Origin of the sequence: Clavibacter michiganensis (assembly GCF_002151125.1) — a bacterium.
GTDB lineage: Bacteria > Actinomycetota > Actinomycetes > Actinomycetales > Microbacteriaceae > Clavibacter > Clavibacter michiganensis_C.
The window spans coordinates 1-229,978 of record NZ_MDJZ01000004.1 but is presented as its reverse complement, the minus strand read 5'-3'; the positions used below and the strand labels follow the sequence as shown (position 1 = coordinate 229,978).

General features: G+C 72.5%; 199 protein-coding genes, 5 tRNA genes, 1 other RNA gene and 1 pseudogene (1 of these 206 cut by a window edge). 100 read left to right on the top strand and 106 right to left on the bottom strand.

Features of this window, described 5'->3' with window-relative positions:
* The 3 genes from gltB to pyk form a co-directional block, all read left to right on the top strand.
* On the top strand, window positions 1-1,648 hold the final stretch of the coding sequence (gene gltB / locus BFL37_RS02390; RefSeq protein WP_086513567.1) for a glutamate synthase large subunit. The gene continues 2,924 nt to the left of window position 1, outside the view; only the last 1,648 of its 4,572 coding nucleotides appear in the window; the start codon falls outside the window, past its left edge; the stop codon is at window positions 1,646-1,648.
* On the top strand, window positions 1,641-3,098 hold the full coding sequence (locus tag BFL37_RS02385; protein WP_086513566.1) for a glutamate synthase subunit beta: 1,458 nt from the start codon (window positions 1,641-1,643) through the stop codon (window positions 3,096-3,098). Before gltB ends, BFL37_RS02385 begins: the two co-directional genes overlap by 8 nt.
* 87 nt (window positions 3,099-3,185) lie before the next feature.
* On the top strand, window positions 3,186-4,631 hold the full coding sequence (gene pyk, locus BFL37_RS02380; RefSeq protein ID WP_086513565.1) for a pyruvate kinase: 1,446 nt from the start codon (window positions 3,186-3,188) through the stop codon (window positions 4,629-4,631).
* 94 nt (window positions 4,632-4,725) lie between these two features.
* On the opposite strand, the gene BFL37_RS02375 is transcribed toward pyk, so the two are convergent.
* A tRNA-Leu gene (locus BFL37_RS02375) sits at window positions 4,726-4,808 on the bottom strand.
* A gap of 85 nt (window positions 4,809-4,893) precedes the next feature.
* Here BFL37_RS02375 and BFL37_RS02370 point away from each other — a divergent pair.
* Window positions 4,894-5,502: an ANTAR domain-containing response regulator gene (locus BFL37_RS02370; RefSeq protein WP_086513564.1), complete on the top strand. Its 609-nt coding sequence runs from the start codon at window positions 4,894-4,896 to the stop codon at window positions 5,500-5,502.
* Between the two features lie 51 nt (window positions 5,503-5,553).
* Here the strand turns inward: BFL37_RS02370 and BFL37_RS02365 are convergent, their stop codons facing one another.
* The gene (locus BFL37_RS02365) at window positions 5,554-5,988 is read right to left on the bottom strand and encodes a PaaI family thioesterase (RefSeq protein WP_086513563.1); all 435 of its coding nucleotides are present in this window, start codon (window positions 5,986-5,988) and stop codon (window positions 5,554-5,556) included.
* Between the two features lie 53 nt (window positions 5,989-6,041).
* On the opposite strand from BFL37_RS02365, the gene polA reads away from it, so the two are divergent.
* The 16 genes from polA to BFL37_RS02285 all read left to right on the top strand — a co-directional run bounded on the left by polA (window position 6,042) and on the right by BFL37_RS02285 (window position 26,947).
* Window positions 6,042-8,726 carry a DNA polymerase I gene (gene polA, locus BFL37_RS02360; protein ID WP_086513562.1) on the top strand — a complete coding sequence of 895 codons (2,685 nt, stop codon included), beginning with the start codon at window positions 6,042-6,044 and terminating at the stop codon, window positions 8,724-8,726.
* 43 nt (window positions 8,727-8,769) lie between these two features.
* A complete protein-coding gene (locus BFL37_RS02355) occupies window positions 8,770-9,228 on the top strand; it encodes a PTS sugar transporter subunit IIA (protein ID WP_086513561.1) in 459 nt (152 codons plus the stop codon).
* Window positions 9,225-10,904, top strand: coding sequence for a DUF885 domain-containing protein (locus BFL37_RS02350; protein WP_086513560.1), 1,680 nt, complete (start codon window positions 9,225-9,227; stop codon window positions 10,902-10,904). The genes BFL37_RS02355 and BFL37_RS02350 overlap by 4 nt, the downstream gene beginning before the upstream one ends.
* 184 nt (window positions 10,905-11,088) lie before the next feature.
* The gene (gene rpsA / locus BFL37_RS02345; protein WP_086513559.1) at window positions 11,089-12,543 is read left to right on the top strand and encodes a 30S ribosomal protein S1; all 1,455 of its coding nucleotides are present in this window, start codon (window positions 11,089-11,091) and stop codon (window positions 12,541-12,543) included.
* An 86-nt stretch (window positions 12,544-12,629) separates the two neighbouring features.
* Window positions 12,630-13,244: a dephospho-CoA kinase gene (gene coaE / locus BFL37_RS02340; protein WP_086513558.1), complete on the top strand. Its 615-nt coding sequence runs from the start codon at window positions 12,630-12,632 to the stop codon at window positions 13,242-13,244.
* A gap of 10 nt (window positions 13,245-13,254) precedes the next feature.
* A complete protein-coding gene (gene uvrB, locus BFL37_RS02335) occupies window positions 13,255-15,321 on the top strand; it encodes an excinuclease ABC subunit UvrB (RefSeq protein WP_086513557.1) in 2,067 nt (688 codons plus the stop codon).
* Window positions 15,322-15,399: 78 nt separating this feature from the next.
* Window positions 15,400-18,321, top strand: coding sequence for an excinuclease ABC subunit UvrA (gene uvrA, locus BFL37_RS02330; protein ID WP_086513556.1), 2,922 nt, complete (start codon window positions 15,400-15,402; stop codon window positions 18,319-18,321).
* Window positions 18,321-20,249 carry an excinuclease ABC subunit UvrC gene (gene uvrC / locus BFL37_RS02325; protein ID WP_086513555.1) on the top strand — a complete coding sequence of 643 codons (1,929 nt, stop codon included), beginning with the start codon at window positions 18,321-18,323 and terminating at the stop codon, window positions 20,247-20,249. Before uvrA ends, uvrC begins: the two co-directional genes overlap by 1 nt.
* Window positions 20,250-20,325: 76 nt before the next feature.
* Window positions 20,326-21,201 (top strand): RNase adapter RapZ, encoded by an 876-nt coding sequence (rapZ, locus tag BFL37_RS02320; protein ID WP_086513554.1) that lies wholly within the window; start codon window positions 20,326-20,328, stop codon window positions 21,199-21,201.
* Between the two features lie 29 nt (window positions 21,202-21,230).
* Window positions 21,231-22,211 carry a DNA-binding protein WhiA gene (gene whiA / locus BFL37_RS02315; RefSeq protein ID WP_012038434.1) on the top strand — a complete coding sequence of 327 codons (981 nt, stop codon included), beginning with the start codon at window positions 21,231-21,233 and terminating at the stop codon, window positions 22,209-22,211.
* A gap of 188 nt (window positions 22,212-22,399) precedes the next feature.
* Window positions 22,400-23,026 (top strand): superoxide dismutase, encoded by a 627-nt coding sequence (locus BFL37_RS02310; RefSeq protein ID WP_086513553.1) that lies wholly within the window; start codon window positions 22,400-22,402, stop codon window positions 23,024-23,026.
* A gap of 127 nt (window positions 23,027-23,153) precedes the next feature.
* On the top strand, window positions 23,154-24,161 hold the full coding sequence (gene gap, locus BFL37_RS02305) for a type I glyceraldehyde-3-phosphate dehydrogenase (RefSeq protein ID WP_086513552.1): 1,008 nt from the start codon (window positions 23,154-23,156) through the stop codon (window positions 24,159-24,161).
* 6 nt (window positions 24,162-24,167) lie between these two features.
* Window positions 24,168-25,382, top strand: coding sequence for a phosphoglycerate kinase (locus tag BFL37_RS02300; RefSeq protein ID WP_086513551.1), 1,215 nt, complete (start codon window positions 24,168-24,170; stop codon window positions 25,380-25,382).
* On the top strand, window positions 25,373-26,176 hold the full coding sequence (tpiA, locus tag BFL37_RS02295; protein ID WP_086513550.1) for a triose-phosphate isomerase: 804 nt from the start codon (window positions 25,373-25,375) through the stop codon (window positions 26,174-26,176). Before BFL37_RS02300 ends, tpiA begins: the two co-directional genes overlap by 10 nt.
* Window positions 26,177-26,315: 139 nt before the next feature.
* On the top strand, window positions 26,316-26,567 hold the full coding sequence (gene secG / locus BFL37_RS02290) for a preprotein translocase subunit SecG (protein WP_012038429.1): 252 nt from the start codon (window positions 26,316-26,318) through the stop codon (window positions 26,565-26,567).
* A gap of 11 nt (window positions 26,568-26,578) precedes the next feature.
* Complete coding sequence (locus tag BFL37_RS02285) at window positions 26,579-26,947, top strand: RNA polymerase-binding protein RbpA (protein ID WP_043669577.1); 369 nt, start codon at window positions 26,579-26,581, stop codon at window positions 26,945-26,947.
* 196 nt (window positions 26,948-27,143) lie between these two features.
* Here the strand turns inward: BFL37_RS02285 and pgl are convergent, their stop codons facing one another.
* From pgl to tkt, 6 genes are all read right to left on the bottom strand, one after another.
* The gene (gene pgl, locus BFL37_RS02280; RefSeq protein ID WP_086513549.1) at window positions 27,144-27,914 is read right to left on the bottom strand and encodes a 6-phosphogluconolactonase; all 771 of its coding nucleotides are present in this window, start codon (window positions 27,912-27,914) and stop codon (window positions 27,144-27,146) included.
* The gene (locus BFL37_RS02275; protein ID WP_086513548.1) at window positions 27,911-28,909 is read right to left on the bottom strand and encodes a glucose-6-phosphate dehydrogenase assembly protein OpcA; all 999 of its coding nucleotides are present in this window, start codon (window positions 28,907-28,909) and stop codon (window positions 27,911-27,913) included. The genes pgl and BFL37_RS02275 overlap by 4 nt, the downstream gene beginning before the upstream one ends.
* Entirely contained in the window at window positions 28,906-30,447 is a 1,542-nt protein-coding gene (gene zwf / locus BFL37_RS02270; RefSeq protein ID WP_086513547.1) for a glucose-6-phosphate dehydrogenase, read from the bottom strand. Before zwf ends, BFL37_RS02275 begins: the two co-directional genes overlap by 4 nt.
* A gap of 38 nt (window positions 30,448-30,485) precedes the next feature.
* A complete protein-coding gene (locus BFL37_RS02265; RefSeq protein ID WP_086513546.1) occupies window positions 30,486-32,081 on the bottom strand; it encodes a glucose-6-phosphate isomerase in 1,596 nt (531 codons plus the stop codon).
* Complete coding sequence (tal, locus tag BFL37_RS02260) at window positions 32,078-33,193, bottom strand: transaldolase (RefSeq protein WP_086513545.1); 1,116 nt, start codon at window positions 33,191-33,193, stop codon at window positions 32,078-32,080. The genes BFL37_RS02265 and tal overlap by 4 nt, the downstream gene beginning before the upstream one ends.
* Window positions 33,194-33,335: 142 nt before the next feature.
* Complete coding sequence (tkt, locus tag BFL37_RS02255; RefSeq protein ID WP_086513544.1) at window positions 33,336-35,426, bottom strand: transketolase; 2,091 nt, start codon at window positions 35,424-35,426, stop codon at window positions 33,336-33,338.
* A gap of 173 nt (window positions 35,427-35,599) precedes the next feature.
* On the opposite strand from tkt, the gene BFL37_RS02250 reads away from it, so the two are divergent.
* The gene (locus BFL37_RS02250) at window positions 35,600-36,520 is read left to right on the top strand and encodes a heme o synthase (RefSeq protein ID WP_086513543.1); all 921 of its coding nucleotides are present in this window, start codon (window positions 35,600-35,602) and stop codon (window positions 36,518-36,520) included.
* Between the two features lie 362 nt (window positions 36,521-36,882).
* On the opposite strand, the gene BFL37_RS02245 is transcribed toward BFL37_RS02250, so the two are convergent.
* Window positions 36,883-37,893: a COX15/CtaA family protein gene (locus tag BFL37_RS02245; protein WP_086513542.1), complete on the bottom strand. Its 1,011-nt coding sequence runs from the start codon at window positions 37,891-37,893 to the stop codon at window positions 36,883-36,885.
* A gap of 265 nt (window positions 37,894-38,158) precedes the next feature.
* On the opposite strand from BFL37_RS02245, the gene sufB reads away from it, so the two are divergent.
* The 6 genes from sufB (at window position 38,159) to BFL37_RS02215 (ending at window position 44,052) form a co-directional block, all read left to right on the top strand.
* Window positions 38,159-39,577 carry a Fe-S cluster assembly protein SufB gene (gene sufB / locus BFL37_RS02240; RefSeq protein WP_045528109.1) on the top strand — a complete coding sequence of 473 codons (1,419 nt, stop codon included), beginning with the start codon at window positions 38,159-38,161 and terminating at the stop codon, window positions 39,575-39,577.
* The gene (gene sufD, locus BFL37_RS02235) at window positions 39,578-40,780 is read left to right on the top strand and encodes a Fe-S cluster assembly protein SufD (protein ID WP_086513541.1); all 1,203 of its coding nucleotides are present in this window, start codon (window positions 39,578-39,580) and stop codon (window positions 40,778-40,780) included.
* Window positions 40,777-41,097: a non-heme iron oxygenase ferredoxin subunit gene (locus tag BFL37_RS02230; RefSeq protein ID WP_086513540.1), complete on the top strand. Its 321-nt coding sequence runs from the start codon at window positions 40,777-40,779 to the stop codon at window positions 41,095-41,097. The genes sufD and BFL37_RS02230 overlap by 4 nt, the downstream gene beginning before the upstream one ends.
* 12 nt (window positions 41,098-41,109) lie before the next feature.
* Entirely contained in the window at window positions 41,110-41,898 is a 789-nt protein-coding gene (gene sufC / locus BFL37_RS02225) for a Fe-S cluster assembly ATPase SufC (protein ID WP_086513539.1), read from the top strand.
* 2 nt (window positions 41,899-41,900) lie between these two features.
* Window positions 41,901-42,230 (top strand): metal-sulfur cluster assembly factor, encoded by a 330-nt coding sequence (locus BFL37_RS02220; RefSeq protein ID WP_086513538.1) that lies wholly within the window; start codon window positions 41,901-41,903, stop codon window positions 42,228-42,230.
* 223 nt (window positions 42,231-42,453) lie between these two features.
* Complete coding sequence (locus BFL37_RS02215; RefSeq protein ID WP_086513537.1) at window positions 42,454-44,052, top strand: ABC-F family ATP-binding cassette domain-containing protein; 1,599 nt, start codon at window positions 42,454-42,456, stop codon at window positions 44,050-44,052.
* Window positions 44,053-44,103: 51 nt separating this feature from the next.
* On the opposite strand, the gene BFL37_RS02210 is transcribed toward BFL37_RS02215, so the two are convergent.
* The 3 genes from BFL37_RS02210 to BFL37_RS02200 are packed head-to-tail and all read right to left on the bottom strand — an operon-like array spanning window position 44,104 to window position 45,652.
* Entirely contained in the window at window positions 44,104-44,949 is an 846-nt protein-coding gene (locus BFL37_RS02210; protein ID WP_086513536.1) for an SURF1 family cytochrome oxidase biogenesis protein, read from the bottom strand.
* On the bottom strand, window positions 44,946-45,203 hold the full coding sequence (locus BFL37_RS02205) for a hypothetical protein (RefSeq protein WP_086513535.1): 258 nt from the start codon (window positions 45,201-45,203) through the stop codon (window positions 44,946-44,948). Before BFL37_RS02205 ends, BFL37_RS02210 begins: the two co-directional genes overlap by 4 nt.
* A complete protein-coding gene (locus BFL37_RS02200; protein WP_086513534.1) occupies window positions 45,200-45,652 on the bottom strand; it encodes a DUF3099 domain-containing protein in 453 nt (150 codons plus the stop codon). The genes BFL37_RS02205 and BFL37_RS02200 overlap by 4 nt, the downstream gene beginning before the upstream one ends.
* Before the next feature lie 120 nt (window positions 45,653-45,772).
* Between BFL37_RS02200 and fabG the strand changes: the two genes are divergently transcribed.
* Together fabG and BFL37_RS02190 are read left to right on the top strand one after the other, a co-directional pair.
* A complete protein-coding gene (gene fabG / locus BFL37_RS02195) occupies window positions 45,773-46,483 on the top strand; it encodes a 3-oxoacyl-ACP reductase FabG (RefSeq protein ID WP_086513533.1) in 711 nt (236 codons plus the stop codon).
* A gap of 23 nt (window positions 46,484-46,506) precedes the next feature.
* A complete protein-coding gene (locus tag BFL37_RS02190) occupies window positions 46,507-47,463 on the top strand; it encodes a phosphotransferase enzyme family protein (protein WP_086513532.1) in 957 nt (318 codons plus the stop codon).
* Window positions 47,464-47,482: 19 nt separating this feature from the next.
* On the opposite strand, the gene serB is transcribed toward BFL37_RS02190, so the two are convergent.
* The gene (gene serB, locus BFL37_RS02185; RefSeq protein ID WP_172403720.1) at window positions 47,483-48,184 is read right to left on the bottom strand and encodes a phosphoserine phosphatase SerB; all 702 of its coding nucleotides are present in this window, start codon (window positions 48,182-48,184) and stop codon (window positions 47,483-47,485) included.
* On the bottom strand, window positions 48,181-49,422 hold the full coding sequence (locus tag BFL37_RS02180) for a glucose-1-phosphate adenylyltransferase (protein WP_086513531.1): 1,242 nt from the start codon (window positions 49,420-49,422) through the stop codon (window positions 48,181-48,183). Before BFL37_RS02180 ends, serB begins: the two co-directional genes overlap by 4 nt.
* 46 nt (window positions 49,423-49,468) lie before the next feature.
* Here BFL37_RS02180 and glgA point away from each other — a divergent pair, with 46 nt between their 5' ends.
* The 3 genes from glgA to BFL37_RS02165 all read left to right on the top strand — a co-directional run bounded on the left by glgA (window position 49,469) and on the right by BFL37_RS02165 (window position 51,918).
* Window positions 49,469-50,653 (top strand): glycogen synthase, encoded by a 1,185-nt coding sequence (glgA, locus tag BFL37_RS02175; protein ID WP_086513530.1) that lies wholly within the window; start codon window positions 49,469-49,471, stop codon window positions 50,651-50,653.
* Between the two features lie 87 nt (window positions 50,654-50,740).
* Window positions 50,741-51,529, top strand: coding sequence for an ABC transporter ATP-binding protein (locus BFL37_RS02170; protein WP_086513529.1), 789 nt, complete (start codon window positions 50,741-50,743; stop codon window positions 51,527-51,529).
* 131 nt (window positions 51,530-51,660) lie between these two features.
* A complete protein-coding gene (locus BFL37_RS02165; RefSeq protein ID WP_086513528.1) occupies window positions 51,661-51,918 on the top strand; it encodes a type B 50S ribosomal protein L31 in 258 nt (85 codons plus the stop codon).
* A gap of 69 nt (window positions 51,919-51,987) precedes the next feature.
* Here the strand turns inward: BFL37_RS02165 and BFL37_RS02160 are convergent, their stop codons facing one another.
* Both BFL37_RS02160 and treS read right to left on the bottom strand, forming a co-directional pair.
* Window positions 51,988-52,689 carry a 3'-5' exonuclease gene (locus BFL37_RS02160; protein ID WP_086513527.1) on the bottom strand — a complete coding sequence of 234 codons (702 nt, stop codon included), beginning with the start codon at window positions 52,687-52,689 and terminating at the stop codon, window positions 51,988-51,990.
* 10 nt (window positions 52,690-52,699) lie between these two features.
* Window positions 52,700-54,433 (bottom strand): maltose alpha-D-glucosyltransferase, encoded by a 1,734-nt coding sequence (gene treS / locus BFL37_RS02155; protein WP_431305847.1) that lies wholly within the window; start codon window positions 54,431-54,433, stop codon window positions 52,700-52,702.
* A gap of 126 nt (window positions 54,434-54,559) precedes the next feature.
* Here treS and BFL37_RS02150 point away from each other — a divergent pair, with 126 nt between their 5' ends.
* A complete protein-coding gene (locus BFL37_RS02150) occupies window positions 54,560-55,456 on the top strand; it encodes an alpha/beta fold hydrolase (RefSeq protein ID WP_086513525.1) in 897 nt (298 codons plus the stop codon).
* Window positions 55,453-56,541: a glycosyltransferase family 4 protein gene (locus BFL37_RS02145; protein WP_086513524.1), complete on the top strand. Its 1,089-nt coding sequence runs from the start codon at window positions 55,453-55,455 to the stop codon at window positions 56,539-56,541. The genes BFL37_RS02150 and BFL37_RS02145 overlap by 4 nt, the downstream gene beginning before the upstream one ends.
* 57 nt (window positions 56,542-56,598) lie before the next feature.
* Here BFL37_RS02145 and BFL37_RS02140 read toward each other — a convergent pair whose 3' ends face one another.
* Entirely contained in the window at window positions 56,599-57,234 is a 636-nt protein-coding gene (locus tag BFL37_RS02140) for a histidine phosphatase family protein (protein ID WP_086513523.1), read from the bottom strand.
* Window positions 57,231-58,085 (bottom strand): Sir2 family NAD-dependent protein deacetylase, encoded by an 855-nt coding sequence (locus BFL37_RS02135; protein WP_086513522.1) that lies wholly within the window; start codon window positions 58,083-58,085, stop codon window positions 57,231-57,233. The genes BFL37_RS02140 and BFL37_RS02135 overlap by 4 nt, the downstream gene beginning before the upstream one ends.
* 155 nt (window positions 58,086-58,240) lie before the next feature.
* Here BFL37_RS02135 and BFL37_RS02130 point away from each other — a divergent pair, with 155 nt between their 5' ends.
* Both BFL37_RS02130 and BFL37_RS02125 read left to right on the top strand, forming a co-directional pair.
* Window positions 58,241-59,050 carry a TrmH family RNA methyltransferase gene (locus BFL37_RS02130; protein WP_086513521.1) on the top strand — a complete coding sequence of 270 codons (810 nt, stop codon included), beginning with the start codon at window positions 58,241-58,243 and terminating at the stop codon, window positions 59,048-59,050.
* Entirely contained in the window at window positions 59,047-60,261 is a 1,215-nt protein-coding gene (locus tag BFL37_RS02125) for a D-alanyl-D-alanine carboxypeptidase family protein (RefSeq protein ID WP_086513520.1), read from the top strand. The genes BFL37_RS02130 and BFL37_RS02125 overlap by 4 nt, the downstream gene beginning before the upstream one ends.
* Window positions 60,262-60,291: 30 nt before the next feature.
* On the opposite strand, the gene BFL37_RS02120 is transcribed toward BFL37_RS02125, so the two are convergent.
* A complete protein-coding gene (locus BFL37_RS02120; RefSeq protein ID WP_086513519.1) occupies window positions 60,292-61,083 on the bottom strand; it encodes an SGNH/GDSL hydrolase family protein in 792 nt (263 codons plus the stop codon).
* A 125-nt stretch (window positions 61,084-61,208) separates the two neighbouring features.
* Here BFL37_RS02120 and BFL37_RS02115 point away from each other — a divergent pair, with 125 nt between their 5' ends.
* The 3 genes from BFL37_RS02115 to BFL37_RS02105 all read left to right on the top strand — a co-directional run bounded on the left by BFL37_RS02115 (window position 61,209) and on the right by BFL37_RS02105 (window position 65,315).
* A complete protein-coding gene (locus BFL37_RS02115) occupies window positions 61,209-62,060 on the top strand; it encodes a VOC family protein (protein WP_086513518.1) in 852 nt (283 codons plus the stop codon).
* A gap of 51 nt (window positions 62,061-62,111) precedes the next feature.
* Window positions 62,112-63,293 (top strand): acyl-CoA dehydrogenase family protein, encoded by a 1,182-nt coding sequence (locus BFL37_RS02110; RefSeq protein WP_086513517.1) that lies wholly within the window; start codon window positions 62,112-62,114, stop codon window positions 63,291-63,293.
* A 213-nt stretch (window positions 63,294-63,506) separates the two neighbouring features.
* The gene (locus BFL37_RS02105; protein WP_086513516.1) at window positions 63,507-65,315 is read left to right on the top strand and encodes a DEAD/DEAH box helicase; all 1,809 of its coding nucleotides are present in this window, start codon (window positions 63,507-63,509) and stop codon (window positions 65,313-65,315) included.
* 109 nt (window positions 65,316-65,424) lie between these two features.
* On the opposite strand, the gene BFL37_RS02100 is transcribed toward BFL37_RS02105, so the two are convergent.
* Genes BFL37_RS02100 through BFL37_RS02085 form a run of 4 tightly spaced genes read right to left on the bottom strand, consistent with a single transcriptional unit; the run spans window position 65,425 to window position 69,134 of the window.
* Entirely contained in the window at window positions 65,425-66,432 is a 1,008-nt protein-coding gene (locus BFL37_RS02100) for a glycine betaine ABC transporter substrate-binding protein (protein WP_086513515.1), read from the bottom strand.
* Window positions 66,433-66,434: 2 nt separating this feature from the next.
* Complete coding sequence (locus tag BFL37_RS02095; RefSeq protein ID WP_086513514.1) at window positions 66,435-67,199, bottom strand: ABC transporter permease; 765 nt, start codon at window positions 67,197-67,199, stop codon at window positions 66,435-66,437.
* Window positions 67,196-68,500 (bottom strand): ABC transporter ATP-binding protein, encoded by a 1,305-nt coding sequence (locus BFL37_RS02090; RefSeq protein ID WP_086513513.1) that lies wholly within the window; start codon window positions 68,498-68,500, stop codon window positions 67,196-67,198. Before BFL37_RS02090 ends, BFL37_RS02095 begins: the two co-directional genes overlap by 4 nt.
* Complete coding sequence (locus BFL37_RS02085; protein ID WP_086513512.1) at window positions 68,493-69,134, bottom strand: ABC transporter permease; 642 nt, start codon at window positions 69,132-69,134, stop codon at window positions 68,493-68,495. Before BFL37_RS02085 ends, BFL37_RS02090 begins: the two co-directional genes overlap by 8 nt.
* 250 nt (window positions 69,135-69,384) lie before the next feature.
* On the opposite strand from BFL37_RS02085, the gene BFL37_RS02080 reads away from it, so the two are divergent.
* A complete protein-coding gene (locus BFL37_RS02080; protein ID WP_086513511.1) occupies window positions 69,385-70,725 on the top strand; it encodes a DnaJ domain-containing protein in 1,341 nt (446 codons plus the stop codon).
* Window positions 70,726-70,763: 38 nt separating this feature from the next.
* Here BFL37_RS02080 and BFL37_RS02075 read toward each other — a convergent pair whose 3' ends face one another.
* The 3 genes from BFL37_RS02075 to BFL37_RS02065 all read right to left on the bottom strand — a co-directional run bounded on the left by BFL37_RS02075 (window position 70,764) and on the right by BFL37_RS02065 (window position 73,016).
* Complete coding sequence (locus tag BFL37_RS02075; RefSeq protein ID WP_086513510.1) at window positions 70,764-71,729, bottom strand: NAD-dependent epimerase/dehydratase family protein; 966 nt, start codon at window positions 71,727-71,729, stop codon at window positions 70,764-70,766.
* 44 nt (window positions 71,730-71,773) lie between these two features.
* The gene (locus BFL37_RS02070; RefSeq protein WP_086513509.1) at window positions 71,774-72,790 is read right to left on the bottom strand and encodes a magnesium and cobalt transport protein CorA; all 1,017 of its coding nucleotides are present in this window, start codon (window positions 72,788-72,790) and stop codon (window positions 71,774-71,776) included.
* Window positions 72,791-72,930: 140 nt separating this feature from the next.
* A tRNA-Leu gene (locus BFL37_RS02065) sits at window positions 72,931-73,016 on the bottom strand.
* A gap of 115 nt (window positions 73,017-73,131) precedes the next feature.
* Between BFL37_RS02065 and BFL37_RS02060 the strand changes: the two genes are divergently transcribed.
* The 3 genes from BFL37_RS02060 to mshC are packed head-to-tail and all read left to right on the top strand — an operon-like array spanning window position 73,132 to window position 76,590.
* The gene (locus tag BFL37_RS02060) at window positions 73,132-74,442 is read left to right on the top strand and encodes a M20/M25/M40 family metallo-hydrolase (RefSeq protein WP_086513508.1); all 1,311 of its coding nucleotides are present in this window, start codon (window positions 73,132-73,134) and stop codon (window positions 74,440-74,442) included.
* Window positions 74,443-74,484: 42 nt separating this feature from the next.
* Window positions 74,485-75,303 (top strand): undecaprenyl-diphosphate phosphatase, encoded by an 819-nt coding sequence (locus BFL37_RS02055; RefSeq protein ID WP_086513507.1) that lies wholly within the window; start codon window positions 74,485-74,487, stop codon window positions 75,301-75,303.
* Window positions 75,304-75,306: 3 nt separating this feature from the next.
* Window positions 75,307-76,590 (top strand): cysteine--1-D-myo-inosityl 2-amino-2-deoxy-alpha-D-glucopyranoside ligase, encoded by a 1,284-nt coding sequence (gene mshC, locus BFL37_RS02050; RefSeq protein WP_086513506.1) that lies wholly within the window; start codon window positions 75,307-75,309, stop codon window positions 76,588-76,590.
* Window positions 76,591-76,640: 50 nt separating this feature from the next.
* Here the strand turns inward: mshC and BFL37_RS02045 are convergent, their stop codons facing one another.
* Window positions 76,641-77,591: a PAC2 family protein gene (locus BFL37_RS02045; protein ID WP_086513505.1), complete on the bottom strand. Its 951-nt coding sequence runs from the start codon at window positions 77,589-77,591 to the stop codon at window positions 76,641-76,643.
* 91 nt (window positions 77,592-77,682) lie between these two features.
* Between BFL37_RS02045 and BFL37_RS02040 the strand changes: the two genes are divergently transcribed.
* From BFL37_RS02040 to lnt, 9 genes are all read left to right on the top strand, one after another.
* A complete protein-coding gene (locus BFL37_RS02040; protein ID WP_086513504.1) occupies window positions 77,683-78,384 on the top strand; it encodes an HAD family hydrolase in 702 nt (233 codons plus the stop codon).
* Window positions 78,381-79,445: a tRNA (adenine-N1)-methyltransferase gene (locus BFL37_RS02035; protein ID WP_086513503.1), complete on the top strand. Its 1,065-nt coding sequence runs from the start codon at window positions 78,381-78,383 to the stop codon at window positions 79,443-79,445. Before BFL37_RS02040 ends, BFL37_RS02035 begins: the two co-directional genes overlap by 4 nt.
* Window positions 79,446-79,506: 61 nt before the next feature.
* A complete protein-coding gene (locus BFL37_RS02030; RefSeq protein ID WP_086513502.1) occupies window positions 79,507-80,550 on the top strand; it encodes an FKBP-type peptidyl-prolyl cis-trans isomerase in 1,044 nt (347 codons plus the stop codon).
* A 48-nt stretch (window positions 80,551-80,598) separates the two neighbouring features.
* Window positions 80,599-81,606 carry a helix-turn-helix transcriptional regulator gene (locus BFL37_RS02025; RefSeq protein WP_086513501.1) on the top strand — a complete coding sequence of 336 codons (1,008 nt, stop codon included), beginning with the start codon at window positions 80,599-80,601 and terminating at the stop codon, window positions 81,604-81,606.
* Window positions 81,603-82,592: a helix-turn-helix transcriptional regulator gene (locus BFL37_RS02020; RefSeq protein ID WP_086513500.1), complete on the top strand. Its 990-nt coding sequence runs from the start codon at window positions 81,603-81,605 to the stop codon at window positions 82,590-82,592. Before BFL37_RS02025 ends, BFL37_RS02020 begins: the two co-directional genes overlap by 4 nt.
* Window positions 82,593-82,793: 201 nt before the next feature.
* Complete coding sequence (gene tatA / locus BFL37_RS02015) at window positions 82,794-83,102, top strand: Sec-independent protein translocase subunit TatA (RefSeq protein WP_086513610.1); 309 nt, start codon at window positions 82,794-82,796, stop codon at window positions 83,100-83,102.
* 54 nt (window positions 83,103-83,156) lie between these two features.
* Window positions 83,157-83,909, top strand: a complete 753-nt coding sequence (tatC, locus tag BFL37_RS02010) for a twin-arginine translocase subunit TatC (RefSeq protein ID WP_086513609.1) — start codon at window positions 83,157-83,159, stop codon at window positions 83,907-83,909.
* 93 nt (window positions 83,910-84,002) lie between these two features.
* On the top strand, window positions 84,003-86,474 hold the full coding sequence (locus BFL37_RS02005; protein WP_086513499.1) for a DEAD/DEAH box helicase: 2,472 nt from the start codon (window positions 84,003-84,005) through the stop codon (window positions 86,472-86,474).
* A complete protein-coding gene (gene lnt / locus BFL37_RS02000) occupies window positions 86,471-88,063 on the top strand; it encodes an apolipoprotein N-acyltransferase (protein ID WP_172403719.1) in 1,593 nt (530 codons plus the stop codon). The genes BFL37_RS02005 and lnt overlap by 4 nt, the downstream gene beginning before the upstream one ends.
* A gap of 80 nt (window positions 88,064-88,143) precedes the next feature.
* On the opposite strand, the gene BFL37_RS01995 is transcribed toward lnt, so the two are convergent.
* From BFL37_RS01995 to BFL37_RS01985, 3 genes are read right to left on the bottom strand one after another with little or no spacing between them, the layout of a single operon-like run.
* Window positions 88,144-88,509, bottom strand: coding sequence for an RNA polymerase-binding protein RbpA (locus BFL37_RS01995; protein WP_086513498.1), 366 nt, complete (start codon window positions 88,507-88,509; stop codon window positions 88,144-88,146).
* 60 nt (window positions 88,510-88,569) lie between these two features.
* Window positions 88,570-89,358, bottom strand: coding sequence for a glycerophosphodiester phosphodiesterase family protein (locus tag BFL37_RS01990; protein WP_086513497.1), 789 nt, complete (start codon window positions 89,356-89,358; stop codon window positions 88,570-88,572).
* Window positions 89,355-89,672: an NfeD family protein gene (locus BFL37_RS01985; RefSeq protein WP_086513496.1), complete on the bottom strand. Its 318-nt coding sequence runs from the start codon at window positions 89,670-89,672 to the stop codon at window positions 89,355-89,357. Before BFL37_RS01985 ends, BFL37_RS01990 begins: the two co-directional genes overlap by 4 nt.
* 175 nt (window positions 89,673-89,847) lie before the next feature.
* On the opposite strand from BFL37_RS01985, the gene BFL37_RS01980 reads away from it, so the two are divergent.
* From BFL37_RS01980 to BFL37_RS01970, 3 genes are read left to right on the top strand one after another with little or no spacing between them, the layout of a single operon-like run.
* Complete coding sequence (locus BFL37_RS01980; protein WP_086513495.1) at window positions 89,848-90,627, top strand: SDR family oxidoreductase; 780 nt, start codon at window positions 89,848-89,850, stop codon at window positions 90,625-90,627.
* Between the two features lie 39 nt (window positions 90,628-90,666).
* Entirely contained in the window at window positions 90,667-92,754 is a 2,088-nt protein-coding gene (locus BFL37_RS01975) for a S9 family peptidase (protein WP_086513494.1), read from the top strand.
* The gene (locus BFL37_RS01970) at window positions 92,751-93,224 is read left to right on the top strand and encodes an NUDIX hydrolase (RefSeq protein WP_086513493.1); all 474 of its coding nucleotides are present in this window, start codon (window positions 92,751-92,753) and stop codon (window positions 93,222-93,224) included. Before BFL37_RS01975 ends, BFL37_RS01970 begins: the two co-directional genes overlap by 4 nt.
* A 114-nt stretch (window positions 93,225-93,338) precedes the next feature.
* Here the strand turns inward: BFL37_RS01970 and BFL37_RS01965 are convergent, their stop codons facing one another.
* The 8 genes from BFL37_RS01965 to zapE all read right to left on the bottom strand — a co-directional run bounded on the left by BFL37_RS01965 (window position 93,339) and on the right by zapE (window position 103,169).
* Window positions 93,339-94,211, bottom strand: coding sequence for an SDR family oxidoreductase (locus BFL37_RS01965; protein WP_086513492.1), 873 nt, complete (start codon window positions 94,209-94,211; stop codon window positions 93,339-93,341).
* A gap of 142 nt (window positions 94,212-94,353) precedes the next feature.
* Window positions 94,354-96,363 (bottom strand): endo-1,4-beta-xylanase, encoded by a 2,010-nt coding sequence (locus BFL37_RS01960; RefSeq protein WP_086513491.1) that lies wholly within the window; start codon window positions 96,361-96,363, stop codon window positions 94,354-94,356.
* A 169-nt stretch (window positions 96,364-96,532) separates the two neighbouring features.
* Window positions 96,533-97,834, bottom strand: a complete 1,302-nt coding sequence (locus BFL37_RS01955; protein ID WP_086513490.1) for an endo-1,4-beta-xylanase — start codon at window positions 97,832-97,834, stop codon at window positions 96,533-96,535.
* Window positions 97,835-97,981: 147 nt separating this feature from the next.
* Window positions 97,982-98,812, bottom strand: a complete 831-nt coding sequence (locus BFL37_RS01950) for a putative protein N(5)-glutamine methyltransferase (RefSeq protein ID WP_086513607.1) — start codon at window positions 98,810-98,812, stop codon at window positions 97,982-97,984.
* A gap of 38 nt (window positions 98,813-98,850) precedes the next feature.
* Window positions 98,851-99,282: a MarR family transcriptional regulator gene (locus BFL37_RS01945; protein ID WP_086513489.1), complete on the bottom strand. Its 432-nt coding sequence runs from the start codon at window positions 99,280-99,282 to the stop codon at window positions 98,851-98,853.
* Window positions 99,283-99,495: 213 nt separating this feature from the next.
* Window positions 99,496-100,335, bottom strand: coding sequence for an aldo/keto reductase (locus tag BFL37_RS01940; protein ID WP_086513488.1), 840 nt, complete (start codon window positions 100,333-100,335; stop codon window positions 99,496-99,498).
* Window positions 100,336-100,567: 232 nt separating this feature from the next.
* The gene (locus BFL37_RS01935; protein ID WP_086513487.1) at window positions 100,568-101,854 is read right to left on the bottom strand and encodes an ammonium transporter; all 1,287 of its coding nucleotides are present in this window, start codon (window positions 101,852-101,854) and stop codon (window positions 100,568-100,570) included.
* 250 nt (window positions 101,855-102,104) lie between these two features.
* The gene (zapE, locus tag BFL37_RS01930; RefSeq protein ID WP_086513486.1) at window positions 102,105-103,169 is read right to left on the bottom strand and encodes a cell division protein ZapE; all 1,065 of its coding nucleotides are present in this window, start codon (window positions 103,167-103,169) and stop codon (window positions 102,105-102,107) included.
* 169 nt (window positions 103,170-103,338) lie between these two features.
* Here zapE and BFL37_RS01925 point away from each other — a divergent pair, with 169 nt between their 5' ends.
* From BFL37_RS01925 to BFL37_RS01895, 7 genes are all read left to right on the top strand, one after another.
* Window positions 103,339-104,250, top strand: coding sequence for a sulfurtransferase (locus tag BFL37_RS01925; RefSeq protein ID WP_086513485.1), 912 nt, complete (start codon window positions 103,339-103,341; stop codon window positions 104,248-104,250).
* Complete coding sequence (locus BFL37_RS01920; protein ID WP_086513484.1) at window positions 104,247-104,687, top strand: SufE family protein; 441 nt, start codon at window positions 104,247-104,249, stop codon at window positions 104,685-104,687. The genes BFL37_RS01925 and BFL37_RS01920 overlap by 4 nt, the downstream gene beginning before the upstream one ends.
* Window positions 104,684-105,430, top strand: a complete 747-nt coding sequence (locus BFL37_RS01915) for a dihydrofolate reductase family protein (protein WP_086513483.1) — start codon at window positions 104,684-104,686, stop codon at window positions 105,428-105,430. Before BFL37_RS01920 ends, BFL37_RS01915 begins: the two co-directional genes overlap by 4 nt.
* Window positions 105,431-105,521: 91 nt before the next feature.
* Window positions 105,522-106,118, top strand: a complete 597-nt coding sequence (locus BFL37_RS01910) for a DUF3000 domain-containing protein (protein WP_086513482.1) — start codon at window positions 105,522-105,524, stop codon at window positions 106,116-106,118.
* A gap of 56 nt (window positions 106,119-106,174) precedes the next feature.
* On the top strand, window positions 106,175-107,662 hold the full coding sequence (locus BFL37_RS01905) for a ribonuclease D (RefSeq protein ID WP_241533811.1): 1,488 nt from the start codon (window positions 106,175-106,177) through the stop codon (window positions 107,660-107,662).
* Window positions 107,663-107,733: 71 nt separating this feature from the next.
* The gene (locus tag BFL37_RS01900) at window positions 107,734-108,942 is read left to right on the top strand and encodes a thiolase family protein (RefSeq protein ID WP_086513481.1); all 1,209 of its coding nucleotides are present in this window, start codon (window positions 107,734-107,736) and stop codon (window positions 108,940-108,942) included.
* Window positions 108,939-111,068: a 3-hydroxyacyl-CoA dehydrogenase NAD-binding domain-containing protein gene (locus tag BFL37_RS01895; protein ID WP_086513480.1), complete on the top strand. Its 2,130-nt coding sequence runs from the start codon at window positions 108,939-108,941 to the stop codon at window positions 111,066-111,068. The genes BFL37_RS01900 and BFL37_RS01895 overlap by 4 nt, the downstream gene beginning before the upstream one ends.
* Window positions 111,069-111,127: 59 nt before the next feature.
* On the opposite strand, the gene dxs is transcribed toward BFL37_RS01895, so the two are convergent.
* From dxs to dut, 5 genes are all read right to left on the bottom strand, one after another.
* Complete coding sequence (dxs, locus tag BFL37_RS01890; protein ID WP_086513479.1) at window positions 111,128-113,083, bottom strand: 1-deoxy-D-xylulose-5-phosphate synthase; 1,956 nt, start codon at window positions 113,081-113,083, stop codon at window positions 111,128-111,130.
* Between the two features lie 114 nt (window positions 113,084-113,197).
* Window positions 113,198-116,011, bottom strand: a complete 2,814-nt coding sequence (gene acnA, locus BFL37_RS01885) for an aconitate hydratase AcnA (RefSeq protein ID WP_086513478.1) — start codon at window positions 116,009-116,011, stop codon at window positions 113,198-113,200.
* A gap of 227 nt (window positions 116,012-116,238) precedes the next feature.
* Window positions 116,239-117,000, bottom strand: a complete 762-nt coding sequence (locus tag BFL37_RS01880; RefSeq protein WP_086513477.1) for a DUF3159 domain-containing protein — start codon at window positions 116,998-117,000, stop codon at window positions 116,239-116,241.
* A gap of 2 nt (window positions 117,001-117,002) precedes the next feature.
* Entirely contained in the window at window positions 117,003-117,695 is a 693-nt protein-coding gene (locus tag BFL37_RS01875) for a DUF3710 domain-containing protein (RefSeq protein ID WP_086513476.1), read from the bottom strand.
* Complete coding sequence (gene dut / locus BFL37_RS01870; protein ID WP_086513475.1) at window positions 117,692-118,162, bottom strand: dUTP diphosphatase; 471 nt, start codon at window positions 118,160-118,162, stop codon at window positions 117,692-117,694. Before dut ends, BFL37_RS01875 begins: the two co-directional genes overlap by 4 nt.
* A gap of 38 nt (window positions 118,163-118,200) precedes the next feature.
* Here dut and BFL37_RS01865 point away from each other — a divergent pair, with 38 nt between their 5' ends.
* Window positions 118,201-118,650 (top strand): DUF3093 domain-containing protein, encoded by a 450-nt coding sequence (locus tag BFL37_RS01865; protein WP_086513474.1) that lies wholly within the window; start codon window positions 118,201-118,203, stop codon window positions 118,648-118,650.
* Window positions 118,651-118,697: 47 nt separating this feature from the next.
* Here BFL37_RS01865 and BFL37_RS01860 read toward each other — a convergent pair whose 3' ends face one another.
* Window positions 118,698-118,991: a DUF4193 domain-containing protein gene (locus tag BFL37_RS01860; RefSeq protein ID WP_012038342.1), complete on the bottom strand. Its 294-nt coding sequence runs from the start codon at window positions 118,989-118,991 to the stop codon at window positions 118,698-118,700.
* Between the two features lie 326 nt (window positions 118,992-119,317).
* On the opposite strand from BFL37_RS01860, the gene sepH reads away from it, so the two are divergent.
* Entirely contained in the window at window positions 119,318-120,514 is a 1,197-nt protein-coding gene (gene sepH, locus BFL37_RS01855; protein WP_086513473.1) for a septation protein SepH, read from the top strand.
* Window positions 120,515-120,573: 59 nt separating this feature from the next.
* On the opposite strand, the gene BFL37_RS01850 is transcribed toward sepH, so the two are convergent.
* Window positions 120,574-121,713 carry an alkaline phosphatase family protein gene (locus BFL37_RS01850; RefSeq protein WP_086513472.1) on the bottom strand — a complete coding sequence of 380 codons (1,140 nt, stop codon included), beginning with the start codon at window positions 121,711-121,713 and terminating at the stop codon, window positions 120,574-120,576.
* 85 nt (window positions 121,714-121,798) lie between these two features.
* On the opposite strand from BFL37_RS01850, the gene BFL37_RS01845 reads away from it, so the two are divergent.
* Window positions 121,799-124,345 (top strand): DNA gyrase/topoisomerase IV subunit A, encoded by a 2,547-nt coding sequence (locus tag BFL37_RS01845; protein WP_086513471.1) that lies wholly within the window; start codon window positions 121,799-121,801, stop codon window positions 124,343-124,345.
* 78 nt (window positions 124,346-124,423) lie between these two features.
* On the opposite strand, the gene BFL37_RS01840 is transcribed toward BFL37_RS01845, so the two are convergent.
* A complete protein-coding gene (locus tag BFL37_RS01840; protein ID WP_086513470.1) occupies window positions 124,424-126,502 on the bottom strand; it encodes a DNA gyrase/topoisomerase IV subunit B in 2,079 nt (692 codons plus the stop codon).
* 214 nt (window positions 126,503-126,716) lie between these two features.
* On the opposite strand from BFL37_RS01840, the gene BFL37_RS01835 reads away from it, so the two are divergent.
* Window positions 126,717-126,944 (top strand): DUF7455 domain-containing protein, encoded by a 228-nt coding sequence (locus tag BFL37_RS01835; protein WP_012038337.1) that lies wholly within the window; start codon window positions 126,717-126,719, stop codon window positions 126,942-126,944.
* 95 nt (window positions 126,945-127,039) lie between these two features.
* Here the strand turns inward: BFL37_RS01835 and BFL37_RS01830 are convergent, their stop codons facing one another.
* The 5 genes from BFL37_RS01830 to BFL37_RS01810 all read right to left on the bottom strand — a co-directional run bounded on the left by BFL37_RS01830 (window position 127,040) and on the right by BFL37_RS01810 (window position 133,092).
* A complete protein-coding gene (locus BFL37_RS01830; protein WP_086513469.1) occupies window positions 127,040-127,774 on the bottom strand; it encodes a type 1 glutamine amidotransferase in 735 nt (244 codons plus the stop codon).
* A complete protein-coding gene (locus tag BFL37_RS01825) occupies window positions 127,771-129,051 on the bottom strand; it encodes a MurT ligase domain-containing protein (protein ID WP_086513468.1) in 1,281 nt (426 codons plus the stop codon). Before BFL37_RS01825 ends, BFL37_RS01830 begins: the two co-directional genes overlap by 4 nt.
* Before the next feature lie 3 nt (window positions 129,052-129,054).
* The gene (locus BFL37_RS01820) at window positions 129,055-130,524 is read right to left on the bottom strand and encodes an RNA polymerase sigma factor (protein WP_143331576.1); all 1,470 of its coding nucleotides are present in this window, start codon (window positions 130,522-130,524) and stop codon (window positions 129,055-129,057) included.
* Between the two features lie 249 nt (window positions 130,525-130,773).
* Window positions 130,774-132,096, bottom strand: coding sequence for an MFS transporter (locus BFL37_RS01815; RefSeq protein WP_086513604.1), 1,323 nt, complete (start codon window positions 132,094-132,096; stop codon window positions 130,774-130,776).
* Window positions 132,097-132,171: 75 nt separating this feature from the next.
* A complete protein-coding gene (locus BFL37_RS01810) occupies window positions 132,172-133,092 on the bottom strand; it encodes a proteasome assembly chaperone family protein (RefSeq protein WP_086513467.1) in 921 nt (306 codons plus the stop codon).
* 172 nt (window positions 133,093-133,264) lie between these two features.
* On the opposite strand from BFL37_RS01810, the gene BFL37_RS01805 reads away from it, so the two are divergent.
* From BFL37_RS01805 to sucB, 3 genes are all read left to right on the top strand, one after another.
* Window positions 133,265-134,785: a leucyl aminopeptidase gene (locus BFL37_RS01805; protein WP_086513466.1), complete on the top strand. Its 1,521-nt coding sequence runs from the start codon at window positions 133,265-133,267 to the stop codon at window positions 134,783-134,785.
* Window positions 134,786-134,876: 91 nt separating this feature from the next.
* Window positions 134,877-136,250 (top strand): dihydrolipoyl dehydrogenase, encoded by a 1,374-nt coding sequence (gene lpdA, locus BFL37_RS01800; RefSeq protein ID WP_086513465.1) that lies wholly within the window; start codon window positions 134,877-134,879, stop codon window positions 136,248-136,250.
* A gap of 61 nt (window positions 136,251-136,311) precedes the next feature.
* The gene (gene sucB, locus BFL37_RS01795; RefSeq protein ID WP_086513464.1) at window positions 136,312-137,778 is read left to right on the top strand and encodes a 2-oxoglutarate dehydrogenase, E2 component, dihydrolipoamide succinyltransferase; all 1,467 of its coding nucleotides are present in this window, start codon (window positions 136,312-136,314) and stop codon (window positions 137,776-137,778) included.
* 26 nt (window positions 137,779-137,804) lie between these two features.
* On the opposite strand, the gene BFL37_RS01790 is transcribed toward sucB, so the two are convergent.
* The gene (locus tag BFL37_RS01790) at window positions 137,805-139,397 is read right to left on the bottom strand and encodes a protein kinase domain-containing protein (protein ID WP_241533810.1); all 1,593 of its coding nucleotides are present in this window, start codon (window positions 139,395-139,397) and stop codon (window positions 137,805-137,807) included.
* Window positions 139,398-139,722: 325 nt separating this feature from the next.
* Here BFL37_RS01790 and BFL37_RS01785 point away from each other — a divergent pair, with 325 nt between their 5' ends.
* Window positions 139,723-140,433: a DUF4191 domain-containing protein gene (locus BFL37_RS01785; RefSeq protein ID WP_086513462.1), complete on the top strand. Its 711-nt coding sequence runs from the start codon at window positions 139,723-139,725 to the stop codon at window positions 140,431-140,433.
* A gap of 54 nt (window positions 140,434-140,487) precedes the next feature.
* Window positions 140,488-141,210 (top strand): J domain-containing protein, encoded by a 723-nt coding sequence (locus tag BFL37_RS01780; RefSeq protein ID WP_086513461.1) that lies wholly within the window; start codon window positions 140,488-140,490, stop codon window positions 141,208-141,210.
* 74 nt (window positions 141,211-141,284) lie between these two features.
* Here the strand turns inward: BFL37_RS01780 and BFL37_RS01775 are convergent, their stop codons facing one another.
* Complete coding sequence (locus BFL37_RS01775; protein ID WP_086513460.1) at window positions 141,285-141,713, bottom strand: RDD family protein; 429 nt, start codon at window positions 141,711-141,713, stop codon at window positions 141,285-141,287.
* Window positions 141,714-141,906: 193 nt separating this feature from the next.
* Between BFL37_RS01775 and glnA (BFL37_RS01770) the strand changes: the two genes are divergently transcribed.
* Window positions 141,907-143,331, top strand: a complete 1,425-nt coding sequence (gene glnA / locus BFL37_RS01770) for a type I glutamate--ammonia ligase (protein WP_086513459.1) — start codon at window positions 141,907-141,909, stop codon at window positions 143,329-143,331.
* Window positions 143,332-143,439: 108 nt separating this feature from the next.
* Here the strand turns inward: glnA (BFL37_RS01770) and BFL37_RS01765 are convergent, their stop codons facing one another.
* Both BFL37_RS01765 and glnA (BFL37_RS01760) read right to left on the bottom strand, forming a co-directional pair.
* Window positions 143,440-146,460: a bifunctional [glutamine synthetase] adenylyltransferase/[glutamine synthetase]-adenylyl-L-tyrosine phosphorylase gene (locus BFL37_RS01765; RefSeq protein ID WP_086513458.1), complete on the bottom strand. Its 3,021-nt coding sequence runs from the start codon at window positions 146,458-146,460 to the stop codon at window positions 143,440-143,442.
* Between the two features lie 58 nt (window positions 146,461-146,518).
* On the bottom strand, window positions 146,519-147,856 hold the full coding sequence (gene glnA, locus BFL37_RS01760; protein ID WP_053774499.1) for a type I glutamate--ammonia ligase: 1,338 nt from the start codon (window positions 147,854-147,856) through the stop codon (window positions 146,519-146,521).
* Between the two features lie 85 nt (window positions 147,857-147,941).
* Here glnA (BFL37_RS01760) and panB point away from each other — a divergent pair, with 85 nt between their 5' ends.
* Complete coding sequence (panB, locus tag BFL37_RS01755; RefSeq protein ID WP_086513457.1) at window positions 147,942-148,811, top strand: 3-methyl-2-oxobutanoate hydroxymethyltransferase; 870 nt, start codon at window positions 147,942-147,944, stop codon at window positions 148,809-148,811.
* 9 nt (window positions 148,812-148,820) lie between these two features.
* Here the strand turns inward: panB and BFL37_RS01750 are convergent, their stop codons facing one another.
* Window positions 148,821-149,003: a hypothetical protein gene (locus BFL37_RS01750; RefSeq protein WP_086513456.1), complete on the bottom strand. Its 183-nt coding sequence runs from the start codon at window positions 149,001-149,003 to the stop codon at window positions 148,821-148,823.
* 74 nt (window positions 149,004-149,077) lie between these two features.
* Between BFL37_RS01750 and ppgK the strand changes: the two genes are divergently transcribed.
* A complete protein-coding gene (gene ppgK, locus BFL37_RS01745; protein WP_086513455.1) occupies window positions 149,078-149,899 on the top strand; it encodes a polyphosphate--glucose phosphotransferase in 822 nt (273 codons plus the stop codon).
* A 69-nt stretch (window positions 149,900-149,968) separates the two neighbouring features.
* Here the strand turns inward: ppgK and rnpB are convergent.
* The 7 genes from rnpB to BFL37_RS01710 all read right to left on the bottom strand — a co-directional run bounded on the left by rnpB (window position 149,969) and on the right by BFL37_RS01710 (window position 154,336).
* Window positions 149,969-150,350: RNase P RNA component class A (rnpB, locus tag BFL37_RS01740), an RNA gene on the bottom strand.
* Window positions 150,351-150,396: 46 nt separating this feature from the next.
* Window positions 150,397-151,131 (bottom strand): zinc ribbon domain-containing protein, encoded by a 735-nt coding sequence (locus BFL37_RS01735; RefSeq protein WP_086513454.1) that lies wholly within the window; start codon window positions 151,129-151,131, stop codon window positions 150,397-150,399.
* Window positions 151,132-151,222: 91 nt separating this feature from the next.
* On the bottom strand, window positions 151,223-152,050 hold the full coding sequence (locus tag BFL37_RS01730; protein ID WP_086513453.1) for a Nif3-like dinuclear metal center hexameric protein: 828 nt from the start codon (window positions 152,048-152,050) through the stop codon (window positions 151,223-151,225).
* 51 nt (window positions 152,051-152,101) lie between these two features.
* Window positions 152,102-152,293, bottom strand: coding sequence for a hypothetical protein (locus BFL37_RS01725; protein WP_086513452.1), 192 nt, complete (start codon window positions 152,291-152,293; stop codon window positions 152,102-152,104).
* A 92-nt stretch (window positions 152,294-152,385) separates the two neighbouring features.
* Entirely contained in the window at window positions 152,386-152,997 is a 612-nt protein-coding gene (locus BFL37_RS01720; RefSeq protein ID WP_086513451.1) for an energy-coupling factor transporter transmembrane component T, read from the bottom strand.
* Complete coding sequence (locus BFL37_RS01715; RefSeq protein WP_086513450.1) at window positions 152,994-153,698, bottom strand: energy-coupling factor ABC transporter ATP-binding protein; 705 nt, start codon at window positions 153,696-153,698, stop codon at window positions 152,994-152,996. The genes BFL37_RS01720 and BFL37_RS01715 overlap by 4 nt, the downstream gene beginning before the upstream one ends.
* A complete protein-coding gene (locus BFL37_RS01710) occupies window positions 153,695-154,336 on the bottom strand; it encodes a biotin transporter BioY (protein ID WP_086513449.1) in 642 nt (213 codons plus the stop codon). Before BFL37_RS01710 ends, BFL37_RS01715 begins: the two co-directional genes overlap by 4 nt.
* 77 nt (window positions 154,337-154,413) lie before the next feature.
* Here BFL37_RS01710 and BFL37_RS01705 point away from each other — a divergent pair, with 77 nt between their 5' ends.
* The gene (locus BFL37_RS01705) at window positions 154,414-155,004 is read left to right on the top strand and encodes a TetR/AcrR family transcriptional regulator C-terminal domain-containing protein (RefSeq protein ID WP_086513448.1); all 591 of its coding nucleotides are present in this window, start codon (window positions 154,414-154,416) and stop codon (window positions 155,002-155,004) included.
* Window positions 155,005-155,046: 42 nt separating this feature from the next.
* Here BFL37_RS01705 and BFL37_RS01700 read toward each other — a convergent pair.
* Window positions 155,047-155,119: transfer RNA gene (locus BFL37_RS01700), tRNA-Val, on the bottom strand.
* 91 nt (window positions 155,120-155,210) lie between these two features.
* On the opposite strand from BFL37_RS01700, the gene BFL37_RS01695 reads away from it, so the two are divergent.
* A complete protein-coding gene (locus tag BFL37_RS01695; RefSeq protein WP_086513447.1) occupies window positions 155,211-155,900 on the top strand; it encodes a hypothetical protein in 690 nt (229 codons plus the stop codon).
* 24 nt (window positions 155,901-155,924) lie between these two features.
* Here BFL37_RS01695 and BFL37_RS01690 read toward each other — a convergent pair whose 3' ends face one another.
* Entirely contained in the window at window positions 155,925-156,398 is a 474-nt protein-coding gene (locus BFL37_RS01690) for a peroxiredoxin (protein ID WP_012038310.1), read from the bottom strand.
* A gap of 239 nt (window positions 156,399-156,637) precedes the next feature.
* Here BFL37_RS01690 and aceE point away from each other — a divergent pair, with 239 nt between their 5' ends.
* The 6 genes from aceE to BFL37_RS01660 all read left to right on the top strand — a co-directional run bounded on the left by aceE (window position 156,638) and on the right by BFL37_RS01660 (window position 164,337).
* Complete coding sequence (gene aceE, locus BFL37_RS01685) at window positions 156,638-159,364, top strand: pyruvate dehydrogenase (acetyl-transferring), homodimeric type (RefSeq protein ID WP_086513446.1); 2,727 nt, start codon at window positions 156,638-156,640, stop codon at window positions 159,362-159,364.
* 16 nt (window positions 159,365-159,380) lie between these two features.
* Complete coding sequence (locus BFL37_RS01680) at window positions 159,381-160,655, top strand: PucR family transcriptional regulator (protein ID WP_086513445.1); 1,275 nt, start codon at window positions 159,381-159,383, stop codon at window positions 160,653-160,655.
* 94 nt (window positions 160,656-160,749) lie between these two features.
* Window positions 160,750-161,670 carry an ACP S-malonyltransferase gene (locus BFL37_RS01675; protein WP_086513444.1) on the top strand — a complete coding sequence of 307 codons (921 nt, stop codon included), beginning with the start codon at window positions 160,750-160,752 and terminating at the stop codon, window positions 161,668-161,670.
* Window positions 161,671-161,701: 31 nt separating this feature from the next.
* Window positions 161,702-162,715, top strand: coding sequence for a beta-ketoacyl-ACP synthase III (locus BFL37_RS01670; protein WP_086513443.1), 1,014 nt, complete (start codon window positions 161,702-161,704; stop codon window positions 162,713-162,715).
* Between the two features lie 53 nt (window positions 162,716-162,768).
* Window positions 162,769-163,017 carry an acyl carrier protein gene (locus tag BFL37_RS01665; RefSeq protein ID WP_012038305.1) on the top strand — a complete coding sequence of 83 codons (249 nt, stop codon included), beginning with the start codon at window positions 162,769-162,771 and terminating at the stop codon, window positions 163,015-163,017.
* A 78-nt stretch (window positions 163,018-163,095) separates the two neighbouring features.
* Window positions 163,096-164,337 carry a beta-ketoacyl-[acyl-carrier-protein] synthase family protein gene (locus BFL37_RS01660; RefSeq protein ID WP_086513442.1) on the top strand — a complete coding sequence of 414 codons (1,242 nt, stop codon included), beginning with the start codon at window positions 163,096-163,098 and terminating at the stop codon, window positions 164,335-164,337.
* A gap of 84 nt (window positions 164,338-164,421) precedes the next feature.
* Here BFL37_RS01660 and BFL37_RS01655 read toward each other — a convergent pair whose 3' ends face one another.
* Window positions 164,422-164,940, bottom strand: a complete 519-nt coding sequence (locus BFL37_RS01655; RefSeq protein ID WP_012038303.1) for a DUF3145 domain-containing protein — start codon at window positions 164,938-164,940, stop codon at window positions 164,422-164,424.
* 265 nt (window positions 164,941-165,205) lie between these two features.
* On the opposite strand from BFL37_RS01655, the gene BFL37_RS01650 reads away from it, so the two are divergent.
* The gene (locus BFL37_RS01650; RefSeq protein ID WP_086513441.1) at window positions 165,206-165,808 is read left to right on the top strand and encodes a PadR family transcriptional regulator; all 603 of its coding nucleotides are present in this window, start codon (window positions 165,206-165,208) and stop codon (window positions 165,806-165,808) included.
* Between the two features lies 1 nt (window position 165,809).
* On the opposite strand, the gene BFL37_RS01645 is transcribed toward BFL37_RS01650, so the two are convergent.
* The gene (locus BFL37_RS01645) at window positions 165,810-166,661 is read right to left on the bottom strand and encodes a DUF1684 domain-containing protein (protein ID WP_086513440.1); all 852 of its coding nucleotides are present in this window, start codon (window positions 166,659-166,661) and stop codon (window positions 165,810-165,812) included.
* A gap of 95 nt (window positions 166,662-166,756) precedes the next feature.
* Between BFL37_RS01645 and BFL37_RS14545 the strand changes: the two genes are divergently transcribed.
* Window positions 166,757-166,945, top strand: coding sequence for a hypothetical protein (locus tag BFL37_RS14545; RefSeq protein ID WP_172403716.1), 189 nt, complete (start codon window positions 166,757-166,759; stop codon window positions 166,943-166,945).
* Window positions 166,946-167,011: 66 nt separating this feature from the next.
* On the opposite strand, the gene BFL37_RS01635 is transcribed toward BFL37_RS14545, so the two are convergent.
* On the bottom strand, window positions 167,012-168,682 hold the full coding sequence (locus BFL37_RS01635; protein ID WP_086513438.1) for a bifunctional 3'-5' exonuclease/DNA polymerase: 1,671 nt from the start codon (window positions 168,680-168,682) through the stop codon (window positions 167,012-167,014).
* Between the two features lie 257 nt (window positions 168,683-168,939).
* On the opposite strand from BFL37_RS01635, the gene BFL37_RS01630 reads away from it, so the two are divergent.
* The 5 genes from BFL37_RS01630 (at window position 168,940) to BFL37_RS01610 (ending at window position 173,849) form a co-directional block, all read left to right on the top strand.
* Window positions 168,940-169,143, top strand: a complete 204-nt coding sequence (locus BFL37_RS01630) for a cold-shock protein (protein WP_012038298.1) — start codon at window positions 168,940-168,942, stop codon at window positions 169,141-169,143.
* 116 nt (window positions 169,144-169,259) lie between these two features.
* Window positions 169,260-169,547 carry a hypothetical protein gene (locus tag BFL37_RS01625; protein WP_086513437.1) on the top strand — a complete coding sequence of 96 codons (288 nt, stop codon included), beginning with the start codon at window positions 169,260-169,262 and terminating at the stop codon, window positions 169,545-169,547.
* 168 nt (window positions 169,548-169,715) lie between these two features.
* Window positions 169,716-171,281 carry a sugar transferase gene (locus tag BFL37_RS01620; RefSeq protein WP_086513436.1) on the top strand — a complete coding sequence of 522 codons (1,566 nt, stop codon included), beginning with the start codon at window positions 169,716-169,718 and terminating at the stop codon, window positions 171,279-171,281.
* Between the two features lie 32 nt (window positions 171,282-171,313).
* Window positions 171,314-172,609, top strand: a complete 1,296-nt coding sequence (locus BFL37_RS01615) for an oligosaccharide flippase family protein (protein ID WP_086513435.1) — start codon at window positions 171,314-171,316, stop codon at window positions 172,607-172,609.
* Between the two features lie 124 nt (window positions 172,610-172,733).
* Window positions 172,734-173,849, top strand: coding sequence for a glycosyltransferase family 4 protein (locus BFL37_RS01610; RefSeq protein ID WP_086513434.1), 1,116 nt, complete (start codon window positions 172,734-172,736; stop codon window positions 173,847-173,849).
* A 48-nt stretch (window positions 173,850-173,897) separates the two neighbouring features.
* On the opposite strand, the gene BFL37_RS01605 is transcribed toward BFL37_RS01610, so the two are convergent.
* From BFL37_RS01605 to BFL37_RS01595, 3 genes are read right to left on the bottom strand one after another with little or no spacing between them, the layout of a single operon-like run.
* Complete coding sequence (locus BFL37_RS01605) at window positions 173,898-175,016, bottom strand: glycosyltransferase (RefSeq protein ID WP_172403715.1); 1,119 nt, start codon at window positions 175,014-175,016, stop codon at window positions 173,898-173,900.
* Window positions 175,013-175,594: an acetyltransferase gene (locus BFL37_RS01600; protein WP_086513432.1), complete on the bottom strand. Its 582-nt coding sequence runs from the start codon at window positions 175,592-175,594 to the stop codon at window positions 175,013-175,015. The genes BFL37_RS01605 and BFL37_RS01600 overlap by 4 nt, the downstream gene beginning before the upstream one ends.
* Window positions 175,591-176,880, bottom strand: a complete 1,290-nt coding sequence (locus tag BFL37_RS01595) for a glycosyltransferase family 4 protein (protein ID WP_086513431.1) — start codon at window positions 176,878-176,880, stop codon at window positions 175,591-175,593. The genes BFL37_RS01600 and BFL37_RS01595 overlap by 4 nt, the downstream gene beginning before the upstream one ends.
* A 170-nt stretch (window positions 176,881-177,050) precedes the next feature.
* Here BFL37_RS01595 and gmd point away from each other — a divergent pair, with 170 nt between their 5' ends.
* The 3 genes from gmd to BFL37_RS01580 all read left to right on the top strand — a co-directional run bounded on the left by gmd (window position 177,051) and on the right by BFL37_RS01580 (window position 180,113).
* Window positions 177,051-178,103, top strand: coding sequence for a GDP-mannose 4,6-dehydratase (gmd, locus tag BFL37_RS01590; protein ID WP_086513430.1), 1,053 nt, complete (start codon window positions 177,051-177,053; stop codon window positions 178,101-178,103).
* Window positions 178,100-179,104, top strand: coding sequence for a GDP-L-fucose synthase family protein (locus tag BFL37_RS01585; protein WP_086513429.1), 1,005 nt, complete (start codon window positions 178,100-178,102; stop codon window positions 179,102-179,104). The genes gmd and BFL37_RS01585 overlap by 4 nt, the downstream gene beginning before the upstream one ends.
* A gap of 79 nt (window positions 179,105-179,183) precedes the next feature.
* Window positions 179,184-180,113 (top strand): beta-1,6-N-acetylglucosaminyltransferase, encoded by a 930-nt coding sequence (locus tag BFL37_RS01580; RefSeq protein ID WP_086513428.1) that lies wholly within the window; start codon window positions 179,184-179,186, stop codon window positions 180,111-180,113.
* A 16-nt stretch (window positions 180,114-180,129) separates the two neighbouring features.
* On the opposite strand, the gene BFL37_RS01575 is transcribed toward BFL37_RS01580, so the two are convergent.
* From BFL37_RS01575 to BFL37_RS01560, 4 genes are all read right to left on the bottom strand, one after another.
* Window positions 180,130-182,322, bottom strand: a complete 2,193-nt coding sequence (locus BFL37_RS01575) for an acyltransferase family protein (protein WP_086513427.1) — start codon at window positions 182,320-182,322, stop codon at window positions 180,130-180,132.
* A 207-nt stretch (window positions 182,323-182,529) separates the two neighbouring features.
* Window positions 182,530-182,603, bottom strand: a tRNA-Ile gene (locus BFL37_RS01570).
* Between the two features lie 12 nt (window positions 182,604-182,615).
* A complete protein-coding gene (locus BFL37_RS01565) occupies window positions 182,616-183,875 on the bottom strand; it encodes a glycosyltransferase (protein WP_086513426.1) in 1,260 nt (419 codons plus the stop codon).
* Between the two features lie 177 nt (window positions 183,876-184,052).
* Complete coding sequence (locus tag BFL37_RS01560; protein ID WP_086513425.1) at window positions 184,053-184,964, bottom strand: DMT family transporter; 912 nt, start codon at window positions 184,962-184,964, stop codon at window positions 184,053-184,055.
* A gap of 39 nt (window positions 184,965-185,003) precedes the next feature.
* Between BFL37_RS01560 and def (BFL37_RS01555) the strand changes: the two genes are divergently transcribed.
* The 5 genes from def (BFL37_RS01555) (at window position 185,004) to BFL37_RS01530 (ending at window position 191,874) form a co-directional block, all read left to right on the top strand.
* Window positions 185,004-185,570, top strand: coding sequence for a peptide deformylase (gene def / locus BFL37_RS01555; protein ID WP_086513424.1), 567 nt, complete (start codon window positions 185,004-185,006; stop codon window positions 185,568-185,570).
* A gap of 110 nt (window positions 185,571-185,680) precedes the next feature.
* Window positions 185,681-186,901 carry an acyltransferase family protein gene (locus tag BFL37_RS01550; protein WP_172403714.1) on the top strand — a complete coding sequence of 407 codons (1,221 nt, stop codon included), beginning with the start codon at window positions 185,681-185,683 and terminating at the stop codon, window positions 186,899-186,901.
* Window positions 186,902-186,972: 71 nt separating this feature from the next.
* Window positions 186,973-187,500 carry a peptide deformylase gene (gene def / locus BFL37_RS01545; protein WP_086513422.1) on the top strand — a complete coding sequence of 176 codons (528 nt, stop codon included), beginning with the start codon at window positions 186,973-186,975 and terminating at the stop codon, window positions 187,498-187,500.
* Window positions 187,501-187,579: 79 nt separating this feature from the next.
* Window positions 187,580-188,866 (top strand): O-antigen ligase family protein, encoded by a 1,287-nt coding sequence (locus BFL37_RS01540; protein ID WP_086513421.1) that lies wholly within the window; start codon window positions 187,580-187,582, stop codon window positions 188,864-188,866.
* A gap of 2,267 nt (window positions 188,867-191,133) precedes the next feature.
* On the top strand, window positions 191,134-191,874 hold the full coding sequence (locus BFL37_RS01530) for an SGNH/GDSL hydrolase family protein (protein ID WP_172403713.1): 741 nt from the start codon (window positions 191,134-191,136) through the stop codon (window positions 191,872-191,874).
* A 42-nt stretch (window positions 191,875-191,916) separates the two neighbouring features.
* On the opposite strand, the gene BFL37_RS01525 is transcribed toward BFL37_RS01530, so the two are convergent.
* From BFL37_RS01525 to BFL37_RS01475, 11 genes are all read right to left on the bottom strand, one after another.
* A complete protein-coding gene (locus tag BFL37_RS01525; protein ID WP_143331575.1) occupies window positions 191,917-192,261 on the bottom strand; it encodes a hypothetical protein in 345 nt (114 codons plus the stop codon).
* Between the two features lie 165 nt (window positions 192,262-192,426).
* Window positions 192,427-192,499, bottom strand: a tRNA-Asn gene (locus tag BFL37_RS01520).
* 53 nt (window positions 192,500-192,552) lie between these two features.
* Window positions 192,553-193,821 (bottom strand): MFS transporter, encoded by a 1,269-nt coding sequence (locus tag BFL37_RS01515; RefSeq protein WP_172403712.1) that lies wholly within the window; start codon window positions 193,819-193,821, stop codon window positions 192,553-192,555.
* Complete coding sequence (locus tag BFL37_RS01510) at window positions 193,814-194,818, bottom strand: ABC transporter substrate-binding protein (RefSeq protein ID WP_086513416.1); 1,005 nt, start codon at window positions 194,816-194,818, stop codon at window positions 193,814-193,816. The genes BFL37_RS01515 and BFL37_RS01510 overlap by 8 nt, the downstream gene beginning before the upstream one ends.
* On the bottom strand, window positions 194,815-195,609 hold the full coding sequence (locus BFL37_RS01505) for an ABC transporter ATP-binding protein (protein ID WP_086513415.1): 795 nt from the start codon (window positions 195,607-195,609) through the stop codon (window positions 194,815-194,817). The genes BFL37_RS01510 and BFL37_RS01505 overlap by 4 nt, the downstream gene beginning before the upstream one ends.
* Window positions 195,606-196,715, bottom strand: a complete 1,110-nt coding sequence (locus tag BFL37_RS01500) for a FecCD family ABC transporter permease (protein WP_206601263.1) — start codon at window positions 196,713-196,715, stop codon at window positions 195,606-195,608. Before BFL37_RS01500 ends, BFL37_RS01505 begins: the two co-directional genes overlap by 4 nt.
* Before the next feature lie 83 nt (window positions 196,716-196,798).
* Entirely contained in the window at window positions 196,799-198,133 is a 1,335-nt protein-coding gene (locus tag BFL37_RS01495; protein WP_172403711.1) for a YcaO-like family protein, read from the bottom strand.
* Between the two features lie 8 nt (window positions 198,134-198,141).
* Window positions 198,142-199,518, bottom strand: a complete 1,377-nt coding sequence (locus BFL37_RS01490) for a YcaO-like family protein (RefSeq protein ID WP_172403710.1) — start codon at window positions 199,516-199,518, stop codon at window positions 198,142-198,144.
* Complete coding sequence (locus tag BFL37_RS01485) at window positions 199,515-201,137, bottom strand: CocE/NonD family hydrolase (protein ID WP_086513412.1); 1,623 nt, start codon at window positions 201,135-201,137, stop codon at window positions 199,515-199,517. Before BFL37_RS01485 ends, BFL37_RS01490 begins: the two co-directional genes overlap by 4 nt.
* The gene (locus BFL37_RS01480) at window positions 201,134-202,090 is read right to left on the bottom strand and encodes a hypothetical protein (RefSeq protein ID WP_086513411.1); all 957 of its coding nucleotides are present in this window, start codon (window positions 202,088-202,090) and stop codon (window positions 201,134-201,136) included. The genes BFL37_RS01485 and BFL37_RS01480 overlap by 4 nt, the downstream gene beginning before the upstream one ends.
* A gap of 100 nt (window positions 202,091-202,190) precedes the next feature.
* Complete coding sequence (locus BFL37_RS01475; protein ID WP_043669115.1) at window positions 202,191-202,379, bottom strand: streptamidine-related RiPP repeat protein; 189 nt, start codon at window positions 202,377-202,379, stop codon at window positions 202,191-202,193.
* Window positions 202,380-202,485: 106 nt separating this feature from the next.
* Between BFL37_RS01475 and BFL37_RS01470 the strand changes: the two genes are divergently transcribed.
* Window positions 202,486-202,887 carry a hypothetical protein gene (locus BFL37_RS01470; RefSeq protein ID WP_086513410.1) on the top strand — a complete coding sequence of 134 codons (402 nt, stop codon included), beginning with the start codon at window positions 202,486-202,488 and terminating at the stop codon, window positions 202,885-202,887.
* A 15-nt stretch (window positions 202,888-202,902) separates the two neighbouring features.
* Here the strand turns inward: BFL37_RS01470 and BFL37_RS01465 are convergent, their stop codons facing one another.
* The 12 genes from BFL37_RS01465 to BFL37_RS01410 form a co-directional block, all read right to left on the bottom strand.
* The gene (locus BFL37_RS01465; protein WP_172403709.1) at window positions 202,903-203,931 is read right to left on the bottom strand and encodes a lactonase family protein; all 1,029 of its coding nucleotides are present in this window, start codon (window positions 203,929-203,931) and stop codon (window positions 202,903-202,905) included.
* Window positions 203,932-203,962: 31 nt separating this feature from the next.
* On the bottom strand, window positions 203,963-204,868 hold the full coding sequence (locus BFL37_RS01460) for a D-isomer specific 2-hydroxyacid dehydrogenase family protein (RefSeq protein WP_086513602.1): 906 nt from the start codon (window positions 204,866-204,868) through the stop codon (window positions 203,963-203,965).
* Between the two features lie 110 nt (window positions 204,869-204,978).
* Window positions 204,979-205,932, bottom strand: coding sequence for an ABC transporter ATP-binding protein (locus BFL37_RS01455; RefSeq protein WP_086513408.1), 954 nt, complete (start codon window positions 205,930-205,932; stop codon window positions 204,979-204,981).
* 109 nt (window positions 205,933-206,041) lie between these two features.
* Entirely contained in the window at window positions 206,042-207,754 is a 1,713-nt protein-coding gene (locus BFL37_RS01450) for a dipeptide ABC transporter ATP-binding protein (RefSeq protein ID WP_086513407.1), read from the bottom strand.
* A complete protein-coding gene (locus BFL37_RS01445; RefSeq protein WP_086513406.1) occupies window positions 207,751-208,725 on the bottom strand; it encodes an ABC transporter permease in 975 nt (324 codons plus the stop codon). Before BFL37_RS01445 ends, BFL37_RS01450 begins: the two co-directional genes overlap by 4 nt.
* A 1-nt stretch (window position 208,726) precedes the next feature.
* On the bottom strand, window positions 208,727-209,821 hold the full coding sequence (locus BFL37_RS01440; protein ID WP_086513405.1) for an ABC transporter permease: 1,095 nt from the start codon (window positions 209,819-209,821) through the stop codon (window positions 208,727-208,729).
* A 144-nt stretch (window positions 209,822-209,965) separates the two neighbouring features.
* Complete coding sequence (locus BFL37_RS01435; protein WP_086513404.1) at window positions 209,966-211,618, bottom strand: ABC transporter substrate-binding protein; 1,653 nt, start codon at window positions 211,616-211,618, stop codon at window positions 209,966-209,968.
* 200 nt (window positions 211,619-211,818) lie between these two features.
* Complete coding sequence (gene dnaG, locus BFL37_RS01430; RefSeq protein ID WP_086513403.1) at window positions 211,819-213,711, bottom strand: DNA primase; 1,893 nt, start codon at window positions 213,709-213,711, stop codon at window positions 211,819-211,821.
* Window positions 213,712-213,772: 61 nt separating this feature from the next.
* Window positions 213,773-215,032: a deoxyguanosinetriphosphate triphosphohydrolase gene (locus tag BFL37_RS01425; protein WP_086513601.1), complete on the bottom strand. Its 1,260-nt coding sequence runs from the start codon at window positions 215,030-215,032 to the stop codon at window positions 213,773-213,775.
* A gap of 4 nt (window positions 215,033-215,036) precedes the next feature.
* On the bottom strand, window positions 215,037-216,263 hold the full coding sequence (dusB, locus tag BFL37_RS01420; RefSeq protein WP_086513402.1) for a tRNA dihydrouridine synthase DusB: 1,227 nt from the start codon (window positions 216,261-216,263) through the stop codon (window positions 215,037-215,039).
* 92 nt (window positions 216,264-216,355) lie between these two features.
* On the bottom strand, window positions 216,356-216,574 hold the full coding sequence (locus tag BFL37_RS01415) for a hypothetical protein (protein WP_086513401.1): 219 nt from the start codon (window positions 216,572-216,574) through the stop codon (window positions 216,356-216,358).
* The gene (locus BFL37_RS01410) at window positions 216,571-217,296 is read right to left on the bottom strand and encodes a DsbA family oxidoreductase (RefSeq protein WP_086513400.1); all 726 of its coding nucleotides are present in this window, start codon (window positions 217,294-217,296) and stop codon (window positions 216,571-216,573) included. The genes BFL37_RS01415 and BFL37_RS01410 overlap by 4 nt, the downstream gene beginning before the upstream one ends.
* Window positions 217,297-217,347: 51 nt before the next feature.
* Here BFL37_RS01410 and BFL37_RS01405 point away from each other — a divergent pair, with 51 nt between their 5' ends.
* Complete coding sequence (locus BFL37_RS01405) at window positions 217,348-217,881, top strand: aminoacyl-tRNA deacylase (protein WP_086513399.1); 534 nt, start codon at window positions 217,348-217,350, stop codon at window positions 217,879-217,881.
* A gap of 51 nt (window positions 217,882-217,932) precedes the next feature.
* Here the strand turns inward: BFL37_RS01405 and BFL37_RS01400 are convergent, their stop codons facing one another.
* The 4 genes and pseudogenes from BFL37_RS01400 to recO form a co-directional block, all read right to left on the bottom strand.
* Window positions 217,933-219,318 (bottom strand): glycine--tRNA ligase, encoded by a 1,386-nt coding sequence (locus BFL37_RS01400; protein WP_086513398.1) that lies wholly within the window; start codon window positions 219,316-219,318, stop codon window positions 217,933-217,935.
* Between the two features lie 112 nt (window positions 219,319-219,430).
* Complete coding sequence (locus BFL37_RS01395; RefSeq protein ID WP_086513397.1) at window positions 219,431-220,543, bottom strand: Gfo/Idh/MocA family protein; 1,113 nt, start codon at window positions 220,541-220,543, stop codon at window positions 219,431-219,433.
* Window positions 220,544-220,552: 9 nt separating this feature from the next.
* Window positions 220,553-221,419: an isoprenyl transferase gene (locus BFL37_RS01390; protein ID WP_086513396.1), complete on the bottom strand. Its 867-nt coding sequence runs from the start codon at window positions 221,417-221,419 to the stop codon at window positions 220,553-220,555.
* Between the two features lie 191 nt (window positions 221,420-221,610).
* A pseudogene (gene recO, locus BFL37_RS01385) lies at window positions 221,611-222,327 on the bottom strand (DNA repair protein RecO); the annotation flags it as partial.
* Between the two features lie 118 nt (window positions 222,328-222,445).
* Between recO and BFL37_RS01380 the strand changes: the two are divergent.
* Window positions 222,446-223,123 (top strand): trimeric intracellular cation channel family protein, encoded by a 678-nt coding sequence (locus BFL37_RS01380; RefSeq protein WP_086513394.1) that lies wholly within the window; start codon window positions 222,446-222,448, stop codon window positions 223,121-223,123.
* A gap of 135 nt (window positions 223,124-223,258) precedes the next feature.
* Here BFL37_RS01380 and leuA read toward each other — a convergent pair whose 3' ends face one another.
* The 4 genes from leuA to BFL37_RS01360 all read right to left on the bottom strand — a co-directional run bounded on the left by leuA (window position 223,259) and on the right by BFL37_RS01360 (window position 229,875).
* Window positions 223,259-225,025: a 2-isopropylmalate synthase gene (gene leuA, locus BFL37_RS01375; protein ID WP_086513393.1), complete on the bottom strand. Its 1,767-nt coding sequence runs from the start codon at window positions 225,023-225,025 to the stop codon at window positions 223,259-223,261.
* Between the two features lie 136 nt (window positions 225,026-225,161).
* Window positions 225,162-227,720 carry a bifunctional lysylphosphatidylglycerol flippase/synthetase MprF gene (locus BFL37_RS01370; protein ID WP_086513392.1) on the bottom strand — a complete coding sequence of 853 codons (2,559 nt, stop codon included), beginning with the start codon at window positions 227,718-227,720 and terminating at the stop codon, window positions 225,162-225,164.
* Window positions 227,717-229,108, bottom strand: coding sequence for an alpha/beta hydrolase (locus tag BFL37_RS01365; RefSeq protein WP_086513391.1), 1,392 nt, complete (start codon window positions 229,106-229,108; stop codon window positions 227,717-227,719). Before BFL37_RS01365 ends, BFL37_RS01370 begins: the two co-directional genes overlap by 4 nt.
* Window positions 229,109-229,188: 80 nt before the next feature.
* On the bottom strand, window positions 229,189-229,875 hold the full coding sequence (locus tag BFL37_RS01360; protein WP_086513390.1) for a response regulator: 687 nt from the start codon (window positions 229,873-229,875) through the stop codon (window positions 229,189-229,191).
* Window positions 229,876-229,978 lie beyond the last annotated feature (103 nt).

Here is a 229,978-nt window from a genome sequence, read left to right as displayed (position 1 = left end):
CTACCCGTGGGTGGCGCGCACGCGTCACGCGACCGCGGGCGTCGGCCTCATCTCGCCGCCGCCGCACCACGACATCTACTCGATCGAGGACCTCAAGCAGCTGATCTTCGACCTCAAGCGGGCGAACCCGTCCGCCCGGATCCACACGAAGCTCGTCAGCCAGTCGGGCATCGGCGCGGTCGCGGCCGGCGTCGCCAAGGCGCTGAGCGACGTGATCCTCGTCTCGGGCCACGACGGCGGCACGGGTGCGAGCCCCGTCAACTCCCTCAAGCACGCGGGCACGCCCTGGGAGCTCGGCCTCGCCGAGACGCAGCAGACGCTCCGCCTCAACGGCATGCGCGACCGCGTGGTCGTCCAGGTCGACGGGCAGATGAAGTCGGGCCGCGACGTGATCGTCGGCGCCCTGCTCGGGGCCGAGGAGTTCGGCTTCGCCACGGCGCCGCTCGTCGTCTCGGGCTGCATCATGATGCGCGTCTGCCACCTCGACACCTGCCCCGTCGGCGTCGCCACCCAGAACCCGGAGCTGCGCAAGCGCTTCCCCGGCAAGGCGGACCACGTCGTCAACTTCTTCGAGTTCATCGCGCAGGAGGTGCGCGAGCACCTGGCCGCCCTCGGCTACCGCTCGCTCGACGAGATCGTGGGGCGCAACGACCTGCTCGGCGTCGAGGACGCGGTCGACCACTGGAAGGCGTCGGGCCTCGACCTCTCGCCCATCCTCGTGGGGCCGACCTTCGCGGACGACGAGCCCATGAAGCACGCCCGGTCGCAGGACCACGAGCTCGAGGACCACTTCGACAACGAGCTCATCCGCCTCAGCCGCGACGTGCTCGACCACGGCGGCCGCGTCGAGATCGACCTGCCCGTCCGGAACACGGCGCGCGCGGTCGGCACGATGCTCGGCCACCTCGTCACGAAGGCGCACGGCGAGGACGGCCTCCCGGCGGGATCCATCGACGTCACGCTCCGCGGGTCGGCCGGCCAGTCCTTCGGCGCGTTCATGCCGGCGGGGATCACGCTGCGCCTCGTGGGCGACAGCAACGACTACCTCGGCAAGGGCCTCTCGGGCGGCGACATCGTCGTCCGGCCCGACGAGAAGGCCGGCTTCCCGGCCGAGGAGAACGTCATCGCCGGTAACGTCATCGGCTACGGCGCCACCCAGGGCACCATGTTCGTCCGCGGGATGGTGGGGGAGCGGTTCCTCGTGCGCAACTCGGGCGCGACCGCGGTCGTCGAGGCCGTGGGCGACCACGCGCTGGAGTACATGACCGGCGGGCTCGCGCTCGTGCTCGGCGGCACCGGGCGCAACATCGGCGCGGGCATGTCGGGCGGCACGGCGTACGTGATCGACCTCGACCGCGACCGCATCAACACCGACGCGCTCGCGTCGGGCGAGCTCGAGCTGCACCCGCTCGGGAGCGCCGACGTCGAGATCGTGCTCGACCTCCTCCGCCGGCACCTCGCCGAGACCGGATCCACCGTGGCGGAGCGCCTGCTCGCCGACCCGGAGACCTCCATGCAACGCTTCACCAAGATCCTGCCGCGGGACTACGCGGCCGTCCTCGCCACCCGCCAGACCGCGGTCGACGAGGGCCTCGACCCCGACGGCGACGTCGCCTGGAAGCGCATCCTGGAGGTGACCGGTGGCTGACCCCAAGGGCTTCCTGAAGGTGACGGAGCGCGAGCTCCCCAAGCGCCGCCCTGTCTCGGTGCGGCTCATGGACTGGAAGGAGGTGTACGAGCAGCAGGAACGCGGCGAGCTCGTGCGCCAGGCCGGCCGGTGCATGGACTGCGGCATCCCGTTCTGCCACCAGGGCTGCCCGCTGGGCAACCTCATCCCCGAGTGGAACGACCTCACGTGGCGCGGCGAGGGCCGCCAGGCCATCGAGCGCCTGCACGCCACGAACAACTTCCCGGAGTTCACGGGCCGGCTCTGCCCGGCGCCCTGCGAGAGCTCGTGCGTGCTGGGCATCAACCAGCCGCCCGTCACCATCAAGCAGGTCGAGGTGTCGATCATCGACGACGCCTTCCAGAACGGCTGGGTCGAGCCGCACCCGCCCGAGCGCCTCACGGGCAAGACCGTGGCGGTCGTGGGATCCGGTCCCGCCGGCCTCGCCGCCGCCCAGCAGCTCACGCGCGCCGGCCACACGGTCGCCGTCTTCGAGCGCGACGACCGCATCGGCGGCCTGCTGCGCTACGGGATCCCCGACTTCAAGATGGAGAAGCGCCACCTCGAGGCGCGCCTCGCCCAGATGACCGCCGAGGGAACCCGCTTCCGCGCGGGCGTCGACATCGGCACGGACATCACGTGGTCCGACCTGCGTCTCCGCTACGACGCGGTCGTCGTCTGCACGGGCGCGCTCGTGCCCCGCGACCTCGACATCCCGGGCCGCGACGTCGACGGCGTGCACTTCGCCATGGACTACCTGCGCCAGTCGAACCACGCGACGGCCGGCGACCAGGTGCCCGAGCAGATCCACGCGGAGGGCAAGCACGTCGTCGTCCTCGGCGGCGGCGACACGGGTGCCGACTGCATCGGCACCGCCCACCGCCAGAAGGCGGCCTCGGTCACCAACCTGGCCATCGGCCAGCAGCCACCGACGGAGCGCCGCCCCGACCAGCCGTGGCCCACGTACCCGACCCTCTTCGAGGTGTCGAGCGCGCACGAGGAGGGCGGCGAGCGCCACTACCTCGCCACCACGGTCGAGTTCCTGAAGGACGACGACGGGCACGTGCGCGCCGTCCGCGTCGCGGAGACCGAGTTCCGCGACGGTCGCCGGGTGCCGAAGTCCGGCACCGAGCGGGAGATCCCGGCCGACCTCGTGCTCCTGGCGCTCGGGTTCACCGGCCCCGAGAAGGACGCCCTCGAGCGCCAGCTGGCGGTCCCGTTCGACGAGCGCGGCAACGTGGCGCGCGGCGAGGACTACCAGACCGACCAGGCCGGCGTCTTCGTCGCGGGCGACGCGGGCCGCGGCCAGTCGCTCATCGTCTGGGCGATCGCGGAGGGACGTGCAGCGGCGTCCGCCGTCGACCGGTACCTTGAGGGGGACACGGAGCTCCCGTTCCCGGTCCGTCCCACGGACCGCGCTCTCTCCATCTGACCCGGCCGCCGCGTCCTGCGCGCCAGGCCGCGACCACTCACCCGAACCGCGTCCGTGTGCGACGCAGAAACGCGAGACAGACAGAGCATGACCAGACGAGCGAAGATCGTCGCGACCCTCGGGCCCGCGACCAGCTCCTATGAGAGCATCCGAGCCATCATCGACGCCGGCGTGGACGTGGCCCGGATGAACCTGAGCCACGGCACGTACGACGTCCACGAGGGCATCTACTCCACCATCCGGAAGGCCGCCGACGACGCGGGCCGCGCGGTCGCGGTCCTCGTCGACCTGCAGGGTCCGAAGATCCGCCTCGGCAAGTTCTCCGACGGCCCGCACGACCTGGCCTTCGGCGACACCTTCGTCATCACGGTCGAGGACATCCTCGGCACGAAGGACATCTGCTCCACCACCTACAAGGGCCTCCCCGGCGACGTGAAGCCGGGCGACCCGCTGCTCATCGACGACGGCAAGGTCACGCTGCGCGTGGTCTCCTCCGACGGCACGCGCGTCACGACCACGGTCGAGGTCGCGGGCACCGTCAGCAACAACAAGGGCATCAACCTCCCGGGCGTCGCGGTCAACGTGCCCGCCCTGTCCGAGAAGGATGAGGCCGACCTCCGCTGGGGCCTCCGCCTCGGCGCCGACCTCATCGCGCTGAGCTTCGTCCGCGACGCGTCCGACATCGTCCGCGTGCACGAGATCATGGACGAGGAGGGCCGCCGCGTCCCCGTCGTCGCCAAGGTCGAGAAGCCGCAGGCCGTGGACGCGCTCGAGGAGATCGTCGACGCGTTCGACGCGATCATGGTCGCCCGCGGCGACCTCGGCGTCGAGCTGCCGCTCGAGGCCGTCCCGATCGTGCAGAAGCGCGCGGTCGAGCTCGCCCGCCGCAAGGCCAAGCCCGTCATCGTCGCGACGCAGATGCTCGAGTCGATGATCACGAGCCCGCGTCCCACGCGCGCCGAGGCCTCCGACTGCGCCAACGCGGTGCTCGACGGCGCCGACGCGCTCATGCTGAGCGGCGAGACGAGCGTGGGCGAGTTCCCCGTCGTCACCGTGAAGACCATGGCGCGCATCATCGAGTCCACCGAGGAGCACGGTCTGGAGCGCATCCCCGCGCTCGGCTCGCGCCCCTTCACGCAGGGCGGTGCCATCACGCTCGCGGCCGCCGAGGTCGCGGAGTTCGTCGAGGCGAGGTTCCTCTGCGTCTTCACCGAGTCGGGCGACTCGGTCCGTCGCATGACGCGCCTGCGCAACGGCATCCCGATCCTCGCCTTCACGCCGAACGAGGGCATCCGCCGTCGGCTCGCGCTGTCGTGGGGCGTGCAGACGCACCTCGTCGACACCGTCACGCACACCGACCAGATGTTCCACCAGGTCGACGAGGTGCTCCTCGCGGAGGGCCTCGCCGAGGTCGGCCAGAAGGTCGTCGTCATCGCCGGATCCCCTCCCGGGATCGCGGGCTCGACCAACGAGCTGCGCGTGCACGTCGTGGGCGACGCCGTGAACGAGGCGGCTCCGGCGTACGAGAAGTAGCGGCGGGCGGCGGGCGCCCTCGGCTCCCGACCCCGACGCGAGAGGGCGGGCGACCACGTGGTCGCCCGCCCTCTCGCGTCCTCGCGGGACACGGTGCCGGATGTGGGACTCGAACCCACACGCCCTCACGGACAGAGCATTTTGAGTGCTCCGCGTCTGCCGTTCCGCCAATCCGGCGCACCTGCTCCGCGCCACGATGCAGCAGGTGATCCGCTGATCCGGCGCGCACCGGCCCGCCCGACGATACCGTAGGCTCCTATCCGTGAGTGACCAGGAAACAACCCCCGCAGCCCCCCGCCGTGTCGTCGTCGCCGAGGACGAGTCGCTCATCCGCCTCGACATCGTGGAGACCCTCCGCGACAACGGCTTCGAGGTCGTCGGCGAGGCCGGGGACGGCGAGACCGCCGTCGCGCTGGCCACGGAGCTCCGGCCGGACCTCGTCATCATGGACGTCAAGATGCCCCAGCTCGACGGCATCTCCGCGGCCGAGCGGCTGAACCGCAACCACATCGCGCCCGTCGTCCTCCTCACGGCGTTCAGCCAGAAGGAGCTCGTGGAGCGCGCGGGCGAGGCCGGCGCGCTGGCCTACGTCGTCAAGCCGTTCACGCCGAACGACCTGCTGCCCGCGATCGAGATCGCGCTGGCCCGCTACGCCCAGATCATCACGCTCGAGGCCGAGGTGTCCGACCTCGTCGAGCGCTTCGAGACCCGCAAGCTCGTCGACCGCGCCAAGGGCCTGCTCAACGAGAAGATGGGCCTCACCGAGCCCGAGGCGTTCCGCTGGATCCAGAAGGCGTCCATGGACCGCCGCCTGACCATGCACGACGTGGCCCAGGCCATCATCGAGCAGCTGAGCGCCAAGAAGGCCTAGCCGCCGCGTCCGTCCCGCCCGCTCGCCGCCCGGTCTGCCGCCGGGCGAGGGTCAGCGGCGCGTGCGCTCGCGGATGATGTTCGTGATGCGCACCGTGGAGAGCCGGCGTCCCTCGTCGTCCGTGAGCACGATCTCGTGCGTCGTGAGCGTGCCGCCGAGGTGGATCGCCGTGCAGGTGCCCGTGACGGTGCCGGACGAGGCCGAGCGCGTGTGGCTGGCGTTGAGCTCGATGCCGAAGGCGACCCGGTCCGGGCCCGCGTGGACGTTCGCGGACATGGATCCGAGCGACTCGGCGAGCACGACGTACGCGCCGCCGTGCACCACGCCGTAGGGCTGCGTGTTGCCCTCCGCGGGCATGGTCGCGACCGAGCGCTCGGGGCTCAGCTCCTGGAAGACGATGCCCATCTTCTCGGCGAGCGCACCCACGTCCTGGGGCTGGCGGAGGAGCCGGGCGGTCCCGTCGTGCTCGGGTGCGGGCTGGGTCATGGGGATCCTCCAGGGCCGGGTCCGAGGTCGGCAGCCCTCTATAGGCTGGACGCGTGCCGAACACGGAAAAGCCTACCCTCCTCGTCATCGACGGCCATTCCCTGGCGTTCCGGGCCTTCTACGCCCTGCCGGCGGAGAGCTTCCAGAACCGCGAGGGGCAGCACACGAACGCCGTGCACGGCTTCATCGCCATGCTCATCAACCTCCTGCAGAAGGAGAAGCCCACGCACGTGGGCGTGGCGTTCGACATCTCGCGCTTCTCGTTCCGCACCCGCGAGTACCCGGAGTACAAGGGCACGCGCGGCGAGACGCCCGCGGAGTTCACCGGCCAGGTGCCGCTGCTCGAGCGGGCGCTGAAGACGATGAACATCCCCACCCTCACCAAGGAGGACCACGAGGCGGACGACATCCTCGCGACCCTCGCCACGCAGGGTCGCGAGCAGGGCTTCCGCGTGCTCGTCGTCTCGGGCGACCGGGACGCGATCCAGCTCGTCAACGACGACGTCACGCTCCTGTACCCGTCCACGCAGGGCGTCTCGCAGCTCACGCGCTACGACGCCGAGAAGGTCTTCGAGAAGTACGGCGTGCAGCCGGAGATGTACCCGGACATCGCGGCGCTCGTGGGGGAGACGAGCGACAACCTCATCGGCGTCGACAAGGTCGGCCCGAAGACCGCGGTCAAGTGGCTCAACCAGTTCGGATCCCTCGACGCCGTCCTCGAGCACCGGGACGAGATCGCCGGCAAGGTCGGCGACAACCTCCGCGCGCAGTACGAGAACGTCATCCGCAACCGCCGCCTCAACCGGCTGCTGACCGACGTCGACCTGCCGCTCGGGCCGGCCGACCTCGAGCGGAAGCCCATCGACGAGCCCGCCCTCCGCGAGGTGTTCGCGGTGCTGGAGTTCAAGCAGCTGCTCGATCGCGTGCTGAAGCTCGAGGGATCCGGCGCCTCCGCCTCGAGCGAGGGCACCCCCGTCGGCGCGATCGAGCAGGAGCCCTCGACCGCGCCGCAGGCGCCGAAGCCGCAGCAGCTGCTCGACGAGGAGCTCGCGAAGTGGATCGCGACGCAGAGCGCCGCCTCGCCGCACGGCCTCGGCCTCACGGTCGAGACCCAGGACGGGAGGCCCGTCGGCTTCGGCCTCGCGAGCGCGACGGAGGCGGTGGCCCTGCCGTGGCAGGAGGGCCGCGCCGACTACGCGCCGTTCGAGCGCTGGCTCGCGAGCGACGCCCCGAAGATCATGTCCGACGCCAAGGTGCAGGTGAAGGCCATGCGCCGTGCCGGCCTCCAGGTCCAGGGCCTCGCGTTCGACGTGCTCGTGGCCGGCTGGCTGCTGCGTCCCGGGTTCACCGACAAGACGCTCTCCGCGCTCGTCAGCCGCTACCTCATGGAGGACCTGCCCGAGCCCGACGCCAACCAGCTCGTGCCCGAGACGGAGGCGCTCACCGCACCCGTCGAGGCCTGGTACACGCTGCGCGTCGAGGAGGCGCTCCGCGGGGTGCTCGACGAGCGCACGCTCGGCGTCATGGTCGACATCGAGATGCCGACGCTCCTCGTGCTCGTGGAGATGGAGCTGCGCGGCGTCGCGACCGACCGCGCCGGCCTCGCCGAGCTGTCGGCGCAGCTGCAGGAGCGCATCACCGACCTCGCCCAGCGCGCCTTCGCGGAGATCGGCAAGGAGATCAACCTCGGCTCGCCCAAGCAGCTGCAGGAGGTGCTCTTCGACCAGCTCGGCATGCCGAAGACGCGCGCCAACAAGACCGGCTTCTCCACCGACGCGGGGGCCCTCGCCGACCTGCAGGCGTCGAACCCGCACCCCTTCCTCGACCTGCTGCTCGAGCACCGCGACGCGAGCAAGCTGCGGCAGATCATCCAGACGCTCGAGCGCGGCATCGGCGACGACGAGCGCATCCACACCACCTACGTGCAGACCGGCACCACCACCGGCCGCATCTCCTCGAACGACCCGAACCTGCAGAACATCCCCGTCCGCACCGAGGAGGGCCGCCGCATCCGCAGCGCCATCCGCGTGGGCGAGGGCTACGAGACGCTGCTCACGGCGGACTACTCGCAGATCGAGATGCGCATCATGGCGCACCTCTCGGGCGACGAGGGCCTCATCGAGGCGTTCGCGGCGGGGGAGGACCTGCACCGCTTCGTCGGCTCCCGCATCTTCGGCGTCGAGCCGGCCGAGGTGAGCGCCGAGATGCGCACCAAGGTCAAGGCCATGAGCTACGGCCTGGCCTACGGGCTGAGCGCGTTCGGGCTGTCCAAGCAGCTGCGCATCCCGTCGTCCGAGGCGAAGCAGCTCATGACCGACTACTTCGCCCGCTTCGGCTCCGTGCGCGACTACCTCCGCCAGGTGGTGGAGGAGGCGCGCGCGGCCGGGTACACGGAGACGATCTTCGGCCGTCGCCGCCCGTTCCCCGACCTCAACAGCCCGAATCGCGTCCTCCGCGACAACGCCGAGCGGGCCGCGCTCAACGCGCCGATCCAGGGGTCCGCGGCCGACATCATGAAGATCGCGATGATCCGCATCGAGGCCGACATGCGCGAGCGCGACATGGCCTCGCGCATGCTGCTGCAGGTGCACGACGAGCTCATCCTCGAGGTCGCCGCGGGGGAGTGGGACGCGCTCGAGGCGATCGTCACCGACCGCATGGCGCACGCGGCGGACCTCCGCGTGCCCCTCGAGGTGCAGGTGGGCCGCGGGGACTCGTGGGCCGCCGCCGCGCACTGACCCGATCCGCCCGTCCCACCCCCAGCACGAGGAGCACCAGCGCATGACGAAGGCACGACTCTCCGACCTCCTCGCCGACGGGTCCATCCGTCTCGACGCGCGCGCCGACGACCGGGAGGCCGCCATCCGCGAGGCGGGCGAGGCGCTCGTCGCGGCCGGCGCCGTGGAGCCCGGCTACGTGGACGCCATGCTCGAGCGCGAGCGCTCCGTGTCGACCTTCGTGGGGGAGGGCGTCGCGGTCCCGCACGGCACGCTCGCCGCGGGACGCGACCTCGTGCGCGCCGACGCCATCAGCGTCGTGCGGCTGCCGGACGGCGTCGACTGGGACGGCCACGACGTCCGCATCGTCGTCGGCATCGCGGCGACCGGCGGCGGTCACATCGCGCTGCTTTCGCGCCTCGCCGAGATCCTGCTCGACCCCGTGCGCGCCGAGCAGCTGCGCGGTGCGACGGATCCGGCGACCGTCCGGTCGCTCCTGGGAGCCGGTACGGTCGAGGGATGACGACGACGCCGAAGGCCCCCCGACCGCAGACGGACATCGACCGGATCGCCGAGGGGTGGATCGACACGTCGCTCGACCTGCACCCCGAGGAGCGCGTCTACCTCGGCCGCCCCGGCCGCGAGGGCGAGTACGGCGACACGTCGCCCGCGGGGCACGCGGCGCACGCGGACGCGGCGCGCGCGGTCATCCGTCAGCTGCAGGCCGCGCGACCCGTCGACGCGGTCGACGAGGTCACCCGCATGGACCTCACCCGCGAGCTCGCGCTCGATGTGGAGATGCACGACGCCGGCGTCCACCTCTCCGACCTCAACGTGATCGCCTCGCCCGCGCAGGGGATCCGCGAGGTGTTCGACATCTCGCCCACCGCGACCGAGGGCGACTGGGAGCACCTCGCCACGCGCCTCGGCAACGTCGCCGGCGCGGTCGACGGCTACATCGAGACGCTCCGCGAGGGCGTCCGCCGCGGGCAGGCGCCGGCGAAGCGCCAGATCCGCGAGGTTCTCGGCCAGGTCGAGCGCCAGGCGGCGCCCGAGGGCTTCTTCCGCTCCTTCGCCGCCGAGGCCCGGCCCGACGCGGGCGAGCTGCCCGCGTCCCTGCGGCAGGCCCTGGGCGCGCGCGCCGAGGAGGCCCGCTCCGCCTACGAGCGCCTCGCCGCGTTCCTCGGGTCCGAGCTGGAGCCGGCCGGCCGCGACGTCGACGCGGTGGGCCGCGAGCAGTACGCGCTCCGCTCGCGTTCGTTCCTGGGCGCCGAGGTCGACCTCGACGAGACGTACGAGTGGGGCGTCGGCGAGCTCGCCCGGATGGTGGAGGAGCAGGAGGCCATCGCCCGCGAGATCCTCCCCGGCGCGAGCGTGCTGGAGGCCATCGCGCACCTCGACGGAGACGCGTCGCGCAAGCTCCACGGCACCGACGCCCTGAGGGCGTGGATGCAGGAGACGAGCGACCGCGCGGTGGAGGAGCTCGGCCGCACGCACTTCGACATCCCCGAGGAGATCCGCGCGCTCGAGTGCATGATCGCCCCCACGCAGGAGGGCGGCATCTACTACTCCGGCCCCGCCGACGACTTCAGCCGCCCGGGCCGCATGTGGTGGTCGGTGCCCGAGGGCGTCACCGAGTTCGACACCTGGCGCGAGCTGACCACCGTGTACCACGAGGGCGTCCCGGGGCACCACCTGCAGATCGCGCAGGCCACCTACAACAAGGCCGAGCTCAACACCTGGCGCCGGTTCGCCGGCACGTCGGGTCACGCGGAGGGCTGGGCCCTCTACGCCGAGCGCCTGATGCAGGAGCTCGGCTACCTCGACGACCCGGCCGACCGCCTCGGCATGCTCGACGGCCAGCGCATGCGCGCCGCCCGCGTCGTGCTCGACATCGGCGTGCACCTCGGCAAGACCCGCCCGGACGGCGAGGCCGTCTGGGACGCGGAGTACGCCTTCGACTTCATGGGACGCAACGTCAACATGGATCCGTCGTTCGTGCGCTTCGAGGTCAACCGCTACCTCGGGTGGCCGGGCCAGGCCCCCTCCTACAAGGTGGGCCAGCGCATCTGGGAGGACCTCCGCGACGAGACCCGCCGCCGCGAGGGCGCCGCGTTCGACATCCGGGAGTTCCACCGCCGCGCGCTCGACGTCGGCGGCGTGGGCCTCGACACCCTGCGGGCCGCGGTCCTCCGCTGAGGCGCCCGCCCCTCGCGCCGCGCGGTCCGCTCCGGCCCGCGCGGCGCGGTTGTCCCGCCTCCCGAGCCGGGTCTAAGATCGACTGTCGCGCTTCTGCGACGACCCATCCGTCCGCCGCTCGACCGGTACCCGCGCGGGTCCGCGCCAGCGGCCTTATTCATGCCCATCCTGGAGCACTAACTACATGACAATCGCAACGACCGACAAGGCGCCCAAGCAGGTCGCGATCAACGACATCGGATCTGCTGAGGACTTCCTCGCCGCGGTCGAGAAGACACTGAAGTTCTTCAACGACGGAGACCTCATCGAGGGCACCGTCGTGAAGATCGACCGGGACGAGGTCCTGATCGACGTCGGCTACAAGACCGAGGGCGTCATCCCCTCGCGTGAGCTGAGCATCAAGCACGACGTCGACCCCACGGAGGTCGTCAAGGTCGGCGACACCGTCGAGGCCCTCGTCCTCCAGAAGGAGGACAAGGAAGGCCGTCTGATCCTGTCGAAGAAGCGCGCGCAGTACGAGCGTGCGTGGGGCGACGTGGAGAAGATCAAGGAGTCCGACGGCGTCGTCACCGGCACCGTCATCGAGGTCGTCAAGGGCGGCCTCATCGTGGACATCGGCCTCCGCGGCTTCCTGCCGGCCTCGCTCATCGAGCTGCGCCGCGTCCGCGACCTCACGCCGTACCTCGGCCAGGAGATCGAGGCCAAGATCCTCGAGCTCGACAAGAACCGCAACAACGTGGTCCTGTCGCGCCGTGCCCTGCTCGAGCAGACGCAGTCCGAGAGCCGCAGCACGTTCCTCAACAACCTCCAGAAGGGCCAGGTCCGCAAGGGCGTGGTCTCCTCGATCGTCAACTTCGGTGCGTTCGTGGACCTGGGCGGCGTCGACGGACTCGTGCACGTCTCCGAGCTCAGCTGGAAGCACATCGAGCACGCCAGCGAGGTCGTCGAGGTGGGCCAGGAGGTGACCGTCGAGATCCTCGAGGTCGACCTGGACCGCGAGCGCGTCTCCCTGTCGCTCAAGGCGACGCAGGAGGACCCGTGGCAGGTCTTCGCCCGCACGCACGCCATCGGCCAGGTCGCGCCCGGGAAGGTCACCAAGCTGGTGCCGTTCGGTGCGTTCGTCCGCGTGGCCGAGGGCATCGAGGGCCTCGTGCACATCTCGGAGCTCTCCGGCAAGCACGTCGAGCTCGCCGAGCAGGTGGTGTCCGTCGGCGACGAGGTGTTCGTCAAGGTCATCGACATCGACCTCGAGCGTCGCCGCATCTCGCTGAGCCTCAAGCAGGCCAACGACGGCGTCGACCCCGAGGGCACCGAGTTCGACCCCGCCCTCTACGGCATGCTCACCGAGTACGACGACCAGGGGAACTACAAGTACCCCGAGGGCTTCGACCCGGAGACCAACGAGTGGAAGGAGGGCTTCGAGGCCCAGCGCGAGACGTGGGAGCAGCAGTACGCCGCAGCCCAGGCCCGCTGGGAGGCCCACAAGAAGCAGGTCGCGGCGGCAGCCGAGGCCGAGGCGGCCGACACGGGCATCACGTCCGCCGGCCCCGGCTTCACGAGCGACTCGACGGGCGCCGGCACGCTGGCGGACGACGAGAGCCTCGCCGCCCTGCGCGAGAAGCTGTCCAGCTCGAAGTAGTCCCACCGCACCACGACGAGGCCGCTCTCCCTTCGGGGAGGGCGGCCTCCGTCGTTCCCGGGCGACCGCCCGCCTAGGCTGGATCCATGCAGGTGATCGGACTGACGGGCGGCATCGCCGCGGGCAAGACGGTGGTGGCCGACCGGCTGGCGGAGCTCGGGGCGGTGCGCATCGACGCCGACCGGCTCGCCCGGGAGGTCGTGGAGCCCGGCACGCCGGCGCTCGCGCAGATCGCCCGCCGCTTCGGTCCCGGCGTGATCGCCGCGGACGGCTCCCTCGACCGTCCTGCGCTCGGCGCCGTCGTGTTCCAGGATCCGGATGCGCGCCGCGACCTCGAGGCGATCACGCATCCCGCCGTGCGGGCGCTGTCGACGCAGCGCATGGCCGCGGCGGGGGAGGCGGACCCGGACGCGGTCGTCGTCTACGACATCCCGCTCCTCGTGGAGTCCGGCCGCGTCGACGAGTTCGACCGGGTCGTGGTGGTGCACGCGCCGCGCGCGGAGCGGATCCGGCGTCTCGTCGAGCTGCGCGGCATGCCCGTCGAGGAGGCCGAGCGGCGCATCGCGTCGCAGGCCTCCGACGAGGACCGCCTGGCCGTCGCCGACGACGTCATCGACTCCGGCGTCTCGCTGGAGTCGACGCTCGCCCAGACGGATCGGCTCTGGGCGAACCTGTCCGGCGGTGTCGGGGGCCGCTCGTAGACTCGAGGGCATGCAGCCCACCCGGTCCGTGCGCCCCTTCAAGGTCGTCAGCGAGTACTCCCCGAGCGGCGACCAGCCCACGGCCATCGCCGAGCTGGCGGGCCGGGTCAACGCCGGCGAGCCGGACGTCGTCCTCCTCGGCGCCACCGGCACCGGCAAGTCGGCCACAGCGGCCTGGCTCATCGAGAAGGTCCAGCGGCCCACGCTGATCCTCGCCCACAACAAGACGCTCGCCGCGCAGCTCGCCACCGAGTTCCGTGAGCTCATGCCCGACAACGCGGTGGAGTACTTCGTCTCGTACTACGACTACTACCAGCCCGAGGCCTACGTCCCGCAGACCGACACCTTCATCGAGAAGGACTCCTCGGTCAACGCCGAGGTCGAGCGCCTCCGTCACTCCACGACCAACTCGCTGCTCAGCCGCCGCGACGTCGTGGTGGTCAGCACGGTGTCCTGCATCTACGGCCTCGGCCAGCCCGAGCAGTACATGAACGCGATGGTCGCGCTGCAGGTGGGCATGCAGATCAACCGCGACACCCTCATCCGCAAGTTCGTCTCCATGCAGTACCAGCGCAACGACGTCGACTTCTCGCGCGGCAACTTCCGCGTGCGCGGCGACACCATCGAGATCATCCCGATGTACGAGGAGCTGGCCATCCGCATCGAGATGTTCGGCGACGAGATCGAGGCGCTCTACCAGCTGCACCCGCTCACGGGCGACGTGGTCCGGAAGATGGACTCGGTGTCCGTGTTCCCCGGCTCGCACTACGTGGCGGAGACCGAGGTCATGCAGCGGGCCATCGGCACCATCCAGCAGGAGCTCGAGGAGCGCCTCGCGGTGCTCGAGCGGGAGGGCAAGCTGCTCGAGGCGCAGCGCCTCCGCATGCGCACCAACTTCGACATCGAGATGATGCAGCAGATCGGCTTCTGCTCCGGCATCGAGAACTACTCGCGCCACATCGACGGGCGCGACGCGGGGGAGGCCCCGCACTGCCTGCTCGACTACTTCCCGGACGACTTCCTCGTGGTCATCGACGAGTCGCACGTCACCGTGCCGCAGATCGGCGCCATGTTCGAGGGCGACTCGTCGCGCAAGCGCACGCTCGTCGAGCACGGCTTCCGCCTCCCGAGCGCGCTCGACAACCGGCCCCTCAAGTGGAACGAGTTCACCGAGCGCGTGCCGCAGACGGTGTACATGTCGGCGACGCCCGGCAAGTACGAGCTCGGGATGGGCGACGGCGTGGTGGAGCAGATCATCCGCCCGACGGGCCTCATCGACCCGGCCATCGTGGTCAAGCCCACGAAGGGCCAGATCGACGACCTCCTCGAGCAGATCCGCATCCGCGTGGAGAAGGACGAGCGCATCCTCGTCACCACGCTCACCAAGAAGATGGCCGAGGAGCTCACCGACTACTTCGCGGAGGCGGGCGTGCGCGTGCGCTACCTCCACTCGGACGTCGACACCCTGCGTCGCGTCGAGCTGCTCAGCGAGCTGCGCGCCGGCGTCTACGACGTGCTGGTCGGCATCAACCTGCTGCGCGAGGGGCTCGACCTGCCCGAGGTGTCGCTCGTCGCGATCCTCGACGCCGACAAGGAGGGCTTCCTCCGCTCGTCCACGTCGCTCATCCAGACCATCGGCCGCGCGGCCCGCAACGTCTCGGGCGAGGTGCACATGTACGCCGACGTGCTCACCGACAGCATGAAGCGCGCCATCGAGGAGACCGACCGGCGCCGCGAGAAGCAGGTGGCGTACAACACCCAGCACGGCATCGACCCGACGCCGCTGCGCAAGCGCATCGCCGACATCACGGAGATCCTGGCGCGCGAGGGCGAGGACACGAAGAAGATGCTCGAGGGGCGCGGGGGCGGCAAGCGCTCGCCCACGCCGAACCTGCGGCGCGAGGGCAAGGCCGCGGCCGGGGCGAACGAGCTGGAGACGATCATCTCCGACCTCAACGACCAGATGCTCCAGGCCGCGGGCGAGCTCAAGTTCGAGCTGGCGGCCCGCCTCCGCGACGAGCTGGGCGACCTCAAGCGCGAGCTGCGGCAGATGGAGAAGGCCGGCCACCTGTCCTGACCCAGGCCGGCGCGGGTCCGGCGGTCTCCGCCGACCCGGGCCGCGGTCGCTGTCGGTGGCGACGCATACGATGGACAGGTGTCAATCTCCCCCGTCGAGTCCTCCTCCCTCCTCAGCGTGCGCGGCGCTCGCGTCCACAACCTCCGCGACGTCGACCTCGACATCCCGCGCGACTCGCTCGTCGTCTTCACGGGCCTGTCGGGCTCCGGCAAGTCGTCCCTCGCGTTCGACACGATCTTCGCCGAGGGCCAGCGCCGGTACGTCGAGTCGCTGTCCGCGTACGCGCGCCAGTTCCTCGGCCAGGTCGACCGGCCGGACGTCGACTTCATCGAGGGCCTGAGCCCCGCGGTCTCCATCGACCAGAAGTCCACCAACCGCAACCCGCGCTCCACGGTGGGCACCATCACCGAGATCTTCGACTACATGCGCCTGCTCTGGGCGCGCATCGGCGTCGCGCACTGTCCCGTCTGCGGCGAGCGCATCTCCCGCCAGACCGTGCAGCAGATCGCCGACCAGCTCATGGAGCTCGAGACCGGCACCCGGTACCAGGTCGTCAGCCCGATCGTCTCGCAGAAGAAGGGCGAGTTCGTCGACCTGTTCGCCGAGCTCGCGTCCGGCGGCTACTCGCGGGCCATCGTCGACGGGGAGCTCATCCAGCTCAGCTCGCCGCCGAAGCTCAAGAAGCAGTACAAGCACGACATCTCCGTGGTGGTCGACCGCCTCGTCGCGAGCGACGATATCCTCGGGCGCCTCACGGACTCGCTCGAGACGGCGCTCCGGCTCACCGACGGCATCGTCATGATCGACTTCGTCGACGTCGAGGGCCCCGGCGGCCTCCGCACGTACTCGGAGAAGCTGTCCTGCCCGAACAACCACCCGATCCAGCTCACCGAGATCGAGCCGCGCACCTTCTCCTTCAACGCGCCGTTCGGCGCCTGCCCCGAGTGCTCGGGCCTCGGCACGCGCATGTCGGTGGACCAGGAGCTCCTCATCGGCGACGAGTCGCTGAGCATCGCCGACGGCGTGATCCTGCCGTGGACCACGCAGGGCAAGGGCCTGTTCCAGTACTACGAGAAGCTGCTCGCGGGCCTCGCGCGCGACCTCAAGTTCTCTCTCACCACGCCGTGGCGGAAGCTCTCGGAGGAGGTCCGCGAGGCGGTCCTCCGCGGCAACGACTTCGAGGTCCAGGTCAAGTGGAAGAACCGCTACGGCCGCGAGATGACCTACTCGTCGGGCTTCGAGGGCGTCATGCCGTACATCGAGCGCCAGTTCGCGCAGGCGGAGACCGACAACCAGCGGGCGCGCTGGGGCGAGTACCTCCGCGAGATCCCGTGCCCGGTGTGCGACGGCAAGCGCCTCAAGCCCGAGGTGCTCGCGGTGCTCGTCCACGGAGCGAACATCGCCGACGTCGCCGAGATGAGCCTCTCGGACGCCCAGGAGTTCATGGCGCAGCTCGAGCTCACCGACCGCGAGGCGCACATCGCCGCGCAGGTGCTCCGGGAGATCCGCGTGCGCCTCGAGTTCCTCATCGAGGTCGGCCTCAACTACCTCAACCTCGCGCGGGCGGCCGCCTCGCTCTCGGGCGGCGAGGCGCAGCGCATCCGGCTGGCCACGCAGATCGGCTCGGGGCTCACGGGCGTGCTCTACGTGCTGGACGAGCCGTCCATCGGCCTGCACCAGCGCGACAACCGCCGCCTCATCGAGACGCTCGTCAAGCTGCGCGACCTCGGAAACACCCTCATCGTCGTCGAGCACGACGAGGACACCATCCGCACGGCCGACTGGATCGTCGACATCGGCCCCGGGGCCGGCGTCAACGGCGGCAAGGTCGTGCACTCCGGCTCCTACGAGGGCCTCATCGAGAACCGCGAGTCGCTCACGGGCGACTACCTGGCGGGCCGCCGCGCCATAGCGACGCCGACGAAGCGCCGCAAGATCGACAGGAAGCGGCAGATCCAGGTCGTGGGCGCCCGCGCCAACAACCTGCAGAACGTCACCGCGACGTTCCCGCTCGGCACGCTCACGGCCGTCACGGGCGTCAGCGGATCCGGCAAGTCGTCGCTCGTGAACGACATCCTCTACCGGGTGCTCGCCAACGAGCTCAACGGCGCCCGCAAGGTGCCGGGCAAGCACTCCCGCGTCACCGGCCTCGAGAACCTCGACAAGGTCGTCCACGTCGACCAGAACCCCATCGGCCGGACGCCGCGGTCGAACCCGGCCACCTACACGGGCGTGTTCGACCGGATCCGCAACCTCTTCGCGGAGACCACCGAGGCCAAGGCCCGCGGGTACCTGCCCGGCCGCTTCAGCTTCAACGTCAAGGGCGGGCGCTGCGAGGCGTGCTCGGGCGACGGCACCATCAAGATCGAGATGAACTTCCTGCCCGACGTGTACGTGGCCTGCGAGGTCTGCGGGGGAGCGCGCTACAACCGCGACACCCTCAGCGTCCACTACAAGGGCAAGAGCATCGCCGAGGTGCTGGACATGTCCATCAGCGAGGCGGCCGAGTTCTTCGAGCCGATCCAGGCCATCCACCGCTTCATGAAGACGCTGGTGGACGTGGGCCTCGGCTACGTGCGGCTCGGCCAGAGCGCCACGACGCTCTCCGGCGGCGAGGCGCAGCGCGTCAAGCTGTCCACCGAGCTGCAGCGCCGGTCCAACGGGCGGAGCATCTACGTGCTCGACGAGCCGACCACCGGCCTCCACTTCGAGGACGTGCGGAAGCTCCTCCTCGTGCTCAACGGGCTGGTCGACAAGGGCAACACCGTCATCGTCATCGAGCACAACCTCGACGTCATCAAGTCCGCCGACTGGCTCATCGACATGGGGCCCGAGGGCGGCGCGGGCGGCGGCACGGTGCTCGCCACCGGCACGCCCGAGCACCTGGCCACCGTGCCGGAGAGCTACACGGGAGGCTTCCTCAAGGAGGTCCTCGACGCCGAGGCCGAGACGGCGGCGATCGAGTCCCAGCGTGCGCGCGAGGAGCGCGCGGCCGGCTGATGGCCCGCACCGACACCGTCGGCTACCGCCCGGCGGCGGGGGAGATCCCCACGTCGCCGGGCGTGTACCGCTTCCGCGACGCCGCGGACCGCGTGCTGTACGTGGGCAAGGCGAACAACCTCCGGGCCCGGCTCGCCAACTACTTCGCGCCGCTCGAGAGCCTGCACGAGCGCACGCGGCGCATGGTCACGTCCGCGGCCGGCGTCGAGTGGACCGTGGTCGGCAGCGAGTTCGAGGCGCTCCAGCTCGAGTTCACGTGGATCAAGGAGTTCGACCCGCCCTTCAACGTGAAGTTCCGGGACGACAAGTCGTACCCGTACCTCGCGGTCACGCTGGGTGAGGACTACCCGCGGGTGATGGTCACGCGCAACCGGAAGATCCGCGGCGCCAGGTACTTCGGTCCGTACACCAAGGTCTGGGCCATCCGCGAGACGGTCGACCACCTGCTCAAGGTGTTCCCGATGCGGTCCTGCTCGGAGAGCACCTTCAAGCGCGCGCGGCAGACGAACCGGCCGTGCCTGCTGGGCGACATCGGGCGCTGCGCCGCCCCGTGCGTGGGCCGCGTGTCGGACGAGGAGCACCGCGAGATCGCGGACGACTTCGTGAGCTTCATGGCGGGCAACGACTCGAAGTACGTGGGCCAGCTCACGCAGCGGATGAAGGACGCCGCGGCGGAGATGGACTACGAGTCCGCCGCCCGCCACCGCGACGACATCGGCGCGTTGGAGGCCGCCCTCTCCAAGACCGCGGTCGTGTTCGACGACCGGGTGGACGCCGACGTCTTCGGCATCGCCGCCGACGAGCTCGCCGCCGCCGTCCAGCAGTTCATGGTCCGCGGCGGGCGCATCCGGGGCACGCGCACCTGGGTCGTCGACAAGGAGCTCGACATCGGGATCGGCGAGCTCGTCGAGACCGTGCTGCACAACGCCTACGAGGACGAGGCGCACCCGCCGCGCGAGGTCCTCGTGCCGGAGCTGCCGGCCGACGCCGCGGAGCTCGAGCTGTGGCTCAGCCAGCGCCGCGCCGCGGGGGAGGACGACGGCACCGTGCGCCGCGGGCGCCCGAGCTCCTGGCAGGTCGACCTCCGCGTCGCGCAGCGGGGCGACAAGGCCGCGCTCGCGCACACCGCCGCCACCAACGCGCAGAACGCGCTGATGCTCTACAAGACGCGGCGCAGCTCCGACTTCACGACCCGGTCGAAGGCCCTCGCCGACATCCAGGAGGCGCTCGGCATGCCCGACGCGCCGCTGCGGATGGAGTGCTACGACGTCTCGCACCTGAGCGGCACGAACATCGTCGCGTCCATGGTCGTGTTCGAGGACGGCCTGCCGCGCAAGGACCAGTACCGCCGCTTCAACATCGCCGAGTCCACGGACGACACCGAGTCGATCCACCAGGTCATCACCCGGCGCCTCGCCTACCTCGGCAAGGAGGCGGAGGTGCCGGCCGACGCCGCGCCGCCGGAGCTCGGCGAGGCGCCGCCGGTCAACAAGTTCTCGTACAGCCCGAACCTGCTCATCGTCGACGGCGGCCAGCCGCAGGTGGCCGCGGCGCAGCGGGCCCTCGAGGAGTCGGGTGTCACCGGGATCCAGCTGGCGGGCATCGCCAAGCGCCTGGAGGAGATCTGGCTGCCGGACTCCGACTTTCCCGTCATCCTGCCGCGCAACAGCGACGCCCTCTTCCTCATCCAGCGCATCCGCGACGAGGCGCACCGCTTCGCGATCACGCACCAGCGGTCCCGCCGCAAGCGCGACATCACGTCGGTGCTCAACGAGATCCCCGGGCTCGGGCCGTCGCGCGTGCAGCGGCTGCTCCAGCAGTTCGGATCCGTCGCGAAGCTCAAGCAGGCCGAGGTCGAGGAGATCGCCGCGGTCCGCACGATCGGCCCGACGCTCGCGCAGGCCGTGTACGAGCGGCTGCGCTCGTGACCCGCGCCCGGTCCGGTGTCGCGGGTCGCGCCTAGACTGGATCCATCGACCGGCGCGACGAGAGGTGCATGCCCGCATGAGCGTGGAGATCCCCCAGCAGGACGTCATGATCGTGACGGGGATGTCCGGCGCGGGCCGCTCCACCGTCGGCAACGCGCTGGAGGACCTCGGCTGGTACGTCGTCGACAACCTCCCGCCGCAGATGCTCAAGCCGCTCGTCGAGCTCGCCGGTCGCGCCGGCACGTCGCTGCCGAAGATCGCGGCCGTGGTCGACGTCCGCGGCGGCGACTTCTTCTCCGAGCTGCGCGACGTCCTGCAGACCTTCGGTACCGGCCCCCGCCTCCGCGTCCTCTTCCTCGAGGCCACCGACGCGGCGCTCGTTCGGCGCTTCGAGCAGGTCCGTCGCCCGCACCCCCTGCAGGGCAACGGCACGCTCCTCGACGGCATCGCGGCCGAGCGCGCCCGCATGATCGAGATCCGCGAGGCCAGCGACCTCGTCATCGACACGTCCGAGCTGAACATCCACCAGCTCGCGACGGCGATCACCGAGCAGTTCAGCGGCGCGGACGACGCCGGGGTGCGCGTCACCGTCATGAGCTTCGGCTTCAAGTACGGCACCCCGGCGGACGCCGACATGGTGGCCGACATGAGGTTCCTCCCGAACCCGTTCTGGACCCCGGAGCTCCGTCCGCTGACGGGCCGCGACCGGGCCGTGAGCGACTACGTGCTGGGCCAGGAGGGCGCCGAGGAGTTCGTCCACGCGTACGCCCGCGCGCTCGCCCCGGTGCTCTCCGGGTACCAGCGGGAGAACAAGAGACACGCTACGATCGCTATCGGCTGTACCGGCGGCAAGCACCGCTCGGTCGCCGTCGCCGAGGAGCTCTCCAGCCTCCTCCGCGCCCTTCCCGGCGTCGCTGTCAGCACCAAGCACCGCGACCTCGGCCGGGAGTAGGGCACCCATCTCATCAAGGGAGTAAGCATTTGCCTCTGACCTCGGACGTCAAGGAAGAACTGTCACGCGTCGAGGTCAGCAAGACCACGGTGAGGGCGGCCGAGCTGGCCACGATCCTCCGCTTCTCCGGGGGGCTGCACCTCATCTCGAACCGCATCGCCGTCGAGTCCGAGCTGGACACCCCGCTCCTCGCGCGCCGTGTCCGCAAGGACCTGGCCGAGCTCTACGGGGTCCGCAGCGACATCTCCGTCATCCCCGCGTCCGGCATGCGCCGCGCCACGCACTACCTCGTGCGCGTGATGGAGGGCGGCGAGACGCTCGCCCGCCAGACCGGCCTGCTCGACGCGCGCCGCCGCCCCATCCGCGGCCTGCCGAACCGCCTCACCACGGGCTCCCGCGAGGAGATCGCCGCCGTCTGGCGCGGCGCGTTCCTCGCCGCGGGCACGCTCACGGATCCCGGCCGCTCGGCCGCGCTGGAGGTCACCTGCCCCGGCAACGAGGCGGCCATGGCGCTCGTCGGCGCCGCCGGCCGCCTCGACGTGAGCGCCAAGGCGCGCGAGGTGCGCGGCGTGCACCGCGTCGTCATCCGCGACGGCGACGCCATCGGGCAGATGCTGCGCGTCATGGGCGCGCAGGGCACGGTCGTCAACTGGGAGGAGATGCGCCAGCGCCGCGAGGTGCGGGCCACCGCCAACCGGCTCGTCAACTTCGACGACGCGAACCTGCGCCGCTCGGCCCAGGCCGCCGTCGCGGCGTGCGCCCGCGTCGAGCGCGCCATGGAGATCCTCGGCCCGGACATCCCCGAGCACCTTAAGTACGCCGGCGACCTGCGCCTCCGCTTCCGCGACTCCAGCCTCGACGAGCTGGGCCACCACGCCGACCCGCCCATGACGAAGGACGCCGTCGCCGGGCGCATCCGCCGTCTGCTCGCGATGGCCGACAAGAAGGCCGTCGACGAGGGCCTGCCCGGCACCGACGCGAACCTCCCGGCCGACCTCGACGACGTCTGATCCGCGGAATCCGCGCCGACGGCGTGCGACTCCCGCGACTCCCGCGACTCCCGCGGCGCGCGCTCGTCCGCCGGACGCCGGGCGTCATCCGGCCAGGTGGCGCGGAGGGCCGCCGGACTAGACTCGATCCGTCACCCACCCCCGGCCTCTGGCCGGGAGCCCCCGGGCAATGAAGAGGAGATACACCTATGGCTGACTACACTCTCGTCGACCTCCCGTACGACTACTCGGCCCTCGAGCCGAGCATCAGCGGCCGCATCATGGAGCTGCACCACGACAAGCACCACAAGACCTACGTCGACGGCGCGAACACCGCCCTCGTCAAGCTGCAGGAGGCGCGCGACGCCGGCGACCTGACCTTCGTCAACAAGCTGCAGAAGGACCTGGCGTTCAACCTCGCGGGTCACGTCAACCACACGGTGTTCTGGAACAACCTCAGCCCGGACGGCGGCGACAAGCCCACCGGCGAGCTGGCCGCGGCCATCGACGAGTTCTTCGGCTCGTACGAGAAGTTCCAGGCGCACTTCACCGCGTCGGCCCTCGGCATCCAGGGCTCCGGCTGGAGCATCCTCGCGTGGGACTCGCTCGGCCAGAAGCTCATCATCGAGCAGCTGTACGACCACCAGGGCAACCTGGCCGCGGCGACGGTGCCGATCCTCCTGCTCGACATGTGGGAGCACGCCTTCTACCTCGACTACGTCAACGTCAAGGCCGACTACGTCAAGGCGTTCTGGAACATCGTCAACTGGGCCGACGTGCAGGCGCGCTTCGAGGCCGCCCGCACGAAGACGCAGGGCCTCTTCCTCCTCTCGTAGCCGCATCCGCGGGCGGTCGGCCGGGAGACCCCGGCCGCCCGCGGATCCCGCACGCCACGGCTCCCCGAAGACCCCGACCTCCATCACCCACCGCCGCCCCCGAGCGCGCAGAACATCAGGAGAACACGTGACCGTCAAGATCGGCATCAACGGCTTCGGCCGCATCGGCCGCAACTACTTCCGCGCCGCGCTCGCCAAGGGCAGCGACATCGAGATCGTCGCGGTGAACGACCTCACCGACAACAAGGCGCTCGCGCACCTGCTCAAGTACGACTCCATCACGGGCCGCCTCGACGCGACCGTCGAGCTCGACGGCGACAACATCATCGTCGACGGCAAGGCCATCCGCGTGCTCGAGGAGCGCGACCCCGCGAACCTCCCCTGGGGCGAGCTGGGCGTCGAGATCGTCATCGAGTCCACCGGCCGCTTCACGAAGGCGGAGGACGCGCGCAAGCACATCACGGCCGGCGCCAAGAAGGTCCTCGTCTCCGCGCCCGCCACGGGCGACAACGTCGCGACCCTGGTCCTCGGCGTCAACGAGGGCACCTACGACCCCGCCACCCACGACGTCATCTCCAACGCGTCGTGCACCACGAACTGCCTCGCGCCCCTCGCCAAGGTCTTCCTCGACGAGTTCGGCATCGAGCGCGGGCTCATGACGACGGTCCACGCGTACACGGCCGACCAGAACCTGCAGGACGGCCCGCACAGCGACCTCCGTCGCGCGCGCGCCGCCGCGGCCAACATCATCCCCACGTCGACGGGTGCCGCGAAGGCGCTCGGCCTCGTGATCCCCGAGCTCGTCGGCAAGCTCGACGGCTACGCGCTCCGCGTGCCCGTGCCCACCGGCTCGATCACGGACCTCACCATCGAGACCTCGGCGAACGTCACGGTCGAGCAGGTCAACGCCGCGTACAAGGCCGCCGCCGAGGGCCCCCTCAAGGGCATCCTCAAGTACACCGAGGACCCCATCGTCTCGAGCGACATCGTCAACGACCCGCACTCCTCGATCTTCGACGCCGGCCTCACCAAGGTCATCGGCAACCAGGTCAAGGTCGCGTCGTGGTACGACAACGAGTGGGGCTACTCCAACCGCCTCGTCGACCTCACCGAGTACGTCGCCGATCGCCTGTAACCGGCCGTGGCACTCCGCACCATCGACTCCCTGGGGGATCTGCGGGGCCGGCGCGTCATCGTGCGCTGCGACCTCAACGTCCCGCTGAAGGACGGCGTCATCGGCGATGACGGCCGCATCCGCGCCTCGCTGGGGACCCTCTCGGGTCTCCGCGAGGCCGGAGCCCGCGTCGTCGTGATCTCCCACCTCGGCCGCCCCGACGGCACGCCCGACGAGAAGTACAGCCTGCGACCCGTCGCCGCCCGCCTCGGCGAGCTGCTCGGAGCGGACGTGGCGTTCGCGACGGACACCGTGGGCGACTCCGCCCGCGGGGCCGTCACGGCCCTCGGCGATGGCGACGTCGTCGTGCTCGAGAACCTCCGCTTCCACGCGGAGGAGACGAGCAAGGACGAGGACGTGCGCCGCGGCTTCGCGGCGGCCATCGCCGAGCTGGGGGACGCGTTCGTGTCCGACGGCTTCGGCGTCGTCCACCGCAAGCAGGCCAGCGTGTTCGAGCTGGCGTCGGCGCTGCCGAGCGCCGCGGGATCGCTCATCGCGAGCGAGCTCGAGGTCCTCGACCGCCTGACGGAGAACCCGGAGCGTCCCTACGCGGTCGTGCTCGGCGGATCCAAGGTGTCCGACAAGCTCGGCGTCATCGGCCACCTGCTCCCGCGGGTGGACTCGCTGCTCATCGGCGGCGGCATGCTGTTCACGTTCCTGAAGGCGCAGGGCCACGAGGTGGGCGCGAGCCTCCTCGAGGAGGACCAGGTCGAGACCGTCAAGGGCTACCTGGCGGAGGCCGAGGAGCGTGGCGTGAAGATCGTGCTCCCGACCGACGTGGTCGTGGCCGACGGGTTCTCCGCCGACGCCGCCCACGAGGTCACCCGCGCCGACGCCATCGAGGGGACGCCCGCGGGCGCGAAGGGGATCGGGCTCGACATCGGCCCCGAGACCGCCGACGCGTTCGCGACGATCATCCGCGGCTCCACGACGGTGTTCTGGAACGGGCCCATGGGCGTCTTCGAGCTGGAGCCGTTCGCGGCCGGCACGAAGACGGTCGCCGACGCGCTCACCCGCGTCGAGGGGCTCTCCGTGGTCGGCGGCGGCGACAGCGCCTCCGCGGTCCGCGCGCTCGGATTCGATGATGACCGGTTCGGTCACATCTCGACCGGAGGCGGCGCGAGCCTCGAGTTCCTCGAGGGGAAGCGCCTGCCGGGACTGGAGGTCCTCGGATGGCAGTGACCGATCGCCCGCAGGGGCGCACGCCCCTCATCGCGGGCAACTGGAAGATGAACCTGGACCACCTCCAGGCCATCGCCTTCGTGCAGAAGCTCGCGTGGAGCCTCAAGGACGCGAAGCACGACTACCAGGAGGCGGAGGTCGCGGTGTTCCCGCCGGCCACCGACATCCGCAGCGTGCAGACGCTCGTCTCGGCCGACAAGCTCGAGCTGGCCTACGGCGCGCAGGATGTCTCCGAGCACGAGTCCGGGGCGTACACGGGGGAGATCTCCGCGGCGTTCCTGGCGCAGCTCGCCTGCCGCTACGTCATCGTCGGCCACTCCGAGCGGCGCACGCTGCACGGCGAGACCGACGAGCAGGTGGCCGCCAAGTCCGTGGCGGCCGTGAAGCACGGCATCGTGCCCGTCATCTGCGTGGGCGAGACCGCGGCCGACCTCGAGGAGCACGGCGCCAGCGCCGTCCCCGTCGCGCAGCTGCGCGTCGCGCTCCAGGGCCTGCCGAAGGGCGCCGACGTCGTCGTCGCCTACGAGCCCGTCTGGGCCATCGGGTCCGGCCAGGCCGCGACCCCGGAGCAGGCGCAGCAGGTCGCAGCGCCGCTCCGCGCGGTGGTCGCCGAGCTGCTCGGCGACGACGCGGCGAAGGCCACGCGCATCCTCTACGGCGGCTCGGTCAAGTCCGGCAACATCGCGGGCTTCCTCCGCGAGCCGGACGTCGACGGGGCCCTCGTCGGCGGCGCCAGCCTCGACGTGCAGGAGTTCTCCGCGATCGCGCGCTTCCGCTCGCACGTCGGGGTCTGATCCCGCACGCACCTCGAGCCGCTCGCGTCCTCCCGGGCGCGGGCGGCTCGCCGCATCCAGGCGCCCGCTATAATCGACAACGGCCCATCGGCCGTCCATCGGTCGACTCGGCCACAGCACCGCACCCGAAAGGCCGCACGTGGAAATCCTCCAGGTAGTCCTGCAGGTGGTTCTGGGAATCACCAGCCTCCTGCTGACCATGCTCATCCTCCTGCACAAGGGGCGGGGCGGCGGTCTGTCCGACATGTTCGGAGGCGGCACGACCTCGAGCCTCGGCTCGTCGGGAGTCGCGGAGCGGAACCTGAACCGCATCACCGTCATCCTCGGCCTCGTCTGGGTCACGTGCATCGTGGTCCTCGGGCTGATCACCAAGTTCGACACCGGATTGTAGGGAGCAGCCACATGGCATCAGGAGGAAGCGCCATCCGCGGTTCGCGCGTCGGCGCGGGCCCCATGGGCGAGCAGGACCGAGGCTTCCACGCGGAGCGCATCTCGATCTCGTACTGGGACGCCCTCGGCAACGAGACCGTCCGCCACTTCGCGGCGAACCTCCCCGAGGAGGAGATCCCGGCGACCATCGACTCCCCGCAGTCCGGTCTCCCCGCGGGACGCGACAAGGCCAACCCGCCGTCGGTCGCCAAGCTCGAGCCGTACAAGACGCACCTGGCGTACGTGAAGGAGCGACGCAGCGAGGAGGAGGCGAGCCAGCTCCTCGAGGAGGCGCTCGAGCAGCTCCGTGCTCGTCGCGGCACGGTCAAGGCCACGAAGTAGATCCACCGCATCGCGCAGAACGCCCCCGTCCACGAGGACGGGGGCGTTCCGCGTTCCCGGACGGGTGCAGACCGGGTCGATCGTCCGAGTCAGCCGCCGAGCCGCTGCGCGGGCTCCCGCGCCTCCCGGACGACGAAGGGCGGGCCCCGGAGGACCCGCCCTTCGTGCCGTGCGCCGGCTCGCGCCGGCGCCCGTGTCAGTACGTCGACAGCATCAGGTTCTCCGGCACGTCCGCCGCGGCCTCGCGGTCGATGAAGAAGACCGTGCGCTTGCGGCCCTTGATGCCCGCGACGGGAACCTCGGTGCGGTCGGCGCCCGCCAGGGCGAGACCCAGAGCGAACGCCTTGTCCGGACCGGCCAGGACCATCCAGATGCGCAGCGAGGAGTTCAGCACCGGCAGGGTCAGCGAGATGCGCTCCGCCGGCGGCTTGGGCGAGTTGCGGACGGGGATCACGGCGGCGTCCATCGTGCGGATGCCCTCGCTGTCCGGGAACAGCGAGGCCACGTGCCCGTCCGGTCCGACACCGAGGAAGGTGATGTCGAAGCGGGGGAGCGAGGTGTCGCCGTTGGCATGCGCGGCGAGCTCCGCCGTGTACGCGGCGACGGCCTCGTCCAGGCTCAGACCCTGGTCGCTCGCGCCCATGGCGTGGACGTTCTCCGCGGGCACCTCGATGTGGTCGAGCAGCGCGTCGCGCACCGTGGTGTCGTTGCGCTCGGGATCGCCCTGGGGCAGCCACCGCTCGTCGCCGAACCAGAAGTGGACGCGGGTCCAGTCGACGCTGTCGCGCGCCGCGGACTCGTTGACGGCCGCGAGGATGCTCGGGCCCACCGTCCCCCCGGTGAGGACGACGTTGGCCGTCTCCTCCTCGTCCAGGATGTCGACGAGCTTCGTGAGGAAGCGCGCGGCGACGGAGCCGGTCATGGCCTTCTTGTCGGGGTGCACGAGCACCCTGCGGTCGTTCGTCATCGGTCTCCCGAGTCCTTCCGTGCGGTGGTGGACGCGGTGATGTACCCGTGGCCCGCGGTCGCCTGCTCGAGACCGTGGCGGATCACGTCCCCGTAGAGCGCGTCGGGGTCGAGGCGCCGCAGCTCCTCCGCCAGGCAGTCGCGGAGGCTCCGGCGAGGGAGGCTCACATCGTGCGTCGGCTGGTTCGGCTGCTTGAGCGTCGCCACGTTGGCGATGGGCCGGTCGAGGTCGATGACCCCCGACGGGCGGTGGAGCCGCACGCCGTGGATCCCGCTCGAGCCGGTGGCCCTGGTGGTCACCTCGTGCAGCACCGGGACCTGCAGCTGCAGCCCGAGCCACGCCGCCAGCAGCACGGTGGAGGGGGAGTCGGCGGCGCCGGACACCTCCACCTGCGTGACGGGCTCGTACGGCGGCTGGTCCAGCACCGCGGCGAGCAGGGCCCGCCACAGGGTGAGCCGGGTCCAGGCGAAGTCCGTGTCGCCGGGGGCGTACGTCTCCGCCAGGTGCTGCAGGGCCATGCGCGGGTTGCTGCTCGCGGACGAGTCCGTGATGCGGCGCTGCGCGATGCGGCCGAGCGGCGACTGGCTGACGACCGCGGGGGCATCGTGCGGCCACCAGGCCACGACGGGCGCGTCGGGGAGGAGGAGGCCCGTGACCAGGCTCTCCTCGTCCTCCGCCGCCGCGCCGTAGACGCGGAGCACGATGACCTCGCTCGCGCCGGCGTCGCCGCCCACGCGGATCTCCGCGTCGACCCGTGCCTGCTCGGTGGTCGTCTGCGCGGCGGAGCCGCGCTCGGTGGAGATCACGATGACGCGCATCGGGTGCTCGCGCGAGGCGTCGTTGGCCGCCTCGATGGCCTCCTCCTCGCTGCCGAGGGAGGTGGAGATGACGAGCGTCAGGACGCGACCGAGCGCGACGGCGCCGCCCTCCTCGCGGATCTTGACGAGCGCCTTCGAGATCTTGGCGGTGGTGGTGTTCGGCAGATCGACTCTCATGGCCGCCTCCAGGTCCGTCCGTCGCGGGCGAGGAGCTCGTCGGCCGAGGCCGGCCCCCAGGTGCCCGGACGGTACTGCTCGGGCTGGCCCTGCGTGCGCCAGAATTCTTCGATGGGATCCAGGATCTTCCAGCTCAGCTCGACCTCCTGGTGGCGGGGGAAGAGCGGCGGGTCGCCGAGCAGCACATCGAGGATGAGCCGCTCGTACGCCTCCGGGCTCGCCTCCGTGAAGGCGTGGCCGTAGCCGAAGTCCATGGTGACGTCGCGCACCTGCATCCCCGCGCCCGGCACCTTGGACCCGAAGCGGATGGTGACGCCCTCGTCGGGCTGCACCCGGATGACGAGCGCGTTCTGCCCGAGGGCCGACGTCTGGTCCTCCGCGAACAGGTTCTGCGGTGCGCGCTTGAACACGACCGCGATCTCCGTCACGCGGCGGCCGAGGCGCTTGCCCGCCCGCAGGTAGAACGGCACGCCCGACCAGCGGCGCGTGTTGATGTCGAGGCGCATCGCCGCGTAGGTCTCGGTCAGGGACTCGGGGTCCATGCCGTCCTCGTCGAGGAAGCCCACGACCTCCTCGCCGCCCTGCCAGCCGCCGGCGTACTGCCCGCGGGCCGTGGCGGTGGAGAGGTCCTTCGGCAGCCGCACCGCCGACAGCACCTTCTCCTTCTCGTCCCGGAGGCTCGACGCGTCGAACGCGACGGGCTCCTCCATGGCCGTGAGGGCGAGGAGCTGCAGGAGGTGGTTCTGGATGACGTCGCGCGCTGCGCCGATGCCGTCGTAGTAGCCGGCACGGCCACCCACGCCGATGTCCTCGGCCATGGTGATCTGCACGTGGTCGACGTAGTTCGCGTTCCACAGGGGCTCGTAGAGCTGGTTCGCGAAGCGCAGCGCCAGGATGTTCTGGACCGTCTCCTTGCCCAGGTAGTGGTCGATGCGGAACACCGAGTCCGGCGGGAAGACGGACTCCACGACGGCGTTGAGCTCGCGCGCCGTCTTCAGGTCGCTTCCGAAGGGCTTCTCGATGACGACGCGTCGCCAGTGGCCCTCCTTCTGGTCCGCGAGTCCCGAGCGGCGGAGCTGCTCGGTGACCAGCGGGAAGGACTTCGGCGGGATCGACAGGTAGAACGCGTGGTTGCCCATCGTGCCCCGCTCGCGGTCGAGCTCCTCCGTGATCTCCTTCAGCGTCTGGAACGCCTCGTCGTCGTCGAAGGTGCCCTGCACGAAGCGGATGCCCTGCGCCAGCTGGCGCCAGACGTCCTCGTCGAACTTGGTGCGCGAGTACTGCTTGACGGCCTCGTACACGACCTGCTCGAAGTCCTGGTCCTCCCAGTCCCTCCGGGCGAAGCCGATGAGCGCGAAGCCCGGGGGCAGGAGCCCGCGGTTGGCGAGGTCGTAGACGGCCGGCATCAGCTTCTTGCGCGACAGGTCACCCGTCACGCCGAAGATGATGAGGCTGCTCGGCCCCGCGATGCGGTTCAGCCGACGATCCGACGGGATCCGCAGTGGATTGAATTCCGGGGTGATTTCCACCGGCGACATGTAACTCCTCGATCTGCCGGACGGATCCGGCGATGCGGTCATTCGAGCGTCGAGAGCAGGGCCCGGGCGTCCGTGGTGGGGTCGGTGAGGTTCAGGCGCAGGACCGGACGGCCGTGCTCGGCGAGCACGGTGGCGTCGCCGGCGGCCTGGGCCTGGATGAGCTCGCCGAAGGTGAAGGGGCGGTCGGGGATCTCGAGGTCCGAGGCCGCGTCCGCGGTGATCTGCAGGAACACGCCGACGGGGGTGCCGCCCTTGTGGAACTGCCCCGTGGAGTGCAGGAACCGAGGACCCCAGCCGAACGTGACCGGGCGGCCGACCTTGCGGGCGACGGCATCGCGGAGGCGCTCGAGCTCGGGGAGCGCGAGGCGGTCGACGAAGGCCTGCACGGCGACGTAGCCCGTGGGGCCGACCTGCGCGAGCAGGGCGTCGATCGCCGAGGCGACGTCGGTCGCGCCCTCGGTGACCTCGCTGGTGCCGCGCACCTCGATGCCGTCCGTCGTGACGACGGGGGCCTCGGGCGCGGGACGGTCGTCGAGGAGTCCGCGCGCGGCGACCTTGGCGGCCTCCACGTCGGGCTGGTCGAAGGGGTTGATCTCCAGCAGGCGACCCGCGACGGCGACGGCGTACTCCCACGTGAGGATCTGCGCGCCGAGCGTGCCGCTGATGACGATCTCGCCGTCGGCGGCGTCGTGCGCGTCGACGTCGGCGACGAGCCGCGCGATCTGCAGGTCGGCGAGGCCGAGGCCCAGCTCGGGGGCGTCGGTCGGCAGCACGACGGGCAGGAGGCCCGTGCCGAGCTTGCCCGTCGACTCGGCGATGAGCTGCTCGACCCAGTCGCCGAAGCCGACGATGTGCGTGCCGTCGGAGACGATGCCGAGCTTGTCCTTCAGCGGCGAGGTGCCGGCGATCGCGGCGCCGAGCACGAGGCCCGGGTTCGACACGTCGTCGACGGCCAGCTGCGCGGAGGCGGCCTCCGCCTCGTCGAGCAGGCCGGAGATGTCGGCGCCGGCGAGGCCGGACGGCACGAGGCCGAACGCGGTCAGCGCGCTGTAGCGGCCGCCCACGTCGGGGTCGGCGTTGAAGACGCGGTAGCCGTCGGCTCGGGCCGACTCGTCGAGGGGCGAGCCCGGGTCGGTCACGATGACGATGCGGCTGGTCGGGTCGATGCCCGCCTCGCGGAACGAGGCCTCGTAGACGCGCTTCTGGCTGTCGGTCTCGAGCGTGGAGCCGGACTTCGACGAGATGACGACCGCCGTGGTGGCGAGGCGGTCGCCGAGGGCGGCGAGCACCTGGCCCGGGTCGGTCGAGTCGAGGACCGTGAGCTCGACGCCCGCGGTGCGGGTGATGACCTCGGGGGCGAGCGAGGATCCGCCCATGCCGCCGAGGACGATGTGGTCGACGCCCTGGCTGCGCAGCTCCTCGCGGAGCGCCGTGATCTCGGCGACGAGGGGACGCGAGATGGCGACCGCCTGCGTCCAGCCGAGCCGCTTGGTGGCCTCGGACTCGGCGTCGGGACCCCAGAGGGTGCCGTCGAGCCCGGTGATCCCGGACGCGACGTGCGCCTCGACGAGGGCGGGCACGTGGGTCTCGACGGCCGTGGCCGCCGCGCCGCTCAGCGCGATGCGGACGCTCACTTGGCGCCGTCCAGGGCGGTGGTGACGGTCTCGATGAGCTCGCTCCACGACACCTTGAACTTCTCGACGCCCTCCTTCTCGAGGAGCTCCGTGACCTCCTTGTAGGAGATGCCGAGCGCGTCGACCTGGTTGAGGATCTCGTTCGCGGCGTCGTAGGAGCCCGTGATCGTGTCGCCCTCGATGACGCCGTGGTCGAATGTGGCGTCGAGCGTCTTCTCCGGCATCGTGTTGACGACGTCCGCGGCGACGAGCTGCGTGACGTAGAGCGTGTCGGGCAGGTCGGGGCTCTTGACGCCCGTCGACGCCCAGAGGGGGCGCTGCTTGTTGGCGCCGGCGCCGAGGAGGCCCTGGGCCCGCTCGGACGCGAAGGACTGCTCGAAGGCCTGGTAGGCGAGCTGCGCGTTGGCGACGCCGGCCTTGCTCTTCAGCGCGGTGGCCTCGTCGGTGCCGATCGCGTCGAGGCGCTTGTCGATCTCGGTGTCCACGCGCGACACGAAGAAGGAGGCGACCGAGTGGATGGTCGACAGGTCGATGCCCGCCGCCTTCGCCTTCTCGAGGCCGGTGAGGTACGCGTTGATGACCTCGCGGTAGCGCTCGAGCGAGAAGATCAGGGTGACGTTGACGCTGATGCCGGCGCCGATGACCTCGGTGATCGCCTCGAGGCCCTCGCGGGTCGCGGGGATCTTGATCATGACGTTCGGCTCGGCGATCTTGTCCCACAGCTTGTGGGCCTCGTCGATGGTCGCCTGGGTGTCGTTCGCGAAGTCGGGGGAGACCTCGATGGAGACGCGGCCGTCGAAGCCGGCGGTGCGGTCGTAGACCGGGCGGAAGATGCGCGCGGCCTCGCCGACGTCGCGGGTGGTGATCTCGAAGACCGCGCGGTCGACGTCGGCGCCGTCGGCCGCGAGCTCGCGGACCTGGGCGTCGTACGCCTCGCCCTTGGCGAGGGCGGACGCGAAGATGGTGGGGTTCGTCGTGATGCCGACGACGTCGCGCTCGGCGATCACCTTCTCGATGCCCTTGGCATCGATGCGCTCGCGGGACAGGTCGTCGAGCCAGATGCTGACGCCCGCGGCGGAGAGCTGCGCGGTGGGGGAAGTGGTGTCGGTCATGTTGCCTTCTTCATGCTGGTTGTGAGGTTCGGTGGGGGAGGAGCGCACGCGTCGGCGCGCTCCTCCCGGGATCCGACCGGACGGGCCGGTCGGCGGCCGGCGGGGAGCGGAGCAGCTCGGCCGCCCCGCTCCTCGTCAGCTTCTAGAGGGAGGCGATGGACTCCTTGGCCGCCTTCACGACGGCCTCCGTGGTGATGCCGAACTCGCGGTACAGGACCTCGTACTCGGCGCTGGCGCCGAAGTGCTCGATCGAGATGCTGCGGCCGTGGTGCCCGACGTACTGCTTCCAGGAGAGCGAGATGCCCGCCTCGACGGAGACGCGCGCGGCGACCCCCTCGGGGAGCACGTGCTCCTTGTACGCCGCGTCCTGCTCCTCGAACCACTCGAGGCTCGGCGCGCTGACGACACGGGCCTGCACGCCCTCGGCGGCGAGGGCCTCGCGCGCCTCGACGGCGAACTGGACCTCGGAGCCCGTGGCGATGAGGATCACGTCGGGCGTGCCCTCGGTGTCGGCGAGGATGTACGCGCCCTTCGCGACGCCGGCGGCCGAGGCGTACTCGGTGGCCGTCGCGTCGCCCGCGCCCCGCTCCAGGACCGGGAGGTTCTGGCGCGAGAGCGCGAGGCCGGCGGGCCCCATGCGGCGGGTGAGGATCGTCTTCCACGCCTGCGCGGTCTCGTTGGCGTCCGCGGGGCGGATGACGTCGAGGCCCGGGATGGCGCGGAGGCTGGCGAGCTGCTCCACCGGCTGGTGGGTCGGCCCGTCGCCGCCGAGGGCGACGGAGTCGTGCGTCCAGACGAAGATCGACGGCGCCTTCATGAGCGCGGCGAGACGGACCGCCGGGCGCATGTAGTCGCTGAAGATGAGGAACGTGCCGCCGAAGGGGCGGGTGTTCCCGTGCAGGACGATGCCGTTGAGGATCGCGCCCATGGCGTGCTCGCGGATGCCGAAGTGGAGGACGCGGCCGTAGGGGTCGCCCTTCCACATGTCGGTGGAGCGCTCGGCGGGCACGAAGGACGGCGCCGACTCGATGGTCGTGTTGTTCGACTCGGCGAGGTCGGCGGAACCGCCCCACAGCTCGGGCATGACCTCGGCGATGGCGTTGATGACCTTGCCGGACGCGGCGCGCGTCGAGACGTCCTTGCCCGCGGGGAACACGGGGAGCGCCTCGTCGAGGCCCTCCGGGGCGTCGCCGGCGAGGACGCGGTCGAGGAGCGTCTTGCGCTCGGGGTTCGCCTCGGCCCACGCGGCGAGCTTCTCGTCCCACTCGCGGTGCTGCTGCTGGCCGCGCTCGACGGCCTGGCGGGTGTGCTCGAGGACGCCGTCCGGCACCTCGAAGCTCTTCTCGGGGTCGAAGCCGACGATCTGCTTGACGGCCGCGAGCTCCTCGGCGCCGAGGGCGGAGCCGTGGATCTTGCCCGAGTTCTGCTTCTTGGGGGAGGGCCAGCCGATGATCGTCTTGAGGATGATCAGCGACGGCTTGCGCGTCTCGGCCTTGGCGGCCTCGACGGCGTCGAACAGCTCCTGGACGTCCTCGACGTACTCGCCCGACTTCTTCCAGTCGACGTGCTGCACGTGCCAGCCGTAGGACTCGTAGCGCGCGGCCACGTCCTCCGTGAAGGCGATGTCGGTGTCGTCCTCGATGGAGATCTGGTTGCTGTCGTAGATCGCGATGAGGTTGCCGAGCTCCTGGTGCCCCGCGAGGGAGGAGGCCTCGGAGGTGATGCCCTCCTGCATGTCGCCGTCGCCGGCGATCACGTAGACGAAGTGGTCGAAGGGGCTCTCGCCCGCGGGCGTCTCCGGGTCGAACAGGCCGCGCTCGTAGCGGGCGGCGTACGCGAAGCCGACGGACGAGGCGAGGCCCTGGCCGAGGGGGCCGGTGGTGATCTCGACGCCGTCGGTGTGGCCGTACTCCGGGTGGCCCGGGGTCTTGGAGTCCCACGTGCGGAGGGCCTGGAGGTCCTCGATCTCGAGGCCGTAGCCGCCGAGGAAGAACTGCGTGTACTGCGTGAGCGAGCTGTGGCCCACCGAGAGGATGAACCGGTCACGGCCGATCCAGGTGCTGTCGGAGGGGTCGCGGCGCATGACCTTCTGGAACAGGAGGTAGGCCGCCGGGGCCAGGCTCATGGCGGTGCCGGGGTGACCGTTTCCGACCTTCTCGACCGCGTCCGCGGCGAGGATCCGTGCGGTGTCGACCGCCTTGCTGTCGATGGGGTCCCATTGCAATGCTGCCACTTGGTTCTAGCCCTTCTGAAGATGGGGGGAGGCCCAGCCGGACCGCCTATCAGTATAGGGAACACCCACTCGGCCCCAGGTGTTCCGAGCCCGCCGCGACGGGCCCTCGCGGCTCGGCTCGCAGGGGCGGTGGCCTACCATGGGGAGGGAATGTCCGGCGAGTTAGAGGTGCGATGAACGTTGCGGTGCAGAGTCGGGTCGATCGGGAGACGATCGGCGTGGCGAGGAAGACCAAGGCGTACGTCGCACTGACGAAGCCGCGCGTCATCGAGCTCCTGCTCGTGACCACCGCGCCCGTCATGATCCTCGCGCAGGGCGGGTGGCCGAACCCCTGGCTGATCCTCGGCGTCCTCGTCGGCGGCACGCTCAGCGCCGGCAGCGCCAACGCCTTCAACTGCTACATCGACCGGGACATCGACCGTGTCATGAAGCGCACCCAGCGGCGCCCCCTGGTGACGGGGGAGCTTTCCGACCGGGAGGCGCTCGTCTTCGCGTGGATCATCGGCGTCGCCAGCATCGTCTGGCTGGGCGTCATCTCCAACTGGCTCGCCGCGGCGCTGTCGCTCGCCGCGATCCTCTTCTACGTCTTCGTCTACACGCTGTGGCTGAAGCGCCGCACGCCGCAGAACATCGTCTGGGGCGGTGCCGCGGGCTGCATGCCCGTGCTCATCGGCTGGGCCGCCGTCACGGGCGACATCTCCTGGGCGCCCGTCATCCTCTTCATGATCGTCTTCCTCTGGACCCCGCCGCACTACTGGCCGCTGTCCATGAAGTACCGCGACGACTACGCGTCCGTCAACGTGCCGATGCTCGCGGTCGTGCGGGGCCGCGCCGCCGTCGGCCTGCAGACCATCCTCTACGCGTGGGCGACGCTCGTGTGCTCCCTGCTGCTCATCCCCGTCGCGGGCATGGGGCTCGTCTACACGCTCGCGGCCCTCGCCGGCGGCGGCTGGTTCGTCTACGAGACGCACCGCCTGTACGACCTGGCGGTCCGCCACGAGCCCATCAAGCCGATGCGCGTCTTCCATGCCTCCATCTCGTACCTCTCGCTGCTGTTCCTCGCGGTCGGCATCGACCCGCTCCTGCCCTTCTGATCCTCGGGTCCTCGCCGGCGGGCGCTCGGCTGCGGCGCGCCCGCACCTGAGCGACCGCATCCGCGCGTGCGGGGGCGGCTGCGGGTCCCGCGAGGGCAGAGGCCCCGTGAGCGTGCTGCCGTGTCCGCCCTCGGGTCCTCGGAGCTCGGCGCGCTCCGCGACCGGCAGCGCGGACGGATGGCGTGCCCGGCATGGCCCACCGGCGGCGTGCTGCCGCGGATGCCGCCGCCGGTGACCGGTCGTCGGCCGCTGCCGCCCCTCTGCTCGAGGGCACGCCCTGCGCGAGGTGGGCGGCCCGCGGACGACGACGCCCGCCGCGAGCGGTGCTCGGGCGGGCGACGTCGACGACGGGAGTGCGGCTGTCAGCCCACGTGGGCGGAGCGCCGCACCTCCGCGGGCGTGAGGCGCAGGGTGTCGGCGCGGCGGGTCGTGCTGAGCAGCGTGGCCGTCATCGCGGACGCGAGGAGGCAGGCGAGGACCATGTGCAGCCCCACCAGGAACTCGGGGAGGCCGGTGCGCGCCTGGATGATGCCCACCGCGATCTGGGCGACCTCGACCGCGAGCAGGACCCGGGTCCAGCGCGAGACGGCCGTCCACCGGTTCCGGGCCGCTATCGCGACGAGGGCGATCGTGAGGCCGAAGGTCGCGTAGGCCGGCCAGCTGTGGATGTGCTGCAGCAGCTCCGGGTCGAGTCCGTTGCGGGCAGCGCCCTGGTCGCCCGCGTGGGGGCCGGATCCGGTGACGACGATGCCGACCAGGATCGTGACGCCGACGGCGACCGCGGTGACGCGCGCGAGGGTCGAGAACGACGACGGCACCGACCGCTCCGCCTCGTCGAACGGGTGGTAGGTGCGCCACACGAGCACGGTCGACAGGACGACGAGCACCACGGACACGACGAAGTGCAGGCCCACGATGTAGGGGTTCAGCCCGGTGAGCACCGTGATGCCGCCGATGACGCCCTGCGCGGGGATCCCGAGGCCGATGGCGAGCGCGATCGAGAAGAGCCCGCGACCGCGGTTCCGCAGCCGCAGGACGGCGAGGAACGTGGCGATGGCGACGATCACCAGGACGAACGTGAGCAGGCGGTTGCCGAACTCGATGAGCCCGTGGACGCCCATCTCGGGCGTCGACACGAAGGAGTCGGCGGTGCACCGCGGCCACGTCGGGCAGCCGAGCCCGGAGCCCGTGAGCCGGACGAGCCCGCCGGTGCCGACGACGAGCGTCTGCACGGCGAGCGTGGTCCAGACGAGGATCCGCGTGACGCGGGTGATCCCGTCCGGCAGCCGCTCCCGCAGCCGCCTGCCGACCATGAGGGTCTGACCTAGCACGCTCCCACTGGGAGACTGCCCCGCATCGGTGCCGTGAGTCACTGCCTGCCTTCCGTGCCCGCTGGATTGCCCGTAGAATCGGGTGGTTCATGGAACACGTCGGGTCTTGCAGCATCCGGCACGTCAGCGAGGACGGCGGGAACAAGTCCACCCGCGTTCGTGTTCATCCTAAGAGGGGTGCGAGGCGTGAAGCCGCCGCATCCCTGAGACCCACAGTCTTCCCCTCGTCACCGAAGCGGCGTCGCCGTGCGAGGGGGTATGCCGATACGGCGCTGATACGCCCAGATCGTCAGGAAAGCAGGTAGCCATGTCAGATGTGCTCATCGACCGACCGGAGCTCGAGAGCCTGGGGCAGTACGAGTTCGGCTGGTCCGACTCCGACGTCGCCGGCGCATCGGCCAAGCGCGGCATCTCCCCGCAGGTCGTCGCCGACATCTCGCGGCGCAAGGACGAGCCCGAGTGGATGCTCGCCAACCGCATGAAGGGCTACGAGCTCTTCGGCAAGAAGCCCATGCCGACCTGGGGCGCCGACCTGTCCGGCATCGACTTCGACAACATCAAGTACTTCGTGCGCTCCACGGAGAAGCAGGCCCAGACGTGGGAGGACCTGCCCGACGACATCAAGAACACGTACGAGCGGCTCGGCATCCCCGAGGCGGAGCGCCAGCGCCTCGTCTCCGGCGTCGCGGCCCAGTACGAGTCCGAGGTCGTCTTCCACTCCATCCAGAAGGAGCTCGAGGACCAGGGCGTCATCTTCATGGACACCGACACGGCGCTGCGCGAGCACCCGGAGCTGTTCAAGGAGTACTTCGGCACCGTCATCCCCGCCGGCGACAACAAGTTCGCGGCGCTGAACACGGCGGTGTGGTCGGGCGGGTCGTTCGTGTACGTGCCCAAGGGCGTGCACGTGGAGATCCCGCTGCAGGCGTACTTCCGCATCAACACCGAGAACATGGGCCAGTTCGAGCGGACGCTGATCATCGCGGACGAGGGCAGCTACGTCCACTACATCGAGGGCTGCACCGCGCCCATCTACAAGTCCGACTCGCTGCACTCCGCGGTGGTCGAGATCATCGTGAAGAAGGACGCCCGCGTCCGCTACACGACCATCCAGAACTGGTCGAACAACGTCTACAACCTCGTCACCAAGCGCGCGACGGCCGCCGAGGGCGCGACCATGGAGTGGATCGACGGCAACATCGGATCCAAGGTCACGATGAAGTACCCCTCCATCTACCTCATGGGCGAGCGCGCCAAGGGCGAGACCCTGTCGGTCGCCTTCGCGGGCCCCGGCCAGCACCAGGACGCCGGCGCGAAGATGGTGCACATGGCGCCGTACACGCAGTCGTCGATCGTCTCCAAGTCGATCGCCCGCGGCGGCGGCCGGGCCGGCTACCGCGGCGAGATCCGCGTGGACGCGGCGGCGCACCACTCCGCCAACACCGTCCGCTGCGACGCGCTGCTCGTCGACACGATCTCCCGCTCCGACACGTACCCCGCGATCGACATCCGCGTGGACGACGTCCAGCTCGGGCACGAGGCCACCGTCTCGCGCGTCAGCGAGGAGCAGCTGTTCTACCTGATGAGCCGGGGCATGCCCGAGGACGAGGCCATGGCCATGATCGTCCGCGGCTTCATCGAGCCCATCGCCCGAGAGCTGCCCATGGAGTACGCGCTCGAACTCAACAAGCTCATCGAGATGGGCATGGAAGGATCCGTCGGCTAGATGACGACCCCACTCGCCACCACAGAAGCCCCCGTCCCCGCCGACCAGCACGGCAACCGGGCGCACACCGACGGAGGGTGGGCGGCAGTCCCCATCCAGACGCGCTCCGAGCGCTTCACGTCCACGGACGTCGAGGCGTTCGACGCCGTCACCGGTCGGGAGGCCGTCTGGAAGCTGACGCCCGTCCGCCGGCTCGACGACCTCATCTCCGGTGAGCTCGACGGATCCCGCTACCCGTTCACCAGCTCCGACGCCGCCGGCACCGCCGTCTCGTGGGTCCCGCGGGACGACGCCCGCGTCGGCACCGCGGGAGCGCCCGAGGACCGCGCCCAGGCCAACGCCTGGTCGTCGTTCGGGGAGGCGCTCGCCATCGACGTCTCGGGGGAGGAGCGCGTCACCGTCACGGTCGGCCGCTCCGAGCTCGGCGCGGCGGCGCGCGCCGCGCACACCGTCATCACGGCCGCGCCGTTCAGCCGCGGCGTCGTCATCCTCGACAACGTCGGGTCCGCCTCGCTCGTCGAGAACGTCGAGATCGTCGTCGGCGACCGGGCCGAGCTCACCGTCGTCACCGTGCAGCAGTGGGACGACGAAGCTCGCCACCTTGCCGCGCACCAGGCCGTCGTCGGACGCGACGCCAAGCTCAAGCACGTGGTGGTGACGCTCGGCGGATCCATCGTCCGGGTCAACCCCTCGGCCCACCTCTCGAACGAGGGCGCCGACGGCGAGCTGCTCGGCGTGTACTTCGCCGACGCGGGCCAGCACCTGGAGCAGCAGGTGTACGTCGACCACGACGCCCCCAACACCCGCAGCAGGGTCACCTACAAGGGCGCGCTGCAGGGGAAGGGCGCCCGCACCGTCTGGATCGGCGACGTGCTCATCCGCCGCTCGGCGCCGGGCACCGACAGCTACGAGCAGAACCGCAACCTCGTCCTCACGGACGGCACGCGCGCCGACTCGATCCCGAACCTCGAGATCGAGACCGGCGACATCGCCGGCGCCGGTCACGCGAGCGCCACGGGCCGCTTCGACGACGAGCAGCTCTTCTACCTGCAGGCCCGCGGGATCACGGAGGAGGAGGCGCGCCGCCTCGTCGTCCGCGGCTTCCTGAGCGAGATCGTCCAGCAGATCGGCGTGCCCGACCTCGAGGAGCGGCTCCAGGCCGCCATCGAGGCCGAGCTGTCCGGCGGGGCGGTCGCCCGATGACCGCCGTCCGCATCTGCGCCGTCGACGACCTCGACGTGAACGAGGCGCTCCGCGTCGAGATCGAGGGACTCGCGATCGCCATCGTGAAGGACTCCTCCGGCACGGTGCACGCCATCGGCGACACCTGCACGCACGGCGACATCTCGCTGGCCGAGGGCTTCGTCGAGGGCGACACCCTGGAGTGCTGGGCCCACGGGTCGAAGTTCTCCCTCGAGACGGGCAAGCCGCGCACGCTGCCGGCCTACGAGCCCGTCCCCGTCTACCCCGTGTCGATCGTGGACGGCGACATCCACATCGACACCACCCCGAAGAGCTAGAGGAACGCACCGATGTCAACACTCACCATCACCGACCTGCACGTCAGCGTCGACACCGAGCAGGGCCGCAAGCAGATCCTCAAGGGCGTCGACCTCACGATCAACGAGGGCGAGATCCACGCGATCATGGGCCCCAACGGCTCGGGCAAGTCCACCCTCGCGTACACGATCTCGGGTCACCCGAAGTACCACGTCGACTCCGGCTCGATCACGCTCGACGGCGTCGAGGTCCTCGACATGACGGTGGACGAGCGCGCCCGCGCGGGCCTGTTCCTCGCCATGCAGTACCCGGTCGAGATCCCCGGCGTCACCACCACCAACTTCCTGCGCACCGCCAAGACCGCGATCGACGGCGAGGCCCCGGCCATCCGCGCCTGGATCAAGGACGTCCGCAGCTCGATGGCGGCGCTCAAGATGGACCCCGCGTTCGCCGAGCGCAACGTCAACGAGGGGTTCTCGGGCGGCGAGAAGAAGCGCAACGAGGTCCTACAGCTCGAGCTGCTGAAGCCCAAGTTCGCGGTGCTCGACGAGACCGACTCCGGCCTCGACGTCGACGCGCTCAAGATCGTCTCCGAGGGCGTCAACCGCGCGAAGGCGAACACGGGTCTCGGGCTCCTGCTCATCACGCACTACACGCGCATCCTCCGCTACATCCAGCCCGACTTCGTCCACGTGTTCGTCGCGGGCCGGGTCGCCGAGCAGGGTGGCCGCGAGCTGGCCGACCGCCTCGAGGAGGAGGGCTACGACCGCTTCCTCGCCCCGGCTGCGGAGGTCGCCCCCTCGACCACGGTCTCGGCGTGAGCATGCAGAGCACGCTGCCCCCGCAGAAGTTCGACGAGGTCGAGGAGGCGCTCAAGGACGTGATGGATCCCGAGCTCGGGATCAACATCGTCGACCTGGGGCTCATCTACGACCTCGCGTGGGACGACGAGAACGACGCCCTCATCATCCACATGACGCTCACGTCCGCGGGCTGCCCGCTGACCGACGTCCTCGAGGAGCAGACCGCGGAGGCGCTCGACGGCGTCGTGGCCGCGTTCCGCATCAACTGGGTGTGGATGCCGCCGTGGGGTCCCGAGAAGATCACCGACGACGGCCGGGACATGATGCGGGCGCTCGGCTTCTCCATGTGATCCGCCGCACCACCCGCACGTCCTCGACGGCCCCACCCGCTCCGGGTGGGGCCGTCGTCGCGTGGCCGCCCGCCGGGAAGAGGGCCGCGACGCCGTCGTCTCGTACACTGGACCGGTCGGGTCCGATGGACGCCCTCGACCGACCGGGCTCGACCCCCTCTGCTGCGGGTCGCCCACCTCCCACGGACCGTGGGACATCCGCTGATCAGAAGGACCATTCACCGTGCTCGCTGTACACGACCTGGAGCTGCGCGTCGGCGCCCGCGTCCTCATGGAGGACGTCTCGTTCCGGGTGAGCCCGGGGGACAAGATCGGCCTCGTCGGCCGCAACGGCGCCGGCAAGACCACGCTCACCAAGATCCTCGCCGGGGAGGGCCAGCCCACGGGCGGCCGCATCGACCGCTCGGGCGAGATCGGCTACCTCCCGCAGGACCCGCGCTCCGGCAACCCGGAGGACCTCGCACGCACGCGCATCCTCGACGCCCGCGGGCTCGGCACGCTGTCGCTCGACATGCAGCGCGCGATGCTCGACATGGCGTCCACGGACGAGAAGGTCTCCGCGAAGGCGATGAAGGACTACGGCCGCCTCGAGGAGCGCTTCGTCGCGCTCGGCGGCTACGCGGCCGAGGCCGAGGCCGCGTCGATCGCGAGCAACCTCAGCCTCCCCGACCGGATCCTCGACCAGCCCCTCAGCACCCTCTCCGGCGGTCAGCGCCGCCGCATCGAGCTCGCGCGCATCCTCTTCTCCGGCGCGGACACGATGCTCCTCGACGAGCCCACCAACCACCTCGACGCCGACTCCGTCACCTGGCTGCGCGAGTTCCTCAAGGGGTACCAGGGCGGGCTGATCGTCATCAGCCACGACGTGGAGCTCGTGGGCGACACCGTGAACCGCGTCTTCTACCTCGACGCGAACCGCATGGTCATCGACATCTACAACATGGGCTGGAAGCACTACCAGCGCCAGCGCGCCGCCGACGAGGAGCGCCGCAAGAAGGAGCGCGCCAACGTCGAGAAGAAGGCGGGCGTCCTCCAGCTGCAGGCCGCGAAGTTCGGCGCCAAGGCGTCCAAGGCCGCGGCCGCCCACCAGATGGTGCGGCGCGCGGAGAAGATGCTGTCCGGGCTCGAGGAGGTGCGCGCGGTCGACCGCGTGGCGAAGCTGCGCTTCCCGGAGCCCGTCGCCTGCGGGCGCACGCCGCTCATGGCGAGCGACCTCAGCAAGAACTACGGCTCGCTGGAGATCTTCACGGCCGTCGACCTGGCCATCGACCGGGGGAGCAAGGTCGTCATCCTCGGCCTCAACGGCGCGGGCAAGACGACGCTGCTGCGGATCCTCGCGGGCGTCGACCAGCCCGACACGGGCCGGCTCGAGCCCGGCCACGGCCTGCGCGTCGGCTACTACGCGCAGGAGCACGAGACCATCGACGTCAAGCGCAGCGTGCTGGAGAACATGGTCTCCTCCTCGCCCGACATCTCCGAGATGGAGGCGCGACGCGTGCTCGGCTCGTTCCTCTTCACGGGCGACGACTCGGCGAAGCCCGCTGGTGTGCTCTCGGGCGGCGAGAAGACGCGTCTCGCGCTGGCGATGATCGTCGTGTCCGGCGCGAACGTGCTGCTGCTCGACGAGCCCACCAACAACCTCGACCCCGCGAGCCGCGAGGAGATCCTCGGCGCGCTCAACACGTACTCGGGCGCGGTCGTGCTCGTCAGCCACGACGCCGGCGCCGTGGAGGCGCTGAACCCGGAGCGGGTCCTCATCATGCCCGACGGCACGGAGGACCACTGGAGCCCCGACTACATGGAGCTCATCGAGCTGGCCTGAGCCGAGCGGGCGCGCGCCGGCCGGCTGGGTCGGGCTCTCCCACCCGCCTGCTCAGCGTGCGTCGTCGAGGATCCGGTCCTCGACGTCGGCGTCCGAGGGCTGCTTCCGGGCGCGCTTGGCCTGCCGGGCGCGCTCGCGGTCCTGCTCCTCGGGATCGTCCGCGTTGATGATGCGGTACTCGTTGCGGATCGCGACGCCGAGTCCCACGAACGCGATGATCGCGAACACCAGCCACTGGAAGGCGTAGGAGAGGTGCGGCCCCTCGTCCTCCTCGGGGCGCGGCGTCGCGAACGGCGCGGCCTCCGCGGGGGCCGGATCCTCCGAGATGAGCAGCCCGTAGGCGCCCGTGAACGTCGGCGATCCGACGCGGTCCGCGATGTCGGGCAGGTTCACGGTGGCGATCTGCCCCTCGGGGGCGGAGCGGCCCGGCAGCTCCGGCTCGCCGGCCTTGAGCCTGGCCGTGACGGTGACCTCGCCGGCGGGCGGCGCCGGGACGGAGTCGGGGGAGTCCTGGGAGTTGCCGATGGGCACCCAGCCCCGGTCGACCACGAACACGCGACCGTCGTCGAGCCGGAACGGCGTGAGCACCTCGAACCCCGGCTGCCCGTTGAAGGGGCGGTTGCGGGCCAGCAGCTGCTCGTCCATCAGGTAGGTGCCGGTCATCGTGACGGGCGTCCACTTCTGCGTGTCGACGTACGCCGACGTGTCGGCGAGCACCTGGTCGACGGGCTGCGGGGCGCGGTCCCAGTTGTCCTCGACCTTGGCGATCTCGGCGAGGGCCTCGTCCCGGCGGGCGAACTGCCAGTGGCTGAGCAGCGCGCACGCGATCGCGAAGACGACGGCGACCAGCAGGTAGCCGGCCCACCTGCGGTTGAGGACGAAGCGCCAGCGGCTCACGCGATCGCCCCTTCGACGGGCGCGTCGATCGCGGCGACCCGCACCGGGAAGTCGCGGCCGGCGAGGAAGTCGCGCAGGAAGCCGACGTGATCGTCGCACGCCGTCCACGTCTTCACGCGGTCGGTCGTGTGGATGCGGGGGTTCCGCCACTCGACGCGCCACGCCGCGTCGAGGCGGCAGCCGGCGCGCGAGCACTCGACGACGTCGGAGGACGGCCCGGCGGATCCGAGGCCCCAGGAGGCGAGCCCGCTCACGCGTCGGTCGGGGTGTCGGGCGCGGTGCCGCCGGCGGCCGTCGGACGAGCGTCGGAGGTCCGCGGCGCCTCGGGCGCCCGACCGGTCTCGTAGGTCGTGAAGGGCTCGGGCGTGGTGAACGCCTCGGACGCGCGGAAGGGCTCGGACGGAACGTACGGCTCGGCCGGCGGCGGGAAGCCGGAGTGGCGCGCGGAGACGACGACCACGCCGCCGGGCCGCTCGACCGCGGTCCCCTGGTTGCCGCCCACGTTCGCGAGGATGACCGCGAAGTACGGCAGGACGATGGCGCCGATGGCGGCGACGGCCAGCCACCAGCCCTGCAGGAAGAGGCAGGACAGGATGCAGACCATGCGGATGCTCATCGCGACCGTGTACTTGACCATGCGGGCATGGCGGTCCTCCTGCGGGGACCGGGGGAGGCTGGTGACCGACTGCTGCGGAGCTTGCATGCGTGGATGGCGTCCTTCGCGAGGAGCGACGCGCTCCCCATCGAGACCAGGGTACGCCGCGCCACCGATAGGCTCGTCCGCGTCCGCAAGCCCCCTCCAAGCCGTAATGGAAGGTCCCCCATGAGCACCGCACGCACCGTCGTCGTCACCGGAGGCAACAGGGGGATCGGGTACGCGATCGCCGAGGAGATGCTGCGCCGCGGCCACCGCGTCGCCGTCACCGCCCGCTCCGGCGAGGGCCCCGCGGGTAGCCTCACGGTGCGTGCCGACGTGACCGACGCCGCGTCGGTCGACGCCGCCTTCACGGCGGTCGAGGCCGCATACGGACCCGTGGAGGTCGTGGTGGCCAACGCGGGCATCACGCGCGACACCCTCATGATGCGGATGAGCGACGACGACTTCACCGAGGTCGTCGACACGAACCTCGGGGGCGCGTTCCGCGTCGTCAAGCGCGCGTCGAAGGGCATGCTCAAGGCGCGCTTCGGCCGCATCGTCCTCATCTCCAGCGTCGTCGGCCTCTACGGCTCCGGCGGCCAGGTCAACTACGCGGCCTCGAAGAGCGGGCTGGTGGGCCTCGCCCGCTCGGTCACGCGCGAGCTTGGCGGCCGCGGGATCACGGCGAACGTCGTCGCGCCCGGGTTCATCGAGACCGACATGACGGCCGAGCTCCCCGAGGCGACCGCGGCCGAGTACAGGAAGTCCATCCCGGCCGGCCGCTACGGCACCGCCGCCGAGGTCGCGGGCGTCGTGGCGTGGGTCTCCTCCGACGAGGCCGCGTACATCTCCGGCGCCGTGATCCCGGTCGACGGCGGCCTCGGCATGGGCCACTGACCCCGCCGGTCGGGGAGAGCGCCGTGTCCGACCTCCTGGCGGCCTGGGACCTCGGTCCCGCCGCGCTCACCGAGCTCGGGGCCACGCACAACCACGCGTACCGCGTCGACGTGGACGGCGGATCCCGGTACCTCCTCCGCCTGCACGTCGCGCGCCGGAGGCAGCACGAGATCGACCTGGAGCTCGACTGGCTCGACATGCTGGCCGGGCTCGGCGGGCCGTCGGTGCCCGAGCCGCAGCGGACGCGCGACGGATCCTGGACCGCGACCGTGGAGGCGGCCGTCCCCGACGACGACGAGGTCGGCCTCCGGCGCGCGGTCGTCAGCGCGTCGGGCGAGCGCGTGGAGCGGCGTCTGGCCAGCCTGCTCACCTGGCACGACGGCGAGATGCTGAGCAGCCTGCCCGCCACCTCCGATGCGGGCCCCTTCGCCGAGACCCTGGCCGGGTTGCATGCGGCGGGCGCGGATCCGGCCGCCGTCGCCCTCGCCGGCCAGCGCCGCAGGTACGACGCCGACTACGCGACGACGCGGCTGGAGCGCCTGGTCGAGGGGTACCCGGGCATCATGTCCGACGGCTCCACCGCGGACGCGCTCGCGGGCGCCGTCGAGGAGCTCCGGTCGACCCTCGCGGAGGCCGGGCCGCCCATCATGGTGCACGGCGACTACCACCCGGGGAACCTGATCCAGGGGCCCGCGGGCGTGTCCGTCATCGACTTCGACCGCTGCGGGCTGGGTCCCGCCGGCCTCGACGTCGCCGCGGCGATCATGTACCTCGCCCCGCGCCAGCGGGCGCAGTTCCACCGCGCCTACACGGCGGCGGGCGGCAGCACGGGCGTCCCCGACGAGCGCTTCGGCGCGTTCATCTTCCTGGCGTACCTGGACAACGTCACGCACCTCGCGAGCCTGCCGTCGGAGCGGGAGCGGATGCCGGCGAACATCGCGCAGCTCGCGGCGATCGCCCGCGCGGTCGTCGCCGGCTGAGGCGCTGCGGGTCAGCCGCTCAGCGCGGCAGGCCGAGGAGCGCGAGCACCTGCGCGAGGTCGCGGCGGTCGACGCAGACGTCGGCGCCCCGGCGCACGGCGGGCTTCGCGTCGAACGCGACCGACAGGCCGGCCACCGCCATCATCTCGAGGTCGTTCGCGCCGTCGCCCACCGCGACGACGCGGGCGAGCGGGATCCCGAGCTGCGCGCTCCACTCCTCGACGGCCGCGCGCTTCGCGGCGGCGTCGATGACCGGACCGGTGACGCGTCCCGTGAGCCGCCCGCCGTCCGCCTCCAGCCTGTTGGCCCGCCAGAGGTCGAGCCCGAGGCGCTCCGCCAGCGGATCCAGGAGCTCGTGGAACCCGCCCGACACGACCGCGACGACGTGGCCCGCCGCCTGCAGGCCCTCGATGAGGCGCTCGGCACCCGGCGTGACGCGGATCCGCGCCCCGACCGTCGCGTGCACGGAGACCGGCAGCCCGGCGAGCGTCGCGACGCGCGAGCGCAGGCTCTCGGCGAAGTCGAGCTCGCCGCGCATCGCCCGGTCCGTGACGGCGGCGACCTCGTCGAGCGAGCCCGCCTCGGCGGCCAGAAGCTCGATCGCCTCGTCCTCGATGAGGGTCGAGTCCACGTCGAGCACCACGAGCATGCGCGGGCGGGCGCGGGGGACGGGCGACGCCGCGGGGGAGACGGGCGGCGTCAGCGGGCGGACGGCGCTCACGGGGTGACGCGCACGCCCTTGCCCACGACGGTGATGCCGCCGTCGGTGACGGTGAAGCCGCGCGCGCGGTCGCGGTCGTGGTCGACGCCGACGGTCGCGCCGGGCTCGACCTCGACGTCCTTGTCGAGGATGGCGCGCGTGATGACCGCGCCTGCCCCGATGTGGACCTTGTCGAACACGATGCTGTCGACGATGCGCGCACCCGACTCCGCGATGACCCAGGGGCCCAGCACGCTGCGCTCGACGTGGGCGCCGCTGATGACCCCGCCGAGCGACGTGATCGAGTCGATCATGGTGCCCGTGTTCCCCTGCGCGTCGCGGACGAACTTCGCCGGCGGGCTGTTGAGCTGCTGGCTGAAGATCGGCCAGTCCTTGTTGTAGAGGTTGAACACCGGCAGCGCCGAGATGAGGTCCTGGTGCGCGTCGAAGAACGACTCGATGGTGCCGACGTCGCGCCAGTAGTAGCGGTCGCGGTCGTTGGCGCCGGGGACCTCGTTGCGGTTGAGGTCGTACACGCCCGCGTTCCCCTGCTCGACGAACCACGGCACGATGTCGCCGCCCATGTCGTGCGCGGACTCCGGGTTCTCGCCGTCGCGGCGGACCGCGTCGATGAGCTGGTCGGTGTCGAAGACGTAGTTGCCCATGGACGCGAGCACCTCGCCGGGGGAGTCGTCGAGGCCCTGCGGGTCCTTCGGCTTCTCGAGGAAGGCGCGGATGGCGTACGGGTTCGCGGGATCCACGTCGATCACGCCGAACTGGTCGGCGAGCTCGATGGGCTGGCGGATGGCCGCGACCGTCGCGCCGTGGCCCGACGCGATGTGCGCGTCGATCATCTGGCTGAAGTCCATGCGGTACACGTGGTCGGCGCCGACCACGACGACGATGTCGGGCTTCTCGTCGTTGATGAGGTTGAGGCTCTGCAGGATGGCGTCGGCCGACCCGCTGAACCAGCGCTTGCCGAGCCGCTGCTGCGCGGGGACGGACGCGATGTAGGAGTTCAGCATCTGGTTGAGGCGCCAGGTCTGCGACACGTGCCGGTCGAGCGAGTGCGACTTGTACTGCGTCAGCACGACGATCTGCGTCAGCCCCGAGTTGATCAGGTTCGACAGCGCGAAGTCGATGAGCCGGTACTGGCCGCCGAACGGGACGGCGGGCTTGGCGCGGTCCGCGGTGAGCGGCATGAGCCTCTTGCCCTCGCCGCCGGCGAGCACGATTCCAAAGATCTTCTTCGATGCCATTGCCCCAGCGTAGATGCACCGCAGGGCATGTACTAGCGTTCGACGAATGCGAGCAGACGTGATCACCAAGGAGTATCCGCCCGAGGTATACGGGGGTGCGGGAGTCCATGTCACGGAGCTCGTGAAGGCCATGCGGCAGCGGACCGAGGTCGTCGTCCGCGCGTTCGGGGCGCCGCGAGACGAGCCCGGCGTCTTCTCCTACCCGGTCCCCGCGGAGCTCGCGGGCGCCAACGCCACGCTGCAGACCATGGCCGTCGACCTCGCCATCGCGAGCGACGTGGCCGGCGCCGACGTCGTCCACTCGCACACCTGGTACGCGAACCACGCGGGCCACGTCGCGTCGATGCTGCACGGGATCCCGCACGTCGTCACCGCGCACAGCCTCGAGCCGCTGCGCCCGTGGAAGGCGGAGCAGCTGGGCGGCGGCTACCGCGTGTCCAGCTGGATCGAGCGCACGGCCTACGAGGCGGCCGACGCCGTCATCGCCGTGAGCGACGGCATGAAGCGCGACATCCTGCGCTCGTACCCGGCCCTCGACGAGGCGCGGGTGCACACGGTGTACAACGGCATCGACCTCGAGTCGTGGGCCCCTGTGCACGACGACGAGCTCGTGCGGTCCCTCGGCATCGACCCGTCGCGGCCCTCGGTCGTGTTCGTCGGCCGCATCACGCGCCAGAAGGGCCTGCCCTACCTCCTCCGCGCCGCCGCGCTGCTGCCCGCCGACGTGCAGATGGTGCTGTGCGCGGGCGCGCCCGACACCCCGCAGATCATGGAGGAGGTCACGGCCCTCGTCCGCGGCCTCCAGGAGGAGCGCTCCGGCGTCGTCTGGATCGACCGCCTGCTGCCGCGCCGCGAGCTGTCCGCCGTGCTCACCGCGGGCACGGTCTTCGTCTGCCCGTCGGTCTACGAACCGCTCGGCATCGTGAACCTCGAGGCCATGGCGTGCGGCGCCCCCGTCGTCGGCACCGCCACCGGCGGGATCCCGGAGGTCGTCGACGACGGCGTCACCGGCCGACTCGTCCCCATCGACCAGGCCACCGACGGCACGGGCACGCCCACCGACCCCGAGCGCTTCGTCCGCGACCTGGCCGCCGCCCTGACCGAGGTGGTCCAGGATCCCGACGCCGCGCGCCGCATGGGCGAGGCCGGTCGCGTCCGCGCCGAGCGCGAGTTCGGCTGGGACCGGATCGCCCGGCAGACCGAGGCGATCTACGCGTCCCTCCTGCGCTGATCGCCGGGGCGGGAGACGCCGTCCGGTCGCCCCTGCGCACCCCGCGACCGGGACGCGCGGCGGGCCCGGGCCGGTAGACTCGTGCGCATGAGCCACGTCCTCTCCCTGTCCGGAGTGTCCTTCGTCCGGAACGGGACGACCATCCTCGACCAGGTGGAGTGGACGGTGGACGGCGACGAGCGCTGGGTCGTCCTCGGCCCGAACGGCGCCGGGAAGACGAGCCTGCTGCAGATCGCCTCCGCGATGGCGCACCCCTCGTCGGGCACGGCCACGGTCCTCGACCACGAGCTCGGCCGCGTCGACGTGTTCGAGCTCCGCTCGCGCATCGGCTTCGCGTCCACCGCGATGGCCCGCCGCATCCCGGCGGACGAGACGGTGCTGGACGTCGTGCTCACCGCCGCCTACTCGGTCACGGGCCGCTGGAACGAGGACTACGAGGACATCGACGTGCGTCGTGCCCAGCGGGTGCTCGCCGAGTGGCGGCTCGGCCACCTCGAGCAGCGCCGGTTCGGCACGCTGAGCGACGGCGAGCAGAAGCGCGTGCAGATCGCGCGCTCGATCATGACCGACCCCGAGCTCCTCCTCCTCGACGAGCCGGCCGCGAGCCTCGACCTCGGCGCCCGCGAGGAGCTCCTGCAGCTGCTCGGCGGCTACGCGTCGGCACCCGAGGCGCCCGGGATCGTCATGGTCACCCACCACGTCGAGGAGATCCCGCGCGGATTCACGCACGCCCTGCTGCTGCGCGAGGGCGCGGTCGTCGCGGCCGGCCCCCTCGCGGACGTCATCACGGCGGACAACCTCGGCCGCGCCTTCGGGCTCGCGCTCGAGGTCACCCACGACGACGGGCGCTTCACGGCCCGCGCCGTCCGGCGCTGACCCGTCCGGCGGCCTCTCGGCGCGCATGCCCGCTCCGGGCACCCGTCTGGTAGGCTCGTCCACTGGTCCGGTGATCATCCCGGACACCCTCGCTTCCCACGCAGACACCAGAATCGACGAAGGACACCCCGATGAAGACCGACATCCACCCCCAGTACGCCCCCGTCGTCTTCCGCGACCTCGCCTCGGGTGAGACGTTCCTCACGCGCTCCACGGTGGGCAGCTCGAAGACCATCGAGTGGGAGGACGGCAACACGTACCCCGTCATCGACGTCGAGATCTCGAGCGCCTCGCACCCGTTCTACACGGGCAAGCAGCGCATCATGGACTCTGCCGGCCGCGTCGAGAAGTTCAACTCGCGCTACGCGGGCTTCGGCACCAAGAAGTAGCAGCCGCTCGCTGCACCGCGAAGGGCGCCCGGCCTCGGCCGGGCGCCCTTCGTCGTCCCCGGGGGGGGCTCAGCTCCCGGCGTGACGCTCGGGCCAGGCGCCCGAGGTCGTGAAGGCGGGATCCCGGGTGCGCCGCATGTAGTCCTGGAAGCTCTCCGCCTGCACGCGCGACCAGTCGACCTGGCGGTCGTGCAGGTCGAGCACCGGGATGTCGAGCTGGTCGGCGTAGCGCCCGGCGATGGCCTGGGCGACGCGGCCCGCGGCGATCGCGTCGGCGCCCGCGTCGTGCGCGTCGTCGAGGCGCACCCCGTAGTGCTCGGCCGCGACGGAGAGCGTGCGCTTGCCTCGTCGGTAGGTGTCCACCGCCTTGTCGATGACGAGCGGGTCGATCACGGGGCCGGTGTCGCGGAGCGGCTCCACCCCGTGCCGCACGGCCTCGCGGTTGAGGAGCGTGAGGTCGTAGGGCGCGTTGTAGACGACGAGCGCGAGGCCGCGGGCGAACATCTCGCGGATGGTGGTGACGATCTCGAGGACTACCGCCCCGGCGTCGCGTCCCTCGGCCCGGGCGCGCTCGGTGGTGACGCCGTGGATGGCCGCCGCGCCCGCGGGGATCTCGACCCCGGGATCCGCGAGCCAGTCGTGCCGCTCGACGACCTCGCCGCGTCCGTCGAGCACGACGATGCACGCCGTGACGATGCGGGCGGTCTCGACGTCCACCCCCGTCGTCTCGAGGTCGAACGAGGCCAGGGTGTCGTGCCAGCGGGAGCTCATCCTGTAGATGCTACGGGCGACCGCCGATGGCGGGCGCACCCATGTGCAGCCAGTAAAAGCTCTGCGTCGCGAGCGTCAGCGTGAGCCGGCCGTCGTCGCCGACCGTCGGGAAGACGCCGCCGCCGAAGAGGTCGTAGAGCTGGGAGCCGGCGAAGTCGGACGCGTCGATCGTGACCGAGACGGGGTTGTGCGCGAACGAGAAGACGCAGAGCACGTCCTCGGCGCGGTCGCCGAAGTGGGTGCCGCTGCCCTCGTAGGAGCGCACGAACGCGAGGACGCTCTCGTGGTCGGTGGGGAGCACCGTGATCGTGCCCTGGCCGAAGACCGGGTGCGCCTTCCGGACGTGGATGACGTTCCGCACCCAGTGCAGCAGCGAGCGCGACTGGGCGAGCTGCGACTCCACGTTGATCTGCGCGTAGTTGTACACGAGCGACTGCACGACGGGCAGGTAGAGCTTGCCCGGGTCGGCGGTGGAGAAGCCGGCGTTGCGGTCCGGCGTCCACTGCATGGGCGTGCGGGACGCGTCGCGGTCCGGCAGCCAGATGTTGTCGCCCATCCCGATCTCGTCGCCGTAGTACAGGAACGGGCTGCCGGGGAGCGAGAACAGGAGCGCGTGCACGAGCTCGAGCTCCGCGCGCGAGTTGTCCAGCAGCGGGGCGAGCCTGCGGCGGATGCCGATGTTGACGCGCATGCGCGGGTCGTAGGCGTACCAGCCGTACATCGCCTGGCGGTACTCCTCGCTCACCATCTCGAGCGTGAGCTCGTCGTGGTTGCGGAGGAAGACGCCCCACGCCGCCGCCTCGGGGATCTCGAACGTCTCGCCCATGATCCGCTTCAGCTCGTCCGCGGTCTGCGAGCGGAGGGAGTAGAAGATGCGCGGCATGATCGGGAAGTCGAAGGCCATGTGGCACTCGGGCTCCTCCTCGGTGCCGAGGAACGCGGAGACCTCGCGGGGCCACTGGTTGGCCTCGGCGATGAGGATGCGGCCCGGGTACTCCTCGTCCACCATGGCGCGTAGGCGCTTGAGGAACTCGTGCGTGGCGGGCTCGCCCTCGCCGTTTCCCTCCTCGGTCTCGTAGAGGTACGGGATCGCGTCGAGGCGCAGGCCGTCGACGCCCATGTCGAGCCAGTGGCGGATGACGCCGTAGATGGCCTCGTGCACCTTCGGGTTGTCGAAGTTGAGGTCGGGCTGGTGGGAGAAGAAGCGGTGGAAGAAGAACTGGCGGCGCACCGGGTCGAAGGTCCAGTTGGACTCCTCGGTGTCGACGAAGATGACGCGGATGTCCTCGTACTTCTCGTCGGTGTCGCTCCAGACGTAGAAGTCGCCGTAGGGGCCGTCGGGGTCGGACCGGGACTGCTGGAACCACTCGTGCTGGTCGGAGGTGTGGTTCATCACGAGGTCGATGACGATGCGCATGTTGCGCTCGTGCGACTTGGTGACGAGCTCCTTGAAGTCGTCGAGCGTGCCGAACTCGGGGAGCACGGACATGTAGTCGCTGATGTCGTAGCCGCCGTCGCGGAGCGGGGACTGGAAGAACGGAGGGATCCAGAGGCCGTCGATGCCGAGCCACTGCAGGTAGTCGAGCTTGGAGATGAGGCCCTGGATGTCGCCCGTGCCGTCGCCGTTCGAGTCGACGAAGGAGCGGATCATCACCTCGTAGAAGACCGAGCGCTTGTACCACTGCTTGTCGAGGGTGAGGCCGGGCAGGGTGATGGGGGCGGTGAAGCTCACGGTTCTCCTCATGGGCGCGACGGGGGCGTCGACTCGGGGCGGGAAGGCTCGCTCGCAACTCTAGGTCCGGAAGGCCGGGCGGGCGGAGCCCGGCGCGCCCGGGGGCCAGGGCGACGGGCGCTCGTAGACTCGTCCCCGATGACCGTCCCCTCGCCCTACGCCGCCCAGCTCGACCGCATCCCCGTGGTCCGCCGCACCGTCGACCTCCTCGGGAGCCGCACCGCCTGGTGGGAGTACGGGCCGGCGGAGGCCGCGCAGGCGCTCGTCGTCGTCCACGGGTTCCGCGGGGACCACCACGGGTTGGAGCCGGTCGTCGCGCAGCTGCCGGGCGTGCGGATCCTGTCGCCCGACCTGCCCGGCTTCGGCGACTCGACGCCGCTCGTCGACGCGCGGCACGACATCGCCGGCTACGCCGCGTGGCTGCGCGCGTTCGTCGACGCCACCGGCACGCGCGACCAGGCGGTGCTCGGCCACTCGTTCGGCTCCATCGTCGTCTCGGCGGCGCTCGCGGACGGGCTGCCCAGCCCGCGGGCGATCCTCGTGAACCCCATCGCCGCGCCCGCGCTCGAGGGGCCGCGGGGGATCCTGACCCGCCTCGCCGTCCTGTACTACCGCGCCGCCGCCGTGCTGCCCGAGCGCGCGGGCTTCGGCCTGCTGCGCAACCGCGCCATCGTGCGCGTGATGAGCGAGGCCATGGCGAAGACGCGCGACCGCTCCCTCCGCCGCTGGATCAACGACCAGCACGACCGGTTCTTCAGCGCCTTCAGCGACCGGCGCGTCGTCCTGGAGGCCTTCCGCGCGTCCGTGTCGTCGGACGCGAGCACGTACGCGCCGCGCGTGGGCGTGCCCGTGCTGCTGGTGGCCGCCGAGCGCGACGACATCACGCCCGTCGCCGCGCAGCACCGCCTGCAGCGCCTGTTCGCCGACGCGGAGCTCGAGGTGATCCCGCGTGTCGGGCACCTCATCCACTACGAGACGCCCCGGGAGGCCGCCGCCTCGATCCGCCGCTTCCTCGACGGAGGGACCGCCTCATGAGGCTCGTGTTCGACTGCCGGTACACCCGCATCGGCCGGCACGACGGGATCAGCCGCTACGGCGCCGAGCTCGTCGCCCGGCTGGCCACGCGCTTCGACGTGACCATGCTCATCAGCGACCACCGCCAGCTCGCGCTCCTGCCCGACCTGCCCTGGCAGCTGGTCAGCTCGCCGACCGGGCCGCGCGAGCCGTGGGTCGCGCGACGCGTCTCGCGGATGCGGCCGGACGTCGTGTACAGCCCCATGCAGACGATGGGGTCCCGGGGCCGCGCCTACCCGCTCGTGCTCACCCTGCACGACCTCATCTACTACCGGCACCGTCGGCCCCCGCGCGACCTGCCCGCTCCCGTCCGCGCGCTCTGGCGGGCGTTCCATCTCGCGTGGTGGCCGCAGCGGCTGCTGCTCGACCGGGCGGACGCGGTCGTGACGGTCAGCGAGACGACGCGCGGCCTCATCCGCGCGCACCGCCTGACCTCGCGGCCCGTGGTGGTCGTGCCGAACGCCGCCGAGCTAGCGCCCGCGCCCGACGGCCGCCCGGACGGACCGCGCGAGGCGCCCGCGGAGCGCACGCTCGTCTACATGGGCTCGTACATGCCCTACAAGAACGTCGAGGCGCTCGTGCGCGCGGCCGACGACCTGCCCGACCACGAGCTGCACCTCATGAGCCGCATCACCCCCGCGGAGCGCGAACGGCTGGAGGCGATCGCCGACGGCGCGCGCCTCGTCTTCCGCGACGGCGCGAGCGACGACGCGTACGCGTCGACGCTGCGGCGGGCGACCGCGCTGCTGACCGCGTCGCGGGACGAGGGGTTCGGGATCCCGGTGATCGAGGCCATGAGCGTCGGCCTGCCAGTGGTGGTCAGCGACATCCCGATCTTCCGGGAGATCGGGGGAGACGCGGCCGTGTACGTGGATCCCGACGACGCCGAGGGCTTCGCCGCCGCCGTGCGCGCGCTGGAGGATCCCGCGGAGTGGCGCCGACGGTCGGCGGCCTGCATCGCCCGTGCGGCGGAGTACGACTGGGACCGGTCCGCCCGGGCGCTCGGCGACCTCCTGGAGCAGGTCGCGCGCACGCGCGGGGCCTGAGCGCCGAGCGGGCGCAGCCGGGCGGGCGTCCGCTCCGTCTCGGGCCGGCGCCCTCGATCAGCCCCGGCGCGCGGGGTCGAGGTCAGCGACGCCGGCGAGGTCGGCCACGCCGCCGAAGCGCAGCAGCGACAGCTCGCCGTCAACCACGCCGAACGTGTGCGCCGAGCCGTTCTCGATCATGGGACCCGGGCGCCCGAGGAGCGTGGCGTCGAGACTGCGGGCGAGCGCCGCGATCACGCCGCCGTGCGACACGGCGATGATCGAGCCGCCGGGGTGCCGCTCGGCCAGCCGGAGGAGCGCCGCTCCCGCGCGCTCCGTCACGGACTCCACGGTCTCGCGGCCCGGCACGTCGCCGTCGGGGAAGCGCGCCTCGATCTCCGAGTGGGTGAGCCCCTCGGCCAGGCCGTAGCGGCGCTCGGCGAGCGCGGGCTCCGGCAGCGGGCCCGCCGTGGGCGCGCCGCCGAGCGCCAGGTGCTCGGCGATGATCGACGCCGTCTCGAAGGCGCGACTCAGCGGGCTCGCGTGCACCGCGTCCCAGCCGGCTCCGCCGGCGACCGCCTCGGCGAGCAGCGCGCCCGCGGTGGCGGCCTGCGCGCGACCGGTGTCGTCGAGCGGGATGTCGCTGGATCCCTGCACGCGCCGCTCCACGTTCCACGCGGTGCGGCCGTGGCGGACGAGCACGATGCGGGTCACGCCGCGAGCTCCGTCGCAATCGCCCGGAGGGTCTCGCTCGTGCCGCCCTCGAGGCGCACGGTGGCGCGGGTGTCGCCCTTGGTGATGCCGCGGTTGAGGATCACGATCGGCATGCGGCTCCTCCGGGCGATCTCGAGCAGGCGGATGCCGGAATTGACCGCGAGGGACGACCCGGCGATGAGGAGCACGTCGGCCCCGGACACGATGGCGCTCGCCTCCTGGAAGCGCTCGGTGGGCACGAGCTCGCCGAAGAACACCACGTCGGGCTTGAGCATGCCGCCGCAGACGCTGCAGACGGGGATCCGGAACCGGTCGACGTCGTGGACCTGGGCGTCGCCGTCCGGGTTGAGCTCGACCGCGTCGGGCTGGTCGAGCCACGGGTTCTCGGCGCTGATGCGCTCGGCGATGGAGGAGCGCGCGTACGCCTGGCCGCAGTCGAGGCAGAGGACCCGGTCGAGCGAGCCGTGCAGGTCGACCACGCGGCGGGATCCCGCGCGCTCGTGCAGGCCGTCGACGTTCTGCGTGACGAGGCCCGAGACGACGCCCGCGGCCTCCAGGTCGGCGAGCGCCGCATGGCCGTCGTTGGGCCGGGCCGAGCTGAAGGCCTTCCAGCCCAGGTGCCCGCCCGCCCAGTAGCGGCGGCGGAAGTCGTCGCCCTCGCTGCGGAACTGCTGGAACGTCATCGGGTTCCGCTTCGGGGCGCCCTCGCCGCGGTAGTCGGGGATGCCGGAGTCGGTGCTGAGGCCGGCGCCCGTGAGGACGGCCGTGCGGCGGCCGCGCATCACCTCGACGGCCTCGGCGATCGTGGACCCCGCGGGGGGTCGGGGATCGTCACGGAGAGCGGTGCTCATGGGGCCTCCCGGTGCCGAGCGGACGCCCCGACCTGTCGGCGGGCGGCGACGGGGCAGGGCATCATTGTCCTGCCGAGTCTAGACAGCGCATCCCCGCGAAGGCTCCGCGCGACGAGGCTCCGCACCCGCCAGGGGCGGACGGAGGAAGGACCGGCGTGAAGATCCACCGCATCGAGGACCTCTCCTCCCCGGGCCTCGAGGACTACTCGCGGCTCACCGACGTGGCGCTCCGCCGCGTGAGCGAGCCCGAGGGCGGCCTCTACATCGCCGAGTCGACCAAGGTCATGGGCCGCGCGCTCGCCGCCGGCCACGTGCCGCGCTCGGTCCTCGTGCAGGAGCAGTGGCTCGACGACGTGGCCCCGCTCCTCGAGGGCTTCCCGGACGTGCCCGTCTTCGTGGGCGCCGCCGCCGTGCTCGAGCGGCTCACGGGCTACAACCTGCACCGCGGGGCGCTCGCCGCGATGCACCGTCCGCCGCTCCCCGCGGTCGCCGACGTGCTGCGGGACGCCCGCCGCGTCGTCGTGCTGGAGGACATCGTCGACCACACGAACGTCGGGGCGATCTTCCGGGCCGTCGCGGGGATCGGCGCGGACGCCGTGCTCATCACCCCGCGCTGCGCGGACCCGCTCTACCGGCGGAGCGTGCGCGTCAGCATGGGCACCGTGCTGCAGGTCCCGTGGACCCGCCTGCCCGAGTGGTCGGAGGCCGCGCCGCTCCTGCACGGGGCCGGGTTCCACCTCGCGGCGCTCGCCCTGGAGGACGACGCGGTGACGCTCGACGCCTTCGCGGCGGACCCGCCCGAGCGGATCGCGCTCGTGCTCGGCACCGAGGGCGACGGCCTCAGCCGCCACGCGCTCCGGCACGCGGACTCGACCGTCGTGATCCCGATGCTGCACGGCGTCGACTCGCTGAACGTGGCCGCGGCGAGCGCCGTCGCCCTGTACGCCCTGCGGGTCCCCGCGTGAGCCGCGCCCGCCGCCTCACGCTGGGGGGCGTCGCCGCCGCGCTCGTCCTCTCGGCGGGCGTGTACGTCCCCGTCACCCTCACCGCGGATCCGCCCGCCGCGGTCGCGCAGGTCGACGCGCCGCAGCCCGTCGTCAACGTGCCGACGCCGGAGACCTGGCCGGGCGACGGCGTCTCGGCCGTGGGCGCGATCGGGTTCGACGGAGTCCTGGCGACGAACGACCAGGCGCCGGTCTCCCGGCCCATGGCCAGCATCACCAAGACCGTCACCGCCCTCGTGGTGCTCCGCGCGAAGCCGCTGGCACCCGGCGAGGACGGACCGCAGGTCACCTTCACGGCCGAGGACGAGGCGCTCCGCGGCGAGATCCTGGAGCAGGACGGGATCGTCGAGCCCGCGGTCCCGGGCACGAGCCTGTCGCAGCGCGACCTCCTCGAGGGCGCCCTGCTCGCGAGCGCCAACAACTACGCGGCGGCGCTCGGGGTCTGGGCGTACGGCTCGAACGACGCCTTCGTCGCGGCCGCGAACTCCTGGCTCGCGGAGCAGGGGCTCACGGGCACGCACGTCGCCGACGCCATGGGCCTCTCGCCCCAGACCGTGAGCACCCCCGCCGACCTCGTGCGCATCGGCGAGATGGTGCTCGCCGACCCGGTGCTCTCGGACATCGTCGACCAGCAGAGCGCCGACGTGTCGGGCGTCGGCACGGTCGAGAACCGCAACCTGCTCGCGGACGTGCCCGGGTTCCGCGGCATCAAGACCGGCACCCTCGAGCAGGCCGGCAAATGCCTGCTGTGGGCCGTGGACACGAAGGTGGGGGACCGCGACGTGACGGTCGTCGGCGTGACCCTCGGTGCCCGCGACCACGCCGAGCTCGCCCGGCAGGTGCTCGCCCTGCTGCCCACGGTGACCGCCAACCTGCACGTCGTGCAGGTCGCGACCGCGGGGGAGCCGTTCGCCGACTACGCGACCGCGTGGGGCGCGACGGCCCAGGCCGTGGCCACCGCCGACGAGTCGTTGCTCGTGTGGGGCGACACGCCCGTCACCACGACCGTCGAGGCCTCCGGGTCCGGCGAGGCCCCCGCCGGCGCCGAGGTCGGGGCGGCCACCGTCACGGCCGGCGAGCAGACGGTGCGGGTGCCGCTGGCGCTCGACCGCGCGATCCCCGGTCCCGACGGCTGGTGGCGCCTCGGCAACCCGGGCGAGCTGCTCGGCTGACGCGCCGGTCGACGGAGCCGGCGCGGGGGATCAGCCGGCGGCGTCCGTGCGCGTCCACGGCGACGCGTCGGGCCGCTTGGCCGTGCGCCCGTCGCCCGAGGACTGGTGGCGGAGCCGACGCAGCACCCACGGCACGAAGTACGCGCGCGCCCAGTCGATGTCGCCGGCGCGCGCCTGGCTCCACGTCCGCGGGGGCAGCGGCTCGGGCTTCAGCGGCTGCAGGTCGTTCTCGACCGCGAGGGCGTGCAGCACCATGCGCGCCACCGTGTGGTGCCCGAGCGGGGCGAGGTGCAGCCGGTCGACGTCCCACATGCGCGGGTCCTGGATCTCGGTGAGCGCCCACTGGTCGGCCACGATGCAGTCGTGGCGGGCGGCGACGGCGCGGATGTCCTCGTTGTAGATCGCGACCTTGCCGCGGAGGCGCCCGAAGACGGGGGAGAACTTGACGTCGGTGCCCGTGAAGAGCACCACGGTCGCGCCCTCGGAGGACAGACGGGCGACCATCTGGTCGAGGCGGTCCGCGAGGCGGTCGGGATCGGCGCCGGGGCGGAGGATGTCGTTGCCGCCCGCCGACAGGGACACGAGGTCGGGGTGCAGCGCGAGCGCGGGCTCGACCTGCTCGTCCGCGATCTGCCCGAGGAGGCGGCCGCGGATCGCGAGGTTGGCGTAGGAGAAGCCGTCGACCTGGTCGGCCAGCACCTCGGCGACCCGGTCGGCCCATCCGCGGTACCCGCCGGGGCTGCCGGGCTCGGGGTCGCCGATGCCCTCCGTGAACGAGTCGCCGAGGGCGACGTAGCGGCGCCAGGGGTGGGGCTCGGTCATGCGCTTCCTTCCGGGTGGGACGCTCCCATCATAGGAACGCGCTCCGGCGGCATCGGGAATGCGGGCGCCCGGGCATTGGTTGAGCATTCAAGCAAACCGATGCACCGCCCGAGGAACGAGGACCCATGCCCGACCTGCTCTCCGCCGACACGACCATGGGGCCCGTGACCCTGCTGGTCGGCGACCTCGACCGGATGACCGCCTACTACCGCGACGCCGTCGGCCTCGACCAGCTCGCCGAGGGCGTGGAGTCCACCACGCTCGGGCGCGACGGGGTGCCCGCCGTGATCCTCGCGCCCGCCCGCGGCCTCGACCTCCCGAGCCCGGGGAACGCCGGCCTCTTCCACACGGCGGTACTCTTCGACGAGCCCGCCGCGCTCGCCCGATCCGTCGCCTCGCTCGCCGAGCGCGCGCCCGGCACCTTCACCGGCAGCGCCGACCACCTCGTCAGCCGCGCCTTCTACTTCACGGACCCGGAGGGCAACGGCGTCGAGCTCTACACCGACCGGCCCCGCGACGAGTGGACGTGGCAGGACGGACGCGTCGTCATGGACAGCCTCCGGCTCGACCCGGACGCCTTCCTCCGGGACGAGCTCGCGCCCGTCGCCGACGACGCCTCCGACGCCGCGAGCATCGGGCACGTCCACCTGCAGGTGGGCGACACGGATCGGGCGTCGGCGTTCTACGTCGACACGCTCGGCTTCGAGCTCGTGGCGGGGTGGCACGGATCGGCGATCTTCGTGTCCGCGGGCGGGTACCACCACCACATGGCCATGAACACCTGGAACAGCCGGGGCGCGGGCCGCCGCCCGGCGACGCTCGGGCTCGGCACCGTGCGCATCGAGGTGCCGACGCGCGAGGAGGTGGAGGCGGTCGACGCGCGGCTCCGGGCGGCGGGCGTCGCCACGCGGGATGACGGGCGCGCGCTCGCCTTCGAGGACCCGTGGGGCAACGCGCTGGTGCTGTCCGCCGCCTGAGTCCCCAACCCGGCCGGGCCGCGCGCCGGGGCGGCGGGGGAGACTGGGCGCATGACGCCCGCCTCCCCGGCCGACCCGCTCGCGCACCTCGACGCCGACCTCCTCGACCGGATCCGCGGCCGCGCCGCCGGCTACGACGCCCGCAACGCGTTCTTCGCCGAGGACCTCGACGAGCTGCGCGACGCCGGCCACCTCCGGCTCCTGGTGCCGCGGGAGCTCGGCGGATCCGGGGCCTCGCTCGCCGACGCCGTGCGCGCGCAGCATCTCCTGGCCCAGGCGGCGCCCGCCACCGCCCTCGGCGTCGGGATGCACCTCGTCTGGACGGCCGTCGCGCGGATCCTCGCCGACCGCGGCGACGACTCCCTCCGCGGCGTCCTCGAGGACGCCGGCCGCGGCGAGGTGCTGGCCTTCGCGATCAGCGAGCCCGGCAACGACCAGGCGCTCGCCGACGCGCTCACGGTGGCCGCACCCGACCCGGACGGCGGCTACCGCTTCACGGGCACCAAGGTCTCCTCGAGCATGGCGCCCGCCTGGACCCGCCTCGGCCTCTTCGGGCGCGACGACCGGGATCCCGAGCGGCCGCTCCTCGTGCACGCCTTCGTGCCGCGCGACGCGCCGGGCCTCGAGATCGTGCCCGACTGGGACACCCTCGGCATGCGCGCGACGCAGAGCCACACGGTCGTCCTCCGGGACGTCCGCGCCGCACCCGCCGATGTCGTGCGCCGGCGCGAGCACGGCCGACGCGACGACCCGTTCGTCCTCGCCGTGCTGCAGGCGTTCGAGCTGCTCATCGCCGCCGTGTACGCCGGGATCGGGCAGCGCGCCCTCGACCTCGCGGTCGAGTCCGCGCTCCGCCGCACCTCCCGGGCGGCAGGCGGCGCCGCGCTCGCCGCGGACCCCGGCATCCGGCACCTCGTCGCGGAGGCGGCCCTCGCGCAGGACGCGCTCCTCCCGCAGCTCACGGCGCTCGCCGACGACGTCGACCGCGGGGTCGACCACGGTGACCGCTGGGCGTCCCTGCTCGTCGGCGCCAAGGTGCGGGCGACGCGCACGGCCGGTGAGGTCGTGCAGCGGGCGGTCGCCGTCGCGGGCGGGGGATCCTTCCGCACGGGCGACGAGCTCGGCCGCCTGTACCGCGACGTGCTGGCCGGCGGCTTCCACCCGTCGAGCGACCGGCAGGCGGCCGAGACCATCGCGACGACGCTCCTGGGACCCGTGCCGCGCGCGTCCTGAGGGGAGCGTCCTGGGCGCCCGCCGGGCGGCTGGTGGGCACCGCTCGCGCATCGATCGCGGCGACGCGCCCGGACCGTCGCGGAGCCGCGGATCCGCTCCCGCGCCGTCACGCGGACGCCGGGCCGCTGGCCGCGCGGATCCGCCCGGCGCGACCTGCCGGGGCGGCCCCGCGCTCGACGGGAGGGCCGCCCGGTGCGGGTATCGTGAGGTCGAGTGAGCACCGTCCCGACCCCTCCTCCGCACGTCGGATCCGCCGCGGCCGAGCACCTCTCGCCGGCCTTCCCGGAGCGCGCCGCCTGGGGCACCGTCAGCAAGCTGCGGGCCTGGCAGGAGGAGGCCCTCACCGCGTACTTCGAGAAGGAGCCGCGCGACTTCCTCGCCAACGCGACGCCGGGCGCCGGCAAGACCACGTTCGCCCTCCGCCTCGCCTCCGAGCTGCTGCACCGGAAGACCGTCGACCGGATCACGGTCGTCGCCCCCACCGAGCACCTCAAGAAGCAGTGGGCCGACGCGGCCGCGCGCGCGGGCGTCCGCCTCGACCCGATGTACAGCAACAGCTCCGGCGCGCTCGGCCGGCACTACCACGGCGCCGCCGTCACCTACGCGCAGGTCGCCGCGAACCCCTACCTCCACAAGACCATGACCGAGCAGAGCCGCACGCTCGTGATCCTCGACGAGGTGCACCACGGCGGCGACGCGCTCAGCTGGGGCGACGCCATCCGCGAGGCCTTCGAGCGCGCCACCCGCCGCCTGTCGCTCACGGGGACGCCGTTCCGCTCCGACACCGCGCCCATCCCGTTCGTCAGCTACCTGCGCGACCACCGCGGGGTCCGCCTCTCGCAGACCGACTACGACTACGGGTACAGCCGCGCGCTCGCCGACGGCGTGGTGCGGCCCGTCATCTTCCTCGCCTACGCGGGCAGCATGCGCTGGCGCAACAAGATGGGCGACGAGATGGAGGCCCAGCTCGCCGAGGGCAACACGAAGGACATCACCTCGCAGGCGTGGCGCACGGCGCTCGCCCCCGACGGCGAGTGGATCCCGCAGGTGCTCGCCGCCGCCGACCGCCGCCTCAGCGAGGTGCGCCAGTCCATCCCCGACGCGGGCGGCCTCGTCATCGCGACCGACCACACGACCGCGCGCGCCTACGCGGCGATCCTGCAGCGGATCAGCGGGCAGCCCGTGACCCTCGTGCTCTCGGACGACGTCGAGGCGAGCGCGAACATCGACCGCTTCTCCCAGAGCACCTCCCGGTGGATGGTCGCCGTGCGCATGGTGTCCGAGGGCGTCGACGTGCCGCGGCTCGCCGTCGGGGTCTACGCCACCAGCGCGTCTACCCCGCTGTTCTTCGCGCAGGCCATCGGGCGCTTCGTGCGGGCGAGGCGTCGCGGCGAGACGGCGTCGATCTTCCTGCCCAGCGTCCCGAACCTGCTCGTGCTCGCCAACGAGCTCGAGCGCCAGCGCGACCACGCCCTCGACCGCGACTCCTCCAAGGAGGGCGACCTCTACAACCCCGAGGACGCCATGATGGGCGAGGCGAACCGCAGCGAGAAGGGATCCGACTCCCTGCTCAGCGAGTTCTCGTTCGAGGCGATGGGCTCCGAGGCCACCTTCGACAAGGTGCTCTTCGACGGCGCCGAGTTCGGGCAGATGGCCGACGTCGGCAGCCTCGAGGAGGAGGAGTTCATCGGGCTCCCCGGGATCCTCGAGCCCGAGCAGGTGCGCGAGCTCCTCGCCCAGCGGCAGCACCGGCAGTCGCGGCACGCCTCCGAGCGCGAGCGCAAGCAGGCCGAGAGCGGGGCGCCGAAGGATCCCGACGACATCCCGCTGTACCGCACGCTCAAGGAGCAGCGGCAGCTCCTCAACAGCCTCGTCGGCATGCGCGCGAAGCTGCACGGCGAGCCGCACGGGCTCGTGCACGCCGAGCTCCGCCGCGTGTGCGGCGGGCCCGCGGTCGGCCAGTGCAGCGTGACGCAGCTGCAGCAGCGCATCGACCAGCTCCGCCGGTGGATGCGCAGCTAGCGCGCTCGGACGGGTCGGGGGCAGCTCCGCCGGTGGATGCGCAGCTAGCGCGTTCGGACGGGTCGCGGCGGCTGCGCGCATGGAGGCGCAGCCGACGCGCGTCGCGTCCCTAGGGCGCGGTGACGAACCCGTTCTCGACCATGAACTGGAAGGCCACGTCCGCGGGCTCCTCGCCCCCGTCGTCGACCCGGAGGTTCATCTCGCGGAGGGCGTCGTCGGTGATCACGGGGGAGATCCGGTCGAAGACGTCCTGGAGTACCGGGTACTCCGCGAGGGTCGCCGAGCCGAGGACGGGAGCCACGTTGTAGGCCGGGAAGAAGCCGAGGTCGTCCTGGAGGATCGTCAGGCCGAGCTTGTCGATGCGGCCGTCGGTCGTGAAGACCTCGCCGAACTGGCACGTGCCGCGGTCCGTCGCCGTGTAGACGGCGCCCGTGTCGAATATCGAGACGTTGCCGTCGGGCACGCCGTCGGCGGATCCGCGCGGGATCCCGTAGGTCTCGAGCAGCGGCGACAGCCCGTCGGAGCGGGAGTTGAACTCCGCCTCCACGCAGAAGGTGCGCTGGTCGACCGGCAGGTCCCTGATCTGCGACAGCTTCGTGATGCCGAGGCGCTCCGCCTCCTCGCTGCGGATCGCGAGCGCGTAGGTGTTGTTGAGCGGCGCCGGGGTCAGCCAGGTGAGCCCGTTGGCCGCGTCGGCGTCGCGCACGGCCTCGTACTGCGCGCGCTGGTCGGGGATCCCCTCCGGCTCGCCCAGGTAGCTGAGCCACGCCGTGCCCGTGTACTCCCACGTCATGTCCGCTCCGTGGCTCGTCATGAGCTCGCGGGCCGGCACGCTGCCGGGCACGTTCGTCTGGTCGGTGACGTCGAACCCGGCCGCCTTCGCGGCGATGACGGCGATCTTGCCGAGGATCAGCTGCTCGGTGAAGTTCTTGGAGGTGACGGTGAGGTGCGCGCCGGCCGGCAGGTCGAGCGGCTGGATGGAGCCGGGCGCGGCGTCCGGCACGTACGCCGTGGCGGGCTGCAGCCCGCAGCCGGTGAGGGTCGCGAGGGCGGCGGCCACGAGCGCGGGGACGCCGAGCGCGCGGCGGAGGCGCGCGGAGCGGGGGAGGGTCGGCACGATCAGAGTCCCTTCGGGCGGGCGACGTGCTCGACGACGCGGCCGAGCCAGTCGATGGCGAGCGCGAGGAGCGCGATGAGCAGGGCCCCCGAGACGAGCACGGGGTAGAGGTAGAGGTTGACGCCCGTGGTGATGAGGATCCCGAGGCCGCCGCCGTTGACGAACGCGGCGAGCGCCGCGGTGCCGACGAGGAGCACGAGCGCGGTCCGGATCCCCGCGAGCATCACGGGCACGGCGAGCGGCAGCTCGATGCGGAAGAGCACGGATGCGCGGCTCATGCCCATGCCGCGGCCCGCCTCGACGAGGCGCTCGTCGACGCCGCGGATCCCGAGGATCGTGTTGCCGAGCACGGGGAGCGCCGCGTAGACGACGAGCGCCACGAGGCTCGCGACGAAGCCGTTCGGGACGAGCATTGCCAGCAGCACCACGAGGCCGATCGCCGGGGCCGCCGTCCCGAAGTTCGCCACCGCGAGGACGGGCGGGGAGAACCGCCGGAGCCGTCCCCGGGTCATCAGGACGCCGAGCGGGACCGCGATGACGAGCACGATCGCGGCGGCCGAGAAGGTGAGCGCGAGGTGCTCGAGCGTCGACCTGCCGAGGGCGGCGGGCTCGAGCGTCGTGCGCTCCACCGCGGTGAGCGGCGCCACGGAGAGCCAGACGAGGTACGCCCCGAGGACCGCCGCGATGGCGACGGGCTGGGCGACGAGGCCGCGCCAGCCCTGTGCGCCGCCGGCGGCGTCCGCGCCGGTGTCGGTGACGGCGCTCATCCGGCCTGCCCGTCCTGCCCGGCGGGTGCCTCGGCGGTGGCGGATCCGGCGTCCCGCTCGGCCCGGGCGGCGTCGGCGCCCACGGTGCCGATCGTGCCGGTGTTCGTGCCGACGGGCGCGCCGTCGATCCCGTCGGCCGCGGACGCCCGCGCGCTCGTGATGGCGTCCATGACCGTCTCGACGTCGATCACGCCGAGGAAGGCGCCGCCGCGTCCCGTGACGAGGGCAGCGCCCGCGCTCGAGACGAGCATGGTGTCGAGCGCGTCGTTGAGGGTCGCACGGGCGCCGATCACCGGCAGCCGCGGCTCCGGGACGGCGCCGACGACGTCGAGCCGTCCGAGCTGGCGGCGGGAGGGCCACTGGATGGGGCGCTGCCGGGCGTCGACGACGACCGCGTGCCCGTGGCCGACCTCGTCCATGCGGGCGAGCACGTCGCGCGCCGCGTCGCCCGGGTGCGCGATCACGGCGTCCGCGAGCGGCACCTCGTCCACGCGACGGAGCGTGAGCTGCTTGAGTCCCGCGCCCGACCCGATGAACTCCTCGACGAACGCGTCGGCGGGCTCGGCGAGGATCCGCTCGGGGGTGTCGTACTGCACGATGCGGGCGCCCTCGGCGAACACGACGATCCAGTCGCCGAGCTTCACGGCCTCGTCGAAGTCGTGCGTGACGATGACGATGGTCTTCTGCAGCTCGGCCTGGATGCGGATGAGCTCGTCCTGCAGGCGCTGCCGGGTGATGGGGTCCACGGCGCCGAACGGCTCGTCCATGAGCAGCACGGGCGGGTCGGCCGCGAGCGCGCGGGCCACGCCGACGCGCTGCTGCTGGCCGCCGGAGAGCTCCTTCGGATAGCGGTCGCGGTACTGCTCGGGGTCGAGCGAGACCAGCTCGAGCAGCTCGTCGACGCGGGCGCGGATGCGGGCGGCGTCCCAGCCCAGCATCTTCGGCACGACCGCGATGTTCGCGGCCACCGTCATGTGCGGGAAGAGCCCGCCGGCCTGGATCACGTAGCCGATGCGGCGCCGCAGCTCGTCGCCGTCGATGCCGGTCACGTCCTCGTCGCCCAGGACGACGCGGCCCTCGGTGGGCTCGATGAGCCGGTTGATCATCTTGAGCGTCGTGGTCTTGCCGCAGCCCGACGGGCCGACGAGCATGACGATCTTGCCGGCGGGGATCTCCAGCGTGATCCCGTCGACGGCCGGCTTCGCCTGGCCCGGGTACCTCTTGGTGACGCCGTCGAGCAGGATCGAGCGTCCGCTGATCTCGGGCGCGCCGGGGGCGGGGGTGGTGGTGGTCTCAGACACGGATGCCTCTCGGAGTGGTGAGCCGGCCGATGCCGACGAGGACGAGGTCGAGCAGGAGGGCGAGCAGGACGACGCCGATGACGCCGGTGAGGACGGACTCGGTCGAGTTCGCGCCGCCGAGGCGGGAGAGCCCGGAGAAGATGAAGCCCCCGAGCCCGGGCCCGAGCACGTAGGCGGCGACCGCGGCGATGCCCATGACCATCTGCGCGGAGACGCGGATGCCGCCGAGGATCACGGGCCACGCCAGCGGGAGCTCGATCCGCAGCAGCGTGCGGACGCGCCCCATGCCGATGCCGCGGGCGGACTCCACGATCGCGGGGTCGATGCCCGTGAGCCCCACCACCGCGTTCCGGAGGATGGGCAGCACGGCGAAGAACGTGACGACCGCGACGGCCGGCGCGACGCCGAAGCCGAGCGGCGCGATGAGCAGCCCCACCAGCGCGAAGGCGGGGAGCGTCAGCCCGATCGCGGAGACGCTGTTGGCCAGCGAGCTGAGCGGACGGCTGCGGTAGACGAGCGCGGCGATCCCCACGGCGATCACCGTCGCGAGCACGAGGCACTGCACCACGAGGCTGAGGTGCTGCCAGGCGGAGAAGGCGATCTGGTCGGCGCGGGAGATCAGGAAGTCCCACATGTCGGTCTCCTCAGGAAGGGGCGGTCACCGGGAGGGGCATCGGCGGTGGCCCACCCTACGCAGGCCGTCCGCGTGCGCGAAGTTCGCCGCCGGACTCGAATCGGTGGTATCACGCGCGCACGGCGTGCGGGCGCGCGCGATCTCGTGCGGTACGGGCCGCCGCGCACGGGCGCTCGGGCGTCGCCCAGGCGCGCTCGCCTACGCTCGTGATCCTGGGAGCCGCCCGACCGGTTCCCGCGAGGAGCCACCGATGCCCGTCCCGTCGCGCGATGCCGACGCGTACGCCGTCCTCCGCGTCGAGCCGTCCGCGTCGCAGGACGAGATCCGCCGGGCCTACCGCCGCCGCGTGCGCGACGCCCACCCCGACATGGGCGGCAGCGCGGACGAGTTCCAGGCGGTGCGCGACGCGTTCGAGGCCGTGGGCGATCCCGAGAGCCGCGCCCGCTACGAGCGCACGCTGCGCGAGGCGCCCGCCCCGGAGGATCCCGTCGGCCGCGCCCATCCCGCATCACCGCCTTCCGGCTACGACGGCGACTCCTGGGATCCCGCCTCCCGGCGCGGACGCCCCGGCGCTCCGCGCGAGCGTCCCGCCGCCCGCACGCGCAGCTTCGGCCACCCCGGCGGATTCGCGCGGCTCCGCTACCTGTCCCTGGTGCGCGAGTGGCTCGCGGATCCCGCCGAGCCGTCGGTCCCCGCCGCCCCCGTCCCACCACGCGGCGGCCGCGCCATGGCCGACCGGCCGGAGCCGTACGTCCGGCGGATCCGCGCGGTCGCGCCGCCCGTGACCGCCGCCCTCGTCGCGCTCGTCGTCCTCGTCTCGGGGCTCGGCGTCGTGCCGGCCGTGGTCGGCCTCGTCGTCGGCGCCGCCGTCGGCCTCGCCGGCGCGGGCCCCCTGGGCAGCGCCTGGTACCGCGCCGAGGAGCCGCGGCGCCGCGCGGCGGAGCGGCTGCAGGAGGAGGTCCTGGCGCATGAGCGGGCCCTGCGCGCCTACCCGGACCTCATGGCCGCGTACAGCGCGCGCCTCGCCCGCCTCGAGGAGCTGCGCCGGCGCTTCGAGGCCGACGCCTACGCGCCCGACCTCGTCGCCGACGTGCCCGCCGCCGCGGCCGAGTCGCTGCGGGCGGCCGTCGCGCAGGAGGAGACCGCGCGCGAGCTGATGGAGCTCGGCCCCTCGTACGCGTTCTGGAACGGCGTCGCCGTGCCGCGCTCGGGCGACGCGATCGACCACCTCGTGCTCGGGCCGCAGGGGCTCGTCGCGGTCGAGTCGGTGCCCGGGGGAGCCGCAGCTGCCGCGGATCCGTCCGCCCGCGACGCCGCGCTCCGGAGCCTCGACCGCCGCGCCCGCGCCCTGGCCCGCGAGATGGAGGTCCCCGTGGTCGGCCTCGTGCTCTCGCTGCCGTCCGGCATCCTCGGCGCCGCCCCCGTCGTCCTGCACGCGGCCGACGACCCGCAGGCGCTGCCGGCCTACGCGGTCGCCCGCACGCTCCTCGCCGACCACGTGGCCGCGGGCCTGCCGGGCCTCCACGCGATGGACCCCGAGCGCCTGCTCGCGGTCCGCACCCGCCTGGTGCTGGACGCGCGCTTCGTCTGACCTCCGGCCGCGACCGCGACCCGTGGCGGCGGCGCCGGTCAGCGGGGGAGCGGCACGTCCAGCTCGCCGGCGCGGACCATCCACTCGACGGCCTCGCGCGCGGCCTCCTCGCTCGTGAACCGCGGCGCGTAGCCGAGGACGTCGCGGGCCTTGTCGATGCTCGCGACGTGGCTGCGGCTGAGGTGCTGCCAGCTGGCGTCGGCGTGATCCGCCTCCGTCCGGGCGCGGAACCCGTCCCAGTCGAGGTGCTCCAGCTCGGGCTCGCGGCCGAACCAGGCGGCCGCCGCGCGGGCGAAGCCGCGGACGGAGAGCGCGCGCTCCGACACGGCGTGGAAGCTCTCGCCGACGCTCGTCTCGCGGTTGGCGATCGCCAGCTGCACGACCTGCGCGACGTCGTCGGCGTGCACGTGGTGCATGGTCTCGCTGCCGGATCCCGGCACGGGGAGCGCTCCGCCGGTGGCCAGCGCGGTCCACACGGCGGGATCGAGGTTGCCGACCGGCGTGATCACGGGCCAGCCGCCGCCGCTGATGTGGCCCGGGTGCACGACCGTGCACGGCACGCCGCCGGACCGCGACTCCGCGATGAGGTAGCGCTCGATCTCCGCCTTCTGCACGCCGTACTCGCCGAACGGCTCCTTGGGGTCGTCCTCGCGCAGCGGCAGGGAGGCGCTCAGGCCGTGGGTCCAGATGCTGCCGATGTGGAGCAGGTGGCGCACGCGGCCGCGCAGCCCCTCGACCAGGTGCCGCGCCGACGCCGGCGTGAAGCAGACCAGGTCGACGACGACCTCGGGGGCGAGCTCCGCGATCCGGTCGGCGAAGGTGCCGGCGGCATCCTCCGCGTCGCGGTCCACGCGCACGCGCTCCACGCGGTCCCAGAGGGGCGACGCGCGGTAGGGCTCGCGCGTGCCGCGGCTGACGGCCACGACGTCGTGCCCGGATTCGACGAGGCGGGGGACGAGGAAGGTCCCGATGTGGCCGGTGGCTCCGATGACGACGACGCGCATCCCGTCACCCTAGCGGCGCGGCGGACCGCCGACCGGCCCCGCGATCAGATCCAGCCGCGCTTGCGGAACGCCGCGTAGAGGATGACGCCCATCACCACCATGAGGCCGAGGGCGAGCGGGTACCCGTACGCCCACTCCAGCTCGGGCATGTGCACGAAGTTCATGCCGTAGATCGTGCCCACCAGCGTGGGCGCGAAGAGGATCGCGGCCCAGGAGGAGATCCGCTTGACCTGGTCGTTCTGCGCGAGGCTCGTCTCGGTGAGCTTCTTCATCTCGTCGTTCTGCCGCTGGCCGACGAGCGTCGTGTGCACCGTGAGCGCGTTCTGCAGGAGGGTGCGGAAGGCGTCCGCTCGCTCGGCGACCCGGATGACGTGGTCGTGCACGTCGCGGAAGCCGCGGCGGAGCTCGAGGTCGACGTCGCCGTCCTCGGCCCGGCGGCGCAGGTCGTCGAGGATGGAGCCCAGCGGCGCGGTGGCACGCTGGAACGCGGTGACCTCGCGCATCAGCGCGTAGATGCGGCGGGAGACGTCGGGGTCGGCGCCGAAGATCTGGTCCTCGATCTCGTCGACGTCGTCCTCGAGGCCGGAGGCGACGGGGCCGTACTCGTCCACGACCTGGTCGAGGATCGCGTACATGACGGCGCGCGGGCCCAGGGCGAGCAGCTCGCTGTCCTCCTCGAGGCGGTGGCGGACGGCGGCGAGGTCGGGCGACTCCGCGTGCCGGATGGTGACCACGAAGTCCGGCCCGACGAAGACGTGCAGCTCCCCGAACTCGACGCGCTCGTCCGCGTCGACGTAGCGCGCGGGACGCAGCACCACGAACCAGGTGTCGCCGTAGCGCTCCATCTTCGACCGCTGGTGCCCGCTGAGCGCGTCCTCGACGGCGAGCGGGTGCAGGCCGAACTCGTCGGCGACGCGGTGCAGCTCCTCCGGGTCCGGGCGGTACAGGCCGATCCACGCGAGGCCCTGGCGCTCGCGCATGACCTCGAAGGTCTCGTCGAGGCTCTCCGGGTCCGCGGTGCGGACCCCCTGCACGTACACGGCGCTGTCGACGACGGTCATGGGATCTCTTCTCTCGGCTGGGACCCGCACGCGGGCCGAGAGCGACTGTAGCCGTGCCGCGGACGGGAGACCCGGGAACGAGGCACCGGGAAAGAGGAAGAGCCGGCCGGATCCTCGTGGATCCGACCGGCTCTCGTGTGTGTCCGAAGGGGGACTTGAACCCCCACGCCCTAATACGGGCACTAGCACCTCAAGCTAGCGCGTCTACCAATTCCGCCATCCGGACAGGATGTGCGGCTCGCCGTCACCGGCTGCCGAGAGACGACATTAGCACGGCTCCGGAGGCGCTCTCGACCACCCGGCGGCAGGACGCGCGCACGCGCCCTCGATAGCGTGGACCCATGACCGACACGCTCCCCGACGACCTCGACGCCACCGCGCGCATCGCCCGCGACCTCATCCGGTTCGACACCACCAACCACGGCGAGGGCAGGTCGGAGGGGGAGACGGAGGCGGCCGAGTACGTCGAGCAGCACCTCCTGGACCTCGGCCTGGAGCCCGAGCTCATCGACGCCGCGCCCGGCCGCACGAGCGTCCTCGCGCGCATCCCGGGACGGAACCGCGACAAGCCCGCGCTCGTCGTGCACGGCCACCTCGACGTCGTCCCGGCCGACCCGGCGAACTGGTCGGTGGACCCGTTCGGCGGCGTCATCCAGGACGGCATGCTCTGGGGCCGCGGCGCCGTGGACATGAAGAACATGGACGCGATGATGATCACCGCGCTCCAGGAGATCATCACGTCGGGCCGCGCGCCCGAGCGCGACCTGATCATGGGCTTCTTCTCCGACGAGGAGGCCGGCGGCGTGCTCGGCTCCGCGTACGTCGTCGAGAACCGCCCCGACTGCTTCGCGGGCGCGACCGAGGCCATCAGCGAGGTCGGAGGCTACTCCATCGACCTCGCCGGGAAGCGCGCCTACCTGCTCCAGACCGGCGAGAAGGCGCTCGTCTGGGTGCGCCTCGTCGCCACCGGCACCGCCGGCCACGGCTCGCAGGTCAACCGCGACAACGCCGTCACGCGGCTCGCGGGCGCGGTCGCGCGGATCGGCATGGAGGAGTGGCCCGTCCACCTCACCGACACGACCCGCCAGCTGCTCGACGAGATCGCCCGCATCGTCGGCCAGGACCCGACGCAGGTGACCCCCGACGACCTCGCGATCGCCACGGGCACGGCGTCGAAGTTCATCGCCGCGACGCTGCGCACCACCACGAACCCGACGCTCCTGCACGCCGGCTACAAGCACAACGTGATCCCGGACACGGCCTCGGCGCTCGTCGACATCCGCGTCCTGCCCGGCGAGGAGGAGGCGGTGCTCGCCCGGGTGCGCGAGCTCGCGGGCGACGGCGTGGAGGTGCAGGTCGTGATCCAGGACGTCGGGCTCGAGAACCCCTTCGAGGGCCCGCTCGTGGACGCCATGGTGGCGACCCTCGGCGCGCACGACCCCGGGGCCGAGGTGCTGCCCTACATGCTCTCCGGCGGCACGGACAACAAGGCCCTCAGCCGGCTCGGGATCACCGGATACGGCTTCGCGCCGCTCAAGCTCCCGGCGTCCATGGACTTCCCGTCCATGTTCCACGGCGTCGACGAGAGGGTCCCGCTCGACGCACTAGTCTTCGGGAGGCAGGTCCTCCGGGACCTCCTCCTGACCTACTAGAACCGAGCCCCAGGTGGGCCACCCGACACGTGGAGCGCACGCTTGAGCTATCTCGAGGCGATCATCCTGGGCCTCGTCCAGGGTCTGACCGAATTCCTGCCCATCTCCTCGAGCGCGCACCTCCGCATCGCCGGGCTCTTCATGGGCGGCGACCCGGGCGCCACGTTCACCGCCATCACGCAGCTCGGCACCGAGCTCGCGGTCGTGGTGTTCTTCCGCAAGCGCATCGGCAAGGTCCTCTCGGCGTGGTTCCGGTCGCTCCGCGGCGGCATGCCGAAGGGCGACCCGGACGTGCGCATGGGCTGGCTCGTCATCATCGGCACGATCCCCATCGGCATCGCCGGCTACCTGTTCCAGGACACGATCCGCTCCACGTTCCGCTCGCTCTGGATCGTCGCGATCGTGCTCATCGTCTTCGGCATCCTGCTCGGCCTCGCCGACCGCTACAGCCGCAGCGACCGCCTCGAGAAGGACATGACGTACGGGCACGGCGTGAGCATCGGCATCGCGCAGGCCCTCGCGCTCGTCCCCGGCGTCTCGCGCTCGGGAGCCACCACCACCGCGGCGCGCGCGTTCGGGTACTCCCGGCCGGTCGCGGCGGAGTACTCGTTCCTGCTGGCCGTCCCCGCCGTGTTCGGTAGCGGCCTCTACGAGCTCGTGAAGAGCTTCGACGAGACCGGCCAGGCGGGCGCCGGGCAGACCGCGGTGGCCACGCTCATCGCCTTCGTCGTCGGCCTCGCCGTCATCGCCGGGCTCATGCGCTACATCTCCACGCGCACGTTCATGCCGTTCGTCGTCTACCGCGTCGCCCTGGGCGCCGTGCTCCTGGTGCTGCTCGGCACCGGCGCGATCGCGGCCTGACCCGTGCGCGCCTGGCCACGCCCCGTCGTCCCCGCCGTCGCGGGGGAGCCGCCCGTCCCCGCCCTGCACGACACGAGCACCGGATCCGTCCGCCCCGCCGAGTGCACGGGCGACGGCCGCGTGGGCCTCTACGTCTGCGGCATCACGCCCTACGACGCGACCCACATCGGGCACGCGTCCACCTACCTCGCCTTCGACACGCTCCAGCGCGTCTGGCTCGACCGCGGCTACGACGTGGCCTACGTGCAGAACGTGACCGACGTCGACGACCCGCTGCTCGAGCGCGCGACGGCCACGGGCGTCGACTGGCGCGACCTCGCCGCCGAGCAGGTCGAGCTCTTCCGCACCGACATGGAGGCGCTGCGGATCCTGCCGCCCGACTCCTACGTCGGCGTCACCGAGGTCGTCGACGAGGTCGCGTCCGCGGTCGCGGAGCTCGTCCGCCGCGGCACGGCCTACCCGGTCGCCACGCCCGACGCGGCCGAGGCCGGTGCACAGGACCTCTACTTCGACGTCGCCCGCGCGAGCGACGCGGGCCCGTGGGCGCTCGGCGACGAGAGCGGCTACGACCGCGACACCATGGCGGCGCTGTCGGCCGAGCGCGGCGGCGACCCGGAGCGGCCCGGCAAGCGCGACCCGCTGGATCCGCTCCTGTGGCGCGCCGAGCGCGCGGGCGAGCCGGCGTGGGACAGCGTCGTCGGCCGAGGCCGGCCCGGCTGGCACATCGAGTGCGCCGTCATCGCCCTGCGGAAGCTCGACCGTCCGGTCACCGTGCAGGGCGGCGGATCCGACCTGATCTTCCCGCACCACGAGATGTCGGCCGGCCACGCCTCGGCGCTCACGGGCGAGGACTTCGCGTGCGTCTACGCGCACAGCGGCATGGTCGCGTACCAGGGCGAGAAGATGAGCAAGTCGCTCGGCAACCTGGTGCTCGTCTCGCGCCTGCGGGCCGCCGGCGTGGATCCGCGCGCCATCCGACTCGCGCTCCTCGCGCAGCACTACCGCGCCGACTGGGAGTGGACGGACGCGCTCCTCGCGGAGTCCGTGGCGCGCCTCGCCGCCTGGGACGCCTGGGCCGCCGATGCGACGGCGCTGCCCGACGCCCACGCGGCGGAGCCGGGCGAGCTCGTCCAGCTCGTCCGCGAGCGCCTCTCCGACGACCTCGACACGCCCGGCGCGATCCTCCTGCTCGACCTCCGCGTCGCCACCGGCGTCCCCGCGACGCCGGTCGAGGTGGCCGCCGTCGACGCGCTCCTCGGCGTGGCCCTCGGGAGCCCGCCGGCCTGACCCGCGGTCCCGCCGGTGCCCGGTCCCCACTGCGCCGCCGGTCCTCCGGGCTACGGGTCCTTCGGATCCTTCGGCCGCCACGGCTCCTCGGGGCGGTCGTCGCCGCGGCCGCGCGGCCCGTCGCCCCGGCGGAGGTACTTCTCGAACTCCTGCGCGATGGCCTCGCCGCTCGCCTCGGGGGAGTCGACCGTGTCGCGGGCCTGCTCGAGCTGCTGGATGTAGGACGCCATGTCCTCGTCCTCGCCCGCGAGCTGGTCGATGCCGGCCTCCCACGTGGCGGCCTCCTCGATGAGCTCGCCGCGCGGGATGACCACGTCGACCATCTCCTCGAGCTTGTCGATGAGCGCGAGCGTGGCCTTGGGCGACGGCGCGCTGTGCACGTAGTGCGGCACGGACGCCCAGAGCGACACCGTGGGCATGCCCATCTCCTCGGCGCGCTGGGCGATGATGCTGAGGATCCCGACCGGACCCTCGTACGTGCTCCGCTCGATGCCGAGCTCCGTGCGCACGGCGGCGTTCTCGCTCGTGGAGTAGACGGAGATGGGCCGCGTGTGCGGCACGTCGGCGAGCAGCGCCCCGAGCAGCACGACGCCCTCGACCCCGGCGGCGCGCGCCGCGTCCAGCACCTCGGCGGTGAACGCCGTCCAGTGCCTCGACGGCTCGACGCCGAGCAGGAGGTGGATGCTGCCGCCGTTGTCGCCGCTCACGCCGAGCTGCGCGTCGGCGGCCAGGTCGTGTCCGGGCCGGCGCGGCTGCTGGGGACCGTAGAGCGTGGCGCCCGGCCACTCGAGCTCGCGGGTGCCGTCCTCCGCGAAGCCGATGGTGGGGCGGTTGAACTGGAAGTCGAAGTAGTCCTCGGGATCCACCGACGACACCGCCTCGAGGTCGAGCAGGTCCTTCAGCGCCCGGACCGCTCCGCTGGCGGCCTCGCCCGCGTCGTTCCAGCCCTCGAAGGCGACGACCAGCAGCCGTCCGCTCACGAACCTCTCGGCATCCGCCACGTGACTCCCGTTCCGTCTCGGCTCGGACCGCCCGGCCGGCGGTCATCGTACGATCCTAGGACGCACCGCCCCGCCGGTAGACTCGCTCCCCGTGATCAGCAACAGACCCGCGGCCGTCCTCTGGGACATGGACGGCACCATCGTGGACACGGAGCCCTACTGGATGGTGGCGGAGGAGGCGCTGGTCGGCTCCTTCGGCGGCACGTGGACGCACGAGGACGGGCTCCGGCTCGTCGGCAACGGCCTGCCCGACTCGGCCCGGATCCTCCAGGAGGCCGGCGTCGACCTGCCGGCCGGGGAGATCATCGACCGGCTGAGCGACCGAGTGATGGAGCAGATCCTCGTCGAGGTGCCGTGGCGCCCGGGTGCCAGGGAGCTCCTGCGGGAGATCCGCGAGGCCGGCGTCCCCACCGCGCTCGTCACCATGAGCATCGGCCGCATGGCGCGCCAGGTCGCTGACGCGGTGCCGTTCGACGCGTTCGACCACGTCGTCGCCGGTGACGACGTCACCCGCAGCAAGCCCCACCCCGAGGCCTACCTCGCCGCCGCCCGGCTGCTCGGCGTCGACATCCGCGACTGCGTCGCCATCGAGGACTCCGCCCCGGGTGTCGCCTCCGCGACCGCGTCGGGCGCGACCGTCATCGCCGTCCCGCACCACGTCCCGCTCCCGCTCCCCGCCGACGACGCCTACGCGCTCTGGGACACGCTCGCCGGCCGCACGCTCGCCGACCTCAGGTCCGTCCACGCCGACCGCCGGGCCGCGGCGCCGATCCCGGACGAGGTGCGCGCATGACCGTCGACACCGCCGCCGCGCGCTTCAGCGGACCGTTCCGCGCGGGCGACCGCGTGCAGCTCACGGGCCCCAAGGGCCGCCTCAACACGATCCTGCTCGAGCCCGGCAAGGTGTTCCACACCCACCGCGGCATGATCGACCACGACGACCTCATCGGCCTGCCGGACGGCAGCGTCGTGAAGAACAGCGCGGGCATCGAGTGCCTGGCGCTCCGGCCGCTGCTCTCCGACGTCGTCATGTCGATGCCGCGCGGCGCCGCCATCATCTACCCGAAGGACGCCGCGCAGATCCTCGGCCTGGCCGACGTGTTCCCCGGCGCCACCGTCGTGGAGGCGGGGGTCGGGTCCGGCGCCCTCTCCATGTGGCTGCTGCGGGCCCTCGGTCCGACCGGCACGCTGCTCTCCTTCGAGCGCCGCGAGGAGTTCGCGGACGTCGCCCGCGGCAACGTCTCGAGCTACTTCGGCCACAGCCCGGAGAACTGGTCCATCACCCTGGGCGACCTGGCGGAGGCGCTGCCGACCGTCACCGAGCCGCACTCCGTCGACCGCGTGATCCTCGACATGCTCGCGCCGTGGGAGTGCGTCGACGCGGTGGCCGAGGCGCTCACGCCCGGCGGCGTCCTGCTCTGCTACGTCGCCACCGTCACGCAGCTGTCGCGCGTCGCCGAGGCTCTCCGCGACTCGGGGCTCTTCACGAACCCCGACGCGAGCGAGACGATGATCCGCGGCTGGCACGTGGAGGGCCTCGCCGTCCGTCCCGAGCACCGCATGATCGGGCACACGGGCTTCCTCATCACGGCCCGCCGCCTCGCCCCGGGATCCGTCCTGCCGCAGCTCAAGCGCCGGGCGTCGAAGTCCGACTTCAGCGACGAGGACATGGAGGCCTGGACCCCGGGATCGCTCGGCGAGCGCCGGGTGAGCGACAAGGTCCTGCGCAAGCGCGTCCGCATCGCGGAGCACGGCGCGCAGCTCGCGGGTGCACGGGACGCGGGCGTCGCGGGCGACGGGGTCGTCCCGGACGACGCGCCCGATGCGCCGGAGCGCCCCGACCCCACCGCCTAGGATGACAGGGCCGATCACGCGGGTGCGTGCCGGCCATCCCCACCATCGAAAGAGGAGTCACGTGCGCCGTTCCGCCGCGCTCACCGTCTGCGCAGGGCTCGTCCTGACGCTCGCCGCCTGCAGCCCGTCCGGCTCCGGATCCGGTGCCGCGGCGGATTGCACGCCCCTCGCCCAGCCCGGCACGTCGTCGAGCACGGTCACCGCGACCGGCGAGGTGGGCAGCGCGCCCGCCTCGGTCGAGTTCCCCACGCCGCTCAAGCCCTCGGGCATCGAGGTCTCCACCCTCGTCGAGGGCGACGGGGCGAGGGTCCAGCCGCACCAGGGCATCACGGCCGCCGCCTCCATCGTCGACGGCAAGACCGGCGAGGACCTCGCGGAGTACGCCCGCATCGCGCCGAACGCCCGCACCACCGGCTCCCCGCTGTTCACGCCGGCCTCCCTGAGCGAGAACCTGCCGTACCTCGAGGACGCGATGACGTGCATGCCCGTCGGCTCGCGGCTCGCCGTCACGGTCCCCGTGTCCACGGTCTTCCCCGGCCAGGACCTCTCGGCCCAGGGCCTGGACGCCACCGACGGCCTCGTCCTCATCGTCGACATCACCTCGTCCTTCCCGGAGAAGGCCGCCGGCGAGCCGCGGCCCGCCCAGGCGGGCTTCCCGTCCGTCGTCACGACGGACGACGGCGTCCCCGGGATCACCATCCCGCCGAGCACGCCGCCCACCGAGTACCGGGACGCCCTGCTCCGCGCGGGCGACGGGGACGAGGTCGGCGACGGCGACACCGTCACGCTGCAGTACACGGGCGTCGTCTGGGGGACGAGCACGTCGGCCGAGAGGCAGGCCGTGTTCGGATCCAGCTGGACCGGCGGCGGACCGCTGCAGGTGCCCGCCACCGCCACCACGTCCGCGCCCTCGACGGGAGCCGCCTCCTCGCTGGTCGTCACGCCCGGCCTCGCCAAGGCGCTCGTCGGCAAGCACGTCGGCGACCAGGTCATCGCGGTCGTCCCCCCGGGCGACGGCTTCGGCGATCAGGCCTCGGCCACGGTGCCCGCGGGTTCCACGCTCGTCTACGTGGTGGATATCCTCGGGACGAGCACCACCAAGTAACGACGCATCGCCACCGGCCGGGGGCTGCACCGACGTGAGGACCACCGCGTGCCCGACACATCCCGCCGACCGACCGTGCCGGTGGAGGAGCGCCTGTTCAGCCTCGTGCTGGCTCTGCTCGCCACCGAGCAGGGCCTGACGAAGAACGAGGTCCTCTCCAGCGTCCAGGGGTACCGGCAGCGGTACCGCGCCGGCGGCGACAACGCCAACCTCGAGCGGCAGTTCGAGCGCGACAAGGACGACATCCGCGACCTCGGCGTCCCGCTCGAGACCGTGGAGGCGCCCGGCCAGGAGGGCAACAACCAGCTCCTGCGCTACCGGATCCCGCGCGGCGCCTACGAGCTCCCCGCCGACCTCTCGTTCACGCCGGAGGAGACGACGCTCCTCAACCTCGCGGCCATGGTGTGGCGCGAGGGGTCGCTGTCGGGGGAGTCCCGGCGCGCGCTCATCAAGCTGCGCTCGCTGGGGGTGGAGTCCGACGACCCGGTCATCGGCTACGCGCCCCGGCTGCGCACGCGCGAGGCGGCGTTCGCGCCGTTGAGCGTCGCGCTGGAGCGCCACGTGCTCGTCGCCTTCGGCTACCTCAAGCCGGGTGAGCGCACGGCCCGGATCCGCACGGTCGCGCCCCTCGCGCTCGTGCAGCACCAGGGGCGATGGCACCTGCACGGCATCGACCAGGACGCCGACGGACCGCGCACGTTCCTCCTGTCCCGCATCGTCGACCGCGTGCGCGTGACGAGCCGCGGCTTCGTGCCCGAGGGGGAGGACCACGCCGAGCGCGCCCTCGCCGACCTCGACCGCGTGTGGGCGAACGGCGTCGGCGAGGTCGCGGTGGCCCCCGGGTCCGACGCGGAGATCCGCCTGCGCCGCCGCCGCGGCACCGAGGAGCTCGGCGACGACCGTCTCCGGGTCCACTACTCGGACACGAACCTCTTCGCCGACGAGGTCGCGGGCTTCGGGCCGGAGGCGCGCGTGATCTCGCCGCCGCGGCTGCGGGACGCCGTGCGCGCCCGGCTCGCCGAGACCGTCGCCGCCCACCGGGAGGACGCATCATGACCGACCGCGCCACGCCGCTCCAGGCGCAGGACAAGCTGGCGTTCCTGCTGGCCCTGGTGCCGTACCTCACCGACCACGGCCGCGTCAGCGTGACGCAGGCGGCCGCGCACTTCCGGGTGCCGCCGGAGCAGATCCGCCAGGCCGTGCGCCTCATCGCCGTGTCGGGCGTGCCGGGATCCACGGCCTCGTACCAGCACGGGGACCTGTTCGACATCGCCTGGGACGACTTCGAGGACAACGACCAGATCGTCATCACGCACATGGTCGCGATCGACGACTCGCCGCGGTTCTCGGCCCGGGAGGCGGCCGCGCTCATCGCCGGCCTCCAGTACGTCTCGTCCCAGGCGGACGCGAGCGACCTCGACCTCGTCGGCCAGCTCATGGCCAAGCTCGCCCGCGGGTCGTCGGCGCGCCCCAGCCAGGTCGCCGTCGCGGCAGGCGGCGGCGACGGCACGCGCGACGACCTGCGACGGGCCATCGCGGACGAGCGCCGCGTCGAGTTCGACTACCGGAGCCCGCGCGGCGGCACGGAGCGCCGCGTCGTGGACCCGCTGCGCCTGGAGTCGATGGACGAGGACTGGTACCTGCGCGGCTGGGACCTCGCTCGCGGCGCGGTCCGCACCTTCCGCCTCGACCGCCTCGACGAGCTCGTGGTCACCGACCTGCCCCCCGAGCACCGGCCGCAGGACGTGGTCCTCGGCGACACGCTGTTCGAGCCCAGCCCCGACGACCTGCGCGTGACGCTCGAGGTGGCGGAGGCCGCCCTGCCGCTCCTCGGCGACTTCGTGGGGGACGAGCGGCCGGAGCCCGTCGCCGGCCGGCCGGGCCGCGTCGCCGTGACCGTGCGCGTGGCCCACTACCAGGGCCTCGTCCGCCTCGTCGCCGGCATGGCGGGCGTCGTCGTCGTCACGTCGCCGCCGGAGGCCCGGGCGGCCGTCGCCGAGTGGGCCGCGCGGGCCGCGGCGGCGTACGACGTCGCCGGCTGATCCGCGGCACCGAGCGATCCGCGACCGGCCTCCGAAGACACCCCGTCGGGAGGATGCCGTCGGGGACGGCCTGTCCGCCGAGGGGAACTCCCGGTGAACCACGGCGCCGAGCAGGGTGTCCTGGAGGGTCGCGAAGGTACACTCTCCCTGGATCCCGACAACGACCGTCCGGCCCCTCCTGACCTAAGGAATGTGAACCACATGCTCGGAAACGCCTTCAGCGGCTGGCACCTCGTCATCATCCTCGTCGTCATCGTGCTGCTCTTCGGCTCCACGAAGCTGCCGGCCCTCGCCAAGAGCGTCGGCCAGTCCATGCGCATCTTCAAGGGCGAGGTGAAGACGATGAAGGAGGAGAGCGGGTCCGACCGCCGCGACGACCTCCGCGACGACACCCGCGAGGAGAACCGACGCCGCGACGAGGAGCGCTACCGCGCGGACGACCGCGCCCGCGACTCCGCCCCGCGCTACGACTCCCCGCGCGACGGCGGGGACTCCCGCCCCCGCGCCTGATCCGTGAGCACCACCGAGCGTCCCCGCCAGAAGAAGCGGGACGCGGAGGGACGCATGTCCCTCGTCCAGCACCTGCTGGAGCTGAAGAAGCGCCTGTTCATCGCGGGCGTCGCGATCATCGTCGCGATGGTCGCGGGGTGGTTCCTGTCGACGTTCGTCCTCGAGGCGCTGCGACAGCCCATCGAGGAGATCAACGCCGAGCAGGGGCGGAACGCGAGCCTCAACTTCCCGACCATCACGTCGGCGTTCGACCTGCGGCTGCAGATCGCCCTGTACGTGGGCCTCATCATCTCCAGCCCCGTGTGGCTCTACCAGGTGTTCGCGTTCCTGGTCCCGGGCCTCACGAAGACGGAGCGCCGCTACACGTTCGGCTTCTTCTTCTCCGCCGTGCCGCTGTTCCTCGCGGGATGCGCGGCCGGCTGGTTCGTGCTGCCGCACATCGTCGCGCTGCTCACCCAGTTCGCGGGGGAGGGGGACTCGTCGTTCATCACGGCCCGCGAGTACTTCGACTTCGTCCTGAAGCTGGTCTTCGCGGTGGGCATCGCGTTCGTGCTGCCGGTGTTCCTCGTGCTGTTCAACTTCATGGGGATCCTGACCGGCAAGGCGATCATCACGTCGTGGCGGATCGCGATCCTGCTGATCGTCCTGTTCTGCGCCATCGCCACGCCGGCGGCCGACGTCATGTCGATGTTCCTCTTGGCCGTCCCGATGACGCTGCTGTACCTCCTGGCCGCGGGCATCGCGCTCCTCAACGACCGGCGGCGCGCGCGCAAGGCCGCCGCGATGACGGACGACCTGCTGTCCTGATCCGCCCGACCCGACGCCCGTCCCGCGAGGGGCGGGCGTCGTCGCGTCCCCGCCCGGCCGGCGCCCGGATCCGGAGCCTAGGATGGCGGCATCGTGACAGACCAGCTCTCGCCCGCCGAACGCTACGCGGCCTCCCGCACCCGCCGCAGCCTCCCGCTCCTCGAGTCGTTCGCGAGCGGCCTGCGCTTCGACCTCGACCCCTTCCAGCGCGCCGCCGCCGAGTCGCTGGAGAACGGCCGCAGCGTCCTCGTCGCGGCGCCGACGGGAGCGGGCAAGACCGTCGTCGCGGAGTTCGCCGTCTACCTCGCGATGCAGCGGCCGAGCGCGAAGATCTTCTACACGGCGCCGATGAAGGCCCTCAGCAACCAGAAGTACGCCGAGCTCGTGGCCGAGTACGGGCCCGACGAGGTGGGCCTTCTCACCGGCGACACCAACGTCAACAGCCGCGCGCGCATCGTCGTGATGACGACCGAGGTGCTGCGGAACATGCTCTACGCCGACTCCGACCTGCTGCGCGACCTCGCCTTCGTGATCATGGACGAGGTGCACTATCTGGCCGACCGCTTCCGCGGCGCCGTGTGGGAGGAGGTCATCATCCACCTCCCGCAGAGCGTGCGGATGATCTCGCTGAGCGCCACCGTCTCGAACGCCGAGGAGTTCGGCGACTGGCTGCAGGCGGTGCGCGGCGAGACGGACGTCATCGTCTCGGAGGAGCGGCCGGTGCCGCTCGAGCAGCACGTCATCGTGCGGCAGCGCATGGTCGACCTGTTCGACTCGTCGGGCCTCGCGGCGACGCACCGGGTGAACCCCGAGCTCGTCCGCATGACGCACGGCGGCGGCCGCGAGGCCGTGCGCGTGCGCGGCGGGCAGGGCCACTCGCGGGGCCGCGCGGGAGCGGGCGGCGGATCCGGCCGTCGGGCTCCCGGGCCGTGGGACCGCGGCCGCATGGACCGGCCCGAGGTCGTCGCCCTCCTCGAGGAGCGCAACCTGCTCCCCGCCATCTTCTTCATCTTCAGCCGCGCCGGCTGCGACGCCGCGGTGAAGCAGGTGCTGCGCGCCGGCGTCCGCCTCACCCACGCGCATGAGCGCGACGAGATCCGCGCGGTCGTGGAGGAGCGCTGCCGCACCCTGCGCGACGAGGACCTCGCCGTCCTCGGCTACTGGGAGTGGCTCGAGGGCCTGGAGCGCGGGGTCGCGGCGCACCACGCGGGCATGCTCCCCGCCTTCAAGGAGGTCGTCGAGGAGCTCTTCCAGCGCAAGCTGGTGAAGGCCGTGTTCGCGACGGAGACGCTCGCCCTCGGCATCAACATGCCGGCGCGCACCGTCGTCCTCGAGCAGCTGGAGAAGTTCAACGGCGAGGCGCGCGTCCCGCTGACGCCGGGGGAGTACACGCAGCTCACGGGCCGCGCCGGCCGCCGGGGCATCGACGTCGAGGGCCACGCGGTCATCCAGTGGAAGGACGGGCTGGATCCGCAGGCCGTCGCCTCCCTCGCCTCCCGCCGCACCTACCCGCTCAACTCGAGCTTCCGGCCGACCTACAACATGGCCGTCAACCTGATCGACCAGTTCGGACGGGAGCGCACGCGCGAGGTGCTCGAGTCGTCGTTCGCGCAGTTCCAGGCCGACCGCGCCGTCGTGGACCTCGCGCGCAAGGTCCGCACGCAGGAGGAGTCGCTCGCCGGATACGAGAAGGCGATGGTCTGCCACCTCGGCGACTTCCGCGAGTACTCCGGCCTCCGCCGCGAGCTCAGCGACCTCGAGCGCGCGACCGCCGCCCGCGCCGACATGCAGCAGCCCGGGCAGCACGGCGAGCGCGACAAGCGGCAGCGCCAGCTGACGGATCTCCGTCGCCGGATGAAGGCGCACCCCTGCCACGCGTGCAAGGACCGCGAGTCGCACGCGCGCTGGGCGGAGCGCTGGTGGCGCCTCAAGCGGCAGACGGATGCGCTCGGCCAGCAGATCCGCACCCGCACCAACGCGGTCGCGAAGGTCTTCGACCGCGTCACCGAGCTGCTGCTCTCGCTCGGCTACCTCAAGCGCGCCGCCGACGGCCAGGTCGCGCCGACGCCCAACGGCCGGATGCTCAAGCGCATCTACGGCGACCGGGACCTGCTCATCGCGGAGTGCCTGCGCACCCAGGTCTGGGTGGACCTCGATCCCGCCGCCCTCGCCGCCATGGCCGCCTCGCTCGTGTACCAGCCGCGCCGTGACGAGGGCGACCGCAACGACCGCAACCTGCCCCGTGGCGCGTTCCGGCCCGCCCTCGAGCGCACGGAGGAGATCTGGTCCCGGCTCGACGACGTCGAGCGGGAGCGCCGACTCCCGACGACCGACCCGCTGTCGACCGGCCTGTGCGCCCCCATGCACCGGTGGGCGCGCGGCGGCAGCCTCGACGCCGTGCTCGACGAGGCCGACCTCGCCGCGGGCGACTTCGTGCGCTGGACGAAGCAGACCATCGACCTGCTCGATCAGCTCTCCGTCGTGGCCGACGGCCCCGTGTCCCGGAACGCTCGCACGGCGCTCGACAGCATCCGGCGCGGCATCGTCGCGTACTCGTCGGTGTGACCGCGCTCGCCCGGGCTCCCCGTCGGGAGCGCTCCGTCCCCGCGCCCGACCGCGCCCCCTCGGTGCCCGTCCGCCCGCCGTTGCCGCTGTGGGGTGCGCTCCTCGCCGCCGCCGCGTCCGGACCCGTGATGGACGCGGCCTTCCCCGACCGCGGGCTGTGGCCGCTCGTCTTCCCCGGCATCGCCCTCGTGCTCCTCGCCCTGCGCGGTCGTCGTGCGGGGCCGGCCTTCCTCATCGGGCTCGTGGCGGGGCTCGCGTTCTACCTCACGCACATCGAGTGGGCGTCGCTCTACCTCGGGCCCGTGCCGTGGATCGCGCTGTCCGCCCTGGAATCGCTGTTCGTCGCGACCGGGGCGGTCGCCATCGCCACGGCCACGCGCTGGATCCCCCGGGCCTTCCCCACGGTCGCCGGCCGCGTGGTGCTGCTGCCGGTCGCGGTCGCCGGCCTGTGGACGGCCCGCGAGGCGATCTCGGCGGTCTGGCCGTACGGCGGATTCGCGTGGGGCCGGGTGTCCCTGTCGCAGTCGGAGAGCCCGTTCGCGCACCTCGTGACGTGGCTCGGGCTGTCCGGCCTCTCCTTCGTGCTCGTGCTCCTCGTCGCGCTCCTGCTGGAGCTCGCGGCGGAGGAGCGCGTGCGTCGGGCGAGTAGGGCGCTCGTGGCGGGGATCGCCGTCGCCCTGGTGCTCGTCGTGCCCGCGTTCCCGGTCGCGACCACGGGCACCACGCGCGTCGCCGCGGTGCAGGGGAACGCCAAGGCGGGCTACTTCGACGGCGCGCGCTACGGCGACATCCTGCGCGCGCACCTCGCCGCGACGGCGGAGATCCCGTCGGACACCGGCATCGACATGGTGGTCTGGCCCGAGAACGCGGCCGACGCGGATCCGCTCCGCGACCCGGGTGCCGCCGCCGCCCTCGACCGCGTGGTCGACCGCCTCGGGGCGCCGCTCGTCGTGGGCACGGTGACCGAGCGCGACGACCGGTTCTACAACGAGTCTCTCGTGTGGACCGGGGGAGGGGCATCGGACCTCTACGACAAGAAGCACCCCGTCCCCTTCGGCGAGTACGTGCCCGACCGCGCGTTCTGGGAGCCGTTCGCGCCGGACCTCATCGGCCTCATCCAGCGCGAGTACACGCCCGGTACGACGGACCAGGTGATGGACGTCGCCGGGGTGACTGCCGGCATCGCCATCTGCTTCGACATCGTCGACGACCAGCTGACGACCGACATGGTGCACGAGGGCGCGGATCTCATCCTCGCCCAGTCGAACAACGCCGACTTCGGCCGCACCGACGAGAGCGTGCAGCAGCTGGCCATCGCCCGGATGCGCGCCCTCGAGACGGGACGCAGCGTGGTCAACATCTCGACCGTCGGCACCAGCGCGATCGTCGCCCCGGACGGCCGGGACATCGACCGGCTGCCGTGGTTCACCGCGGGGTCGATGGTGGTCGACGTGCCGACCGCCGACGTCGTGACCCCGGCGATCCTCGTCGGGCGCGACATCGAGTGGCTCGTCTCGGGGCTCGGCCTCGGTGCGCTGGCCGTCGCCGGCCTCGCCCTCGGGCGCCGAGGTCGTCGCGCCGCCCGCTGACCGACGGTCGCCCCCACGCAGAGGAGCACCCCCCGGCGATGCCGAGGGGTGCTCCGGGGCCCGCGAGCGGAGGGGTCCGGTCAGGCGCCGATGCGGTGCTGACCGCGCCGCGCGCGGAGGGTGGCGAGGCGCTCCTCGAGGAGCTCCTCCAGCTCGGCGCGCGTCCGGCGCTCGAGCAGCATGTCCCAGTGGCTCCGGGGGACCTTCGCCTCGACCTCGTCGTGGGCGACGGGTGCGCCCTCGGCGTCGAGGAGGCGTCCCTCCATGCCGCTCTTCGGCGACTCCCAGATCTCGGGGACCTCGGCCTCCGCCGAGAACACGACCTCGAAGGTGGTGCCGTCGGCCGTGCGGTACGTCTTCCTCTGCCGGGGGGAGAAGCTGACGCCCTCCTCGCTCTGCAGGCTCGTGGACCCGAGCCGCATCCCGCGCAAGCTGCGATCTGCCATGGTGGTCTCCTCTCGCGATGCACTCCCCGTTGTAAACCGCGCGGCTGTGAGGATCCTTTCTCAGGACGCCCGGTTCCCAGGCGAATCCCAGTCCCTGCGGCGGAGGACGCCGAGCGCGAGATCGGGACGGTCGGTCACTACGCCGTGCACCCCCGCGCTGACCAGGCGGATCATCTCGTCGGGGTCGTCGACGGTCCAGACGTGCACCTCGCGGACGGCGCGGGCGAGCCGGGAGACCATCCCGGGGGAGGTGGTGCGGATCCCCAGCACCCGGCCCGGCATCTGGACGGCGTCGACGCCGCGGAGGGCGAGGCGGACGACCGGCGCGAGCGCGAGCCGGGCGCCGAGGACCGCGAGCACGAGACGGCCCGCGTCGGCGGACGTCACCGCGCCGGGGAGGAGCGCGGCCGTACGCCGGCGGCGCGAGGACGAGAACGAGGTGACCAGCACCCGGTCGACGGCGTCGGCCGCGCGGATCGCGCGGGCGGCGGCCGCGGGGGCGTCCCGGCCCTTCACGTCGACGTTCAGCCGGGCGCCGGGCAACGCCTCGAGGAGCTCCGCGAGCGTGGCGATGCGCGCGCCGGATCCGAGGTCCATTGCCCGCAGGTCCGCGAGGGTCGCGTCGCGGAGGCGGCCGGGGCGGCCGGTGAGCCGGCGCAGGTCGTCGTCGTGCCAGAGCACGCACACGCCGTCGGCCGTGACGCGGACGTCGGTCTCGAGGTGCGTCACGCCGAGCTCCCATGCCGCGCGGAAGGCGTCGAGCGTGTTCTCCGTGGCGCCGGATCCGGTCCACCCGCGGTGCGCGAGGACGCGCGGGACGTCGCCGTCGAACCAGGCGCCGCGCGTCACGCGGGGCGCACGTCGTCGTCGGGCGCGGCGGGGGAGCCGGCCGCCCGGAGCGCGTCATCGCCGGGAGGGGCGTCGACCGGGAGCGCGCGCAGCAGGGCGGGACGCGCGGCCGGGAGCAGCACGGCCGCGGCCGCGACGCCGACGAGGGCCTGCAGCCACCAGGGCGATCCGACGAGCCCGGAGACCAGGCCGGCCAGGGCGGCGGAGCCGATGCAGAGGCCGACGAGGTCGAGCCGCCGCATCTCCACGAGGACCGCCGCGACGATCAGCGCGAGCCAGGCGATCCAGGCGTGGTCGTCGAGGAGGACCGTCACCCGCTGCCCCCTCGCTCCGCCGATCGGATGCCCCGAACCTAGCCCACCGGACGGACGGCGGGCGATAGGCTCTCCTGGCCGTGAGCTTGGTGTCCCGCCCGCGCGGCCGTCCCGACCCGTCCCTCGCGGACGACCCGTCGCGCGCATCGGCGCGCACCCCTGGAGGAGTACCGCTGTGAGCACCGTCGACGAGATCCGCCCCTTCGCCCCCGACGAGCTCCGCGGCCGCCGCGCGCTCGTCACCGGCTCCTCGCGCGGCATCGGCGCCGACACGGTCGCGTATCTCGCGGAGGCGGGCGCCGACGTCGTCGTCAACTACCGCAACAAGGCCGCGCGCGCCGAGAAGCTCGTCGCCAAGCTGGTCGAGGGCGGGACGAAGGCCATCGCTGTGGGCGCCGACCTCACGGATCCGGAGTCCGTCGACCGGCTGATGGGGACCGTCCGCGTGGAGCTCGGCGGCCTCGACGTCCTCGTGCTCAACGCCTCGGGCGGCATGGAGAGCGGCATGGCCGAGGACTACGCCATGACCCTGAACCGCGACGCCCAGCTGAACGTCCTGCGGAGCGCTCTGCCGCTCCTGTCCGAGGGCGGGCGGGTCGTCTTCGTCACCAGCCACCAGGCGCACTTCATCCGCACCACGCCGACCATGCCCGAGTACGAGGGCGTCGCCCGCAGCAAGCGCGCGGGCGAGGACGCCCTCCGCGAGCTGCTGCCCGAGCTCGACGAGCGGGGAATCGGCTTCGTCGTCGTCTCCGGCGACATGATCGAGGGCACCATCACGGCGACGCTCCTCGGGCGCATGAACCCCGAGGCCATCCAGCAGCGCAAGGAGGCGTCCGGCGGCCTCTACAACGTGTCGCAGTTCGCGGCCGAGGTCGCCCGCGCGGTCGTCGACCCGATCCCCGCGGACCACACGCGTCTCGTGGGCGACACGGGCAGCTTCCAGCCGGAGTGACCCGAGGGCGGGCGACGGCCCGGGGCTAGGCTCGATCCGATGAAGACCACGGATCTCGACCTCCTCACCTCCGTCTCCCGCCCCGCCGTCTCGCCCGACGGCCGCATCGCCGTCGTCTCGGTGACGCGCCCGCGGGTGCACGCCGACGCGTACACCGGCCAGCTGTGGGAGGTGACGACCGACGGATCCGCGCCCCCGCGCCGCATCACGCGCGGCTTCCGCGACACGGCCCCGCGGCTCTCGCCCGACGGCACCGTGATCGCGTTCCTCCGGGCCGAGCCGAAGGGTCCGCCGCAGCTGCACCTCGTCCGCGCTACCGGGGGAGAGCCGGTCGCCGTCACCGACGAGCTGCTCGGGGTCGGGGCGTTCGACTGGTCGCCCGACGGAGCGCGCATCGTCTACGCCTCCCGCATCGCGGAGCCCGGGCGGTACGGCAGCGTCGAGGGCGTGTCGGCCGCTGCCGAGCCCGCGCGCCGGATCACCACCACCAAGTACCTGGCGAACGGCCTCGGCTGGTCGACCGACCGGCACGTGCAGCTGTCCCTGGTCGAGGTCCCGGACCTCGACGCGGAGCCCTTCGTCGCCGCGGCGCCGTCCGGGTATCCCGACGCCGCCGACCCGGCCGTCCGCGGCGAGGGCGCGGACGCCACGCCGTCCGCCGCCGAGCGCGCAGGCGTCCCGCCGGTCGTCCGCCTCACCGACGAGCCCGTCGACCATGAGGCGCCGCGGTTCTCCGCCGACGGATCCGAGGTCCTCTTCGTCGCCTCGCGCCACGAGGGCCGCGACGACGACCTGCTCTCCGGCGCCTACGCCGTCGCCGTCCCCGCGCCCGGCGAGGTCGTCGCGGCCGTGCCGGATATCCGCACCGTGGTCTCGCACGAGGCGGGTCTCGGCATCGGCGAGGCCGTCTCCGTCGAGGGCGGCCGCGTCTACCTCCTGGCGCAGGACCTGGGGGAGTCGGGCGTCGACTTCGTCGCCCGCAACACCGCGCTCTACGTGCTCGACGCCGACGACGACGCCCCGCGCGCGCTGACGGACGCCGAGAGCGTCGACCTCGGGGGCAGCTCCATCACGGTCGAGGACCGCGACGCCGTCCTCGTCCTCAACGCGTCGCGCGGCACCGTGCAGCTGCTGCGCGTCACCTCGGACGGCGCCGTCGAGGCGCTCGTCGACGACCAGGTGGAGATCACCGGCGTGGGCGTCGGGGGAGGGGCCGTCGTGGTGGCCCTCACCGACCCGCGCACGCACGGCGACCTCGCGCTCGTCCGCACCGACCGGGCGCCCGACGCCGGATCCGCCCTCGTCGCGCTCACCGACTTCTCCGCGCGGCTGCGCGAGACGGGGATCCGCCCGCTGCACGAGCTCGTCGTCGAGGGCCGCGACGGGTACCCGGTGCACGGCTGGGTCGTGCTGCCGGAGGGGGAGGGGCCGCACCCGGTCCTCCTCGTGATCCACGGCGGGCCGTACGCCGCCTACGGCGTGCACCTGTTCGACGAGGCGCAGGTCTACGCCGACGCCGGCTACGCGGTGCTCCTCTGCAACCCGCGCGGCGCCGCCGGCTACGGCCAGGCGCACGGCCGCGTCATCAAGGAGCGCATGGGCACGGTCGACATGCACGACGTGCTCGACTTCCTCGACGGCGCGATCGCCGTGCACGACTCCATCGACGGATCCCGCGCCGGCATCATGGGCGGCTCCTACGGCGGGTACCTCACCGCCTGGACCATCGCGCACGAGCACCGCTTCCAGGGCGCCATCGTCGAGCGCGGCTTCCTCGACCCGGAGCTGTTCACGGGCACGTCCGACATCGGCACGTTCTTCGGCGAGGAGTACACGGGCCACGACGAGGCCACGCGTCGCACGCAGAGCCCCCAGGCGGTCGCCCACCAGGTGCGGACGCCCACGTTCGTCGTCCACTCCGAGGACGACCTGCGCTGCCCGCTGTCTCAGGCCGAGCGGTACCACCTGGCGCTCGTGCGCGCGGGCGTCGAGACGGAGATGCTCGTCTTCCCGGGCGAGGACCACGAGCTCAGCAGGTCCGGACGACCGCGTCACCGCGTGCAGCGCTTCGAGGCGATCCTCGACTGGTGGGCCCGGCACCTGCCCGTCGGCGGCGACGCACGATGACCGACGAGGAGGTCGTGCGGCACGTCCGCGACACCGCGCGGATCCTGCTGGTCGACGAGCGCGACCGGCTCCTGCTCTTCCTGACGAACTACTCGACGGACGTGGACCTTCCGCCGCGATGGCTGACGCCCGGCGGCGGCATCGACCCGGGGGAGTCGCCCGCCGAGGCGGCCCGCCGCGAGCTCTTCGAGGAGACCGGCCTCCGGGTCGAGTCGGTCGGCGATGCCGTCTGGGAGCACGACTACGAGCGCGTCCGCATCGACGGCGGCCTCGACGTCGGGCACTCGACGTTCTACCTCGTGCGCGTCGACGCGTTCGCGCCCGTCTCGGACAACTGGATGCCGGACGAGTTCGACGACATCCACGCGCACCGCTGGTTCGCGCTCGACGAGCTCGCGGCGACGGCGGATCCGGTCGAGCCGGCCGAGCTGGTGCACGTCGCGCGCGAGGTGCTGTCCCGGACCGCCTGAGGCGGCCTCCTGCGCGCCCCTCTCCGGTCGTCGGCGTGACACCGATAATGCACATTATGTCATGTAAGTCGTTCACGCCCCTCTTGGGGCGGACGTCCCCCGGTCGGGCCCCGCTCAGGCGCGTCCCGCGGATCGGCCGGTCGTCGCCGCGAGGAACTCCGCCAGGCTGGTGGGCCGCCGCCCGAGGAGCCGCTCGACGTCGCCGCTCACGTGCCCCATCTCGCCGGCGGCCATCGCCGTGTAGGTGCTGATCCACGCGTCGAGCTGCCACTCGGGCGCCTGCCACACGGCGCGGGATGCCCGGGCCTCCTCGAGGGTCTCGTCCCGGTAGGTCACCGTGCGCCCCTGGGCGGCGGCGACGGTCGCGGCGATCTCCGCCATGGTCAGGGCCTCCGGCCCGGTGAGCTCGTAGGTGGCGCCGGCGTGGGCGCGCCAATCCCCGAGGATCGTCGCCGCGACCTCGGCGACGTCGGCGCGCGTGACGGCGGCGACCCGCCCGTCGCCGGCAGGACCGCGGATCACGCCGTCGGCGCCGACCAGCTGGCTCACGAAGTCGATGTAGAACGCGTCGCGGAGGAACGTCCAGGCCATGCCGGACGCGCGGATCCTCTCCTCGGTCGCGTGGTGGTCGCGCGCCAGCGTGAAGGTGGCATCCGGCGCGGCCCCGGCGAAGGACGTGTAGACGACGTGCCGGACGCCCGCCTCCGCCGCCGCGTCGACGAACGCGACGTGCTGCGCGAGCCGGTGCTCGTCCTCCGCGGCCGACACCATCAGAAGCGTCGACACGCCGGCGAGCGCCGCGACGGAGGCCGCGTGATCCCCGTAGGCCACCTCATGCACGGTCGCGCCGGGCAGCGCGGGTGCGCGGGACGGCGTGCGCGCGAGGAGACGCTGCGGGAGCCCGGCGCCGGCGAGCATGCGGGCCACCGCTCCCCCGACGGCGCCTGTGACGCCGGTGACGGCGATGTCGTCGGTCCGCGTGGTCATGGTGGTCTCCTCCCCCTGCCGCGGCGGCCGACCGTCCAGGTGGGATCCGGTGCCGTGCGCGGTCGCTCGACCCATCCTCGCGCGTGACGCGGCCCCCGTCCCGCGAGGAGGCGGGGGCCGCGTCGTGTCGTGCGTCAGCGGATCACGAGCCGGCGCGCGTCACGATCACGTCGAAGGTGCTCGTCCGGACGTTGCCGGCCCGGTCCTTCGCGGTGCAGGTGACCGTGGTGGTGCCCACGGGGAAGATCCCGCTGCGCGGCGGCGCGCACACCACCCGCACGTTCCCGTCGCGCGTGTCGATGGCCGACGGCAGCGCGTACGGGACGCGCACTCCGGTGTCCTTCGTCGCGACCGCGGTGATGTCGTCCACGTCCGCGATGCGCGGCGCCGAGAGGTCGGCGGGACGTGCCGGCAGCCTCTTCGCGTCGACGATGCCCCAGTAGGCGGGAGCCGCCTGCAGGTCGTCGTCGAAGGGCAGCGGCTGCTCCCACGGACGCGCGATCGGCCACGTGCGCAGCCAGCTGCGCGCGTTGCTGACACCCCAGAAGGTGACGGAGTCGATGGACGCGGCCTGCTGGCGGATCATCTGGAACAGGTCGCGGTAGTAGTACCCCACCTCGGCGCCGGCCTGCGCGTCGTCGGAGTAGACGGGCGTGTACGGGTCCTGGGGCGCGCCGCTCACGTCGGCGCCCTCGTTCTGGTTCGACGCGTTGACGTCGAGCTCCGTGATCGCCTGCAGGAGGCGCGTGTCGATGCGCTCGACCGCGCGGATGGAGTCGCGCAGCCACGAGACGGGCCGGGCGAAGTCGACGTGCGCCTGGTGGCCCACGCCGTCGATCGGCACGCCTCGGGCCACGAGCGCGGAGATCAGCTCGAGGTAGTCGGCGCGCTTCTCGGGCAGCTCGGTGTTGTAGTCGTTGATGAACAGCTTCACGCCCGGGAAGTGGGTCCGCGCCAGGCGGAAGCCCTCGTCGACGAAGCCCTCCCCCAGCACCTGGTACCAGCGGCTGTCGCGCATGTCGTGCGCGTTGTCGTTCGGGCCGTCGTCGATGACCTCGTTGACCACGTCCATCGCCCAGATCGGGCTGTCCCCGTCGGGGTAGCGCGCGGCGATGTGGTCGGCGATGCCCGTCACGTGCGCCTCCATGCGCGCCTTCAGCAGCGCCTGGTCGGCGGGGCTGTCGGTGAGCGGGCGGTCGCCGTCGAGGAAGAACCACGCGGGCGTCTGCGAGTGCCAGAACAGCACGTGGTAGTAGACCTCCGTGCCGGACGCGTCCGCGAAGTCGAGCAGCTGGTCGAGCTGCGTGAAGGTGAACTGCCCCTCCACCGGCTGGATGCTCTCCGGCTTGCCGCTGTTCTCGGGCGTGAACGCGTCGAACTGGCGGCGGACGAGGTCCGCCCCCGCGCCCACGGTCTCGCGGCCGTCGATGGCGACGCCCACGTGCTCGATGCCGCGGGCGCCGAGCACGTCCTTGAGCGCGGGGATGTCGGTCTGCACGGGCGTGTCCACGGCCTCGCCCAGCTGGAAGTCGTCGAGGAGGAAGTCGGCGCCGACCGTCCCCTCCACGTAGACCTGCGCCCTGTCGACCGGGCCGCCGAGCGTGTAGGTGCCGGTGAGCTCGGTCCAGGCGTCGGCGGTGACGCGCGCGGCGGCGCCGGCGACCCCGTCGTAGCCGCTGCCGCCGCCGGTGTCGCGCTGCACGGAGACCTTGAGCGACGCGGGCTCCTCCCCCGCGGCCAGGCGCGCCCACACCGTGACCTGGACCTGCTGGCCGACGGCGAGCGCGCTCGTCACGTCGAGGGCGGCGCCGTGCCACTCCATCGTGCGGTCGGTCACCAGCAGGCTGCCGAATCCCGTGTGCGCGATCGTGCTGGGCGCGATCGCGACGCCGTCGCCGCGCGGGCTCCAGTCGTCCGTGCCGGACTCGAAGTCGGATCCGATGCCCGCGGGACCCGCGGCGTCGGCGGCCTGCGCGGACGGCGCGGCCAGCGCCCCGGCGCCGACGACGAGGCCGAGCGCGGTGAGGACGGTGATCCCCCGGCGGCGGGCGGGACGGGTGCCGCCGGAGCGGCTGCGGTCGGACCTGCCGCGGTCCGGGCGAGGAGGGCTGGCGTCCGCGGACGCGGACGGGCTGGTGCGGGGAATGCTCATCGTCGAACACCTCTCATGTGCTCCGACGTCGGTGTCGGATGCTCGCACCGTATGCACCCTCCCCTACGGGGGGCAAGGTATTCGAAAACCTTTGTTGTGCGTGACAACGAACGCGGAGCGGCCCCCGTCCCCGGCGAGGACGGGGGCCGCGGTCGGCGTGTGGCGCGGATCAGGCCTTCGGCAGCGGCGGGCGGGCCGGGAGCCGGCTCGGGTCCACGATGCCCCAGTAGGCGGGCATCGCCTCCTGGTGGACCCCGAACGGGAGCGGCTGCTCCCAGGGCTGGTCGATCGCCGGGCTGTGCAGCCAGGTGCGCGAGTCGTCCGATCCCCAGAAGGTGACCGAGTCGAGGTCGCCGGCCTCCTGTCGGATCATCGTGAACAGGTCGCGGTAGAACCAGCCGACGGCCGCGGCCGTGTCGTCCGGGTTCGAGTAGATGGGCGACGTGTGGTTCCGGTTCTGGCTGTCACCGGTCGCGGCCGCCTGCGAGGCGCCGACGTCGAGCTCGGAGACGGCCTCGAGGAGGTCCGGGTCGAGCGCCTTCACCGCGTGGATCGTGGTGCGGAGCTCCTCGATGTCGCTGCGGAGGCCGACGTGGCTCTGCTGCGACACGCCCTCGACCGGGATCCCCCTCTCCAGGAGGTCGGAGATCAGGCCGAGGTAGTCGGCGCGCTTGCTCGGCACGTCGGTGTTGTACTCGTTGATGAAGAGCTTGACGCCCGGGAAGTACTTCTCCGCGAGCTGGAAGCCCTCATCCACGAAGCCCTCGCCCAGCACCTGGAACCAGCGCGTGTCCTTCATGTCGTGCGGGTTGCGGGTGGGGCCGTCGCCGATGACCTCGTTGACGACGTCCATCGCCCAGATCGGGCTGTTCCCCTTCGGGTAGCGGGACGCGATGTGGTCGGCGATCGCCTTGACGTGCGCCTCCATGCGCGCCGTGAGCAGCGCCTGGTCGGCGGGGCTGCTCGTGAGCGGCCGGCCGTGGTCGAGGAAGAACCAGGCGGGCGTCTGCGGCATCCAGAAGTCGACGTGGAAGTACATCTCCATGCCGTGGGCGTCGGCGAAGTCGAGCAGCCTGTCGATGCCGGTGAAGTCGAACCGCCCTTCGACGGGCTGTATGGCGTCCGCCTTGCCCTCGTTCTCCGGGGTCATGGCGTTGAAGTGGCGGGCGATGAGGTCGGCCGAGGCGCCCTGCACCTCTCCGCTGCCCATCGCCACGCCCACGTGCTCGATGCCGGCGTCGCCGAGGACGTCCTTGAGGGCGGGGACCTGCATGCCGGGGACGGGCGTGCTCGGTGCGGCCGCGGATGCGGCTCCGGCCGGGACGCCGACGGCGACGGCGACGGCGGTGAGGACGGCCGCGGCCGACGCGAGGGCGGCGAAGCCGCGGCGGGGGCGACGGCGGGCGCCGCGGTTCGGGAGGGACGGTGTCGTGCGGGGCGACGCGTCGGGACGGGATGGGGTGGGGGTCACTGGTGCCTCTCGTACGCGGATGGGACACCGCGACCCTAGGGAGGACCGTCCGGGCGGCGAGCGGGTTGTGGACAGGAGGCAACGACGTCCGCGGCGATCCCCGGACGCTTCGCGCATCACCGGGGCGCGGGACGTGGGCCCGTTCGCTCAGCGCCGACGCCGGCCGATCACGACCCGGGTGCCGTCGTCCTCGTCGTCCTCGTCGTCCGCCGCCGCGGCGGACGGGTCGGCTCGCGCCTCGAGGCCGGCGGCGGCGAGCGTGTCGAGGGCGGCATCGAGCTGCGCGTCCGCGACCTCGACGAGGAGGAGCCCGTCCGGCGCGAGCCACGCGCCGCTGGCCTGCGCCACGCGTCGGAGCACCTGGAGCCCGTCGGATCCGCCGTCGCGGGTCGCCTCCGGCTCGTGCACGCGCGCCTCGGGCGGCATGAGGTCGAGCTCGCCGTGCGGCACGTAGGGGACGTTGGCGGCGAGGACGTCGATCCGGCCGCGCAGGTGGTCGGGTAGGGCGTCGAGCAGGTCGCCGCGGTGCACCTCGACGCCGCGCGGCACGAGGTTGCGCGCGGCGCAGGCGACCGCGACCGGATCCACGTCGGCCGCGTGCACGGCCGCGCCCGGCACGTCGTCCGCGAGCACGGCGGCGATGGCGCCCGATCCGCAGCACAGGTCGACCACGACCGGGGCGTCGGCCGCCCGTGCCGCGGCGACGGCCGCTCCAGCGAGCCGTTCGGTGCGGCGGCGCGGCACGAAGACCCCGGGCCGCACGATGATCCGCCGCCCGGCGAACGCCGCCCAGCCGAGCACGGTCTCGAGGGGCTCCCCCGCGACGCGCGCCGCCGTCATCGCCTCGAGCTCCGCCGCGCGTGCGGCGCCGTGGTCGCGCGGGTCCGCGTCCGGGTGGCGGTCCGTCGCCTCCGCGAGGAGCAGCGCGGCCTCCTCCTCCGCGAAGACGCAGCCGGCGGCCCGCAGACGCGCGACCAGCTCGTGGGCGCGCCCGTCGTCGTCGGCGTCGTGCGCGCTCAGATGCGCTCCGTGCCGCCGAGGTGCTCCAGCAGCGCCGCCGCGCGCAGGAGGTCGTCGCCGTGCACGGGTGGCTGCGCGCGCTGCGCCGCCTCCTCGAGCCACTCGGCGCGTGCCGCGCGGACGCCGTGGAGGAGAGCCCGTCCCCCGTCGGAGAGGTGCAGGTAGGACCCGGCCGCGTCGTCGGACTCGAGCACGAAGCCCTTCTGCATGAGCGACGCGAGGCTCGGCACCGTCGCGGCGCGGGCGGTCCGGGTGTCGAGCGCGAGCGAGGCGCGGTCCATGCGCTCGGTGCCCGAGAGCCGACGGAGGATGAGGATCTGGACTCCGGTCAGCCCGTCCCAGCTCGCGTCGACGGACGTGTCGATGCGCTCCGACACCGAGCTGAGCGCGTCGGCGAGGCGGGCGTGCGGGAGGGTGGGATCGGTCACGGTGCTCCTGACGATGGGCCGCGCTCCGAGCGGGACCGAGGCTCGGCCTCCGGCTTGAGGGAGCGTCGTGTGGCTCACGCTAGCCCCTCCGGCTCCGCGCCCGACGTGCGAGGTCTGCGGGAGGGCGGCGGCGGGCGGGTGGCGCGGACGCGACGACGCCCGCCTCGGCGGGAGCCGGGCGGGCGTCGCGGTGCCGGCGTGCCGGCGGGTGGATCAGGACGGGAACTGCGTGAAGTCCGCCGTCGCCGGGTCGGCGCCGAGGCGCGTGCCGGACTCGAGGGTGTCGATCTCGGCGAGCTCCTCGACCGAGAGCTCGACCTCGATGGCCTGGAAGTTCTGGACGATGCGCTCCGGCGTGACCGACTTGGGGATCACGATGCGGCCCTGCGCGAGGTGCCAGGCGAGGACGATCTGCGCGGGGGTGGCGTCGTGCTCCTTCGCGAGGCGCGTGACGATCTCCGACTCCAGGTCGGCGCCCTGGCCGAGGGGGCTGTAGGCCTCGACCTCGATGCCGCGCTCCACCGAGAAGGTGGAGAGGTCGTGCTGCTGGAACGTCGGGTGCACCTCGATCTGGTTCACGGCGGGGACGACGTCGGTCTCGGCGGCCAGCTTCTCCAGGTGCTCCGGGAGGAAGTTGGACACGCCGATCGCGCGGATGAGGCCCTCGGCGTGCAGCGCCTCGAACGTCTTCCAGGTCTCGACGTACAGGCCGTGCTTCGGGTAGGGCCAGTGGATGAGGTAGAGGTCCACCGCGTCGACGCCGAGCTTCCGGCGGCTGTCCTCGAAGGCGGTCCGCGCGCTGTCCGCGCCCTGGTCGCCGTTGCGGAGCTTGGTGGTGATGAACAGCTCCTCGCGCGGGATGCCCGTCGCCTTGATGGCGGCGCCCACGCCCTCCTCGTTGTAGTAGCCGGCTGCGGTGTCGATGTGGCGGTAGCCGGCCTCGAAGGCGCGCTCGACGGCCTGCTGCGTCTCGGCCGGAGGGGTCTGGAAGACGCCGAAGCCCAGCTGCGGGATGGTGACGCCGTTGTTCAGGGTGATGAGGGGGGATGCCATGTGCTCTCGTCTTCTTCGTCTCGATGGTCACGGAGGGCGGGAGGTGCCGTCGTGCGCACCTCACCGCGTCCCTCCACCGTACGCCCGGCCCGCACGCCAGGGTCGTGCGGAGACGGCCGCTCCGCGGAGCGCGAACACGCGGATCGGGCCCGATCCCGCGTCCGTGGCACGACGAACGGGCGCCGCCCTCTCGCGAGGTGCGGCGCCCGTCGTGGTCGACCGGTCGAGCGGGTCAGCGGCCGGAGGTCTCCAGCACGTAGCCCTCCTCGCCGTGGACGATCGTGTCGATGCCCGCGATCTCGTCCTCGTTCTTCACCCGGAAGCCCATGGTCTTCTGGATGATCGTGCCGATGACGTACGAGAGGACGAACGAGTAGATCAGCACCGCGAAGGCGGCCAGGGCCTGCTTGCCGAGCTGCTCGAGCGAGCCCGAGTACACGAGGCCGACGTCCGTGGCGAAGAAGCCGATGTACAGCGTGCCGATCAGGCCGCCGATGAGGTGGATGCCCACCACGTCGAGCGAGTCGTCGAAGCCGAGCTTGAACTTCAGCTCGATCGCGACGGCGCAGACGGCGCCGGCCACGAGGCCCAGCACGATCGCCCAGGTCGGCGAGAGCGCGGCGCAGGCCGGGGTGATGGCGACGAGGCCCGCGACCGCGCCGGAGGCCGCACCCACCGAGGTGGGCTTCCCGTCGCGGATCTTCTCGACCACGAGCCAGCCGAGGATGGCCGCGGCGGGGGCCGCGATGGTGTTGAGGAACGCGATGGCGGCGATGCCGTCGGCCGCGAGCTCCGAGCCCGCGTTGAAGCCGAACCAGCCGAACCAGAGGAGCCCGGCGCCGAGGAGCACGAACGGCGGGTTGTGCGGCACGTGCATGCCCTTGGCGAACCCGACGCGCTTGCCGAGGACGAGCGACAGGGCGAGCGCGGCGGCACCGGCGTTGATGTGGACGGCCGTGCCTCCCGCGAAGTCGATGGCGCCGACGTTGTAGGCGATCCATCCGCCGTCGACCGTGGATCCGTCGGCGACCGTGAAGTTGAAGACCCAGCTGGCGACGGGGAAGTAGACGACCGTGGCCCAGATGCCCGCGAAGACCATCCACGCGCCGAACTTGGCGCGGTCGGCGATGGCGCCGCTGATGAGGGCGACGGTGATGATCGCGAACGTGGCCTGGAAGGCGGCGAACGCGAGCGTCGGGTAGGCGCTCGTCTGCTCGCCGAGGGCGGCGGTGTACGCGTCGCCGAGGCCGAGCTGGCCGAGGTCGATGCCGAGGACGCCGTCGATGCCCACGAAGCGCGGGTTGCCCGCGGCGCCGTCGGGGCCGTTCCCGAACGTGACCGCGTAGCCGTAGAGCACCCAGAGGAGCCCGATGAGGCCCATGGCCCCGAAGCTCATCATCATCATGCTGATGACGCTCTTGGCCTTGACGAGTCCGCCGTAGAAGAACGCCAGACCCGGCGTCATCAGGAGGACCAGCGCCGCGGCGATCAGGAGGAAGGCGGTGTTGCCTTGATCCATGGTGTTTCACCTCTCGTAGGTCGTGCAGGGGTCGGACCGGACGAAGGCGAGCTGCCGCCCGTGTGGTCGGGAGGTTCGGCGCGAGCCGGATGCCGGGTACGCGTCCAGTGTCCGGGGACGAGGTTTCGCCGGCTCGCCGGACGTGTTTCGGGCGCGTTACACGGGCCGCGCTGGTGTGAACATCGTGTTTCCGCGGGCGGCGGGGATGCCCGCGAGGACGCCCGATCCAGGCACGGCGGAGCGCCGTGGGCTAGAGGTCGCGCCCGGCCGCGGTGAGCGAGATGAGCCGCGAGATCGCCCGAAGGTACTTCTTGCGGTAGCCGCCGGCGAGCATCTCGGCCGAGAACGCCTCGTCGAACGGCGTGCCCGACGCGAGCAGCGGGATCTGCGCGTCGTAGACCCGGTCGACGAACGCGACGAAGCGGAGCGCGTCGGTCTGGCCCTGCAGCTGGGTCACGTCGCGGAGCGCGATCGCGTCGACGCCCTCGATGACCTTGACGTACTTGGAGGGGTGCAGGCGGGAGAGGTGCGCGACCAGCTCGGGGAAGCCGTCCAGCGTCACGGAGAGGCCGCCGGCCTGCGCGGCGTCGGCGCGCGCGTCGAGCTCGTCGGCGCCCACCGTGACCGCGTGGCCCTCGGAGGCGCGGCGGCGGTAGTCGAGCCCGTCGATGCGGACGGTGTCGAACCGGTCGCTCATGGCCTGGATCTCGCGCAGGAAGTCGGCCGCGGCGAAGCGCCCCTCCCCCAGGGCGTTCGGCGGCGTGTTGCTGGTGGCGGCGATGCGCGTGCCGTCGGCCACGAGGTCGGACAGGAGGCGCGTCATCATCATCGTGTCGCCCGGGTCGTCGAGCTCGAACTCGTCGATGGCCACGAGCGTCGCGCCCCGGAGGATCCCGACGGCGCCCTGGTAGCCGAGCGCCCCCACGAGCGCCGTGTACTCGATGAAGGTGCCGAAGTACTTGGGTGTCGGCATGGCGTGCCAGAGCGACGCGAGGAGGTGCGTCTTGCCGACGCCGAACCCGCCGTCGAGGTAGACGCCGGGCTTCGGGGCCGGTGCCTTCCTCCGGGAGAAGAGACCGCCGCGGGATCCGGCGCGGTCGCCCGAGAACGCCCGGAGGAGATCGACCGCCTGGGCCTGGGTGTCGTAGTCGGGGTCGGGTCGGTACGTGTCGAAGCGCGCCTCGTCGAACTGCCGCGGCGGCACGAGGTGCGCCGCGATCTCCGCTCCCGTGATGCTCGGCGAGCGCCCGACGAGGGCGCCGGGCCCCGCGCCCCGCGCGTCGTCTCTCCCGGATCCGAGCTCGGCGTTCGTCACAGGTGGGTCTCCGGCTGTCATGTGGCGGGATCGGGAAGGTCCCGCGCAGCGCGAACCGTTACCGTTGAGGGTGGTCGACGCGCGGCGCTCAGCGCCCGCGGGACACCCACCAGACTAATCCGCGTCCCACCCAGCGCGGCCCCCGCGGCCGCGAGATCAGGAGAGCCCCATGGCCGTCGAGCCGGACACCACCCCCAGGTTCGCCGAGTACGCCCACCCGGAGCGCCTCGTCAGCGGCGACTGGCTCCAGGAGCGCCTCGCGGACGGCGCGCTCACCCCCGGCCTCGTGGTCGTCGAGTCCGACGAGGACGTGCTGCTCTACGAGACCGGCCACATCCCCGGCGCGGTGAAGCTCGACTGGCACACCGACCTCAACGACCCCGTGCAGCGCGACTACGTCGACGGCGAGCGCTTCGCCCAGCTGATGTCCGAGCGCGGCATCGCGCGCGACAGCACGGTCGTCATCTACGGGGACAAGAGCAACTGGTGGGCCGCCTACGCCCTCTGGGTGTTCACGCTCTTCGGCCACGAGGACGTCCGCCTGCTCGACGGCGGCCGCGACAAGTGGATCGCCGAGGGCCGCCCGGTCACCACGGACCAGCCCGAGGTCGCCCCCGCCGAGTACCCGGTCGTCGAGCGCCGCGACGAGGAGATCCGCGCGTTCAAGGACGACGTCCTCGCGCACCTCGGCAACCCGCTCATCGACGTCCGCAGTCCGGAGGAGTACACGGGCCAGCGCACGACCGCGCCCGCCTACCCCGAGGAGGGCTCGCTCCGCGCCGGCCACATCCCCACGTCGCGGAACGTGCCGTGGGCCAAGGCCGCGGCCGAGGACGGTTCCTTCAAGACCCGCGCCGAGCTCGACGCGGTGTACCGCGAGGGCGCGGGCCTCGGCGACGGCGACGACGTCGTCGTCCTCTGCCGCATCGGCGAGCGCTCCAGCCACACGTGGTTCGTGCTCACGCACCTGCTCGGCTTCGAGGGCGTCCGCAACTACGACGGGTCGTGGACCGAGTGGGGCTCCGCCGTGCGCGTCCCCATCGTGCAGGGCACGGAGCCCGGGGAGCTGCCCGCCCGATGACCGGATCCCCCGAGCTGCCCGCGGCGCTCGCCGAGATCCGCGACGACTTCCTCGCGCTCGAGCAGCGCGACCGGCTCCTCCTCCTGCTCGACTTCAGCAACGAGCTGCCCGCGCTGCCCGAGCGGTACGCCGAGCACCCGGACCTGCTGGAGCGGGTGGAGGAGTGCCAGTCGCCCGTGTTCATGTTCGTCGAGGTCGTCGACGGCGACGTGCACGTGCACGCGCAGGCACCCGCCGAGGCGCCGACGAGCCGCGGGTTCGCGTCGATCCTCGCGCAGGGCCTCGACGGGCTCCCGGCCGACGACGTGCTCGCGGTCCCGGACGACTACCCGTCCACGATCGGGCTCGACGCCGCCGTGTCGCCTCTGCGCATGCGCGGGATGACGGCGATGCTCGGCCGGGTCAAGCGGCAGGTGCGCGAGCGGCTCGCGGGATGAGGATCACGCGGGTCCTCCCCGTGCCCGGGGCAGGCGACGGGGACGCGTCGCGCGGCCTCGACGACGACGGCTCCCGGGAGTGGCTGGAGGACCTGTACCGCCCGGCGTCCGCCGACCACGTCCGCCTGAACTTCGTGGCGTCGGTGGACGGCAGCGTCATCGGCGCCGACGGGTCGTCCGACAGCCTGAGCAGCGTCGTCGACCGCCGGATCCTCGGCGTCATCCGCGAGGTCGCCGACGTCGTGCTCGTGGGCGCCGGCACGGTGCGCGCCGAACGCTACGTCCTCCCCCGGCGCACCCCCCTGGCCGTGGCGACGTCGTCGGGCGACCTGGAGGGGCACCGCTTCGACCCGGATGCCTCCGCCGGCCGCCTCCTCGTCCTCTGCCCGCCGGAGGCACGCGACCGCGCCGTCGCGACGCTCGCCGGCGTCCCCGCCGAGATCGTGTCCGTGCCGCTGGGCGCCGCCGCCGACGGACGCTTGGGAGGCGACGTCGTCGTCGACGCCCTCCGCGCCCGCGGGCTCACCGGCGTGGTCTGCGAGGGCGGGCCCGCGCTCGCCGCCTCGCTCCTGGCCGCGGGTCGCGTCGACGAGCTGTGCCTCACCACCTCGCCCGATCTCGTGACGCCGCTGACGCCGCTCGTGCCCGCGGGCTCCGGCGTCCAGGCCTCGATGCGGCTCGACCAGCTGCTCGTGGACGACGACCACCGCATGTACGCGCGCTGGGCGGTCCGGCGGGGCTGAGCGCCTGGTCGTGCCGTCACCGCGGGCCGTCCGACGGCCCCGCCGCGGCGTGGCTCCCGGCGGCGGCAGCGACGGACCATAGTCTGCACACGTGGTAGAAACCCGTGACAGCGCCGAGGATCCGCCCGAGTTCCGCGCGGCGCTGGACGCGCTGCGGCGTGCCACGACGCGGTCCGAGCTCGTGCTGACCGAGATCCCGTCGCCGTCCAACAACCTGGCCCCCTACGCCGTGGCGCTCGCCGCCGACGTGTCGCCGTCCGGTCATGCGTCCGACTCCGAGCTCGGCACCGGCCGCTTCATCCTGCTGCACGACCCCGAGGAGCCGGACGCCTGGGGAGGCGCCTTCCGCATCGTCTGCTTCGCGCAGGCTCCGCTCGAGACGGACATGGGCACGGATCCGTTCCTCGCCGACGTCGCGTGGTCCTGGCTCGTCGACGGCCTCGCATCGCGCGGCGCCCGGTACTCGGCGCCGTCGGGCACCGCCACCCGGATCATCTCCACCGGCTACGGCGAGCTGGCCCGCCAGGGCAGCGGCGCCAAGATCGAGCTGCGCGCCTCGTGGACGCCCGCGGACTCCGACGTGACCGCCCATGTGGAAGGCTGGGGGGAACTACTGTGCATGCTCGCCGGACTGCCTCCCGCGGGCGAAGGAGTGACACTGCTATCAGCGCGACGCACCCGGACGTGAACGCCCCGTCCGACACCCCCGACCCCGACGCGACCGGCGCGCGACGTCCGACTCCCGTGAGCGGTCTCGAACGACCGGCCATGGGCGCGTCGCTGTTCTCCGACGTGCCGGGATCCACCGCCACGGACGCCGTGACGGCACGCACCCGCACCCGCACCCGGCGGGGGGCGCCCGACGCGGATGCCGTCGCCCCGGCACCCGGCGCAGCAGCGGTCGACGCTCCCGCGGACGAGGGGCGACGTGCGGCACGGTCCGCTCGACGGCCCGCGCGCGCGCCCGAGGCGGCAGCGGCAGCGCCGTCCGCGGACGCCGCCCCCGACAGGCCCGCCCTCCGCGAGGCCGCGGCCACGGGGGATCTCACCGTCATCGACACGCGGGAGGGGTACCTCCGCGCCGTCGAGGCGATCGCGCAGGGCACGGGCCCCATCGCCGTCGACGCCGAGCGCGCCTCGGGCTTCCGCTACAGCCAGCGCGCCTACCTCATCCAGGTGTTCCGCCGCGGCGCCGGCACGTTCCTGTTCGACCCGCCGGCCGTCGGCTCGTTCGCGGAGCTCGACGAGGTGATCCGCGACGTCGAGTGGGTGCTGCACGCCGCCAGCCAGGACCTCGCCTGCCTCCGCGAGGTCGGCCTCGACCCGCAGCGCATCTTCGACACCGAGCTCGCCTCCCGCCTGCTGGGCCTCCCCCGCGTCGGCCTCGGCACCGTGGTCGAGGAGCTGCTCGGGATCCACCTCGCCAAGGAGCACTCGGCCGCCGACTGGTCGACCCGTCCGCTCCCCCGCGCCTGGCTCGTCTACGCCGCGCTCGACGTGGAGCTGCTCGTCGACGTGCGCGACGAGATCGCCCGCCGGCTCGAGGAGCAGGGCAAGACCGCCATCGCCGAGCAGGAGTTCGCCGCGACCATCGCCAAGGAGGCGAAGCCCGCGCGGGTGGAGCCGTGGCGTCGGCTCAGCGGCCTGCACGGCGTGCGCGGCGGCCGCAACCTCGCGGTCGCCAAGGAGCTGTGGGAGGCCCGCGACGCGTACGCCCGTGAGGTCGACACGAGCCCCGGCCGCCTCGTCCCCGACGGATCCCTCGTGGCCGTCGCGCGCGTCCTGCCGCAGACCAAGCGCGACCTCGCGGCCGTCCGGGAGTTCTCGGGACGCGCGAGCCGCAGCGAGATCGACCGCTGGTGGGCCGCCGTCGAGCGCGGTCTCGCCGCGACGGAGTTCCCGCAGCTCCGCGGCACGGGCGAGACGATGCCGCCGCCGAAGGCCTGGGCCGACAAGGATCCCGCCGCCGACCGGCGCCTCAAGCGCGCCCGCGTCGCCGTGCAGGAGGTCGCGACCACGATGGCCGTGCCGCAGGAGAACCTGCTGACCCCCGAGGTGCTGCGTCGCGTCGCCTGGACGCCTCCCGCGGAGCTCTCCCCCGAGGCCGTCGCCGTGGCCCTGGAGTCGTGGGGTGCGCGCCCGTGGCAGATCGAGGCCACGGCCGTGCCGGTGGCGGCGGCCTTTGTCGATGCGGACCAAGCCGACGACGCGACCGACGACGGGGCCTCGTAGGAACAGTCAACGGATTCGGCTCGCCACCGGCCTCTCCCTAGGGTGGGGGAAATCGATGCGAGGAGGCGTCAGTGGTCGAGAGAGCCGAAGTCCATTTCGTGGACGGGGTCCGCACCCCGTTCGGACGAGCGGGTGAGAAGGGCATGTACTGGCGGACCCGCGCCGACGATCTCGTGGTGAAGGCCATGATCGGCCTGCTCGAGCGGAACCCCCAGGTGCCCAAGGACCGGATCGACGAGGTCGCCATCGCGGCCACGACGCAGACCGGCGACCAGGGCCTCACCCTCGGCCGCACGGCTGCCCTGCTGGCCGGGCTCCCGCGCTCCGTCCCCGGCTTCGCCATCGACCGGATGTGCGCCGGCGCCATGACGAGCGTCACGGCCACCGCGGGCGGCATCGCCTTCGGCGCCTACGACCTCGCGATCGCGGGCGGCGTCGAGCACATGGGCCGGCACCCGATGGGCTTCGACGCGGATCCGAACCCGCGCTTCCTCGCGGAGCGCCTCGTCAGCCAGGACGCGCTCAACATGGGCAACACGGCCGAGCGGATCCACGACCGCTTCCCCGCGCTCACCCGCGAGCGCGCCGACCGGTACGCCCTCGCCAGCCAGCAGAAGACGGCGCTCGCCTACGCGGCCGGGAACATCCAGCCGGACCTCGTGCCCGTCGCCACCCGCTCCGACCAGGGCTGGGGCATGGCGACGCGCGACGAGGCGATGCGCCCCGAGACAACGCTCGAGGGCCTCGCCGGCCTCCGGACCCCGTTCCGTCCGCACGGGCGGGTGACCGCGGGCAACTCGTCGGGCCTCAACGACGGCGCGACCGCCGCCCTGCTCGCGAGCGGCGACGCCGTGAAGGAGCTGGGCCTCGCCCCCAAGATGACCCTGGTGTCCTTCGCGTTCGCCGGCGTCGAGCCCGAGATCATGGGCATCGGACCCGTCCCGAGCACCGAGAAGGCGCTCCGCAAGGCCGGCCTCACGATCGACGACATCGGGCTCTTCGAGCTCAACGAGGCCTTCGCCATCCAGGTGCTCAGCCTCCTGGACCACTTCGGCATCGACGACGCCGACCCGCGCGTCAACGAGTACGGCGGCGCCATCGCCGTCGGCCACCCGCTGGCCTCCAGCGGCGTCCGGCTGATGAACCAGCTGGCGCGCCAGTTCGAGCAGCACCCCGAGGTCCGCTACGGCCTCACGGCGATGTGCGTCGGCCTCGGCCAGGGCGGCAGCGTCATCTGGGAGAACCCGCACTACACCGGCAAGAGGAAGAGGAACAAGTGACCGACACCAGCCGCTTCCGGGAGCTCGTGGCGCTCGATCCCGACGAGGTCGTCACCCACTCGTTCGTCCGCGACGTGCCGCTGCCCTCGGGCGGGGTGCTCGCGCTCGTCACGCTCGACAACGGGCGGGACCACACCCGGCCGTCCACCCTCGGTCCGGCCACGCTCCTCGAGCTCGCCGATGCGCTCGACCGCCTCGCCGCGCGGGCGGCCGCCGGGGAGATCCGCGGCGTCGCGATCACCGGCAAGCCGTTCATCCTCGCGGCGGGCGCGGACCTCAGCAAGGTCGGCGAGATCCCCAGCCGCGAGGTCGGCCGCCAGATGGCGCAGCTCGGCCACGACACCCTCGGCCGGCTGCACCGCCTCGGGGTGCCGTCGTTCACGTTCATCAACGGGCTCGCCCTCGGCGGCGGGCTCGAGATCGGGCTGAACTCCGACTACCGCACGGTCGACGAGTCCGTCCCCGCCGTCGCGCTGCCCGAGGTCTTCCTCGGCATCATCCCCGGCTGGGGCGGCGCGTGGCTGCTCCCGAACCTCATCGGCATCGAGAACGCCCTCAAGGTGATCATCGAGAACCCGCTCAAGAACAACCGCACGCTCAAGGCCTCGGACGTCATGGACCTCGGCATCGCCGACGCGTCGTTCCCGTCCGCGTCGTTCCTCGAGCAGTCGATCCGCTGGGCCGACGGCGTCATCTCCGGCGCGATCGAGGTCAAGCGCCCGAACGCGCCCGGCCGCCTCGAGCGCCTCGCGAAGTGGGACGTCGCCATCGGCATCGCCCGCAGGTCGCTCGAGCAGCGGATCGGCACGGTCGCGCTCTCGCCGTACCGCGCGCTCGACCTCCTGCAGGCCGCGAAGCGGAGCACGCGCGAGGAGGGCTTCGCCGCCGAGGACGAGGCCCTCGCGGACCTCATCTCCGGGGACCAGTTCCGCGCGAGCATCTACGCGTTCGACCTCGTGCAGAAGCGCGCGAAGCGCCCCGCGGGAGCGCCGGACAAGGACCTCGCGCGGCCGGTCACCAAGGTCGGCGTCGTCGGGGCCGGCCTCATGGCGTCGCAGTTCGCGCTGCTGTTCGTCCGGCGCCTCCAGGTGCCCGTCGTCATCACGGACCTCGACCAGGCGCGCGTCGACGCTGGCGTCGCCGGGATCCACGGGGAGATCCGGAAGCTGGCCGAGAAGGGGCGCGTCTCGCCCGACGAGGCCAACCGGCTCACGGCGCTGGTCACGGGCACGACCGACAAGGCCGACTTCGCCGACGCGGACTGGGTCATCGAGGCCGTGTTCGAGGAGCTGGGCGTCAAGCAGGAGGTCTTCGCCGAGATCGAGCGGCACGTCTCCGAGACCGCGATCCTCGCCACCAACACCTCGAGCCTCTCGGTCGAGCGCATCGCCGAGCGCCTCCAGCACCCGGAGCGCGTGGTGGGCTTCCACTTCTTCAACCCGGTCGCGGTCATGCCGCTCATCGAGGTCGTGCGCACCCCGCAGACCACCGACGAGACGCTGTCGACGGCGATGCAGGTCGCGCGGAAGCTCAAGAAGAACGCCGTCATCACGCGGGACACCCCGGGCTTCGTGGTCAACCGGATCCTCGCGAAGGTGCTGGGCGAGGCCATGCACGCGGTCGACACGGGGACGCCCTTCGAGGTCGTCGACCGCTCGCTCGCGCCGTTCGGCCTGCCGATGACGCCGTTCGAGCTGCTCGAGCTCGTGGGCCTCAAGGTCGGCGCGCACGTGCTCGACACGCACCACGCGGCGTTCCCCGACCGCTTCTTCGAGAGCCCGAACCTCCACCGGCTCGCGGATCTCGGACGCATCTACGCGCGCGACTCCAAGGGCCGCCCCACGGGCTTCGACAAGGAGGCCGTGCGCATCGTGAAGGGCGGCAGCGATCCGATGACCGCCGAGCAGATCCGCGAGCGCGTCGAGACGGGCCTCGCCGACGAGGTGCACCGCATGCTCGAGGACGACGTCGTGCACGCGGCCGAGGACATCGACCTGTGCCTCATCCTCGGTGCGGGGTACCCGTTCCAGATGGGCGGCCTGACGCCCTACCTCGACCGCGTCGGGGCGAGCGACCGGGCCTTCGGCGACACGTTCCACCACCCGCCGATCCGCGGCGTCGCCTAGCGCGGGACCGCACGGCGAAGGGCCCGGCCGTCACGGCCGGGCCCTTCGTCGTCTGCCGGCTACGCCTGCTCGTCGTCCTCGGCGCGGATGGAGACGCGCTCCCCCTCCTCCTCCGGCAGCGGGCGGGCCGACGGCACGCGGCTGCCGAGCACCTGCGCGACGACGTCGCGCGCGATGTGCTGGGGGGTGAGGCCCACGCGCTCCAGGATCTCCGAACGCGTGCCGTGGTCGAGGAACTCATCCGGCAGGCCCAGCTCCGTCACGCCGGTGTCGATCCCGGCCTCGCGGAGGTCCTGGCGGATGCGCGTGCCGATCCCGCCGACCACCACGCCGTCCTCGATGGTCACGACGAGACGGTGTGCGCGGCCGAGCTCCACGACGCTGCGCGGCACGGGCACGACCCATCGGGGATCCACCACCGTGGCGCCGATGCCCTGCGCGGCGAGGCGCTCGGCGACCTCGATGCCCATGGAGGCCATGGGCCCCACCGTGACGATGAGCACGTCCTGCGACGCCGACTCGTGCAGCACGTCGACGCCGTCGTCCAGGCGACGCACCGCCTCGATCTCGTCCCCGACGCTGCCCTTGGAGAAGCGGACCACCGTGGGTGCGTCGTCGACCTTCACGGCCTCGCCCAGCTCCTCGCGGAGACGGGTCGCGTCGCGCGGGGCGCTCAGGCGGATGTGGGGCACGATCTGCAGCAGGGCCAGGTCCCACATCCCGTGGTGGCTCGGACCGTCGGGACCCGTGACGCCCGCGCGGTCCAGCACGAAGGTCACGCCGGCGCGGTGCAGCGCCACGTCCATGAGCACCTGGTCGAACGCGCGGTTCACGAAGGTGGCGTAGAGCGCGACGACCGGGTGCAGGCCGCCGTAGGCGAGGCCCGCGGCGCTCGTCACGGCGTGCTGCTCCGCGATGCCGACGTCGTGCACGCGGTCGGGGTGCTTCTCCGCGAACCGGTGGAGGCCCACCGGGCGGAGCATGGCGGCCGTGATGCCGACGATCCGGGGGTCCTCGTCCGCGAGGGCCAGGATCTCGTCGGCGAAGACGCTCGTCCAGCTCACGGCCTGCGACGGGTCGATGGGCTCGCCCGTCTCGGGGTCGATCTGCCCGACCGCGTGGAACTGGTCGGCCACGTCCCGGCGGGCGGGCTCGTAGCCGCGGCCCTTCTCGGTGATGGCGTGGACGATGACGGGAGCGCCGTAGTCGCGCGCCTGCTCGAGCGCCTCCTCCATGGCCTGCTGGTCGTGCCCGTCGATGGGACCCAGGTACTTGATGTCGAGGTTGGAGTAGAGCGCCTCGTTGTCGGTGACGCGCGTGAGGAAGCCGTGGAGGCCGCCGCGGAGGCCCCGGTAGAGGCTGTCCCCCGGCGCGCCGAAGACGCCGAACACGCGCTGGCTCGTCTCGTAGAGGCCGCGGTAGGTGCGACGCGTGCGGACGGTGTTGAGGAACCGCGCCATGCCGCCGATGGTCGGCGCGTAGGAGCGGCCGTTGTCGTTGACGACGATGATCAGCTTCCGCGTGTTGTCGTCGGAGATGTTGTTGAGCGCCTCCCAGGTCATGCCGCCGGTGAGGGCGCCGTCGCCCACCACCGCCACGACGTGCCGGTCGGTCTGGCCCGTGATCCCGAATGCGCGCGAGATCCCGTCCGCCCAGCTCAGCGAGCTGGACGCGTGCGAGCTCTCGACGATGTCGTGCTCGGACTCCGCCCGCTGCGGGTAGCCGGCCAGGCCGCCGGACTCCCGGAGACGCGAGAAGTCCTGCCGGCCCGTGAGCAGCTTGTGCACGTAAGACTGGTGGCCGGTGTCGAAGACGATGGGGTCCTTCGGGGAGTCGAACACCCGGTGGATCGCGAGCGTGGTCTCGACGACGCCGAGGTTCGGCCCGAGGTGACCGCCCGTCTTGGAGACCTCCGCGACGAGGAACTGCCGGATCTCCGCGGCGAGCTCGAGCATCTGCTCCCGGCTCAGCCGGTCGAGGTCCCGGGGTCCCGTGATCGTCTCGAGGATTCCCATGCTGACCGCCTTCCATCGGGCGTCATGGAACGACGCCCGCCTCATCGAGTGTACGCAGGGCCCTGCATGCACGAAGGAGGCCGGGCGTCGCCGCCCGGCCTCCTCAGGTTGCTGTTACGCGACCAGGCTGCGCAGCACGTACTGCAGGATCCCGCCGTTGCGGTAGTAGTCCGCCTCGCCGGGGGTGTCGATGCGCACGACCGCGTCGAACTCGACCGTCTGCTTGCCCGCGGCGGAGTCGGCGGTGGGTGCCGCGACCACGTGCACGGTGCGCGGCGTCGTGCCCGAGTTCAGCTCCTCGAGCCCGGAGATGCTGATCTCCTCGGTGCCGTCGAGCCCGAGCGACGCCCAGGTCTCCCCCGCCGGGAACTGCAGCGGGACGACGCCCATGCCGATGAGGTTCGAGCGGTGGATCCGCTCGAAGCTCTCGGTGATGACGGCCTTGACGCCGAGGAGGCTCGTGCCCTTCGCCGCCCAGTCGCGCGACGAGCCGGAGCCGTACTCCTTGCCGCCCAGGATCACGAGCGGCGTGCCGGCGGCCTGGTAGTTCTCGGACGCGTCGTAGATGAACGACTGCGGGCCGCCCTCCTGCGTGAAGTCGCGCGTGTAGCCGCCCTCGACGCCGTCGAGCAGCTGGTTGCGCAGGCGGATGTTCGCGAACGTGCCGCGGATCATGACCTCGTGGTTGCCGCGACGCGAGCCGTAGGAGTTGTAGTCCTTCCGCCCGACGCCGTGGGCGTCCAGGTAGTGGCCAGCGGGGCTGTCCGCCTTGATGGATCCGGCCGGGCTGATGTGGTCGGTCGTGACCGAGTCGCCGAGCTTCGCCAGGACGCGGGCGCCCTCGATGTCGGAGACCGGCGTGATCTCCATGGTCAGCCCCTCGAAGTACGGGGGCTTGCGAACGTAGGTGGACTCCGCGTCCCACTCGAACGTCGCGCCCGTGGGGGTGGGCAGCGAGCGCCACCTGTCGTCGCCGTCGAAGACGCCGGCGTACTGGTGCGTGAACATGCCCGTGTCGATGGAGCTGTCGATCGTCGACTGGACCTCGGCCGCGTCGGGCCAGATGTCCTTGAGGAACACGTCGTTGCCCTCGGGGTCGGTGCCGAGCGCGTCGGAGTCGAAGTCGAAGTTCATCGACCCGGCCAGCGCGTACGCGATGACGAGCGGCGGGCTCGCGAGGTAGTTCATCTTGACGTCCGGGTTGATCCGGCCCTCGAAGTTGCGGTTGCCCGAGAGGACGGCCGTCACGGCGAGGTCGTTGTCCTGCACCGCGGTGGAGATCTCGTCGAGCAGCGGGCCCGAGTTGCCGATGCAGGTGGTGCAGCCGTAGCCGACCGTGTAGAAGCCGAGGTCCTCGAGGTACGTGGTGAGGCCCGACTTGTCGTAGTAGTCGGTGACGACCTTGGACCCGGGGGCCAGCGTGGTCTTCACCCACGGCTTGGCCTTCAGGCCCTTCTCGCTGGCGTTGCGGGCGAGGAGCCCGGCCGCGAGCATGACCGAGGGGTTCGAGGTGTTGGTGCACGACGTGATGGCGGCGATGGCGACCGCGCCGTGGTCGAGCGTGAAGTCCCGGCCGTCATCGAGGGTGACGCGCGTGGGCTTGGTGACGCTGGCGGGGCTGTTCGAGGCGTGGTGCGTCTCGTGCGTCGAGTGCTCGTCCTCGGGCTGCAGCTCGCCCGGGTCGGACGCCGGGAAGCTCATGGAGGTGGTGAGGTCGACGATGTCGTGGTCCACCCGCGCGTAGTCGTTGAGGTCGCGCTCGAACTGCGACTTCGCGTCGGTCAGCTCGATGCGGTCCTGCGGGCGCTTCGGGCCGGCGATGGAGGGGACGACGGTGGAGAGGTCCAGCTCCAGGTACTCGCTGAACGCGGGCTCGACGTCCGCGTCGTGCCAGAGCTTCTGCTCCTTGGCGTACGCCTCGACCAGCGCGACCTGCTCCTCGCTGCGGCCGGTGAGGCGCAGGTACTCGAGGGTGACGTCGTCGATGGGGAAGACGGCGGCGGTCGACCCGAACTCGGGGCTCATGTTGCCGATGGTGGCGCGGTTGGCGAGCGGGACGGCGCCGACGCCCGTGCCGTAGAACTCGACGAACTTGCCGACGACGCCGTGCTGGCGCAGCATCTGCGTGATCGTGAGCACGACGTCGGTCGCGGTGACGCCCGTGGGGATCTCGCCCGAGAGCTTGAAGCCGACGACCTTGGGGATCAGCATCGAGACGGGCTGGCCGAGCATGGCCGCCTCCGCCTCGATCCCGCCGACGCCCCAGCCGAGCACGCCCAGGCCGTTGACCATGGTGGTGTGCGAGTCGGTGCCGACGCACGTGTCGGGGTACGCCTGCAGGGTGCCGCCGACCTCGCGGGTCATGGTGACGCGCGCGAGGTGCTCGATGTTGACCTGGTGGACGATGCCGGTGCCCGGCGGGACGACCTTGAAGTCCTCGAACGCCGTCTGGCCCCAGCGGAGGAACTGGTACCGCTCGCCGTTGCGCTCGTACTCGATGTCGACGTTGCGCTCGAGCGCGTCCTCGGAGCCGAAGAGGTCGGCGATGACCGAGTGGTCGATGACGAGCTCCGCGGGTGCCAGCGGGTTGATCCTGGTCGGGTCGCCGCCCAGCTCGCCGACGGCCTCGCGCATGGTGGCCAGGTCGACGATGCAGGGCACGCCGGTGAAGTCCTGCATCACGACGCGCGCGGGCGTGAACTGGATCTCGGTGTCGGGCTCGGCCTGCGGAGCCCAGTCGCCGAGGGCGCTGATCTGGCTGCCGGTGACGTTCTTGCCGTCCTCGGTGCGGAGGAGGTTCTCCAGCAGCACCTTGAGGCTGAACGGGAGACGCTCGTGGCCCGCCACGGTGTCGATGCGGTAGATCTCGTAGTCGGTCTCCCCGACGCGGAGTGTGTCCTTCGCGCCGAAGCTGTTGATTGCAGACACGTGGCCCTCTTCCCTCGCTGGATGGGCGCGGAAGTCGATTCCGCCCGTCATCCGATCTTGGTCGCCCGCTGCGGCCGGGTCCAGTAAGGCGACCCTGATCGGGCGCCCGGCACGAGGCGGGACGGCGCCGATGTATCTCGACGTCGAGATGAATCTACCATCGCGATCCAGCGGCGGCGGCGCGGCGCGCGGATCCCGCCGCCACACGAGGGCGGCGCGGACCGTCCTCAGTCGGAGACGGGCGCGGCCGGGTCCTTCGCGTACACGGCGCGGACGAAGAGCCACGACAGCACGAGGAGCACGCCGTAGAGGGGGGTCCCCATCACCAGGCGCGCGACGCCGAGGGCGTCGATCGCGTCCGCGAGGTAGAGCGGGAGCTGCACCGCCAGGCGGAGCGCGAAGAAGCCGACCCAGACCAGCGTGAGGAGGCGGAGGGCCCTGGCCTTCCTGCGGTCCTGCCGCCATGCCGTGCCGTCGCCCATGAGGAAGCCGACGGCGACGCCGACGAGCGGCCAGCCGACCACGACCGAGACCAGGAGCACCGCGAAGTACGCGCCGTTCGTCCAGAGGCCGAGCGCGTAGAAGTCGCGGCCCTCCCCCGACCGGAGCGCCAGGGCGGCCGAGATGAGGATGCCGACGAGGCCGCCCACCGCGGGTGCGACGGCCGACCGCTGCACGAGGCGCGCGATGACGGCGACGACGGCCACGACGACGGGCACCGCGACCGAGAGCACGATGTCGCGCGTCAGGGTGAACGCGACCAGGAAGAGGAGCCCGGGGACGATCGCCTCGAGCACGCCGCGCACGCCGCCCATCGCGCTGAGGAGGGCCGCCGGGGTCATCGTCTCGCCGCGCGCCGCCTGCCCGAGGCCCGCGCGCTCGGCCGCCTGGGCCATGCTCGCGCCGAGCGCCTCACCCGGGGCGGGCGCCGATGCGCGCGGCTCGGGGCCGGGAGCGGGGTCGTCCTCGTCCGGCCGCTCCCCCGACATGGTCAGGAGCCCAGCGCGGGGGCCGGGCTCTCGCCGGCCGGAGCCGCGCCCGGCGTGGTGCCGACCTGGGCGGCGGGCATCTTCAGCGGGATGAGGTCGCGCGGGGGCATGGGCGAGGATCCGCGCACGACGACGACGCTGCGGAACAGGTCCTCGACGGCGGCCGCGGCCTCGGGGTCCGACACGGCGCGGCCGGTGATGACGCCGCGGAGGAACCAGCGCGGGCCGTCCACCCCGATGAAGCGGGCGTCGCGCGTGGGGGCGGCGGGCTGGCCGGCCTGCTGCACGACCGGGATGACGGCGTGGAGCTCCGGACCGAACGGCCCGTCGGCCAGGCGCGTGGTGCCGCCCTGCCGCTGGATCTGCTCCCCGATCGTGGTCCTGATCTCGTGCCACAGCCCGCTCGAGCGGGGCGCCGCGAACGGCTGCACCTGGAGGCTCGACTCGGCGAAGTCGAGGCCGACGGCGACGACCTGCTGCGTGCCCTCGGCGACCTCGAGGCGGAGGTGGAGGCCCTCGCGGGGCAGGATCTTGATCCCGCCGAGGTCCACGTAGGGGCGGACGGGGTTCGCCTCGGTCTCATCGAGCGGACCCTCGTCGGCCCGGTCGTCGGGGGCGGACTTGGCGTCCAGGACGTGCTCGGCGTCGTCCGCGACGGCGGCGTCGTCCGGCTGGTTCGCGTTCTCGTCGATCATGTCAGGTCTCCTGGGTCTCGGGCGGGGAGGGCGCCGGTGCCCGTGGAGCCGAAGCCCCCCGAGCCGCGGTGGCTCCCGGGCAGCTTCTCGACGGGCACGAATCGCACCCGGCTGACCGGCATGACGACGACCTGCGCGATGCGGTCGCCGACCGCGACATCGTACGCGGCCTCGGCGTCGGTGTTGAGGAGGGTCACGCGGATCTCGCCGCGGTAGCCGGCGTCGACGGTGCCGGGCGCGTTCACGATGGTGATGCCGTGCCGCGCGGCCAGGCCGCTGCGGGGCAGGACGAACGCGGCGTAGCCGGCGGGCAGGGCGATCGAGACGCCCGTGCCGACCGTGGCGCGCTGGCCGGGCTCGAGCCGCACGGACTCCGCGCTCACGAGGTCGGCACCCGCGTCGCCGGGGTGCGCGTAGGCCGGGATCGGGGCGTCGCCCGCGATGAGGACGTCGACGGGATCGGGCACGGTCGAAGGCTAGTGCAGGAATCTGATCGAATGGACGCATGCAAGCGTCCCCCTACCGGGAGCGGCTGTGGCCGGCTCCCTGGCTCTTCGTCGCCACCGCCCTCGTCATCCCCGCGAGCCTTCTCGTGTTCCTCCCCATCAGCGTGCTGGCCGGGGTGGTCGTCGCGATCGTGCTCTACGCGGGCGTCGTCGCGACGCTGGTGCTCACGAGCCCGGTCGTCGAGGTGGTGGACGGGCGGCTGCGGGCGGGGCGCGCGTCGATCGACGTCGACCAGCTCGGCGAGCCCGAGGGGTTCCGGGCCGCGGAGGCCACGGCCGAGCGCGGCACGCGGCTGCACGCGAGGGCGTACCTCGTCATCCGCGGCTGGGTGGATCCGGTCGTGCGGGTGCCCGTCCTCGACGAGGCGGATCCCGCTCCGTACTGGCTGATCTCCACGCGGACCCCGGAACGACTGATCGCCGCGATCCGGGGATCGCGGCGATCATGACGTGCGGTGAGGCGCGGGGCCTCTAGGGGCTCTCGCCCGGCGTCGCCCTAGGCGGCGCACTCCTGGCAGATGGGCCCGAGCTTCTCCTGGTGGTCGATCTGCGAGCGGTGCTTCACGAGGAAGCAGCTCACGCAGGTGAACTCGTCGGCCTGCGGCGGGAGCACCACCGTCTCGAGCTCGAGGTCGGAGAGGTCGGCTCCGGCGAGGTCGAAGCTCCCGGGATTGTCGGCATCGTCGACGTCCACGACCCCGGACATGCGGTCCGGGACGCGCTCCTTCAGAGCCTCGATCGAGTCGGAGTCGTCCTCCGTCTTGCGCGGGGCGTCGTAATCAGTTGCCATTCCTGTCCACTTCTCGAATAACCGCCGAACGGAATCGGCGGGCACAGTTTGCATGAATCGCATCCGGATAGCAAACCGTCAGAGGGCCCCTCTCGGGGCACCTGATCGGCGGTTTGGATGCGGGGAGCCGGCCCGTCCCCGGGCCGCGGATGCGGACTCACACGGTACACCGTTTGCGCACGAACAACCTGCGTCGGGGGCCTGCAGATCCCGCCTCCCGGCGCTCTCGTCGGACCCAAGTCGCGGCGCGCCACGCGTATTCCCCGGAAGAGGGGTCGAGTCGTGTCATCGTGAATCGTCCAGTGAGCGCGAGAGGCGTGGAACACATGCAGGATCTGAAGATCGTCGGAGTCGAGGACGGCGCCCTCGTCGTCGAGGCCGCGGGCGGTGAACGGCACCGTCTCGTGATGGACGACGCCTTCCGCTCCGCCCTGCGCCGCCAGTCCGCCGACGCCGGCCAGACGCGGAAGGCCGCGCCGCGGATCATCCAGTCGTTCATCCGCCAGGGCATGAGCGCCGAGGACGTCGCGCGGGAGACCGGCGCGTCCGTCGAGTACGTCCGCAAGTTCGAGGGACCCGTCGTGGCCGAGCGCGAGCACGTCGTGCGCAGCGCGATGAAGGTCCCCGTGCACACCGCCATCGAGGTCGACCCGATGGGGCAGGGCACGCTGTTCGGCCAGGTCATCGAGGAGCGCCTCGAGTCGCTCGGCGCCCAGGACGTGCGCTGGAGCAGCTGGAAGGAGCAGCTGGGCGGCTGGATCGTCAAGGTCGCCTTCACCAGCGAGGAGATCGACCACGACGCGCGCTGGTCCTACGACCCCAAGAAGCACGCGCTCTCCCCCGCCAACAACGAGGCCATCACGCTCTCGCAGCAGGGCGAGATCCGCGGCGCGCTGATCCCCCGTCTCCGCGCGCTGCCGCCGGAGGCCGCGGACACGCACGAGGAGGACGGCGTCACGCGCTTCGACAGCGGCGCCTTCCGCCTGCCCGAGCCCACCGCGTCGATCGCGCAGGACACCGCTCCCCAGCCGTGGGAGGCGCCCCGGCGCGACGAGGGCGCGTCCGTCTCGCACCTCGGGCGCCAGGGCAACCACCCCGCGGGGACGCAGCAGCCGGCGCGCGTCGCGCAGGTCGAGCTCAACGAGACCGCCGACCTGCTGGAGGCGCTCCGCCGCCGCCGCGGCGAGCGGGAGTCCGTGCCGCGCGAGGACGAGGGCGACGAGATCGCGGAGGACGCGCCGTCCCCCGCTCCCGCCGCCCGGCGCGACGAGTCGCTGTCCCGCCCGCGCGGCGGCCAGCGCTCCGTGCCGCCGCTGCGCTCCGCGGTGATCCCCGGCATCGGCCGCGTCGACACGGGCCGCGACCGCCCGCGGGACGACAGCGAGGACGAGGGCCTGCGCACCCCCGGCTCGGGCGAGGCCCGTGGCTCCGGCAAGCCGTCCGGCCGACGCGGACGCACCGCGATGCCGAGCTGGGACGAGATCGTGTTCGGCGCGCGCAGCGACGACGACCACCTGGCCTGAGCCGCAGCGGGATCGGCCGGATCGCCCTCGCGGCGGTCCGGCCTCCTCCGTCCCGGGGCTCAGCCGCGGGCGAAGGCGCCGGCGCGGATGAGGGGCACCAGGCGCTCCTCGTCCGAGAACGACCCGTGCTGGCCGATCATGCGACGGGCGCCCTGGTCCCGCGGGCGGCCGTCGTAGTACGCGATGAGCGAGCGCGTCGCGACGACGACGTCGCCGATCCGCGCCGCCACGCCGTCCCGGACCGGTCCGTACCAGTCGGCGGCGATCGCCTCCGCGCGCGTGGCCACGTGGGCGCGGGTCCCCTCCGAGGCGCGCCAGGCGTCGGCCAGGGCGTCGGCGTCCAGGCCACGTTCGAGGTGCAGGTGCAGGCAGCGCGGCTCCCCGGCGACGTGGCGGACGCCCGCGACCAGCTCCGGCACCCGGTCGAACAGCACCTGGGATCCGGCGGGAACGTCGACGATGCCGTGGTCGGCCGTGATCAGCGCGCCCTCGCGAGGCCCGAGGCGGTCGAGGAACGGACCCGCGGCATGGTCGAGCTCCTCGAGGCCGCGGAGCCAGCGGTCCGACTCCCAGCCGTGCGAGTGGGCGGCCTGGTCGAGCTCGGGGACGTACAGGTAGACCAGCGCTCGCGGCTCCCGGTCCATCAGCGCGCGCGTGGTGGCGAAGCGCTCGGCGATCGACTCGGCCGCGACGTAGGTCGCCCCGCGCAGCGCCGCCCGCGAGAACCCGGATCCCGAGTAGCGGGCGGACCCCACGACGAAGGCGGGGACGCCCGCCGCCACCGCGCGCTCGAAGACGGTCGGCGTCGGCTGCCACTCCTCCGGCACGCTGCGGGCGTCCCATCCGGACAGCAGCTTGAGGACGCGGTCGTGCTGGGGATCCAGCGCGCTGTAGCCGACCAGGCCGTGCTCCCCGGCACGGACGCCGGTCGTGAGCGAGGTGATGCTGGCGGCCGTGGTGGTGGGGAAGCCCACGTCCACGACGTCCTTCTTCCGCCAGCCCTGCACGAGGTGGCGGGCGTGTCCTGCCCGGGCCCGGAGGGCGGCGGAGCCGAGGCCGTCGACGAGGACGACGACCGCCCGGTCGACGGGCGGGAGTCCGGCCTCCGACTCCTCCTCCGCCAGGGCGGCGAGGCAGCCGGGCATCACCGCGGTGAGGCTCATCCGGCCGGATCCGGGCGCCGGTAGCATGGGGGCCATCCGGCCCAGTCTGCCACAGCAGCCCGGCGCGCATCCGCGTCACGACGCCGATGAGACCGAGCGCCGATCCCGACCCAGAGAGTCCATGAGTCCCTCCACCACGAACACCACGCCCGATGAGCCCGCGGAGCGCATCGAGGACGTCGACGTCTCCACCGAGATGGAGAACTCGTTCCTCGAGTACGCCTACTCGGTCATCTACTCCCGGGCCCTGCCGGACGCGCGCGACGGCCTCAAGCCCGTGCAGCGCCGCATCCTCTACCAGATGAGCGAGATGGGCCTCCGCCCCGACCGCGGGCACGTGAAGAGCGCGCGCGTCACGGGCGAGGTCATGGGCAAGCTGCACCCGCACGGCGACTCGGCCATCTACGACGCGATGGTGCGCATGGCGCAGCCGTTCACGTTGCGCGTGCCGCTCATCGACGGGCACGGCAACTTCGGGTCCCTCGACGACGGGCCGGCCGCGCCCCGCTACACGGAGGCCCGGCTCGCGGCCTCGGCCCTCGCGATGGTCGAGGGGCTCGACGAGGACGTCGTCGACTTCGTCCCCAACTACGACAACGCGTTCATGCAGCCGGCCGTGCTGCCCGCGGCGTTCCCGAACCTGCTCGTCAACGGCGCCAGCGGGATCGCGGTCGGCATGGCGACGAACATGGTGCCGCACAACCTCATCGAGGTCGTCGGCGCCGCCCGGCACCTCATCGACCACCCGGACGCCACCCTGGACGACCTCATGGCCTTCGTCCCCGGGCCCGACCTCCCGACGGGGGGCACGATCATCGGGCTCTCGGGCGTGAAGGACGCCTACCTCACCGGGCGCGGCAGCTTCAAGACCCGCGCGCGCGTCTCGGTCGAGAGCCTCACGCCGCGGAAGTCGGGTCTCGTCGTCACCGAGCTGCCGTACCTCGTGGGACCCGAGAAGGTCATCGAGAAGATCAAGGACGGCGTCCAGAACAAGAAGCTGTCGGGCATCACCAACGTCACCGACCTCACCGACCGGACGCACGGGCTGCGGCTCGTGATCGAGATCAAGACGGGCTTCAACCCCGAGGCCGTGCTCGAGCAGCTGTACCGGTACACGCCGCTGGAGGACGGGTTCAGCATCAACAACGTCGCCCTCGTCGACGGCAGCCCGCAGACGCTGGGGCTCAAGGAGCTGCTCCAGGTCTACGTGGCGCACCGGCTCGACGTGGTCACCCGCCGCACGCGCTACCGGCTCGCGCGCCGGCAGGAGCGGCTGCACCTCGTGCTCGGCCTCCTCATCGCGATCCTCGACATCGACGAGGTCATCCAGGTGATCCGCGGCAGCGACGACACCGAGCAGGCCCGCGCCCGCCTCATGGACGTCTTCGACCTCTCGACGCTGCAGGCCGACTACATCCTCGAGCTCCGCCTCCGCCGGCTCACGCGGTTCAGCCGCATCGAGCTGGAGGAGGAGCGCGACCGGCTCGAGTCCGAGATCGCCGAGCTCGAGGCGATCCTCGCCGATCCCCGCCGTCTCCGCGCCCTCGTCTCGAGCGAGCTGCAGGAGGTGGCGGACCGCTTCGGCACGCCGCGCCGCACGCTGCTCACCGAGGCCGCGCCGAGCGTCGCCGGGGCGTCGAGCCGCCGGTCCGCGCCCGTGCTCGAGATCGCCGACGTGCCGTGCCGGGTGCTGCTCTCGACGACGGGACGCGCCGTGCGCGTCGACCTGCCGACGGATGCGCCGGGCACTCCCCTGCAGACGGTCCGCCGCAGCTCCCACGACGCGGTCCTCACGGCGATCGAGACCACGAGCCGCACGCGCATCGGCGCCATCACCAACACCGGCCGCCTCGTCACGATGACGCCGGTGGACCTGCCGGCCGTCCCGGTGGCGAGCGTGCAGCTGGGCGCCGGCGTGCGGATCCGCGACTACCTGGGCCTCACGGACAAGAAGGAGCGGGTCGTCGCGCTCGTGGCGCTCGGCACCGAGGAGGCGATCGCGCTGGGCACGCGGCAGGGCGTGGTGAAGCGCGTCGCGGCGTCCGCCCTCCCGGCGAAGCCCGAGTTCGAGGTCATCGCGCTGAAGAAGGGCGACGAGGTCGTCGGCGCGCGGCAGGGCGCGGAGACGGACGAGCTCGTCTTCGTCACCAGCGAGGCGCAGCTCCTCCACTTCCCCGCGGTGTCCGTGCGGCCGCAGGGCGTGCAGGCCGGCGGCGTCGCCGGGGTCAACCTCCAGCCCGGCGCGCGCGTGCTGTTCTTCTCCTCCGTCGCGCCCGAGGGGGCGGAGGTGGTCACCGTCTCGGCGTCGTCGGCCACCATCGCGGGCGTGGATCCGGGACGCGCCAAGGTCTCCGCCTTCGGCGACTTCCCGCGCAAGGGCCGCGCCACGGGCGGGGTCCGCGCGCACGCCTACCTGAAGGGCGAGGACCACCTCGCCCTGGCCTGGGTCGGTCCCGGCCCCGCCCTCGCCGTCGGGCCCGCCGGCGAGGTCCGGCAGCTGCCGCCCACGGGCATGAAGCGCGACGGATCGGGCATCCCGCTCGAGAAGGCGATCGGGAGCGTCGGCCAGGCCGTCACGCCCGCCGAGGCACCGGATGCCGCGTCCGGCGCGGCCGCAGGACTCGTCGAGCCGTCGGCCGAGGACGGCTCCGCTCCCCTGGACACCTAGGAGCTCGAGGCACGGACGCGGACGGCCGCGGACCACGAGGGTCCGCGGCCGTCCGCGCATCCGGGAGCACCCGGCGGATCACACGTCGATGCGGTCCCGCACGGAGCCCGCGCCGTCGATGATGAACTCCTTGCGCGGCGCCACGTCGTTGCCCATCAGCAGCTCGAACATGCGCGCGGCGGCCTCGGCGTCGTCGACGCGCACACGCCGCAGCGTCCGGTTCCGCCGGTCCATCGTGGTCGTGGCGAGCTGGTCGGCGTCCATCTCGCCCAGGCCCTTGTAGCGCTGGATCGGGTCCTGGTAGCGCTTGCCCTGCCGCTTCGCCTGCGCGAGCACGGCCGCGAGCTCGCGCTCGGAGTAGGTGTAGGTCACGTCGTTGGGCTTCGAGCCCGGGTTCATGACCACCACGCGGTGCAGCGGCGGCACCGCGGCGAACACGCGGCCCTCGTCGATCATCGGCCGCATGTAGCGGAAGAACAGCGTGAGCAGCAGCGTGCGGATGTGGGCGCCGTCGACGTCGGCGTCGCTCATGATGATGATCTTCCCGTAGCGTGCCGCCGACAGGTCGAAGGTGCGGCCGGATCCGGCGCCCAGCACCTGGATGATCGAGGCGCACTCCGTGTTGGAGAGCATGTCGGGCAGCGACGCCTTCTGCACGTTGAGGATCTTGCCGCGGATGGGCAGCAGCGCCTGGTACTCGCTGTCGCGTGCGAGCTTCGCGGTGCCGAGGGCCGAGTCGCCCTCGACGATGAACAGCTCGCTGTTGGCGACGTCGTTCGACCGGCAGTCCACGAGCTTCGCGGGCAGGGACGAGCTCTCGAGCGCGTTCTTCCGCCGCTGGGTCTCCTTGTGGGTGCGCGCCGAGATCCGCGACTTCATCTCGCCGACGACCTTCTCCAGGAGCACGGCGGTCTGCGCCTTGTCCTCGCGCCGCGTCGAGGCGAAGCGCTCGGCCATCGCCTTCTGCACGACCTGCGAGACGATCGCCCGCACGGCGGGGGTGCCGAGCACCTCCTTCGTCTGCCCCTCGAACTGCGGCTCGGGGAACCGCACCGTGAGCACGGCCGTGAGGCCGGCGAGCACGTCGTCCTTCTCGAGCTTGTCGGTGCCGACCTTGAGCTTGCGGGCGTTGGCCTCGACCTGCGCCCGCACGAACTTGAGGAGTCCCGCCTCGAACCCGGCCTGGTGGGTGCCGCCCTTGGGCGTCGCGATGATGTTGACGAACGACTTGAAGCGCGTGTCGTAGCCCGTTCCCCAGCGCAGCGCGATGTCGACCGCGCATTCGCGGGTCAGCTCGGTCGGCACCATGGCGCCGCCGTCGGTGAGCACGGGGACCGTCTCGGTGAACGTGCCGGATCCCTCGAGCCGCCAGGTGTCGGTGAGCGGCGCGTCGACGGCCAGGTGGTCGACGAACTCGGCGATACCGCCGTCGAAGCGGAAGGACTCGCGCACGGGCTGCTCGCCGCGAAGGTCCTCGATGTCGATGCTGAGACCGGGCACGAGGAACGCGGTCTGGCGCGCGCGGCCGAGGAGCTCCTCGGTGAGGAAGGAGGCGCCGCGGGTGAAGATCTGCCGGTCGGCCCAGTAGCGGATGCGCGTGCCGGTGACGCCCTTGCGCACCTTGCCGACCACCCGCAGCTCGCTGCCGGACGTGAAGGGCCGGAACGGCGCGTCGGGGCTCGCCTCGCCGTCGTCCTCGAAGATGCCCGGCTCGCCGCGCCGGAACGACATGGCGTGCGTCTTGCCGCCGCGGTCGACCTCGACGTCGAGGCGCTCCGACAGGGCGTTCACGACCGACGCGCCGACGCCGTGCAGGCCACCCGAGGAGGCGTAGGAGCCGGATCCGAACTTGCCGCCCGCGTGCAGCTTCGTGAAGACGACCTCGACGCCGGACAGTCCGGTCTTCGGCTCGATGTCGACCGGCACTCCGCGCGCGGTGTCGCGCACCTCGACGCTGCCGTCCGGGTGGAGCCGCACGTCGATGCGGTCGCCGTGACCGCCGAGCGCCTCGTCGACGCTGTTGTCGATGATCTCCCACAGGCAGTGCATGAGGCCGCGCGAGTCGGTGGATCCGATGTACATGCCGGGCCGCTTGCGCACCGCCTCGAGTCCCTCGAGGACGGAGAGGTGACGGGCGGAATAATCGGATGCTGCCACGTGCTGTCCTCCATGTACGTCCGGCGTTCGCCGGACGCGAGCCGACATCGATCTTAACCGCCGCCCGCCGCCTCCCCCTCCGAATCGCCGTCCTCCGCCCCGTGCCCTACGCGCAGAGCGAAACAGGCGTCCACGGTCGGGTCGACTGCCGGGAGCACGTGGTCTACTTGATCCATTCGGCTCGACCCAGACCCGACCCGGAGGGGAGCATCACATGACACCGACCGCGACCGAGCGTCCCGTGGACGAGCTCGACAACCACCAGCTCACCGCCAACGACCGCTGCGACAGCTGCGGCGCCCAGGCGTACATCCGCGTCGAGGTGAACAGCAGCGAGCTCCTCTTCTGCGCCCACCACGGCAAGAAGTACCAGGAGAAGCTGTCGGCCATCGCCACGAGCTGGCACGACGAGTCGAGCCGCCTGCTCGACGAGCGCGCCTAGGACGACCCGCACCGGCTCCGGCCGGCGCACGAGGAAGGGCGCATCCCCCGGGGGATGCGCCCTTCGTCATGCCCGGGACGTCCGGGAGCGACGCGTCAGTAGTGCGCGGGCCGGGCCGCGACGGTCGCGCGGGCCTCGCGCGCCCACCCGTCGAGCCGGTCGAGCGTCCCCGAGATGTCGACGGGCAGCTCCCGCCCGTGCCGTGCCAGCGCCGCGGCCAGAAGCTCGTCCGCGAGCCGCGGGTTGAGCGCGAGGACGGGTCCGCCCAGGTGCGTGCCGATCGACGTCCCGACGCGCACGCCCTCTCCCCCGCCCTGACCGGCGTTGCCGAAGCCGGCGCGCACCGTGCCGAGGGGCGAGGCCGCGCCGATGTCGAGGGTGGATCCGTGGTTCTCGTAGCCGACGACCTCGCCCTCCGGCGTGTCGACGACGAGGTCGCCGACGCGTCGCTCGGCCGTCAGCGTGGTGCGGACCGGCAGCACCCCGGCGCCCACGAGCTCGCCGCCGTCGACGAGCCGCACGGACTCCCCCAGGAGCTGCAGGCCGCCGCCCACCGCGAGCAGCGGGACGCCGGCCTCCCGGAGGGCCACGAGGTGCGGGGCGTGCGAGACGAGGTCGGGCAGCACGGCGCGCTGGGCGGTCAGCGGACCGGATCCGACGACGACCAGGTCGGCGTCGCCGGGGTGGCCGCCGCCCGGACCGTGCCGGACGACCTCCGTGCGGATGCCGCGGATGCGCGCGCGCTCGACGAGCACGGTCACGTTGCCGCGGTCGCCGTTGATGCCGAGCTCCTCGGGATAGAGGTGGAGGATGCGCAGGGCGTCGCTCACGCGGGTCCTCCCTCGAGGTCCGTGTAGCCGAGGATGCGGCGGATGGCCATCATCTGCTCGTAGTTGACGATCATGGTCTTGACGCCCCGCGAGGGCCTCTCCATCGCGAGGAACGACTGCACCGCACGGCGCAGGTCGGGCTCGACCGCGCCGACCTCGAGGCCCTCGTAGCCGAATCGGACCGCCAGCTGGTACCCCTTGGTGCCGGAGACGACGTCGGCGTGCGTGAGCGCGGAGAGGTCGGTGTCGTAGATCCACGACGGGTCCGGTGTGCCGTCGTCGACGGCGAGCAGCACCTGCTCGGGCGGGTCGCCGAGCGCGTCGAGGTTCATCTGCAGGCTGGCCGGGTTCTTCATCATGATGATCTCGATGTCCTCGTCGCCCGCGCGCAGCATCTCGCCGCGCCCGTACACGGCGGCGACGGAGCCGAGGCCCTCGGCTGCGAGAGACGGGTCGAAGCGGTCGCCCAGCACGCGGCGCGCCGTCGCCAGGGCGCCCGCCGCGTCGACCGCGTAGTGCAGGCCGCGCGACGGCAGCGTGACGGGGAGGTCGCCGGATCCCAGGCGGTAGACCGCCTCGCGTCCCGCGAGAACGACGGCCTCGACGTCCGCCGCGACGTGCACGGGGTCAGGATCCTCGGATCCGAAGCGCGGGGCGGAGGCGAGGCCGTGCTTGCTGTCGCCGAGGAGCCCCTCCGAGACGCCGAACCAGTCGACGGCGGCGCGACCGGACCGCGCGGTGTGCGCGGCGATGGCGTTGACGTGGGCGTCATCGCGGTTGGCGACCACGGCCTCGGTGGCCGTGGCGGCGATCCGCTCGAGCATGCCGACCACGCGGTCGGGCTCGTGGAATCGGTTGAGCTGGTCGATCTGGATGTTGAGCAGCAGCACGGTGCGCGGCGTCAGCAGCGCGGAGAGCGCGACGCCGTAGGCCTCATCGATCTCGAGGACGGCGACGTCGGCGTCGAGGCGACCGGAGGCGTCCGCGTCGGCGAGCACGGCCGAGGCGATGCCCTGGGGCAGGTTACCGCCGGACGGGTTCGTGAAGACGCGGAGACCGTGGGCGCGGAGCACCGCGGTGAGCATGTGCGTCGTCGTCGACTTGCCGTTGGAGCCGGTGACCGCGACGACGCCGTGCGGGAGGTCCGCGATCGTCCGCTCCAGGAAGCGGGGCTCGAGACGCAGGGCGACGACGCCGGGCACGGCGGATCCGCCACCGCGGAGACGGGCGGCCCAGCGGGCGGCCCGTCCCGCGGCGACGGCGAGGCGCAGGGGCACGGCCTACTCGAGGTAGTCGCGCAGCGACTGCGAGCGCGACGGGTGGCGGAGCTTGGCCATGGTCTTCGACTCGATCTGGCGGATCCGCTCGCGCGTGACCCCGAACGTGTCGCCGATCTGGTCGAGCGTCTTCGGCATGCCGTCGCCGAGGCCGAAGCGCATGCGGATGACGCCCGCCTCGCGCTCGGACAGCGAGTCGAGGAGCGACTCCAGCTGCTTCTGCAGCATGGTGAAGCCCACGGCGTCCGCGGGGACCACGGCCTCGGTGTCCTCGATGAGGTCGCCGAACTCGCTGTCGCCGTCCTCGCCGAGGGGCGTGTGCAGCGAGATGGGCTCGCGTCCGTACTTCTGGACCTCGATGACCTTCTCGGGCGTCATGTCCAGCTCGCGCGACAGCTCCTCGGGCGTGGGCTCGCGGCCCAGGTCCTGCAGCATCTGGCGCTGGACGCGGGCCAGCTTGTTGATGACCTCGACCATGTGGACGGGGATGCGGATGGTGCGCGCCTGGTCGGCCATGGCGCGCGTGATGGCCTGGCGGATCCACCACGTGGCGTACGTGGAGAACTTGAAGCCCTTGGTGTAGTCGAACTTCTCGACCGCGCGGATGAGGCCGAGGTTGCCCTCCTGGATCAGGTCGAGGAACTGCATCCCGCGACCCGTGTAGCGCTTGGCGAGGCTCACGACGAGGCGGAGGTTGGCGCCCAGCAGGTGGCTCTTCGCCCGCTGCCCGTCGCGGGCGACCCAGCGCAGCTCGCGCTCGAGCTCGCGCGAGATGCCGGGGGTGTTCGCCAGCTTGTCCTCGGCGAAGAGGCCCGCCTCGATGCGCATGGCGAGCTCCACCTCCTCGGCGGCGTTGAGCAGCGCGACCTTGCCGATCTGCTTGAGGTAGTCCTTGACGGGATCGGCCGTGGCACCCGTGATGGTCGTCGAGTAGACGGGGACGTCCTCGTCCTCCTCCTTGTTCGACAGCACCATGGCGCCCGTGGGGAGGGGCTCGAGCACGACCGGCGGCTTGGCCGCGCCGCCCTCGACGACCTCGTCCTCCGCGTCGTCCTCGACGACCGGGACCACGACCTCCTCGGCCTCGTCGTCGGGGGCCTCGCCTGCGGCGGCGGTCTTCTTGGCAGCGGTCTTGCGGGGCGCCTTGGCAGGCGCGCCATCGCCCGCGGCGGCGGCGGCCTTCTTGGCGGCGGCGGCCTTGGCGCGGGCCGTGGGCGCCTTCGCCGGCGCCTCGGGGGCGTCCGCGCCGACCGGCTCGTCGCTCTCGGCTGCCGCTGCCGCCTTGGCGGCGGCCGCCTTGGACGGGGCCTTGGCGGCGGGCGCGGTCTTCGTCGCGGGGGCCTTGGCGGCCGCGGTCTTGCGGGCGGGGGCGCGCTTGGCGGGAGCCTTCGCCTCACCCGTCGCGGCGTCGTCGGCCGAGCCGGTCGCGGCGTCCGCGTCCAGGGTGGCGGACGGGGTGGAGGGGGTGGCCATGCGAACACCTTTCGTCCCCACGACGACCGGTCGCGCGCTCCGCGGTGATGCTGCGGGGTGACCTGCCGGAGGTGGGTCGGGGTTGTTTTCGGACATTGCTAGGACCCATGTCAAGTCCGCTGCTCGATCATCACCGAGGTGATGGCACCACCTGGGTGGCACGAGATGCAGGACATGAACGGGTCCGTACCTGATTATTGCACGGATGGGCGCGAGGACGAGCCAATGTCGTCCGTGTGCGGGCCGGCGTCACGCGCGGCGTCGGCGTCGCCTGTCGAGGTAGGCAACCCAGAGGGGCCCCACCCGTATTCCCTCGTCGGCCAGGAGGCGCCGGGTCCGCCGCCGCGTGCGCACGAGCATCAGCGCGCCGAAGCCCACCACCACGTACTGCACGGCGAAGGCGACGCGGAAGGAGTCGAACGCGTAGAGGTCGCTCGGGGCGCCGCCCGCCACGCGGATCCCGTCCTGCACGTCGAGGGCGATCCCGATGAGCAGCATCATCGTGAAGCTCGCGGTGAATCCCGCGACGTTCACGATGCCGGACGCCGCGCCGAGGCTCCGGGGCGGGTTGAACGTGCGTGCGAAGTCCAGCCCGACCTGCGAACCGGGCCCGCCGATCCCGATCGCGACGACCACCAGGACCACGACGGCGAGCGGCGGCACGCCCGGCCAGAGGAGCAGCAGCGCCCAGGCGGCGCCCATCATCGCGACGACCCCCAGCACGAGGTTGGAGCGCCGGAACGGGAAGCGCCCGGTGAGGATGCCGATCACGGGGCCTACGACCATGCCGGACGCCACGATCACGATCAGGAGGCCGGACGCGACGGCGGGGCTGTAGCCGAGGCCGTCGACGAGGAACGGGAAGCCCCAGAGGAGGCTGAACACCACGCCGGAGGACTGCGTGACGAAGTGCGACCAGAAGCCCAGCTGCGTGCCGGGTCGACGCAGGCTCCGGCCGAGCTCCCGCATCGAGTCGCCCCACGGGACGCGCGGGGGCGGCGGGTCGCCCCCGGGCCGATCGCGGACGGCCGCGACCACGGCGACGAACGCCACGACCGCGACGGATGCCGAGCCCAGGAACGCCGGCGTCCACCCCGCGGTGTGCAGCACCAGCGAGAGCGGGATCGCCGACAGCACCTGCCCGAGCTGCCCGACGTTGGCGAACCACTGCGACAGCACGGGCACGCGCGGACCCGAGAACCAGGAGTTGATGAGGCGGAGACCCGACACGAAGGTCATCGCGTCGCCGGCGCCGACGAGCATGCGGCCGAGGACGGCGACCTCGAGCGAGGTGGACAGCGCCAGCGTGACCTGACCGGCCACCATGAGCAGCGCACCCGCCGCGAGGAGCGCGCGCGGACCGATCCGGTCGATGAGCACGCCCACCGGGATCTGCAGCGCCGCGTACACGATGAGCTGCGTCACGGCGAGGGTGGACAGCAGCGACGCCGACACGTGGAACCTGTCGCCCGCCTCGACGGACGCGACGCCGAGCGAGCCGCGCTGCAGCACGGACGAGAGGTACGCCACCATGGCGACGCCGAGGACGATGCGGGCGCGGCGGTTGCTCATCGGCACGAGGATACCGAGCCTCGGAGAGCCCGGCCGCCGGCGTCCTCCTCGCGGGCCCGGCTCAGCGTCGGGGCGTCAGGCGGCGTCGCCGTCGCCGGGGCGGCGGCGTGCCAGGAACTTCTCGAGCTCGGCCGCGATCTCGTCGGCCGTCGGCAGGGCGCCGTCCTCGTCGGTGAGCGGCGACTTGAGGGGCGTGTCCTCCATGTAGCTGTCGTAGCGCTCCTCGAGCGTCGTGACGAGGCGCGCCAGCTCCTGGTTGCCCGCCACCTGCTCGTCGATGCGGCCCACGAAGTCGCGACCCTCCTCGCGCAGCCGGTCCGTGGGGAAGATGAGGCCGGTCGCGGCGCTGATGCTCTCGAGCGCCGCGACGGCCGCGAGCGGGAACTCCGTGTCGGCGAGGTAGTGCGGGACGAGCAGCACGAAGCCCGCGACGGGGTGGCCGGCGTCGTGCAGGCGGTGCTCCACCAGGTGGAGGGCGTTCGCGGGCACCTGCGTGTGCGGCTTCCACACGCTGAGCGCGTCGATGAGCTCGGTGCGGTTGCCGCTGACCGTGACGTTGATGTCCCGCGTGTGGGGAACGGGCATGGGGATGCTGTGCACCCACGTGGTCGTGGAGACGCGGTAGCGGTCCACGATCCCGAGGACGGCCGCGGTGAACGCCTCCCAGCGGAAGTCGGGCTCGAAGCCCGTGAGCAAGAGGAAGGGCTGGCCGATCTCGTCGTGCGCGAGGTAGAGGGCCAGTCGCGCGGGGCGGTAGTCGGCCAGATGGTCCTGGTCGAAGTAGATGGTGGGGCGGCGGGCGCGGTAGTCGAGCAGGGTGTCGGTATCGAACCGCAGCACGTCCCTGTGGCTCAGGGTGCTGAGCAGGTACTCGCTGACCTGGGACACGCCCGAGCCCGCGTCGGAGAAACCGGTGAGGCCGGCGACGAGGGGGAGGCCGGTCGGGACCTCGCCGATGTCGGTGTCGATCTCGTACAGTCCGTCCGCGTCAGCCATGTGATCCACTCTAGGCCGCGCCCCTGTCGGCCTCAGGCGGGCGGGTGCTGCCGAGAGCGAACACGGAAGCCGTGCCTGACCGTGCGCCTCGCTCCGCCCCGCGCACCGTCCCCGCCCGGATCCCGGGTCGGCGCCCAGCCGCGGCTCGCGCGCGTCGCTAGGCTCGTCGCCCATGACCCTCCCCCTCCTCACCGTGTCCTCCGATCGTGCCGTCGACGTGGAGGCGGACGCCCTCGTCGTCGCCGTCTCCACCGAGAAGGAGGGGATCCGCGTGCACGCACCTGAGGGCATCGACCTCGATGCCGCGGTGCTGTCCGCCATCGGCGTCACGGGCGGCCGCGACGAGGTCGTCCGCGTCCCCGGGACCGGGACCGGGACCGGGACCGCCGCCCGCACGGTCGCCCTGGTGGGCGTGGGCTCCGCGCCGCTGGACGCCGTCGCGCTCCGCTACGCCGTCGGCAGCGCGATCCGCCAGCTGCGCGGAGTGGAGAGGGTCGCCGTCGCGGTGCCCGTGACCTCGCTCTCGGAGCTCACCGCGGTCCTCGAGGGCGCCGCGCTCGGGGCCTACGCCTTCGACTCGTACCGCCGCGACTCGCTCGCCGGCCAGAAGCCGCGCGCCTCGACCGTCACGGTGCTCGCGCGGGGCGACTCCTGGACCGCCGACGACGCGGACGAGGCGGTGGCACGTGCCGGCGCGGTCGCCGGCGCGGTGGCCGGGACCAAGGACCTCGTCAACACGCCTCCGCTCGACCTCTACCCGGCGACGTTCGTCGACGCCGTGCAGGAGCGCACCGCCGGGCTGCCCGTCGACGTCCGCGTCTGGGACGAGGAGGCGCTCGCGGCCGACGGCTTCGGCGGGATCCTCGGAGTCGGGCAGGGCTCGACGCGTCCGCCCCGCCTCGTGAAGGTCTCCTACTCCCCCGCCGGCGCGACCCGCCACCTGGCCCTCGTCGGCAAGGGCATCACCTACGACACCGGCGGCATCTCCCTTAAGCCCGCCGTGCCCATGATCGGCATGAAGTACGACATGACCGGCGCCGCCACGATCCTCGAGGTCGTCGTCGCCGCGGCCCGGCTCGAGCTGCCCGTGCGGCTCACGGCCTGGCTCTGCATCGCCGAGAACATGCCGTCGGGATCCGCGATCCGGCCGGACGACGTCCTCCGCATGCGCGGCGGCACCACCGTCGAGGTCCTGAACACGGACGCGGAGGGCCGGCTCGTGATGGCGGACGGCATCGTCGCCGCCAGCGAGGAGCACCCGGATGCGATCGTCGACATCGCGACGCTCACGGGCGCCCAGGTGGTCGCCCTCGGCGAGCGGTACTCGGCCGTCATGGGCGAGGACGCGCTCGTCGCCCGACTCCTCGACGCGGCGCGCGAGCAGGGCGAGAGCATGTGGGGCATGCCGCTCCCGGAGGAGATGCGCGCGCTGCTCAACTCCGACATCGCGGACATCGCGAACGTGAAGCCCGGCAACCCGGCCGGGGGCATGCTCGTCGCGGGCGTGTTCCTCAAGGAGTTCGTCGGCAGGACCGGCGACGCGGAGGACGCTCCCCGGATCCCCTGGGCGCACATCGACATCGCGGGGCCGTCGCACAACAAGGGCGGCGGCCACGGCTTCACGGGGAAGGGCCCGACGGGCGTCGCCGTCCGGACGCTCCTGGCCCTGGCCGCCGGTTTTTCACGCGCGTAGTAGGCTCGGAGAGGCCTCCTGAGGGGGTCCCGCGCCTGCCCGGTCGGGCGGTCGCATGAGACGACCTTGATGCATACGAGGGAGATCCTGGGTGTCGGAACAGAACTTTGACGTGGTGGTGCTCGGCGGCGGGAGCGGCGGCTACGCGGCAGCGCTCCGTGCGGTGCAGCTGGGCAAGACCGTGGGCCTCGTGGAGAAGGGCAAGCTGGGCGGCACGTGCCTGCACCGCGGCTGCATCCCGACCAAGGCCCTCCTGCACTCGGCCGAGGTGGCCGACGTCTCGCGGGAGTCGGAGAAGTACGGCGTCAACGTCACGTTCGACGGGGTCGACATCGCGCGGGTCAACGCCTACCGCGAGGCCATCGTCGCCAGCAAGTACAAGGGACTCCAGGGCCTCATCAAGGCACGCGGCATCACCGTCATCGAGGGCGAGGGCCGCCTGACCTCCGGAACGACCGTGCAGGTGGGCGACCAGACCGTCACCGGCAAGAGCATCGTCCTCGCGACCGGCTCCTACTCCCGCACGCTGCCCGGCCTCGAGATCGGCGGTCGCGTCATCACGAGCGAGCAGGCGCTCGAGCTCGACTACATCCCGAAGAAGGTCGCGATCCTCGGCGGCGGCGTCATCGGCGTCGAGTTCGCCTCGGTATGGCGCTCCTTCGGCGTCGACGTGCAGATCATCGAGGCCCTCCCCCACCTCGTCCCGAACGAGGAGGAGTCGATCAGCAAGCAGTTCGAGCGGGCGTTCCGCAAGCGCGGCATCGCGTTCTCGCTCGGCGTCCGCTTCAAGTCCGTGACGCAGGACGACCAGGGCGTCCAGGTGGCGCTCGAGGACGGCACGACGTACGACGCCGACCTCCTGCTCGTCGCCGTGGGCCGTGGCCCGGCGACGCAGGGCCTCGGCTTCGAGGAGGCGGGCGTCAAGACCGACCGCGGCTTCGTGCTCACCGACGAGCGTCTCCAGACCAGCGTGCCCGGCGTCTACGCCGTGGGCGACATCGTCCCCGGCCTGCAGCTCGCGCACCGCGGCTTCCAGCAGGGCATCTTCGTCGCCGAGGAGATCGCGGGCAACAAGCCCGTGGTCGTCGAGGACATCAACATCCCCAAGGTCACCTACTCCGACCCCGAGGTCGCGAGCGTCGGCTACAGCGAGGCCAAGGCCGCCGAGAAGTTCGGCGCCGACAAGGTCTCCAGCTACGAGTACAACCTCGGCGGCAACGGCAAGAGCTCGATCCTCGGCACGGCCGGATCCATCAAGGTCGTCCGCGTGCAGGACGGGCCGGTCGTCGGCATCCACATGATCGGCGCCCGCGTCGGCGAGCTCATCGGCGAGGGCCAGCTCATCGTGAACTGGGAGGCCTACCCCGAGGACGTCGCCAGCCTGGTGCACGCCCACCCCACTCAGAACGAGGCGCTCGGCGAGGCCCACCTGGCACTCGCCGGGACCCCTCTGCACGCCCTGTAGCACCCCGCCAACACCGACACACAAGCCGGGTCCGGAGTCGGGCCTGAAGGAGACAACCCCCATGAGCGAATCCGTCAACCTCCCCGCACTCGGCGAGAGCGTCACCGAGGGCACGGTGACCCGCTGGCTCAAGAACGTCGGCGACCACGTCGAGGTCGACGAGCCCCTGCTCGAGGTGTCGACCGACAAGGTCGACACCGAGATCCCGTCGCCGGTCGCCGGCGTGATCGAGGAGATCCTCGTCCAGGAGGACGAGACCGTCGAGGTCGGCGCGGTCCTCGTGCGCATCGGGGACGGCTCGGGCGGCGGCGACGCTCCGGCCGAGGAGCCCTCTGCTGAGGAGCCCTCTGCCGAGGAGCCCGCCGCCGAGGAGCCCGCCGTCGCGGCCGAGGAGCCCGTCGAGGACACCGTCGTGCCCTCCACCGAGGCGGACGACGACGCGGAGGCGCCTGCCCCCGTGGAGCCCGAGCCAGCTCCGGCCGCCGAGCAGGCGACGCCTGCTCCCGAGGAGACCCCTGCTCCCGCGCCCGCAGCGCCGGCTCCCGCCTCCGCGGCGCCCACCCCCGCTGCTGCACCGACGCCTGCCGCTGCTCCGGCTCCGGCGGCGTCCGGCAACGCGGGCTACGTCACCCCCCTCGTGCGCAAGCTCGCCAACGAGCGCGGCGTGGACATCAGCACCGTGACGGGCACGGGCGTGGGAGGACGCATCCGCAAGGAGGACGTCCTCGCCGCCGCCGAGGCCGCCGCCTCCACGAGCGCCCCGACGGCCTCGGCTCCTGCCGTGCCAGCCGCTGCTCCCTTGGAGACGTCGCCGCTCCGCGGCACCACCGCCAAGATGTCGCGCATGCGCAAGCTCATCGCCGACCGCGCCGTCGTCTCGATGCAGTCCACCGCGCAGCTGACGTCCGTGGTCGAGGTCGACGTTACGAAGGTGGCGCGCTTCCGCGACCGCGTGAAGGGCGACTTCCTCGAGAAGACCGGCGTCAAGCTCTCGTTCCTGCCGTTCTTCGCGCTCGCGGCGGCGGAGGCGCTCAAGGCCTACCCCGTCGTGAACGCGACGGTCGACGGCGACAGCATCGTCTACCCGGACCACGAGAACATCAGCATCGCGGTCGACACCGAGCGCGGTCTGCTCACCCCCGTCGTGAAGAACGCGGAGGGCAAGAACCTCGCGCAGTTCGCGTCGGAGATCGCCGACCTCGCCGCCCGTACGCGTGACAACAAGCTGTCGCCGGACGAGCTGGCGGGAGGGACCTTCACGCTGACCAACACCGGGTCGCGCGGTGCGCTCTTCGACACGCCCGTGGTCTTCCTCCCGCAGTCCGCGATCCTGGGCACCGGCATCGTCACCAAGCGCCCCGTGGTCATCACCGCGGATGGGCAGGACACCATCGCCATCCGCTCCACCGTGTACCTCGCGCTGTCCTACGACCACCGGATCGTCGACGGGGCTGACGCCTCCCGCTTCCTCGTGGCCGTGAAGAACCGCCTGGAGGCGGGCGCGTTCGACGCCGACCTGGGCATCTAGGTCCTCGACGGATCCGACGTCGGCCCTCACCGGTCGTCCATCAGGTCCCTGATCCGCCATCCGGCCTCTCCCCTGACCATCAGGAGGGAGGCCGGTCGGCGTTCGGACGCGGCATCCGTCGATCCGTCGTGGTGGATCGTCGTGTCGCCGGCCGCGGGCTGCAGCTCGATGAGGGCACTGTCTCCGAGGCGCTGCGCACGGCCGAGGACATCCGTGGTGTGGAGAGCGACGTCCTCCGAGGCTTCGATGCCGCCGGCGGACATCGCGCTCCGATCCGCGTCCTCGACAGCCGAGCCGGCTTCGTCGACGTCGCCCACGCACGCCATGTCGCCACCACGGAGGCAGGATGCGCGGAGCCGGAGGAGGGCGGGAGCGGCGACGTCCGGATCCGGCGAGGTGGCGGCCTCCGCATCCGCGTCGGTGGACGCAGCCGGCGCCCCGTCCGCGCTGGTGCTGGTGCTCGACGGGGCCGACGAGGGCGACGGGGCGGGCGGGGTCGTCGGTCCTGCCGGCGCACCATGAGCGGGATCCGTCAGCAAGGGCACCGCGAGGACTCCGGCGATCAGGAGCAGGAGCGCGGACGCCCCGAGCGCCCAGACACGGGGGCGGACCGCCGCGAGCTCCTTCCGCGCCGCCACCCGGAGCGCGGTCATCGCCTCCGACCGCCGCCGACGTGCCGCTCGATGTCGGCGACGGGCGCCGTGCTCGCTGCCCGTGTGGACCCTGAGCGCACGACGTCTCGTCCGCGTCCGCGCCGGCTTCTCGTCCACCGCCGGGGAGCGTCGGTCGCCCGTGGCCGGGACGTGGGGCAGGGCGCCTTCGACGTCCTCGTCCCCGGGGCGTGCAGCCGCATCGGCCAGCGGAGCGGCGTCGGCGACGTCGAGCAGCAGGTCCGCGAGGTCGTGGGCGGTCAGGTCCGACTCCCCGTGGATCACGGAGTCGAGCAGCGCCAGCCACGCATCCCATCGAGCATCGGATGCGCGCCCTCGCGCGTCCGCCGGGTCGCGCAGCGCCTGCACGATCCGCGCGACCCTCGCGAGGTCCTGCTCCACGGGGTCGACTCCTCGGAGAGCGTCCGCTCCGGCCCCGCCCGTGACGACCCGGGCGGACCCGAGCCCGCTCAGCAGCGGGCGGCCCGTCGCATCGATCACCACGTGGGTCAGGTCGACGGCGCAGTGGGCGATGCCGGCCTCGTGGAGATCCCCCAGCCCTCGGAGCACGGACGCGACCAGGGTCACGGTCTCGCCGGGGGTGAGGTCGCCGCGTCGGGCGAGCAGCGCCGCGGCGGTGCCCCTGGCGCCGAGGGACTGCACGATGCAGAGGCCGCCGTCGGCGAGCGTGGCGACGTCCCGCAACGCGACGACGTGCTCGGACGACACCGCCTGGAGGGCGACGATCTCCGCTTCTCCACGGCTGCGCTCCGTGGGCGGCACGGTCTTGACCGCGACGTTGCCCGTGGCCCCTGCCCCCGGATCCGTGGGCCGGGCCGGCCGGGCGAGATGCACCTGGCAGTGGGCGCCCGTGCCGATGAGCCGCACGAGGCGGTATCCGGCGACGCACGCGCCGTCCCGGACAGCCGCATCCGCGACCAGGGCCGCCCCTCCTCCCCTCCTGCTCACCGGACGGCCGCTCTCGGATGCGGGGCGGCGGACCGGTGCCGCGCTTCCGTCACCGCCTCGCACGATGGGTCGAGGGTCATGCGCATGAGCGCGTCCGTCGGGCATGGATCGCCGTCCTCTCGTGGGTCCCGGCCCGGTCGATCTCCGCCACCGGAGGACCGGGCTCCCGTGCGTCGGGAGCGTGCCGGCACATCGAGGCCGATCACGGGCGGAGCACCGCCTCTGGGGAGCGCCTCCGCGCGAGGTGCCTGTGAGGGGACCGGTCACGCCGCGGTCTCGCTGCATCCGTTCCGGCATCCGCCCGCGCACCGGTATCCTGGGCAGCATGGCCCGCAAGACAGCCTCTCCGAAGGCACCCAAGGAACCCGGCCGCATCAAGCAGATGTGGCAGGTCTTCCAGATGACCCGGCGCTACGACAAGAGCTCGGTCTGGTGGATGCTCCTGGCGCTGCTCGGGCCCATCGTCGTCGGCGTCCTCCTCGCGATCTTCGCGACCGGCGGGAGCTGGCTGACCGCCATCCTGTTCGTCATCGCCGGCGTCTTCGCCGGCATCCTGGCCTTCCTCATCGTCCTCGGCCGCAAGGCGGAGCGCGCGGCCTACCTGCAGATCAAGGGCCAGCCCGGCGCCGTCGGCGTGGTCCTCCGCAGCTCGCTGAAGCGGGGATGGGTCGGCAGCGAGATGCCGGTCGCCGTCAACGGCAAGTCGCAGGACGCCGTGTACCGCGCCGTCGGACGCCCGGGCGTCGCCCTCATCGGCGAGGGGCCCAAGAGCCGCACCACGCGCATGCTCGAGGACGAGCGCCGCAAGATCGCCCGCGTGCTGCCCAACGTTCCGGTGCACTTCGTCTTCGTCGGCCCCGACGCCGACTCCGTGGAGCTGCACAAGCTGGCCGGCCGCCTGCAGCGGTTCCCCCGCACCATCACCAAGGCGGAGGTCATGGCCGTCAACAACCGCCTCACCTCGCTCGGGCAGAACAGCATGCCCATCCCCAAGGGCGTCGACCCGTTCAAGGTGCGTCCGTCCCGAGCCCGGTGATCACGGTGTCATGGCGCGTTTGCGCAGGCGACCCGCCCGGCGCAGACTGAGCCCATGGATCCGGCCTCCGCTGCGGCGCTGCTCGGCGTCGGCGCGGATGCCGAGAGCCCCGCGGTGCGCCGCGCATACCTCAGGCGGGCGCGCGAGACGCATCCCGACCGCCTGTCCGGCGCGACGCCGCAGCAGCTGCGGGCCGCACACGAGCGCTTCGTCCAGCTGACGCTCGCGCGCGACGTGCTGCTCCTCGGCCAGCGCGCGGCCGGGTCTCCCTCCGGCACGGCGACGGCGGGTCAGCGGCCCACCCGTCACGAGCCGACGCCCGCGGAACCGGCACGGACGCCGCCGTCCGAGCGGCTCTCGCCCTACGGCCGTTCCCGACGCGAGCGGGCCCGCCGCGGCCTCGGGCCGTCGATCGCCGCGGTCTGCGCGCTGGCCGGGGTGCTGGTCGTCCTGGTGAGCTTCCAGGACTCGACGCGCGCCCGCTTCACGACCGTCGGCGCGGACCTGACCCGAGACGCGATCATCGTGCCCGTCGAGGATCCGGCGTCCCGCGCCAGCGAGTGCGTGGACACGACCTCGTGCACCCTCCTCGACATGACCGCCCCGGAGGACTGCAGCGCGGCGCTCGTCCGGTTCGAGGTCACAACGGGGCGCTCCGACGACGGCAGGGAGACCGAGAGCCGCGAGCTCGGCGCCGTCCGCGAGGGATCCCCGGCGCGGGTCGTGCTGGGCGGGGTCGATCCGGAGCTCGTGTACCTCGGGTGCGAGCCCCGCTGACGGCGTCCGCCGGGTCCGGCCCGTCTCCATGCACCGGCGCCGTCGCGGCATGCCACGGGCCGGACTCGCGGACGTCAGGACGTGCGGACCAGGACCGTTCCCGAGAAGACGTCGTGGAGCCCGCGCTGATCGGCGTTCCAGACGATCGCGGGCACGACCAGGCACAGCAGCACTGTCCGCACGGCCGGGCGCCACAGCGACACGTACCCGCCGCCGAGCGGGCGCACGCGCATGCCGAGCACGACGTGCCCCACGCTGCCGCCGAGCGTGACGATGAGGACGTACTGCATCAGGGCGAAGATCGCGAGCGTCGCCGTGGCGTCGTAGGCGAAGAAGGCCCAGGAGACCAGGACGGCGAGGGCCCAGTCGATGCAGACGCCCACGATCCGGCGGCCGGCCCGGGCGACAGATCCACGTCCGCGCTCCGGGAGGCCGAGCCGCTCGCCCGGCCAGCGGTTGCGGCCGGGATCGCCGAGGTCGGGGTTCGTGGGAGTCGCGGGCACCTCCCGATCCTAGGCGCGCCTCCCGCGGATCCCCTGGTCGGCGGGCCCTGGGGGTTGTCGCCGACGCGCCCGGGACCGCCTGCGTAACATCGCGGAAACACGGCGGTTATGGCGAGGTAACCCCTTCCCCCTAGGGTCGGAGAGGCTGAAACCGTCAGTCTCATCCGCTCCGGCCCCCTTTTGGAGACACCACATGTTCAGAGACTCATCCGAGGTGCTCGCGTTCATCAAGGACACCGACGTCAAGTTCCTCGATATCCGGTTCACCGACCTGCCCGGGGTGCAGCAGCACTTCAACATCCCCGCATCCACCGTCGACGAGGAGTTCTTCTCCGTCGGCCAGCTGTTCGACGGCTCGTCCATCCGCGGCTTCGCGAGCATCCACGAGTCCGACATGCAGCTCATCCCGGACGTGACGACGGCGTACGTCGACCCGTTCCGCATCGAGCGCACCCTCATCATGGTGTTCGACATCTACAACCCCCGCAACGGCGAGATCTACGCCCGCGACCCGCGCCAGGTGGCCAAGAAGGCCGAGAAGTTCCTCGCCGCGTCCGGCATCGCCGACACCGCGTTCTTCGCCCCCGAGGCCGAGTTCTACATCTTCGACGACGTCCGCTACGAGGTGAACCAGCACACGAGCTTCTACTCGGTCGACTCCGAGGAGGGCGCCTGGAACTCGGGACGCGAGGAGGAGGGCGGCAACCTCGGCAACAAGACGCCGTACAAGGGCGGCTACTTCCCCGTCAGCCCCGTCGACAAGCAGGCCGACCTCCGGGACGACATCAGCCTCAAGCTGATCGACGCCGGCCTCATCCTCGAGCGCGCGCACCACGAGGTGGGCACGGGCGGCCAGGCCGAGATCAACTACCGCTTCGACACGATGGTGCACGCGGCGGACGACATCCTGAAGTTCAAGTACATCGTCAAGAACACGGCCGAGCAGTGGGGCAAGACGGCCACGTTCATGCCGAAGCCCCTCTTCGGCGACAACGGCTCGGGCATGCACACGCACCAGTCGCTGTGGAACGACGGCAAGCCGCTGTTCTACGACGAGGCCGGCTACGGCGGCCTGTCCGACGTCGCGCGCTGGTACATCGGCGGCATCCTCAAGCACGCGCCGGCCATCCTGGCGTTCACGAACCCGACGGTGAACTCGTACCACCGTCTCGTGCCCGGATTCGAGGCGCCCGTCAACCTGGTGTACTCGGCGGGCAACCGCTCGGCCTCCATCCGCATCCCGATCACGGGCACGAACCCGAAGGCCAAGCGCATCGAGTTCCGCGCGCCCGACGCGTCGAGCAACCCGTACCTCGCGTTCGCGGCGCAGCTCATGGCCGGCATCGACGGCATCAAGAACCGCATCGAGCCGCACGAGCCCGTCGACAAGGACCTCTACGAGCTCCCGCCCGAGGAGGCGAAGAACATCCCGCAGGTCCCCGCGTCGCTCGGCGCCGCCCTCGAGGCGCTCGAGGCCGACCACGAGTTCCTCACCGCGGGCAACGTGTTCACGCCCGACCTCATCGAGACGTGGATCGAGTACAAGCGCGAGATGGAGATCAAGCCCCTCGCGCAGCGTCCGCACCCGTTCGAGTTCGAGCTGTACTACGGCGTCTGATCCCGCCGACGCCCCTTCGGGGGCATGACGCACGGGCCGTCCTCCTCCGGGAGGGCGGCCCGTCGTCGTGCCGGGCATGGCGGCCGGCTCGGATCCCCGCGGATGACGTCAGGTGCCGCGTGGTCCGGGCGTCTCGTCGAGCCCGTAGAAGAGCCGCTCGAAGACCCCGCGCGACCGACGGGTGACGCCGAGGTACTCCTCCTCGAGCTCGGTCGCGGAGCCGGGCGGGTACTCGAGGAGGCGGGCGATGGCGTCGAGCGCGGCGCGGTCGGCGGGCAGCACGTCCGCGGTCCTGTTGGTCCACAGCGTCATGGCCGAGCGCACGCGGGACGCGAGGAGCCAGGCCTCGCGGAGGCGGTCCGCGTCGCCCGGGAGCACGAGCCCGGCCGTCACCGCCGCGTCGAGCGCGCCGAGCGTCGTCGGCGTCCGCAGCTCCGGATGCGCGTGCGCGTGCTGCAGCTGGATCAGCTGCACGAGCCACTCGACATCGCTGAGGGAGCCGCGGCCGAGCTTCAGGTGCCGCGTGGGATCCGCGCCCTGCGGCAGGCGCTCGTTCTCCACGCGCGCCTTGATGCGCTTGATCTCGCGCACGTCCGCGTCGCCGATGGCCTCCGGGTACCGGAATCGGTCGGCGAGCTCGGTGAAGTCGGCGATGAGGCCGCTGTCGCCGACGACGCCGCGGGCACGCAGGAGCGCCTGCGCCTCCCAGGTGAGCGACCAGCGCTCGTAGTACGCGCGGTAGGAGGCGAACGAGCGCACGACGGGGCCGTTGCGTCCCTCGGGGCGCAGGCCCGTGTCGAGGTCGAGCGGGAGCCGCGAGTCCTCGGTGAGCCGCGTCAGCTCGGTGACGATGAGCTGGGCGCGGCGCTGGGCGAGCTCCGGATCCATGCCGGCGATCGGCCGGAACACGTACATGACGTCGGCGTCGGAACCGAAGCCGAGCTCGGCGCCGCCGTATCGGCCCATGGCCACCACGGCGAACTCGGGCCACGGTCCGTCCTCGCGGCGGATCGCGCGCATCACGCCGCGGAGCGTCGCGGTGGTGATGTCGGCCAGGGACGGTCCGAGCGTCTCGACGTGGGTGACGCCCACGATCGCGCCGATGGCGAGGCGCAGGATCTCCCGACGGCGGAGGGTGCGCAGCGCGGCGGCCGCGGCGTCGGCGGTGGGGTGCCGGTTGACGGTGGCGACGGCCTCCTCCGCGAGGGCCGCGCGCGTCCGCGGGCGGAGGTCCTCGTCGCGCGCGAGCCACGCGGCGGTCTCGGGGACGCGGTCGAGCAGCTCCGACACGAAGCGGGATCCCGAGAGCACCTGCGCGAGGCGCTGCGCCGCGCCCGCGGAGTCGCGGAGCATCCGGAGGAACCAGTTCGACTCCCCCAGCGCCTCGCTGAGCCGGCGGAACGCGAGCAGGCCGTGGTCGGGGTCCGGGCCCTCGGCGAACCACTGCAGGAGCACCGGCAGCAGGTGGCGCTGGATGGCGGCGCTCCGCGAGACCCCCTGCGTGAGCGCCCGGATGTGCGCGAGCGCCCCGCGCGCGTCGACGAAGCCGATGGCGGATAGCCGCGCGGCCGCCTGGCCGCTCGTGAGCGCGAGCGACTCCTCGGGGAGCGAGGCGACGGCCGCGAGGAGCGGCCGGTAGAAGAGGCGCTCGTGGAGGGTCCGCACGGCCGTCTTCGTGCCGTTCCAGCGGGCCGTGAGCTCCTCGGCGCGCCCGTCCAGTCCCGTGCTGCGGGCGAGGATCCGCAGCCGCTCCTCGTCGGTGGGCATGAGGTGCGTGCGGCGCAGCTGGTCCAGCTGCAGGCGGTGCTCCAGGAGCCGGAGGTAGCGGTAGTCCTTCGCGAACTCGCCGGCCTCCGTGCGGCCGATGTAGCCCGCGTCCGCGAGGGCGACGAGCGCCGCGAGCGTGCTGCGGTCCCGGACGGACTCGTCGCCCTGCCCGTGCACGAGCTGGAGGAGCTGGACCGTGAACTCGATGTCGCGGATCCCGCCCGGGCCGAGCTTGATCTGCTGGTGCAGCTGGTCCGCGGGGATGTTGTCCGTCACGCGCGTGCGCATCCGCTGCACCTGGCCGACGAAGCCCTCGCGGGAGGCGCTCGACCAGACGAGCGGCGCGACGGCCTCGCCGTACCGCTCCCCCAGCTCGGCGTCGCCCGCGAGCGGCCTGGCCTTCAGCAGGGCCTGGAACTCCCAGTCCTTCGCCCAGCGCTCGTAGTACGCGAGGTGCGAGTCGAGCGTGCGGACGAGCGCGCCCGCCTTCCCCTCGGGCCGCAGGTTGGCGTCGACCTCCCAGAGGGCCGGTTCGATCTCGTGCTCGTCGATGCCGCGCATGGTGAGGACGGCGAGGCGCGTCGCGAGCTCGACGGCACGGGCCGGCTCGATGACCGTCCCGCCCTCGGCGTCGGTCGCGGCCTCCGCGACGAAGATGACGTCGACGTCGCTGACGTAGTTGAGCTCGCGGGCGCCGGCCTTGCCCATGCCGATGATCGCCAGGCGCGTCGCGGCGATCTCCTCGGGTCGCGCACGCCCGAACGTCCCGGCTGCGGAGAGCTCCGCACGGGCGACGGCGAGCGAGGCCTCGAGGGCCGCGCCGGCGAGGTCGGCGAGGGCGGCCGTGACGGGGCGCACGGCGGCGAGCGGATCCGGGTGCACGAGGTCCCAGGCCGCGATGCGGGCGACGAGCGCCCGGTAGCGCACCCGCAGCGCCGTCCGGGCGGCGGGACCCGTCAGCTCGGCGACCCCGTCCACGGCGCCCACGGCGTCGAGCAGGCGCGCGCGGACGTCAGCAGGAGCGGGCGTGCCCTCCAGCGGGAGGGCGAAGGCGTCGAGCTCGACGGTGTGGCGCATGAGGAACTCCGCGAGGCCCCGCGAGGATCCGAGGACCCGCGCCAGCCGGTGCCGCGCGTCGGGATCGGCGAGCACGGCGCGCGTGCGCGCGGGGTCCTCGCGGAGCAGGCGGACGAGCGCGTCGAGGGCGCCGTCCGGATCCGCGCTCGAGTGCAGCGCCTCCACGAGGTCGGCCTCCGCCCACCCGGACAGCTCCGCGGCTTTCTCGAGCGCCTCGCCCACCTCGCTCAGGCGCGCGAAGCCGGCGCGCGCCAGCGCGCCGAGCAGTGTCTGCCCACGTCTCATGGCTCGCTCCGGCCTCGTCGTCGGATGTCGGTCGTGTCGGGCCCGCCGGGGATCCGGGTCAGAGCATCTCGAGGTTCGAGCGCAGCTCGTACGGCGTCACCTGGGCGCGGTAGTCGCGCCACTCCTGCCGCTTGTTGAGCAGCACGTAGTTGAACACCTGCTCCCCCAGCGTCTCCGCGACGAGCTCGGAGCGCTCCATGAGCTGGATCGCGTGGTCGAGGCTCGACGGCAGCGGCGCGTACCCGAGGGCGCGGCGCTCGGCGTCGCTGAGGCTCCACACGTTGTCCTCGGCCTCGGCGGGGAGCTCGTAGCCCTCCTCGATGCCCTTGAGGCCGGCGGCCAGCATCAGCGAGAAGGACAGGTACGGGTTCGCCGCCGAGTCGATGGCGCGGTACTCCACGCGCGAGCTGTTGCCCTTGTTGGGCTTGTACAGCGGGACGCGCACGAGCGCGGAGCGGTTGTTGTGGCCCCAGGTGACGAAGCTCGGCGCCTCGCCGCCGCCCCACAGCCGCTTGTACGAGTTCACGAACTGGTTCGTGACGGCCGTGATCTCGGGGGCGTGCTTGAGGAGGCCCGCGATGAACTGGCGGCCGATCGTGGAGAGCTGGTACTCGGCGCCCGACGCGTAGAACGCGTTGACGTCGCCCTCGAAGAGCGACATGTGCGTGTGCATCCCGCTGCCGGGCTGCGCCGCGAGGGGCTTCGGCATGAACGTCGCGTAGACGCCCTGCTCGATCGCCACCTCCTTGATGACCGTGCGGAACGTCATGATGTTGTCCGCGGTGGTGAGCGCGTCCGCGTAGCGGAGGTCGATCTCGTTCTGGCCGGGGCCGGCCTCGTGGTGGCTGAACTCGACCGAGATGCCGAGGTCCTCGAGCATGCGCACCGAGCGGCGGCGGAAGTCGTGCGCAGTGCCGCCGGGGACGTTGTCGAAGTAGCCCGCCGCGTCCACCGGCTCGGGCCCGTCGACGCCGAACTCGCTCGACTTCAGCAGGTAGAACTCGATCTCGGGGTGCGTGTAGAAGGTGAAGCCGCGGTCGGCCGCCTTCTCCAGCGTGCGCTTGAGGACGTTGCGGGGATCCGCGATGGCCGGCTGCCCGTCGGGCGTGGAGATGTCGCAGAACATGCGCGCGGTCGGGTCGATCTCGCCGCGCCACGGGAGGATCTGGAACGTCGTCGGATCCGGATGGGCCAGCATGTCGGCCTCGTACGACCGGGTGAGGCCCTCGATGGCCGAGCCGTCGAACCCGAGGCCCTCGGCGAACGCGCCCTCGACCTCGGCCGGGGCGATCGCCACGGACTTCAGGGTGCCGGTCACGTCGGTGAACCACAGGCGCACGAACTTGATCCCGCGCTCCTCGATCGTCCGCAGGACGAAGTCACGCTGCTTGTCCATCCACCACCCTCTCGTCGGAGTCCAACCTACCGGCTGACCAGGGGGCCGGCCGAGCCGGCGCGGGGCCCGCCGTAGACTCCGTGACATGCAGAGCCCCGACGCTGCCGTCTCCCCGTCCGATCCCGCCCGCCTCCCGAGAGAGCCGTCCGCGGGACCCCGGCGGGTGCGCATCCGCCACTTCGCGCGCGCGAAGGAGCAGGGGCTCAAGATCACGGGCCTCACGAGCTACGACATGCTCACCGCCAGCGTGTTCGACGAGGCGGGCATCGACTTCCTGCTCGTCGGCGACTCGGCCGGCAACACGGTGCTCGGGTACGACACGACCGTGCCGGTCACGGTGGACGAGCTCATCCCCCTGGCGCGCGCCGTCGCGGGATCCGCGCAGCGCGCGCTCGTCGTCGCCGACCTGCCGTTCGGGTCCTACGAGTCCGGCCCCGACCAGGCGCTCGCCACGTCGGTGCGGTTCATGAAGGAGGCGCGCGCCCACGCCGTGAAGCTCGAGGGCGGGGTGCGCAGCGCCGAGCAGATCCGCCGCGTCGTGTCCTCCGGGATCCCGGTCATGGGCCACGTCGGCTTCACCCCGCAGAGCGAGCACGGGCTCGGCGGCCACATCATCCAGGGGCGCGGCGACGCCGCCGAGGCGCTGCTCGCGGACGCGCGCGCCGTCGAGGAGGCCGGCGCCTTCGCGGTGGTCCTCGAGATGGTGCCGCAGGAGATCGCCCGCCGCGTGAGCGAGGAGCTCGGGATCCCCACCATCGGCATCGGCGCGGGGAACGGCACCGACGGGCAGATCCTCGTCTGGACCGACTTCGCGGGCCTCACCACCGGGCGCGTGCCGCGCTTCGTGCGTCGCTACGCGGACATGCGCGCCGTGCTGCTGGACGCGGCGACGCGCTACCGCGACGACGTCGTCAGCGGCGCGTTCCCCTCCGAGGCGGAGAGCTACTCCGACTGACCCGCGGGATCAGTCGTCGTCGCGGTCCTCGGCTGCCCACTGCTCGGCGCGCTCGCGCAGACGCTGCGGCGCCCTCGCCGCCTCCTCCGCGGTGGCGAACGGGCCGATCCGATGGGCTGCCGGGGACAGCATCCCCTTCTCCACCTCGCCCGTGCGGTCGTCGTACCAGTACTGCTCGTCGCTGTCGCTCATGCTGCCGATGCTAGGCCCGTCCGCACCGCGTGCGGCGGCCGGACCGGGCCGGACGAGCCGGTAGGGTCGCTTCCATGAGCGACGACGCGACGACCGCAATCGGCATCGACATCGGCGGGACCGGCATCAAGGGCGCCATCGTGGACGTCGCGACCGGCGAGCTGCGCAGCGAGCGCGTCAAGCTGCCGACGCCCCAGGGCGGCGAGCCGGACGACATCGTCGCCACCGTGAAGCAGATCATCGACGAGCTCGGCGATGTCCCCGCGGGTACCCCGCTCGGCGTGTGCTTCCCCGCCGCGATCGTTCACGGCACGACCATGTCGGCTGCCAACGTCTCCCCCAGCTGGATCGGCCTCGAGGCCGAGAAGCTGTTCGAGGAGCGCCTGGGCCTCGAGATCACGTTCGTCAACGACGCCGACGCCGCCGGGTACGCCGAGGCGCGCTACGGCGCGGCCAAGGACGTGCGCGGCCTCGTCATCATGACCACGCTCGGCACGGGTATCGGCACGGCCCTCATCCACGACGGCGTCCTGATCCCGAACGCGGAGCTCGGCCACATGGACGTCGCCGGCCGCCGCGACTTCGAGCGACGCGCCTCGTACGCCGCCAAGGAGCGCGCGCACCTCAACTGGAAGCGCTGGGCGGCCCGGCTGCAGGTGTACTACGGCCAGCTCGAGAAGCTGATGTGGCCCGAGCTGTTCATCGTCGGCGGCGGCGTCTCCAAGAACCACAAGCACTTCCTCCCGCTGCTGCGCCTGCGGACGCCCATCGTGCCCGCGGAGCTGCGCAACAATGCCGGCATCATGGGCGCGGCGGCCCTCGCGGCGCACGCGGTCGGCGCGAGCACCCACGCGCCCGCGTCGGACCTCGTCGACAAGACGAAGCCCGAGGACTGACCCGCAGCCAGCGCGCACGACGAAGCGGCCGGATCCCGAGGGGATCCGGCCGCTCCTGCGTGCGTGGTACGGATGGGCCGGCTGATACGCCGGGTTCTGTCCCGGTGCCTCGCGGCACCATGGACGGCCATCTATCTCGGAGCTGCGTCACCGCAGCCCTCCAGCGGTCTACCCGGGGACTGGACGAGCAGCCTGTGCGTCCCCTGTTCGACCTTGCTCCGGGCGAGGTTTGCATAGCCGACCCGATCACTCGGGCCGCTGGTGGTCTCTTACACCGCCGTTTCACCCTCACCCGCCGCTTCCGCGACGGGCGGTCTGCTCTCTGTTGCACTGTCTCGCGGGTCGCCCCGGGTGGGTGTTGCCCACCGCCCTGCTCTACGGAGCCCGGACGTTCCTCGACGCGGTCTCCCCCTCTCGGGATCCTCCGCGGCGCGACCGTCTTGCCGACCCATCCGCGGGGACGAGTCTAGGGCAGGCGTCCGCGCGCGAGCGTCCCGCTAGAGGCCGGACTCGTCGGTGCGCACGAGGATGGCGTTGCTCTCGGGATCGATGACCACGTCGTCGGGCGCGCGCTTCCGCAGCGCGTCGAGGTCGCTCTGGTGCAGGGCGATGTTGCTGCCGAGCGAGATGCCGCGGTGCAGCATCGCGGCGCCGACGCCGTAGCGGGCGCGCTGCTTCTCGTACAGGGCGAGGAGGTCCTCGGGGAACCTCGGTGCCAGCGCGTCCCGGTCCTCCTGCGCCTGCTCGACCTGCACGCGCAGCTCGACGGCCGCGGCGTCGCGCTGCGCCTCGACCGCGGCGATCCGCTCGGCCAGGCCGTCGCGCTCGACGACGACCTCGGCCTGCGCGGCCTGCGCCTCCTCGAGCCGCTGCATCACCTCGAGCTCGACCTCCTCGAGCGTGTCGCGGCGTCGCAGCAGCGACTCCAGCTCCCGCTCCAGCGCCTGGACGTCCTTGGAGCTGCCGCCGGCCTCGATGCGGGTGCGGTCGCGGTCCATGCGCGCCTGCACGACGGCGACGTCGGACTCGATGCGCGTCAGCTCGGTCTGCGCGTCCTCCACCACGCCGGTCCGCTCGCCGAGCCGGCGGCGGACGACGTCCATCTCCCGCTGCAGCCCGTCGATCTCCTTCAGCTGCGGGAGCTGCCCCAGCTGGCGCCGCAGGTGCGTGAGCCGGGTGTCGATCTCCTGCAGGTCGAGGAGCTCCTTCTGGATGCTCGGATCGGCTTTCATGCTCTCCCTCTCGTGGTGCGGCTCCGCCTGTCGGCGGGGCGTGCGCGCGGTGCGTGTCGTGGGTGCGCGGGCTCGGCCGCGGGGCGGGCGGTCACTGCGTGACGACGAAGTCCCACGGGTCCGTCCGGATGTCGCTCACGGTGACCTCCACGTCGGGCAGCGCCGAGCGCAGGGTGTCGGCCGCCTGGTCGAGCCACAGCCACTCGCTGGCCCAGTGGGAGGTGTCGATGAGGTACGGGGTGCCGTCCCGCAGCGCGGCGGACTCGCGCGCCTCGCTGGCGGGGTGGTGCCGCAGGTCGGAGGTGACGTAGACGTCGGCGGCGGTCACCTCGGGCGCGGAGAGCAGCGAGTCCCCCGCTCCGCCGCACACGGCCACGCGGGTGACGGGCGCGTCGTAGGGCCCCGCGACGCGGATCCCCGTGGCCGTCGGCGGCAGGATGCGTGCGAGCTCCCCGGCGAGGCGGCCGAGCGTCGTGGGTGCGGGGAGGTCGCCGACCCGGCCGATGCCGCGCACGCCCCCCTCGGCCGGATCGATCGGGCGGATGGTCTCGGGCACCAGTCCCAGGAGCGCCGCGAGGCGCCCCGACGTGCCCTCCTCCACCACGTCGGCGGTCGTGTGCGACGCGTGGAGGGCGCAGCCGGCGCGGATGAGGTCGGCGAGGAGGCCGCCCTTGTAGCCGGTCTCGGCGATGGTCGTGACGCCGCGGAGGAGCAGCGGGTGGTGCACGAGGAGCAGGTCGGCATCGGCGGCGACGGCCTCGTCGACCGTCGCGCGGACGGCGTCGACGGCGAGGTGGATGCGGCGGACGGGCTGACGGGGATCCCCCGAGACGAGGCCGGAGGCGTCCCAGTCGGAGGCGCCCTGCGGCGGCCACGCGTCCTCGACGACGCGGACGACGTCGGCGAGGGTGGGGATCACGTGCCCATCGTAACGAAGGGGCGGCCGCGGCCCGTCACGGGTCGAGCGGGTTCAGCCTCGGCGCGGGCCGCGGCGGGGACGGTCGTCGTCCTGCGGCGCGGAGTGCGCGGCGTCCGGTGACGGCACGAGGGGGTCGAGCGGCCAGAGGCTCCGCTGGGCGGATCCGCGGTGTGCGCTGGACCCGTGCGTCGCGGCGTCGACGACCGACCAGGAGGCGGCGTCCTCGGCCGTGTCGGAGCTCATGGGTGGATGCTACCGCGACACGCCCGCGGCGACACGGCGCACGCGGCCCGCGGACATCGCCATCCCGGCACCGGGCGACGGGCGACGGGACGTCACCTGACCCCGCGGGCCGTGAGCGCGTCGCCCAGCTGGTCGGCGTGCTTGAGGGACACGATGAGGAAGGGCACGACGAACGTGGGGAGACCGGGACCGGCACCCCGTGCCCGCTGCGCCTCCCGGACCTCGCCCGCGAGGCGTCCCAGCACGGGGACGGTGCCGGCCGTCACCGTGAGGAGCAGCGAGATCCGCTCCGTGTCCACCCCGAGCCGGCGCAGCGGGCTCAACCCCCGCTCGATGCTGTCGAGCAGCTCGGTCATGGAGGTGGTGAGGACGAGCAGGCCGGCGACGGCGATGGCCGACGTGACCCGCGCCGTGTTCGCCACCGCGGGCTCCGGGCCCAGCAGCAGGAGCTGGCTGACGAGCGTGAACAGCATCACCCAGCGCACGGCGCGCACCTGGCCGCCGAGGCGGCGGAGCCCCAGGCGGCCGTCGCCCAGCTGCGCCGACGCGTACGCGAGGACGGCGACGGCGACCGCGGCGCCGGCGGCCCACCAGGTGGAGGGCAGGAGCGAGACGGCGAGGACCACCACCATGAGCAGGACCAGCTCGGGCCCGGCGGGCATGCGCTCGAGGCGTCCGGCGCGGCGGGGATCGTCGGGCGTCACCCGAGCATCGCCTCGTACTCGGCGATCACGACCGCCGGATCGCCCGCGCGGATCAGCCGGCCGTCCGCGAAGAGGACGGCGGCGTCGCACCGCGCGGCGGCGGCGAGGTCGTGGGTGACGAGCACGAGCCGGTGGCCGTCCTCGAACAGGTGGTCCGCGACCCTGCGGGCGTTCCTGGCGTCGAGGTACGCCGTGGGCTCGTCGGCGATCACGAGCTCCGGACGGCGGACGAAGGCCCCGGCCAACGCGAGCAGCTGCTTCTGCCCGCCCGACAGCTCGTGCGACGAACGGGCGGCGAGGTCCTGGATGCCGAGCCGCCGGAGGGCCTCGGCGACGCGCGCGTCCGACTCGGCGCGCGGCAGGCGCTCCGGCCGCAGGGAGAAGGCGACGTCCTCGGCGACCGTGGGCATGACGATCTGCGCGTCCGGGTTGCTGAACACGAGGGCGACGCGTCGTCGCAGCTCGCGGGATCCGCGGTCCGGGTCGACGCCCAGCACGCGCAGCTCCCCCGTCGTCCGCGCCACCAGGCCGCCGATGAGCCGGGCGAAGGTGCTCTTGCCGGAACCGTTCTCCCCCACGACGGCGATCGTGCGGGCGTCCATGTCGAGGGTCACGTCCCGGAGCGCATCGACCTCGCCGAGGCGGACGCCCACGCGCTCGAGGTGCAGCGGCGCGGTCCGCGTCCCGTCCGTCGGGGTCACCGGGCGGTCGCCGCCGCGGCGTCCCGCCGTGCCGCGTCCCCGCCGGACGTGCGACGGAACGCGCGCGGGTACCCGCGCACGAGCGTCATCACGATCCCGGTCGCGATGGCCGCCTTGAAGAGGTCGCCCGGGAGGAAGACGAGGCTGGTGACCACGGTCTCGAACAGGGGCAGCCGGGTGACGAGGCTCTGCACGGGGATGCCGACCGCGTAGACGACGACGATCCCGCCGGCGACCATCGCGACCGCGGTGCGCCATGCGGTGGGCCGCCTCCCGCCGAGGTGCACGAGCCATCCGACGACGGCCGCTCCGAGGATCCACCCGACGAGGTAGCCGGCGGTGGGGCCGAGGAACACGCCGAGGCCGCCGGTGCCCCCGGCGAGCAACGGGAGGCCCACGGCGACGAGCGCGAGGAGGACGGCGACGGCCAGCGCTCCGAGGCGGGCCCCGAGGACGGCGCCCGCCAGCATCACGCCGAGGGTCTGCGCCGTGATCGGCACTCCGCCGAGCACGCTGATGCTGCCGGGGAGCCCCAGGACGGCGACGACCGCGGCGAGGACGGCGACGCGGGCGAGGTCGGTGGCGTCGAGGCGCGCTCGGCGCTCGGCGCGGACGGGGAGGGAGCGGGAGGGCGTCATGGGCTTCCTTCGGCGGGATGCGGCGGGCTTCGTCCTGAACGACGTTCACCTGAACGGCGTTCACTATAGTGGCGAGCATGGCACGGGCGCAGGCGACGGGGCGGCACACCCGCGACGACGTCGCCCGCACCGCGCTGCGCATCCTCGACGAGCACGGCCTGCCGGACTTCACGATGCGGCGGCTGGGAGCGGCTCTGGAGGTCCAGCCGAGCGCCCTCTACTGGCACTTCCCGGACAAGCAGAGCCTGCTCGCGGAGCTGGCGGACCGGATCGTCGCGGAGGCCGCTGCGCCGGGGCGCGAGGAGCATCCGGCTGCGGAGTGGCGCGAGCGCGTGCGCCATGCCGCGACGTCCCTCCGTGCCGCGCTGCTCGCCCATCGCGACGGCGCCGAGGTCGTGGCGAGCACCACGGCGATGGGGCTCGGAGCGACGGCCGCCCGCGACGCGCTGTCCGCGGCCGTCGCCGGCGGCGGGTTCGGCGAGGCGGACTGCGCCCGTGCGGCATCGGCGGTCCTGCACTTCGTCCTCGGCCACGTGGCGCACGAGCAGCAGCGCATCCAGCTGGACCGGCTCGGCCTGCTGCCCGTGGGAGGGGTGGAGGAGGATCCGGCGCGGGACTTCGCCTTCGGGGTGGAACTGCTCGTGCGGGGCCTCGGGACCCTCGTCTGATCCGGCGAGCGGTCGGGCCAGGCCGCGGGGCGGGTGCGGGGGTGGGCCCTGCCGGGCTCGAACCGACGACATCCACGGTGTAAACGTGGCGCTCTACCAACTGAGCTAAAGGCCCCTGCGTGCCGTCACCGGGCGCGCGGCCATGCTAGCCGACCGCGTCGGCGCGTCCCGTCCCGGCAGGCGGCGGGCGCCATAGCCTCTCCCCCGTGCCCATCCACCCCTCCCGCCGGACCGTCGCGGAGCCGCGCTGGCCCGCCGCCGTCGGGCTCGTCGCCGCCGTCGCTCTCTACGGCGTCGCGCCGACGGCCGTCCCCGCCCTCGTCCGCGTCGCGGTGGTGGTGATCGCCGTGGCCCTGCTCGTGCCGCTGGTGGCGCTCAATCCGCGCCGCCTCACCCGCGAGACCGCCTGGTCGCGCGGGCTCGGCGTCGCGCTCGGCGGGCTCCTCGTGGTCGCGAACCAGGTGAGCCTCGTCGTCCTGGTGATCGCGCTGGTCGACGCGTCGGAGGCGGGTCCGGAGCTGCTGCTCACGGCACTGCAGGTGTGGTCCACCAACGTCCTGGCCTTCGCCGTCGTCTTCTGGGAGCTGGATCGCGGCGGGCCGGTGGCGCGCCGGACCCGCGCGCGCACCGCTCTCGCGCCCGCCGACTTCCGCTTCCCGCAGGACGAGGACTCGGGCGCCGTGTCGGAGGTCGCCCGCCGTTCGTCGGAGCACGCGGACTGGGCACCCGGCTTCGTCGACTACGCCTACCTGTCGCTCACGAACTCGATGGCCTACAGCCCGACCGACGTCATGCCGCTCTCGCATCGCGCCAAGGCGCTCATGGCGGCCCAGGCGTTCGCCGGCTTCGTGATCCTCGCGCTCGTCATCGCCCGCGCGGTCAACATCTTGAGCTGACGCGCCGCGGTGGCGACGGGCGGATCAGGCGGGGACGAGCGCCAGGTCGCGGATCGCGGTGCGGTACGCCTCGAGCTCGCGTGCCTCGCCGGGCGCCGTGATGAAGCTGCCGCGGATGATGCCGCGGGTGTCGATGAGGAAGGTCGCGCGGTTGGCGAAGCCCTTCTCCTCGAGGAACACGCCGTACTCCTTCGCCACCTGGCCGTGCGGCCAGAAGTCGGCGAGGAGCTGGAAGTCGATGCCCTGCTGCTGGGCCCACGCCCGGAGGGTGTGCTTGCTGTCGACGCTGATGCCGATGAGCTCCACCCGGCTGTCGGCGAAGAGGCCGAGGTTCTCCTCGAGCTGGCACATCTCGCCGGTGCAGGTGCCGGAGAAGGCGAGGGGGAAGAAGACGAGGGCGACCGCGCGGTGTCCGCGGTACTCGCTCAACCGGACGCGCTCGCCGAACTGGTTGGCGAGCTCGAAGTCGGGAGCCTGTGTGTCGTTGGCCAGGGCCATGGGGGCGGATCCTTCCGTGCCGGCAGATGTCCCCTGTCTGGCACGAGTGTCGAGCTTACGCCGGGGATCCTCGATGTCCAGCGCCCGGGGTCGCGGCCGGTCGCCGAGGGCGCGCCGCCCGTCGTCCGTGACCGTCGGTCGGCATGGGTAGGCTGGCTCCTGGCGTACGCGCGGTCTCGCACCCTTCGAGCCCCGTGGCACCGAAGACGATGTCTGCACACCACAGGAAGAGGTCGAGGGTGACTGTCAACGACCAGGATCCGTACTCGGTGAACCACACCGACCAGGATCCGGAAGAGACCGCCGAATGGAACGAGTCCCTCGACGGGCTCGTCGAGACGCAGGGCCGGGGTCGCGCACGCGACGTCATGCTCAGCCTCCTCAAGCGCTCGAAGGAGCTGCACCTCAACGTGCCGATGGTCCCGACCACGGACTACATCAACACCATCGCGCCGGAGAACGAGCCCGACTTCCCCGGTGACGAGGACCTCGAGCGCCGCTACCGCGCGTGGATCCGCTGGAACGCGGCCGTCACGGTGCACCGGGCCCAGCGCCCCGGCATCGCGGTCGGCGGCCACATCGCGACCTACGCCTCCTCCGCCGCGCTCTACGAGGTCGGCTACAACCACTTCTTCCGCGGCCAGGACCACCCGGGCGGCGGCGACCAGGTCTTCGTGCAGGGGCACGCCTCCCCCGGCACCTACGCGCGCGCCTTCCTCGAGGGCCGCCTGAGCGAGCACCAGCTCGACGGCTTCCGCCAGGAGAAGAGCCATGAGGGCGGCGGGCTGTCGTCGTACCCGCACCCCCGCCTCATGCCGGAGTTCTGGCAGTTCCCCACGGTCTCGATGGGCCTCGGCCCGATCAACGCGATCTACCAGGCGCAGGCGAACAAGTACCTCACCAACCGCGGCATCAAGGACGCGTCCGACCAGCAGGTCTGGGCGTTCCTCGGCGACGGCGAGATGGACGAGGTCGAGAGCCGCGGCCAGCTCCAGGTCGCGGCGAACGAGAAGCTCGACAACCTCAACTTTGTCATCAACTGCAACCTCCAGCGCCTCGACGGACCCGTCCGCGGCAACGGCAAGATCATCCAGGAGCTCGAGAGCTTCTTCCGCGGCGCCGGGTGGAACGTCATCAAGGTCGTCTGGGGCCGCGAGTGGGACGACCTGCTCGCCCGCGACACCGAGGGCGCGCTGCTCGACCTCATGAACCGCACGCCCGACGGCGACTACCAGACCTTCAAGGCCGAGAGCGGCGCCTACATCCGCGAGAACTTCTTCGGGCGCGACGAGCGCACCGCGAAGCTCGTCGAGGGCTACACCGACGACCAGATCTGGAACCTCAAGCGCGGCGGCCACGACTACCGCAAGGTCTACGCGGCGTTCAAGGCGGCGAGCGAGCACACGGGCCAGCCCACGGTGATCCTCGCGAAGACGGTCAAGGGCTACGGCCTCGGCCCGAGCTTCGAGGGCCGCAACGCGACCCACCAGATGAAGAAGCTCACGCTCGACAACCTCAAGCAGTTCCGCGACGAGATGCGCGTGCCGATCACGGACGCCCAGCTCGAGCAGGACCCGTACCTGCCGCCGTACTACCACCCCGGCCAGGACGACGAGGCGATCCAGTACATGCAGGAGCGCCGGCGCGCGCTCGGCGGGTACTCCCCCGAGCGCCGGACCAACCACACGGCGATCTCGCTGCCCGACGACTCGGCGTACCGCATCTCCAAGAAGGGCTCCGGCACGCAGGAGATCGCCACGACCATGGCGTTCGTCCGGCTCCTGAAGGACCTGATCCGCGCCAAGGACTTCGGCAACCGCGTCGTCCCGATCATCCCGGACGAGGCCCGCACGTTCGGCATCGACGCCTTCTTCCCGACGGCGAAGATCTACAACCCGAACGGCCAGCACTACACGTCGGTCGATCGCGAGCTGCTGCTGTCCTACAAGGAGAGCCCGCAGGGCCAGATCGTGCACGTGGGCATCAACGAGGCGGGCGCCCTGGCGGCGTTCACCAACCTCGGCACCACGTACTCGACGCAGGGCGAGCCGCTCATCCCGATCTACGTCTTCTACTCGATGTTCGGGTTCCAGCGCACGGGCGACGCGATCTGGGCGGCGGGCGACCAGATGGCGCGCGGCTTCCTCATCGGCGCCACCGCCGGCCGCACGACGCTCACGGGCGAGGGCCTCCAGCACGCGGACGGCCACTCGCTCGTCCTGTCGCAGACGAACCCGGCGATCGTGTCCTACGACCCGGCGTACGCCTACGAGATCGGGCACATCGTGCGCACCGGCCTCGAGCGCATGTACGGCGGCGAGCACGAGGACCCGAACGTCATGTACTACCTCACGGTGTACAACGAGCCGATCATCCACCCGGCCGAGCCCGAGGGCGTCGACGTGGACGGGATCGTCCGCGGCGTCTACAAGCTCAAGGACGGGTGGACCGACGGCCCGAAGGCGCAGCTCATGGCGTCCGGCGTCGCGGTACCGTGGGCGCTCGAGGCGCAGCAGCTGCTGGCCGACGACTGGGGCGTGTCCGCCGACGTGTGGTCCGTCACCTCGTGGGGCGAGCTGCGCCGCGACGGCCTGGCGGCGGAGGAGCACAACCTGCTCCACCCGCACTCCGAGACCCGGGTCCCGTACCTGCAGGAGAAGCTGCGGCACGCCGAGGGCCCGTTCGTCGCGGTCACCGACTTCTCGCACGCCGTCCCCGACCAGATCCGGCAGTTCGTCCCCGGCGACTACTCGACGCTCGGCGCCGACGGCTTCGGCTTCTCGGACACGCGCCCGGCCGCCCGCCGCTTCTTCGCGATCGACGGCCCGTCGATGGTCGTGAAGACGCTGCAGCGCCTCGCGAAGCAGGGCAAGGTCGACCAGGACGCGCCGAAGTGGGCGATCGACAAGTACCGCCTGCTCGACGTCAACGCCGGCACGACCGGATCGGCGGGCGGCGAGGCGTGAGCTGCGCCGACCTGACGTGAGCCCGAGCGACCGGCACGACACCGACGTGGAGACCGGGGAGACGAAGGCGGAGACGCTGACGTGGCTCCGGTCCCTGTCGGGCGAGCTCGCGAGCGCGACGCTCAAGCGGCTGGAGGACACGCTGCCCTGGTACGGCGACATGCCGCCCGGGCGGCGGTCCGCCGTCGGCCTCGTCGCCCAGGCGGGCATCACGTCCTTCATCCACTGGTACGACGACCCGGACTCGACGCCGTGGATCGCGGCGGACGTCTTCGGCGCCGCACCGCGTGAGCTCCTCCGCTCGGTGAGCCTGCAGCAGACGCTGCAGCTCATCCGGGTGACGGTGGAGGTCGTCGAGGACCGGGTGCGCGACCGACATCGCACGGTGCGCGACGCGATCCTCCTCTACTCGCGGGAGATCGCGTTCGCGGCGGCCGACGTCTACGCGCGCGCCGCGGAGGCCCGCGGCCTGTGGGACGCCCGGCTCGAGGCGCTCGTCGTCGACAGCATCCTCTCGGGCGAGTACGACGACGAGCTGCCGTCGCGGATCGCCGCGCTCGGCTGGCACGGCCACGGCGAGGTGTCCGTGCTCGTCGGCACCGCGCCCGCGGTGCTCGACGTCGACCAGCTCCGCCGCACGGCGCGTCACCTCGACGCGGACGTCCTCATCGGCGTCCAGGGCAGCCGCCTCGTCCTCGTCATCGGGCGCGCGTCGCCTGCCGTCGTGGATCCGGAGGCCGCCGCGCCCGAGACCCCTCCCGTGTCCTTCCTCGAGATCGCGACGCAGCTCGAGCCCGGGTTCGGGACGGGCCACCTGGTGCTCGGCCACGAGGTGCCCAGCCTCGTGGAGGCGTCGCGGAGCGCGCGCGCGGCCCTCGCCGGCTTCGCCGTGGCCCGCTCGTGGCGCAACGCCCCCCGGCCCACGCTGGCCGACGACCTGCTGCCGGAGCGCGCCCTCGCCGGCGACCCGCTGGCGCGGTCCACCCTCATCAACCGGATCTACAAGCCGCTGCAGGCGCACTCCACCGAGCTGCTCGCCACGCTGTGGTGCTACCTCGACACCGGCCGCTCGCTCGAGGCGACGGCGCGGGAGCTGTTCGTCCACCCGAACACCGTCCGGTACCGCCTCAAGCGCGTCTCCGACGTGATCGGCTGGGATGCGACGGGTGCGCGCGAGGCGCTCATCCTCCAGGCCGCGCTCATCATCGGCAGCATCGCCGAGGCGGGGACGACGGTGCCCAAGCAGCAGGGGTCGGGTCGTGCCCGTCCGAAGCGCCAGGCGGCACGGTGACGCACCCCGCGTGTGGCATCGTCACAATGTCGTGGCGGATCCTCTGTGGGATGTCGACTCCGGCGGTCCCGGACGCGGGCGGGAGGATGGACGGATGATCATCGTCGTCTGCCCGGGTCAGGGCTCCCAGAAGCCCGGCTTCCTCTCCCCCTGGCTCGAGCACCCCGAGCACGCGCGGCGACTCGGCGAGCTGGGTGACGCGGCCGGCCTCGACCTGGTGACCCACGGCACGACGTCCGACGCCGACACGATCCGCGACACCGCCGTGGCGCAGCCGCTGATCGTGGCGGCCGGCATCGTGGCGCTGCACGCGCTCCTCGCGGACGGTCGGGACGCCTACGTCGCCGGCATCGCGGGCCACTCGGTCGGGGAGATCACGGCCGCGGCCGGTGCCGGGATCATCACGGACGCCGAGGCCATGGCGGTCGTCCGCACCCGCGGGGACGCGATGGCCGAGGCCGCAGCCGTCACGCGCACGGGCATGAGCGCCGTCGTCGGCGGCGACCAGGACGCCGTCCTCGCCCGTCTCGCCGAGCTCGGGCTCGAGCCCGCCAACTTCAACGGCGGTGGCCAGATCGTCGTGGCCGGCGCCCCCGAGGCACTCGCGGCGCTCCAGGCGGAGCCCGTCCGCGGCACGCGCGTCATCCCGCTGCAGGTGGCCGGCGCCTTCCACACGCACCACATGGCGCCCGCCGTCGCGGAGCTGCAGGCCGCGGTCGCGCCGCTGGCGCCCCGGGATCCGCGCTTCCCGATCTGGACGAACCGCGACGGCAGCCGCGTCGAGTCCGGTGCCGCCTACCTCGACCTCGTAGTCGGCCAGGTGGCGAGCCCCGTGCGCTGGGACCTGTGCATGGAGGCGTTCGACGCCGCCGGCGTCACCGGCCTCATCGAGGTCGCCCCCGCCGGTGCGCTCACGGGCCTCGCCAAGCGCGGCCTCAAGGGACTGCCCACGCTCGCGCTCTCCACGCCCGACGACCTCCCGGCGGCCATCGACATGCTCGACGCGCACGCCTGATCCCGCCTCACCCGACACCGAACAGGCACACATGACCGCCCAGCCCCGCCCCACCATCCAGACCGCGCCCGTGGTCGAGCGCTTCACCCGCATCTGGGGCCTCGGCGCCGCCCGCGGCGAGCTCGACGTCCCGAACGACGACCTCGTCGGGCCCATCGACTCCTCCGACGAGTGGATCCGCCAGCGCACCGGCATCATCACGCGCAAGCGCGCCGGGGCCGACGTCGACGCCGTGGACCTCGCGACGACGGCCTCGCTCGAGGCCATCGCGAAGGCCGGCATCCGGCCCGAGCAGATCGGCATCGTGCTCGTCTCCACCGTCAGCAACACGGTGCAGACCCCGTCGATGGCCGCGCTCCTCGCCGACCGCATCGGCGCCAACCCGGCGCCCGCCTACGACATCTCCGCCGCATGCGCCGGATACACGTACGGCATCGCGCAGGCGGACTCCTTCATCCGGTCGGGCCTCGCGGAGTACGTCCTCGTGGTCGGCGCCGAGAAGCTGTCCGACATCGTGGACCCGACCGACCGCTCCATCTCCTTCCTGCTCGGCGACGGCGCCGGTGCGGCGATCGTCGGCCCCAGCGACACCCCCGGCATCTCGCCGACCGTATGGGGCTCCGACGGATCGAACTGGGACGCGGTCGGCATGACCGGCACCCTGAAGAGCATGCGCGACGGATCCGCATGGCCGACGCTCCGCCAGGACGGCCAGAAGGTCTTCCGCTGGGCCGTGTGGGAGATGGTCAAGGTCGCCAAGGAGGCCCTCGACCGCGCCGGCATCGCGCCCGACCAGCTCGCCGCCTTCATCCCCCACCAGGCCAACATGCGCATCGTCGACGAGTTCGCGAAGCAGCTCGGCCTCCCCGACTCGGTCGCCATCGCGCGCGACATCGCGACCACGGGCAACACCTCCGCCGCGTCGATCCCGCTCGCCACCCACCGCCTGCTCGAGGAGGACCCGTCGCTCTCCGGCGGCCTCGCCCTGCAGATCGGGTTCGGCGCGGGACTCGTCTTCGGCGCGCAGGTCGTCGTCCTGCCCTGAGCCCCACCGCCCCATAAGCTGTTCCGGTCATCACGAACCACGAGGAGATACACATGGCACTGTCCACCGAAGAAGTCCTGGCCGGCCTGGCCGAGCTCGTCAACGACGAGACCGGGATCGCCACCGACACCGTCGAGATGGACAAGTCGTTCACCGACGACCTGGACATCGACTCGATCTCGATGATGACGATCGTCGTCAACGCCGAGGAGAAGTTCGACGTCAAGATCCCCGACGAGGAAGTCAAGAACCTCAAGACCGTCGGCGACGCGGTCACGTTCATCACCAACGCGCAGTCCTGATCGCGCGGAGCTGGCCGGTCCCGGATCCGGGGCCGGCCATCTCCCTCCCCCGTTCCCGACGTCGAGGAGACGCCACGCATGACCACCCCCAAGAAGATCGTCGTCACCGGCATCGGCGCGACGTCGCCCCTCGGCGGCACGGCCGAGGACACCTGGCAGGCGCTCCTCCGTGGCGAGTCGGGCATCAGCGCCCTCGAGCAGGACTGGGTCGCGAAGTGGGAGATCCCCGTCACCTTCGCCGGACAGGCCAAGGTGCCGTCCTCCGAGGTGATGCAGCGCATCGAGACCAAGCGCCTCGACCCCTCCAGCCAGTTCGCCCTCACGGCGGCCCGTGAGGCCTGGGCCGACGCCGGATCCCCCGAGGTCGACCCGCTCCGCTTCGCCGTGGACTGGGCGACCGGCATCGGCGGAGTGTGGACCCTGCTCGACGCGTGGGACACGCTGCGCGAGAAGGGCCCGCGTCGGGTCCTCCCCATGACCGTCCCCATGCTCATGCCCAACGGCCCCGCGGCCGCGGTCGGCATGGACCTCGGCGCGCGCGCCGGCATCCAGACCGTGGTCTCCGCCTGCGCATCCAGCACCGAGTCGATCGCGAGCGCCTACGAGCACCTCCAGGCCGGGCGCGCGGACATCATCGTCGCCGGCGGATCCGAGGCCTCCATCCACCCGCTGCCCATCGCGTCGTTCGCGGCGATGCAGGCGCTCTCCAAGCGCAACGACGACCCGACGCGCGCCTCGCGTCCGTACGACATCGCGCGCGACGGCTTCGTCCTCGGCGAGGGCGGCGCCGCGCTCGTCCTCGAGACCGAAGAGCACGCGAAGGCCCGCGGCGCCCGCATCTACGCGGAGCTCGTCGGCGGCTCGGTGACGAGCGACGCGTTCCACATCACCGCCCCCGACCCCGAGGGCACGGCGGCGGCGCGCGCCATGATCCAGACCATCGAGGGCGCGGGCTACTCGCGCGGCGACGTGTCCCACATCAACGTCCACGCGACGAGCACGCCGGTCGGGGACATCGCCGAGTACAAGGCGCTCGAGCGCGTGTTCGGCGACGCCGTGCACGGCATCCCCGTGAGCGCGACCAAGGCGTCGACGGGTCACCTGCTCGGCGGGGCGGGCGCCATCGAGGCCGTCTTCACCGTGAAGGCGCTGGCGGAGCGCACCGCTCCCCCGACGATCAACCTCACGGAGCAGGATCCCGACATCCCGCTCGACGTGGTCACGTCACCCCGCTCGCTCGGCGACGGCGACCTGCTCGCGATCAGCAACTCGTTCGGCTTCGGCGGGCACAACGCCGTCATCGCGTTCCGCAGCGTCTAGCCGCATGCACGACGAGAGGCCCCGACCGGATGGTCGGGGCCTCTCGTCGTGCAGGGCGCGGGGAGGAGCCGCGCGGGGATCGGGTCAGCCGACCTTGTGCAGCCAGACGACCGGGCTGAAGTCGCTCGCGTGGCGGAAGGCCTCGAGCTCGTCGTCCCAGGCCTGCCCCATGGCGAGGCGCAGCTCGCGGTGGAGCTCCAGCGTGTTGGATCCGGCGACGTCGAGCGCGTAGCGGATCCGGTCCTCGGGGATCACCGTGTTGCCGGCGGTGTCGGTCTGCGCGAAGAAGACGCCGAGGTCGGGCGTGTGCATCCAGCGCCCGCCGTCACGGCCGGGGCCGGCGTCCTCGGTGACCTCGTAGCGGAGGTGCTCCCAGCCGCGGAGGCCGCTGGCGATGGCGGCGCCGGACCCTTCCGGGCCCTCCCAGTAGTACTCGGCGCGCATGGCGCCCTTGAGCACCGGTTGCGGGTCCCACGTGAAGTTCACGGCGTGACCGAGCGCACGACCGGCGGCCCATTCGACATGGGGGCAGAGCGCGCGAGGGGAGGAGTGCACGTAGAGCACTCCTCGAGCCGGTCTTGAGTTGGCGACGGGTGCTTCCATGGGTCTCCTCCATCCGATCAGATGCGTCTTCCCCAACGATCTGCGTGCGATGGACGAGCTCCACACCTGCCGGTGCGGCCGGCGCGAGCGCCGACGGGTCCCATCATGGCGGGTGATCCTGTGCGCGGGCAACACGCGGGTCGCGACGCGCCGGTGCGGCGCCGGCGCGGACGGTTCCCGCGCCTCGGCGGGTCCGACCGGGATGCATGCCGGGAATGCCTAGGCTCCAGGTGGCGGTCCGCGGGGACCGGGAGACGAGGCGGGCATGTCGGTGCGCCATGCGCTGCTCGCGGTCCTCACCGAGGGCACCTGCTACGGGTACCAGTTGCGGACCGAGTTCTCGCGACGCACGGGGACGGCGGCTCCGCTCAACGTCGGTCAGATCTACAACACGCTCGACCGGCTCGAGCGCGACGGCCTCGTCGTCAAGGGCGAGACGGATGACGCGGGGCACGTGCCGTACACGATCACCGAGGCGGGGATCGCCGAGGTCGACGCGTGGCTCGCGGCGAGCGTCGGAGCCGTCGGGGCGCGTGACGAGCTGCTGGTCAAGGTCACCCTCGCGCTGTCGCTCCCCGGAGCCGACGCGCGCGAGGTCGTGCGGATGCAGCGGGAGAGCTCGCTGGCCGAGTCGGCCGCGCTCGCCCGGGCGCGCGAGGAGCTGGAGGCGGAGGGCGGCGAGCTCGCGCTGGCCCGCCTCCTGGCCGTCGAGGCGCAGGAGGCGCAGGTCGACGCGCGCCTGACGTGGCTCGACCGGGCGGAGCGCCGGATCGGCGACGCGCGTGCGACGGGCACGCGACCCGCGGGGCTCGCCGCCGCTCCCCGTCGAGGTCGTCCGGCGCGCCCGCCCGGCGGATCCGACGCCTGAGTCAGTGCAGCAGGCCGCCGCCGGTGGCCAGCACGTTCTTCTCCCCGGCCTCGATGGGAACGGCGAAGCGGTTCTGCTTGGGCGGCATCGGGCAGTTGAAGTTGTAGCTGAACGCGCACGGGGGCAGGTAGGCGCGGTTGAAGTCGAGGGTGATCGTGCCGTCCGGGGAGGGCGCGACCATCAGGAACCGTCCGACGCCGTAGGTGGACTCGCCGCTGGTGGCGTCCGAGAAGACGAGCAGGAGCGCGCGTCCCTCGCGGAAGGCGGCGAGCGAGTAGTCGACGCCGTCCTTCGTGAAGGTGATCTCGCCGGGCACGATCTTCTCCTTCGTGGCGCCGTCGTCCTTGAGGTGCTCGAAGCCCATGACGCGGCCGCCCTCGATGGGCGTGAAGTCCGCCTCCACGACCCACTCCTCGGAGTACGGGAACGCGTCGATGCCGCCGAAGTCGCGGATCGCGTCGGACTGCGCGTCCCACACGCGGAGCGCGTACGTGCCCTCCTCGCTCGCGATGACGAAGGCCGACACCGTGTCGCTGGCGACGACGGACGACGGCTTCGGGTCGTCGCGACCGCGGACGATCGCCTCGCCGTCCACGAGGACGCCGTCGACGCGGAGCCCGTCCGCCGCGGTGGCCTCGACGCGCAGGCCGGAGACGCCGGGCTCGAGCGGCGACCAGGTGCCGGGGATCCCGAAGACGGGCTGCGGCGCGGCGTCGTGGGAGATCCACTGGGTGTTGACGAGCGCCAGGTTCCCCTGCGGTAGCACCACCATCTGCTCGCGCCGCGAGCGGTAGACGGCGAGGACCTCCGCCGGATCGGTGGGTGCGGGGGCGGCGGTCGCGGGATCGGTCATGGTCCCATCCTCGCCGTCGGGGGGCCGCCGGCCAAGTCGTCCGCGTGTCCGCCGCCGGGGTTCCCCGCGGCGCAGCGCGAGCGTACGGTCGGACCATGAGCACAGATCACGAGAGCACCTCCACCGACGACGACGGCACGACGACGCACACCGAGGAGCACGAGGAGTCGTCCTCCTCCGCGGTCACGACGGAGAGCGGCTCGGACGGGTCGACCCCCGACGGCTCCGGCAGCAACTCGGGCGACGGCGACGACCACACGGGTGACGTCGCCTCCGGCGGCTGATCCTCCCGACGGCACCACGACGCCCGGTCCCCCGAGGGGCCGGGCGTCGTCATGTCCGGGCTCGGCTCACTTGGCCTGCGCGTAGTCGTCGACGACGGCGATCGTGACGGGGAAGTCGACGGGCGCGTCGCCGAACAGCAGGCGGCCGGCCTCCGCGGCGGCCTCGGCCACGGCCCCGCGCACCTCGTCGACGCGGTCGTCCGGCGCGTGCACCATGACCTCGTCGTGCAGGAAGAAGACGAGGTGCGGGCGGGAGCCGGGTCGCTCCATGGCGGCCAGCCGTCGCCGGAGCCCGGCCAGCCAGCAGAGCGCCCACTCGGCGGCGCTGCCCTGGACGACGAAGTTGCGCGTGAACCGCCCCTGATCGCGGGCGGACGTGCGGGCGCGGGCGGCGTCGGCCGCCGACGCCTCGCCCGCGCGGCCGATCTGCTGCACGTCGAGCCACCCGTCGCCGGGAGGCGGGGACGACCGCCCGAGCCGCGTGCTCACCACGCCCCCGCTCTCCCCCGCCCGCGCCGCGCGCTCCACGTATCCGGTGGCCCGCGGGTAGGCACGCACGAGCCGCGGCATCAGGCGGCCGCTCTCGCCCGAGGTCGCGCCGTACATGGCGCCGAGCATCGCGACCTTGGCGTGCGCGCGCGTGTCCACGACGCCGGCGTCGACGAGGCCCTGGTACAGGTCGGTGCCCCGGCCGGCGTCGGCCATGGCCCGGTCCTCGGCCAGCGCCGCGAGCACGCGCGGCTCGAGCTGCGCGGCGTCGGCGACGACGAGCCGCCAGCCGGGATCCGCGCGGACGGCCGAGCGGATCTGCCGGGGCAGCTGCAGCGCACCGCCCCCGTTGGCGGCCCACCGGCCGGTGACGACGCCGCCGGGCACGTACTCGGGGTGGAAGCGGCCGTCGCGGATCCACGTCTCCATCCAGGTCCAGCCGTTGGCGGTGAGCAGGCGGGACAGCTTCTTGTGCTCCAGGAGCGGGGCGATGACGGGGTGGTCGATCTCCTGCAGCTCCCACTGCCGTGTGCTCGACGCGTCGATGCCGGCCCGGCGGAGCGCCCGGAGCACGTCCGGCGGGCTGTCGACGTTGAGGTCGGGGGCGGCGAGGATCTCCCGGATCCGCGCGGCGAGGCGCAGGAGCGCGGGAGGCGCGCCGCCGTGCGCGGGGCGTCCGCCGAGCAGGTCGACCAGCAGCGCGTCGTGGACGGCGGTGTCCCACGGCAGGCCGTCGGCGGTCATCTCCGCGGCCACGAGGGCGCCGGCCGACTCCGCCGCGAGGAGGAGGCGCAGGCGGCCGGGCTCCGCGCTGGTCGCCACCGCCTCGAGCTGGAGCCGGAGCTCGGCGACGAGCTCGTCCGGCGAGCGGCCCTCGGGTGCGTCGAGGTCGTCGAACAGGGTCGCGGAGGCTGAGGGCTCGCGCTCGGCAGGGGCCGCCCGGTCCCAGGGGCCGGCGGGCTGCCGGGCGAGCGCGCTGTCGGCGGTCTGCGTCGAGAGCCGGAGGATCGCGTGGCAGAGCCGCAGGTCGTGGCACCGGGCAACGCGCACGCCGGCCGCGATCAGCTGACGCGCCCAGACGGCGGTGTCGTCCCACACCCAGCGGGGAGCGGGGTTCGCCCGCTCGCGCGCAGCGGCGACCGCGGGCCAGCCGGCGGTGGGGACGTCGCGCACGCCGGTGACGACGCCGGTCGCGTCGAGGTCGACGAGCCGCACGCCGGAGGGCGTGCGCGCGACCAGGATGTGCATGCCCTCATCATCCCGCCCGCGTCCGACGCCGATCCGCTCCCGGTGGCGCCCGCCGCTCCCCCACAGGGCGTCACGGAGGGAAACACCGGACGAGAATCTGCGCGCATCCCCCGTTCGCGCCGTTTCACCCGCTAGGGTTGGTCACAAGTCGTCAGCTAGTCACGATCCGCCCGGTCCGCCGGAGGGATCACGAGGGGCAGGCGACCCGCGGTCCCGGGTCCCGGGATCGATGCATCTCTTTTGAAGGAAATTTCGTCATGGCAACAGGCACCGTCAAGTGGTTCAACGCTGAAAAGGGCTTCGGCTTCATCGCTCCCGACAACGGAACCGCGGATGTGTTCGCTCACTACTCCGCGATCGCGACGGGCGGCTACAAGTCGCTCGACGAGAACCAGAAGGTCGAGTTCGAGGTCGCCCAGGGCCCCAAGGGTCCTCAGGCTGAGAACATCCGCCCGCTCTAATGCCACCCGCTCGCCTCTGGTGAGCGCAGCACGCTGAGCTTCCGAGAACGGCTCCGACCATGTGGTCGGGGCCGTTCTCCATTTAACGCGTCGGCTCGCGTGCGTCACCATGGACCGTGCCCTCCTATCGCATCACCATGACCGTCGGCGCGCTGCGACCGGGTGCCGACCCCGCCGCCGTGCTCCCGGCCGCCGCGGCGGAGGCCGCCCGCCTCGCCACCCTCGAGGCAAACGACATCCAGGTCGTGCGCGGTGAGCCCCGGTTGTCCGTGCGGTTCACCGCGGAGGACGACCAGGCGGCGGAGCGCATCGCCGGCGCCGTCCGGGCTCGCGCTGCCGGGCTCGTGGACATCCCGCGCGCGAGCATCACGCGCCGCGACGGAGGGACCTGGACGCGGATCTGACCGGCCCGGGTCCGCCCGGATCAGCGCCTCGCCCTGCGTGACCGTCCCGCGAGCGTCGCGTCGGGGCCCGACAGGCCTGCGCCGCCGAGGACCGGCGGCGACGCCTGTAGTCTCGACCCCAAGAGCCGACGTCGTCTCAGGGGGACGCACCATCGGCTTGGGGGGACGATGATCGAACAGAAGACCACGCAGGACGCAGGAGCACGGGAGGCCGGCACGCGTCGGCGTGCGACGGGCAGATCCGCCAAGGGCGCGCGCCCGGACGTCGGACCGCTCACCGAGGCCGACGGTGCTCGGGCGCACGACTGGCGCCGCGTCTACGCCATGGGCCTCGTCGTCACCGACCTGCTCGTGCTCATCTGGGTCGTCTTCGGCGTGCAGATCGCGTGGTTCGGGTTCGAGACCTCCGACGTCCAGTTCACCGGCCGCCCCGAGGACGTCGCCGTCAGCTACTCGGTCATATCGGTCGTCATCATCGCGAGCTGGATGGTCGCCCTGGGCCTGTACGGCACCCGCGGCTACCGCGTGCTCGGCACCGGCCCCCAGGAGTACCGGCTGATCCTCGACGCGACGGTGCGTCTGTTCGGCCTGGTCGCCATCGTCGCCTTCCTCGGCCGCATCGACTTCGCCCGCGGCTACGTCATCATCGCCCTGCCCCTGGGCCTCGTCACGCTCGTCCTCAGCCGCTGGATGTGGCGGCAGTGGCTGAACGTGCAGCGGGCCAAGGGCCGCTACTCGTCCCGCGTGCTGCTGATCGGATCCGAGGCGTCGACGGGCTTCCTCGCCCGCGAGCTCGCCCGCCAGCCCTACGCCGGGTACCACGTGGTCGGGGCGTGCATCCCCTCGGGCGTCATCGCGGCGACGCTGCCCGGCACCGGGATCCCCGTGCTCGGCAAGCTCGACGACCTGCAGGCCGCCATGCGCGCGGTAGACGCGGACACCATCGTCATCGCCAGCAACGACGAGCTGTCGCCGGAGCGGATCCGCGAGCTCAGCTGGTCGCTCGAGCCCGGTCGCCAGCACCTCGTGGTCGCGCCGAGCCTCACCGACATCGGCGGCCCCCGCATCCACACCCGGCCGGTCGCCGGCCTGCCGCTCATCCACGTGGAGACGCCGCGCTACGAGGGCACCAAGCTGTTCGCCAAGCGCGCCTTCGACATCGTCGCGAGCACGCTGATCCTCGTCGTCGCCTCTCCCCTGCTCCTCGTCATCGCGATGACCATCCGGCTCAGCACCCCGGGGCCCGTGCTGTTCCGCCAGGAGCGGGTCGGCATCAACGGGCGCCCGTTCCAGATGCTCAAGTTCCGCACGATGGTCACGGACGCGGAGGCCCGCCTCCTCGAGCTCGAGAAGCAGTCGCGGGATGCCGGCAACTCCGTGCTATTCAAGATGAAGGACGACCCGCGGGTCACCCCGATCGGTCGCTTCCTCCGCCGGTACAGCCTCGACGAGCTGATGCAGCTCGTGAACGTCCTCAACGGCAGCATGTCGCTCGTGGGTCCGCGCCCGCCGCTGGCGCGCGAGGTGGAGGCGTACGAGACGAAGGTGCACCGGCGCTTCCTCGTGAAGCCCGGGATCACCGGGCTCTGGCAGGTGAGCGGCCGCTCGAACCTGTCGTGGGAGGACAGCGTGCGGCTCGACCTCTACTACGTCGAGAACTGGTCGATCGTGGGGGATCTCGTGATCCTGTGGAAGACGGCACGGGCTGTGCTGCGGCGTGAGGGGGCGTATTGACGGCCGGCGCGACGAGTGATCGGGAACACGGTATGACGACCATCCCCGCCGACTCGTTCGGCGAGGAGGACAGCGTCCCTGGGGCACCCGCGGACGGCGGCGTCGAATCGCGACGGGATCGCCTCGGTCTGCAGTTCCTCTGGGTTTCGTCCGGCAAGATCATCGCTGCCCTGTTGCAGGCGGCGATCATGCTCCTCCTCGTGCGGGAGGTCTCCCCCGCGCAGTTTGGTTTCTTCTCGGCTGCGTACGGCGTCATCACCATCCCGCAGACCCTGCTCGACCTCGGCCTTCCCACGCTCATCGTCCGTGAGCGCGCCCGGGACGCCCGCGACGGGATCGTGACCGCGGCGCTGAAGCTCAACAATCTGTTCTCGATCGCGCTGTCCGCGCTCCTCCTCGTCACTGGCGTGTTCCTCGCCGTCGCCGTCGATGCGCAGTACTGGCTGCTGCTGCCCTTCGCCCTCTGGGCCGCGGCGGAGAGGAACGCCGACGCGTGGCTCGGCGTGGTGCTGGCGGACGGGGACTCGTGGATCAACGTGACGAACCTCGTGCTGCGCCGGGTCCTGAGTCTCGGGATCTTCGTCGGCCTCTCCACGTGGACGGACACGCCGCCAATGCTGGCCATCGCCCTGGCGTTCGCGGTGGCCGCCGCGCTCTCGTGGTTCTTCGCCCACGTGTACGTCTCGAAGCGCCTGGTCCCGTCGTCCCAGCACACCATGTCGCAGCTCGTGTCGCGCTCGTACCCGTACTGGATCAACTCCGTCTCCTCGCAGATCCAGAATCTCGACGTCGCCTTGACGAGCGCCTTCGCCGGTCCCGCCCAGGCCGGCCTGTACGCGGCGGCCGCGCGGCTGACCAACCCGCTGCGGATCCTCCCCAACTCGCTCGCCACGATCTTGCTGCCGGCCGCGTCCAAGCGCACCTCCTCGACGATCGCGTCGCTCTGCAAGCTCGTCGTGGGCGCGACGGCGGTGTTCGGCCTCTTCTACGGTGCGCTCATTCTCGCCATGCCCTGGGCGGTCCCGGTGTTTCTCGGGGACGATTACTCCGGCGCGACGTTCGCGCTCCAGGTGACCTGCGGGGGGCTGGTTTTCGCGTCCGCCAGCTCACTCGTGAGCACACTGCTGCTCGGCCTCGGCCTCAAGCACTACGTGGCTATCACGGCTGTCGTAACGACTTTCGCCTGCCTGGCAGGGGTCGTCGTGGGGTCTATTACAGCCGGGGCGGCAGGGGCGGCGATTGGCCTCGCGTCCGCGTTCGTCCTGCAAAGCGTGCTGCTGTCCAGCCGTCTCGCGGTGTTCGTCATCCGTCGAGAGCCCAACCGGTGAGTGGGGGTCTGCGCCGCGACCGCGGTGCCCGCCGCCGCTCCGCTCCGAGAGACCCCCAGGAGGTCACCGTTCCCATGCGCGCAGCCCTAGCCGCCATCCGTCCTGTAGTCGCGGGAAGATCGTCGTGACCACCCGCGTGGCCATCACCCAGCCCTACGTCCCCGGCTATCGGGAGCGCCTCTGGGAGCTGGTGATCGCGAGCTTGGCGGACGCCGGCATCGAGTGCCGCGTCTTCCACGGCGGGGACAGGGACCAGGAGCGCGCCATCCGCGACCGCGGCGACGGCGTAGAGCCCAGATGGGCCAGTCGTGTGCGTTCCCTCACCGTCCAGCCCGTGAGGTCCGTGCCGAAGTTCATGTTCCGGCGGCTACCGAGCACCTGGCGGGGGCGCGACGTGCTGCTTGTCACCGAGATGCAGGGTACGAACCTCAACGCATGGCTGAGCGCGGGGCTGCGTCAGCCGTACGTCACGCTAGGGCACGGCATCTCGGAGACGACGACGCAGTCCTTCCTCGCGGATGCCGCGGAGGACCTCCTCAATTCGCGTGCGACGCGCGTCCTCACGTACACGGAGACCGGTCGTCGGCACGTGCTGGCCTCGACTCGGCTGCGGGAGGACCAGGTCTCGGCGTTCCGCAACTCGACGGACACATCGCGCCTGCAGCGTGCAATGGAAGTCGTCACGCCGGCTGACGAGGCGGCGTTCCGGGACCGGCACGGCATCCCACGAGACGCGCGCGTCTCCTTCTTCCTCGGTGCGCTGAACCGCTTCAAAAGCGTCGACCTGCTCGTGGATGCGGCGCGCATCGCCTTCGCCGAAGACACCTCGCAGTGGCTCGTCGTGGCTGGCGACGGGGAGTCCCGGGAGCTGGTGGAGGCCCTGGCTGACGAATCCGGCCGTGTGGTGCTGCTGGGACAGGCGACGCCCGAGACGTATGCACCGGCTGCAGCCATGTCCCGACTCCTCCTCAACCCGGGACGCGTCGGCCTCGTCGCCGTCGACGCGCTCGTCATGGGCCTGCCCGTCCTGACGACGGCCGGCGCGGCTCACGCGCCGGAGCACGAGTACCTCCGACCCGGGATCGACGTAGTCGAGGTCCCAGCGACGCCCGAGGACTACGCGCGAGCCTGGATCGGGCACAGAGGACGGATGGGGGTGGCTCCCGTCGACCAGCCGACCATCGAGGGGGCAGCGCAGGTGATCTCCGCGACGATCCTCGACGCTCTCGGGCGCGCGTAGTCGTCAGAAGAGGCCCGAGCTCCGACGATCGGGCACGGGCCGAGGCGGCTACGGTGCGGACCGGTACAGCGCGATCAGCTCGTCGGCCACAGCAGCGATGCCGAACGCCCCGGCCAGGCTTGACTGAACGCCCCGCTCTATCTCGGCTCCTAGCGTCGGCGAGGTGAGCAGATCCTTCACGGCAGCCGCCAGCTCAGACGCCGACCCGTCGGTGACCGAGGCGGCCCCGGCAGCACGGAGCTCTTCCGCGATCCCGCAGTCCTCCGTGAGGACCACCGGAGTCCCCACGGACATGGCCTCGAGCACCGTCATCGGGAACACCTCGCGAACGCTCGGCAGCACGTATACGTCCGCCGCCGCGAGCCGCTCGCTGGAGGCGCCGGGGGCGATGCTGCCCTCGTGCACCAGGGGCAGGCCCGGACGCGCGGCGATGAACGCCCTGAGTGCGGGGAGGTCGCCCTCGTCGGGGCCGACCACGGCGAAGCGCGCCCGGACGCCGCGCTCGTGCAGCAGGGCCGCCATCTCCGCAAAGGCGAGCACGCGCTTGCGGGGGTGCAGCCGCGCGAGGAACAGGACCTCGGGGACGGCGTCCGGATCCCGGTGGCGCGCGACCGAGATCGGCGCCACGCCGTTGCGGACCCGGACGACGTGCGCGCGTCCCCGCGACACGACGCCGAGCGCCTCCTGTTCGTGATCCGTCAGCGCGAGCACGGCACGTGCGCCCGCGAGGACCCGGCGGACGGTGACGGCGTCGAGGATCCGCGACTTGGCGCGTGCGTCGTCCGTCACCATCCCGTGGGTCTGCAGCACGTACGGCACGCCCGCCCGTCGGCAGACCTCGGCGGCCGAGAGGGCCAGCAGGTGCCGACCGAGATGGATGTGGACGACGTCGAACTCGCGGACATGGCGTCGGAGACCCGCGATCATCGCGGGCGAGACGAGGCCGCTGAAGCCGAGACCGGGGAGCGCGTGCGCGCGGAACAGGCGCACGTCGACCCCGTCCACAGCGAGGTCGACCTCGCCGTCCCATCCCGCGACGAGCACGACGCGGTGCCCCTGCCGGGCGAGCTCCCGGCACTGTTCCACGGCCACCGCGACGGGACCGCCGAACGCGCCGTCCGCGGAGACGAAGGGCAGGACGTGGGCGATGCGCAGGGCGCGGCTCACGATGCGCGGAACCGCGAGCCGACGACCACGCAGTCCGGCCCCGACACGATCGCGCCCGCGGGCACGTCGCCCGCGACCACGGTCATCGGCCGTGCCAGCGCCGAGCGGCCCACGTGGGCCCCGCCGAGCACCATGCAGCGGGACGTGATCCACGCCCCCGGCTCGATGACGATGGGGCGCGTGATGAGGGCCATGTCGCGGCGGTGCGCGTGGCTGCCGGTGGTGAGCATCGTCTCCTGGGAGAGGACGACGTCGTGCCCGACGGTGATGAGGTCCTGGTTGTGGAACCAGACGCCCTCGCCGATCCACGACCGGTCGCCGATGCGCAGCTTCCACGGGAACTTCACGCGAGTGCGCGGCCGGAAGACGACGCCCTCGCCGATCTCGGCGCCGAACGCCCGGAGCGCCTTGACGCGCAGCGACGAGCTGATCTGCCACGGGTTCGTGACGAGGAGCAGCTCGACGACCGCCCACAGGTACACCGTGCGCTTCGGCCGGTCCCAGGCCTGGTGCTCGCCGGGAGCCCGCGACAGGTCGATGACGGGGACGCCGGTCGAGGCGTCGGGGACGGCCGTCACGCGCGCACCCCGGCGCCCAGGACGGACAGCGATTCGGCGAACCGCACGTACCTGGCGTGCGCGCTGACAGGCGAGTAGCGGTTCTGGTACATCCGCTGGGCGGCGGTGGTCAGGGCTGCGGCGCCCTCGGTGTCGCAGCGCATGTCCTGCGCCGCCTGGAGCAGCCGCTCGGGGTCGCCGGGCGGGATGATGGCGGCCGCGCCGTGCTCGCGCACGACGCTCTCGGTGATGCCGCCGTCCTCGACCGCGGCGATGATCGGGCGCCGGCTGCTCGTGTACGAGGTGAGCTTCGACGGCATGCTCATCTCGCGCACGCCCGGCTTCTCGTTGAGCAGGAGCGCGTCGGCCGCGGCCAGCGCGTACGGGTAGTCGTCGCCGTCGAGCGGCGGCACGAAGCGGAGCGAGCGGATCCCCGCGCCCTGCGCCTCGAGCGCCGCACGCTGGTTACCGTCGCCCACGAGCACGAACTCGATGCCGAGGTCGCGCGTGTCGGACAGGCGTGCCGCCTCCACGACCGACTCGAGCCCCTGCTTCATCCCCATGTTGCCCGTGTGCACCACGGTGAACGCGTCGGGGGTCCAGCCGAGCCGGGCGCGGGCGGCGGAGGTGGAGACGTCCACCGGCGTGATGTGCGTGAAGTTCGGGAGCCCGGAGATGGATCCGTCGGGCAGGCCCTGCTGGACGAGCAGGTCGCCGAAGCGCGGCGTGATGACGCCGATGCGGTCCGCCCGGCGGAGGAGCGCGTACTCCCCCGAGGCGATGAGGCGGGAGGCGCGGCCCCCCGTGGTGCCGGACTCCCCCGCGGCGTTGCCCGTGAGGTCCTGCACCAGCACGCCGAACGGACGTCGGCCGTGGCCGAGCGCGCCGGCGGCGAGGCCGGCGAGCGACGGCGTGACCGCGATGACGATGTCGCTCGAGTCCCGTCGCACCTCGCGGAGCGCGCCGCGGAGGAAGCTCGCCTCGAGCTTGGCCCGGCCCGTGAGGTCCGGCGTCTCCGGGATGGTGTGGCGGACGCGGGTGATGCGGACGCCGTCGCGCATCTCCTCCCAGCGCCGGCCGTCCGCGTACCGCTCGTCCTGCAGCTTCCACTGCGGGTAGTGCGGGATCCCGGTGATCACGTGCACGGACGCCCCCGCGTCGGTGAGCGCGTCGGCCATCGCGGTCGTGTACGGCGCGATGCCCGTGGTCTCCGGCCAGTAGTTGATGCCGACCAGGCAGACCGTGAGGCCCCCCAGGTCCGGCGCCGTCCGCGTGCGCGCAGCGTCGGTCGTGCGTGATTCCCCCATGGGCCCATTCTGGGGCCTCGACGTTTCGATGTCGTTAACGGCCCGCGCGGCGCCGTACCCCGATTGCCGCCCCATGCCGCCGTCACGTTAGATTCGACCGGACGGATGGCCGCGCCGGGCGCTCGCCCCGCCGCCGTCGCGTCGCACTGCATGAGAATCTGGGGGGATCCATGGCCAAGAAGGCCTTCATCACCGGCATCACGGGGCAGGACGGCTCGTACCTGGCGGAGCTGCTGCTCGCCAAGGGGTACGAGGTCCACGGCCTCATCCGCCGCTCGTCGACGTTCAACACGTCGCGCATCGACCACCTGTACCAGGACCCGCACGAGGACGGCGCGAAGCTCTTCCTGCACTACGGCGACCTGAGCGACGGCTCGCGCCTCACGACGCTGATGATGCAGATCCAGCCCGACGAGGTCTACAACCTGGCCGCGCAGTCGCACGTGCGCGTCTCGTTCGACGAGCCGGAGCACACCGCGGACACCACGGGCACCGGCACGATCCGCCTGCTCGAGGCCGTGCGCCTGTCGGGCATCGAGACCCGCTTCTACCAGGCCTCCTCGAGCGAGCTGTACGGGGCCACTCCCCCGCCGCAGAGCGAGACCACGCCGTTCTACCCGCGCTCGCCGTACGGGGCGGCGAAGCTCTACAGCTTCTGGATCACGAAGAACTACCGCGAGGCGTACGACATGTTCGCGGTGAACGGCATCCTGTTCAACCATGAGTCCCCGCGCCGCGGCGAGACCTTCGTGACCCGCAAGATCACGCGCGCCGTCGCGGCGATCAAGGCCGGGAAGCAGGACCACGTCTACCTCGGCAACCTCGACAGCATCCGCGACTGGGGCTACGCCGCGGAGTACGTCGAGGGCATGTGGCGGATGCTGCAGGCCGACGAGCCCGACGACTTCGTGCTCGCGACGGGTGGGAACTTCACGGTCCGCGACTTCCTCGAGACCGCGTTCTCGCACGCGGGCCTCGACTGGAGCGAGCACGTGAGGTTCGACCCGCGCTACCTCCGCCCCACCGAGGTCGACGCCCTGGTGGGCGACGCCACGAAGGCGCACGAGAAGCTCGGCTGGAAGGCCACGGTCGACACCACGATGCTCGCCCGCATCATGGTCGACGCCGACATCGCCGCGCTCGAGGCCGAGGGCCGGCCGTGGATCGACACCGTGCGCCTCGCGAGCTGGGGCACGTCCGAGCCGACCGCGGGCCAGGCGTGACCGCCGCCCCCGCGTCCGCCGCCGACGAGCGCGACGCCGTCGCGTTCACGCCCGCGCCGCTCGACCGCTCGGCCCGGATCTACGTGGCCGGCCACCGCGGGCTCGTCGGCTCGGCCATCGTCCGCCGGCTCGAGGCCGAGGGCTTCACCGACGTGATCGGCCGCACCTCCGCCGAGCTCGACCTCAAGGACCGCGACGCCGTCTTCGCGTTCTTCGCCGCCGAGAAGCCCGTGCACGTGGTGCTCGCGGCCGCGAAGGTCGGCGGGATCCTCGCGAACAGCACGTACCCGGTCGACTTCCTCAGCGACAACCTGCGGATCCAGGTCAACGTGCTCGACGCCGCGCTGGCGCACGACGTCGACCGCCTGCTGTTCCTCGGCTCCTCGTGCATCTACCCGAAGCTCGCGCCGCAGCCCATCACCGAGGACAGCCTCCTCACCGGGCACCTCGAGCCCACGAACGACGCCTACGCGATCGCGAAGATCGCCGGCATCATGCAGATCCAGGCCGTCCGCCGCCAGTACGGGAAGCCGTGGATCTCGGCCATGCCGACGAACCTCTACGGCCCCGGCGACAACTTCTCGCCGCAGGGGTCGCACGTGCTGCCCGCGCTGATCCGCCGCTACGACGAGGCGCGCGCGTCCGGCGCCGAGTCGGTGACGAACTGGGGCACGGGCACGCCGCGCCGCGAGTTCCTGCACGTCGACGACATGGCCGCAGCGTGCCTCCACCTGATGGAGCACTACGACGGGCCGGAGCAGGTCAACGTGGGCACCGGCAGCGACGTGACGATCCGCGAGATCGCGGAGACCATCGCGCGCGTCGTCGGCTACGAGGGCCGCACCGAGTGGGACACCGCGAAGCCGGACGGCACGCCGCAGAAGCTGCTCGACGTCTCCAAGCTCGCCGACGCCGGCTGGACCTCGTCCATCGGGCTCGACGAGGGCCTCCGCTCCACGGTCGAGTGGTACCGGGAGCACATCACGACGCTGCGGGAGTAGCGGGTGTCGATGCGGCATCCCTACGTCGTCGCATCACTGAACGATCAGACGAGAGAACGTCCCAGAGACAGGTGCTGCCATGTCCGTATTCCTCATCTACACCTTCCGGGAGCCCGAACTCCTCGCCCGTACGATTCGGAGGCTCGCTCCACACCCGGTTGTCGTGCATGTCGACGAGAAGGTGGATCAGGCGCCCTTCGCCGCTGCCATCGCAGCCGAGGACAACGCTCGCGTCGAATTCATCGCGGATCGGGTACGTGTCAACTGGGGTGGATATTCGCAGGTCGAGGCCATTCGACGTCTCGTGCAGGCCGGGATATCCCAGGCACAGCCGGATGAATACCTCGTCCTCCTCTCCGGCCAGGACTACCCGATCCGGCCTGTGGCAGAGCTGGAAGAGATGCTCGCCGGCTCCGCGGGGAAGCAGTTCCTGCGGTACTTCGACGTCACGGGATCCGAAGAGAAGTACACCTCGCAGGTGGACCGCCGCTACCACCGCGACCTCTCCCTCCTCAGCACCCGGACGACGAACGCCCGGCTGAGGCGCGCCCGCAACCTCGCGATCCGCGTGCTCGAGGCCGGATCCCGTGTCGCGGGCCCCCTGCGACCGCCCGCGGGCTTCCGCGTCGCGCACGGCGTGACCCACTTCGCCATGACGGCGGACTTCGCAGCGCACCTCGAGTCGTCGGTGACGCCCGAGCTCGAGCGGTACTTCCGACGGATCTTCGTCGCGGAGGAGAAGTTCTACCAGTCGCTCGCCCTCAACTCCCCCCGCGGACACGAGACCGGCGGTGCGGACATCAATGGGTCGGAGCCCTATGCGGGACCCGGCAACTGGCGCTACGCCAACCTCCACCACATCGACCCGTCGCTCACGAAGGTCTACACGGAGGCTGACTGGTCCGAGGTGGCGTCATCGTCAGCATGGTTCCTCCGCAAGCTGGAGACCCGCCGGAGTGCGGCTCTCCTCGACCGGATCGACCGCGACCTCCTGCACGCTGAGCAGTAGCGGGCGACTTCAGGGATCAGGCGGGGACGCCCGCCAGCGCCTCGTCCAGCATCTGCCGGAACGCCGGCGTGATCACGGACGCGTACTGCGGCGTGGTGTGCACGCTGTCGCGCTTCGTGGGCGTGCTGCCGACGAACGACGGGCAGCGCTCCTCCCAGCAGAACAGCGCCGACGTGTCGAGGTAGGCGATGCCGAGCGCGGTCGCCGCGTCCTCCTGCGCGCGGTCCCCCACCTTCCACGCGCCGGGGATCGAGGCCTGGCAGTCGGCGGGGGTCGAGACCTTCGTGGCGCACGTCTCGAGCGCCTGGCCGACGGGCGGCGAGGACACGAGGACGACCTCGCCGACGCTGTCGCGCACCTCGCCGACCGTGCTCTGCACGCCCGCGGACCACTCGGCCACGGCGTCGTCGCCGGTCGCCTTCGACGAGAGCTTGAGGATCTGCCCGTAGCTGTTGCTGACGAACAGGATCTCCGGCTTCTCCTCCTGGATCGCGGCGATGGCCTCGGCGCGGAAGTCCAGGCAGCCGCCCTTGGTGGACGCGTCCGGGAAGTCCCAGTCCACGTCCATGACGGCGCAGCCGGCGAAGGTGAGGCCGCGGATGTGGTGCGTCGCCTCGAAGAGGCCCCGCACGGTGGGCAGCAGCGTGATCCCCGTCGAGTCGCCGAGGACCATGATCGTGGGCTTCCGCGTGTCGCCGAAGGAGCAGGAGCGCGGGTTCGCCGCGTCGGTGCGCGCGCAGCCCTGGCCGTCCTCGACGGGGAGGGCGGACTTCTCCAGGCCGTCGATGGCGGGGTCGAGCGCGGGCCAGCTGGTCGCGGCGAGGGCGTCGCGGATCTGCCCCTGCAGCGCACCGAGGTCGCCGCCCGCCAGCTCGGCCGTGTCCGCGGGCGCCTCCTCGCCGGACGCCGCCGGTCCGGGGGCGAGGCGCGACGCCTCCTGGATCTCCTGCTGCCGCACCACGGCGAGGCTGATGAACGTGACCGTGAGGAGCGCCGCCGTGCCGAGGGCGGCGACCTTCGTGCCGGTGGACGCGCCGAACCCCTTCTGGCGCCTCGAGCGCTTCTTCTGGCGACGCGCGGCGGCGCCCGGCTCGAGCCACTGCGAGCGTCGGATCGGGTCCTCGAGGCCGTGGTACGAGAGCACCGACAGGCCGAGGGTGAGCACGAGCACGATGACCGGGTAGCCGAGCCCGGCGGTGTCGGCGACGGCCGCGAGGATCACGATGACCGGGAAGTGCCAGAGGTAGAGCGAGTACGAGATGTCGCCGAGGTACCGCGAGACCGGGTTCGTGAGCGGCCACAGGAAGCGCTGGCCGCCGCCCGTGCCGCCGGCGATGACGAGCGCGGCGCCGACGACGGGGATAGCGGACCCGGGGGCGGGGATCGGCGACGCGCTGCTCAGGGCGAAGAGCCCGTAGACGATGACCGCGAGCCCGGCCCAGGCGATGACGGGGCGCGCGGCGTCCGGGATCCGGCGCAGCAGCGGGGTGGCGACGGCGAGCAGCGCGCCGATGCCGAGCTCCCAGGCGCGGGAGAACGTGGAGAAGTAGGCGACCGCCGCATTGCCCGCGGTGTCCACCATGGCCCACGCGAACGACCCCACCGTGACGACGAGGAGGATCGCCGTGAGGACCCCCCGGTAGCGGCCCGGCCCCCGGAAGCGCAGCGAGAGCGCGAGGCCGAGCGTGAGGAGGATCGGCCAGACGACGTAGAACTGCTCCTCCACGCCGAGCGACCAGTAGTGCTGGACCGGCGAGACGGCGCTGTCCGCGGCCCAGTAGTCGGTGTCGGTCGCGGCGAAGCGCCAGTTGGCGACGAAGAAGAAGGCCGCGACGCTGTCCCACGCGATGGACGACGCGCGGCCGGAGAGGAACACCATCCAGCTCGCGAGCACCGTGACGAGGAGCACGGCGGTCGAGGCCGGGAGGATGCGCTTGACGCGCTTGCGGTAGAACTCGGCGAACGAGATCCGGCCGAGCTTGTCGTGCTGGCGCAGCAGCAGCGACGTGATGATGAAGCCCGAGATCACGAAGAAGACGTCGACGCCGAGGAAGCCGCCGGACGGCCACGCGAGCAGGTGGTCGAGGATCACCGCGACGACCGCGAGCGCGCGCAGGCCCTGGATGTCGCCGCGGAACGAGCGCGTGCTGGAGCCCTCCGGGGCGACCGTGGTGGTCGGGCTCGTGCGGGTGGGTCGCGTGCTCGTCATCGTGTCCTCGCGGGTGGCGGCGGGTCCGACGCACGCGCAGGTGCCTCGTCGGCGGGTGGCCGGTGGCGGTCGTCGGTCGCCCTCGGGGCCCCCGCGACCGGGGCTATTTCGCTACCCATGGTAATCGAGCGGACATCCACCTGGCGGTCCGGACGGCGCCGTGCTAAGGCGATGACGCACCCCAGTCCGAGGGGGATCGTGCGGGAGTAGGGCGGACGGGACTTGAACCCGTGACCGGCGGATTATGAGTCCGATGCTCTGACCAGCTGAGCTACCGCCCCGAGGAGGCGTGGCTAGGCGGCGCCTGAGCCGTCCGTCGCACCGCGTGCCTCGTCCGTGACCGGGGCGGCCACGGACTCGCCACGATACAGGCTCTCGAACGTCGAGATCGTGCGCTCGATGTCGTGCGAGGCGACGACCGCGAGGCTCTCGCGCTTCATCCGCTGGAGGTCCTCCTCGGGCAGCTCCAGCACCCTCCGCAGCTTCGCGGCGAGGTCGTCGACGTCGCCGGGGCGGAAGAGGTAGCCGTTCTCGCCGTCGTGCACGAGGTGCGGGAGGGCCATCGCGTCGGCCGCCACGACGGGCAGTGCGGAGGCCATCGCCTCCATCGTCACGATGGACTGCAGCTCGGCGATGCTCGGCATCGCGAGGACGGTGGCGCGCGTGTAGGCGCGGCGCAGCTCCTCGTCGGAGACGTAGCCGGTGAAGGTCGTGCGGTCGGCGATGCCGAGATCGACCGCGAGCTTCTCGAGCGCGGTCTTCTGGTCTCCCCCGCCGACGATCTCGAGCTCCGCGGCGAGCGAGGCGGGCAGGAGCGCGAACGCGCGGAGCAGCACGTCGATCTGCTTCTCGCCCGTGACCCGGCCGACGAACACGATGCGGTTGCGGGTGCGCGGCGAGAAGTCGGGCGTGTAGTTGCCGGCGTCGATGCCGCACGAGATCGCGATGACGCCCGAGAGGCCCGTGTAGCGCTCGAGGAACTGCGCGGCGCGACGCGTGGGCGTGGTGACCGCCTCGGCGCGCCCGAAGGTGCGTCGCGCGGCCCGCCACGCGGCCTTGATGGCCGTGTCCTGCCACGCGACCGGGAGCAGCGTGTGCTGGAGCATGTTCTCCGGCATGAAGTGGTTGGTGCCGATGATGCGGATGCCGCGCTTCTCGGCCTCGATGCTGAGGCCGCGGCCGGTGACGATGTGCGACTGGAAGTGGACGACGTCAGGCTGCACGGCGTCGAGGATCCGGGCGCTGTTCTGGTTGATGTTCCAGGGCAGCGCGAACCGCAGCCAGTCGTGCGGGTACCAGCGCCAGCTGCGGAGGCGGTGCGCGGTCATCTCCTGGCCGTCGTGCACCTCGGTCCACGTGCCGTGCTTGCGGCTCGCCGCGGGGGCCACGATGTGGACCTCGTGGCCGCGTCGGACGAGGCCGCCCGCGAGGCGCTCGGCGAAGCGCGCGGCGCCGTTCACGTCCGGCGGGAAGGTGTCCGCGCCGATCAGGATGCGGAGCGGTCGACCGGAGGTCGCGGACTCGCGCGGGGTCGGACCTGAGGTGTTCGGCAAGAAGTGTCTCTCCAGTGGTGTCGGCGTCCGGCGCGCGTCACGTGGATCCGGGTGGCGCGCGGCGGGTGTCGCAGAGCAACGTATCGCACGGGCTCCGCGACGGGCCGACGGCGCACCGGGGCCCCCGCAGCCGGGACCGGCCCGCGCGCGGTACGGGCGACGTGGGCCGCCGGTCCGTCAGGACGCGTGCGGGTGGTGCTTCGCGAGCTGGAAGACGCCCGCCACCGCGACCGCGCCCGCGACGAGGAAGGCGACGCCCGCGTACAGGGGCGCGTCCGCGGCCTCGCCGAGGACGGTCACGCCGATGCAGACGGCGACGAGCGGGTCGACGACCGTGAGGCCCGCGATGACGAGGTCGGGCGGACCCGACGAGTACGCCGTCTGCACGAAGTACGCGCCGAGGAGCGTCGCCGCGACGAGGGCGACGATGCAGACGGCGGTGAGCACGTCGAAGTCCCCCGTCGTCAGGCGGTTGATGACCACCTTGGCCAGGGTCGCGACGAAGCCGTAGAGCACGCCCGCGCTGATGATGTAGAAGATGGCGCGCACGTGCCGCCGGAAGTAGAGGAAGAGGCCGCCGAGGAGCACCAGCACGATGCCGAGGATCACGAGGATCGTGATGAGCTCCGGCGTGCGGATGGGCGTCTCCTTCGCGAAGATCGCCGCGAAGACCACGAAGAGCCCGACGCCGCCGATGCAGAGCGCGACCGCCCGCTTGGCCTTGAGGTCGAGCCGTCTTCCGGTGGCCCGGGAGTTGAGGATGGCCGTGACCACGAGCGCCACCGCGCCGAGCGGCTGCACGACGATGAGCGGCGCGAGGCGCAGGCTCGCGAGCTGGAACACGATGGCGAGGCCGAGCATCACGGTGCCGGCGACCCACGACGGGCGGCCGAGCAGCGCGCCCAGCTGGCGGAGGCTGAGGCCCGCCGTGCTCTTCTTCCCGCGCGCCTCCATCTTCGCGACGCCCTGCGACTGCAGCTGCGCGCCCAGGGACAGGAACACGGCGCCCACGAGCGCGATCGGGATGCCGAGCGCTTGATACGGGGTCAACGAGGCGGCCTGGAGAACGGGGCTGGCGTCGAAGGGCACGCCCCGACCCTACCCGGCGGCCCGCCTATCATCGGCAGCATGGCCGTCCTCCCCATCCGGATCACCGGAGACCCCGTCCTGCACGCCCCGGCCCGCGATGTGGAGGCGTTCGACGACGACCTGCGCACCCTCGTGGCCGACATGTACGAGACCATGGACGAGGCGCCGGGAGTCGGTCTCGCGGCGCCGCAGGTGGGTGTGCCGCTGCGCGTGTTCGTGTACTCCTACGAGACCGACGAGGGCGAGCCGCTGCGGGGCGTGGCCGTGAACCCGGACCTCTTCATCACGCCGGTGCCGGTGCGCGAGGCGGACGAGGACACCGAGGAGGAGGGCTGCCTGTCGTTCCCGGGCGAGCGCTTTCCGCTGGTGCGCGCGGACCGGGCGATCCTCCGGGCGGTGGACCTCGACGGGCGTCCGTTCGAGATCGAGGCCGCGGGCTGGTTCGCGCGGATCCTGCAGCACGAGTTCGACCACCTCGACGGGCTGCTCTACACCGACCGTCTCGCGCACGAGCATCGGAAGCCGGTGGCGAAGGTGATCCGCAAGAGCGGCTGGGGCGTGCCCGGGCAGTCGTGGCTGCCGGGGCGCGACCACCTCGAGGACTGAGGGCGGCGCACAGGGCAACCGCATCGTGGCCTCGTCCCGTGTAGTGCCACCGGACGAACGTCATCCGGTCACCCGCCCCTAGAATGACGCACGAGGCTAAACGGGGGAAGATGAGACGTGAAGTGGTGGCCGCGCCAAGCGGCAGGCGACCGGAGAATCGAGTTCTCAACGTCTTGCGATCGGCGGCAGCGCTGGCGGTGGTCTTCGGCCACGTCCGACTGCTCCTGATCGAGGATTACGCTACGGCTAATCACGACCCGCTGACGGCGGTCCTGTACTCATTGACGAGCCTCGGCTCGGAGGCGGTCATCGTCTTCTTCGTCCTGAGCGGCTACTGGGTAGGCGGTTCGGTGATCTCCGGCATGCGCGCCCGGACCTTCTCATGGGCCAGGTACGCCAACGCACGACTCACGCGCCTCTGGCTCGTCCTCATCCCGGCACTGCTCCTCACGGTCCTCGTCGACGCAGTCGGCGCGTCGCTCCTCGGCACGGCTGACGTGTATGCGCGGCCGGATCTTTACACGGGAATCCCCGCCGACCCCTCGTACTCGCCGCTGACCTTCCTGGGCAACGTCGTCTTCCTGCAAGATCTGCATGTGCCCATCTTCGGCACAAACCAGCCCCTCTGGTCGCTCGCCTACGAGTTCTGGTACTACCTTCTCTTCCCTGCTCTGCTCGTCGCCTTCTGGCCGGGCGGTAGCGCCCGGCGTCGTGCCGTGGGCGTCCTCCTCGCGGTGCTGGCGGTCGTCGTCAGCGGCCCGGTCGTGATGGGGCTGTTCCCGGCGTGGGTGCTGGGCGCCGTCGTGGCGGCGCTGCGTGGACGCATCAGCGGGGTTTTGCGGGCGATGCCCGGCGGGCTCCTAGTCCTCGCGCGCCTCACGGCGCTCCCCCTGATCGTAGGAGCGGCGGTGGCTGCCCACGAGGTCGAGATGCCATTCCGGGGCGGCGCGCTGCTGCTTGCCATTGTGACCGCCATCAGCATGAGCGTGTTCGTCGTGGACGTTTCATGGATTGGCTGCCCTGGCCGGCTGCTCGACGCCGCAAGTTGGACGGCCCACTCTTCGTATTCGCTTTACGCCACGCACATGCCCCTGGTGGTCCTCGCCGCGGCCCTCATGATCCCGTCAGTAGGTGACAGGTGGGCTGTGAGTGTCCCATCCGCCCTGGTCTTCATAGGGCTGATCGTCGCGTGCTGCCTCGTCGCCTACGTATTCGCGCGATACACGGAACGGAAAACGGACGTGGTGCGAAAATGGATCACCCGCCAGCCTCGCCGTCCCGCCGAACTCGCGTCGGCCACCGCCGTAGAAAACGGTCCGACGCGACGCTGACTATCCGGCGCGGGTCTCGCGAAGATGGGCCCGGACACCGTGACAAGTTGGACGCCAACCCACAACTTGCCATGGCACAGCTGGCTGCTCGGCCAAAGGCGTTCGACGACGACCTGCGCACCCTCGTGGCGGACATGTTCGAGACGATGGACGAGGCGCCGGGGGTCGGTCTCGCGGCGCCGCAGGTGGGTGTGCCGCTGCGCGTGTTCGTGTACTCCTACGAGACCGACGAGGGCGAGCCGCTGCGGGGCGTGGCCGTGAACCCGGACCTCTTCATCACGCCGGTGCCGGTGCGCGAGGCGGACGAGGACACCGAGGAGGAGGGCTGCCTGTCGTTCCCGGGCGAGCGCTTTCCGCTGGTGCGCGCGGACCGGGCGATCCTCCGGGCGGTGGACCTCGACGGGCGTCCGTTCGAGATCGAGGCCGCGGGCTGGTTCGCGCGGATCCTGCAGCACGAGTTCGACCACCTCGACGGGCTGCTCTACACCGACCGTCTCGCGCACGAGCATCGGAAGCCGGTGGCGAAGGTGATCCGCAAGAGCGGCTGGGGCGTGCCCGGGCAGTCGTGGCTGCCGGGGCGCGACCACCTCGAGGACTGAGGGCGGCGCAGCGCATCTCAGCGTCGGGGCCAGCCATCGGGACGGCGGGCCCCTCTACGGCGCTGTTAGTCTCGCCTTCATGGGGGAACATGAGGGTCTGGGGTTCGTTGGAAAGACAGCGCTGTGGCTCTTCCTCGCCGGTCTGTTCGCGAGCTCCTTCCTCGCCCTTCGCGTCGGCGCCTTCTCCATCGGAGACGTGTTGCTCATCGCCTCCGCGCTCTTCTTGCTGGCCGAGCCCAGGTCGACCGATGCTGCGCCGGGTAGTCCGCGCACGCAGGTCGTCTTCTTCCTGCTCTTGATTGGCGGTCTTCTGGCTGCGTTCCGTTCGACGGACCCAGGCTCTGATCTCGCGACCATCGTCCGGCTGCTCTATCTCGTGTGCGTACTTCCGTGGCAGGCGCGCGTGCTCCTGAGAAACGCAGAGGGCCTCAGGCGGGGCATGATCTGGTTCGTGGCTGGTGGAGCTTTGAGCGTGGGCGGTTCATTGCTGCAGTACGCCTTCGGTGCGTCGGTCATCCCGAACAGCATGGTCACCAACGCAGGCCGATACTCTGGGTTCACTTCGCACGTCTCGGATACCGGCGGCATAGCCTGCGTCGTCATCGTCGCGGCTGTCGCGGGTTTAGCCTCAAAGTCGGGCCGCGGTGCCCGCCTCTCGATGCTTGCCGCCGTCGTCCTCTCGGCCATCGGCCTGATCCTCTCCGGCAGTGTTGCAGGGATGCTCTCGGCGACCGTCGGCGTCGTCTACTTGGTGCTGAAGGGCAATATCGGCTGGGGTCGCGCTGTAGTGCTGGCCGTGAGCGCGTCGGTCATCGGCCTCGCTGCCATCCGTCTCCAGCAGGCGACAGGTGTCGCGCTTTCGCCCACTGAGCGACTCCTGCAGGCGCTCGGACTCACTGGCAGCGCTGACGGCCTGAACACCACCGCGTCCCGACTCGACACCATCCGGACGGGGCTCGCGGGGATCGCAGATAGCCCGATATTCGGGGCGGGCATTGACCCCGAGAGCGCGCGAGTGGTTGGAGATCTGGCGGTGCACAATCTGTACATATCGTCCTTCTATCAGGGCGGTGTATTAGTCTTCGTGGCCATGGTCGTGGTCACGTGGTCCGCGTTTCGTCGGTTATGGGCTCGCGGCATGCCGCAGGTGGTCGTCCAGGCGCAGGCGGGGTTCTTGACCGCCCTCGTATTCGCCATGACGGCACCATCGTTCTACAACCGCTACTTCTGGATTCCGGTCGCACTCGCGGCCGTGGCGAGCATGGTCGAATTGAGTTCAGCGTCAGACGCTGGGCTAGGTCGAAGGCCGCTCGACCTCGGGATACTCGCTTCCCAACCCTCCTCCTCGAGGGCAGTGCGCCGCTGAGTGCGTTCGCTATTTGCTGGCAGACCGGCGGCACTTCTACCTTCTCATCTCCCCTGGCGCGCTTCTACTTGCCGACGTGAAATCCAATGCGAGGGCTGGTTGCCCTCTCCCCGCGGTCGGTCTCCTGAGCGGTCTCGGAGACTGAGGGGGTGTCAGCATCGACCGGGACGGACCATGCAGGTCGCGTTTCTGGAGGGGCGGGAGCCCCGTTCGATCGCCGGGTGATCATCTACCTGGAGCCGACCCACGTCCCTCTGGCTGTCGAGAGTGCCAACGTACATGCGAAGCACCGCGAGGCCGACCTGTCATGCGGCACGGAGACTTAAATAGGTAGTAAATGATCCCCATTAACTAGCTTTGAAGTCTTTTCTGCCGCTGGCGAGTCAGAGCAGGGCGCCGGTTCAGCGTACGAGTGGCCCTCTGTAGATTGCGTCCCTTGGCGCCGGATCCAGACAATGGATCGGTTGCAACCTACATAGGCTCCGGCGTGCTTTCGCGCCCTGCTTGGATGTTTCCAGCAATGCACTGCATGCTGTGTACATGTGCCTCCTGCAGGCGTTCATCGCCGCCACGTGACCGACCTTGCGGATCGGCATATAGGGCGCTTCTGGCCGCCGCTGGTGCGACACGGGGGTCGTGCCTACCTGGGAGTGAGGCGCACCGGGGCCGGTCCGCATCGGGGTCGCTCGGCGGACAGCGGCTGTGGTGAGTGCCCCGAAACGCGGGCGGCCCCGCTAGGTGAAGCCGCCGGCTAGCCCATCCACCGTGGAGAAGCGCGGACACTTTGCGCGAAGCGGTCACCAGAGACGTTGACGCTTCAGGCCAAGGGATAGCTCGTAAGGGTTAGCGCACTCCTCGGCGCTCCTCAGTGCCCCGCGGAGCCCCGGACCGTCGTATGCCGGCTTCCCGCGCTCCACCGCCCTGACGTTATACCTGCGTCGACAGCGGAGGTGGCGGGAGGCGTCGCTGCCGGCTACCTGCGAAGACTGCTTTGGGAGCTACGAGTAGGTGCCATACGCCCCGCACGGGGCCCGAGGGAAATCGCGGTCGCGCGGAACGTACAATATGTGGCATATGGGAATGAGATGGGCCCAGTCCTCGGGACGCACGCTTATGATCGGGACCGTGTTCGATCCCCGTTCCAATGCTCGGAATCTGATACGCCTACTCCTAGCCCTCTTCGTCGAGCTATAGCATTTGATCGTTCTCAGCGGCTCTGACATCGGTTTCGCACCAGCGCGTCAAATCGTCTGCCGCTTCAGCGTGCACGCGTTCTATGCCAAATCGGGACTTCTTATCCTCGCTAGTCGCGTAAAACAGCTATGGTGGTGGCACTTCCTCCGGGTTCGAGCTCTCCGCATCCTGCCACCGTTCTAAGTGTGCCTTCTCGTGACCGCGGGCGTCTTCTCCCGCTTGGCAGTGTTGCTGCGGGGCGCCGCCCTCCCACCAGGGTCCGCGGCCGATGCCGTGGAATACGTGACACGTAACGCCTTCCTTCGCATTGCGCACTTCGACACCGCTGGTACGCCCCCTAAAGCCCTCGAGAAGGTGCTGTGGAACGGTTCGCTCCGGACCCTCGCGTGGGAGTTCCCGGGCTATATCGGAGTACTCACGAACGGCCTGGTGGCGCTGCTCCGCCACCGCGCTCGAGCCTTTCCGTCGCACTCGCGATGGCGACACTCAGTGCGAATGCAACCGCCTATGGCACCGTCGACAACCTTTCGCCAGGGATCGCCTGCCGCCTTGGGGTGGCGTTCCTCTCCGAGGCCCTCCCCTACCACTTCCAGGACCGCGTGCCGATGAGCGGCGCGCTGCTCCTCATTTCAGTCTGTATCACACGCGCGGCTTTGTTCCTGCCTAAGTACAGCGTTGTCGCGTCGCTACCCATTGCATACCTGATGATCGAGCTCGGCGCCCTAGGTAAAAGCTCTCGGCTGCCTACTCGCCAGCATGTGTCGTACGGGAAGTACACCTAGGGGTACCGATCCAGCAGTTGCTCGCCACCCTCGGTGTCGTCTCATGGGTACCCTCACATTCGCGATGGCGTCCATGGAGGCAACGCTGCCCTTGGTCGCGGCAAGCTGGTTCCTCGTGGAAAAGCCGGGCCTGCGCTTTAGAGCATTCCTCGTCAACCGTAAACGGTGCACGAAGCTGGCATGGCTGAATGGGTGTCGAGCAGGTGTGATCCGCGATGCCCACCTTCGGCGCCCCTTAGTGGGGGCGCCCAGGGGCCAATGGGGGCCTACAAACCGCCTACGATTCAGCACATGGGGAATCACAGACGTTGGGGTAGCAGCACGGCCTGGGGTATCGCGGGCGTTACCGCGATCGGTGTGCTCGTCGTTGGCCTGTCGGGTTTGGCGTTGGCCGATGCGGGCGATCGACCGGCGGCGGCTGGGTCTGTGCCAGAGCTCCCTGCTTCTCTGCAGCCGGACGAGCCGGATGCCGTGCGTGCGGCTTTCATCGGGGACTCGTACACGGCCGGAGCGGGGGCGTCGAGCAAGAGTGTCACGTTCCCACAGCTCTTGTCCTTGCGAGAGGGGTGGATCCCGGTGAACCTGGGTCGGGGCGGCACCGGCTACCTCACGACCGCGAGCACGGCCGGCTGCGGCTTGGCCTACTGCCCGAACTACCTAGAGATGATCCCGGACGCCGTCAAGGCGAACCCCGACCTCGTGATTGTCTCCGGAGGTCGTAACGACTCCCGAACCGTTCAAGCCGCGCGCGACCAGATCGCTGCCTTTTACCCAGCGCTGCGGTCGGCACTCCCGGATGCGCGGATTGTCGCGACCTCTCCGCTGTGGGATGACGAAGAGGCACCAGCCGCTCTCGGCCAGCTAGCCGAGGCCGTCCGCTCGGCAGTCGAGGCAGTCGGCGGTACGTACGTCGACGCGGGGCAGCCGTTCGAGGGGCGGGCCGACCTCATCTCCGACGACGGAATCCACCCAGACGATGCCGGCTACGCCTTGCTGGTCGACGTCCTTGAGCCGCTCGTTTCTTCTCCGTAACGACGACAAGTTCCGCATCTCCCGGGGGGGGGATCGTGGGCATCACGGGCACGGGCCGAGCAGGACGATCGGTTGAATGGCGCACGCGTTGGCGACGACGTTCGCTTGCTCGGACGAGCTCACCGCGGGGTGCCATTCGGCTACCGCGCTGCCATAGGTAGCGGCGTCGGCGGACGCGTAGTAGCCGTCCGAAGAGGTCGACGTGGGCGCCGTGGTTGGCCCGGCTGCCTGAGATTCGTTGACCGTCAGCACACGTGTCACTCCGGAGCCGATCGTGATGACGGGCTCGACCCCGCCGTCGTCCATGGCGGACATGCCGACGAGCATCGCGCTGCCGCCGACGGAGACGTAGAGCGACGTTGAGCCCTTGGCCGTCGTCTTCTGCACGATGGTGGTGGACCGGCCGAACATCTGGCCCTGTTGGTTGACTTGCTGTGGGTGCCGCCCTCGACGTCCGTGGCGGCATTGTCGCTGGACGACCGCTCGGACTGGCCTGGCCCGGCCTGGCCGGGCAAAGGAAAAGGCCCCGCGGGTGGAGCCGCGAGGCCTTCGCTCCCCGAGTTGGACTCGAACCAACAACCTGCCGGTTAACAGCCGGCTGCTCTGCCAATTGAGCTATCGAGGATCACGTGGAGCAACCCGGAAAGCCTAGCAAAGAATCCGGGCGCCTCCGCTCACCTAGCTCGCGACGGGCGCGTCCCCGGCGTCGGGCACGCGCAGGTCGGCGAGGCGCGGTGCCCGGCGCAGGCCGGACGCCGCCGCTCCCACGAGCCCGGCGAGGGCTCCGAGGCCCGTGACGAGGATCGCGGTGCGGACGCCCGTGGAGGCGGCGAGCACGCCGCCGAGCCCCGCCCCGATCGGCTGCCCGCCCCACGCGATCATGCGCGCGGTCGTGTTGACGCGGCCCTGCAGGTGGGCGGGCGTGACGGTCTGGCGGACGACGATCCCGGAGAGCGAGACGGTCGACGTCGCGGCCTGCCAGGCGGCGAGGACGAGCACGGCGACGAGGACGGATCCGACGGCTGCCCACGCCGCCGTGAGCGCGGTCTGGAGCGCGAGCCCGCCGATCGTGATCGCGCCGACGCCGACGCGGCGCTGGATCGGACCGAGCGCGCGCGACGCGAGGAGGGTGCCGCAGGCGGCGGCCGCGGCGAGGATCCCGAGCGCGGGTCCGTCGGCCGGCTCCTCGAGGCCGCGGGCGATCATCACGACGAGCGTGCCCGTGACCGCTCCCCCGGTCAGGCTGCTGCCCGCGCCCACGAGCGTGAGGTCGCGCACGAGCGGCGCCCGGCGGATGTGCTGGAGCCCCTCGAGGATCTCCCGGCCGATGCGCCGCCGGGCCCGGGCCGACGGCCGCGGGGAGGAGGTCCAGGTGACGCGGCTCAGGAGGAGGGCTGCGGCCGCGTAGCTCGCGGCGTCCAGCGCGAGGACGGCGGACGGCCCCAGCCCCGCGACCGCGGCGGCGCCCGCGAGCGGACCGGCGATGCCGATCACCGTGTAGACGGTCGTCATGCGCGTGGTCGCGGCCCCCACGCGGTCGCTGCCCACGAGGGCGGGCACGGCCGAGAAGCTCGCGGCGTCGAAGAAGACGAACAGCGAGGAGACGGCCGCCGCGACGCCGACGAGGAGCGCCGGATGCGGTGTCCCGAGGAGCGCCGCGAGCGGGACGGACGCGGTCGCCGCGGCGCTCAGCCAGGTGGTGACGAGCATCGTGCGCCGGGCGTCCCAGCCGTCGACGAGCGCGCCCACGGGGAGGGCGAGCACGAGGTACGGCAGCGCCTCCATCATCGCGACGAGGCCGAGCAGCGCGGCGTCGCCCGTGGTCGTGTAGACGAGCACCGGGAGCGCGACCGCGGTGAGCGCGTTGCCCGCCCAGGAGACGCCGCGCGAGAGGACGTAGCGGTCGAACGCGCGCGCGGTCCGGGTCGGCGTCGTCGGGTCAGCCATGGAGCAGCGCGTCGAGGGCGACGACCCCGTCGAGCGCGCGGGATCCGATGAAGTCGGTTGAGGGCAGCGCGAGCAGGCGGCCGTCGCGCACGGCGCGCACGCCCGGCAGCCGCGCCTCGAGGTCGGCGCGCACGCTGTCGCGCTCGGCATCCGTCGAGTAGAGGTACACGATCGTGCCGGGATCCCGCCTCGCCACGTCTTCGACGCTCACCTCGGCGTAGTACTGGTCGGCGGGGAGGGCGTCCTCGTACATGTTCCGGCCGCCGGCGCGGGCGACGACGTCGCTGTAGAGGCCGCGGGCGTCGGCGTACACGGATCCGTCGAAGATCTGCAGCACGGCGAGGTCGACCGGATCCCGGCCCTGCACGTGCGCGTCCACCGCGGCGAGCTGCGCGCGCTCGTCGGCGACGGCGCTGTCCGCGGCGTCCTCCGCCCCGAGGAGCGTGCCGAGCGCCTGCAGGTCGGTGGCCGCGTCGTCGACGTGCCCGGTGGTGACCTGGCCGTGGCAGAACGAGCTGATGACGTAGACGCGGATCCCGAGGGCGGCCAGGTCGTCGATGGTGGGCAGCTCGGTGCCGTCGAAGTGGTACTCGCCGTCGGCGACGATGAGGTCGGGGTGCGCGGCGAGCAGCGTCTCGCGGTCGACGGCGCCGGTCGCGAGGACGGGCACGCGGTCGTAGGCGTCCCGGTAGCGGTCGAGCGGCGGCGACTGGTCGGTGAACGCCTGGCCGACGATGCGGTCGCCCGCGCCCAGCTGGAGCAGCATCTCGGTGACCGCGGGCCACAGCGAGACGATCCGCTGCGGTCCCGTCGGGAACGCGAGGGCGCGGTCGCAGGAGTCGACGGAGACGGGGCCGCCGGCGGTGGCGGTGGGCGCGGTGCCGCCGTCGGCCGGGGCGGTCGCGCAGCCGGCGAGGAGCAGGGCGGCGGTCGCGGCGCCGGCGAGGAGGGCGGCGGTCCGGGTCGCGCGGCGGCGTGCGGGGGTGCGGGGGGTCATGGTCGTCCGTCCTGGGTGGGGGTCGTGGGGGGCGTGCTGAAGAAGAGGTGGCGGCGACCCGTGACCGGGTGCTCGCCCAGGTGCACGTCGACGCCGAAGACGTCGCGGAGGATCCCCGGGCGGAGCACCTCGTCGGGTGTGCCGCCGGCGACGATGCGGCCGTGGTGCACGACGTGGATCCGGTCGCAGTACGCGGCCGCGAGGTTGAGGTCGTGCAGGGCGACGACGACCGTGACGCCGAGCCCGCGCACGAGGTCGAGGAGCTCCAGCTGGGTCGCGACGTCGAGGTGGTTGGTGGGCTCGTCGAGCACGAGGATCCGGGGGCGCTGCGCGAGGGCGGCCGCGAGCATGACGCGTTGCCGCTCGCCGCCCGACAGCGAGCGGACGGCGCGGTCGGCGAGATGCGCGGCGCCCGTGCGCGCGAGGCAGGCGTCGACGAGCGCGCGGTCGTCGTCCGTGTCGCGGTCGAGCGCGCCCTTGTGCGGCGTGAGCCCGGTGGCGACGACGGCGCGCACGTCGAGCGCGCCATCGTCGCCGTGGTCCTGCGTGAGCGCGGCGACGATGCGGGCGGAGTCGCGGGGCCGCATGCCGCGGAGGTCGTCGTCGCCCAGGAGGACGGTCCCGTGCGCGACGGGCAGGGCCCGGTACAGGGCCTTGAGGAGCGTGGACTTGCCGCTGCCGTTCGGCCCGACGAGCCCGACCAGCTCGCCGTCGCGGGCCTCGAGCGTCGCCCCGGTCACGGGCATCGCGCGGCCGATGCGGACCGCGACGTCCTCGAGGGAGAGCCTCATCGGGTCCGCCCGTCGTCGGCGCGGAGCAGGACCGTCAGGAAGACCGGGACGCCGACGAGCGCGGTCACGATCGACAGCGGCAGCTCGCGCGGGGCGGTGAGCGTGCGCCCCGCGAGGTCGGCGAGCACGAGGAACAGCCCGCCCACGAGCGCGGCGAGCGGCAGGAGGCGCCGGTGCGCGGGCCCCACGACGAGGCGCACGAGGTGCGGCGCGATGAGCCCGACGAAGCCGACGCCGCCCGCGACCGACACGGCGGCCGCGGTGAGCAGCGCGGAGACGGCGAAGAGGATCGTGCGGGACCGGGAGAGGTCGACGCCGAGGGACGCGGCGCGGTCGTCGCCGAGGAGGAGCGCGTCCAGGGTGCGGCCGCCGGCGAGGAGGCCGACGAGCCCGATCGCGAGCGCCGCGGCCGGCAGCGCGAGCGATGCCCACGTGGCGCCGGACACGCTGCCGAGCAGCCAGAACAGCACGCCCGCGATCTGGTCGGGCGACGCCTGCAGCTGCAGCCAGCTGGTGAGCGCCTGCAGGAGCGACGAGATCGAGACGCCGACGAGCACCAGGCGCGCCGGATCCACGCGCCCGCCGCGCCGCCCGAGCGCCAGCACGAGCGCGAGGGTCGCGATGGCGCCCGCGAAGGCCGCGCCCGTGACGCCCAGCGTCGCGAGGAACCCGGCCGCGGACGCGCCGACGACGAGCGCCGCCACCGCGCCGAGCGACGCGCCGGACGCGATGCCGAGCACGAAGGGATCCGCGAGCGGGTTGCGGATGAGCGTCTGCAGCACGGTCCCGGCCAGGGCGAGCGCCGCGCCCGTGACGAGCGCGAGCAGCACGCGCGGCGCCCGGTACTCCCACACGATCTGGTCGTCGATGGGGTCGATCCCGCCGGCGTCCGTGCCGAGGGCGTGGTGCAGCACCACCTGCGCGACGTGCAGGGGCGAGACCGTCACCGAGCCGATGCCCATGGCGAGCGCCACCACGAGCGGCGCGGCGAGGACGAGGGCGGGGACGAGGAGGCGCCGGACGAGACGCGCGCGGGGCGGCGGGGGCGGGGCGGGGATCGCCGCGGGTGGCGCGGCCGCGCGGGCGGGGGCTGTGGTCGGTTCCATGGGGCTCTCGGGTGGGGGGCGGGTGGATCGGGTGGGCAGGCGGCGGGAGGCAGGCGGCAGGCGGCGGGCGGCGGGCGGCCCGCTCAGTGCGGGAGCGGCACGGGCCGCGGCGGCGCGGGCGGCGCGGGATCCGGCCCGCCGAGGAACGGCAGCGCGTGCGGCGCGTTCGAGCGGAGGCCCGGGACGATAACGCGCGTCACGTGCAGTCCCGTGCGGCGGATCTCCGGCAGCGTCACGTCGACCGCGAGCACCTCGCGCCCCGTCTCCCGCAGCGCGTCGACCAGCTCGGCCACGCGGTCGGGCCCGTCCCACCGGTCGGTCACGTCCGCGAGCGGCAGGCGGCCGGTGATCGACCGCGCGAGCTCCTCGTGGAAGGCGCGCTGGATCACGGGGTCGAGATGCAGCTGCAGGTGGCAGCCGTAGTCGACGACGTCGGAGAGGTCAGGCCGGTACGCCAGACGGTAGGCGCGGTCGGCGCGCCACGGCTTCAGCGGGCTGCGCGGATCGCGCGCGGCGGCCATGTAGGGCCCGTCCGGATCGTCGAGGTCGGCCTGGAAGAGCTGCAGCTGCAGGGCCTCCCCCAGCGCCTTGCGGGCGGCGCGCGTCGGCACGCCGCCTGACGCCATCCCGAGCGTGAGGTACCCGGTGCGGGCGTCCTGGAGGAGCGCGCCGATGACCGGGAGGCCGGATACGTGCGGGAACAGGAACCAGCGGCAGGAGAGCGCGTCGGCCGGGCCTCGCGCGAGGTCGACGAGCGCGCGCGGCACGTCGAGCTCGACGACGCCCCGGCCGTCCGTCCACGCGCGCGTCATCGCGTCGCGCTCGATCACCTCGCCGAGCCCGCCCCAGAGCGCCTCCTCCGCGGAGCGGCCCGTGGCGAGACCGGCCTGCATGATCGGGTGCACCGCGGGCGGCACGAGGAGCGCGTGCGAGACCCAGACCAGCGACGCGGGGACGAGGATCCGGTCCCCGGTCCCGAGGCGCGCGGCCTCCGTCCAGTCGACGACCGCGTCGTCGTCCAGCACGGCGACCGGCAGCCAGCCGCTCGCGTGCTGCGCGGCGGAGTACAGGGCGAGGGCGGCGGGATCCAGCACGGCGCGTGCCCCCGCGCGGAGACGACGTGCGGAGTCGCGCAGGAGCCCCGCGGGGACGAGGTTGCCGCAGTAGCGCTCGACGGCCTCGCCCACGGCGGCGCCGAGCACGGCGTCCGGATCCGCGAAGGCGTGCCCCGCGCCCGACGCGTCCGACGCCCACGCGCAGAAGGCGGACGAGTCGGCGAGCACCGCGTGGGCGAGCCGGAAGGCGGGCGGGAAGTGCGCGGGGGTCGCGCGCGGCTCGACGCGGCGGACGACGCCCGTGCGCGCGTCGACGAGGTCGGCGGGCGCGAGGTCGCGCGGGGGTGCGGGTGCGGGGTCCATCGGGCCTCTCATGCCAGGGGGATCGGGTCGGGGACGAGGTCGTCGGCGCTCGCCGGGATGCGGTCGAGGCCGAGCCGCCGGGGCACCTCGAGGTAGCGGGCGGATCCGCGCAGCGGGTACGCGGGCGGCCCGTTCCCCACGAGCCCCGGCACGACCACGCGCACGACCTCGAGCCCGGCGAGCCGGACGTCGGGCGTCGTCAGGTCGACGGAGACGGCGCGGAGGCCCTGCCGCGCGAGCGCGTCGAGGTGCCTCGGGAGCGGGTCGTCCGCCGTGATCCGCGGCAGGGCGTCGAGGGGCGCGGACGCGGCGGGCCGCAGCCGGTCGAGGTGGGATCCGTTCATCCGCGGGTCGAGGTGCAGCTGCGCGACGGGCGGCAGGTCGGTGAGGCGCGCGTAGCCGGGCCCGGCGTCGTCGAGGTAGCGCCGGTCGGCGCGGTACGGCAGGAACACGTGCTCCTCGATCCCGCCCGCGCGGACCGCCCGCCACACCTCGCTCGCGGGATCCACGAGCTGCCGGGTGAGCTGCAGCAGGCCGAGCGCCTCCACGAGCGCCTTGGTCGCCGCGTGCTCGGGTGCGCTCCGGCACGCGCTGCCGAACGCGACCATTCGGGATCCGTTCTCGTGCTCCTCCTCGAGGAACGCGGCGACGACGGGCGCGGGCGACTCCGACGGGATCTCCAGGAGGCGCACGCGCACGGGCGGGGTCGTCGGATCCTCCGCCCAGCCGAGCGCCCCCGCGACCCGGCCGCCGTCGTCGAGCGCGCGCGTCGAGGCGCCGCTCGCCCACCAGATCGCGCAGGCGTCGCGCTCCCACAGCTCCTCGAGCGCGTTCCGCACGGCCATGCCCCGGTCCGCGCCCGCGGCGATGCCCGAGTAGGCGAGCGAGTGGCGCGGCACCTCCCCGGCGCGGGAGCCGTGCACGAAGTCGAGCCACGCGAGGGAGGCGGGCACGAGGACCGGGCCGCCGTCGTGCAGGTCGACGCCTCGCGCCCAGAGCACCTCGTCGTGCCGCGTGAACGGACGGAACGGGAAGCCGGGCGCGGCGTGCTGCCGGGGCGAGTAGAGGGCGAGCTCCTCGGGATTCAGCGCGCGGGCGCCGCCGGCCGTGAGCGACGCGTGCGATCCGCGGACGAGGTCCTCGGGCACGGCGTTGCCGCAGTAGCGCTCCACCGCCTCCCCGCAGGCCGCGAGCCGCGCGGGGACCGGGTCGCCCGCGGACGCGCCGAAGCCGAACCCGTCGGCCCGCCACGGCGCGAACCGGTCGGCCCGGGAGACCGTGGCGCCGTGGCCGACCCAGGCGAACGGCAGGCGCGGATCCGCGGGCTGCCGCGCGAGCGAGGTGATGAGGCCCGTGCGGGCGTCGACGAGGTCGTCGATGCTCACGAGGCGGCTCCCGTGCCGGTACCGGTACTGGTGCCCGTGGCGCCGGCCGGCTCGGCGCCCGCGTGCGCGCCGTCCGGCGTCGGGGCCGTCCCCGCCGCGATCGGCAGCACCAGCACGAGCCGCATCGTCGCATCGAGGATCACGCGCTGCCGCACGGGCGTCTCGATCGCGGACGTGCACCGCTCCCCCGGCGGCCCGCCGAGGTTCCGGGCGAGCCGCGGGGCGTCGGCGCCCGCGAGCTCCAGCACGAGCACGGTGCCGGCGGGGAGCAGGACCGCGACGGGACCGAGCGCGATCGCCGTCCGCACCCCCTCGTGCGGTCCGGTGACGGTCGTCTCCCCCACGACGAGCTCCTGCTCGGCGCCGTCGGGGTCGCGGGCGAGGAGCCGGGCGATCCAGTCGGTGCCGGGCGCGTCGGATCCGCTGGTGAGCTCGACGGACACGTCGCCGGTCAGCCGGAGCGGGCCGTCGAGCGGGAGGGTCCGTGCGCGCACGGCGTCGGGCCGGGACGCGAGCGCGCGCCGGTCGACGCCGGGGTGCCGGGAGGGCCGCGGATCCCGCGGGTCGTGCACGAACGCGAGCTCGCCGCCCGACGCCCAGGCGACGCGCGTCGGGGTGTGCGGCGGCGGCCAGTCGCCGTGGTCCTCCCAGCCGGATCCGCGCACGTGCACCCGGGCGCGCCGAGGCGGGAGCGCGCCGTCGAGGGCGTCGCTGATCCAGTCGACGAGCATCCGGCCCCACGGGACGACGGCGTCCCCGCCGTGGTCGAGGTCGCCCACGCGGCCGGACGAGCTGCCGACGAGGTCGTGCTCCCAGGGACCCACGAGGAGGTGCGCGGGCGTACCGGGCACGGCGGATCCGGCGACGCCGTGGTGCTCGAGCGTCTCCGGCAGGAGCAGGTCGTGCCAGCCGCCGACGTGCAGCGTCGCGGCGGTCAGGGCGGCGAGCTCGGCCCGCGTGATCTCCTCCCCCGTCCGCGCGCCCGCCCCGTCCTCCACGATGCCGCGCCAGGAGGGCAGGTGCGCGCCCGTCTCCCGCGGGAGGTCCACGACGGGCAGGTGCCGGAGGAGCCCGGGCCGCTCGCGGAACACCTGCGCCGCGAGGCCGTCGCGGCTCGTGCGGGCGTCGCCGCGCTCGAGCCACCAGGACGCGTGCTCGGCGAGGCGCAGGATCCCGCCGCCGCCGAACTTGGTGCGCGCGAGCGACATGGAGGGGCCGAGCGAGACGACCGCGCGGACGGCCTCCGGTCGCTCGACCGCCATGGCCCACGCGGTGAAGCCGGAGTAGGAGCCGCCGTACGCGACGACGCGGCCGTCGCTCCACGGCTGCGCGGTGATCCAGTCGACGAGCGCCGCGCCGTCGGCCCGTTCTCCGCGGTACGGCGCCCACGTGCCGTCGGAGTCGTGGCGGCCGCGGACGTCCTGCACGACGTAGGCGAGCCCGCGCTCGCGCCAGGCACGGCCCTCGGCGAGGTGGCGGGAGCGCCCGTACGCGGTGCGCGTGACGACGCACGGCACGCGCGCCCCGGGTCCGGCCGCGGCGGGCACGTGGGCGTCGAGGACGAGCGCCGAACCGTCGGATGCGCGGAGCGGGACGCCGTACCGGTCGTCCCCGCTCACCGTGCGCCCGCGCCCGTCGCGTCGGCCGGTGGGATCGCGTCAGTCGATGCCGACGGGGCGCCGGATGCGGGCGGGCCGGCGGGTGCGGGTGGGCCGGCGAGGTCGACGGGCAGCGGCAGCACGGGATGGCGCTCGACGAGGCCGGTCGCGACCACGATCGTGTGCTCGTACCGGACGCCGGGTGCGTCCGCCCCGTCGCCGGTGCCGGAGGCGCGGGCGAGGTGCTCCGCCAGCTCGTGGATCACGATCCCCGCGGCGAGGGCGGCGACACCGGCGTCGATCCCGTGCCAGGCGTCCGGCGGGGCCACCCCCGCGGCGGCGCGCGCGTCGGCCTCGCGCCAGAGCCGGTCGAGCTCCTCGACCACGCGGTGGGCGGCGCGTCGGCGTCCGCGGTAGTCGGCGTACGTGACGGCACCGGATCCGCCCGGGGCCTGCAGCGGCCCGACGACGAGGAGCTCGCCCTCCTGGTGCACGCGGTGCCAGGGAAGCCCGGTGCGGGCGAGCTCGGGGCCGAGGGCGCTCCAGCGGGCGTCGGGCTGCTCGGGCGCGACCGAGACGAGGGCGCAGGCGGTCGCGGGGACGGCGTCGTCCGGGGCGATGCCGAGGGCGCGGTCGCCGAGCAGCGCGCGCAGGGTCCCGGCGACCGGCCCGGTGCCCCGGATCGCGACGGGACCGGTGCCGGGGAGGGGCCACGGCACGTCGTCGCGGGAGGCGGTCAGGGCGCCGCGATCCCGCAGCAGGCGCACGAGGGGCGCGCCGGGGTCGTCCGCGCCCGCGCCGTCCTCCGCCGGGTCGTGCGGATCCGCCACCCCGTACGCCGCGAGGCGCGCCGCCACGTCGGCGACGATCCCGTCGGGTCCGCTCACGCGGTGGAACTCGAGCGCGGGGGTGACGTGCCGCCACTCGTCGACGGCGACGCGGTAGAGGCGGTGGTGCGGGGCGAGGCGGAGCATGCGGTCTCACGATCGGTGGCGGCGGCGCGGGCCGGGCGGCGGATGCGGGCGGACGTCGTCCCGGCCGGCGCGCGGGTGCGCGCCGGCCGGCTTCCCTCTCCTAGTCCTGGAGAGCGAAGGGGTTGTGGACGAGGGCGTTCGTGCCCGGTCCCTGCGGCGCGCTGAGCACGTCGTCGCCGGCGATCGCCTCGACGGCGAACGGGTTGTGGACGAGGGCGTTCGTGCCCGGTCCCTGCGGCGCGCTCAGCACGTCGTCGCCGGCGATCCTGGTGATGGAGACGTCGATCATGTCGTCATCCTCTCTCTCTAGTATCGAGAACCATTCTCAATACGGGAGAGAAGATAGGGCGGCCCGCATCCTCGGCGGACGCGCTGTCCACAGGTAGCGTCGGCGCATGGGCATGTTCCAGGTCGTGCAGGCGCGACCCCACGACGCGGACCGGCTGTGGGCGCTGCTCGAGGAGGACCGGCGGGAGCGCGCGGCCGGACCGGCGGATCCCGACGCGGACGAGGCGGGCCACGCGGGCGCCGATCCGGTCGACGACGCGGTCGCCGCCCGCCCCGGCGACCCGCCGTCGGACACGCTGCCGCTCCTCGAGTCCCGCCGCGGTCGCGTGGTGGCGCTCGTGTCGGATCCCGCGCGCCCCGTGCTCATCGCCTACTCGGGGGTCCGCGCGGTCGGCTTCGCCCTGATGGACCGCAACGGCGTCGGCGGGCGCGCCTTCACCGCCGCGGGCTGGCGCGGCCTCGGCGTCGAGGAGGAGATCCGCGAGGCCGCTCCCCTGCTGCTGCGCTGAGGCGGGCGCCGTGCGCTAGTCGGCCGGCAGCAGGTAGGTGGGGCTCGGCACCGCGATCACGACCGGCCCCGCGGTGGGCAGCCCGGTCGCCGGATCCAGCCGGAAGGACGCGACCGTGCCGGATCCCTGGTTCGCCACGTGCAGCCGGTCCTCGACCACCACGTGGTGCCGGGGCGTCTCGCCGCCGCAGTCGAACGCGGCCACGGGCGCGAGCGCGCCGTCGGCGGCGATGCCGACCACCGCGATCCGCTCGGAGCCGCGGAGGCCGACGTAGGCGAGCCGCTCGTCGGCGGAGACGCGGACCTCGGCGGCGGAGTCGCGGGCGTCGGGCACGGCCGCGCACGACGTGGACGCGATGACGCGCCAGTCCGTGCCGGTCCCCTCGAGCGCGTGCAGGGTCCCGTCGAGCTCGCCGACGAGGAGCACGCGGCCGGACGACAGGAGGGCCATGTGCCGGGGACCCGTGCCGGGCGGGAGGGCGAGCGCGCCGATGCGGTCGAGCCGGCCGTCGCGGAGCGCGTGGACGTGGACGGCGTCGGTGCCGAGGTCGGCGCTGAGGACCGTCCCGCCGCCGACGTGGAGCGTGCTGTGCGCGTGCGGCCCGTCCTGCTGCGGGCGGGGGCCGGAGCCCTCCGCGGCGAGGAGCTGCACGGCCTCGCCGAGCGTGCCGTCGTGCGCGATCGGGTGGACGGCGACGATGCCGTCGCCGTAGTGCGACGTGAGGAGCAGGCCGTCGACCACGTGCAGGTGGCAGGGGCCGGATCCCCCGCTCGGCTGCCCGCCCGCCCACTGCAGCGAGCCTCCGGGTGCGCGGCGGAACGCCTCGACGCGGTCGGCGGCCTCGCCCACCGCGTAGACCATGTCGCCGTGCGCGAGGAGGAACGAGGGCGAGGGAGTCTCCACGGCGGTGCCGACGACCGCCATCTCGCCCGTGATGGGATCGACCGCGAGGCCCGTGATGCCGATGCCCGAGCCGCCGGCGTCGGCGGTGTAGCCGCCCGCCCACATCGAGACCTCGGGCATGGCGGCTTCCTCGGGCGTCATCACCCCGCTCACCCTACGGGCACGCCGCCGGTCAGTACCCGGAGGACGGCTCGACGATGCCGACGAAGTCGCCGGTGCGGAGGAAGCCTTCCGTGTTGAGGCGGATCCGCTCGGCGAGCAGCGGCCGCACCATGTCCGGGGTGTCGGCCGTGTGCGGCGTCACGATGCAGCGCGGCTCGGAGAACAGCGGGTGGCCGTCGGGCAGCGGCTCGGGCGACGTGACGTCGAGGCCCGCGCCGTGGATCCCGCCGGAGCGGAGCGCGTCGAGCAGGGCGTCGGGATCGACGAGCGCGCCGCGGGCGATGTTCACGAGGACGGCCGTGTCCTTCATCGCCGCCAGCTGCGCCGCGCCGATGAGGCCCGCGGTGTCGTCGGTGCTGGCCGCGGCGAGCATCACGACGTCGGCGTCCGCGAGCACCTCGTCGAGCCGGTCGGCGGTGACGGTGCGGTCGGCGCCCTCCACCGGGTCGCCGCTGCGGCGCACGACCGTCACGGTGCAGTCGAACGGGGCGAGCAGCCGGATGTACTCCAGCGCGATGCCGCCGGCGCCGACCACGACGACCTCGGAGCGGTAGAGCGAGAGGCCCGCCGACGATCCCCAGGAGGTCGCCCGCGCGCGCTCCGGCAGCTGCCGCAGCGTCGCGAGGGTCAGCGCGAGCGCGTGCTCGGCGACGGGCTCGGAGTAGGCGCCCTTCGCGCTCGTCCAGACGAGGTCGGGTCGGTCGCACTCCCGGAGCGTGTCGGCGAAGGCGTCGACGCCCGCGAACGGCAGCTGCACCCACTGCACCTGCGGGTTGGCGGCGAGCGTGTCGGTGAGCTCCGCCGCGCGGCGGATGGAGAGCCAGACGATGCCGCGCGTCTCCTCCGACAGCTCGGCGACCTCTCCGCCCGCGTCGCGGACGGCCTCGAGGTAGGCGTCCTCCGTGCGCGGGAGCATGGCGATGGGGCCGGGCACGGGTCGCGCGTCGCCCGTGAGGCGGTGGGGCGTGGCCCCGTCGACCGCGCGGTGGACGCGGCGGGGAGCGGGGGCTGAGCGGTTCGTGTCGGTCATGCGAGGGGCCTCCGGGGATGCGGGACGCGGGCGGGCGGTTCGGCGGATCGCAGCACGACGGGCGGGTCGCCCTCCGCGTGATCGGCGTCGTGTTCGCGAGGGGGCTCGGCCGCGGTGCGCGACTGGGCGAGCCCCTGCACGTAGGGGTGGGTCGGATCCGCCAGCACGTCGTCGACGGCGCCGTGGCCGACCAGCTTGCCGCGGTGCAGCACGGCGAGGCGGTCGGTGAGGCGCTCGACGACCGCGAGGTCGTGGCTCACCACGAGCGCGGAGAAGCCGCCGCGGGACTGGAGGTCGCGGAGCAGGTCGAGCACGGCGACGCGGCTCATCACGTCCACGCCCGAGGTCGGCTCGTCGGCGATGAGGAGGCGCGGGCCGAGCACGAGCGCCCGGGCGAGGGCGACGCGCTGGCGCTGGCCGCTGGAGAGCTCGTGCGGGTACCTGTCCTGCGTCCCGGGCGGCAGGTCGAGCGCGGTCAGGAGCGTGACGACGCGGCGCGCGGCCACCTGGCTGTCGAAGCGTCGGTCGCGGGAGAAGATCGGCTCGGCGATGGCCTCGCTCGCCGTGAGCTGCGGGTGCAGCGTGGTGCCGGCGTCCTGCGGCACGTAGCCGATGCCGTAGGTGGTGCGGGTGCGGGCACGGCGGCCCATGCGGCGGAGGCCCTGGCCGAGCACGGAGGCGTCGCCACCCGTGATCCGGGGGACGGCCGCGCCCTCGTCGCCGGACGGGACGAGGCCCGCGAGCACGCGCGCGAGGGACGACTTGCCGGATCCGCTCGCGCCCACGACGCCGAGCACCTCGCCCGGCTGGATCCGCAGCGTGATCCCGTCGACGGCCGGCGGCGTCTCCGCCCCGCGCCGCGCGGGATAGGCGAGACGCAGATCGCGGGCGTCGAGCACGGGCCCGGCGGATCCGCCGTCCGCGTCGGCGTCTCGGGGGGTGTGCGTCATGCGCTGCTCCGTCCTCGGCGTGGTCGTGCGGCAGGCGACGCCTGCCGCACGACGGATGCGGGTTCCGACCCATCATGCCCGGGGTCGGGCGGGCCCCGCTCGGAGCCGCCTAGCCGGCGGGCCGCTCGGCGGCCCGGAGCGCGTGCAGCCGGGCGCGGCGCTCGGCCTGCTCGCCCGGGTCGGGCACGGGCAGCGACGCGAGCAGCCGCTGCGTGTACGGGTGCTGCGGGTTCCCGAGCACCTCGGCGCCCGTGCCCTCCTCGACCAGCTCGCCGCGGTAGAGCACGGCGATCCGGTCGGCCAGCAGGTCGACGACCGCGAGGTCGTGGCTGATGAACAGCGCCGCGAACCCGAGCTCGCGCTGCAGCTCGGCGAAGAGCTCCAGCACGCGCGCCTGCACGGACACGTCGAGCGCGCTCGTCGGCTCGTCCGCGACGAGCAGCGACGGCTCGAGCGCGAGGCCGCGGGCGAGGCTCGCGCGCTGGCGCTGCCCGCCCGAGAGCTCGTGCGGGTAGCGGTCGCCGAAGGCCTTCGGCAGCTGCACCGCCTCCATGAGCTCGTCGACGCGCCCGCGCGCGGCCTGCGGGGTCCTCGCCCGGCCGTGCACGATGAGCGGCTCGGCCACGCACTCGGCGATCGTGAGGCGCGGGTTGAAGCTCGTCGCCGGGTCCTGGAACACGAAGCCGATGTCGGCGCGGAGCTTCCGGAAGTCGCGCTCGCGCACGCCGAGCATCTCGGTGCCGAGGACCTGGAGGGATCCGCCGGTCACGTTGGTGAGGCCCGCGATGGCGCGCCCGATGGTGGTCTTGCCGGAGCCCGACTCCCCCACCAGCCCGAGGACCTCGCCCGCCTCGATGCGCAGGTCGACGCCCTTCACGGCGCGGAACGCGGGGCTCCCCAGGCGGCCCGGGTACTCGATCTCGAGCCCGCGCGCCTCGACGACCGGAACCGCCTCGGTGCCCGACGCGGTGCGGGCGCGCGAGCGCACGGCCGCGCGCTCGACGGTGGCGGCGACGCCCTCGCCGAGCTTCGGCACGGAGGCCAGCAGGTTCCGCGTGTACTCCTCCTTCGGCGACGCGAAGAGCGTGGCGACGTCGGCCTGCTCCACGAGCCGCGAGCGGTACATGACCGCCACGCGGTCGGCGAGGTCGGCCACCACGCCCATGTTGTGCGTGATGAGGATCACGGCCGCGCCGAACTCGTCGCGGCAGCGGCGCAGCAGGTCGAGGATCTCCGCCTGCACCGTGACGTCGAGCGCGGTGGTCGGCTCGTCGGCGACGATGAGGCCGGGGTCCAGCACGAGCGCCATCGCGATGACGACGCGCTGCTTCTGGCCGCCCGAGAACTGGTGCGGGTAGTGGTCGACGCGCGTCTCGGGATCCGGGATGCCCACGCGGCGGAGGATGTCGATGGCCTTCGCGCGGCCCTCCTTCTTGGAGACGCGGCCGTGGGCGCGGAGGCCCTCGACGATCTGCCAGCCCACCGTGTGCACGGGGTTGAGCGCCGTGGACGGCTCCTGGAACACCATCGCCACGTCGCGGCCGCGCGCCTGGCGCAGCCGGTCGGCGGAGATCGAGAGCACGTCGACCGCGCCCTGGCCGGTGCGGTCGCTGAGGAGCACGGCGCCGTCGGTGACGGCCGTGTCGGGCAGGAGGCCGAGGATCGTGCGGGCGGTGACGGACTTGCCCGACCCCGACTCCCCCACGATGGCGAGGATCTCGCCGGGCGACACCGTGAGGGAGACGCCGTCGACCGCGCGGACGTCGCCGCCGTCGGTCGCGAAGGTCACCCCGAGGTCGCGGATGGAGACGACGTCGCTCATGCGGCCACCTTCTTCTTCGTCGAGGCGCGCTTGCGGGCGCGGAGCTTGGGGTCGGAGATGTCGTTGACGCTCTCGCCCACGAGCGTGAGCCCGAGGACGAGCATGACGATGGCGACGCCGGGGAAGACGCCCGTCCACCAGACGCCGCTCGCGGTGTCCGCGAGCGCGCGGTTGAGGTCGTAGCCCCACTCGGCCGCGGACGTCGGCGAGATGCCGAAGCCGAGGAACCCGAGCCCGGCGAGCGTGAGGATGGCCTCGGACGCGTTGAGCGTGAGGATCAGCGGCAGCGTGCGCGTGGAGTTCCGCAGCACGTGCACGAACATGATCCGCGGCGTCGACGACCCGATGACCTTGGCGCTCTCGACGAACGCCTCCGCCTTCAGCCGCACGACCTCGGCGCGGATCACGCGGAAGTACTGCGGGATGTAGACGACCGTGATGCTGACGGCCGCCGACAGGATGCCGCCCCACAGGCTCGACTGCCCGCCGTTCAGCACGATGCTCACCACGATGGCGAGCAGCAGCGTCGGGAACGGGTAGATGGCGTCGGCGATGACGACGAGGATCCGGTCGAGCCAGCCGCCGAGGTAGCCCGAGACGACGCCGAGCAGCACGCCGACGAACAGCGAGAGGACCACGGCGATCACCACGACGGACAGCGCGGTCTGCGTGCCCCAGACGACGCGGGAGAACACGTCGTAGCCGCCGACCGTGGTGCCCCAGATGTGGGTGCCGTCGGGTGCGGACTGGCGCGGGAAGGAGCCGCTGTCGTCGCGGCCCTGCGCGAAACCGAACGGGGCGATGACCGGCGCGAGCGCCGCGAGCAGGATGAACGCGCCCGTGATGAGCATCCCGGCGACGAGCATGCCGCGCTGGAGGCCCACGCTCTGGCGCACGTGCGAGACGAGCGGCAGGCGCTGGAGGAGGGTGCGGCGCGCCGGGGGCGCGGGAGCGGTGGTGGTGTCGGTCATGTCAGTACCTCACTCGCGGGTCGATGAGCGCCGCGACGACGTCGACGATGAAGTTGGTCACGGCCACGATCACGGCCAGGAGCGCCACGATTCCCTGCACGGCGACGAAGTCGCGCGCCGCCAGGTACTGCGCGAGCTGGAAGCCGAGGCCCCGCCACTCGAACGTGGTCTCCGTGAGCACGGCGCCGCCGAGCATGACGGCGATCTGCAGGCCCACGACCGTGATGATCGGGATGAGCGCGGGCTTCAGCGCGTGCCGGGTGGTGAGCCGGAACTCGCCGACGCCGCGCGAGCGCGCCGCGTCCACGTACTCGGTGCCGAGCGTCGAGATGACGTTCGTGCGCACGAGCCGCAGGAAGATGCCGGCGGTCAGGAGGCCCAGCGCGAGCGCCGGGAGGACCGCGTGCTCGAGGACGTCGCTGACGGCCGTGGGGCTGCCGAGGCGGAGCGCGTCGATCAGGTAGATGCCGGTCGGGTTCTCCAGCCGCCCGAGGGCGACCTCGACGCGCGTGTCGGCGCGGCCGGACAGCGGGAGGATCCCGAGCCACACCGAGAAGACGAGCTTCAGGAGGAGGCCGGCGAAGAAGACGGGCGTGGCGTAGGCGAGGATCGCGAGGATCCGGAGCACGGCGTCGGGCGTGCGGTCCTTGAAGTACGCGGCGACGAGGCCGAGCGGGATGCCGATGAGGAACGCGACGATGAGCGAGTAGACGACCAGCTCGAGCGTGGCCGACCCGTACTGCAGCAGCACCTCGCTGATGAGCCGGTTGTCGGTGAGCGAGCGGCCGAAGTTGCCGGTGGCGATCTGGCCGAGGTACTCGAGGTACTGCACGATGATCGGCCGGTCGAACCCGGCGGTCGCGAGGCGCTCCTGGAGCTGCTCGGGGGTGAGCCGGTCGCCGACGGCGGCGGAGATCGGGTCGCCGACGATGCGCATGAGGAAGAACACCAGCGTCACGAGGATGAACACGGTCGGGATGATGAGCACGGCGCGGATGAGGATGTACTGGCCGAGCCCGATCCCCTGCTTCCGGGCCTTGGGCTGCTGCGCCCCGGGGGGCGCGGACGCGGGTACGGCGTCCGGGATGACGGTCACGGCAGGAGTGCCTTTCGGGTCGTCGTGCGGGTCGGGCGTCGGGTGGGGATGCCACCGCGGGGCACAGGGATGGGGCGTCCCGCCGCAGCGGGACGCCCCATCCGTGGAGGAGGCGAGTCTAGGAGACCGCCTCCGTCGGGCCTGCTAGCCCTTGGTGATCGGCGCGTAGCGGAACTTGAACGAGGCGTCGAGCGTCACGCCCGACACGTCCTTGCCGGCCACCGCGACCTGCGAGCCCTGGAGCAGGGGCAGGGTCGGCAGGTCGGCGGCGACCTCGTCCTGGATCTCGCCGATGAGCTCGGCGCGCGCCGTGGTGTCGGCCTCCGACAGCTGCTGCGTGATGAGGTCCGTCACGGTGGGGTTGTCGTAGTGGTTCTTCACGAAGGACTGCGGGGAGAAGAACGGCGTCAGGTAGTTGTCCGCGTCCGAGTAGTCGGGGAACCAGCCGAGCTGGTACGCCGGGTACTCGTCGTTGACGCGGGCCTTGCTGTACTGGTCCCAGATCGTGGACTGCAGGTTGACCTGGAACAGGCCGGTCGCCTCGAGCTGCTGCTTGATGAGCGCGTACTCGTCGTCCGAGCCGGCGCCGTAGTGGTCCGGGTTGAACTGGAGCTGCAGCGCGACGGGCGTCTGCACGCCGGCGTCGGCCAGGGCCTTCGCGGCCTTGTCCGCGTCCGGTCCGCCGTCCCCGTCGCCGTAGACGCCCTTGAGCGCCTCGTTGGCGCCGGAGAGGCCGTCGGCCACGTAGGAGTAGAGCGGCGTGTAGGTGCTGTTGTAGACCTCGGTCGACAGCTCCTCGCGGTCGACGAGGTCGGCCGCGGCCTGGCGGACGGCGAGGGCCTTGGCCTCGTCGGCCTCGGCGGTGGTCTTGCCGAAGGGCTGCGTGTTCAGGTTGAACGTGATGTAGCGGATCTCGCCACCGGGTCCCTCGATGACCTGGACGGAGTCGTCCGTCTTGAGGTCCGCGATGTCGGTCGCGCCGAGCGAGCGGCCCGCGACGTCGATCTCGCCGTTCTGCACGGCGAGCTTCATCGTGGTCTCGTCGGCGTAGTAGCGCGCGGTCACGCCGCCGTTCTCGGCCTTCGGGAGGACGCCCTGGTAGTCGGCGTTCGGCGCGTAGGCGACGAGCTGGTTGAGGTCGAAGTCGGTGATGACGTACTGGCCCGCGAAGGCGTTCGCCGCGACGATGTCGGCCGGGTCGGCGAGCGCGTCGGCCGGGAAGACCTCCTCGTCGACGATGGGGCCGGCGGGGCTCGAGAGCACCTGCTCGAACGTCTGGTCGTTCGCGGTCTTCAGCGTGAAGACGACGGTCGTGTCGTCGGGGGCCTGGACGCTCTCCACGTTCGCGAGGAGCGACGACGGGCCGTTGCCGTTGTCGGCGCCGTTGGCGGCGATTGCCGCGACGCGGTCGAACGTGAACTTGACGTCGCTCGCGGTGAGCGCGTGGCCGTTGGCGAACGTGAGGTCGGGCTTGAGCTCGACCGTGAACTCGTTCGGCGAGGTGTACTCGCCGGAGACGGCGAGGTCGGGCTCGACGTCGGGGCTGCCGTAGGGGCTGTTGAAGAGGAACGGGTAGACCTGGTTCTGCACCGCGAACGAGCCGTTGTCGTAGGAGCCGGCGGGGTCGAGCGAGAGGACCTTGTCGGTCGTGCCGACGACGATGGATCCGCCGGACTCGCCGTCCTCGGCGAGCGGGTCGCCGGATCCGCCGGAGCAGCCGGCGAGGACGAGGGCCGCGGCGGAGAATCCGGCCGTGGCGAGCAGGACGCGAGAGCGCCGGGTGAATGCGGACGTCATGTTCCGAGTGCCTCTTTCATGAAGGGGATCGCGCCCGCGCATCGGGAAGACACGGACGCTGTGCTGTGCATGATTTCTAACACACGGGAAACAGCAGCCCCGACCCCGGGGTCGTGCGGCGGCGCTTCTTCACACGAATGAAACATGGCCCGCGGTCCGCTCCGGCGCGCGCCGTCCGCCTCGCGCGCACTGGATCCGGGCTATTCGCGCAGCGCTCGGCGCTCGGCCTCGACCTGCATGAGCTCGCGCTGGATCTCCTGGTAGCGATCGCGCTCGTGGGTCGCGTCCGTGCGCTGCAGCCGGCCGATGAGGTCGGCCTTGCGGCGCAGCAGGTCGCGCCCGACGAGCTCGGCCGTGACGCCCTTCACGTAGACGGCGAGCTTGTCGGCGTCGCCGCGGTTCGGCAGCGGCGCGACGCCGAGCTGCTTCACGAGCGTCGCGAACGACTCGGGCACCTCGAGGGCCACGCGCGACAGCCAGTCCGCGCCGCCGAGGGCGTCCATGCTCCCGATGACGCCGTCGCGGACGACCGCGAGGCTCTCGTTGACGAAGGTGACCTGCGCGGCCCGCATGACCAGGTCGTTCCCGACGAGCTCCGGGTGCTGCAGCATCGCCATGAGCGCGTCGCGCTCGAGGCGGGTCGCGAGGTCGGTCGGCAGGTCCATGAGGGACATGGAGCGGGACGCGTCCGCCGCGCCGTCGTCGTCCGGACCGTGCCCGCCCTGCGCGTGCCGCCCCTGCGGCGAGCCGCCGGAGCGGTCGGCGCCGTCGGCGGGCGTGCTGCGCCCCGCGGTCTGGACGGCGCGGCCGACCTCCGTGAGGTCCATGCCCAGCCAGCCCGCGAGCTCCCGCGCGTAGCCGGGCCGGAGGGACGGGTCGCGGATGTCGGCGACCACGGGAGCGGCGGCGCGCAGCGCCGCGACGCGGCCCTCGACGGTGTCGAGGTCGTGGTCGGCGAGGATCTGCCGGATCGCGAACTCGAACATGGGCTTCTTGCCCTGGATCATGCGGCGGACGGCGTCGTCGCCGCGCGTGAGGCGGAGGTCGCAGGGATCCAGCCCCTCGGGGCCGACCGCGACGTAGGTCTGGGCGGCGAAGCGCCGCTCCTCCGAGAAGGCGCGCATGGCGGCCTTCTGGCCGGCCGCGTCGGGGTCGAAGGTGAAGACGACCTCGCCGAGCCCGCTGTCGTCGCCGAGCACGCGGCGGAGGACCTTGATGTGGTCGACGCCGAACGACGTGCCGCAGGTGGCGACGGCGGTGGTGACCCCGGCGAGGTGGCAGGCCATCACGTCGGTGTAGCCCTCGACCACGACCACCTGGCGGCCGCGGCTCACGTCGCGCTTGGCGAGGTCGAGCCCGTAGAGCACGGAGCTCTTGTGGTAGACGGGCGTCTCGGGCGTGTTGAGGTACTTCGGGCCCTTGTCGTCCTCGCGCAGGCGGCGGGCGCCGAAGCCGACCGTGGATCCCGTGAGGTCGCGGATGGGCCACACCAGCCGGCCGCGGAACCGGTCGTACGCGCCGCGGTCGCCCTGGCTGAGGAGGCCTGCGGTCACCAGCTCGGCCTCCGTGTAGCCCTTGGCCTTGAGGTGCGTGGAGAGGGCGTCCCAGCTCTGCGGGGCGAAGCCGACGCCGAAGCGCTGCGCCGCGCCCTGGTCGAAGCCGCGCTCCCCGAGGAAGGTGCGGCCGATCTCCGCCTCCTCCGATCCGAGCTGCTCGACGAAGAACTCCGCGGCCGCCTCGTTCGCGCCGAGGAGGCGCGAGCGGTTGCCCTGGTCGGTGGCGGCCTGGCCGTCCTCGTAGTGCAGCTGGTAGCCGATCCGCTGCGCCATGCGCTCCACGGCCTCGGCGAACGTGACGTGGTCCATGCGCTGCAGGAACGTGTAGACGTCGCCGCCCTCTCCGCAGCCGAAGCAGTGGTAGAAGCCGACCTGGGGCCGTACGTGGAAGCTCGGCGTGCGCTCGTCGTGGAAGGGGCAGAGGCCCTTCAGGGATCCGACGCCCGCCGACTTGAGGGTGACGTACTCCCCCACCACGTCGCCCAGGTTCACCCGGGAGCGCACCTCGTCGATGTCGCTCTTGCGGATCAGGGCCATTGGCTCATCCTACGTCCGGCGTCCGGCGCGAGCCCGGGCCGGCGACGGGCCACCGCGCGCGTCAGAAGACCGGCCGGGCGCACAGGCGCTCGTACCAGGCGATGGCCGACTGGTCCGTGAGGCTGGCGACCTGGTCGACGATGACGCGCTTGCGGGCGCCGTCGTCCGCGGCCTGGTGCCAGTCGCCCGCGAAGCCGGGGTCGAGCTCGTCGGCGCCCCGCGCGTGCAGGGCGTCGGCGAGGCCGGCGAGGACCTCGCGCTGGCGCGCGTAGATGGGCTGCCGCGTGTTCTTCGACATGACGAACGCCGCGACGATGCCCTTGAGCACCGCGATCTCCGCCTGGATCGCCCGCGGGACGACCACGTGCGCGCCGAAGCGGATGAGGCTGCGGTCGGTGTGCGTGGCGCGCGTGAGCTGCGTGGCGGCACCCGCGAAGCGGCCGATGAGCTGGCTCGTGAGGTCCTTCAGCGCCGCCTGGGCGCCGCGGCCGCCGTCGTACTCGTCCACCCACACGTCGAGGGAGTCGAGCCGGTCGAAGGCCTGGATCAGCTCCTCGTGCGAGTGCGCGCCGCCGATCCACGCGACCATCGAGTCGACGAGCTCCTCGTGGTCGACCCGGGCGCCGAGCGCGCGCACGTCGACGTAGCCGCCGACGATGGCGTCCTCGAAGTCGTGCACGGAGTAGGCGATGTCGTCGCTGAGGTCCATGACCTCCGCCTCGATGCAGCGGCGGCCCGTGGGCGCGCCCTCGCGGAGCCACTCGAAGGCGGCCACGTCGTCGTCGTAGAAGCCGAACTTGCCGCGGCCCGAGGGGTCGGGCACCGACTGCGAGCTCGGCCACGGGTACTTGCAGCTCGCGTCGAGGCTGGCCCGCGTGAGGTTGAGGCCGTACGGCCGTCCCTCCGGCCCGATGACCTTGGGCTCCAGCCGGGTGAGCAGCCGCAGCGTCTGCGCGTTGCCCTCGAAGCCGCCGATGTCGGACGCCCAGTCGTTGAGCGCCCGCTCGCCGTTGTGCCCGAACGGCGGGTGGCCGATGTCGTGCGCGAGGCACGCGGTGTCGACCACGTCGGGATCGAGGTCGAGGCTGGAGGCGAGCTCGCGGCCCACCTGCGCCACCTCGAGGGAGTGCGTGAGCCGGTTGCGCGCGAAGTCGAGGCCGGCCATGGGGCTCAGCACCTGCGTCTTGGCGGCGAGGCGCCGGAGCGCGCTCGAGTGCAGCAGGCGGGCGCGGTCTCGTGCGAAGTCGCTCCGGCGGGACGAGTGCTGCTCGGGGAACCACCGCTCGGCGTCGGTGGCGCTGTACGCCGACCGCTCGTGCATGCTCTCAACCGCCACTGTTGTGGATCTCCCCGTCCGCGATGTCCATCGCATCCTGCGCGTCGATGTCGCGGCTCTCGAGCCAGCGGTCCGGCAGCGCCGTGCGCTTCATGCTGCCCTGGCGTCCGCGCGCGCCCTCGGCGCCGGCGCCCGGGTAGGGCTGGTCGCGGTCGAGGGTGGCGAGCAGGCCGTCGATCTCCTCGAGCGACGACGCCGACGCGAGCGCCGCTCGCAGGTCGCCGCCGACCGGATAGCCCTTGAAGTACCAGGCGACGTGCTTGCGCGCGTCGCGGCAGCCGCGCTCCTCGCTCTCGAAGAACTCGGCGAGGAGCTCGACGTGGCGGCGGAAGGTGTCGGCGACCTGTCCCTGCGACGGGTGGGCGCGGGGCGTGTCCGCGGGGTCGAGGCCGGCGGCGCGCGCGTGGAACGCGGCCGCGAGGTCGCCGAAGAGCCAGGGGCGGCCGAGGCAGCCGCGGCCGACGACCACGCCGTCGGCGCCCGTCTCGTCCATCATCCGGATGGCGTCCTCCGCGGCCCAGATGTCGCCGTTGCCGAGGACCGGCACGCTCGCGATGGCCTGCTTGAGCTTCGCTATGGCGGGCCAGTCGGCGTGGCCGCTGTAGTAGTCGCTCGCCGTGCGCGCGTGCAGCGCGATGGACGCGACGCCCGCGCCCTCGGCGGCGCGCCCGGCCTCGAGGTAGGTGAGGTGGTCGGCGTCGATGCCCTTGCGCATCTTGACCGTGAGCGGGACGTCGCCCGCGGCCTTCACGGCGCCCTCGACGATGTCGGTGAACAGCCCGAGCTTCCAGGGCAGCGCCGCTCCCCCGCCCTTGCTCGTGACCTTGGGCACGGGGCAGCCGAAGTTGAGGTCGATGTGGTCGGCGCGGTCCTCCGCGACGAGCATCGTGACGGCCTCGCGCACGGTCTTCGGATCCACCCCGTAGAGCTGGATGGAGCGCACCTTCTCCGAGGGGTGGTGCGTGATGAGGCGCATGGACTCGGGCGTGCGCTCGACGAGCGCGCGGCTCGTGATCATCTCGCTGACGTAGAGGCCCGCGCCGAACTCGCGGCACAGCCGGCGGAACGCGGTGTTGGTGATGCCCGCCATGGGCGCGAGTACGACGGGCACGTCGAGCGGGATGCCGCCGATGCGGAGGGCCGGCTCGGCGGCGGGCGCGGGTGCGCCGGGAGCGTCGGCCGGGGAGGGGACGGAGGCGAGGGTCGGAGAGGACATGACGGCTCGATTCTCCCAGACGGGACGGCGGGCGGCGGACGCGGGGCGGGATCCCCGCGGGGGCCAGGCGGCGGGCGCCTGGGGAGGGACGGTCAGATGGCCCGCCCGGCGTCGATCGCGTCGCGGACGCGCGCCAGGTCGGCCGCAGCCGAGGCCTCGGTGCCCACGTCGTGCGCGGCGTGGTCGTCGGCGACGGACGCGCCGGGGACGAGGCAGGCGTCGCCCTCGCAGGCGGCGGCGTCCGCGGATCCGCGCATCGCGAAGGGGACGACCGCGACGGGCAGCGCGCCGGTGGCGGGCGCGGCGCTCATCGGGCGGCCTCCTCGCCCGCGACGACGCGCACCGTGTCGCCGTCGCGCGCGGCCAGGGCCTCGCCGAGGGCGGAGGCGAAGACCGTCGGGTCCTGCGCGCCGGAGATCCCGAAGCGCTCGTCGATCACGAAGAAGGGCACGCCCTGGATCCCGTAGGCGACCGCCTGCGCCTGGTCGGCGCGCACGTCGTCGATGTGGCGGTGCGACTCCAGCGCCTCGCGCACCTCGTCGGCGTCGAGGCCGACCTCGACCGCGAGCTCGACGAGGTCCGGGACCCGACCGACGTGGCGGCCCTCGGTGAAGTAGGCGGACAGCAGGCGCTCCACCATCTCCAGCTGCACGCCGCGCACGCGCGCCACGTGCAGCAGCTCGTGCGCGAGGACGGTGTTGGTGTGCTGCAGCGCGTCGTAGTCGTAGGCCAGGCCCTCGGCGGCGGCGAGCCGGGTCATGTCCTCGAGCATCGTCGCGACGCGGTCGGCGGGGATGCCCTTGTGGCCCGCCAGGAAGTCGACCTCGGTGCCCTGGAAGTCGACCGGGGTGTCGGGTGCGAGCTCGAAGGACCGGTAGGTGACCTCGATCTCGGGGGCGCCGGGCGTCCTCGCCCGGAAGTCGCGCGCGCCGCGCTCGAAGCGGCGCTTGCCGACGTAGCACCACGGGCAGGCGATGTCCGACCAGACGTCGACGCGGATGGCGGGCAGGGCGGGGGCGGAGGAGTCGGTCACGGGTGGGCAACCGGTCGGGAAGGCGGGGCATTCCCGCGGTGTTGCCCGAGCATGGCCGACAGCTCCCCCTCCTCCGTCCCGACCGCATCCGACGACGCCGCTCCCCGGGGGCGCGACCGCGTGCTCGCCCACGCCGCGCGCCTCGGCATCGACGTCGAGGTCGTCGACCGGCCCGACGCCGGATCCCTCGAGGAGGCGGCCCGCGGCCTCGGCATCGAGCCGTCCCACCTCGTGAAGTCGCTCGTGGTGAAGCGGCACGACGGCGCGCTGCTCATGGCGCTCGTGCCGGGCGACCGGCAGATCAGCTGGTCGAAGCTGCGCGCCCTCGTGGGCGTCAACAAGCTCTCGATGCCCGCGCCCGAGGTGGCCCTCGAGGCGACCGGCTACGCGCGCGGCACCATCACGCCGCTCGGCGCCCGCGGCGACCTGCCCGTCTTCGCCGACGAGCGGATCGCCGGCCGACGGATCGGCATGGGCGGCGGCGAGCACGGCGTCTCGGCCCTGGTCGACGCGGACGCGCTGGTCGCGGCGCTCGGCGCGACGGTCGGCGACATCACCGACGAGCTGACGATCCGCCGCCCCTGACCCGCGCGGGGCGGCAGGGGACGGCGGATCTCTCGTGCGGGATCGCGCGGATCAGGCCCCGACGAGCTGCCCCGCGAGGTAGCCGACGAGGTCGTCGAGCGGGATGCGCTCCTGCGCCATGGTGTCGCGCTCGCGGACGGTGACGGCGCGGTCGTCGAGCGTGTCGAAGTCGATCGTCACGCAGAACGGCGTGCCGATCTCGTCCTGGCGGCGGTAGCGGCGTCCGATGGCGCCCGCGTCGTCGAACTCGATGTTCCAGACCTTGCGCAGCTCCGCGGCGAGCTCGCGCGCCACCGGCGACAGCTTCTCGTTGCGCGACAGCGGCAGCACGGCGACCTTGACGGGCGCGAGGCGACGGTCGAGGCGGAGGACCGTGCGCTTGTCCACGCCGCCCTTCGCGTTCGGCGCCTCGTCCTCGTGGTAGGCGTCGACGAGGAACGCCATCATCGAGCGGGTGAGGCCGGCCGCGGGCTCGATGACGTACGGGATCCACCGCTCGTTCTTCGTCTGGTCGAAGTAGGAGAGGTCCTGGCCGGACGCCTCGGAGTGCGTGCGCAGGTCGTAGTCGGTGCGGTTCGCGATGCCCTCGAGCTCGCCCCAGGCGCCGCCGGCGAAGCCGAAGCGGTACTCGATGTCGACCGTGCGGGTCGAGTAGTGGGAGAGCTTCTCCTGCGGGTGCTCGAACAGGCGGAGGTTCTCGGGGTCGATGCCGAGGTCGGTGTACCAGGCGTAGCGGGCGTCGATCCAGTACTGGTGCCACTCGGCGTCGGTGCCGGGCTCGACGAAGAACTCCATCTCCATCTGCTCGAACTCGCGCGTGCGGAAGATCCAGTTCTGCGGCGTGATCTCGTTGCGGAAGCTCTTGCCGATCTGGCCGATGCCGAACGGCGGCTTCTGGCGCGCGGCGCTCAGCACGTTGGCGAAGTTGACGAAGATGCCCTGCGCGGTCTCCGGGCGGAGGTAGTGCAGGCCCTCCTGGTTGTCGACGGGACCCAGGAAGGTCTTGAGCAGGCCCGAGAAGTTCTGGGGCTCGGTCCAGGATCCGGGCTGGCCGGTGTCCGGGTCGTTGACGTCCGCGAGGCCGTTGGCCGGCGGGTGGCCGTGCTTGGCCTCGTACGCCTCGAGGAGGTGGTCGGCGCGGTACCGCTTGTGCGTGTGCAGTGACTCGACGAGCGGGTCGCTGAAGACCTCGACGTGGCCGGAGGCCTCCCACACGCGGCGGGGCAGGATGACGGAGGAGTCGAGGCCCACGACGTCGTCGCGGCCGTTGACCATGGTCTGCCACCACTGGCGCTTGATGTTCTCCTTCAGGGCCACGCCGAGCGGCCCGTAGTCCCACGCGGAGCGCGAGCCGCCGTAGATCTCACCCGCCTGGAAGACGAAGCCGCGCCGCTTGGCGAGGTTGATGACCGGGTCGAGACGCGAGGGGGTTGCCACGTTTGCTCCAAGGGAAGAGGCCGGACTGGGTGCCCGGTCGGCGGACGGCGACCGATGGGCGGGCGCCGCGGGTCGCCGGGAAAGGCGGCCCCCAGTCTACGGGCGGGTCCGCTCAGTCCTCGTCGCCCGCGGTCCGCCGGTGGGCGAGCTCGATGATCCGGACGGTCTCGAGGGAGTCGCGCGGCTCCACGGGCACGGGTCCGCGGCCGCGGACGGCGTCGGCCATCGCGCGGTAGAAGTCGGCGTAGCGCCCGCGCTCGGTGGGGATCCGCTTCCCCGCCGGATCGCCCGCCGCCTCGACGAGCGTGCCCCAGTCGGACTCGGGCGCCTCGCCGAAGCCCGGATCGGCGGGCGACGCGCCCTCCTTGAGGAGCGGCTCCTGCGGGTCGAGCCCGTGCACGGCGTAGGCGCCCGCGGTGCCGAGCACGCGGAAGCGGGGGCCGGCCAGCGCGGCGACGCGGCTGACGGTGATGTGCGACTGCACGCCCGACTCGTGCAGCAGCGAGTAGAAGGCGTCGTCATCGCTCGCGGATCCGTCGCGCACGGTCGCGAGCTCGGCCGCGAAGTCGGCGACGGGGCCGAACAGCTCGATGGCCTGGTCGATGAGGTGGCTGCCGAGGTCGTAGGAGATGCCCGCGGCGTCGGCCGGGGTCTCACGGTCCTGCCAGCGGTCGCGGACGGGGCCGCCCCAGCGCTCGAAGGTCGACTCGAAGCGGTGGACCTCGCCCAGCCGCCCCGACGCGATGAGCGCCCGCACCGTGAGGAAGTCGCCGTCGAGGCGGCGGTTCTGGAACACGGAGAACGGGATCCCGAGGGCCTCGGCGCGCTCGATGAGCATGAGCGCCTCGTCCACGGTCGCGACGAACGGCTTGTCCATGACGACGGCGAGGTGCGCGTCGAGCGCCTGCAGGCCCTGGCGCAGGTGCGCGGAGGCGGGCGACGCGATGACCACCATGTCGAGCTCGGCGGAGCGGGCGAAGAGCTCGTCCGCGGAGGCGACGACGTCCGCGCCCGGGTGGCGCTCGCGCACCAGGGCGGCGCGGTCGGGGTCGGAGGTCGAGACCAGGGCGATGCGGTACTCCGGGCTGGCCTCGAGGAACGGCGCGTGGAACACGCGGCCGGCGAGGCCGTAGCCGACGACGCCGACCCGGATGGGCGCGTCGCCCCCCTCGGGAACGGCGGCGGCGGCGGCGGACGGGCGGGGCGCGGTGTCGGGGGTGCTCACGTCCCGATGCTACTGAGCGGTCGGCTGCGGCTCGCCCTCGGGCCGCGCATCCGGATCCTCCGCGGACCCCTCGTCCGCGTCCCCCGCGTGCGCGTCGACCGCGCCGCCGAACCGCCGGTCGCGGTGCACGTAGCTCTCGACGGCGTCCCACAGGTCCTTCCTGCGGAAGTCGGGCCACAGCCGGTCGAGGAACACCATCTCCGCGTACGCCGACTGCCAGAGCAGGAAGTTGCTCGTGCGCTGCTCGCCCGAGCTGCGGATGAAGAGGTCGACGTCGGGCACGTCCGGCAGGTAGAGGTAGCGCTGGATCGTGCGCTCGTCGACGCGCGACGCCTTGAGGCGCCCGGCGTCCACGTCCTCGGCGATGCGCTTGACGGCGTCGCCGATCTCGGTGCGGCCGCCGTAGTTGATGCACATCGTCAGCGTCATGCCGGTGTTGTCCTTCGTCATCTCCTCGGCCACCTGGAGGTCGTCGATGACGCTGCGCCACAGGCGCGGGCGGCGGCCGGCCCAGCGGATCCGCACGTTCCAGGCGTTCAGCTGGTCGCGGCGGCGGTGGATCACGTCGCGGTTGAACCCCATGAGGAACCGGACCTCGGCGGGCGAGCGCTTCCAGTTCTCGGTCGAGAACGCGTAGACGGACAGGTGCGTCGCGCCGAGCTGCACGGCGCCCGCGACGGTGTCGAACCACGCCTCCTCGCCCGCCTGGTGGCCGGCGGTGCGCGGGAGCCCCCGCTGGTTGGCCCAGCGGCCGTTGCCGTCCATGACCACCGCGATGTGCTTCGGCACGAGGTCGGCGGGGATCCGGGGCGGCTGCTCCCCCGTCCAGTCGAGCGGCAGGTCGGTGCGGCCGGGGACCTCGGGGCGTCGGCTCATGGGGTCGTCTCCTGTGCTCGGGGGCGGTCGGCGGAAGGGGCGGGCTCGGCGGCGGCCGGCGTGGACCGCACGACGGACGCCGTCGCGGCGGCGAGGGCCGCGGCGGGATCCGGGTCGGCGGCGTCGAGGTCGGGCGCGTCGAGCGGCACGGGCTGCTCGGTGGCGGGCAGGAGCTGGCGGGCGTCGCTGCGGTCGACGAGGCCGAGCGAGCGGATCCCGCGGTCGAGGTGCCACTGCGCGTACGCCGCGACGACGCCGCTCGCGCGCGCCTGCGACCGGAGCGTGGCGGCCTCGGCGTGCGGCCAGTCGCCCGTGAGGAGGGCCGAGAGGAGCGCGAGGGTGTCGGGGTCGAGCCGCGGGGAGCCGGGCGGGGCGGCGGCGTCGGCGACCACGCCGCCCAGCTGCACCACGAACGCGGAGTGCGGGCCGGGCGCGCCCGTGACGGCGCAGTCCTGGAAGCTCGGCGCCCAGCCCGCCATCGACAGGCTCCGCAGCAGGTACGAGTCGAGCGTCAGGCTCGCGCCGTGCTCGCGGCGGCTGAGCGAACGGAGCGCGCCGACGAGGAGCAGGTACTGCTGGAGCGACCCCTCGTCCTCGGTGACGCGGTCGGCCGTCTCGACCATGGCGCTGGCGGCGGTGTAGCTGCCGTAGTCGGTCGCGATGAGGGCGCCGTAGGACGCGATGGACTCGGCCTGCGTGATGATGTCGAGGGTCCGGCCCTCGAAGAACTGCGCGTCGGCGACCATGAACGGCTCGAGCCGCGCGCCGAACTTCGACTGCGTGCGGCGCACGCCCTTCGCCACCGCGCGGATCTTGCCGTGCTGTCGGGAGAGCATCGTGACGATCCGGTCCGCCTCGCCCAGCTTGTGGGTGCGCAGGACGACGATCTCGTCACGGTAGAGGGGCACCCCTCGATTATCCGCCCCGCGCCGCGGCTCCCCCGCCGCCGCCGCGCGGGGGCAGGCCGGTCCGCCCGGCGTCATGCGGCCCGGCGGGGCGTCGCCCCTGTGCTATCAAGGGGTAGCCATGGATCCCGTCCCCCTCACCATCCCGCTCTGGGCGGACCTCCTGGCGGTCAGCATCGGCAGCCTCCAGGGCGCCATGTTCGCGGCGGGCTTCCGCGACCGGCGGCTCGACCTGCTCGGCGTCGCCATCATCGGCACGGCCACGGGCCTCGGCGGCGGCCTCCTCCGCGACGTGTTCCTCGACGTCACGCCCGCGGCCCTCTCGAGCAACTGGCTCATGCTGATGGCGGTCGCGGCGGCCCTCGGCGGCATGCTGCTCGAGCGGATCTTCACCCGCCTCGACGTGGTCATCACCGCCCTCGACGCGCTCACCATCGGCCTGTTCTGCGCCATCGGCACCTCGAAGGCGCTGGCGGCCGGGGTGCCGGGCGTGCCCGCCGTGTTCATCGGCGTGGTGTCGGCCGTCGGCGGCTCGTTCGTCCGCGACCTCCTGCTCAACCTCCCCATCGCGATGATGCACGTCGGATCGCTCTACGCGGTCGCCGCCGGCGTGGGCGCGGTCATCGTCGTGGCGCTGTCCGCGTTCGGGGTGCCCATGTGGATCGCTGCGATCGTCTGCGTCGCCGTGACGGCGACCACGCGGCTCCTCGCGGTCCGCTTCGGGTGGAGCCTGCCGGAGCAGCGCGCGCTCTCGCGTCTCCGCTTCACGGCGCTGCGCCGCCCGCGTCCGCGGCGCTGATCCCCCGCGTCCGCGGCGCGGATCCCCCGCGTCCGCGGCGCGGATCCCCCGCGTGCCCGCTCGGCCCCCGTCCGCGCACGACGACGGCCGGGCGTCGCCGCCCGGCCTTCGTGGATCGCGCGTCGCTCGCGGGGATCAGACCGCGGCCAGCTCCGGCTCGCGCACGGTGCGCCGGATGGCGCGGTTCACGCCCGAGACGATCGCCTCGAGCGACGCCGTCGAGCTGTCCTCGTCGATGCCGACGCCCCAGAGGCGCACGCCCTCGACCTCGAGCTCCACGTACGACGCGGCCAGCGCGTCGCCGCTCGCGCTGAGGGCGTGCTCCACGTAGTCGAGGAGGCGGACGTCGACGCCCTGGTCGGCGAGCACCTTCAGGAACGCGGCGATCGGCCCGTTCCCGGACGCGGACGCGTCGCGCACCTCGTCGCCGTCGCGGAGCTCGACGTCGAGGGACACGGATCCGCCCATGTCGCTCGACGTGCGCGTGGACGTGAGCTCGAACCGGCCCCACTTCTCCTCGGCGCGGTCGAGCGGAGCGGGCAGGTACTCGTCCTGGAAGATCGACCAGATCTGCGCGCTCGTGACCTCGCCGCCCTCGGCGTCGGTCTTCGCCTGCACGACGCCGGAGAACTCGATCTGCAGGCGGCGCGGCAGGTCCAGCGAGTGGTCGGCCTTCAGCAGGTACGCGACGCCGCCCTTGCCGGACTGGGAGTTGACGCGGATCACGGCCTCGTAGGAGCGGCCGAGGTCCTGCGGGTCCACGGGCAGGTAGGGCACGGCCCACGGGATGTCGTCGACCGTGACGCCCTGGGCGGCCGCGTCGACGGCCATGGCCTCGAAGCCCTTCTTGATGGCGTCCTGGTGGGATCCGCTGAACGCCGTGTAGACGAGGTCGCCCGCCCACGGGCTCCGCTCGGGGACGGCCAGCTGGTTGCAGTGCTCGGCCGTGCGCTTGATCCCGTCGAGGTCGCTGAAGTCGATCTCGGGGTCGATGCCCTGGGTGAAGAGGTTGATCCCGAGCGCGACGAGGTCGACGTTGCCGGTGCGCTCCCCGTTGCCGAACAGGCAGCCCTCGATGCGGTCGGCGCCGGCCAGGTAGCCGAGCTCGGCGGCGGCGACGGCCGTGCCGCGGTCGTTGTGCGGGTGCAGCGAGACGAGGATCTCGTCGCGGCGGTCGAGGTGGCGGCACATCCACTCGATGGAGTCGGCGTAGACGTTCGGGGTCGCCATCTCCACGGTCGCGGGCAGGTTGATGATGACCTTGCGCTCGGGGGTCGGGTCGAGGACCTCGACGACGCGGTTGCAGATCTCGGCCGCGAACTCGAGCTCGGTGCCCGTGTAGCTCTCGGGCGAGTACTCGTAGTAGACGTCCGTCGCCGGGATCGTCTCCTCGTACCGCTTGCAGAGGCGCGCGCCCTCGAGCGCGATGTCGATGATGCCCTGGCGGTCGGTGCGGAACACCACCTCGCGCTGCAGCACGCTCGTCGAGTTGTAGAGGTGCACGATGGCCTGCTTCGCGCCGCGCAGCGACTCGTACGTGCGGGCGATGAGGTGCTCGCGCGCCTGCGTCAGGACCTGGATGGTCACGTCGTCCGGGATCGCGCCCTCCTCGATGAGGCTGCGCACGAAGTCGAAGTCGGTCTGGCTGGCCGACGGGAAGCCGACCTCGATCTCCTTGTAGCCCATGCGCACGAGCAGGTCGAACATGATCCGCTTGCGCTCGGGGCTCATCGGGTCGATGAGGGCCTGGTTGCCGTCGCGCAGGTCGACCGCGCACCAGCGCGGGGCCTCGGTGATGCGGCGCGTGGGCCAGGTGCGGTCCGGCAGGTCCACCTGGATCTGCTCGTGGAACGGGCGGTACTTGTGGACGGGCATCCCGCTGGGGGTCTGCGTGCTCTTCATGGTCGTCTCCTCGGAAGATGTCGGGTCAGCCGTGACGGGACTCCGCGACGAGGAGGGCCGGATCAGGCCTCGCCGCGGCGACTAAGGAGGAGGCGGCCGGACTGCATGCGACAACGGTACACCGCGTCCGGCCGCCTCAGCGCGCCGAGCGGAGGACGCGGGTCAGGTCGCGCACCGACGTCGACGGCAGGTAGGCGCGGGTCAGGGCGAACCCGACGGTCGGCAGGGCGGTCGCGTCCGGGTACGCCATGATCAGCGGCACCAGCTCCGGCTGGAACTTGCGCTTGAACTCCAGCAGCGAGCGGAAGCCGTACACGGGCTCGAGCGAGTCGGCGAGGAACTCGAGGATCCGCTCGACCGCGCTCTCCTGCCGATCGCCGCCGTCGTCCGCGCGCTCGCCCTTCGGGGACGCGGCCCGGGTCTGCGCGAGCGGCGCGGCGGAGAGGCTCATGAACTCGATGCCGTCCTCCTTCATGCGCATCGCCGAGCGTGCGATGAGGAACTCCATCACGCCGTTGATCCCGTCCGGCCGGCGGCGCATGAAGTCGAGCGTCCAGCCGACCACCTCGCCGTCCCGCCACGTGGGCAGCCAGCTCGTCGCCGCCTGCACGTGGTCCTCCGCGTCGACGGCGAGCATGAGGCGCACCGCGGGATCCCGGAGCTCCTCGACGCCGCCGAGGGTGAAGCCCATCTCGGGCAGCTCCTTCTCGGCGACCCACTCCTCGGACATCTGCTCGATCTGGCTGGCCCACGCGAGGGGCAGCTCGGCCCACGTGGTCCACTCGGCGCGGATCCCGGCGCGGTCGGCGCGGTTGATGGACGTGCGCACGTCCTGCCACTTCTTGCCCGTGGTCTGCCAGGTGCCCGGCCGGACGACGGTCTCCTCGGCGACGACGAGCGTCTCCCAGCCCATGTCGCGGAACAGCGGCGCCATGGAGGCGGGGACGCTGTAGAAGACGGGCGTCCACCCGTTGTCGTCGGCGAAGCGCGCGAACTGGCCGAGGACGTCGCGGAGCGCCGCCTCGTCCGCGGGCGGCCCGAGCGGCGCCGCGGTCGTGATGGCGACGCTGCCCACGACCCGGTAGGCGACGACCGTGCTGCCGTCGGCGGCGATCCAGTAGGAGTTGCCCGGCCACGTCGCCATGTGCGAGAGGGAGCCGATGGCGCCGCGGCGGAGGGCGGGCGCCACCCTGGCCTGCGCGCGCGGCACGGCGGCGATGCGCACGTCGGCGATGGCGCGGAGGCTCGCGACGACCAGGATGATCCAGAAGGCCGGGCCGACGCCGCGGTAGACGATGTCGGTGATCGGGTCCGTCGGCAGGAAGTCGAGCGACTCGCCCCGCAGGAACGAGGCCGGGATGAAGCGGTCGGGCGCCTCCGCCAGCAGGTCGTTGAGATCCACCGGGCGGGTGAAGGCGTCGGAGAGCGCGAGCCCCGTGACCACGAAGAGGGCCGCGAGCCCGACCAGGGCGGCGCCCGTCGTCAGGAGGAACCGCCGGATCGCGGGCGCCGTGGACAGGATCGTGAAGTGCCGTCGGAGGATCACGAGGACGATCGCGCTGCCGAGCGGCAGCGCCACCGACGCGACGAGCGCGGCCACCGCCTCCGGGTGGGCGGACGGGGACGCCGACAGGCGCGGCGAGACCATGTCGCGGTGCACGAGCATCCCGAACGCGTAGGCGGAGAGCACGGCGATGAGCAGGTTGACGCTCACGGCCAGCCAGACGGCGAAGCGCCGCCCGCGGGCCAGGCCGTACGCGGCGACGAGCAGCGCGAGCAGCGGGGCGACCGAGAGCAGGATCGGGCCGACGCCGCCCCCGATGCGCGCCAGCATGATCTCCTGCAGGCAGTCGTGCGTGAAGTCGCTCGAGAGGCAGCGGGTCGAGATCGCGTCGCCCGGCACCCGGTCGTCGACGAACAGCAGCGCGATGGGGGCGAGCGGCCCGTAGCGGCTGCGGGACAGCAGCGCGATGACGGGGCCCGTGCCGAGGATCGCCACGACGGCGGCCAGCATGACGCGCACCTCGTGGTGGGAGCTGCGCTGCCAGAGCGCTCCCCCGGCCGGCCGGTGCAGCAGCGCCCCGACGACCCCGCCGACCAGGATCGCGAGGAGCCGGTAGAGGTCGCTGGGCTGCCCCGAGTAGAGCAGGAAGACGAGCACCACGACGACGAGCACCACGCGGATGCGGCGACGCCACAGGACGCCCGCCCACGCGCTCGAGAGCGCGAGCACGCCGGCGACCGCGGTGAGGGGATCCGCCGTCGCGACGCCCCGCACGCCGTGCGACCAGAGCTCGCCGTCGACGAGCCCCTGCGCCTGCACCGCGATGCCGAGGAGGGATCCGACGGTGCCCGTGAGCACGAAGCCGAGGAGCGTGCGCCACCACCCCATGAGGCGCTCGGCGACGCCGACGAGCACGAGCACGGCGACCAGCGAGACGACGAGCTCGACGGGGCCGTCGGTGAGGAAGGCGGCCGTGACGGTGGTCCACCAGTGGCCGCGCTCGACGACCGCCTCGTAGCCCGTCGCCAGCTGGTGGTGGACGACGCGGCGCCAGGTGCCGGAGACGGCGGGCAGCACGGCCAGCACCAGGACGACGAGCGCGATGGCGAGCGTGACGCGCTGGGCGAGGAGCCGGGACGCGAGGGCGCGCGCGGCGCCCCGGATCGTGAAGGGGCGGGATGCGGCGGTCATCGCGCGACGCCCAGCCGCTGGCCGAGCGCGGGCAGCGCGTCCTGCACGCACCACTGCACGGTGCCCCAGTCGTGCGACGTGCCCGGGGACGTGCTCAGGCGGGTCGCCATGCCGGACGCGCGCGCCGCAGCCTCCACCTGCTCCACCTGCGGACGGTACTGCTGGTCGTCCTCGCCGGCGCAGAAGAACCCGGCCATGTCCGCGTACGGGCTCCTGGCCTCCATGATCGCGGCCGGGAACGCGGCGGCGTACTGCGCCTGCGACCCGCCGAACGCGTCCTGCACGGTGTCGGCGCCGATGGTCGGGGCCATCTCGCCGGAGATGTCGACGAGCGAGCCGAAGAGGTCCGGGTGGGCGGCCCCGAGCTGGGCGGCGCAGGTGCCGCCCTCCGAGAACCCGAGCACGGACCAGGCCGTCCGGTCCGGGAGCACGCGGAGGTTCGCGCGGATCCACGCGGGGACGTCGACCGTGAGGTACGTGGCCGACTGCCCGAGGGGCGAGTCCACGCACATGGGGTTGTCCTCGGGCGCGCCGAGCTGGTCCGGCACGACGACGATCGGCGCGAGGCCGCGGTGCGCGCTCGCGTACTGGTCCATCACGCGGTCGAGCCGACCGGACGCGAACAGGTCGACGGGCGACCCGGGCTGCCCGGACATGGCGACGACCACGGGCAGGGCGGGGGCGTCGTCGACGAGCGCCGCCGGCGGCAGGTACACGAGCGCGTCCCGGGCGGGGAAGCCCGACTGCGTGGCCGGGATCGTGGTCGTGCCCAGCCGCCCGCGCGCGGGGAGCGCGCCCGCCGGCTGCCAGGTGTCCTCGAGGGGGCCGGACGACACCGGCGGCGCGCCGTCCGGCGACGGGAGCGTGGTCAGGTCGAGCGGCAGCACGCGGGTGAGGCCGAACGCGGCGGCGACGTTCGGGTACTCCTGGACGTCGGCGTTGATGCCGACGGCGGAGGCGAGGACGACGAGCGGGACGACCAGGATGCCGAGGGCCGTGTGCAGCGCGCGCAGGTGGCGCGGCGGCGGCTCGGATCCCCCGACGCCCGTGACGCTGCGCCGACCGCGGGCGAGCGCGATGGCGGCCAGGCCGAGGCCCATGCCGCCGATCGCGGTCCACCCGCGCGTGCCGGTCGAGAGCACCACGCCGAAGAGGTCGAGGACGTCCCCGAGCACGAACGCGAGAGCCAGGCCGAAGAGGGCGCCGAGCCCGGCCGCGAGGGCGGTCTCGGCGATCGTGCGCCGCGGGTCCGCGGCCGTGGCCCCGCGTCGGATGCGCGCGCGGCGCGCGACCACGGAGAGGAGCAGGAGGAGGATCGCCGGGACCGCCGCCGCCGCGGTCACGAAGGACGCGGAGATGAGAGGCAGGTCGGCGAGATCGTGGAGCACGGTGGTCCTCTGGTGCGGGAGCGAAGGCGTCTGAATCTAGCCCACGGGTCCGGGGGCCGGCCGAGGGCGGGCCGGACCGGCTAGCCCTGCGGCTGCGTCCCGGTCAGCCGGTGCTCGAAGGCGAAGACCACGAGCTGCACGCGGTCCCGGAGGCTGAGCTTCGCGAGGATGCGGCTGACGTGCGTCTTGACCGTCGCCTCGCTGAGGAACTCCGCCTGGGCGATCTCCGCGTTGCTGAGCCCGCGAGCGGCGAGCACGAAGATCTCCCGCTCGCGCGAGGTCAGCGACGCGAACGCCGGCGGGGCGACCCGCGGCCGGGATCCCGAGTCGAAGTGCTCGAGGAGCTGCCGGGTCGCCGACGCCGCGATGACCGAGTTGCCCGCGTGGACGGTGCGGATGGCGGCGAGCAGGAACTCGGGGTCGGCGTCCTTCAGCACGAAGCCGCTCGCCCCCGCCCGGATGGCGCGCGCCGCGCTCTCGTCGAGGTCGAAGGTCGTGAGCACGAGGACGCGCGGCGGTCGGTCGCCGCGCGCGTCCGCGGCGCGCAGCACCTCGGCCGTGGCCTGGATCCCGTCCATCACGGGCATGCGGATGTCCATGAGGATCACGTCGGGGTGCTCGGCGCGCGCGAGCTCCACGGCCTCCTGGCCGTTGGCGGCCTCCCCGGCGAACTCGAGGTCGGGCTGGGAGGAGATGAGCATGCGGACGCCCGTGCGGAACAGGGCCTGGTCGTCGACCAGGGCGACGCGGATGGGTGGGGTGGGCACGGGGGTCCTTCGATCGGGGTGGGCGGGCATCGCGGGGCGCGACGGGTCAGGCTCGGGAGGGCGGGTCATCGCGGGCGCGACGCGCGGCGGGCGCGGCATATTC

Coding starts and splice junctions, on each gene's coding strand:
- tatC (WP_086513609.1), top strand. CDS start 83,157: ATGTCCCTCGTCCAGCACCTGCTGGAGCTGAAGAAGCGCCTGTTCATC.
- BFL37_RS01380 (WP_086513394.1), top strand. CDS start 222,446: ATGGATCCCGTCCCCCTCACCATCCCGCTCTGGGCGGACCTCCTGGCG.
- BFL37_RS01635 (WP_086513438.1), bottom strand. CDS start 168,682: ATGCACATCCTGGTCGCGCGCACGCCCTCCGGCGTGCGGCTCGTCGAC.
- BFL37_RS01750 (WP_086513456.1), bottom strand. CDS start 149,003: ATGAGCGACAGCGACGAGCAGTACTGGTACGACGACCGCACGGGCGAG.
- BFL37_RS01620 (WP_086513436.1), top strand. CDS start 169,716: ATGATCGAACAGAAGACCACGCAGGACGCAGGAGCACGGGAGGCCGGC.
- rapZ (WP_086513554.1), top strand. CDS start 20,326: ATGAGCGTGGAGATCCCCCAGCAGGACGTCATGATCGTGACGGGGATG.
- BFL37_RS01835 (WP_012038337.1), top strand. CDS start 126,717: ATGACACCGACCGCGACCGAGCGTCCCGTGGACGAGCTCGACAACCAC.
- BFL37_RS01530 (WP_172403713.1), top strand. CDS start 191,134: ATGGGGAATCACAGACGTTGGGGTAGCAGCACGGCCTGGGGTATCGCG.
- BFL37_RS01475 (WP_043669115.1), bottom strand. CDS start 202,379: ATGATCGACGTCTCCATCACCAGGATCGCCGGCGACGACGTGCTGAGC.
- BFL37_RS02220 (WP_086513538.1), top strand. CDS start 41,901: ATGCAGAGCACGCTGCCCCCGCAGAAGTTCGACGAGGTCGAGGAGGCG.
- BFL37_RS02200 (WP_086513534.1), bottom strand. CDS start 45,652: ATGCAAGCTCCGCAGCAGTCGGTCACCAGCCTCCCCCGGTCCCCGCAG.
- BFL37_RS02035 (WP_086513503.1), top strand. CDS start 78,381: ATGACCGTCGACACCGCCGCCGCGCGCTTCAGCGGACCGTTCCGCGCG.
- BFL37_RS01500 (WP_206601263.1), bottom strand. CDS start 196,715: ATGGAACCGACCACAGCCCCCGCCCGCGCGGCCGCGCCACCCGCGGCG.
- BFL37_RS01665 (WP_012038305.1), top strand. CDS start 162,769: ATGGCACTGTCCACCGAAGAAGTCCTGGCCGGCCTGGCCGAGCTCGTC.
- tatA (WP_086513610.1), top strand. CDS start 82,794: ATGCTCGGAAACGCCTTCAGCGGCTGGCACCTCGTCATCATCCTCGTC.
- BFL37_RS01780 (WP_086513461.1), top strand. CDS start 140,488: ATGGATCCGGCCTCCGCTGCGGCGCTGCTCGGCGTCGGCGCGGATGCC.
- leuA (WP_086513393.1), bottom strand. CDS start 225,025: ATGAAGAGCACGCAGACCCCCAGCGGGATGCCCGTCCACAAGTACCGC.
- tpiA (WP_086513550.1), top strand. CDS start 25,373: ATGGCAGTGACCGATCGCCCGCAGGGGCGCACGCCCCTCATCGCGGGC.
- BFL37_RS02110 (WP_086513517.1), top strand. CDS start 62,112: ATGACGCCCGCCTCCCCGGCCGACCCGCTCGCGCACCTCGACGCCGAC.
- BFL37_RS02020 (WP_086513500.1), top strand. CDS start 81,603: ATGACCGACCGCGCCACGCCGCTCCAGGCGCAGGACAAGCTGGCGTTC.
- BFL37_RS01630 (WP_012038298.1), top strand. CDS start 168,940: ATGGCAACAGGCACCGTCAAGTGGTTCAACGCTGAAAAGGGCTTCGGC.
- BFL37_RS01470 (WP_086513410.1), top strand. CDS start 202,486: ATGGGCATGTTCCAGGTCGTGCAGGCGCGACCCCACGACGCGGACCGG.
- uvrC (WP_086513555.1), top strand. CDS start 18,321: ATGGCCCGCACCGACACCGTCGGCTACCGCCCGGCGGCGGGGGAGATC.
- dxs (WP_086513479.1), bottom strand. CDS start 113,083: ATGGGAATCCTCGAGACGATCACGGGACCCCGGGACCTCGACCGGCTG.
- sufD (WP_086513541.1), top strand. CDS start 39,578: ATGACGACCCCACTCGCCACCACAGAAGCCCCCGTCCCCGCCGACCAG.
- BFL37_RS02060 (WP_086513508.1), top strand. CDS start 73,132: ATGACCGACACGCTCCCCGACGACCTCGACGCCACCGCGCGCATCGCC.
- BFL37_RS01675 (WP_086513444.1), top strand. CDS start 160,750: ATGATCATCGTCGTCTGCCCGGGTCAGGGCTCCCAGAAGCCCGGCTTC.
- BFL37_RS02135 (WP_086513522.1), bottom strand. CDS start 58,085: ATGAGCACCGCTCTCCGTGACGATCCCCGACCCCCCGCGGGGTCCACG.
- BFL37_RS01765 (WP_086513458.1), bottom strand. CDS start 146,460: ATGAGACGTGGGCAGACACTGCTCGGCGCGCTGGCGCGCGCCGGCTTC.
- BFL37_RS02350 (WP_086513560.1), top strand. CDS start 9,225: ATGACGACGACGCCGAAGGCCCCCCGACCGCAGACGGACATCGACCGG.
- glgA (WP_086513530.1), top strand. CDS start 49,469: ATGCGAGCAGACGTGATCACCAAGGAGTATCCGCCCGAGGTATACGGG.
- ppgK (WP_086513455.1), top strand. CDS start 149,078: ATGAGCGACGACGCGACGACCGCAATCGGCATCGACATCGGCGGGACC.
- BFL37_RS14545 (WP_172403716.1), top strand. CDS start 166,757: ATGAGCACAGATCACGAGAGCACCTCCACCGACGACGACGGCACGACG.
- BFL37_RS02355 (WP_086513561.1), top strand. CDS start 8,770: ATGACGAAGGCACGACTCTCCGACCTCCTCGCCGACGGGTCCATCCGT.
- BFL37_RS02095 (WP_086513514.1), bottom strand. CDS start 67,199: ATGAGCGCCGTCACCGACACCGGCGCGGACGCCGCCGGCGGCGCACAG.
- BFL37_RS01595 (WP_086513431.1), bottom strand. CDS start 176,880: ATGGGGGAATCACGCACGACCGACGCTGCGCGCACGCGGACGGCGCCG.
- BFL37_RS01705 (WP_086513448.1), top strand. CDS start 154,414: ATGGCACGGGCGCAGGCGACGGGGCGGCACACCCGCGACGACGTCGCC.
- dusB (WP_086513402.1), bottom strand. CDS start 216,263: ATGTCCTCTCCGACCCTCGCCTCCGTCCCCTCCCCGGCCGACGCTCCC.
- BFL37_RS01415 (WP_086513401.1), bottom strand. CDS start 216,574: ATGAGCGCCGCGCCCGCCACCGGCGCGCTGCCCGTCGCGGTCGTCCCC.
- BFL37_RS01810 (WP_086513467.1), bottom strand. CDS start 133,092: ATGGCTGACGCGGACGGACTGTACGAGATCGACACCGACATCGGCGAG.
- BFL37_RS01670 (WP_086513443.1), top strand. CDS start 161,702: ATGACCGCCCAGCCCCGCCCCACCATCCAGACCGCGCCCGTGGTCGAG.
- BFL37_RS01960 (WP_086513491.1), bottom strand. CDS start 96,363: ATGAGCATTCCCCGCACCAGCCCGTCCGCGTCCGCGGACGCCAGCCCT.
- BFL37_RS01435 (WP_086513404.1), bottom strand. CDS start 211,618: ATGACGTCCGCATTCACCCGGCGCTCTCGCGTCCTGCTCGCCACGGCC.
- BFL37_RS02230 (WP_086513540.1), top strand. CDS start 40,777: ATGACCGCCGTCCGCATCTGCGCCGTCGACGACCTCGACGTGAACGAG.
- BFL37_RS01815 (WP_086513604.1), bottom strand. CDS start 132,096: ATGAGCAACCGCCGCGCCCGCATCGTCCTCGGCGTCGCCATGGTGGCG.
- BFL37_RS01975 (WP_086513494.1), top strand. CDS start 90,667: ATGAAGACCACGGATCTCGACCTCCTCACCTCCGTCTCCCGCCCCGCC.
- def (WP_086513422.1), top strand. CDS start 186,973: ATGGCACAGCTGGCTGCTCGGCCAAAGGCGTTCGACGACGACCTGCGC.
- BFL37_RS01450 (WP_086513407.1), bottom strand. CDS start 207,754: ATGAGCGACGTCGTCTCCATCCGCGACCTCGGGGTGACCTTCGCGACC.
- BFL37_RS01845 (WP_086513471.1), top strand. CDS start 121,799: ATGAGTCCCTCCACCACGAACACCACGCCCGATGAGCCCGCGGAGCGC.
- BFL37_RS01455 (WP_086513408.1), bottom strand. CDS start 205,932: ATGACGCACACCCCCCGAGACGCCGACGCGGACGGCGGATCCGCCGGG.
- BFL37_RS01725 (WP_086513452.1), bottom strand. CDS start 152,293: ATGAGCTCCGACACGGCCGAGGACGCCGCCTCCTGGTCGGTCGTCGAC.
- tal (WP_086513545.1), bottom strand. CDS start 33,193: ATGACCGACACCACTTCCCCCACCGCGCAGCTCTCCGCCGCGGGCGTC.
- BFL37_RS01970 (WP_086513493.1), top strand. CDS start 92,751: ATGACCGACGAGGAGGTCGTGCGGCACGTCCGCGACACCGCGCGGATC.
- BFL37_RS01785 (WP_086513462.1), top strand. CDS start 139,723: ATGGCCCGCAAGACAGCCTCTCCGAAGGCACCCAAGGAACCCGGCCGC.
- sufC (WP_086513539.1), top strand. CDS start 41,110: ATGTCAACACTCACCATCACCGACCTGCACGTCAGCGTCGACACCGAG.
- rpsA (WP_086513559.1), top strand. CDS start 11,089: ATGACAATCGCAACGACCGACAAGGCGCCCAAGCAGGTCGCGATCAAC.
- BFL37_RS02080 (WP_086513511.1), top strand. CDS start 69,385: ATGCCCGTCCCGTCGCGCGATGCCGACGCGTACGCCGTCCTCCGCGTC.
- BFL37_RS01515 (WP_172403712.1), bottom strand. CDS start 193,821: ATGGCTGACCCGACGACGCCGACCCGGACCGCGCGCGCGTTCGACCGC.
- sucB (WP_086513464.1), top strand. CDS start 136,312: ATGAGCGAATCCGTCAACCTCCCCGCACTCGGCGAGAGCGTCACCGAG.
- BFL37_RS02085 (WP_086513512.1), bottom strand. CDS start 69,134: ATGTGGGACTTCCTGATCTCCCGCGCCGACCAGATCGCCTTCTCCGCC.
- BFL37_RS02180 (WP_086513531.1), bottom strand. CDS start 49,422: ATGGCATCGAAGAAGATCTTTGGAATCGTGCTCGCCGGCGGCGAGGGC.
- BFL37_RS01370 (WP_086513392.1), bottom strand. CDS start 227,720: ATGACCGCCGCATCCCGCCCCTTCACGATCCGGGGCGCCGCGCGCGCC.
- BFL37_RS01645 (WP_086513440.1), bottom strand. CDS start 166,661: ATGACCGATCCCGCGACCGCCGCCCCCGCACCCACCGATCCGGCGGAG.
- sepH (WP_086513473.1), top strand. CDS start 119,318: ATGCAGGATCTGAAGATCGTCGGAGTCGAGGACGGCGCCCTCGTCGTC.
- BFL37_RS02075 (WP_086513510.1), bottom strand. CDS start 71,729: ATGCGCGTCGTCGTCATCGGAGCCACCGGCCACATCGGGACCTTCCTC.
- BFL37_RS01615 (WP_086513435.1), top strand. CDS start 171,314: ATGACGACCATCCCCGCCGACTCGTTCGGCGAGGAGGACAGCGTCCCT.
- BFL37_RS02310 (WP_086513553.1), top strand. CDS start 22,400: ATGGCTGACTACACTCTCGTCGACCTCCCGTACGACTACTCGGCCCTC.
- BFL37_RS02250 (WP_086513543.1), top strand. CDS start 35,600: ATGAACGTTGCGGTGCAGAGTCGGGTCGATCGGGAGACGATCGGCGTG.
- BFL37_RS01510 (WP_086513416.1), bottom strand. CDS start 194,818: ATGACCCCCCGCACCCCCGCACGCCGCCGCGCGACCCGGACCGCCGCC.
- BFL37_RS01935 (WP_086513487.1), bottom strand. CDS start 101,854: ATGGATCAAGGCAACACCGCCTTCCTCCTGATCGCCGCGGCGCTGGTC.
- def (WP_086513424.1), top strand. CDS start 185,004: ATGGCCGTCCTCCCCATCCGGATCACCGGAGACCCCGTCCTGCACGCC.
- BFL37_RS01495 (WP_172403711.1), bottom strand. CDS start 198,133: ATGGACCCCGCACCCGCACCCCCGCGCGACCTCGCGCCCGCCGACCTC.
- fabG (WP_086513533.1), top strand. CDS start 45,773: ATGAGCACCGCACGCACCGTCGTCGTCACCGGAGGCAACAGGGGGATC.
- BFL37_RS01965 (WP_086513492.1), bottom strand. CDS start 94,211: ATGACCACGCGGACCGACGACATCGCCGTCACCGGCGTCACAGGCGCC.
- uvrB (WP_086513557.1), top strand. CDS start 13,255: ATGCAGCCCACCCGGTCCGTGCGCCCCTTCAAGGTCGTCAGCGAGTAC.
- BFL37_RS01390 (WP_086513396.1), bottom strand. CDS start 221,419: ATGAGCCGACGCCCCGAGGTCCCCGGCCGCACCGACCTGCCGCTCGAC.
- BFL37_RS02115 (WP_086513518.1), top strand. CDS start 61,209: ATGCCCGACCTGCTCTCCGCCGACACGACCATGGGGCCCGTGACCCTG.
- BFL37_RS02145 (WP_086513524.1), top strand. CDS start 55,453: ATGAGGCTCGTGTTCGACTGCCGGTACACCCGCATCGGCCGGCACGAC.
- glnA (WP_086513459.1), top strand. CDS start 141,907: ATGTTCAGAGACTCATCCGAGGTGCTCGCGTTCATCAAGGACACCGAC.
- BFL37_RS01465 (WP_172403709.1), bottom strand. CDS start 203,931: ATGACGCCCGAGGAAGCCGCCATGCCCGAGGTCTCGATGTGGGCGGGC.
- BFL37_RS01445 (WP_086513406.1), bottom strand. CDS start 208,725: ATGACCGACACCACCACCGCTCCCGCGCCCCCGGCGCGCCGCACCCTC.
- BFL37_RS01580 (WP_086513428.1), top strand. CDS start 179,184: ATGTCCGTATTCCTCATCTACACCTTCCGGGAGCCCGAACTCCTCGCC.
- BFL37_RS01480 (WP_086513411.1), bottom strand. CDS start 202,090: ATGCTCCGCCTCGCCCCGCACCACCGCCTCTACCGCGTCGCCGTCGAC.
- BFL37_RS02170 (WP_086513529.1), top strand. CDS start 50,741: ATGAGCCACGTCCTCTCCCTGTCCGGAGTGTCCTTCGTCCGGAACGGG.
- BFL37_RS01735 (WP_086513454.1), bottom strand. CDS start 151,131: ATGAAAGCCGATCCGAGCATCCAGAAGGAGCTCCTCGACCTGCAGGAG.
- BFL37_RS02275 (WP_086513548.1), bottom strand. CDS start 28,909: ATGAGAGTCGATCTGCCGAACACCACCACCGCCAAGATCTCGAAGGCG.
- pyk (WP_086513565.1), top strand. CDS start 3,186: ATGACCAGACGAGCGAAGATCGTCGCGACCCTCGGGCCCGCGACCAGC.
- BFL37_RS02365 (WP_086513563.1), bottom strand. CDS start 5,988: ATGACCCAGCCCGCACCCGAGCACGACGGGACCGCCCGGCTCCTCCGC.
- BFL37_RS02160 (WP_086513527.1), bottom strand. CDS start 52,689: ATGAGCTCCCGCTGGCACGACACCCTGGCCTCGTTCGACCTCGAGACG.
- BFL37_RS02165 (WP_086513528.1), top strand. CDS start 51,661: ATGAAGACCGACATCCACCCCCAGTACGCCCCCGTCGTCTTCCGCGAC.
- pgl (WP_086513549.1), bottom strand. CDS start 27,914: ATGACGAACGACCGCAGGGTGCTCGTGCACCCCGACAAGAAGGCCATG.
- glnA (WP_053774499.1), bottom strand. CDS start 147,856: ATGGACAAGCAGCGTGACTTCGTCCTGCGGACGATCGAGGAGCGCGGG.
- BFL37_RS01860 (WP_012038342.1), bottom strand. CDS start 118,991: ATGGCAACTGATTACGACGCCCCGCGCAAGACGGAGGACGACTCCGAC.
- dnaG (WP_086513403.1), bottom strand. CDS start 213,711: ATGGCCCTGATCCGCAAGAGCGACATCGACGAGGTGCGCTCCCGGGTG.
- coaE (WP_086513558.1), top strand. CDS start 12,630: ATGCAGGTGATCGGACTGACGGGCGGCATCGCCGCGGGCAAGACGGTG.
- BFL37_RS01805 (WP_086513466.1), top strand. CDS start 133,265: ATGACCCTCCCCCTCCTCACCGTGTCCTCCGATCGTGCCGTCGACGTG.
- BFL37_RS02120 (WP_086513519.1), bottom strand. CDS start 61,083: ATGACCGAGCCCCACCCCTGGCGCCGCTACGTCGCCCTCGGCGACTCG.
- BFL37_RS02285 (WP_043669577.1), top strand. CDS start 26,579: ATGGCATCAGGAGGAAGCGCCATCCGCGGTTCGCGCGTCGGCGCGGGC.
- BFL37_RS01460 (WP_086513602.1), bottom strand. CDS start 204,868: ATGCTCCCGCGCACGGAGGACGCCTACCTCGAGGCCGTCCGCGACGCG.
- BFL37_RS02150 (WP_086513525.1), top strand. CDS start 54,560: ATGACCGTCCCCTCGCCCTACGCCGCCCAGCTCGACCGCATCCCCGTG.
- BFL37_RS01550 (WP_172403714.1), top strand. CDS start 185,681: ATGAGACGTGAAGTGGTGGCCGCGCCAAGCGGCAGGCGACCGGAGAAT.
- BFL37_RS01575 (WP_086513427.1), bottom strand. CDS start 182,322: ATGACGAGCACGCGACCCACCCGCACGAGCCCGACCACCACGGTCGCC.
- sufB (WP_045528109.1), top strand. CDS start 38,159: ATGTCAGATGTGCTCATCGACCGACCGGAGCTCGAGAGCCTGGGGCAG.
- BFL37_RS01820 (WP_143331576.1), bottom strand. CDS start 130,524: ATGGCCACCCCCTCCACCCCGTCCGCCACCCTGGACGCGGACGCCGCG.
- BFL37_RS01425 (WP_086513601.1), bottom strand. CDS start 215,032: ATGCACGAGCGGTCGGCGTACAGCGCCACCGACGCCGAGCGGTGGTTC.
- BFL37_RS01920 (WP_086513484.1), top strand. CDS start 104,247: ATGACCGGATCCCCCGAGCTGCCCGCGGCGCTCGCCGAGATCCGCGAC.
- BFL37_RS01655 (WP_012038303.1), bottom strand. CDS start 164,940: ATGGAAGCACCCGTCGCCAACTCAAGACCGGCTCGAGGAGTGCTCTAC.
- BFL37_RS01690 (WP_012038310.1), bottom strand. CDS start 156,398: ATGGCCCTGGCCAACGACACACAGGCTCCCGACTTCGAGCTCGCCAAC.
- BFL37_RS01940 (WP_086513488.1), bottom strand. CDS start 100,335: ATGGCATCCCCCCTCATCACCCTGAACAACGGCGTCACCATCCCGCAG.
- BFL37_RS01925 (WP_086513485.1), top strand. CDS start 103,339: ATGGCCGTCGAGCCGGACACCACCCCCAGGTTCGCCGAGTACGCCCAC.
- BFL37_RS01660 (WP_086513442.1), top strand. CDS start 163,096: ATGACCACCCCCAAGAAGATCGTCGTCACCGGCATCGGCGCGACGTCG.
- BFL37_RS01650 (WP_086513441.1), top strand. CDS start 165,206: ATGTCGGTGCGCCATGCGCTGCTCGCGGTCCTCACCGAGGGCACCTGC.
- BFL37_RS01405 (WP_086513399.1), top strand. CDS start 217,348: ATGGCCGACAGCTCCCCCTCCTCCGTCCCGACCGCATCCGACGACGCC.
- panB (WP_086513457.1), top strand. CDS start 147,942: ATGCAGAGCCCCGACGCTGCCGTCTCCCCGTCCGATCCCGCCCGCCTC.
- BFL37_RS02070 (WP_086513509.1), bottom strand. CDS start 72,790: ATGACCGTCGTCGACAGCGCCGTGTACGTGCAGGGGGTCCGCACCGCG.
- BFL37_RS01850 (WP_086513472.1), bottom strand. CDS start 121,713: ATGGCCCCCATGCTACCGGCGCCCGGATCCGGCCGGATGAGCCTCACC.
- BFL37_RS01865 (WP_086513474.1), top strand. CDS start 118,201: ATGCAAGCGTCCCCCTACCGGGAGCGGCTGTGGCCGGCTCCCTGGCTC.
- BFL37_RS01710 (WP_086513449.1), bottom strand. CDS start 154,336: ATGACGCCCTCCCGCTCCCTCCCCGTCCGCGCCGAGCGCCGAGCGCGC.
- gmd (WP_086513430.1), top strand. CDS start 177,051: ATGGCCAAGAAGGCCTTCATCACCGGCATCACGGGGCAGGACGGCTCG.
- BFL37_RS01540 (WP_086513421.1), top strand. CDS start 187,580: ATGGGGGAACATGAGGGTCTGGGGTTCGTTGGAAAGACAGCGCTGTGG.
- BFL37_RS01915 (WP_086513483.1), top strand. CDS start 104,684: ATGAGGATCACGCGGGTCCTCCCCGTGCCCGGGGCAGGCGACGGGGAC.
- BFL37_RS01875 (WP_086513476.1), bottom strand. CDS start 117,695: ATGATCGACGAGAACGCGAACCAGCCGGACGACGCCGCCGTCGCGGAC.
- BFL37_RS01880 (WP_086513477.1), bottom strand. CDS start 117,000: ATGTCGGGGGAGCGGCCGGACGAGGACGACCCCGCTCCCGGCCCCGAG.
- BFL37_RS01505 (WP_086513415.1), bottom strand. CDS start 195,609: ATGAGGCTCTCCCTCGAGGACGTCGCGGTCCGCATCGGCCGCGCGATG.
- BFL37_RS01995 (WP_086513498.1), bottom strand. CDS start 88,509: ATGGCAGATCGCAGCTTGCGCGGGATGCGGCTCGGGTCCACGAGCCTG.
- zwf (WP_086513547.1), bottom strand. CDS start 30,447: ATGTCGCCGGTGGAAATCACCCCGGAATTCAATCCACTGCGGATCCCG.
- treS (WP_431305847.1), bottom strand. CDS start 54,433: ATGAGGAGAACCGTGAGCTTCACCGCCCCCATCACCCTGCCCGGCCTC.